The organism is Corynebacterium afermentans subsp. afermentans (assembly GCF_030408355.1).
Lineage (GTDB): Bacteria > Actinomycetota > Actinomycetes > Mycobacteriales > Mycobacteriaceae > Corynebacterium > Corynebacterium afermentans.
The window spans coordinates 1,188,571-1,415,626 of sequence record NZ_CP046606.1; the positions used below are offsets into that span (position 1 = coordinate 1,188,571).

Genomic DNA, 227,056 nt, shown 5'->3' on the forward strand with positions numbered 1-227,056 from the left:
TTGCGTGCTTCGCCACCGGAATCGCCGCCTTTATCGATCGAACGAGTGAAAATCGTCTTCGAGTCTAGCCGTCATAGGCGGCGTCGATGACCGCGACAAGCCGCTGGCGCAGCGGTTGTGTGCGGCGGCTGAGTTCGCGCTGGCGGGCGACGTACTCGGCCTTGCCCTCAGGCGTTTCCACGGCCACAACACCGAAGCCCAAACCCCGGCAGTCGTACGGGGAGGCCTCCATGTCCAGCCTGCGGGCGTCGGCAGCGAGCTCGAAACAATCCATGAGCAGCTCGCCTGGAACTAAAGGTCCGAGCTTCATCGCCCACTTGTACAGGTCCATGCTCACGTGCACGCATCCTGCCTGGTCGTTGTCCGCCTGCCCTTCGCGGGTGAGCACGGTGAGGTTCAGCGGCCGCGCTGCGGGGGTGAAAAAGCGGAAAGCGTCGAAATGGGTGCACTTCACGTTGTGCGACTCGACTACCTTGTTCGTGCCCTCAGCCCCGAGCCGCAACGGCAGGCTGTGGCGTGGGTTGTCGGTGCGGTACACCATTGCCCATTCATGCATGCCGAAGCAGTCGAAATGGGCTTCTCGCTTATCGACGGACCGAAGGATCGCCGCCGCCTCCTCCACGTCGTGGCGGCGGTGGGAGAGAAACCTTTGGACGTCGACAAGCACTGTGTCTTCGTCGCAGACGTAATCGCGCCAACCGGCGTGGGGGAGCGAGGAGGCGTCTTCGAGCGCGACACCGACACCCGGGTGCCACCGCTTCAGGTGGGCGGGGCGCTGCGGGTAATAGTCGAAGAGGAAGTCCCACACGGGGTGGTACTGGCCGCGCGCCCGGCGCGCCACCCTCGGTGCGGTCCACCGCTCGGCGCGGGCGGCGTGTGCCTTCATGCGAGGCAGGTATTCCTCGGGCGCGAGCACCTGCATTATTCGCCCTCGTGCGTCCAGTCGGAGACCGTGCCCACGTACTCCTCGATGAGGTCCTCCAGGGCGACCACGCCGACAAGCTTGCCGTTGTCGTGCACCTCTGCCATGTGCGCGGAGCGGCGGTGCAGCTGGGCGAGGGCGTCGTCCATGGACTGGGTGGCCTCGACAGTGCTCAGCGGACGGATGCGCTTAAGTGAGACCCGCGGGTCGCCCTGCGGGAACTCCATGAGGTCGAGGATGTCTTTGACGTGGACGTAGCCCGCCAGCGAGCTGGCGTCGATGCGGACGGGGAAGCGGGAATAGCCGGTGTCTTGCACCGCTTGTTCGATGACGGAGAGGCGGATGCCGCGTGGGTCGTACGGGATGGCGGTGACCTGTGCGAGGGGAATCATGGCTTCCTTCAGCTGGCGGGAATCCTGGCGCAGCGCCTTGGCCAGGCGCACCGTCTCTTCGGCATCCAGGAGGCCCTCCTCGCGCGATTCCTGAATCATGGTGGCCAGCTGCTCCTGATCCACGGTGGACTCCAGCTCATCGCGCTGCTCGATGCCGAACAGCTGCAGGGTTTTGCGCGCAACCCAGTTGAGGAACTCCAGCAGGGGTCGCGTGAGCTTCATCCACAGCGTCATCGCCGGCGTCAGCCACATGGCCATGCTCTCCGGGCCCGCAATAGCCAAGTTTTTCGGCACCATCTCACCGAAGAGGATGTGCAGAAACGAAATGATAAGCAGGGCGATGACGAAGGCGACCGGGTGCAGCAGGTCAGCGGGCATGCCCAGGGCCGTAAAGGGAGCCTCGATGTAGGAAGCGATGGCGGGCTCGGCCACCTTGCCCAGAATCAGCGACGCCACGGTGATGCCGAACTGCGCGCCGGCGAGGTAGATCGAAAGGTGCTCGGTAGCGTAGAGCACGCCCTCAGCCTTGGTTTTGCCCTGCGCAACCAGGGACTCCAGGCGGTCCTTTCGCGAGGAGACTAGCGCGAACTCGACGGCCACGAAAAACGCGTTGGCGGCGAGCAGCGCGACGATCAGTAGGACAGCTAACCAGATACTCACTTGGTATCCACCGCCTCTCCTGCATCTTGCTCTGGAGGAATAGGTCGCAGCAGTGCGCGGTCGATGCGGCGGCCGTCCATCTCGGAGACCTGCGCGAGCCAGTTGCCGGCGCCGCCGGACTGCAGCTCCTCCTTGAAGTTCGCCGCGGAAGCAGTGCGCAGCACAACCTCGTCACCAAGCTCGGGGATGCGCCCCAGCGTGGCCATGATCAGCCCGCCGAGGGTTTCGTAGGGGCCGTCCACGGCTGCGAAACCGGTGCGTTCCTCCAACTCGTCCAAGCGCACCAATCCTGCGACCTCCCAGGACGTGCCGAAGCGGGTGAAGTCCTTTTCGCTTTCCCGGTCGTCGTACTCGTCGTAGACCTCACCAAGGATTTCCTCGACGAGGTCCTCGATGGTCACCAACCCCTGGGTACCGCCGTACTCGTCCGCCACCAGCACTACCTGGGATCCGGCGGAGCGGACGCGGTTGAGCACGGAGTCGCCGTCGAGTGTGCCCGGCACGAACGGCACACGACGGGCAAGGGAGGCCAGCCTCGTTGTGGAACGCAACTCGTGCGGAACCGAAAAGGCGTCTTTGATGTGGACCACGCCGAGGGTGTCGTCCAAGTCGCCGCGGCGTACCGGGAAGCGGGAGTGGCCGGTTTCGCGCGCGAGGGTGATCAGGTCCGCGACCGTCTCGTCCGCATCCAAGGAGTCGATGGTGGAGCGCGGCGTCATCACCTCTTCGGCGGTGGTCTCGCCGAAGCGAAGCGAGCGGTCGATCACCGCCGCTGTCGCCGCGTCCAGGCCACCCGCCTCAGCGGAGTTGCGCACCATCGCCCCCAACTCCTGGGAGGAACGGGCGGAGGCGAGCTCGTCGGCAGGCTCGATGCCCATCTTGCGCACGACCCAGTTCGCGGCGGTGTTGAGAAACAGGATGAACGGCTTGGTTGCCGTGTTGAAGTAGTGCACCGGGCGCACCACACCGCGGGCCGTGTTCAGCGGGTCCGTGATAGCGACGTTTTTCGGCACCAACTCGCCGAAGACCATGGACAAAAACGTCGCCACAACCAGAGCGAGGACGAGCGCGACGGTGGTGGATGCGTTCGCGGAAAGACCGACAAGTTCCAGCGCCGGAGTAAAGAACTTGCCCAGCACCGGCTCCGCCAGGAAACCGGCGGCGAGGGTGGTCACCGTAATACCCAGCTGCGCGCCGGAAAGGACGAACGAGAGATTTGCATGGTCGCGCGCAATCGCACGCGCCGTGCCGTCGCCGCGCTCTTTGACGTGAGTTTCAATCGTGGACCGCTCTAGGCCGGTCATGGCAAATTCGATTGCGACGAAAAGCCCGGTCGACGCCGTGAGCACCACGAACGCCAGCAGGGCGAGAATGGATAAGAATATGTCCATGGATGGTGGTCTGTGCCTTAGCGGCCGTTGCTCCTTCGACTTCGGTCTGAGCGGCGAGTGCGGCTGCGGTTGTTTCCGCCGCCGCGGTTAGCATTGCGGCTCCGGTTGCCGGAGGCAGCGGGCTTGTTGGTCCGCCGGGGCTGGCCCGGCGGAGGAAGTGGCGCGCCTTCCGGTTTGCGTGCACCGGTGATTGTAACCAAGGAATCCGACAGCGGAGCCACCCGAACCTCGGGTGCGTTAACGCCAGCCTTGCGCAAAAGCTGCGCAACTTCCTTGGTTTGGTCGTCCATCACGAGTGTGACCACGGTGCCGGACGTGCCCGCGCGCGCCGTGCGGCCGGCTCGGTGCAGGTACGCCTTGTGCTCCGCGGGCGGGTCAACGTGCACGACCAGGGAGACGTCGTCGACGTCGATGCCGCGCGCGGCGATATCTGTCGCAACCAACACCGCGGTGGAGCCGTCGGCGAAGCCCTCCAGTGCGCGGGTACGCGCACCCTGGCCCTTGTCGCCGTGCAGGCCCTGGGCCTGGATGCCAGCGCGGCGCAGTTTCTTCACCTGGCGGTCCACACCGTGCTTCGTGCGCATAAACATGATCGTCTTGCCCTCACGCGCGGCGATCTGCAGGGCGATCTCGTTGCGCTCCTCGCGGCCGCCCACCAGGAGGCGGTAGTGGTCCATCGTGTCCACCGCGGCCTGCACTGGGGCGGTGGAGTGGGTCACGGGATCGTGCATGTAGCGGGTGATGAGCTTTTCCACGTCCCCGTCGAGGGTGGCGGAAAACAGCAGTCGCTGGCCGTCTTTCGGTGTGCGGTCCAAAAGCTTGCGCACCTGCGGCAAAAAGCCCATGTCCGCCATCTGATCTGCCTCGTCGAGCGCGGTGATCTCCACGGCGTCGAAGAAGAGTTTTTTCTGGTTGATCAGGTCCTCGGCCCGGCCGGGGGTGGCCACCAGCAGGTCCACCGGAGAGGCAAGGGCGCGGATGTGGTGGTTGATGTTCACTCCGCCCACGACGTCGAGCACGCGCAGACCCAGCGCGGCCGCCGGGTCGTCGAGGCGCTCGCGGATCTGGGCGGCAAGCTCACGCGTCGGCGCCAGCACCAGCCCGCGCGGGTGGCCCGGGGAGCTCGGCGCGCTGGCGAGGCGCGCCAGCATGGGCAGGCCGAACGTGAAGGTCTTGCCGGAGCCTGTCGGTCCGCGGCCGAGCACGTCCTGGCCGGCGAGCGCGTCGGGGATCGCCGCCTTTTGGATGGGGAAGGGCTCGGTGATGCCCTGCTTGCTCAAGACGTTGACAATGGCCCGGGGCAAACCGAGGTCGGCGAAAGTAGTCATTCGGTGCAGTCTACGCGGTCAGGGGTACCCGGGAAAAGCCGAGCTAATAGCTGAGTTCCTCGCGCTCGCCGGACCAGGTGGTGTGGAACGTGCCCTCCATGTCCACGCGCTTGTACGTGTGGGCGCCGAAGAAGTCGCGCTGGCCCTGAATCAGGGCGGCCGGCAGGCGCTTGGTGCGCAGCGAGTCGTAGTAGGACAGCGAGGAAGCGAACACCGGCACAGGCAGGCCCAGCTGGGTCGCGGCGACGACGACGCGGCGCCAGGAATCCACCAGCCCCTTTTCCAGCTCGCCCTTGAAATACGGGTCCAGCAGCAGCGACGGCAGCTCCGGGTCCTTTTCGTAGGCATCGGTGATGCGGTCCAGGAACTTCGCGCGGATGATGCAGCCGCCGCGCCAAATACGCGCCAGATCACCCGGCTTGATGTCCCAGTTGTGTTCCTGGGAGCCGGCGTTGATCTCGTCGAAGCCCTGTGCGTACGCCACCAGCTTGGAGGCGTAGAGCGCGCGTCGTACGTCTTCAATGAACGATTGCTTATCGACGCCTACGGTGTCCAACGTCGCCGTCTCACCCGCCGGCAAACCGATTTCCTGGGCCGCTTCGCGCTGCGCAAGGGCAGAAGACAACGCGCGGGCGAAGACGGCCTCGCCGATGGCCGTGGTGGGCACGCCGAGGTCCAGGGCCTCCTTGACCGTCCAGCGGCCGGTGCCCTTCTGGCCGGCGGCGTCCACGATGATGTCGATGAACGGCTTGCCGGTGCGCGCGTCCACCTGGCGCAGCACCTCAGCGGTGATTTCGATGAGGTAGGAATCCAGGTCGCCCTTGTTCCACTCCGTGAAGATGTCGGCGATCTCTGCGGGCTCAAGGCCCGCCGCATAACGCAGTAGGTGGTAGGCCTCTCCGATGACCTGCATGTCGGCGTACTCGATGCCGTTGTGCACCATTTTGACAAAGTGCCCGGCGCCGTCAGGGCCGATGTGGGTCACGCACGGGGTGCCGTCCACCTTCGCGGAGATGTCCTCCAGCAGCGGCCCGAGGGTCTCCCAGGACTCCGCCGGACCACCGGGCATGATGGACGGCCCGCGCAGCGCGCCCTCCTCGCCGCCGGAGATGCCAGCGCCGACGAAGTGGCGGCCGGCAGCGGCGACCTCGCGTTCGCGGCGGATGGTGTCGGTGAACAGGGCATTGCCGCCGTCGATAATGATGTCGCCCTCATCCATCGCCTTCACGAGCTGGGCGATCACCGCATCCGTGGCGGCGCCGGCCTGAACCATGATCACGGCCTTGCGCGGGCGCTCCAGCGACGCGACAAACTCCTCGATCGTCTCGGCGGGAATAAAGTCGCCCTCGTGGCCGAACTCGTCGATCACGGCACGGGTCTTTTCCGGGGAGCGGTTGAAAATCGCCACCGTGTGGCCCTTGGAGGCGAAGTTACGGGCGAGGTTGGAGCCCATCACCGCCATACCGACAACACCGATTTGAGCAAGCTGGTCACCGTTGCGTGTAGCAGTCATACGCCGGATTCTACGCGGGGTGCATCCGCTCGCGCCCGTATGATTGGCCGGCATGGAGATGGAGAAGAATCTGCGCCTGTACCAAGAGGTCATCGAGGTTCCGCTGAGCAGCGAAGAGCTCGAGTACATCAACTCCGTAGAGTTCGACTTCGCCCAAACCCTCGGGCTGAAGCTGACCTACTGCTCCAAGGACCGCCTGGAAGGCGAACTTGAGGTGGAACAGCGCCACCTGCAGCCCACCGGCATCGTCAACGGCGGGCTCTACTGCGTGATCGGGGAGACGCTGGCATCTATCGCAGGGGTGGCTGCGAGCGGAAAGCCCGCGGTGGGGATGAGCAACTACACTGACCTGCTCGGCAGCGTGCGGGGAGGCCAGACGATTCGTGCGGTGGCCGAGCCCGTGCACGTCGGTAAGCGAACGCATCTTTGGCGAGTGGAGATGACCGCCGACGGCAAGCTGGCCGCCGTGACCAACCTGAAGCTGATGGTGCTAGAGGTCTAACTACAGCCAGTTGTTCTTGCGGAACCACCACCAGATCGCCGTGATCGCCGCGAACATAACCAGCAGCGCGGCCGGGTAGCCGTAGCGCCAACCCAGCTCCGGCATGACTTCGAAGTTCATGCCGTAGATACCGGCGATCAGCGTCGGCACGGCAGCCATCCCGACCACCGCAGAGATCGTGCGCATGTCCGAGTTCTGCTGCATGGTGATCTTTGCTACCGACGCATCAAGAAGCGACGTGAGACGCTCATCGAAGCCGGACAGGCGGTCGCTGACGATAGTGGAGTTGTCCTGCACGTCGCGGAAGTAGGTGCGCAACACCTTTCGCATGAAGTCCTTGTTGTTGGTCAAGCCATTGCGCAAGGCGGGAGCGAGTGGGTCGATGGCGTGGCGCATCTCCAAAATCTCACGCTTGTAGGTGTAGATCTTGTCGATGTTGATGTCCCGGCGCGGGGTGAACACCTCGTTTTCCAGCTCGTCCACGTCGTTTTCCAACAGGTCGGTGACCTTGAGGTAGTTGTCCACCAAGTAGTCCGACACCGCCCAAGCAACAGCCGTGGGGCCGAGCACGGCCAGATCCTCCTCATCCTCGATCTTTGGGGTCAGATCTGGCAGGTGTGCGCCGTGGCGAATGGTGATGGCGAACTTCTCGCTGACAATCATCTGCACCTCGCCGGTGGAAATGATCTCGCGGGCGTCCGCGACCTCTTCATCGTCGCGGTAGGACACCGAACGCACGACCATGAATAGCTGCTCGTCGTGGCGCTCGATTTTCGGGCGCTGGTGAGCGTCCACAACGTCGTCGACCACGAGGTCTTCGATGTCGAAGATCTCCGCGATCTTTTCCATCTGCTCCGTAGACGGCTCTTTCAGGCTGAGCCACACGAAGGCATTTTCGTAGCGCTCTACAACCTCCAGCGCATGCGCCATGCGCACATTGCCAGGCTGGCGCTTGCCGTCCACGAACACGCGGCAGAAGTCGATTTGGCGTTCGAGGGGGACCGGAATGCTGCGCGTGGGGGGCTGTACCTTCTTTGGACGTTGCCCCGGCATTGGGATACGAGGCGGCATAGCTTCAAGCCCCCTTTCACTGGTACGAGGGGCTCGAGGCTTGAAGCGTTCGCCCCTGTGCGGCGGGAGAGCGCGCTGCGGGGCGCGCCGGTCAACTTAGGTGATATTACGCGCTAACGGGCGGTTGTCTAACGGGGGTGCAAAACTGCACAACCCCGTTTCCGACAACCGCCCTTAATGCGAGTTAGCGCCAGGTAAGAACCTCGCTAGAACACGTTCAGACCGCGACTGCGGAAGATCTCGCGGACGTGTTCCACGGACTCCGGCGACGGAGGAGAGACCCCCTTGAGCTCGTAGTCCATGCCAATGCGGTTCCATTTGTCCTCGCCCATGTTGTGGAAGGGGAGGACCTCAACGCGCTCCACGGTGCCCTTCCAGCGTGCGACAATGTCGGCCACGGCCTGCACATTGTCCTCGCTGTCCGTCAGGCCGGGCACAAGCACGAAGCGGATCCACACCGATTTGCCCTTTTCGTGCAGCCGGTCGCCGAAGTCGATCGTCGGCTGCAGCTGGCGCGCGGTGACATTCTCGTACGTATCGGGCAGACCCGACTTCACGTCCAGCAGGAACAGATCGATGTTGTCCAGGTCCTCGTCCGTCAGGCGGGAGCCGAGGAATCCGGAGGTGTCGATCGTGGTGTGCACACCAGCGTCGTGGACTGCCTTGAGCAGGCGACGAGTGAACGCGATCTGGAATAGCGGCTCACCGCCGGAGAGGGTCAGTCCGCCACCAGAGGCGTTGAACACCGGCTTGTAGCGAAGCACGCGGCGCACGACATCGTCGATTTGCTCGAGCGTGCCGTCCTTCATTTCCATCGTGTCCGGGTTGTGGCAGTACTTGCACCGCAGCGGGCAACCGGACAAGAAGATGGTCATCCGGGTGCCGGGGCCGTCGACAGCTGTGACCAGCTCCCACGAGTGGATAAGACCAATCTCGCCTGTGCGGCGGGCCTCAAACAGCTCGGGGCGGGTGATCTCAAGGTCGTCGGTGGACAGTCCGCCTAAACCGGCAGCGACGCCGCGCACGCGCTCGCCCTGTTCGGGCGCAAGCGTGACGACGCCGCTAGTTCCGTCCTGCGCCATATGTTAAGCGCCCTGGTGGAAGGTACGGGAGATGACGTCGCGCTGCTGCTCCTTCGTCAGCTTGACGAAGTTGACGGCGTAGCCGGAGACACGAACGGTGAGGTTCGGGTAGTTCTCCGGGTGCTCCATAGCGTCCTCCAGCGTGGACTCGTCCAGCACGTTGATGTTGGCGTGGTACAGGCCGGAGTCCATGTTGTTAGCGGAGCGGGAAGCCTTCATGGAAGCGAGGCGCTCGTCGAAAGTAGGGGTGGTCATGATGTTTTCTCCTTCAGAGTGAAAAGGTGGATGGGGAAGTCTGAGTTAGGCGGGGTTGATGACCGTGTCGGCGTTGTCCATGATGAAGCCGGCGTCCAAGACACCGACCAGGTTGGTCACCTGCTCGTCCTTGTTTCGGCCCAGGCCCGACGGGGTGATGGTGTTGGTCAGCGAGATACCGTCCAGCGCATCGTTGTAGTCGAGCTTGCCCACGGAGAGCATGGACGCGACCATGCCGTGGTTGTCCGCGCCGTTCTCCGGGTTAGCGCCCGGTGCGAACGGGGTACCAGCCTTGTGGCCGGAGGGGAACGAACCGGTTGCCTTGCCGTAGACCACGTTGGAGGTAATCGTCAGCACCGACTGGGTCGGGATGGCGTCGCGGTACAGCGGGATCGCCTTGATCTTCTGCATCACCGTGTGCACCACCGTGGCCGCGATGTCGTCCGCGCGGTCGTCGTCGTTGCCGTAGAACGGGAACTCGCCCTCGGTGACGTAGTCGACGATCAGGCCGGTCTCGTCGCGGACCGGGGTGACCTTCGCGTACTTAATAGCCGACAGGGAGTCCGCCACGATGGACAGGCCGGCAATACCGCAGCCCATGGTGCGAACGATATCGGAGTCGTGCAGCGCCAACTCGATGGACTCGTAGGCGTAGCGGTCGTGGCAGTAGTGGATGATGTTCAGGGCCTCGACGTAGGTGCCGACAACCCAGTCAAGCATCTCCTCGTACTTCTGCCAGACCTCGTCGAAGTCCAGCGGACCGTCGCCCTGAATCGGGGTGTGGTCGCCGTCGGTGACCTGCTTGCCGGTGACTTCGTCGCGGCCGCCGTTCATGGCGTACAGCAGAGCCTTCGCGGCATTGACACGGGCGCCGAAGAACTGCATCTGCTTGCCCACCTGCATCGGGGACACGCAGCAGGCGATGGCGGCATCGTCGCCCCACTTGTCGCGGATCTGCTTGTCGGACTCGTACTGCAGCGACGAGGTCTCGATGGAGATCGCGGCGCAGAATTCCTTGTAGCCCTCCGGAAGCGCCGGGTCCCAGAAGATGGTGATGTTCGGCTCCGGAGCCGGACCTAGGTTGCGCAGCGTCTGCAGTAGACGGAACGCGGTCTTGGTCACCTGGTGGCGGCCGTCCTCGGAGAAGCCGGCATCAGTCCAGGTTGCCCAGTACGGGTCGCCGGAGAAGATCTGGTCGTAGGCCTCGGTGCGCAGGAAGCGGACGATGCGCAGCTTGATCACCAGTGCGTCGATGATCTCCTGAGCCTCGACCTCGGTCAGGGTGCCGTTGGCCAAGTCGCGCTCGAAGTACGCATCCAGGAAGGGGGAGAGGCGACCAATGGACATGGCGGCGCCGTCCTGGCTCTTCACGGAGGCGAGGTAGCCGAAGTAGGTCCACTGCACGGCTTCCTTGGCGTTGGTTGCCGGGCCGGAGATGTCGAAGCCGTAGTCCTCAGCCATCTTCTTCAGCTTCTTCAGCGCCTTGATCTGCTCGGCGTGCTCCTCACGGTAGCGAGCCCAGTGCTCGGAGAAGCCCTTCTCCAAGGAAGCGTCCTTCGCCTGCTGCTTCTCCTCGATGAGGAAATCCACACCGTAGAGAGCCACACGGCGGTAGTCACCGATGATGCGGCCACGGCCGTAAGCATCCGGCAGGCCCGTCACGATGTGGGAGGAGCGCGCCGCGCGGATGCGCGGGGTGTAGATGTCAAAGACGGCGTCGTTGTGGGTCTTGCGGTACTGCGTGAAGATCTTCTTCACGTCCGGGTTGACCTCTTTGCCGGCCTCCTTGATGGCCTGCTCAACCATGCGCCAGCCACCGTTCGGCATCATTGCGCGCTTGGTCGGAGTGTCCGTCTGCAGACCAACAACGACGTCGTCGTCCTCCGAGATGTATCCCGGCTTGAAGGCGTCGATGTCGGCGGGTGTTTCCGTGTCCACGTCGTAGACACGGCGCTCACGCTCGACGGCGAGGTAGTTCTTGTCCAGGTAGTCCCAGAGGCGCAAGGTCTTTTCCGTGGCACCTTCAAGGAACGATGCATCCCCGTCGTACGGGGTGTAGTTGCGCTGGACGAAATCGCGGACGTCGATGCGTTCCATCCACGGGCCTGGCTTGAAGCCGTCCCACGCGCGGTTTTCAATTTGCGGCTCTGTCGAAACAGTCACAGTTGCACAGTCCTTCTTTAGAGCATTTGAGGATCTCGCGGCTGCGCTTGCCCATTTACTTACCCATGTACTTTCAAAGCGCGGGCCGCTCAAGAACCATTGTAAGCGATGATTCAGGGCTAATGGTAATACGATTGTTGTGACATTGTGCACAACTGTCGTGGGTGAAAATGGCATGAAAGAACCGGCCCAAGGCCTGTGGAGATAGGCTCTGGGCCGGTTTGGATCGTCGTCGGCGAAACGCCAGGGGAGGACGAAGGGTTACTTCTCGTTGTCCAGCTCAGGTCCCTCGAGCTGCCCCTCGGTCACCGCCAGGTTGTGGCGGGTGCGCGAGAACGCGTTGATGGTCCACTCGGTGGCGGCCACAAGACGGTTGCGGGTGCCAGTGAGGAAGGACAGGTGCACGCCCAGCCACATCAGCCAGCCGATGAAGCCGGTGATTTCCACCTTGCCCATCTTCACAACCGCGTTGAAGCGGTTGATGATGGCCATAGAGCCCTTGTCGAAGTACTCGAACGGGTCGCGGTTTTCCGGAGCGACGTCGTGTTCGACCTGCTCCTTGATGATCTTGCCCACGTAAGCACCGGACTGGATAGCTACCTGCGCAACGCCCGGGAGGCGGTCGCGGTTCATCATGTCGCCGACGATGAACAGGTTCGGCTCGTCGCCCACGGACAGGTCGGCGTTGACCGCAACCTTGCCGGCGCGGTCGGCCTCGACACCGAGCTGATCGGCAATCTGCTTGCCCAGCGGGGAAGCGGCAACACCGGCGGACCAAATCTTGGTCGGGGTGCTGATGGTGGTCTCCTGCTCGGTCTTCATGTCCTTGTAGGTCACGGAATCCGCGTCCACGTTGGTCACCATCGCGTTGAGGATGACGGTCACGCCCGCCTTCTCCAGCTCGCGCTGCGCCTTCTTGCCCAGGCGCTTGCCAAACGGTGGCAGGACCTGTGGCGCGCCGTCCAGCAGGTAGATCTTGGACTGCTCGGTGCTAAAGGAGTAGCGGCCGGAGGTGAATGCGCGGTGCGCCATCTCGGCCACCTGGCCGGCCAGCTCCACACCGGTCGGGCCTGCGCCGACGATGACGAAGGTCAGCTCACGCTCGCGCTCTTCCGGCGTTTGCGCCAGCTCAGCGCGCTCGAAGGCTGCGATGAGGCGGGCGCGGATCTCAAACGCGTGGTCCAACGTCTTCAGACCCGGAGCGAACTGCGCAAAGTGGTCGTTGCCAAAGTACGACTGGCCAGCACCGGCGGCGACGATGAGCGAGTCGTAGGAGAAGGTGGTCTCCTTGTCGCCCTCGACGGAGGTGACGGTCTTCGCCGGAACATCGACGGTCTCCACGGTGCCGCGAACAACGCGGACGTTCTGTTGACTGCCGAACATCTGGCGCACATCGCCGGTGATTTCGCCGGAGGACATCAGGCCGGTTGCCACCTGGTAAAGCAGCGGCGGGAAGAGGTGGTGGTTGGTGTTGTTGATCAGCGTGATGTCGACATCTGCGTCTGCGAGTTCTTTCGCCGCATTCACGCCGCCAAAACCTGCGCCCACGATGACAACGTGGTGGCGACTACCTTCGGGGCGGTACACCTGAGAGGCCATGAGTGATATCTCCTCGGGATAATGACGTTATTGATGGAACGGCATACATAGTACGCGCCCGCCGATAAACTGCGCGGGCAGGCTCCGCCGTGGCACCTCATATCTCAGCGCTGCGCGCACTAGCATTCGAGGAATGGCCGAGAGCACTCCCGCGAACATCCCCGCGCACCTTCAACCAGTTGATGCAGACGCGTGGCCGGGGGTGGCCGATATCCCGAAGCCGGGCAGGTTGCGAACGAGGCTCGCGGAGGCCGGCTTCGCTCGTGCTTGTGCGAAAGCGGGCCTGTCGTTCGAAGGAGACGGCGCAGATATAGCGGTTGAGCGCGCTGAGGTGTTTCAACGCGTCGCGGCGAGCGGGTGGGTTGGGCTCGCGGAGGGCTACATGGCGGGAGAGTGGTCGACGGGGGGTTCGCAGCAGCTTGTCGACGTCCTGACGGCCCTCCTACGTACCGGCTACTGCCCGCGCACCCGCCGCGTGGACGCAGTGCGGCCAGCAACGCCAGGGGAGTTGCCGCCGGATCTAGTAGCGCACTTTTCGGGCGATGGACTCAGCGCGTTCCAGGGGCATTTCGCCACCGGAGTGGCCACCACGCAACGGGTGCGGATGAAGTCGCACACTAAAGGCGCAGGCAGAAGTCGTGAGCCCCGCGACCATTTCGTAGACGTGACGGAAATTGGGGCGCCCATGGAGTCCGACAGGGCGGATCTGCAGGACGCTCAAAACCGCAGCGTAGAAGCCATTTTAGAGAGCCTGAACGTGGCATCTGGCACGCACCTGTTGGAGTATCCGTCCGGAGGCGGCGCTTTAGCGTTCGAGGCCGCTGCGCGCGGGGTGACTGTCGATGCCGTGACCCGCGATTCGCGTCTGTACGCCGCGATGCGCGAGCGGCTGATTCTCGCGGGCACAGACGGATCCGTCACCGTGGACCGCATCGCGGAGGGCCCGGCAGCCGTAGCCAAGCAACGAAGCGGTGCTTACGACGCGGTCGCGAGCATGGAGGTGTTTGAAACCATGCCGCAACGCCAGCAGAGAAAGTACCTGCTTGCCGTGGACGCGCTGCTTGGTCAGGGAGGGCGAGCAGCCATGCAAACGATGGTGCGCACGCAGGCGTACAACCGCACGGCGGATCTCGCGCTGGAGTCGCTGCGGGCATATATCTGGCCGGGACTGTATTTTTCGACGGTTACGGAGATTGGCAAGACAGTCGATCGCGAGACCGACCTGCGCGTCGTGGCGCAGACGTCGGCGCCGGAGCACCTCGCAGCGTCGCTGCGTCTGCAGCGCGTCACGTTCGACGGCAAGCTGCGCGACGCGGCGGCCGACGGCTACGATGCCGTGTTCCGCCGCCTGTGGGTGTGGCAGTTCGCGTTGCGTGAGGCGATGGCGCGGCTGGGGATGATCGATCTGGCGCAGATCACGTTCGCGCGGAGAAACAGGAGAGGACGCCGCTAGTAGGTGGTCGCGGCCATCGGAACGTTACTTGACATAATGTACATTATCGGACAGTTATATACGAATAAACAGTAGAAGGGCGCCGCACGCTCCTTGCGTCCGGCGGCCTTCCATATATCCCTGTTAACGTAACGTTACGTAAAGGAGTCCATCTACTTGGTCATGTTGATCCGCACGTTCACTTCGCCCTCCTCGGCGATTTTCGCCGCGACGAGCTCCGGGGTCTCAACGCCATAGTCCAGGCGGTTGATCGGAATATCGCCGGCGACGATCAAACGGTCGCCCGAACGCGCAACGTCGAACTCGTGCGTCACCTCGTTCGTCGTGCCGTGGATGGTTAGCTCGCCGGTGAGTTCTACGGTGCCCACGCTGCCGTCCTCCGGCACGGCGGACACATCAGCCGGTTGCGTCACCTTGAACGTAGCCTCCGGATACTCGTCCGTGTGGAAGATGCGGCGCCGCACCGACGAGTCGCGCTTGTCGCTGTCGGACGACAAGTGCTGCATGTCAACGGTAATCTCGCCGGCGGACAGCGTGCCTTCGGTAATCGTGGCAAAGCCTGTGACCGCGCGCGTGGAAGCCGATGTGCTGCGGCGCTCGCCCGGCAGCACCTCTTCAAATGTGAAGCCGGCGGATGTGACGTTGTCGCCCGGGCGGTTAGTTACCGTCCATTCGCCGTCAAGCTCTGTGGAGGCTGCGGACACGTTGTCGGCGTCAATCCCCTCTGTCTTCACGCCGCCGCCCTTAAACAGGGTCATAAACAGCGGAATCATGGCCACGAGCACCGCCACGACGATGAAAATGGAAACGACAACGATTAAGGTTGTGCGCGTCTTTGCGCTGGTTGCCGCGCGTTTTTCCACTTGGAAATCACCTCAGCCTTTCAAGTTGCTGAGCCAATTCTACTAATTCGTCACAAAGCGGTGCCAAATCGTCAGGGCCTGCCCCTTCCGCTGCTGCCGTGCGGATATCCTCCGCGGCGCACCGCAGTGCGTACAGGCGATCGCGGTATTCTGTGACCTTGTTGCGGTTGAGGATGACCGCGTCCTCCTCAACGGACGTACCGGCAAGCATGGTGCGCTGCTCGTAGGCGCGCTGCTTGCAGGAGGGTCCGCAGTACTTGCGCTTTCGGCCACGGCCTCGGTTTACCGGGATCTCCTTGCCGCACCAGGCGCATGTGGCTGTCTTCTTGGTCAGGGCACGTAGCTTATCCGTCACAGCTACCTAGTCTATTACATGTGTCGATTACGCGAAAGTGGCCGGGAACAATTCCCAGAACTGCACCGTTATACTGGAGCGACTGAAAGACAAACGGGTTGAAAAGGATGGTGAATGCCATGGCTGATCGAGTTCTTCGCGGAAGCCGCATGGGCGCAGTCAGCTACGAAACGGACCGCGACCACGATCTCGCGCCACGCCGGATGGCAAAGTACCGCACCCCCAACGGTGAAGTGTTCGAGGTGCCGTTTGCGGACGACGCCGAAATTCCCGAGGAATGGATGTGCAAGAACGGCCAGGTAGGCACCCTCATGGAGGGCGAAGGCGTGGAATCCAAGCCCGCCAAACCACCGCGCACCCACTGGGACATGCTGCGAGAGCGTCGCAGCATCGAAGAGCTCGACGTCCTGCTTGAGGAGCGCCTTGAGCAGCTGCGTAAGCGCCGCCGCACCGCCGCCCGCATTGCGAAGGAACAGCAGCAGGCCAACGAGAGCTAACGCCGCGTCAGGACGGCGTAACGCACGTGCCCGCCCCCGCGAAACGAATTCGCGGCGGCGGGCACTTGCCTATGTGCTGTCGTTAATGCTTCCGCTTGCCGTCGAAGCCGAGCGCGTAAAGCGCCTGGCGGACGGTTTCCTCGCCCAAGTGGATCGCGGTGTTGACGCGGCGGGCGGCGTTTGACTGGAGCTTGCCCAGGTTGGCGTTGTCAATCTCGTGCTTAGCCACGGCTCCGAACTCGCCGAGCGCGTTGACAATCTGCTCGGGAGCGTCGGCGGCCGTGCGGCGGACGTCGGAAAGCTTCGAGTGCTCCACGGCGTAGACGAGCTGGCGCACAGTCTCGGAGGTCAGATCCTTGACAAAGGTTGCCTTCTCCGAAACACCCCACTTGGTGACCTCGGCCAGCGATGCGGTGGCGAAGCTGGCGTCCAATTTGGACTCGCCGAGCTTACGGTCCTCAAACGTGATCGGCACCTCGCGTATGTCGAAGCCGAGCTTGTCCACCTTGTGGGCGATCTCTACCTGGAAGATGTATCCCTTGGTAGACAGGGAATCCAAGTCTAACTCCTCCAGCACCTCGCGCTTGAAGGCGCGGTAACCGGCGGTCATATCGGCCACGTCCGTGCCGAGGGCGAGAGAGACGTACTGGTTGCCCAGCTTGGACAGCAGGAAACGGTTCTTCGGCCAGTTCACCACTTCCCCGCCCTCGATGTAGCGGGAGCCGATGGCCAGGTCCGCGCCGTTATCCAACGCGTCGAGCAGCCTGTGCAGCTCCTCCGGTGCGTGCGAGCCGTCGGCGTCCATCTGCACCAGCACCTGGTAGTCGCGCTCCAGGCCCCAGTTGAAACCGGCGCGGTAGGCGGCCAGCAGGCCGTCCTTGCCGGTGCGGTGCAGCACGTTGACCTCGTCATGGGCCGCGGCGAGCTCGTCGGCCTTCGCACCGGTGCCGTCCGGCGAGGTGTCGTCAACGACGAGGATGTCCACGGCATCCTTCGTAGCCAGTACGCGCTCGACGATAAGCGGGAGGTTCTCCACCTCGTTGTAGGTCGGAATGATCACCAGGGTCTGGTTGGCCACGGCGCTAGTTCTCCTCGGTTTTACGCTGTTGTTCTCCGGTAGGAGCATACCCGCGCCCACGTTGGCGCGCGGACACGGCTGCGGCAATCATCAGCGCCACACCGGTGGCGACCATCAGCCACTCCAAAACCTGCCCGAACCGCACCGCGGGAGTAGTACCGGTACGCAGCGGAAGCGTCTCGATCAGATGCGCGGGTTCGAAGATCTCCGTCTGCTGGGACACTCGTCCATCCGGGTGCACGATCGCCGAGACACCCGAGGTGGCAACGACCACCACTGCCCTGTCGGTTTCGATCGCGCGCATCCGGCTCATCGCCAGCTGCTGATACGTCATGTCCGTGAACCCGAAGGTGGCGTTGTTCGTCGGCGTGGACAGGATCTGCGCGCCGCCGCGCACCGCCATGCGGTACGCCTCGTCTTCCGCCACCTCGTAACAGGTGGCAACGCCAACTGGAATGCCGCCCATGTGGACTACACCGTTGTCGTCGCCAGGCTTGAAGTCGCCCGCCAAGTCCACCAGATCCGAGAAGTTGCGGAAGAAATCGCGCATGGGCATGTATTCGCCGAACGGCTGCAGGAAGCGCTTGTCGTGGCGCTCGCCTGGCCCTGTCTCCGGGTCGAAGACCACCATGGTGTTGCGGGCGCCGACATCGTCGCGGGTGAGCGTGCCCACCAGCAACGGCGCATCCACGCCGCGCACTGCCGCACCCACCAGGGCCTCGGCCTGCGTGTCGACGAACGGGTTGACGTCGGAGGCATTTTCCGGCCAGAACACCATGTCCAACTTGTCGCCGGAGTCCTTGGCGTCATCCGCGAGCCGCAGGGTCTCGTTGACGTGGTTGCTTAGTACCGCCCGGCGCTGCTCATTGAAATCCAGACCCAAACGCGGCACGTTGCCTTGCACGGCCCCCACCCGTGCCTGGTCGACGGTGGAGCTGTCCTTTCCCACGCCGATATTGGCGATCAAGCCGGCAGCCAGCGGCAGGATGATGGCAGCAACGGCTGCGCGGCGCGAAGCGGCGTCGAGAAGCGAGACGCACCCGACCGCCACGAGCACGGTGGCGACGGTGACCAGCGCGGGCCCACCCCACGCCGATAGTGCCGCGAGCGGGCCGTTGATCTGCCCCCACGCCAGGCGCACCCACGCAAAGCCACCGAAGGGCCACGAGGAACGCACGAACTCGACCGCCAGGTAGACCAGCGGGAACGTGAACGCACCGTAGCGCCAGCGGGCCACCAACACGCCGAACGCGCCGGTGGCCAGCGCGTAGAGCGCCATCGTGATGGCCAGTGCGATGTATGGCATGACGCCGACAAACTCGCCGACCCACGGCAGCAGGAACAGGTAGCAAAACAAGCCGTGCGTGAACCCGATCAGCGCACCGAAGCGGGCGGAAGGACGCGCCTGCGCCTCCCCCGCCATGCCCAGAGCAGCGGTGGCGCGCCTGGGCCACGGCATGAGTGTGAGCCACAGCAGCGCGATGCCGAGCACGGCAGCCCACCAGCGGCCGATAGGTTCGTACGAGAGATAGACCAGCCAGCCGGAAACGGCGGCGAGTCCGAAACGGAGAAACGCCGGCATTTAGCGCGCCCCGCCGGCGCTGCCGCCGCCACCGTCCGGGTCCTGCGGGCGCTCAGGGCTGTCCATGCGGTACCACTGCTCTAGCTCGTCGGCGTCGATGACCGACTCCTGCGGCTGCGTGTCGCCTTGCTGCTTGAAGGATCCGTAGCTGGTTTGGAACTGCCCCATCGGCGTGGCGTCGTAGACACGCACACCGAGGTTTTCCACGGCGGCGCGCGCCCGCTTGGTCATGGTCTTGCGGATCAGCGCGCGCGTCGGGCCAAACACCAGCGGCAGGCCGATCAGCGAAGTGACGAAGCCGGGGATGACGGAGAGCGTCCAGCCCCCGATGAGCAGCGCGGAATCACCCGCGAGCTTGCCCACGCTGGAGCGGCCGTGTGCGGCCTGCAGCAGCGAGTTGCGCAGTGCCATGCTGGCTGCGGCGCCGCCGGCAATCATGAGCACGAAAATCGCCAAAAGCGCCCAGCCAACACCGATGGCTTTGGCAACCAGGAAAAACGCGAGCGCTTCGACGACAAAGTATGCGAGAAGAGGAATCGGCATGGCCACGAGGGTACCTGGCTCGGCGGCTACCTCGGCATGTGCCTCCACACCGGCCGCGGCACCACGCGCATGACGGCTGCGAGGACGGCCAGGCGTCGCGGGATCCACACCGTGGCACTCTTGCCCCGCGCCGCGGCGTCCACCACCGCGTCTGCGACAACATCCGGGGTCACCGACATCACCGCAGGCTTCATCCCTTCAGTCATGGATCCGATGACGAAGCCCGGTCGCGCCAGGATGAGGCTGAGGTCTGTGCCGTGCAGCCGGTCCATCAGGCCTTGGCAAAACGCGTCCAGGCCCGCCTTGGTGGAGCCGTAGACGTAGTTGGCGCGGCGTGCCCGCCACCCGGCGATGGAGGAGAAGGCAAAGATCTCCCCGCGTGCCATCTCGTCAGCAAGCACCGTAAGCATGCTCACCTGCGCAAGGTAGTCCACAGTGGCGATGCGCGCGGCCTCGCGCTCGTCGCGCTCTGCGAGCTCCTGGTCGCCGAGGATGCCGAATGCCACGATCGCGGTGGTGACATCGCCCGCCTCGCGCACGATGCGGCGGTGCGCGTCTAAGTCGGTGGCGTCGAAATCGAACGTTCGCACCGCTGTGGCACCCGCGGCGAACAATCGCTTCTCGACGTCCGCCAGGCCCCCACTCCCCCTGGCCGCCAACACGACCTCACGGCCCTGGCAGACGCGTGCCGCGATCTCGCCGCCGATGTCGCTGCGCGCCCCGAGCAGGAGCACTGCGCCCTGACCAGCAGCGCTAGGCATCGTTTACTCCTAGCGTGCGGCGGGTGTGGTTGAGCGTTTCAATGCCGTTCGCGGTCATGCGCACGATGTCCTCGATGCGCATGCCCCACTTGCCTGGCACGTAGATGCCCGGCTCGATGGAAAATGCCATGCCCTCGCGCAGCACCACGTCGGAGCCGGCGATAATGAACGGCTGCTCGTGGCCGGAAAGGCCGATGCCGTGGCCCAGGCGGTGCGTGAAGTATTCGCCGTAACCGGCGTCTGCGATGACCTCGCGCGCGGCGGCGTCGAGCTCGCCGGCAGTGATGCCGGGCTTGGCGGCAGCGCACGCGGCGTCGAACGCGCGCTCAAGCACTGCGTAGGCCTCCAGGAAGTCCTTCGGTGCCTTGGCAGTCTCGCCTACCACGTGGGTGCGGGTGCAATCGGACTGGTAGCCGGACGGCAGCGCGCCACCCAGGTCCACCACCACGGGGTCCCCCTCTTCGAGGACACGGTCGGAAAAGTCGTGGTGCGGGTCGGAACCATTAGGCCCGGAGCCGACGATGACGAAGGAGACGGATTCGTGCTCCTCCAGGATCAGCGCGTGCAGCTCGTCCGCGATCTCGCGCTCCGTGCGACCGGGCTGGAGCAGATCAGCGGCGCGCTCGTGCACGCGGTCGATGGCTGCGCCGGCCTTTGCCAGCTCGACGGCCTCCTCGTCGTCTTTGACCATGAACAGCTCCGCCACCGCGTCGGAGGCAAGCTCGGTTGCAGGCAGCAGCGCCTGGAGGGCGAAGACGTGGTCCGCGGTCAGCGACGACCCGAGGCCCACGGTGCCGTCTTCAAGCGTGTCCGCTACCAGCTTGTACGGGTTTTCCCCGTCGCGCCAGCCAATCACTTCGACGTCTGTGGCGCCCTCCAGTCCCAGCGACTGAATGTCGGTCACCGGTGCCACCACGGTGGTGCCGCCAGGCGCGATCACCAGCGCGGTGAGCCGCTCGTGCGAGGAAGTCCAGGAACCGGTGAGGTAGGCGAACTCGGCGCCGGTGCCGATGACCAGCCCACCCAGACCGCGCTGTTTGACCAACTCGACGGCTTCCTGGCGGCGTGCGGTGTACGTATCAGAGTCGAATGCAGTCATGTGCGCCATGGTAGAGCGCTAGCATCGTGACCGTGTTGCCTGCCCTGAACCGCTCCGTCGCCCGCCTCAGCGCTCCGGGTGGCGGCTACTGCTCGGGTGCGCTCATCGCCCCCGACATCGTGCTCACATGCGCGCATTTCTTCCGTGAACGCCTGCATACAGGGGCGCGGGTGCGTATCGACGGCTCCGTGTTCCCCGTCGACAGTCTCAATATTCTGGCCGGCACGGATGTCGCACTCGTCCGGCTGCCGGATCGAGTTGAGGCTACTCCGTTCGAGCTCGGGCCGTCGCCGCGCTTGTTCGCCCGTACGCTCACTCTCGGATACGGCGGTCAGGCTCGCAGCGTCCAGGCGCGGCCGGGTGTCTACCTGGGCACGCTTCCGGTGTCCTGGTCCAGGAAGCGTGTGACAAGGGTGCGTCCGGCCGGAGTGGTCTACGCCAACCCACCTGCAGTGAAGGGCGACTCCGGCGGTCCTGTGCTGGTCGGGGGAAAGGTCGTTGGCGTGCAATCCCTCATCCTGGATCCGGGCGGCACGAACCTGCGCATCGCCACCGTGTCGCTGTGGCCGCGGGGGCTGGCGCGGTCGCTGCGGGGGCTCTAGTTGCCGATCGCCACCACGCCGCGACGGATCGCGTCAACAGCCCGGTTGGCGTTGTCCCGGATCTGGTCCGAATAGCCGGTCTTTTTGATCTGTTCCAACAGGTCGATCGCCTGGCGGCACCAGCGCACGAAGTCCCCGGGAGTAAGTTCGGCGCCCGATTCCGCCGCCGCGGCCAGTGCGTAGCCCAGCGGCGCACCGGCGGTCCACTGATGGATGGACAGACAGAACCCGGGGTCCGGCAGACGGGTCGCGGGCAGGCTGTGGCGCTGCTCGTCGGCAACCAGCTCGCCGTAGATGCGCATCGTCTCGTTCATCGCGTCAGCCATGGCGTCGGTCGCGGCTTCGGGGCTGCCGCCGGTGGCACGCCGGTTTTCAAAAACCACCATGGAGGCCACACCGGCGAGTTCGGCCGGGTCCAGGTTGTCCCAAATGCCGCGCTTGAGGCACTGCGCGACCAAAAGATCTGAGACGTTGTGGATGCGGGAGAGGCGCTCGCCTTCGTCGGTGACCTGCGGTTCACCGTCGAGAAGCTCAACGTAATCCATCTCCGTGAGCAACCCGATGATGCGCTCGAACGTGCGGCCCAGCGAATCGGTGGAGGTATCCACGCGCCGCTCCAGCTTTGCAAGCGTGCGCTCCTCGCGCACGATTTCCTCGGCGGTGCGCGCCAGAATCTCCCTATCCGCCGCCGGCCAGTCGTGCACCGGGTGGTTGCGGATGGCCTCACGCAGCGCGTTGACCTTCTTGTTCGGCCGCACCCGGGACTGCTCACGCAGGCGTTTCGGTGCGTTGAAGTGGCCCCGGTGCAGAAGTGACGCGACCTTGCGGGCGTGGCGGCGCGGCTGGTCCTGCATGTGTCGCGGCACCTTGATGCGGCCCACAACAAGTGGCGGGTTCTTGAACGCAGCGGCGTCGATGCGCCCGGACCAGCCGCGCTCCGTGGTCACCCACGGGCGCGGGTCGTGCGGCTTGCCCGCGGGTTGCACCACGGCGGCAAGCTCCGGCTTGCGCTTGCTGGGCAGCGCGATGACCTGACCCACCTGCAGCGAGCCGAGGATCTTGATGGTTTCGGTGTGGCGGCTGTCCAGGTGGTCGCGGCGGGCTTGCTTTTCCTCCTCCGACAGATCTCGACGCAGCTGGGAGTACTCGACCAGCTCGGCGGCCGCGTCGTCGCTCGGCGGAGCGAAGGCGGAGATGTCACGCTCGAGCTTGGAGCGCAGCGAGCGCACTTTCTGCTGGAGACGCTCGATGTCGCGCACCTCGCCGACGACGGAGCGGTCCGTTTGGAACTGGGCGAAGGACTGCTCGATCAGGCGGATGGAATCGTCGAAGCCATTCATGGCCAACATGTTGATGGCCATGTTGTAGCCGGGCTGGAACTGGGAAATCAGCGGATACGTGCGTGTGGACGCCAACCCCGCCACCTGGTGCGGGTCCATCGCGGGCGCCCACTGCACCACGGCGTTGCCGATGTGGTCGATGCCGCGCCGGCCAGCGCGCCCCGTGAGCTGGGTGTACTGGCCCGGGGTGAGGTCCACGTGCGCTTCGCCGTTGAACTTGACCATCTTCTCCAACACAACGGTGCGCGCCGGCATATTGATGCCCAGCGCCAGGGTCTCGGTGGCGAAAACGACCCTGACTAAGCCGCGAACGAACAGTTGCTCCACGATGTGCTTGAACGCGGGCAACAGGCCAGCGTGGTGCGCGGCGAACCCACGCATCCAGGCGGTGCGCACCTGGCGGAAGTTCAGCACCTCCAAGTCCTCTTCGGGGATGCCTTCCACGCCGTCGTCGATGATCTGCTCGATCTCCGCGCGCTCCTCAGGCGTGGTCAGCTCCTTGCGGGAGCGCAAACACTGAAACAATGCTCCGTCGCAGCCCGCGCGGGAGAAGATGAACACGATCGCCGGCAGCATGTCCTGGCCTTGCAGCGCGGAGACGACCTCGGGCCGGCCGACGGGGCGCACTTTGTCCTGGCCGCGCGAGCGTCCGCTGCGCGAGCGCGAGCGAAAGCCCCTCCCCTCCTCGAAGTCGCGGCGGCCCTCGTCGGAGGAGCCCGCCTCTATGCGCTCGATGGCGTGCTCGAGGCGGCGGTTGACCCGCCCGCCGGTGCCAGGCTCGAACAGCGGGAACATCTTGCGGCCGACCATCATGTACTGGCTCAGCGGCACCGGACGGTGCTCGGAAACGATGACCTCAGTGTCACCGCGCACCGCGTCGAGCCACTCGCCGAATTCCTCGGAGTTGGACACGGTGGCGGACAGGCCGATCAGGCTCACGGAATCGTCGAGGTTGAGGATGATTTCCTCCCACACAGCACCCCGGTCCCGGTCCGCAAGGTAGTGGATCTCGTCCATCACCACGTGCGTGAGCCGATCCAGCTGCGGAGACTCCGCGTACAGCATGTTGCGCAGCACCTCGGTGGTCATCACCACGATCTCGGCGGAGCCGTTGATGCTGGTATCGCCAGTCAGCAGGCCCACCGCGTCCTCGCCGTGCTCTGCGACGAGGTCGTGGTACTTCTGATTGCTCAGCGCCTTAATCGGCGTGGTGTAGAAGCACTTCGTGCCGCGGTGCAGGGCGAGTGCGACGGCAAACTCGCCAACGACGGTTTTGCCCGAACCGGTGGGCGCGCACAGCAGCACGCCGCGGTCCTGCTCCACCGCCTGGCAGGCCTGAAGCTGAAAGTCGTCGAGTGCAAACGGCTTCGCGTCGGCGAATTCCCGCAAAAACGATGTACCAGGATCGGGGGAAAGCATGCCCCCTACAGTACGTCCCTAAAATCTGCTCCGCCCGCGTAGCCCCGCGGCGAGGAGTTGCGCTGGCGCTCCGGTGCGCGCTGCACCTGTGCCGGGCGCTCAACCGCCTCCGCCCCGATGCTGCTTGCGGGGCCGACGGATGTCGGCGCCTCAATCGGGCCGGAGGCTTCCTCGTCGTCCAGATCCATCCAGTCGGGGCGCTCGCGCTTTTGCTTGCGGTCGTTCCAGCGGCAGAACTGGAAGGCCATCTCCACCAGCAGACAGATGGAGATCGCCAGCGCCACCATGGAAAACGGATCCTGGCCCGGCGTCATCACCGCGGCGAAGGCGAAGATGCCCACGATGATCAGGCGGCGCTTGTCCTTGACGTGCTCGTAGCGCAGGATGCCCAACATGTTGAGCATGATGATGATCAGCGGCACCTCGAAGCTGACGCCGAAGATGACGACGAGCGCGAGGAGGAAGTTGTAGTACTCCCCACCTGTCAGTGCGGCGACCTGGACCTCGCTGCCCATGGTAATCAGCACGTACAGGCCCTTATCCAGCACGAAGTACGCGAGCAACGCACCGGAGACGAACAGCAGCACCGCAATGGTGATGAAGCTGAACGTGTAGCGGCGCTCGTTTTTGTGCAGGCCCGGGGTGATGAAGTTCCAGATCTGCAAGAGCCACACCGGCGATGAAAGGACCAGCCCAGCGAGAGCGCCCACTTTAAGGCGCAGCATAAACATCTCAAACGGGTTGGTAGCGAGCAGGCGGCATTCGCCGTCGCCAGTGAAATCCGCCCGGACATTCGACGGCAGGTTGCAGTAGGGTCCGCGGATGATCTCGCCCAGCGGCATCATACGCGGCGGGGCGGCCTGGTACCAGATGAAGCCGATGATGGTGCCGACGACGATCGCGGCCAGCGAAATTATCACTCGCCGCCGGAGCTCCTGGAGGTGCTCCACCAGCGACATCTCACCGGCCGGGTTCTTCGCTCGCTTCGGCTTCTTGGGAGTTTTCGTGCGTGCCATCAGGCGGAACTAGCGCGGATTGTTCTCCGGACGCTCCCAGAAATCCGCCTCCTGGGCAGCGCTGCGGGTCTCCTGTGCCGGCGCAGCGTCGATCTGACGCTGCTGTGCCGGGGTGTCCGCCTCGTCTTCGTTGCGCATCTCGTTGACCTCAGACTTGAAGATGCGTGCGGAGCGACCCATGGAACGCGCCAGGTCCGGCAGCTTTTTTGCGCCGAACAACAGCAGCACGAGGAAGATGACGATGATGAGCTCGGTCCATCCAATACTTGGCATGGGTTGTCCTTTCCAAAGACGGTGTAACGCGCAGATTAGTCTAACGCGTCAAGTGCACGTTGCGCGCGCGACATAGCTTCTGCGGCAAGACCTGCAGGTTCGACGATGCGAACCCGGTCAGCTTGGCTGAGGCTGAAGCGAACCAGCCAGCTGTCGCTGCCGTAGCGCATGGTCGCCGGGAGCCATGCGCCCTGCGCTTGCGGATCTTCCAGATTGATGTCCCAGTAGTCCGCAAGCCACGTGGCCTCTTTATGGATCAGCAGTTTGGCTTGCGGCTGCTCGGCCATGCCGAACGGGTCCGCCGGGTCGAAGTCTGTGCCGGGGGTCTCCGAAGGAACGTCGAGAAGCTCAGCATGCTGGATCCTGTCCAGGCGGAACGTCTTCGTCTCCCCGCTGTCCGTGGCGCGAAGGTAGGTAGCGCCGGACTGGTGGAACAGGCTCGCGGGGTCCACCTCGCGCTCGGAGACGGTGTCCGAGGATGCCGAGTAGTAGGTGATGCGCAGCTTGCGCTTGGCGGCGAGCGCCTCCGCCACGGTGCCAGCGACGCCGGCTTCAGCGGTGTGCTCCGCGTCGCCGACCGCCTGCGACGTCGTCACCGCGCGGATCTTCTCCGCGGCGGAGCGCACCGCGCGGCCGTCCACAAGTCCCGGCATGGTTTCCAGGGAATCCAGCAGGATGAGCAGGGCGCTCGCCTCCGCCGGGGAAAGACGCAGCGGGGTGGTCATCCCCTGGTCGTCTATGATGTCGACGCCCTTCCAGGAGTACTCCAGGTCGATCATCTCGCCGGGGCCGGTACCCACGCCGGAAAGAAACAGCAGCTCGAAATCGTCGCGCACCTGCATCGGGTCCGCGCCCAGGTCGCGGGCGATCTCCATCGGCGTCAGCCCCGGGTGGTTCGACGAGTACGCCAGCAGGTTCAGCAGGCGCACCACGCGCTCCTGGCGCTTGAAGTCCACGGCCATTAGTCGCTCCCCTCTACAGCGGTGCGCAGCAGCTTAACGACGTCCTGTCGGACCTGCACCGGCTCCACCGCGACCACGCTCCCGGCGAGGCTGGCGATGGTCCGCACAGCCCAGTCGCGGTCCACGTCGCGCAGCGTGATGGTGTCATGGTCTTGCCCACCCGTCTCGACTTTGGAGGCGCGGGTGCCGCGCTGGGCGAGTTCCTCGCCGCTGCCGCGGGTGACGGTGACGGTGGCGCTGATGAGGTCGCCGCGCAGCGTCTCCTCTACCAGCGCCTGCAGGTCGCCTGCGCGCTCGTGGAACGCGTCGCTGTGGCGCACCTTCTTCAGCCCCGAGATCTTTTTCAGGCGGAACACGCGCACGTCTTCACGCTCGATGTCGTAGCCGACGAAGTAGGCGCGGTTGTTCAGAGACACCACGCCCCACGGATCCACCACGCGGCGCTCCGGGTCCTTGCCTGGGGCGCGGACGAAGTCGAAGGAGATGCGCTGCTTCGCCTGCACACACTTCACAATCGCGCGCAGGGTGTCGGGACGCAGCTGGAAGATGTCGTTGGACACGCTCATCAGCGCCGGCGCGTCCATGGAGCGCGTCGCGCCCGAGGCTGCGAGCTTGGTCCAGCCGGAACGGGCAAACTCGCCGAGCGAGCCCGGCTTGCTCAAATCCGCGGCAAGGCCAACCACGGACGCTTCCTCGGCGGTCAGGTCCACGGCGGGCAGCTCGTAGAGGTCCTTGACCACCCAGACTTCGCCGTCCTGGTAGCGCGCGGGCACGCCGAGGTCGCGCAGCTCGCGCACGTCGCGCTCAATGAGGTGGGTGGCGGCGTCGCGGGTGCGTCCCCCGTAGCCGTCCACATTCGTCTGCACCCAGGCCACGTCGCGTTTTGCGGGCGAGGCCAGCAACGCAAACGTGAGCCCGACTTGGCGCACGACCATGTCTTTGTCGTTGGCCACCGCGACCTACCCTTCTGCTGCTTCTTGCGCCCGCACCCAGCTAATCAGGTCGGCTGCGGCATCGTCCGCGTTGGCGAACGGGTCCTGCAGCTCCACGGTGCGGGGTTCCGGGCGGTTGACCTTCAAGTGCACCCAGTCGACATTATGCGCAAGGCCCCGCTCGCGCACGGCGGTGAGAAACTCACCGCGGACAGCTGCTCGCGTTGTCGCCGGCGGGTTGTCCACCGCCTGCTCGATGGCGGCATCCTCGATCCACCGCGACGCGAGCCCCTTACGCTCCAGCAGGTAGAACAGCCCGCGCTCGGGGTTGATGTCGTGGTACGTCAAATCAATCTGGGCGAGCTTTGGGTGGTCCCAGCCGCAGCCGAGCCGGTTCTTGAACTGGGTGAGCAGTTTGCGCTTGATCACCCAATCGATCTCCGTGTCCACGCCGGAGAAGTCCTGCGTGGCAATGGCATCGAGCACGCGGGCCCACAGGTCCACCACCCGCGCCATCTCCTCATTCGGCGTGCCCTCATCCGGGCGCTGCTCAAGCCAGCGCTTCGCCGCCTCGAGGGTGCGCTGCTGCACCTCGAGCGCGGTGACGGTGCCGCCCGCTGCAAGGGTGAGTTCGATAGCACCTGTGGGGTCGGCGGCGATGTCGCGGATGTGCGCAATCGGATCCGCCAGTTCCATGTCCGGCAGGTCGAAGCCGGCCTCCAGCATCTCGATAACCAGCAGCATCGAGCCGACCTTCAGGGCGAAGGTGGGCTCGGACATGTTGGAATCGCCCACGATCACGTGCATGCGGCGGTACCGGTGGGAATCACCGTGAGGTTCATCGCGAGTGTTGATGATCGGCCTGGTCCGCGTGGTGGCGGACGAAACGCCCTCCCACACCTGGTCTGCGCGCTGGGAGATGACGAACTTGTCCCCCGCGATCTTGCCCGCGCCGCAGATCAGCTGGCGAGTGATCAGAAACGGCAACAACTGTTGGCCGAAGGACTTCAGCGCGAGCTCGCGGCTGATCAGGTAGTTCTCGTGCGCACCGTAGGAGTTCCCACGCGAATCCACGTTGTTTTTGAACAGGTAGGTCGAACCTGCGAAGCCGTCGTTACGCAGCGCCTCATCGCACTGCTGCGACAACTGGTGGAAGATCCGCTCCCCCGCCTTGTCGTAGGCGAGCAGTTGGCTCAGCGAATCGCACTCCGCGGTCGCGTACTCAGGGTGCGAGCCCACATCCAGGTACAGGCGCGAAGCGTTTGAGGTGAACACGTTGGAGCTGCGGTGCTGCGCGACCACCGGGCGAAACAGGTAGCGCGCGACCTCTTCGGGCGTGAGCACCTGACGTGAGCCGTCGTAGGCGGCCACGCCGAACTCCGTTTCCACGCCCATGACTCGGCGCGGGTAGCTGGTGGTCAGCTTACTGCCCGCCCTTCTGCACAAACGACTTCACAAACTCCTCCGCGTTTGTGTCCAACAGCGCGTCAATTTCGTCGAGCAGGTCGTCGGTGCCGGAGGTGTTGATCTGGGCCTGGCCGGCCGATTCCGCGGCGACGTCCTCGCCGTGGTTGTCCCCGCCGCCGGAAGCGTGTGTCTGTTGCGTAGCCATAGATGCAACCTTAGCGTTCTGGGGGCAGCCCCAGGCCGGACAACAGCTCGCGTGTTGTCGCGGAGTTTTCGATTAACTCCCCCACGTCCGCTTTCGTGTGGCTGCCCAGCAGGTCCAGCGGTACCCGGTAGAGCTGCCCGTCCACCGTAAACAGCATGGACTGCCAGTTCGACGCCGTTAGGTCCTCGGCGAACTTCTCGCCGGCGCGTCCCCGAAAGTAGGCGCGGGTGTCCTCCGGCGGGTGCACCGCGGCACGCGCGATCTCCTCAGCGCTAACCATCGTGCGCATCGCTCCCTTGCGCACCAGCGCGTGGTACAGGGACGTCTTTGGATCGATGTCCGCGTACTGCAAATCAATCGCCTGCAGCTTCGCCTGGGTTGCGCCGCGCTGCTCAAACCTGCGCACCAGCGCCCACTTCGCCGTCCAATCCAGCCGGTCGGCGGTGGACAGCGGGTCGCGCTCGAGATCGTCGAGGACCTCGCCCCACATCTTGAGCACTTGCTTATCGACGTCACTGCGCCCCTCGCAGCCAGCCCTGTATTCACGGAGGATGGAGATCGCTGACAACCTCTGGCCGTCGACAAGCTCAAGCTCGTATTGCAGCGTGGGGTCGTGGCTGACTGCCTTGATGTCCCCCACCGGGTCTTTCAGGCGCAGGTGCGAAAAATCCACGCCAGACTCAATCGCGTCGAGCACAAGCGAGGTCATGCCGAGTTTGAGGAAGTTTGAGAACTGGCTCATGTTCGCATCGCCCACGATGACGTGCAGGCGGCGGAATTCCTCCTCGGGTGCGTGTGGCTCGTCGCGCGTGTTGACGATGCCGCGGTTGAGCGTGGTCTCCAGCGAAACTTCCTGCTCGAAGTAGTCCGCGCGCTGGGAGATTTGGAAGCCCGGCTTCTCCGACGCTTGACCGATGCCGACGCGGCCCGCACCGATGATGACCTGGCGGGCGACGAAGAACGGGATCAGCGCCTGGGTGAGGTTTTCAAAGTTGGTGTGGCGCGAATACAGGTAGTTTTCGTGGCTGCCGTAGGAGCGGCCCTTGCCGTCGACGTTATTTTTGTAGAACTTCAGCGGCGGGCACGGCTCGTGCTTGGCCAGCACGGAGACCTGCTGCTCCCACAGCTCGCGTATGCAGGCGGCGGCGTCGTTGAGGACGATGTCGCCGGCGGCATCAAAGACCATGGCGTCGAAGGCGTTCGAGCATTCCGGGCTGGAGTATTCCGGGTGCCCGTGGTCGACGTAGTAGCGCGCGCCGTTGGTGGTGACCACGTTGGCCACCCCGATCGCGTTCGCGTCCACAACCGGCACGCTTCGGTAGCGCTGCAGGTCGAAGCCGCGGGCGTCTTTCAGCGGGGCTTCTTCCGCATAGTCCCAGCGGGTGCGGGCCTGAGTGCGCAGCGCCGCGTAGGCAACCACCGCGTGCGTGGAGGTAACCAGCGGGCTGATCTGCGGATTGTCCGGGCAGGTGATGCCGTACTCCGTCTCGGTTCCCAAGTAACGCGTCATAGGTAACGAGCCTACAGGCGTGTCCGTGTTTGGAAAATAATACGATGCGACGTATTTTATTTGAGTATGACTTCCGTAACACAGCCCGGTGCGGCCGTGCCGCAGACCGAGCGCAAATTCTTTGGCCAGCCCTGGGGGCTGGCCAACCTCTTCGGCATTGAGCTGTGGGAGCGCTTCAGTTTCTACGGCATGCAGGCGCTGCTGGCCTACTACATGTACTACTCGGCAACCGAGGGTGGTCTCGGCATCGACGAGCCCACCGCGCTGAGCCTGGTTGGCGCATACGGCGGCTTCGTCTACATGATGGCGCTGCTCGCCTCCTTCGTGGGCGACCGCATCCTCGGCGCCGAGCGCACCCTGTTCTACTCGGCGATCCTGGTCATGATCGGCCACGTCGTGCTCGCCCTCGTTCCGGGCGCCACGGGACTCGCCATCGGCCTGGTGTGCATCGGCATCGGTTCCGGCGGCGTGAAGACGGCGACCCAGGTGGTGCTCGGCGACCTGTACACCCGCGAGGACCCGCGCCGCGACGCAGGCTTTTCCATCTTCTACATGTCCGTCAACATCGGCGGCCTGCTCGGCCCTTGGCTTACGGGCTTAGTGTGGGGGAAGGCTGGCTTCCAGTGGGGCTTCGGCCTGGCCGCCATCGGTATGGCTATCGGCCTGGTGCAGTACATGCTCATGCGCAAATCCACCATCGGCGCCGCCGGCTCCGAGGTGCCCAACCCGCTGCCGCGCTCGAAATGGGCACCCGTAGGTTTCGGCGCGCTTGCCGTTGCCGCGATCGTGGTCGGTCTGCTCACCACGGGCATCCTGCCGCTGGACTTGCTGAGCTGGGTTGTCTTCGCCATCGCCCTTGCTGCGACGGTCATTCTGCTGTGGGAGATGTTCGCCTCCGACAAGGTCACCGCCCACGAGAAGTCGCGCCTGACCGGCTACATCCCGCTGCTCGCCGGCTCTGTCGCGTTTTTCGCCATCTTCCAGTCGCAGTTCACTGTAGTGGCGCTGTACACGGATCAGCGAGCCAATTTGGACTTCTTCTGGACTGAACTCGAGCCCTCACAGGTGCAGTCCTTCAACCCGCTGTTCATCATCATCTTCGCCCCGATATTCGCCGCCATGTGGACGAAACTGGGCGAGCGCCAGTGGGCTTCTGCCACGAAGTTCGGCGTGGCCAACATCATCATCGGCCTGTCGCTGTTCATCTTCCTGCCGTATGTGGGCAAGGGCGGAAACTCCACCCCGCTTGCTGTACTGGTGCTGATCCTGTTCCTGTTCACCATGGGCGAGTTGCTGCTCTCCCCTGTCGGTAACTCGCTGGCCACCAAGGTCGCCCCGGTGGCGTTCAAGTCGCGCCTGTTCGCGGTGTGGCTGATGTCCGTATCCATGGGTACCGCGCTATCCGGCGTGCTTGGCTCGCTGTATAACCCAGACGACGCCACCGCGGAGCGCACCTTCTTCCTCACTCTGTCCGCGATCACCATCGCACTCGGCGTGGCGCTTATCGCCATCAGCCGTTGGGTCGTGCGCAAGTTTGGGGACGTGCGCTAGGCGGAGCTTGCGTCGCTAAGCAAAAGCTCGTTACTCGCACATCGTTTATCGCCTCTCAGAGGGCAATAACGAGGTGCAGGTAACGAGCTTTACGCGTTTCGAGGCCTACCATCCGCGCTCAGCCAGGCGGTGCGGCGCCGGGAGGTCGGCGACGTTAATGCCCACCATCGCCTCGCCCAGTCCGCGGGACGCCTCGGTCACGGCGGCGATGTCGTTCCAGTTCTGGGTCGCCTTGACCACGGCCTTGGCGCGGGCCTCCGGGTTGCCGGACTTGAAGATGCCGGAGCCGACGAACACGCCGTCAGCGCCGAGGTGCATCATCAGCGCCGCGTCGGCCGGGGTGGAAACGCCGCCGGCAACCAGCAGCGGCACCGGGAGCTTGCCGTGCACAGCCACGTAGGCCACCAGCTGGTACGGCGCCTGCAGCTCCTTCGCCGCGACGAAGAGCTCGTCGTGGTTGCTGTTCCAGATCGCCTGCAGTGACGCAATTTCACCCTTGATGGTGCGGATGTGCTTGGTGGCTTCCGAAACGTCTCCGGTGCCGGCCTCACCCTTGGAGCGGATCATCTGCGCACCCTCGTTGATGCGGCGCAGCGCCTCGCCCAGGTTGGTGGCGCCGCACACGAACGGCACCGAGAAATCCGTTTTGTCGATGTGGTTGACGTAGTCGGCCGGGCTGAGCACCTCGGATTCGTCGATGTAGTCCACGCCGAGGTGCTCGAGGATCTTCGCCTCCACCACGTGGCCGATGCGGGCCTTGGCCATCACCGGGATGTCGACGGTGTCGATGATGCCCTCGATGAGATCCGGGTCAGACATGCGGGCCACACCACCCTGGGCGCGGATATCGGCAGGCACGCGCTCCAGCGCCATGACGGCGGACGCGCCTGCATCCTCGGCGATCTTGGCCTGCTCGGGCGTGACCACGTCCATGATCACGCCGCCGATGAATTTCTGGTTCAGCTGTTCTACATCAGACATACCGCTTAGTCTGCCCCGCCAACTGGTAGATTCCAAGTGCCAGTTCTATTTAATTTCTTTGGACCAGTTGATGCTGCTGCATGTCTCCCTCGACCACCCAACGCCCATCCCCGCGCAGATCGCCGCGGGCATTCGCGACGCCGTTGCCACAGGCGCACTTTCGCCTAACGACGCCATCCCGTCCACCCGCGCGCTCGCCGAACAACTCGGCGTCTCCCGCGGCAGTGTGGTGACCGCCTACGACCAGCTCGAGGGCGAGGGCTACCTTCTGACCAGCCAGGGCGCACCGACGCGGATCCACCCAGACCTCACCGTCGTCACGCCTCTGCCCGAGCCCATCGCCGACACGCCTGCCCGCACAACCCCGAAGGCCCGAATCTCCCTAAAGCCCTCGCCCGGCAGCGCGGGCACGATCCGCCCTGCAACGTGGCGAAAGGCGTGGCGCGAGGCAGCCGCGGAACCCGGCAACACCGTGGACAAGTCCGGCGAGCCCGAGCTGCGCCACGCCGTGGCCGAGCACCTCCGCCTCGCCCGAAGCATGCGCGTGTCCCCGGACCAGATCGTGGCCACCGGCGGCTCACGCGAGGGGCTCATGTGCATCCTGACTGCTCTCGGCCCTAACCTGCGGGTCGGCGTGGAAGACCCCGGGCATCCTGGCCTGCGTCGCGTGATCCCGCTTGCCGGCCACGAGGTCGTGGAATGCGTAACTGACTCCGACGGCATGGTGGTCAACGAACTCCCCGACTCCCTCGACGCCTTGCTGGTCACCCCGTCGCACCTTTACCCTTTCGGCGGCGCTATGCCCGCCGCCCGCCGTGTGGAGTTGCTCGAGTGGGCCGCGCGCACCAGCACCGTGGTAATCGAGGACGACTTCAACACTGAACTGCGTTACCGTATCTCCCCGCAGCCTGCGCTGTCCTCGCTGGCCACCCGCGCGGACGTGCTCACCCTCGGCACGTTTTCAACGCTGCTGTCGCGAGAGCTCGCCGCGGGCTACGTCGTCGCCTCGCCAGCGACCGCCGAGGCTTTGCGCGAGGTCCGCAGCGTACTGGGCATGCCGGTCTCCTCCGTCACCCAGCGGGCCATCGCGCACTTGCTTAACGACGGCGTCGCCCGCCGCGCATCCCGCGCCGTCCACCGTGGATTAGCGCAGCGACGCGAGGTCTTGAACGAGCGACTAGTCCCACTGTTCAAGGGCGCCCGACTCGCACCCGGCGACGGCGCGGACCTCACGGTTCGTTTCGGCACCCGAGAAGAGCGGGACGAGTTTGAAACGCGTCTGCTTGAGGCCGGCATCGCGTCCGGGCACGAATCCACCTTGTGGACCAACAGCGGCGACGGTTTGGTGCTGAGCTTTGCACACCTCAGCGCCGGCGATTTCGATGTCGCTGTCGACACAGTTGCTCAGACGCTCGCTACCCTGGGCAGAGCCCAGACGTGAAGCGAAAGAGGAAACGGGTATGGACGAGACCAGCTACCTACTGAACTCACCTGCAAATGCACGGGCGCTGCGCGAGCGTCTCGTTCGTCTTGAAGGCAACGTCGCCGAGAGCAAGGAACTCGCATCCGACGCAACAAGCTTTGCGAGTCAACACTTTGACGTCGTTGTCGTCGGTGGCGGATTCGCCGGGACCGCGGCAGCGATCAATCTCGCGCGAGCGAACAGGAAGGTATGCCTCGTGGACGCGGGTACGCCTAGGAACCGCAATAGTGAGCACATGCACGGCGTGATCGGTCTCGACGCAGCGAATCCCTCCGCACTGCTTGCCCGCGGCCACGCCGAGTTCGTGTCGTACGAGGGCCTTCTCATCGATGGACGCGTAGAAGCCCTGGAGCACCTGGACACGGGTGATTGGTTGGTGAAGCTTGCGTCAGGCGAGGCATCCACGGCTTCGCAAGTGCTGGTTGCAACCGGAATCACGGATGTGCTTCCCGAAGTGCCTGGGTTGAGCGAGATGTGGGGAACCCGTGTCTTTCACTGCCCCTACTGCCACGGCTACGAAGTCAACGGCAAGAACCTCGGTGTCGTAGGAGGCAAGAACCCGGGGTTCACCACCAGGATCGCAACGCTGCTGACCAAGTGGGCCTCCAGCGTCACGCTTTACGCCAACGGGATGGACCTGAGCCCAGAACAGCGCGAACGCCTTGAACAATGCGGGGTAGCTCTCGTCGTCGATGACGTATTGCGAGTTTCACCAGCCACTGACGACGACCACGCCGTCGAGATCACCACTGGCTCAGAGTCGGTTCATTATGAAGCCTGCTTCACTGGTCCGGAGTTCAAGCCGAACGACGAACTCCTCCGGGGAGCTGGCTGCAGTGTTGCAGATGGCTGGGTCCAGGTGGAAGGAGGAAAGACCTCACAGCCTGGACTGTGGGCGGTCGGCAACGTAGTTAGCTCGCCGGATCAGGTCTCTCAAGCGCTTGGATCGGGTGCCGCCGTGGCTATCGCCATCGACCAGCATCTCTTCGACCAGAACTAGACGACGGAAAGCGATCCGCTACCCGATGACCTCCGCGGCGACGACGCGCTTGCCGTGGCGACCAGTGATCCGCGCCCACTCGTCCGGGTTGGCGGTGTTCGGCATGTCCTCGCTCTCGTCCTGCTCGGCGCGGACAGCCTGGCGCAGGTGCTCCTCGGTCAGGCCCGCGGTAGATACGCCGGAGAGGTGGTCCTTGATGGCCAGCTTCTTGGAGCGGTCCACCACGTTGGCGATCATCGCGCCGGAGACGAAGTGGTGGTAGTGCAGGGTTTCGGCGGAGCCGTCGACAAGCTCTAAGCGCACATAGGGGCGCGGGGCGAACATGGCGTCGGCGGTGGCGTCGATAAGCACCTCGCGCGGGGACGCAAGTGGAACCTCGTCGGTGATGTAGCGGGCGAGGATGTCCTTGGCTTCGTCTTTGTTGGGGCGCGAGACGCGGATTTTGATGTCCAGGCGGCCTGGGCGCAGGATGGCCGGGTCGATGAGTTCCTCGCGGTTGGTCGCGCCGATGACGATGACGTTGGCGATGTCCTCCACGCCGTCGATCTCGGTGAGCAGCTGCGGCACCACCGTGGTCTCCATGTCGGAGGACACGCCGGAGCCGCGGGTGCGGAAGATGGACTCCATCTCGTCGAAAAAGACGATCACCGGGTTGCCTCCGGCGGCCAGTTCTCGGGCGCGCTCGAAGATCAGGCGGATGCGGCGCTCGGTTTCGCCGACAAATTTGTTCAGCAGCTCAGGGCCCTTGACGTTGATAAAGTGCGCCTGTCCCCCGTCGCCGATGCGCTGCGACAGCGAATTCGCCACCGCCTTGGCGATGAGCGTCTTGCCGCAGCCGGGCGGGCCGTACAGCAAAAGCCCCTTCGGCGGGCGCAGGTCGTAGGCATGGTAAAGCTCCGGGTGGGAAAACGGCAGCTCCACGGAATCCTGGATGGTCTCGATCTGCGAGGCCAAACCGCCGATATCGGCGTAGGTGACATCCGGGACCTCGTCCAACGACAGCTGGTTGACCTCCGTTTTCGCGATGCGCTCAAACGCGTAGCCGGCGGAGGCGTTGACCAGCACCGTGTCGCCGGCGCGGGCGGATTCGCGCAGCGGCCCGGCGAGCATGACGATCGATTCGGCGCCCTGCTGGTCCGTCACAATCGCTCGGTCCGCGCCGACGCGCTCGACCATGGTGGCCAACTGACCGGTGGGGTCGAACCCGCAGGTTTCCACCACAATCGTGCCCTCGCCCAGCCGCACCAGCGTGCCGGGAACCAGCTTGGAGGGATCCACCAGCGGCGAGACCTTCAGCCGCATGCGCCGGCCGGTGGTGTGCACCTCCGCCTCCGCGTCGCGCGGGGCGGGTGCGAGGTAAATCCCGTACGTCGATGCCGGCTCGTTGAGCTCCTCGACCTTCGCGTACAGGTCATTGAGCTTGTCGCGGCTGACTTTCAGCAGCTCAGCGAGCTTCTCGTTGCGCGACCCGAGATCGCGGTTCTTGCGCTTAAGTTCGCGCAGCTCCGGTCCGAAGGCATCGTCGTGGATTTCAGGCATGCGTTCGAGCCTACATAGGAGCGGGCTGCTTATCGACGAGCTTTGCGCTGCGGCCGTGGCGGCGTCACCCCGTCGGCAAGCCTGCGGGTCCACACGAGGAATGCCGTGTGCGCGTTCATGCGGTGCTCCGGGCGCGTGGCAAGGCCATCCACCTTCCACTCACGCAGCAGAGTCTCCCACGCGCGCGGCTCGGTGAAGCACTTCGCCTCGCGGATAGCCTCCATGATGTTCATCAACTGCGGCACGGTGGCCACGTACGTCATGAACACACCACCGGGGATGAGGACGTTTTTCACCGTGTCGATGAAGTGCCACGGCTCCACCATGTCCAAGATGACGCGGTCGACCTGGCCGTCCAAGTCTTCCGGGGTGACCTCGCCGAAGTCGCCGAGGCGCGGGGTCCACCACTCGGGCTCGCCACCGAAGTAGTCGGCGACGTTGTCTTTAGCGAACGCCAGGTGGTCGTCGCGGATCTCGTAGGAGTACACGTGGCCTTCCGGGCCCACAGCGCGCAGCAGCGACATGGTTAGCGCGCCGGAGCCGGCGCCCGCCTCGAGCACGCGCGCGCCCATGAAGATGTCGCCCTCGACCAGGATCTGGGCGGCGTCCTTCGGGTAGATCACCGCGGCGCCGCGGGGCATGGACAGCACGTGGTCCACCAGCAGGTGGCGGAAGCACAGGTAGTCGGAGCCGAGCGTGGACTTCACCACGGTGCCCTCGTCGGCGCCGATGATGTCGTCGTGGCTGACTATGCCTTTGTGCGAGTGGAACTGCCCGCCCTCTTTCAGTTCGATGGTGAAGTGGCGGCGCTTCGCGTCGGTGAGCTGCACCTTGTCGCCTGGCTGGAACGGTCCCGAATACATGGCGGTAAGTATGCCTTACTGCGCCGCCGCATAAAAAGCCGTCAGCGCGCGCACGAAGTAGTCCATATCGTCCACACCGCACAGCTCTCGAGCGGAGTGCATGGACAAAAGCGGCACGCCGACGTCCACCGTGGGAAGGCCCAAGCGCGTCGCCGAAATCGGGCCGATGGTGGATCCGCACGGCACGGCGTTGTTACCCACGAACGTTTGGTGCGGCACGCCCGCCGCGCGGCAGGCCAGGATCCACTCCGTCTCCGTGGCGGCGTTGGAGGCGTAGCGCTGGTTCGCGTTGATCTTGAGCACCGGGCCCTTGTTCACCAGCGGGTGGTGGGTGGGGTCGTGCTTGCCCGGGTAGTTCGGGTGCACGGCGTGGGCCGCGTCGGCGGAGATCTGGATGGAATCCGCGATGATCTCGGCCGGGTCGCCGAAGCCTGCCGCAACCTTGGCCAGCACCCGCTCCAGCAGCGGCCCGCCGGCGCCCGCGGTGGATGCGGAACCGACCTCCTCGTGGTTGAAGGCGGCCAGCACCAGGATGTCCTCGGCGTCGTCTTTGGCTGCGAGCATTGCCTCAAGGGACGCCCACACGCTGGTCAGGTTGTCCAGGCGGCCGGCGGCCAGCAGGTCGCCTAAAACCTCGCCGCGCTGCGCGTCCGCGGTGATCAGCTCGTGTGCCACAATGTCCTCGGCGTTAAGCCCCGCAGACTTTGCCGCTAGCTCCAGCAGCGGTCGGTCCACGCCCAGGATTGGCTGGGTGTGCACCTGGCGGTCGATCTCCGGCATGTCGCCGCGGTAGAGGTGGATGGCCAGGTTGGGCACTCGCGCGACCGGGCCGGTGTTGACCAGGTGCTCGGTGCGGTCCGCGGTGACCACACGGCCCGCAAACATCAGGTCGCGGTCGAACCAGCTGGCCAGAATCGGCCCGCCGTAGACCTCCACCGCAGCCTGGTGGAAGCCCTCGCGCACCACGTCAGGGTCCGGCTTGGCCATCAGTCCCGGCGAATCTGTGTGGGAGCCGACCACCCTGAACCGTGGGCGGGCTTTTTCGGGCACCCACCAGGCGACCACAGCGCCGTCGCGCTCAATGAGGTGGCCGCCGGGGGCGTGTGCGCCGTCGTCAAGCGAAATGCTCCGTGTAAACCCCGCGGCCTGAAGCCTTTCGGCGACGGCCGCGCTCGCATGGAACGCGGAGGGGCTTTGGGCGATGAAATCGATGAACGGCTGTGTCATGGCTCCACTCTATGATGTTGGGCACCATGTCTGATGCCAGCACTCCCCCACGCCCAATTGCCATCTCACCGTCGCGCGCCTCCGACTACAAACGCTGCCCGCTGCAGTACAGGCTGCGCGCCATTGACAAGATCCCGGAACCGTCCACGGAGGCGCAGGTCAAAGGCACACTGGTGCACGCCGTGCTGGAAGAAATGTTCGCCTGGCCCCGCGAGGAACGCACGTACCCGGCGGCGGTCAAACGGCTCAAGCCGAACTGGGAGAAGATGCGCGAAGCCGACCCCGCTTGCGCCGAGCCGGTCGCGGACGAGTACCAGTTGCTTGTCGACGCCCGCACGTTGCTGCGCGGCTACTTCACCATGGAAAACCCCTTGGGTTTCGACGCGCAAGCCCAAGAGTTGCCGGTGGACTTCACGCTGCCCAACGGGGTACCGGTGCGCGGGTTCATCGACCGTGTGGACATTGCTCCCACCGGCGAGGTGCGCGTGGTCGACTACAAAACCGGCAAAAAACCGCTGCCCCGCTACTCCCAGGACGCGCAGTTCCAGATGCGCTTCTACGCGCTGGTGTACTGGCGCATGTTCGGGGTGGTGCCCACGCAGCTGAAGCTGATGTATCTGAAGGTGATGGACTCGATGATCCTCGCCCCGTCACGCGAGGAACTGGAGTACTTCGAACGAGACCTAGCGGAGCTGTGGTTCAAGATCGAGGCCGACGGCAAGGCCGGCACGTTCCGCCCGCAGCAGTCTAAGCTGTGCGGATGGTGCGCCTTCCAGCACCTGTGCCCGGTCTTCGGCGGCACTCCCCCTGAATACCCCGGGTGGCCGGGGTCGCGGGCGGAGGCGCTTAGCGACGGCGCCGCGCCCGGGGATGGGACTGAGGCCTAGAACAGGCCGGAAACCACGCCGTCGGCGTCGACATCGATGTTGTTGGCGGCCGGCTGCTTGGGCAGGCCCGGCATGGTCATCACGTCGCCGGTGAGCACGAGCACGAAACCGGCGCCGGTGCGCGGAACGATGTTGCGCACGTGCAGCGTGTGGCCCTCCGGTGCGCCGAGCTGTGTCGGGTCGTCCGAGAAGGAGTACTGCGTCTTGGAGATGCACACCGGCAGGTTGTCAAAGCCGTTGTCCTTGAGGGTCTGCAGGTCCTTCCGCGCTGCGGCGGAGTACTGCACATCGGCGGCGCGGTAGATCTCCTTCGCGATGGTCTCGATGGACGCCTCCACACCTTCGGCGGGGTCGTAGAGCGGGTGCGAAGTGCCCTCGGTGAGGTTGTCCAGCAGGGTCTGCGCAAGCTCGAGCGCGCCGTCGCCGCCCTTCGCCCACACATCCGCCTCAGCCAGCGCGATGTCCTTGGCCTGCGCCCAGTTCTTCAGGAATTCGAGCTCGGCCTCGGAATCCGTGGCGAAGCGGTTGAGCGCAACCACAGGGGTCACACCGAACTTGCGAACGTTTTCCACGTGGCGCTCAAGGTTGACAATTCCTTCCTCCAGAGCGCCGACGTTCTCCGCCGACAGGTCCGCCTTGGCCACGCCCGCGTTGTATTTGATGGAGCGGATCGTGGCCACAATGACGGCACCGGCGACATCGAGGTCCCCGTAGCGCGCCTTAATGTCGAAGAACTTCTCCGCGCCCAGGTCGGAGCCGAAGCCGGCCTCCGTGAGCACGATGTCCGCGTACTGCTGGGCGGTGCGGGTGGCGATCAGGGTGTTGCAGCCGTGGGCGATGTTGGCAAACGGGCCGCCGTGGATGAACGCCGGCGTCCCGCCGAGAGTCTGCACCAGGTTCGGGTTGACCGCATCCTTGAGCAGCGCGGCCATCGCGCCCTGGGCACCGAGGTCGCCGGCTGTGATCGGCTTCTTATCGTAGGTCAGCCCGATGGTGATGTTGGCCAGGCGCTGCTTCAGATCCTCCAGGTCCGTGGCCAGACCCAGAATCGCCATGATCTCGGAGGCGGCGGTGATGGTGAAGCCGGTCTCCGCCGGCACGCCGTGGGCCGGCCCGCCCAGGCCGGTGACGACGTTGCGCAGCGCGCGGTCGTTGACATCCACACAGCGCTGCCAGGTCACACGGCGCGGATCGATGCCCAGCGCATTGCCCTGGTGGATGTGGTTGTCAATGAGCGCGGCCAGCGTGTTGTTGGCACTGGTGATCGCGTGGAAATCGCCGGTGAAGTGCAGGTTGATCTGTTCCATCGGGACCACCTGGGAGTAACCGCCGCCGGCGGCGCCGCCCTTGATGCCCATCACGGGGCCGAGCGACGGCTCACGCAGGGCCACCATGGCGTTCTTGCCCAGCTTCGCCAGCGCGTCCGTCAGACCGATCAGCGTAGTGGACTTGCCCTCGCCCGCAGGGGTTGGCGAAACACCGGTGACCACGACGAGCTTGCCGGGGGCGTTCCCCGGGCTCTGGGTGATGTCCACCTTGGCCATGTGCTTGCCGTACGGGATCAGCGCATCGTCGGACACCCCAGCCTTCTCAGCGATCTCCGCAATCGGAGCGAGTGTGTGGGCCTGAGCAATTTCGACGTCAGTCAACGGTTGTGCAGTCATGCACCTCACACTACAACGGCACCAATGGCATAACCCAGAATTACGCTGACAAAGATGCACACCACACCCGGAACAAGGAACGGGTGGTTAAACACGTATTTACCGATGCGGGTGGAGCCGGTGTCGTCCATCTCCACCGCGGCGAGCAACGTCGGGTACGTCGGCAGCACGAACAGCGCCGAGACTGCGGGGAAGGCGGCCAGCGCAGTCAGCGGGCTCACCCCAATCGCAAGCGCCGCCGGAATGAGCGCCTTCGCCGTCGCCGCCTGGGAGTACAGCAGCGATGCGGCGACAAAGAGCACGACCGCGAGCAGCCACGGCTGTGCGGTGAGCACGTCGCCGGCGATGTTTTGGATGTCCTCGATGTAGTAGTTGATAAACGTCGTGCCCAGCCAGGCCACACCGAGCACGCACACGCAGGCGGACATGCCGGAACGGAATACCTGCGTGTTCAGGATCTCCGCTGCCGTCGTGCGGGTGACCAGGACGATGGTTGCCGCGGCTCCGAGCATGATGGCCATGATCGCCTCGTTGCGCGGGATGGTCGGGTTGGCAATGAGCCCCACCTGATCAGAGATCAGCGTGGCGTAGACCATCACAACCACAATTGCGGCGAGGAAGATGCCCACCGAAGCCTTTGCTCCCTGGGGCGGGACGTAGTGCTCGCGCGATGCCGGCTGCGCAACGAGGCCTTCGGACACCCGCTTGCGGTAGACCGGATCATCCTCGAGATCCGCGCCCGATGTGTTGGCGATCCAGGCCATGGGGAAAATTGCCAAGAACGTCGCGGGGATCATCACCGCCAGCAGCTGGAGGTAGCCCACGCCGAGCGGCTCGAGCGCCGAGGCCATGAACACCACCGCGGCGGAAATCGGCGAGGCGACGATAGCCATCTGCGAGGCGATCACGGCCGCCGACAGCGGACGCGAGGGCCGCACCTTGCCTTCCTTGGCCACCTCCACGATGACGGGCATGGTGGAAAAGGCGGTGTGGCCGGTGCCGGCGAGCACCGTCATCAGCCACGTGACAATTGGGGCGTAGACCGTGATGCGCTTCGGGTTGCGGCGCAGGAAACGCTCTGCCAAATCCACCAGGTAGTCCATGCCGCCGGCGAGCTGCATCGCGGAGATAGCGGCGATAACGCACATGATGATGCCGATGACATCGAACGGGATAGCCTCCGCGCTGACTGGCATCCCGGTGGCGCCCAGCAGCAGCACGCCGAGCCCGCCGGCGAAGCCGATGGCGATAGATCCCATCCGCGCTCCCACCACAATCGCTCCGAGGAGGATGATGATGTGGACGGCAAGTAACACGACGGGCTCCTTCAGACAGTTATTAGGTCATCCCATTATCTGTCCGGAGGAGCCCGAAACGGAAATGCAGCCGATGTGATGTTGGCTACGCGGCTCGGCTACCCTTCCAAGCTCGGCTCGTCGTCGACGTAGAGCTTGCCCCGGTACTCGGGGTGCATGAGGTTTTCCTTGCTCAGCAGCTTCTTCAGGTCCTCTTCCTCGATGAGGCCCTTCTCCAGTACGAGGTCGTAGACACTCTTGCCGGTTTCCGCTGCCTCGCGGCCGATGAGGTCGCCGTTGTGGTGGCCGATCACCGGGTTGAGGTAGGTGATAATCCCGATGGAGTTGGTCACGTACGCCTCGCACACATCCTGGTTGGCAGTGATGCCGGTGACGCACTTCTCGCGCAGGGTCTTCGCTGCATTGGCGAGCAGGCGGATGGACTCGAACAGGGATTGACCGATGACTGGCTCCATCACGTTGAGCTGGAGCTGCCCCGCCTCGGAGGCCATGGAGATGGTCACGTCGTTGCCGAAGACCTTGAAGCAGACCTGGTTGACCACTTCGGGGATCACCGGGTTGACCTTCGCCGGCATGATCGACGAACCCGCCTGCCTCTCCGGCAGGTTGATTTCGTTCAGACCGGCGCGCGGGCCGGACGACAGCAGGCGCAGGTCGTTGCAGATCTTCGACAGCTTCATCGCTGCGCGCTTGATAGCGCTGTGCATCATCACGTAACCGCCGGTGTCGGAGGTCGCCTCGATCAGGTCCGGCGACGCCTGGATGTCCAGACCGGTGACCTCGCGCAGCGCGGAGACCACCTGGTCACGGTAGCCGCTCGGGGTGTTGATGCCGGTGCCGATGGCGGTCGCGCCCAGGTTGACCTCCAGCAGCGAGTCGGCTGCGCCGCTGATGGTGCGCTGCTCCTCGGCGAGGTTGGCGCCGAAAGCGGTGAATTCCTGACCCAGTGTCATCGGGACGGCGTCTTGCAGCTGGGTGCGGCCCATCTTGATGATGTCGGCGAACTCGTCGCCCTTCGCACGCAGAGCCTTCTGCAGCTCCTCGAGCTCCTCCAACAGCCCCTGCACCGCGTAGTACACGCCGAGGCGGAAACCGGTCGGGTACGCGTCGTTAGTGGACTGCGACATGTTGACGTCGTCGTTCGGGTTGATCACCGAATAGTCGCCCTTATCGCGGCCGATCAACTCGAGCGCGAGGTTGGCCACCACTTCGTTGGTGTTCATATTCAGTGACGTGCCCGCGCCGCCCTGGAAAACGTCGATCGGGAACTGGTCCATGCACACGCCCTCGTCCAGGATCTTGTCGCAGGCCGCCATGATTGCCTCGGATTTGTCCTTCGGCAGGGCGTGCAGGCGGCGGTTAGCCATCGCGGTGGCTTTCTTCACCTGCACCATGCCGCGAATGAACTCCGGCACGTCGTTGACGGTGCTCCCGGAGATCTGGAAATTGTCCCTGGCGCGCTGGGCGTGGATGCCGTAGTAAACGTCTGCGGGGACCTCGGCGGTGCCGAGGAGGTCTTCTTCAGTACGAGTGCTCATGAGCGCCACTATACGTAGCAAGAAGCTTCTCGACGGGCGCTGCGTACCCCCGTTTTATGCCTGTCGAGCTGCAGAAAACCAATCGTCCACGTCACTCGCGCCCGAGCCGACGAAGTTGTCCGGGGCGAACTTCAGCACACCGGCAGGAACATCATCGGCTAGGCCCAGCACCGCACATTTGGCGGCGGCTGCGGCGGACATGCCGTGCCAGGAGTCCTCCACCACGAGACACTCCCCCGGCGCCGCGCCCACGCGCCGGGCGGCCTCGAGGTACATGTCCGGCGCCGGTTTCGCGTGTGCCACTTCGTCGCCGGTGATGGTGCCTGCAAACAAGTCGCGACCGATCGCGTCGATGCACGGATCAGCCAGCACCCGCTCCGTGTTTGTGCACACGAACATCGGCGTGCCCCGCCGCGCGAGCGACTCGAGCACTCCTCCGATGCCGGGGTTGAGCTCGATGCCGGTGGCGAACAGCTCGCGCATACGGTCGAACATCCAGGTGCGGTAGCGCTCCAGGTCGCCGTCTCGAAGCTCGTAGCCCGCCCACTCGGCCACCACGTTCAAGGTGTTGGGGAAGCTGCCGCCGATGGTCTTTGCGCGCACCTCGGGGGTGAGCGGGCGTCCCAGTAGTTCGCCGAGCTCGTAGGTGGCCGTGCCCCACAGCGGTTCCGTGTCGATGAGTGTGCCGTCCATGTCCCACAGGACGGCGGCCGGGCTACTCAAGTTCCGGCAGCTCGTTGAGAGCCTCGTCCGTGGCACCGGTGGCGGCTGCTGCACGGAACACCAGGGTCTCGATGTCGGCCTTCTCCTCCGGCTCGAGCACCGCGTTGGCGTGCTTCTCGTTGAACTCCCCGAGGTTGTCGTAGAACGGCGCAACGACCTTGACCAGCGCGTCGCCCTCAGGGTCGTCGCCGAGCAAGTCGAGTGCGTCCAGGAACGCCTCCAGGAGCTTTTTCAGATCCGGCAGCACTGCCGGGTCGAAGGGTTCTTCCCACAGGTCTTTGTCCTCATCCTGGAGGTAGGAGCCGGTGGCGAAGGTGGTTAGGTCGTCGATGAATTCGTCTACCTCGGGCTGAAACTGGGCCCGAATCGAGTTGTCCGCAGCTGCGCTCATGCGCCCATTGTGCGCGAGGCGAGCTAAATGCGCACGCCGAGCAGCCCGTCGAGGGCGGTGGCGATGATCTGGTTGCAGTCGCCGGCCGCGCCGTCGAGAAGCGAAAGTGCCTCCGGGGTGTTGAGATCGTCGGCGAGAATCGCGCGAAGCTTATCGACGACTTCCGTTGCCTCCGCCGCACTGACCTCCTCCGAGAGCTGCTCGCGCCAACGCGCAAGTCGCTCCTCTGCCTCGGCGAGGATCGCGTCGGAGAAGTCCCGGTCCTCGCGGTAGTGCCCCGAAAAGACGGCCAGGCGGATCGCCGACGGGTCGTGGCCCGCCTCCGAGAGCTTGTGCACGAACACGAGGTTGCCCAGGGACTTGGACATCTTCACCCCGTCGAGCGCGATCATGCCGGCGTGGACGTAGTGGCCCGCCATGCGGTCCACCTCCAGCGCCGCCTCGGCGTGCGCCGCGGAGAATTCGTGGTGCGGAAACGCCAGGTCGGATCCGCCGCCCTGGATGGAGAAGTGCCCGCCCAGACGGTTGGTCGCAATCGCGGAGCACTCCACGTGCCAGCCCGGCCGGCCCGGCCCGAACGGCGAATCCCAGGCGGGCTCGCCCTCGCGGTGGCCGCGCCATACCAGCGCGTCCAACGGGTCGCGCTTGCCTTCGCGGTCGGGGTCGCCGCCACGTTCAGCGAAGTACTCCTCCATAGTCGCGCGGTCCAGGTTGGACTCGTAGCCGAACTGCTTGGTGGCCTCGATGGAGGCGTAGATGTCGCCGTGGTCGAGCTCGTAGGCGGCGCCGGCGTCGAGAAGCTGCTGGACCATCGCGATCACCTCGTCGACTGACTCCATCGCGCCGATGTAGTCGCGCGGCGGGATCACGGACAGGATCTCCATGTCGCTGCGGAACAGGTCGATCTGGCTGGTGCCGAGTTCGCGCCAGTCCACACCGTCGCGTTCAGCGCGCTCGAACAGCGGATCGTCCACGTCGGTGATGTTTTGCACGTAGTGGACCTTGTGGCCGTTGGCCATGAGTTGACGCTGCGCCAGATCGAAAGTGAGGTAGGTTGCGGCGTGGCCGAGGTGGGTGGAGTCGTACGGCGTGATGCCGCAGACGTACATCCCCACCTCCCCGTTCGCGTCCGGGGTGGTGTCTACTTCCTTGACGCGCTGATCGGCTGTGTCGTAGAGCTTCAGGGCCACCGGGGTGCCGGCGACTGCGGGTACGGACGGGTCGGGCCAAGCATGCATGCGCACAACCCTACAACTACGCGCCCATCACGCCAGTGCCGAGCAGAGCCATGACAAGAAGGCCCAGCGGAATGCGGTAGGCGGCGAACCACGCGAACGAGTGGTTGGACACGAACTTCAGCAGCCACGCGATCGAGATGTAGCCGACCACGAAGCCGATGCCGGAGCCGACGAGCAGCTGCAGGCCGCTCGCCGCCTGACCCGCCTGAGGGTCGAAGGCGTCCGGCAGGGAAAACAGTCCGGAAGCCAGCACGGCGGGGATGGCCAGCAGGAAGGAAAAGCGGGTGGCAACCTCGCGGTCGAGGTTGAGGAAGAGGCCACCGGAGATGGTGCCGCCGGAACGCGACACACCCGGGATGAGCGCCAGGCACTGCCACAGACCCATCACAACCGCGTCCTTCATGGTCAGGTCCTCGAACCCGCGGGTTTTCTTGCCGCGGCGCTCGGCCAGGATGAATACCAACGAGAACAGGATCAGCACGGTGGCGGTGATCCACAGGTTGCGGAAGTTCTCGCGGATTACGTCTTTGAGCAGCACGCCAGCGATGCCGACCGGGATGGTGCCGGCGATGACCATCCATCCCATGCGGTAGTCGAAATTCCTCTTGGACTTGTCCGCCAGGCCAGCGAACCAGGCGGTGAGGATGCGCCAGATGTCTTTGGCAAAAAACACCAGCACAGCCAGCTCAGTGCCCAGCTGGATCACGGCGGTGAAGCTGGCGCCGGCGTCTTCGCCCCAAAACAGCTGGGAGACGATGCGCAGGTGGCCCGAGGAAGATACTGGCAGAAACTCGGTGAGGCCCTGGACGATGGACAGGACGATCACCTGGACCCAGGACATTGTGGTGGCGGGATCAGTCATGGCGAAAGACACTACCCCGCCCGCTTAGCCATCGCGGTACGCGACGGGCGCGTTGCTAGGCTTTGACCTTGTGAATGCTCGTTTGTTTGCCCCCAGTTCCCGCCTCCGCTTTGCCGCAGTTTCCGGTGCCGTCGCGGCAGCCTTGGCCTTGAGCGCCTGCGGCGCGTCCCCTTCGGCCAAGATCGAGGAAGCTGGCGGTGAAGCCGCTGCGAACATGGGCAGCGCCGAGCCTGTGCAATCCCCGCAATCTTCGGGCCCGGCGGGCACCGTGGTCGGCTTCGAGCCTGTAAGCGATGTGGACGAGACGAACGGCCGCATCGGCGTTCGCACGGACAACGCGCTGACCATCGGCACGCTGGAAGAGATCCAGCAGGGCAAGGCCGCCCGCCACGAGCTGGATGCCTCCTGCGGAGAGGCTTCTGCCAACGCCGGCACCTTCGCGCTTGCCTGCGCAGGCGAGATCAAGCTTTTCGGCGACCGGGAGGAGACTATTGCCACGGAGAAGCCGGTCACGGTGGCCACGGTGGCGTCGACAGGCGAGGTGCTCGCAGGCAGCGACACTGAGCGCAAGGTGTGGGTCTTCGACGGCGACGAGCTGAAGGACACCATCGATGTCGCGCGCGAGACCGACCAGCTTGAGGCGGTGCAAGTGGACGGCCAGCGCGACTCCGTGGTGCGCACCAACCGCTTCGACACCACCATTCAGGACATCGACTGGAACGGCTCGCGCCAAGGCGGCACCCTGCGCGTGGGCCTAGGCGTGAGCAAGGTGCGCGGCGGCGAGCACGGCCTGGTGCTGGCCGCGGACTCCAACGGCAACCAGATCCACGTCTACACCACCGACGACATCATCCGCCTCCAGCAATCCGCACCGGTGCCGGAGGCTCCCTGGGACGCCGCGTGGGACCCAGCGCAGCGCCTCGCGTGGGTCAGCTCGCTTGCCAGCAACACGGCCACCGGTTACGACATCTCCCAAGGCGTTCCGGTGAAACGCAAGCACTTCGCCACCGTCGCCGATGCCCAGAGCATCATTACGCTTGACGACGGCACCGTGGTCGCCGCCTCCGCATCCGGCGACGGCATCCAGATCGTCTCCCCCGCCGACCAGACAGAGAGCAAATAGGAGATACCACCCATGACGCTCTACGACCGCGCACTCAAGCTCATGTTCCTGTTGCCGCCGGAGCGCATCCACGGCATCATCAGCGGCGCACTACAGACGCTGCACCTGGCCACCCCGGTCAACCGAGTGATGGAAAAGGCCGTGCGCGTGCACGACCCGGTGCTGCGCCAGACCGTTTTCGGCGTGGACTTCCCCGCCCCGTTGGGCCTGGCGGCCGGCTTCGATAAGAACGCCGAGGCGATCGACGCTTGGGGCGCGGTCGGCTTCGGCTACGCCGAGATGGGCACCGTGACCCCGAAGTCCCAGCCGGGCAACCCCACACCGCGCTTGTTCCGCTTGCCAGAAGACAAAGCGATTTTGAACCGCATGGGCTTCAACAACAAGGGCGCGCTCATGGTCGCCGACAACCTCCGCGCGCGGCGCTCCCGCGACGTGGTGGGCATCAACATCGGCAAGAACAAGACGTCCGAAGACGCCGTGGCGGATTACCGCGCCACCGCGACGCTGCTCGGCGGGCTGGCGGATTACCTGGTGGTCAACGTCTCCTCCCCCAACACGCCCGGTCTGCGCGACCTGCAGGCGGTTAAGGAGCTGCGCCCGATCTTGGAGGTGGTAAAGAAGTCCACCACCACCCCGGTGCTGGTGAAGATCGCCCCGGATCTTTCCGACGAAGACATCGACGCCGTGGCTGACCTCGCCGTGGAGCTGGACCTTGCCGGCATCGTGGCCACCAACACCACCATCTCCCGCGACGGGCTGAACACCCCCGCCTCCAGGGTGGAGAAGATGGGCGCGGGCGGGATCAGCGGTGCCCCGTTGGAGAAGCGTTCGCTCGAGGTGCTCAAGCGCCTCAACGAGCGCGTGGGCGACAAGCTGGTGCTGGTCAGCGTTGGCGGCATCTCCACACCGGAGCAGGCGTGGGAGCGCATCGCCGCGGGCGCGAGCCTGCTACAGGGCTACACCCCGTTCATCTACGGCGGGCTCGGCTGGATCCGCGGCATCCACCGCGGGATCGCCGCGCAGATTAAAGCCCACGGCCTGGACTCGATCGAGCAGGCCGTGGGCAGCGGGCTAGAGTGGAAAGCGCTTTAAGCGTGACCGGCTGCGCTGCGGCGCAGCACCACCGCGCAGAGTCCGGCGGCGAGCGCCCAGCCGATCAGCCAGAACGGCGTGGTGGCCATGAGTTCGGTGTCGGGCGCGATGAAACCGAGCCCGATGAGCACCACGGCCGCGAGTAGCGCGCCCACCTGGGTGCGTGAGCCTTCCTGCTTGGTGTTGTAGGTGGCGAAGGCGCCGACGATGGCCACTGCAGCGATGACGGAGAGCACCTGCGGGGTAATCGGGAACGTGGCGTCGCCTCGGAGCAGCGCCAGCACGGCGTAGAGCACTAACACGAGTGCGATGCCCAAAAACGCGCCGCCGACGCGAAGTTGCACTGGAACCATTCGGCGAATCTTACTGGTTTTCGTACCAGCCCCAGATGATGGCGCGGCCGAGCGAATGGAAGTTCAGGTTGAAGCCGAGCTGGGTGGGGTTGGCAATCTCGTCCGCGGGCAACTCCGTGTCCACCGCGTGCACGGCGAAGAGATACCGGTGCGGGCCGTGGCCTGCCGGCGGATTGGCGCCGTAGTAGCCCTTAACGCCGCTGTCGCCGGTGAGCACCACTGCACCGACGCCGAGCCCCTCCTTCGCACCTGCTCCGGCGGGCAGCTCGGTGACGTCCGCGGGGATGTTGAAAGCGGACCAGTGCCAGAAACCTGACGCAGTCGGTGCGTCCGGGTCGAAACAGGTCACCGCGAAGGTCTTGGTGCCCTCCGGGGCGCCGGACCAGGACAGCTGCGGGCTGGTCGCGTTGTCGCCGGCTAGTGCGTCGGCAAGACGCTCGCCGTCGACGATGTCCTCGGAGACGATGTCGAAGGACGGCACGTCCGTCAGCGGCGCGTACGGGTCGGGGCCGGGGAAACGGTCGGATACATAGTTGGCAGTCATGTCCCCATTCCTACCGGAGAGCTAGTGACACCCGCCACTCCACGCGGCGAAAAGTTGCGCGTATCTCCCGCCGGCTGCCATGAGCTGGGCGTGGGTGCCGTCCTCGATGATGCGTCCGGCGTCCATGACCAATATTCGGTCCGCGGCCGCTGCTTGGTCCAGGCGGTGCGCCACCACCAACGCCGTGGTGCCCTTCGCGATGTGTGCGGCCGCCTCTTCCAGTGTGTTCGTGGCGTCGCTGCCAGCTTCTGCCGTGGCCTCGTCCAGGATGAGCACCTTCGGGCTTGACAGTGCGACACGCGCGAGCGCGAGCTGCTGCTCCACCTCCGGCGGGATCTCCTCTGCTCCCGCGCCGACGGCGGTGTCCAGCCCTTTCGGGAACAGGCGCGCGAACTGGGTGCCATCGGGGTCGAGCCCGACGGTTGCCAACGCCCGCAATAGGTCCGTGTCGGTCGCACCCTGTGCTGCCATCGAGAGGTCCTCGCGCAGGGAGCCGGCGAACAGGTGGACGTCCTGGGTGAGCAGAGTGACGTTCTTCGCGGTCCACGTGTCGCTGACCTGCGAGGTGTCCACCCCTCCCACCCTGATGCTGCCAGCCGTGGGCTCCACAAGTCCCGCGATAAGCGCGGTGAGGGTGGACTTGCCAGCGCCCGAGGTCCCCACCAGCGCGGTAGTAGTTCCCGCCGCGAGTGTGACGGAGAGATCCTCAAGCACATTGGCGCCACCCGGGTACGCGAAGGAGACGTGGTCGACTGCCACATCCACGGGCTTGGTCAGGTCCTCCGGTACGACTGTGGCGACGCGGCCGTCCGCGAGCTTGGCCAGGCTCACCGCGCGGCCCACGGCGGTGGCCGCACTCTGCAGCTCCCCGACGAAGAACAGAGCGTTGAACACCATGACTTCGGCGCGGATCACCATGAACACCGCTGCACTCGCCTGGCCCGGGGTGACAGCGCCGGTGGAGGCGAGCCAGGCACCCACACCGAGGGTGAGCAGCACCCACGCGGCGAAAGCGACCTGTCCGATGCCCATGAGCCGGATGAACCAGGGCGCACGGTCCATCTCCGCTTCCACCGCGCCCCACGAGGTCCGCCGCATCCGGGCCAGTGCCCAGCGCTCCAAATCGAAGGCGCGCAGCGTGGGCAGGCCCCGGACGGTGTCCAGCAACACCGCGTTGCGACGCGCCTCCGCCACGCTCACGGCGTTGGAGGCAGCCGGGATCGCGCGGACCACCGCGCGGGCGACCGGGTAGGTGCAGACGCAGATCAATAGCAGGATCCCGGCGAAGCGGACGTCGATAAGCAAAAGCCCGATAAACGTGATCGGAAAGACGAACACGATGGTGAGCACGCGCGAGCCGATGGCGGTGATGGTTTGGACGACGTCGTCGATGTCCTTGGTCATGCGCGTGATCACGTTGCCGGTGCCGAGCTCCATCACCCGCGGCACAGGTGCGCGCAGGATCGCGTCGAGGCAGCGACGGCGCAGATCGATGGACGCGCGGGCAACTTTGAGGCCCACCACGTAGTTGCCCAGGGCGCGCAAGAACATCTCGACGAGCATGCAGGCCAACGCGAGACCTACGGTCCACACGAACGCGCGGGTGCCGGTGCCCAGCAGCGGAACCTCACCGCCGGTAAGCGGGTCGACGCTGCGGCCGAAAAGGTTCGACTGTGTGGTGTAGAAGACGACGGTGAGCGCCTGGATGATCAAAAGCCCCGTCCACCAACGCCTGTCCAGCGCGTTCGGCAGTGCCGAGAGGTACGCGAAGGTTTCCTTCACGCTCGCGGGGGCGACCGCGTCAGTGCGTTCGTACTCGCGCTGCATCTACGCCACCTCCAATGCGGTTCCGGCGTGCTGCCACGCCGAGTTTCCGGTGATCACCACGGTCGTTTTGTCCGTCCTGAGCACCGCTACGGCTTCCACGACATCCGCCTGGGTCACGGAATCGAGCCCCGTGGTCGGATCGTCCAAGATCAACACCTCAGGGTCGGCGGCGAGCGCCCGAGCTAGCGCGACGCGCTGCCGCTGTCCGCCGGAGAGGTTCAGGCCGGCCTCGCCCAGCGGCGCGTTCGGCAACTCGCCTACTTCGTTGACGCCGCCGAGCCTGCGGAGGATGTCCTGGCAGTGGGCGGCCGCGAGCGCTTGCTTCACCACGTCCTCCGACACGTCCCCGCGCGGATTCTCATTGTCCGCAATGGTGCCCTCGAACACGTTGACGGTGTGCGGCGGGAACAGCGCATCGGCGCGCTGCGCCCACGCAACGGCTGTGACGAAGGAGCGCTCCGCCGGCTCGAGGATCCACAGTCCCGCACCTGGGACCGGGGTGTCTGTCGGCTCAGGCCCCGCGGTGTCGTCGCCCGCGTGGTGCAACTGCTCGATGCGTCGGCCGCTGGCCACCGCCCTGCCCCACCCGCTGGCTAAGTCGCCGAACGCGAAGCCCGCCATTTTCAACGCAGGCGGCACCAGAAGCGCCACGGACGTCAACTGGCCCGGGGTGATCTCGCCGCGCAGCGTCATCCATGCGGCCAGCCCCACGATGCCCAGGTTGCACAACCACGCCACGCATAACCGGGCAAAACCCAGTCACACCTCTACGCGCAGATGGGTGAGCATGAGGCGCTTCGCCTTGGCCGTCTCCGTATGAAAGCGGTGAGCGACGGTCCCGCCCGCCCCCAGGCCCTTGACAGTGCGCAGGCCCTGCGAAGCATCCGTGGCCAAGCTCGCCACGTCAGCCTCCGCCGCACGCCGCTTGAGCGACACCCGTGTCACCGGACCGGCAGTCCACGCCGCAAACAACGCGATGACAAGCGCGCTTACGGGAATGGCGAGCGAGACCCACGGACTAACCGTCCACATCGCCACAATTGCGCCCGCGGCGTAGCCGATGGCCATCAGCGGAAACGACAGCAGCTCGCGGTAGCGGCCAATAGTGTTCGCGTCGGCGTCGATGGTGTTGAGCACCGTGCCAGGGCTCATCGCCCCCGCCCCCGCGGCGCAGCACGCCCGAGGACAGGTGTTGCTGCGCGTTGTGGGTGACGCGGCGCACCGAGGCTGCGGCCAAGCCGTCGCCAGTGGCCTCGCCGATGAACTGGAGGATGAAAATGCCGACCAGCACCGCGATAAGCCGCCACGCGTTGAACGTGCTCTCGCCCACCAGGCCGTCCACGATCATGCCCACCACCACCGGGACAAACGCGGCGATTCCGGTGCCGAGAAGGTAGCTGACAATGTGCAGTGCCAACACACCCGGATATGCGCCGACCATGTCCCTGACCACGCGGTTTCCACTACTCCAGCGCGCCGGGTGGAGACGGTTCGGATCGTCCGCAGGTGGCGCGGGCGGGACGAACCAGCTGTACGTCTTCATTCTGCGCGGTGGGGGGCATCATTCTGGAAAACCTAGCAAATTTTCAGGGTTGTACTGGCGATTTGGCGGTTCAATCGCCCCGCCCTATAGTTATGCGAGTGCCCAGCCGAGAGGCTGAAAAACACCCTAAGCCCGGGTGGCGGAATGGCAGACGCGCTAGCTTGAGGTGCTAGTGTCCTATTAACGGACGTGGGGGTTCAAGTCCCCCTCCGGGCACAGACCCATCACCCCGCTCGCATACGTTGCGACGGGGTGTTTTGTTCATGGGGCGCCCTTCCTCGAGTTGGTGCCAGGCTACCGGCCGGTGGATGATGGCGTAGTGAATCGTTTGCGGAAGGCACCCCGGAACCGGATCGCACTCGTCGTTGCGGCCGGCGCGTTGTTCATCGCAGCATGGATGCTTCTCGACGTCCCTCCGCTGTCGACGCTCCGCACCTGGTCCGATGAGACCGGTGTCTGGTTCCCTGTCCTGTTCTGGCTGCTGTACGTACTGATCACCCAGTTCCCCATCCCCAGGACGCTGATGACTGTCTCCGCCGGCATCCTTTTCGGCACCGCCCGCGGAATACTCATCGCGCTGACGGCCACGACGGTCAGCGCAGTCATTTCGCTCCTCATCGTCCGGACGCTACTGAGGGACTGGGTGGAGCCGCGCCTGACGCACCCGGCTGTGGAGAACATCAACCGGCGGCTTGAACAACGTGGTTGGTTGGCCATCTTGAGCCTGCGCATGATCGCGGCGGTGCCGTTTTCCATCATGAACTACGCCGCGGCGCTGACCCGGGTGCCCATCGCCCCGTTCGCACTCGCAACCCTGGTGGGGTCTGCGCCCGGCACGATCCTGGTCACCCTGTTCGGCGACACGCTCACGGGCGATGCGGACCCGGTGTTCGTGGCCATCATGGCGGTGCTCGCCGTCCTCGGCGTCGCGGGGCTGGTGCTGGACGCTCGCATGCCAACCCGCTCGGGACGTGTCGGAGTCAAGCCCCAAGGGTAGACCGGAGTACGCTACGGCCCATGATTGCCGTGCATGCGAGGTACCGGGGCCGCGAGAAGGCCCGCGCCACCGTGGTGGAGCGCTCCGCCGAGGCGCTGAGCTCCCTGCCCGGTGTCGCAGGCTTCGAGGTGCTCGGGGTGGAGGACATCCGCTCGCAGGTCGCGGACGCGGAGGCTGCGCTCAACCTGATCATGGCTCTGCTTTCAGACGGCAACTGGGCCATCGGGCTCGGCATCGCCGACGGCGCAGGCTCCACCCGCGACGCTTCTGCCACGGCGACTACTGCAGTCGGGACGAGAGCGGGGCAGGTGCGGGTGATCGTCGATAGGCAAAATGCGACGACTGAAGCCGCGGACATCGCGGCGACCTTCGCCCTGATGTCGCACGTGCTGCACAAGCGCACCTACGAGGGTCGCGAGGCGACGTCGCTGGTGCGACGCGGCATGAACCAAAATGAGGCCGCCGCAACCCTGGGCATCTCCAAACAGGCGATGAGCCAGCGGTTGCAGGCGGCCGGGTGGCCCGCGGAGCAGGCCGGGTGGCAGCTAGCGCTGAATTTGATTACTCGGGCTGCTGGTCAGGGCGAGTAACAGGGCGCGAGACCGGGTCGGACTGCGCCTCCGGCTGGAAGGTCTGCTCAAAACCGGTCTGCTGCGGCTCGCCCGTGGTGATCTCGCGGCGGGTGGCGCCGCTGGATTCCGGTTTGATCGAATCCTGCGCTGAATCCTGGGTCGGATCCGGGTCGTCCACGTGCTTGTTGGCCACAGCACGTGCCTCGGCGAGCGCCTTTGCCAGCTCCGGGTCGGTGGAGGTGTCGAACCAGCGGTCGGTGTTGCCGGACTCCGCGAGTTCGCGGTCCTGATCGGTGGGCGTCTCCGCCTCGTAGCGGAACACGCCGTCGTCGTCCTTGTCGGCGAACGCGCGGGCGAACTGCTGCAGCGAGTCGCCGAACTGGGACGGGATCATCCACATCGTCGCCGCGTCGTTGTTGGCGATCTTCGGCAGCTGCTCCAGGTACTGGTACGCCAAAAGCTCCGGAGTGACGCCGGAAGACTTGATCGCAGCGTTGACCTTCTGGATCGCGCGGGCCTCACCCTGCGCAGCCAGGTACTTGGCGGCGCGCTCACCCTCGGCGCGCAGCATCATCGCCTGGCGCTCCGCCTCCGCGTTGAGAATCGCGGCGTGCTTCTCGCCCTCCGCGGAGAGGATGCGGGCCTGCTTCTCACCTTCTGCGGTCTTGATGTCGGACTCGCGCTTACCTTCCGCGGTGAGAATCATGGCGCGCTTCTCACGGTCCGCCTTCATCTGCATCTCCATGGACTGCTGGATGGACGGCGGCGGATCAATCGCCTTGAGCTCCACACGGCTAATGCGCAGGCCCCACTTCGCAGTGGCCGCGTCCAGCTCGCCACGCAACCGGCGGTTGATGGTCTCGCGCGAGGTCAGCGTCTCTTCAAGTGTCATGCCGCCGACAACATCGCGGAGCGTGGCCACAGAAATCTGCTCCACACCGACCAGGTAGTTGTCCACGCCATAGATTGCCTTGGCCGGGTCGTTGATCTGGAACGTGACCACCGTGTCGATCGCCACGGTCAGGTTGTCCTGCGTGATCACGGCCTGCGGCGGAAAGGACACCACGCGCTCACGAGTGTCCACGCGCTCGCGCACCCGGTCGATGTAGGGCACGAGGAACGTCAGCCCGCCGGATGCGGTGCGGGTGTAGCGGCCGAGGCGCTCAATAACCGCCGCTTCGCCTTGCGGGATCAGCTTGATTGACGCGGTGAGAATTGCCACCACCAGCGCGATGATGACGAAGAATGTGATAAACCCTCCCATTTAGGGCTCCTTCCACACGACAGCGACGGGGCCGTCAATATCGTAAACGGTCACGCGGGATCCTGCCGGGATGGTTTCCGCCGGATCGAGGCCGCGGGCGGACCACAGGGAGCCGTCGAAACGCACCTGGCCCTCGCCGCCCACGATGTCCTCGACGACCTCCGCCGTGCTGCCGACCAGCGCCCGCGGCGAATCGTCCAACACCAGCGGCTTTTCCATGCGCCGGCGCAGCGGCGGACGCAGGAAGAACCAGAACAGCGCGGACGAGACGGCGAACACAGCGACTTCCGCCCACATGGGCACGCCGCCGAGCGCCACAAGCGCGGTGGTCAGCGCGCCCGCGCCGAGCATGAGCAGCGTCAGCTCGCCCACAGTCAATTCCAGCAGCGCCAGCAGCGCCGCAGCTAAAAACCAAAGCAAAGGTCCCACGTGACGTACCTTACATGTGTTCTAGAGATCGTTTTTGGATAATTCCGGGTTGGTGACGAAGTCCACCAACCGCTCTACCGCTCCGATGAGCGTGGAATCCAGGTCCCGGAAGGTGCTCACTGACGACGACACACGCCGCCACCCTTCCTTCGGGTCCGACCACCCCAGGCGGCGGCACACGCCCGTCTTCCAGTCTTCGCCGTAGGGCACCTCCGGCCATGCGGGGATGCCCACGCTCGCGGGTTTCACCGCAGCCCAGATGTCAACGTATGGGTGGCCCGTGACCAGCACGTGCGGGCCGACGTGCTCCACCAGCCGGGATTCCTTCGTGCCTTCGATCAGGTGGTCCGCCAGCACGCCGATGCGCCGGCCAGGGCCAGGCTGGAACTCGTCAAGGCGCTCCTGCAGGTTGTCCAGGCCTTCCAGGTACTCCACCACCACGCCTTCGACGCGGAGGTCGTGGCCCCACACCTGCTCCACAATCGCGGCGTCGTGGATGCCTTCCACCCAGATGCGCGACGGCATGGCCACTTTGGCCTCGACGTTGCCTACTTTCCGGGAGCCGGAGTTGGACCGCTTCGGCCCGTCGTCGCGCGGCGCCACGTAGCGGGTCAGCGTCACGCGCTGGCCCTCCACCATGAACGCGCCGGGCAACATCTTGAACAGGCGCTGGGTGCCGTAGCGGTCCTCCAAGCGCACGAAGTCGCCGTCGTAGGTCCGCTCGAAGCCCACCACCGCGCCGACGAAGTCGTTGCCCACGATCTCCACGATGATGCCGGGTTCCGCCGGCATCTCCGGGTAGCTCGGGCGCTTGCTCCGCGCGTGTCCGCTGAAAATGTCTCCGCTGTACCGGCTATCTCCCATAATGCGTCCGCATTGTATCGGCCCCGTTACACTGGCCCGGATGCACACGCGCGCCGAAGTCTATTCACCCCTGCAAAACACCGCCGTCTGGCTGGCGGCGTGGCTCTACAACGTCGAATCCTCCGACGACACCGTCGACGCGCTCACGGATCTCGGAGGTGCGCATTCGTACGGCAGCCTGCCTATGGCGCAATTGCTTCACGACGTCCGCTCCGCCGCCGACCTCTCCACCCCCGGCCCCGCAATCAGACTCGTCCTCTGGGGTCCGGGCCAGGCGCCGCGGCTGCAGGCCGGCTCCCCTGCGATGGAAGCGCTGACCCAGGCCGGAGCGCTGGTGGTGCGCGGGGCGGGGATGCACCACATTCTTGTGCCCAGATACTCGGGCGGCGGGGTGAATTGGCGCTGGTTCGAAGACCCGGAACCGCTGCCGGAGCCAGAGTGGTTCTCTCCCGGCGAGGCGGACCAGCTGCTCTCCCGCGCCACAGAGCAGGCCGCCGTGCTGATCGAGGCAGCCGGCGGCACCCGAAAGGATCTGCCCAACCCGCGGCTGGCGGTGGGCACGCTCGCGGACTTCTACGACACCCCGGGGCTTCCCGCCGGTGTCACCCCGCGCGCGGCGAAACTCTTCGCCCGGGCGGACAGGGTGGCTGCCACGATTGAAACGGTCACCGACCGCCTGGACGACCACTCCTTCGACCCGCAGCTGTTCGCGCTCTGGCGCCACGTGCGCTCCGCCCGCATGGCTGGTGTGGCCGATGCGGTGGTGGACTACCAGCGCGAGTGGGCGCGCTAGCGGCCCGGCCGCTTCACCGGCGCGCAGCACCCTTCCTTGCACGGCGCGCCATTAACGGTGCAGCCCTGCACCGTGACTGAAGACAAGGTTTTAGGCTTGACTTCCGCGCCGACGGCCTCGGCGATATCGACCACCATGCCGGCGAAGGCGGGCTCGAGGCCGACGGTCGGGGTGCGTGTCAGGGACACCCCCATCTCCTCGCACGCTTGCTTCAGCTCGGTGTCGAGGTCCCAGACCACCTCCATGTGGTCGGTGATAAAACCGATAGGCACGCAGATGAGGTGCTCCATCCCCTCGCGCTGAAGCTCCTGGGCGCGGTCCACCACGTCCGGCTCCAGCCACGGCGTCGCCGGGTTGCCGGAGCGCGACTGCCACACCACCTCGTAGCTATCTACGCCGGCGTGCTTTGCGACGAGCCTCGCCGCCTCTGCAACCTGCCTCGAGTACAGGTGCTGGTCTGCCGGCCCGCCGGAGTTCTGGTCCGCGGCGGTGGGCACGCTGTGCGCGGTGAACAGCACGCGGGTGTCGCCGGTTGCCTTCTCCACGGCAGCGCGCAATCCCTCTGCCACGAGCTCGACGAATGTCGGGTGCCCGTAGAACTGCCAGAGCTTGGTGTAGGTGATCTCCGGCGTGACCTCCCGGATTTGCTGGATGTCCTCGTCGTACTGCCGGCAGGCTGAATACCCGCCCCAGGCACTGGTGGCGAATACGAGGACGTTCCTGTGGCCGTCGTCAAGCAACTGCTTCGCAGTGTCCGCGGCGAACGGGTGCCAGTTGCGGTTGCCGAAGTAGACGGGCAGGTCGATGCCGCGCGCCGACAGCTCAGCCTCGATGTTGGCGATGAGTTCGCGGTTTTGCCCGTTGATGGGGCTCACGCCGCCGAAGTGGAAGTAGTGCTCGCCGACCTGTGCCAGCCGCTCGCGCGGGATGCCGCGTCCGCGAGTGACGTTCTCAAGAAAAGGAATAACCTCGTCCTCCCCTTCGGGGCCGCCGAAGGAAAGGACGAGGAGTGCGTCGTAGTCGTTGAGAGCCATGCTCTCGAGTTTATCCCGCTAGAGCAGGCGCACCGCGTTCGGAGCCATGCCGGACCAACGCACTGGAGCAATGGTGACGTTCTGGCCGGCCTGCGGTGCCTCGATCATGGTGCCGTCGCCGAGGTAGATGGCCACGTGCTGGTTGCCGCCCGGCCCCCAGAACAGCAGGTCGCCGCGTTGGGCCTCGTTCACCGGGACCTGGGTGCCGCGCTGGTACTGGTACCCGGTGTAGTGCGGCAGCGCCACGCCGGCGGCCGCAAACGCGTAGAGCACCAAGCCGGAGCAGTCGAAGCCGGACACCGAGCCGCCGTTCACGCCGGTGGTCGGGCCGTTGGCGTCGCCGCCGCCCCACACGTACGGGGTGCCAATCTGGGACTGCGCACGCGCGATCACAGCCTCCACCTGGGAGGAATCCGATACCGCGGCGACAGACTTCTGCGACTTGGCGGAGACGTCAGCGGCAGTCTCGACCTCCGGCAGCACCGCGGAGAGGGAATCCGTAGAGTCTGCAGTTTCCGTGGTGTCGGAAGTTTGCTCGACCGTGCCGAGTGCACCGTTGAGACCGTCCGCGAAAGCGGTGACCAGCTCGGCGGCATCCGCATTGGAATTGTCGAAGGAGCCGTGGTTGGCCGCCACGCCGCCGACCATTGCGATACCGGCCGCGACAGCGCCAACCTTCGCGATCGTGTCGCTGTCCAGCGCCGGTAGGCCGGCGGTGGACGACAGCGCCGCAGTATCGCTATCCGACGACGTCTGCGCCACGGTGCGCACCGCATCGACCACGGTTTCACGGCTGGGCTCGGGCGCCTCCGGGGCGTCGTTGGACACGCGCTGACGAACCAGATCCACGACCTCTTCCGGCACCTCGTAGGTGGTGTCGCCCTTGGACACGGTCAGCGTTGCCGCATACGGGTCGGCAGCGATGGCGTTGTCGGACTCGGCTGCGGCGGTGTCTGGAGTTTCAGGCTGCGCCTGGGGCGCGTCAGCCTCCACTTCGGTCTGGGCCTGGTCCACTTGCGCCTTATCGGTCTGGGCGGGGCGCTGTTGATCCAGTTCCTTCTGAGCAGAATCCAGCTGGGACTGGGCGGCGTCGCGTTCGGCGACGGATGCCTCGAGGGCGGCGCGGTTGGCGTCGAGAAGCTCACGCGCGCTCGCCTCGGCCTGCTTCGCCTCGGCCTCCGAAGCGTCGGCAAGCTCGCTGGCCTGGCGAAGCGTGGCCTCCTCATTAGCCGCCTCGGCGCGGGCCTGCTCGGCTTCAGCAAGCTTCGCCCGCTTCTCCTCCGAGCGCTGGCGAAGGAAAAGCGAGCGATCCAGCACGTCGCGCTGGGTGTCCTTGCCACTGACGGCGACGAGCGCGTCGCTCGGGCTGGAGCCACGGTACTGCGATCGGCTCAGATCATCGAGCTCGGCGCGCAGGGCGTCGACACGCTCCTGCGCCTCGTTGAGACGGCGCTTCGCCTCATCCTTGCCGCGGCGAGCCTGCTCGGCCTTGACCTGCGCATCGTGCAGGTCCACCAGCGACTGGTTGACGGACTCCTGCAGACCGCCGAGGTCCAAGTTGAGCGCGTCGACGTCGGTCTGCGCGCGGGACACAACGGTCACAAGCTCGCTCATTCCGGAGGTGGAACTCTGACCATTGGCGGCCGGGCTGACTAGGCCCGCCACCAAAGAAATGGTTGCGGCACACGCGGTGGCGCCGAGCACATTTCGCGCACGGCCAAACCGGGTGCCCCTTTGTGGATTAGCCACGAAGGTGCTCCTCACACCGCCCGTCGCGCACACTTCAACAGCGCTCGGGCGATCAAGAAAACCCGAGGCTTCAAAGCGCATGCGAAAACCGTGACTAGCGGTTCCACGAGCGGTCTAGATGTTGACTACTGACGCGGCAGCGCGAATCGCGACTGGCACAGCGGTGCCCTGGAACCTGGTACTCGGCGTGCTTCCCCACATGCCCGAACCTTCGCGGACGCTTGACTAGAGCGCCCTATCGGTGCCATTGCGTTGCGTGTGACAACCATCGACCCGCGAGCCGATACGGGAACCATACGTCAAGGCAACAAACTTGTATCTCTTTTGTTACAAACAATCTCCCGAGTCAAGCCTGTTCACATGATTCACACCCGTCTCACCAGCGCGAACTTCGACCTCGGTGCGTTACGTGACTTTTGTCACACCATCGGCTGCGTGCTCGTAAAAGTTGACCAAACTGTTGAAATCGCGGAATTTGACCTGCGGGTTTTCGGGCGGCTTGTCAACTTTTACGAGCGAGGAGGTCAAGCGCCCAGGCTTGTCGACGCCTAGTCGCCGTGGCGGGCGGAAAGCGCCGCTGCCGTGGCAACCGCGGCGAGCACCAACACAGCGACCGCCACGGTCAGCGGCCAGTTCACCGAGAACGTGTTGGCGGCGTCGGCGAAGGCGTGGACGCCGACAACATAGTCCGGCTCAGCGACCATCGTCCGTTCCCCGCGCTCCACCTGTGCGCGGGTCAAAGAGTCGCTGACCCCGACAGCCACTTGCGGGGTACGCACCAGAACCGTGTCCAAACCAGTCTCGGCGGCGGCGTCCTGCGCCAGGTCGCGCAGGTCCGCGATAACTGGCGGTGTCTGCTCGAGCACAATCATTCCCACCGGAGCGAAAGCGTCGGTGTTGGCGTCGGCGAGAGCGGCCTCGAGGGCCGGACCCAGCTCCGCGTTCAGGGGATTGTCGGTACCGAACGCTACAGGGGACGATGCGAGCTGGGAGGCGAGCTCTTCAAGCGTGGCTTCGGTCTGCATTGGCGTCTCTCCTCGGGCTGCCCGACGATCCAGATGGTCGATTTTGGAGTCTAACGGTGGGAACCGTTGGTGCGTCGATAGGCGCAATGCAAAAACATAACGCGCGTACTGTTAATATGGGCGCGGAACTATGGAAGGTCGCATAGACTGGTGGCTTGACCATAGGGTCGCTAATCCCTGATTTCATACGACGAGAATTGGAGCTCACCGTGGCAGAAAGCAAGAACTCGTTCGGTGCCAAAAAGACACTCGAGGTCGGCGGAAAGTCCTACGACTACTTCGCACTCGACGCCGTCGAAGGCATGGAGAAACTCCCCTACTCCCTCAAGGTGCTGGGCGAGAACCTCCTGCGCACCGAGGACGGCAAGAACGTCACCGAGGACCACATCAAGGCCATCGCAAACTGGGACCCGTCGGCAGAGCCGAGCGTGGAGATTCAGTTCACCCCGGCCCGCGTCCTCATGCAGGACTTCACCGGCGTGCCCTGCGTGGTCGACCTTGCAACCATGCGTGAGGCCGTGAGCACCCTCGGCGGCAACCCGGACCAGGTCAACCCGCTGAACCCGGCTGAGATGGTCATCGACCACTCCGTGATTATCGAGGCGTTCGGCACCACCGACGCCATCGACAAGAACGTCGAGATCGAGTACCAGCGCAACGAGGAGCGCTACCAGTTCCTGCGCTGGGGTGCAGAGAACTTCTCCAACTTCCGCGTCGTCCCGCCGGGAACCGGCATTGTCCACCAGGTCAACATCGAGTACCTCTCCCGCGTCGTCTTCGACAACGAGGGCCTGGCCTACCCGGATACCTGCATCGGCACCGACTCCCACACCACCATGGAAAACGGCCTGGGCATCCTGGGCTGGGGCGTCGGCGGCATCGAGGCTGAGGCCGCGATGCTGGGCCAGCCGGTGTCCATGCTCATCCCGCGCGTCGTGGGCTTTAAGCTCACCGGCGAGATCCCGACCGGTGTGACCGCAACCGACGTCGTGCTCACCATCACCGAGATGCTGCGCGAGCACGGCGTGGTGCAGAAGTTCGTCGAGTTCTACGGCAACGGCGTCAAGGAAATCCCGCTGGCGAACCGCGCCACCATCGGCAACATGTCCCCGGAGTTCGGCTCCACCTGCGCGATCTTCCCGATCGACGAGGAGACCATCAACTACCTGCACCTGACCGGCCGCTCCCAGGAGGACATCGACCGCGTCGAGGCGTACGCCAAGGCACAGGGCATGTGGCTGGAGCAGGACGCCACCGAGGCCGAGTACTCCGAGTACCTCGAGCTGGACCTGTCCACCGTCGTCCCGTCCATTGCGGGCCCGAAGCGCCCGCAGGACCGCATCCTGCTGTCCGAGTCCAAGGACACCTTCCGCAAGCAGCTGCCGGACTACAACACTGCCGGCGAGGGCACCTCCGAGCCGGTTCGCGCCGAGAACGTTGACGCTGTCTCCTACAACGAGTCCTGGGCAGCCAACGGCGAGTCCGCCGCTGAGGGTGCAGAGGGCCGCGCTTCCAAGCCGGTCATCGTCGAGTCCCCGAAGGGCGGCGAGTACACCCTGGACCACGGTTTCGTGGCCATCGCCGCTGTGACCTCCTGCACCAACACCTCCAACCCGTCCGTCATGGTCGGCGCCGCACTGCTGGCACGCAAGGCCGCCGAGAAGGGCCTGAAGGCCAAGCCGTGGGTCAAGACGATTATGGCTCCGGGCTCCCAGGTCGTTGACGGCTACTACGAGCGCGCTGACCTGTGGAAGGACCTGGAGGCCGTCGGCTTCTACCTCTCCGGCTTCGGCTGCGCATCCTGCATCGGCAACTCCGGCCCGCTGCCGGCCGAGGTGTCCGACGCAGTCAACGAGTTCGACCTCACCGCAACCGCAGTCCTTTCCGGCAACCGCAACTTCGAAGGCCGCATCTCCCCGGACGTGAAGATGAACTACCTCGCGTCCCCGCTGCTGGTCATCGCCTACGCTATCGCCGGCACGATGGACTTCGACTTCGAGACCCAGCCGCTGGGCCAGGACGCCGACGGCAACGACGTCTTCCTCAAGGACGTTTGGCCGTCCACCGAGGAGATCGAAGAGACCATCGCTGGCACCATTTCCCGCGAGATGTACGAGGCCGACTACGCCGACGTGTTCAAGGGCGACGAGCAGTGGCAGGGTCTGGACATCCCGACCGGCAAGACCTTCGACTGGAACGAGGACTCCACCTACATCCGCAAGGCACCGTACTTCGACGGTATGCCGGATGAGCCGGAGGCAGTCGAGGACATCGAGGGCGCACGCGTGCTGGCGAAGCTGGGCGACTCGGTGACCACCGACCACATCTCGCCGGCTTCCTCCATCAAGCCGGGCACCCCGGCCGCGAACTACCTGGACGCCAACGGTGTTGAGCGCAAGGACTACAACTCCTTCGGCTCCCGCCGCGGCAACCACGAGGTCATGGTCCGCGGTACCTTCGCGAACATCCGCCTGCGCAACCAGCTGGTGGACGAGCAGGGCGGCTACACCCGCGACTTCACGCAGGAGGGCGCACCGCAGGCGTACATTTACGACGCCGCGATGAACTACGCCGAGAAGGACATCCCGCTGGTGGTCATCGCCGGCAAGGAGTACGGCACCGGTTCCTCCCGCGACTGGGCGGCGAAGGGCACCAACCTGCTGGGTGTGAAGGCCGTCATCGCCGAGTCCTTCGAGCGCATCCACCGCTCGAACCTCATCGGCATGGGCGTGCTGCCGCTGCAGTTCCCGGAGGGCGAGTCCCACGAGTCTCTCGGCCTGGACGGCACCGAGACGTTCACCCTGACGGGCGTCACCGAGTTCAACAACGGTGAGATCCCGGCCACGGTTCACGTTAAGGCGGAGAAGGACGGCTCCGACGCTGTCGAATTCGACGCAGTGGTGCGCGTGGATACGCCGGGTGAGGCGGAGTACTTCCGCCACGGCGGCATCCTGCAGTACGTGCTGCGTCAGATGGTCAAGAGCTAACAAGCTTTCGGCCGTCGCTTAAGGGGCCCCGCACGCCGCGGGGCCCCTTCCCCATTTTTCTCGCCCCTTTCTGGAGCCCGAAGGAGCCCCCTCATGCCGATTGTCAGCGATGAAGAGCTGAAGCGCCGCCGCGGCGAGATCATCGACACCGCCCGCGTCTGCTTCGCGCACTACGGCTACGAGGGGGCGACCGTGGCCCGTCTGGAAGAGGCCACCGGCAAGACGCGTGGCGCTATCTTCCACCACTTCGGCGACAAGGAAACACTGTTCCTGGCCATCGCCGAAGCAGACGCGGAGCGGCAGGCCCAGGTGGTCAGCGAACGCGGTTTGGTGGAGGTCATGCGCGGGATGCTCGTGGACCGCACCTCCAACGACTGGTTCACCACCCGCGCCGAGATCCTTCGCAAGCTGCGCACTGATCCGGAGTTCGAGGCGCGTTGGCGCGAGCACCAGGAGGTGCTGGACTGTGCGGTCCGCGAGCGCTTGGAGTCCAATAAGCAGATGCGTGACGACGTCCCCGTCGCCGTCGTGCAGACCTACCTGGAGACAGTGCTCGAGGGCTTCATCACCAAACTCGCCTCCGGTGAGCCTGTGGACCGGCTCGAGGCGATGCTCGACGTGGTAGAGCAGTCAGTCCGCGGGTAATTCCTAAAAATAGACTAAGCGGTATAGAATTGCCGCTATGTCAAAGCTGCTTTTCCTCTCCCTTCGCAACGGCGAGATTGGGCCGGACGTCGCCCACGCCGAATACCACGACGCCCTGCGCGCCACGGGCGTAAGCGAAGTGGACATGGAACTGCGTGTCATCGACTCCCCCGACTCCGAGCTCGGCCCCCTCGACCCCGTCAGCGGCATCATCGTCGGCGGCTGCTCACTGAATGTGACCAACCCCGAGCGCGATCCGTGGCACAAGCGTATCGACGACATCCTGTCCGCCACCGTCAACTCCGGCAAACCCGTCTTCTTTGTCTGCTTCGGCATCTCTTGGCTGGTGGACCACCTCGGCGGCGAGGTCGGGCGCACCCACCCCGAGCCGTCCGGCCCGACCACCGTGAACGTGGTGGCGGAAGACGAGCTCGCCGGTCCTAGCGGCACGTTCACCGCCCTGACCGGCCACACCGAGAACCCGGTGCGCGTGCCCGATTCCCTCACCGTTGTGGCCACCGGTCCCGACGGCCTGGTGCAGATGGTCCGCTACGGCGACCGGGTGTGGGCCACGCAGTTCCACGCCGAGATGGATGCCGACGCGATGCGCACCCGCATGGACTTCTTCCACGACTACGGCTACTTCCCCGCCGAGGAGTACGCTCGCATCGTCGCCGACCTGCCCAACCACGACGTGAGCCGGGCGAATGGGCTGTTGCGCACATTCGCCCGGCTCTGCACCGAGGGCCGGTTCGACTAGATCTCGGAGACTTTCGCGTCGCCGCCTTCAAAATCGAGCGGGTTGCGGTCGAACTGCGTGCCGCGGCCGACCGATTCGACGATCACATCTGCCACAAGCTCGCGCGGGGTTTCTGACGAGGGGTCCCTTTGGTCGTCGAGAAGCGCGATGCCCTTACACGGATCATCGGTGAGGCGGGTGGGGCCGAGGATCTGGTACGGCAGGTCAGAGGCGAGCAGCCGCTTATCGACGGCCTTCTTCGCCTCGACATAGGCGTACCACGGGCCGCCGTCGTCCTCCGTGGTGGCCTCGGCGGCGCCGGCATAGGAGACCATGACGGTAAACGGGGCGAACTCGCCGAGCTCCTCGAGCGCGTCGATCATCGCCATCGCCGCGTCGCGGTCCACGGCAAAGGTGCGCTCTGCGGAACCGCCGCCGGCGCCCGCGGACCACACGACCACATCGAACGGGGTGAGCAGGCGAGCCCAGTCTTCCTCGTCGAGGGTGGTCAGGTCGCGGACGATCGCAGTCGCGCCGTCGTCGACAAGCTGCTGCGCATGGTCGGGGTTGCGCACGAGCGCGCTGACGCTGTGACCAGCCGCGACGAGCTTGGGGACGGAGTGGCGCGAGACGTTGCCTCCCGCGCCGAGAACGAGAACGTGTTGGCTTTGCTTAGGTGTTTCCATAACGCCCACCGTAACGCTATTTCAGCGCCTATACTTTGCGCATGCACGCAATTATTACGACCACTGGCAAAGACCGTCCCGGCGTCATCGCCGCGGTTGCTAAAACCGCAGCCGACGAGGGACTGAACATCCTCGACGTCTCCCAGACCATCATGGACGACTTCTTCACCATGATCATGCGCGTCGCTCTGCCTGAGGGCGATGTGGACATGGGGGCGCTGCAGGAGGCGTTCGACGCCGCCGGCAAGCCGCTCGGCATGGTCGTGCGCATCCAGTCCGAGGCCCTGTTCAGCGCCATCAACGACATTTAAGGGGGCCGGCTGTGAATTTCGAGTTTTCAGACGCGCGGTTCCTCGACGTCATCCGCATGATCGAGGATTACCGCCTGGACATCCGCACCGTCACCATGGGCATTTCGCTCATCGGCTGCACCCGCCCCACGATGGAGGCCACCGCGCAGGCGGTGTACGACCGGGTTGTGGAGCGCGCGCGTGATCTCGTACCGGTGTGCGAGGACATCGAGCGCGAGCTTGGCATCCCGATCGTGAACAAGCGCATCTCCGTCACCCCCGTCGCGCTGGTGGCGGCGGGCGCCGAGGGCAACCCGGTGGAGATTGCCCGCGCGCTGGATCGCGCGGCCGGCGAGCTCGGCGTGAACTTCGTCGGCGGCTACTCCGCGCTGGTGGAAAAGGGCGGCACCACCGCTGACAAGAAGCTGATTTACTCCATCCCGGAGGCGCTGAGCGTTACCGATAACGTGTGCGGATCGGTCAACGTGGCGTCGTCACGCGCCGGCATCAACATGAACGCCGTGGCCAAGATGGGCGAGATTGTGAAGGAGGCCGCGGAGGCGACCGGGGACCGCTCCTCCATCGCCTGCGCCAAGCTGGTTGTCTTCGCCAACGCCGTCGGCGACAATCCGTTCATGGCCGGTGCGTTCCACGGCATTGAGGAGCCGGACACGGTGATCTCGGTCGGTGTGTCGGGCCCCGGCGTCGTCGATAATGCGATCGCTCCGCTCAAGGGGGCAACCTTGAACGAGGTCGCCGAGGAGATTAAGAAGGCCGCGTTCAAGATCACCCGCGCGGGTCAGCTCGTGGGGACGATGGCTGCGGAGCGCCTCGGCATGCCGTTTGGCATCGTGGACCTCTCGCTCGCGCCGACGGCGGAGATGGGCGATTCAGTGGCGCACGTGCTCGAGCGCATGGGCCTGGACCAGGTGGGCACGCACGGGACTACCGCTGCGTTGGCGCTGCTCAACGACGCCGTGAAAAAGGGCGGCATGATGGCCTGCTCCCGCGTCGGCGGACTGTCCGGCTCGTTCATCCCCGTCTCCGAGGACAAGGGCATGATCGACGCGGTTCATAGCGGCGCCATCTCCATGGACAAGCTCGAGGCGATGACCTCGATCTGTTCCGTCGGTTTCGATATGATCGCCATCCCCGGCGACACCTCCGCCGAGCTCATCGCGGGCATGATCGCCGACGAAGCCGCGATCGGCATGATGAACCACAAGACCACCGCCTCTCGCCTCATCCCGGTGCCCGGCACCAAGCCCGGCGACGAAGTGAATTTCGGCGGGTTGCTCGGCTACGCACCGGTGATTCCGATAAACACGGTGGGTAACGACGAGTTCATCCACCGTGGCGGGTTCATCCCCGCGCCGGTGCACGGGTTCCGGAACTAGCGGCCGAGACAATCACCGATCATCCATGATTCAGCATTTGACCGATCACGCCCGTGCTCGCACCGCCGCGATGACAATTGCCGTAATAAACAGTGGGATTCCGCATGCTATCCAAACAAACAACATCCCGATACCCCATAGGGCGGTGTGATCGCCTGCCCCCTGAACCGCCGTCATGATCGGGTAATAGAGCGCAGCCCCCGCAGTAGCACCCAGCGCGCCCATGAGCGGTCCACGGACGGGGTGCGCTGGAACCTTTGCGCTTCCCAGCAAACAGACCACAAGCAAAAAGGGAATTGTTACAACAGCCATGTCTTCATCTGCTTGAAACGCAGCCCACCTGTCAATGCCTGCGGATACAAGAGCCACAATGGCGCAGCTAATGACAGCTAAAGCGACCGCGTAGCTGGCGCTGGTTAGACCTGACTGAACGCGACCATCCCTCTTGATGCCACTACTGCAAACGTAAATCAGTACGGCGACGGCCGCGGTAGGTACCAGGACCAATAACAATCCAAGTGCGAGTGCGGACACGATACCGTCCATCAGTTCTCCCCTCCGGAAGACGAAACTATCGCCACTTTCTCAAAAATAGAGGTCAGCACACCGGCCGGCAGGCCATGGCAGCACGGATTACCTGAATCGCTGCCTCAATGTAAGTTCGATCTGCTCCACCGTACTCCCCCTTGATGTTGTTCATGGTGGCCACAAACGCAACATCGCAGGCAATCATCGCGGAGCGGTCTCCATTTGCGTCTCCTATGCAGGTGTCGTGTCGCTGGCAAACGGAGTCCACGCTGTTTTGTGGGGCTCCGGGGCCGGAATTGCCGGTTCCGCAGTAGTTCCAACGATCCACCAGAGGAGCCCGAGCAACGGTTGAAGGCCCCTCCTCGTTAACCCACTTCTCTTGCGATATGTCGTTGAATGTTTCACCGATTTCCAAGATGTCGTCTTCCACACCGGCTTCACGGGCTTCTACGGTGTTGAACATCATCAGGCCGTTATCTTCGTACTCTACGAACTCGTCGAAGATTGCATTGATTTCGGGTGTCGATGGGTGGGCCTGCGCATTAACTGTCGTGGCAACGAGAAGCACCATTACACTGGTCACAGCTGTAATATCCAGCACTCGACGAAACACGATATTACCTCCTCATGGACATCGCACTACTGGCACCATCACGATCATTAACAGATGTTAACGAATTTGCCCTGATAGCAAGGTGAAAGATATACCACCAAGGGCTCTCAGGAATCGGTATTGAAGGAGTTCTACCGTGGTACCCAAGGTGTTTACGTCGGTAACGGTGAGCGGATGCCCAAACACGAGCTGGGACTACAACGCGACCAAGGAAGGTGGCTCCTCGACCGTTTATGAGTGACCCAGAGGTATTCTTACCCACGGAACGTTTACGGATCCTTGCATTAATGAGCCTGTTTTCGGCCGTCTAGTCAGTTTTTGTGCACCTGCTTTCCTGCAGGATTGTCGTGGCGGGTCGCACGCTACTTTCGCTTTGGGCGGCTGCATGGGTGTAGTCAAACACCGCCTGAGAGTGCTTCCGGCCCAGCTACGAGGGCCCTGACTTTTTGGCGCTGCGTCGCCCTGACAGAAGAAGAAACCTGCGCCGGTCAGATGTGTTCGCTTCTATGCGGAGGGCAACACTGTGAATGATTAGCGTTTCTTGCCCACCGCAAACCAGGCGACCCAGCCCAGGGTGTTGACTGCGCCAATCACGGGCGTCCACAGCCACTTCGGCCCCCGGACACGCTTGGAGTTGGTGCGCGCCAGGTTGCGTAGCGCAAACGCCTTGCCGGCGGTGTCGATGGCGCACGTGCTCGAGCGCATGGGCCTGGACCAGGTGGGCACGCACGGGACGACCGCTGCGTTGGCGCTGCTCAACGACGCCGTGAAAAAGGGCGGCATGATGGCCTGCTCCCGCGTCGGCGGACTGTCCGGCTCGTTCATCCCCGTCTCCGAGGACAAGGGCATGATCGACGCGGTTCATAGCGGCGCGATCTCCATGGACAAGCTCGAGGCGATGACCTCGATCTGTTCCGTCGGTTTCGATATGATCGCCATCCCCGGCGACACCTCCGCCGAGCTCATCGCGGGCATGATCGCCGACGAAGCCGCGATCGGCATGATGAACCACAAGACCACCGCCTCTCGCCTCATTCCGGTGCCCGGCACCAAGCCCGGCGACGAAGTGAACTTCGGCGGCCTGCTCGGCTACGCACCGGTGATTCCGGTGAACACGGTGGGCAACGACGAGTTCATCCACCGCGGCGGGTTCATCCCCGCGCCGGTGCACGGGTTCAGGAACTAGTGCTTGACCCTCACACGATGTGAGGGTTTAAGTTTTGGTGCGTGAAGATTTCAGACGTGGCTGCGGCAGCCGGCTGCTCCGTCCGTTCGGTGCGCCACCTGCACGAACGCGGAGTTGTGCCAGAACCTGCGCGGACAAGCGGCAACTACCGCGACTACTCCGTCAGCGATCTAGTGGCGGTGATTCGGGCGCGTGCGCTTATCGACGCCGGTGTTCCAGTCGCCGACATCGAACGTGAAGACGCAGTACAACGTTCAATTGCCATGTTGGACGGCCACATCGCCCATCTGGAGAGACAGCGGTCGCGGCTGCTGGCTATCGCGGAGGCGCCCGCCGGGTGCCCGCGCGATATTAGCGACAAACTTGCGGATGTGATCGACGATGCTGCGCTGCTGCAGATAGAGCTCGATTCCTGGGACCTCATGGCGCTCACTGGCGTCGCGACCGAGGCGACGTGGGCGCAGCTCAGGGCAAACCTCAAGGATGCTTCCTGTGTGGAGGCGGCGCGTAAGTCCGTCAATGTGTGGGGTGAGCTTCGGGCAATGCATTCACGGGATGTCGATGTTCCGCAGATTTCGGCTACGCTCTCGGCACTCTTTGCACGCGGAATTATGCGAGACGTCCTCCCTACCCTGCGGCAGGGTTCCGTCCCGCTCCAGGTGAAGGATCTTCCCACCCGGGGCGCCCAGCGGGTGGTGTTGGAGGAGCTCACCCGTGGCATCTAGAGCGATAACGTTGCTGAAGAAGCACCCTGCATACCGGGTAGCGAAGTTCGAACTGGGGCTGTACCGCGACTTGGGACGGTGGATCCGTGGACGCTGTCTCGTGCCCGATAGCGCGTCGCCGCTCCCCCATCCACCTGGGCGGTTGCAGATGCTTGGCTTTGTCACCGCAGTTTTGGCCATTGAGATGGTTGTTGCGCACCTGCTTTTGCCCGCAGGATTGGTGCGGCTGGTAGCGCTACTGCTTTCGCTCTGGGCTGTTGTGTGGGTGTGGTCGCTCATCGCCGGAGAACGTATCCGGCCAAGCTACGAGGGGCCTGACGCCCTGGTTCTGCGCCGCGGGAGAACGGTGTTCGCCGAGGTGCCTGCGTTGCTTGTGGCGCAGCGACGTACGGAGAGGACCTTTGCCTCTGACATCGAAATTGAGGGCAATACCCTGACCGTCGGTGGCTCCGGCGGGACCGACACACTCCTCGAGCTCAGCGAGCCTATAGAGGCCGCGGGTGACCGCTATCCCTGGCAGAAAGCGAAAACCGCGCCGGTAACACGCGTTCGCTTCTACGCGGGGCAGCGTGGTCTGTAGCTAGCGCTTCTTGCCCACCGCGAACCAGGCGACCCAGCCCAGGGTGTTGACTGCGCCGATTACCGGGGTCCACAGCCACTTCGGGCCCCGGACGCGCTTAGAGTTGGTGCGTGCGAGGTCGCGCAACGCGAAGGCCTTGCCGGCGGTGTCGATGGTGGCGAGCACGCCGGCGAGGGTCTTCTGGTCGGAGGACAGTCCGTTCCAGGCGTCCCGGATGGTGTCGATGATCTCGTTGTTTCTTGCCATATTGCGAGTGTAGCGGGCTGGTTTCGGGGTCCACGTTTCGTCCGTCGATAAGCAAGATGCTCACTATGATCGACAAACTCTTGTGCGGTTTGCGTTTCGGTTTGTACGTTCAATGCAACGAAATTTCCGAGCCGGAGGGGTTAGAAAATGGGTCGCCACAAGCTTCTGCACGTCATCACCGAACGCGTCAATTGCGCACCACGGGGAATCACATTCGCATCAAACATCATGCAGTTCGAGTGGATCCTCGGTGAAATTTTTGCGCACAAGATCGATACAAACGATCCGTACCGAGCCTTGGGGCAGGCGCTGACTTGGGTGTTCCGGTGGAACTCGACACCACCCAATACGGACGTCAGCGGCGAACTCCTCGAGGTTGAAAGCGAGGAATACCTGACACTCGATTACGCCCGGGGTGAGGTGACGTTGCAATTGGATGGGACGCCGAAGATGCGCTGCGCGCTGACACCAGAAAACGTACGCCCCCTTTTCCAGATGGTGTGGGACCACAACGAACCTGACCCGTACAGCGAGACTCCGCAGTTCCCGAAGCGGTCGCTGGTGCGGCTGGTTTGCGAACGAAGCGGAGCGGTCGGCTCCGGCATCGACGTCTTCTACCCCATCTGCGGCGAGGAACGGATTAGGGGGTTTCTGCCCGGGATTCTTTTGGGCCAGACAGTCGATTCCCTCCTCTCCAATCTCTGGCTTGTTGGGGAGCTAGACGCCCTGGTGCAGCCGTTTCAGGACCAGGTAATTGGCGACGAGTATGACGCGACGACCCCACCGCTACGCGAGGTGGATTGCCCGATGTTGACCGTTGATGTCCCCAACGAGTCGCTGCGGTTGAGCTCCTCTAACGGTGAGCTGGTCATGGTTACGGACTTCACGGAGGAGGCTGTAGAGCGCGTGCAGGCAGAGTTCGAACGGTTGGTGGATCCCTGGGCGCGGCCTCGTGCGCTTGCAAGTTCACATCCCGACTATGAGCTTTGGGCCGGCGATTCACCGTTCTAGAAATGTGATACTGATTACACTTTCTTTCCCTATGTTTGCCCCACTGGACATAGAGAGAGTTTATGTCGACGCGATTTGTATGTTGATCGTAAACGTATTCGATTAAAGGGTTGTAAAGGAGGGTGAAATGGCGACTGACCTGCGGAAGCACGTCGACACGATCACCCATGCCCTCCTGGCCATAAAAGACCTTTGTGCGGAACCTGAAGCGGTTTCGTTCGAGGAGGTCCGCGCGGACTTCGAGCGTCTCGAAGCTGCGTTTAATGTCAAGGCGACACTGGATGCACTGTTCGCCTACGTGTGCGAGCGTGACGACGCTGGCCGCGTCGTCGGCTCGAAGCACGCCAATCAGTACTTGCAGAAGAAGCTGGGGCTTGAACCTAAAGACGCATACGACCGTCTCGCCCGGGGCCGGGATTACTACGGCGAGCCCGAGGTCGAGGATGATCCTGCAACCGATCTGTTCGATTATGGGGCTGATGACACGCCCGAGGATTCTGCGGCTGAGGCCGCGCGGGAGGAGGCGGCACGGGCGGCTGCCCGCGAGGCTGCCCGTGCGGAGGCGCGGCGCAAGCAAGAGGAGGCCCGCCGTGCCGCCGAGCGCGTGAACGCCGAAAAGCAGCGCGTGATCCGTCAAGAGCTGGACAAGCTTGTCGGGGATGCGAAGGGAGCGCGTGCCCGTCTCCAGGCGGACGCGCTCGCGGAGGCGCCTAAACGGACAGTGAAGGATCTGCGCGCCACCGTGCGACGCTGGGTGGAGCAGGAGAACCGCAAGCACGTCGAGCCCACGAACCCGAACGCCGGGATGGAAAACCGTGGCCTGCACATCGGTGGTCAGCGCGCGGACGGGACGTGCCGGATAACCATCGATGCTGTGGCCTCCGATTCGGCCCTGTTTAAGGCGCTGACCGACAAGGGGTTGTCGCCCAACTCGAACCTGCCCGAGGGCGTGGAGGATTACCGCACGCCCTCGCAACGCTTGTACGACCAGTTCTCGGAGATACTCAAGCATTACGACGCCTGCGAGAAACCGACCGGCGGCGGTTGCGCGTCCGTGGTTGTGTCGGTGACATTAGACGAACTGGCGGAGGCCGATCCGACCACGAAGTTCGCCACCAACACCGGCATCGAGCTCGACGCGTTCGACCTCGTGCGATTGGGCATGGACGGAACATCAGACTTCGTGCTTACTGTCGACGACGTAACGTCGATGCCGTTAAACCTGTACCGGACGCGACGATTGGCGTCACTGGCGCAGCGGATTACGTTGCTTGCGGTCCAGGGCGTGTGTGCCTGGACCGGCTGCACCGCCCCACTCACAGAGACGGAGATCCACCACATCACGTCGTGGCTGCAGGGCGGCGACACCAACATCGACAACCTCACAGCGCTGTGCCGGACTCACCACCGCTGCAACAACGACTTCAAAGACCACAGAAACAACACCAGTCACATGGATGTGGACCCGACAACGGGTCGAGCCGGAGTAAAGGAACCCGGGTGTGCAACGTTGCAGTTCAACCATGCGGATGCGGCCGAACATTCGGCGGTGAATCGCCTGCGAAAGCGGCACCGGCAGCGAGATCGAGCGACCGTGCCCGATCCGGGTGGCGGTGTCTCCCCACCGGAAACCCGAATACCACCGGAATCACCTGTACCACCAAACCCACCGGATCCTCCGCCCCCGCGCGGGCCGGTGGAGCCCCCGCCATGGGCGAAGGGGCAAGACCCGTACCCGCCGTTCTAGATGCGCCCACCTGGTCGGTGGCTGGTTAGGCGAGCTCGACGATCTCCATGTACTCGTCGCTCCACATGTCCTCGTCGCCCTCGGGCATGATGATGACCCGCTCCGGCTCGAGCGCGCGCACCGCGCCCGGGTCGTGGGTGACCAGGACGACGGCACCCGTGTAGGTCTTCAGCGCGTCGAGAACCTGCTCGCGGGATTGGGGGTCGAGGTTGTTGGTGGGTTCGTCGAGCAGCAGCACGTTCGCTCGCGAGGAGACGAGGGTGGCCAGCGCGAGGCGGGTCTTCTCGCCGCCCGAGAGGGTGCCGGCGGGCTGTTCGAGCTTGTCGCCCGAGAACATGAAGGCGCCAAGCAGGCCGCGCAGGTCCTGCTGGCCGGCGTCGGGGCAGGCCTCGATGATGTTCTCCCAGACGCTCTTGTCGCCGTCGATGGTGTCGTGCTCCTGGGCGAAGTAGCCGATCTTCAGCCCGTGGCCCGAGACCACGCCGCCCTCGCCGTCGGTGCGCTCTACCCCGGCGAGCAGCTTGAGCAGGGTGGTCTTGCCGGCGCCGTTGGTGCCCAGCACGACCACGCGCGAGCCCTTGTCCACCGCCAAGTCCACTCCCGCGAAGACCTCGAGGGATCCGTACATCTTGGTCAAGCCCTTGCCGAACAGCGGGGTTTTGCCGCACGGCGCCGGCTCCGGGAAGGAGATGGAGGCGACCTTGTCGGCCACCCGGACCTCGTCGAGCTCCCCTATCATGCGCTCGGCGCGCGCCATCATCTGCTTCGCGGCCGATGCCTTCGTGGCCTTCGCGCCCAACTTTGCGGCCTGCTTCTGCAAGGCTGAGGCCTTCTTCTCGGCGTTGGCGCGCTCGCGGCGGCGCCGGGCCTCGTCGAGGGCGCGGGCATCCTTGTACTTGGAAAAGCCCATGTTGTACACGTCAGCTTCGGCGCGCACCGCGTCCAGGAACCAGACCTTGTTGCACACCGCGTCAAGCAACTCGACGTCGTGGGAGATCATGATCAGCCCGCCCTCGTGCTTGGACAGGAAGTTGCGCAGCCAGGAGATGGAGTCGGCGTCGAGGTGGTTGGTCGGCTCGTCGAGAAGCAGGGTGGTCTGCGACTTGCCCGAACCCTGGCGCGAGGCGAACAGGATCTGGGCGAGCTCCACGCGGCGGCGCTGGCCGCCCGACAGGGTCTTCAGCTGCTGGTCCAGGATGCGCTCCGGCAGCCCAAGGTTGTCGCAGATCTGGGCCGCCTCCGCGTTGGCCTCGTAGCCGCCGAGCGCCTGGTAGCGCTCCTCAAGGCGGGAAAATTTCGCGATGGCCTTGTCGCGCTCTTCGCCGTCCGTTTCCTCCATCAGCTTCTGCTGCTTGGCCATCGAGCGCTGGATCTGGTCCAGGCCGCGGGCCGAGAGCACACGGTCGCGGGCGGTCTGCTCGATGTCGCCCTCTTTGGAGTCCTGTGGGAGGTAGCCGATCTCGCCCGAGCGGGTCACCGAGCCGCCGTAGGGTTCGGTCTCCCCCGCCAGGATGCGCATCGTGGTGGTCTTGCCCGCGCCGTTGCGGCCGACAAGGCCGATGCGGTCGCCGGGTTGGACGCGGAGGTGCTGGCCGGGGGCGTCGAGAAGCGTGCGCGCGCCGACGCGGACCTCGAGATCATTGGTGACAATCACGGGGAAACTGTATCAACAGCCCCCAAATCGGGATCTACTTCTTCGAGACTGCGCGCACGATCCAAATGATCAGCGCGACGATCATCGCAACCAGGCTGGCGGTACCGAGCAGGACCAAAATTTCAGCAAGCCCAAGGTTCACAACAATCCTCCCTCACAACGCGAAAATCCCCCACAGGTTAACAACCTGGGGGGATTACAAGAGGTGTTTTAGACCGCGAAACCGAGGGCGCGGAGCTGCTCGCGGCCCTCCTCGGTGATGAACTGCGGGCCCCACGGCGGCATCCAGACCCAATTCAGGTCCAGCTCGTCGACCGCGGTGTTGTTCACGACCGACAGGGTCGCCTGCTCCTCGATCACGTCAGTGAGCGGGCACGCCGGCGAGGTCAGCGTCATGTTGAGCACCGCGACGGTTTTGCCCTCGCGCTCCTCAATCCACAAGTCATAGACCAGCCCCAGGTCAACCACGTTGATGCCCAGCTCCGGGTCGATCACGTCGTGGAGGTACTCCTCCACCTCGCCGATGAGCTTGAGCTGCTCTTCGGTCTGCTGCGGGCGCTCCGCCTGCTTGTCCGGTTCAGTCATAGCTACTCCTTCTCTCCCAGGGCGTCCGACGTCGCCGCCTGGAACGCCTTCCACCCCATCAGCGCGCACTTCACGCGTGCCGGGAACTTGGCTACACCGGCGAACGCCACGCCGTCGCCGATCATCTCGGCATCGCCCTCGACGGTGCCGCGCGAGGTGATCATCTCGTCGAACGACGCGAGCTTCTTCATTGCCTCGTCGACCGGCAGGCCGATGATTTCTTCAGCCATCACCGACGTGGAGGCCTGCGAGATCGAGCAGCCTTCAGCGTCGTAGGAGACGTCCTCGACCGTGGAGCCGTCCTCCGACAGGTGCACGCGCAGCGTCAGTTCGTCGCCACACGACGGGTTGACGTGGTGCACCTCCGCCTCGAACGGCTCGCGCAGCCCCGCGTGCTGCGGGTTCTTGTAGTGGTCCAGGATGACTTCCTGGTACATGGATTCGAGGTTCATCGCGCGAAAAACTCCTTCGCTTTGCTAATCGACGACACCAAGGTATCAACCTCATCCAGCGTGTTGTACAGGTAGAAGCTCGCCCTGGACGTGGACTGCATGTCCAGGCCACGGTGCAGCGGCCACGCGCAGTGGTGGCCGGTGCGGATGGCAACGCCCTCGGAGTCGAGCACCTGGCCCAGGTCGTGCGGGTGCACGCCCTCGACCGTAAAGGCGATCGCGCCGCCGCGGTTGTCGGCGGTAAGCGGCCCGGCGATCCGGAGGCCGTCGATACGCTGCATCTGCTCCAGGGCGTACGCGGTGAGCTCGCGCTCGTGCGCCTGGATGTCCTCCATGCCGACCTCGGTGAGGAAGCGCACCGCCTCGCCCAGTCCCACGACCTGGGAGGTCATCTGGGTGCCCGCTTCGAAGCGCTGCGGCGCCGGGGAGTAAGTGGAGCCCTCCATGCGCACGACCTCGATCATCGAGCCGCCCGTGAGGAACGGCGGCAGCTCGTTGAGGTGCTTCGAGTACAGCGCGCCCACGCCGGACGGGCCGCACATCTTGTGCCCGGAAAACGCCGCGAAGTCGACGTCGAGGGCGTGGAAGTCCACCGGCATGTGGGGCACCGACTGGCAGGCGTCGAGCACAGTGAGCGCGCCGACGGCCTTTGCGCGGCGCACCATCTCGGCCACGTCCGCGTGCGCGCCGGTGACGTTGGACTGGTGGGTAAACGCCACAACCTTGACCGTGTCGTCGAGCTCGAGCGAGTCGAGGTCGATGCGGCCGTCCTCCGTCATCGCATACCACTTCAACGTCGCTCCGGTGCGGCGCGCCAGCTCCTGCCACGGCACGAGGTTGGCGTGGTGCTCGAGCTCCGTGATCACGATGGTGTCGCCCTCGCCCACCGCGAACTCGCCTGCGCGGGAATCGCCCAGCACGTACGCGACCAGGTTCAACGCCTCGGTGGCGTTTTTGGTGAACGCGATCTCGTCGTTGTCCGCGCCGACGAAGGCCGCGATAGCCTCGCGGGCGGACTCGTACGCGTCGGTGGCCTCCTCCGCCAGCTCGTAGGAGCCGCGGTGCACGGGCGCGTTGCAGCCGAGCACGAAGTCACGCTCAGCGTCCCACACCCGCTGCGGGCGCTGCGACGTCGCCCCCGAATCCAGGTACACCAGCGGCTTGCCGCCGCGCACGGTGCGAGACAGGATCGGGAACTCCTTGCGGATGGCTGTTACGTCGAGCGCCATCAGATGAACTTCTCGTAGCCCTCGGCCTCGAGCTGGTCGGCGATGGATGCGTCGCCGGTCTGCACGATCTTGCCGTCGGCGAAGACGTGGATGTAGTCGGGCTTGACGTAGTTCAAGATGCGCTTGTAGTGCGTGATCATGAGGACGCCGCCGCCGGTCTCGTCCTGGTAGCGGTTGATGCCCTCGGAGACGATGCGCAGCGCGTCGACGTCCAGGCCGGAGTCGGTCTCGTCCATGACCGCGAACTTCGGCTTCATCAGGGCCAGCTGCATGACCTCGTGGCGCTTCTTCTCGCCCCCGGAGAAGCCCTCGTTGACGGAGCGCTCGGAGAAGGAGGCATCCATCTGCAGCGCCTCGCGGGCGGCGTTGAGCTCGCCGACCCACTCACGCAGCTTCGGGGCCTCGCCGCGCACGGCGGTGACCGCGGAGCGCATGAAGTTCGACGAGGACACGCCCGGCACCTCCACCGGGTACTGCATGGCCAGGAAGAGGCCGGCGCGGGCGCGCTCGTCGATCTCCATGTCGAGCACGTTCTCGCCGTCGAGAAGCACCTCGCCCTCGGTCACCTCGTACTTCGGGTGGCCCGCCAGGGTGTAGGCGAGGGTGGACTTGCCGGAGCCGTTCGGGCCCATGATCGCGTGGGTCTCACCGCCCTTGATGGTCAGGTTGACGCCCTTGAGGATCGGCTTCGGCTCCTGGCCTTCCTCGGTGGGCAGGACGTTGGCGTGCAGGTTCTTAATTTCCAGGGTGGACATGTATTGCTCCTTTTAGTTTTCGTTGCGCTCGAGCTCGCCGGCGACGCGGGCGATAAGTTCTTCGCGGATCGACTCGACGGGGATCTGGTTGAGGACCTCGTTGAAGAAGCCGCGGATGATCAGGCGGGTGGCGTCTTCCTCGCGGATGCCGCGGGAGCGCAGGTAGAACAGCTGGTCGTCGTCGAAGCGGCCGACGGTTGCAGCGTGGCCCGCGCCGGCGATCTCGCCGGTTTCGATCTCCAGGTTCGGGATGGCGTCGGCGCGTGCGCCGTCGGTGAGCACCAGGTTGCGGTTGGTCTCGTAGGTGTCGGTGCCCTTCGCCTCGGCACGGATGAGCACGTCGCCCACCCAGCAGGTGCGCGCCTCCGGCAGCTTGGATGCCTTGTCGCCCTGCAGCGCGCCCTTGTACAGCACGTTGGAGCGGCAGTTCGGCACCGCGTGGTCCACCAGGAGGCGGTTCTCGATGTACTGGCCCGCGTCGGCGAAGTACACGCCGGTCAGCTCAGCGTCGCCGCCGGGCGCCTCGAAGGCGAGGCGCGGGGTGATGCGGACGATCTCGCCGCCGAAGGTGGCCACGTGGTGGCGCAGGGTCGCATCGCGCTTCACGACGATCGACTGCTGGCCAACGTGCACCGCATCCAGGTCCCAGTCGGCGTCCACCACGGCGTTGACGCGGGAGCCTTCGCCGATGACCCAGTTGATGTTGTCGGCGTGGGTGCCGGAGCCGGCATAGCGCACCACAACGGTGGCCTCGGAGTTCGCGCCGGATTCGAACACGACGGTGCCGAAGGTGGTCTTGTCCGCGCCCGCGCCGGTGATGGTCACGGTGATCGGCTCAGTCAGCTCCGCGTTCGCCGGCACCGAAATCAGGGTGGCGTTTTCGGAGGAGGTCCACGCCTGAGCGGCGATGCGGTCGACGGGGGCGCCGGCGGCGGTCACGCGCTCGTCGTCAAGCGAAACTTGCTCGACTGCGACCTCGCTGGGGCCCTCGACCGCAATCTGGGCCTCGGCCTGCGGGGCGAACTTGCCGTTGTGCAGGCCGCGAAGGCGGCGCAGGGAGATGAAGCGCCAGACCTCGTCGCGGCCGCCCGGGACCTCGAAGTCCTCCACGTTGAAGGAGGAAAACAGGTCGCCCTTGTTGTTGTGCGTGGTGGCGTTTTTGACGGTTTCAGCCATTTAGCCCACCGATCCTTCCATTTGCAGCTCGATGAGGCGGTTCAGCTCGAGGGCGTACTCCATGGGCAGCTCCTTGGCGATCGGCTCGACGAAGCCGCGCACGATCATGGCCATAGCCTCTTCCTCGGCGATGCCACGGGACATCAGGTAGAACAGCTGGTCCTCGGAGACCTTGGACACCTTCGCCTCGTGGCCCAGGGTCACGCGGTCGTTGCGGATGTCGTTGTACGGGTATGTATCCGAGCGCGAGATGTCGTCCACCAACAACGCGTCGCACTCCACGTTCGAGGCGGAATCGTGGGCGTTGGCGTTGATCTGCACCAAGCCGCGGTAGGCGGCGCGGCCGCCGCCGCGGGCCACGGACTTGGACACGATGGACGAGGAGGTGTGCGGCGCCATGTGCGTCATCTTTGCGCCGGTATCCTGGAACTGGCCCTCGCCTGCGAACGCGACGGAGAGCACCTCGCCGCGAGCGTGCTCGCCGGTCATCCACACGGCCGGGTACTTCATGGTGACCTTGGAGCCGATGTTGCCGTCGACCCACTCCATGGTCGCGCCCTCTTCAGCCTTCGCGCGCTTGGTCACCAGGTTGTAGACGTTGTTGGACCAGTTCTGGATGGTGGTGTAGCGGCAGCGGCCGCCCTTCTTCACGATGATCTCCACCACGGCGGAGTGCAGGGAGTCCGACTTGTAGATAGGCGCGGTGCAGCCCTCGACGTAGTGCACGTACGCGTCCTCGTCGACGATGATGAGGGTGCGCTCGAACTGGCCCATGTTCTCCGTGTTGATACGGAAGTATGCCTGCAGCGGGATGTCCACGTGGACCCCCGGCGGGACGTAAATGAAGGAGCCGCCGGACCACACGGCGGTGTTCAGTGCGGAGAACTTGTTGTCGCCGGCCGGAATGACGGAGCCGAAGTACTCCTTGAACAGATCCTCGTGCTCGCGCAGGGCGGTGTCGGTGTCGACGAAGATAACGCCCTTTTCCTCCAGGTCCTCGCGGATCTGGTGGTAGACCACCTCGGACTCGTACTGCGCAGCAACACCTGCGACGAGGCGCTGCTTCTCCGCCTCGGGGATGCCCAGCTTGTCGTAGGTGTTCTTGATGTCCTCCGGCAGGTCGTCCCAGCTGGCGGCCTGCTCCTCGGTGGAGCGGACGTAGTATTTGATGTTGTCGAAGTCGATGTCGGACAGGTCCGCGCCCCAGGTGGGCATCGGTTTTTTGTCAAAGACCTCCAGCGCCTTCACACGCTGGTTGAGCATCCATTCCGGCTCACCCTTGGTGCCGGAGATGTCGCGCACGACCTCTTCATTCAGGCCACGGCGCGCGGAGGCGCCAGCGGCGTCAGAGTCGTGCCAGCCGTAGTTGTAGGCGCCGATCGACTCGATGATCTCGTCGTCGTTCATCGGCTTCTCAAGGCCTGGTGTGGGCTTCACTTCAGTCATGGTCAGCCGCTCCTTTCGTTGCTGTTCCCGCCGGGCGCGTTCGGGTCCGCGCCGCGGCAAGGGGGATGTTAGTTGTGCAGATGCCGTCGCCGTCGGAGATGAGGGCGAGCGGCTGCACATGCGTATCGACGATCCGGGCCACCGCTTCCCTTTCCGCCCCGCAGAACTCCGGGTGTGCCGCGGCGACCGCGGCCACCGGGCAGTGGTGCTGGCAGATCTGGATGCCGGCATCGGTGCGGTGGACGCTCGGGGCGTAGCCGTGCTTTTCCAGCGCGGCGGCGACGCGCCGCGCCGTGACCTCCGGATCATCCGAGGGCTCTACGTTGCCGAGGATCTTTTCCACGCGGGCGCGGGCGAAGTCGCGCACCGCGTCCTCGCCCCCGATCTGCTGGATCAGTTCCACGGCGTCGAGCGCGAGTCCGTCGTAATGCGAACCGAAGCGCTCGCGACCCGCGGCGGTGAGCTGGAAGTGCTTGGCCGGACGGCCGCGCCCCTGCTCCTCGCCCGCGACGGCGCGTGGCGCGCAGGGTTCCGCAAGCTTTTCCTCGACAAGCTTGTCAACGTGCCTGCGCACGCCGGCCGCCGATAAGTCGAGCTCTTCCGCAATGTCGCTGGCCGCTACCGGGCCCCGCTTGAGCAGGACCGACATCACCTGCGAGCGCGTGTCGCCGCCAACGCGGGACGCGTCCGCAGGAGCGGGGGTGCGGGTATTCGGCGTAGCCGCAGTATCCGCTGTATCCGCTGTTTCCACGATGGCACCACCTTTCGCTCAATGTGGTCTGGGTCGCTGCCTTTTCACAACACTAGTGTGTTGTAAATATTCCCGCTGCACCGGGTGGGCGCGTGTCGGGGCGCGCCTTAGACTGTTCAACCGTGACTGCACCAGACCGCCCGCACGGCTCCCGACGCCCACGCCGCACCCCGCGCCTGAGCGTAGCCAGCGAGCTGCCCCGCTTCGGCAGGCCCGGGTCCCGCTCGACCCTGCTGCACGACCCGGCAGCGCCTGCGCAGACCGCGCCGTCGAGCGTCGCGGTGCGTGCCCGCGAGCGCGGCCGGTTCTCGGTGCTGCGCTGGGTGGGCGCCGCCGGGTCGTGCCTGACCGCCTTCGCGGGCATCGGCGGCGGCGCCCTGCCGGTAGTGGAAAACCCGTGGCAGAACTTCCCCTTCGGCGCGGAGATGGGCCGCATGATGCTCACCGCCAACGCGCTCGTACTCATCGGCGTCGGCGTATTGGTTGCCGCATGGCTGGCTTTGGCCCCGTTCGTCGGGGCGTCGCCGGGCGCTGCACGCGGAGCGCGGGTGAGCAACCCAGAGATGCTGCGCACCTTCATCGCCTGGGTGATCCCGCTGCTCGCCACCGCTCCACTATTCACCCAGGACATCTACTCCTACTTGGCTAACGGCAGCATCGTGCGCCAGGGGCTCGACCCGTACTCCTCCGGCCCCGTGGAGCTTTTGGGCGTGGAGCACCACCTCGCCCGCTCCGTGCCGTTTATTTGGGCGCACTCCCCCAGCCCATATGGTCCGGTGGCACTCGGCACCGCGGCGGTGATCTCGAATATCACCGGCGACTCGATCTTCTGGGGTGTTCTCGCCCACCGCGCCGTGTCGGTGGCGGGCATCCTCGCCGCGGCCTGGGCGGTGCTCGCGCTGGCGAAGCGCTGCGGCGTGACCGGCCCGGCCGCGCTGTGGCTGGGCATACTTAACCCGCTGACGGTGCTGCACATGGTGGGCGGCATCCACAACGAGGCCATCATGATGGGCCTGCTGCTCGTCGGCCTCGAGGTGGGGCTGCGCGGAATCGACCGGCTCGAGCTTGACCGCCGCTCCGGCTGGGCGCTGCTCGCTGCCTCGGCCGCACTGATCAGCTGCGCAGGCATGGTGAAGGTGATCGGCTTTTTGGCCCTCGGTTTCACCGGCATGGCCCTCGCCCGCCACCTGCGCACCCGCCCGCAGCGCCAGCGCAGCGGGCCCCGCGCAATCGCCACCTCCGCCACCCTGCATGCAGCCATGCTGGTGGCCACCGCCATCGCGGTCTCGCTGGTCTCCGGCATCGGGCTGGGCTGGGTCACCGGCCAGGGCGGCGCCGCCCAAATCCGTAGCTGGCTGTCGCTGACCACCGACATCGGCGTCGCCGGCGGGTTCCTCGGCATGAACTTAGGCCTGGGCGACCACACGGACGCCATGCTCAGCGTGACCCGCTGGGCGGGCCTCAGCGTCGCCGCGGCTTTCGCGGTGCGCATGCTGTGGGCCACCTACCGCGGCACCATCCACCCGGTTGGCGGGCTCGGCGTGTCCACGTTCGTTTTGGTGGTGCTGTTTCCCGTCGTGCACCCCTGGTACCCGCTGTGGGCCGTGCTTCCCCTGGCGGCGTGGGCGAACCGATTCGCCTTCCGCGCCTCGGTGGCCGGGTACTCGGCGCTGGTCAGCTTCCTCGTCCTCCCGCGTGGTCTGAAGCTCCAAGCGGGGGCCGTGGCCACGATTTACGTCTCCGCCATCGTCGGGTTCGTCCTCCTCGCGGTGTGCGTGGCCCTGACGCTTCGGGTGTGGCGGCGTAGGCGGTCTACACTCATCAGCCATGAGTGATCACGCGCTGGTCGTCGATAGCGTTGTCAAGCGCTTCGGCGAGAAAGCGGCGGTTGACGGGCTCTCTTTCACAGCGCGGCGCGGCGAGCTGCTGGCGCTTTTGGGCCCCAACGGCGCCGGCAAAACCACCACCATCGAGATGTGCGAGGGCTTTACCAAGCCCACCTCCGGGTCGATCCGGGTGCTCGGCATCGACCCGGTCGCGCAACCGCAGAAGGTGCGCGACCGCATCGGCATCATGCTCCAGGGCGGCGGCTCCTACGCCGGCGTGTCCGTGGAGGAGGTGCTCAACCTAGCCGCCAGCTACAACAAGCACCCCCACGACCCGAAGTGGCTAATGGAGCTGGTGGGCCTGGAAGGCGCGGCCAAGACCACCTACCGGCGCCTCTCGGGCGGCCAGCAGCAGCGCCTGTCGCTGGCGCTGGCGCTGATCGGCCGGCCGGAGCTGATCTTTTTGGACGAACCCACCGCGGGCCTGGACGCCCAGTCGCGCATGGCGGTGTGGGACATCATCTCGGCGCTCAAACGCGACGGGGTAAGCGTCCTGCTCACCACCCACCTCATGGACGAAGCGGAAAGGCTCGCCGACGACGTGGTCATCATCGACCACGGCAAGGTCGTCGCCCAGGGCTCCCCCGAGGCGCTGACCAGCCACGAGGAGTTTCCGCTGCTCGCTGTCGAGACCGCAGAGGCGCTCGACGTGCACAGGCTTAACGACGAGCTCACGCCCGCCGGCCTCACCGTCGAAGAAATCCGCCCCCGCAGTTACCGGATCAAGGGCACGGGGTCGCCGGAGGTCGTCGAGAAGCTGGCGCGCGAGGCCGCACGACAAGGGGTGCTGATCCGCGAGCTGAGCGTGTCCCACCGCAACTTGGAGGACGTGTTTTTGGACATCACAGGAAGGGAGCTGAGGAGCTGATGAAAAAGCTCACCCCCGGCATTTTCGCCCCGGCGCCGCAGCGGGCGTCCTTCGGCCGGATGGCTGCGGCCCAGGGCCGCATCGAGGCGAAATTGATGCTGCGCCACGGCGAGCAGCTGCTGCTCAACGTGCTGATCCCCGCGGCGATCCTCCTGGCCGCCCACTTCGCGCCGATCCTCGGCGACAACACCGAGTTCGACGTGCTGGTGCCAATGGTCTTCGCCGTGGCCGCAACTGGCGCCGGCTTCACCGGTCAAGCGATCGCCGTCGCCTTCGACCGCCGCTACGGGGCGCTGAAGCGCACCGGCGCGTCCGGGGTGCCGCCCTGGACCATCATCGTGGGCAAGATCCTCGGCGTGCTGGCCACGGTGGTGGTGCAGCTGGTGGTGCTCGGCGCGATCGCGCTGGCGCTGGGGTGGCGTGTCTCCCCTGCCGGCGCCGTGTTCGGGCTGGCCACGCTCCTCGTCGGCGTCGCCGCGTTCACCGCGATGGGGCTACTCATGGGCGGCACCCTGCGAGCCGAGCTGGTGCTGGCCCTTGCGAACCTGATCTGGCTGGTGCTGATGGGCATCCTCGGCTGGGTGGGCTACTCCGGCGATATCGCGCACGCCGGGTGGTGGAACGCAGTGCCCACCGTGGCGTTGGCGGGCGCGCTCGTGCAAGCACTGTCGTTGCAGGTCAACTGGGTGGCGTGGGCCTCACTCGCCGCTTGGGGGGTAGCCGCGATGACCGCGGCCGTGCGCCTGTTCCGCTTTGACGGCTAGGCGCGATACACTCACCACGATCATTATCGTCCGAAAGTTGGAGAAACAGTGACCGCAACCACAGCTGAGACACACCCGCGTTCCTGGAGGGAGGCCTGGCGCGACCCCTCGCTGAAGCTGCAGCGCACCCTCGCGATGGTGCTGCTGCTGTGCCAGGGCGGCATCACCGTCACCGGCTCGCTGGTTCGCGTGACCGGCTCCGGCCTCGGCTGCGACACCTGGCCGCTCTGCCACGAGGGGTCACTCGTGCCGGTCGCTGGCGCGGCACCCTGGATCCACCAGGCCATCGAATTCGGCAACCGCCTCCTCGCCTTCGTGGTGGCCGCGGCCGCCGGCCTCGTGCTCTTCGCCGTGATCCGCGCCGGGCGCCGCAAAGACATCAAGACGCTGGCCTGGATCTCCCTGATCGGCGTGGTCGTGCAGGCCGTCATCGGCGGCATCTCGGTGCGGCTGGACCTGCGCTGGTGGTCCGTGGCGGTGCACTTCCTGCCGTCGATGGTGCTCGTGTTCGTCGCCGCGATGCTCTACATGCGCATCGCCGAAACCGACTCCGCGGTACCCACCCGCCGCTACCCCGGTTCGGCGCAGACGTGGACGCTCATCGCCGCCGCGGCGCTGTGCCTCGTGCTCGTCACCGGCACCATGGTCACCGGCTCCGGCCCGCATTCCGGCGACGCGGGCGCGGGCATGGAGGGCCGCCTCCAGATGGACACGCGCGTGCTCGCCTACGTGCACTCTGTATGCATGTACCTCTACCTCATCGCCACGATCATCACCACGGTGCTGCTGCGCAACTCCGGCGCCCCGGACGACGCCAAGCGAACCGCTTACGTGCTCATCGCGATGATCCTGGTGCAGTGGGCCATCGGCGTGATCCAGTTCCGCATGGGGGTTCCGCGCTGGACAATCCCTGCGCATATCGCCATGTCGTCGGTCGTGGTTGCGTTTAGCGGCTTCCTTTTTGCACATGGGAAGCGCAGGTTGCCTACGCTCGTGTGACATGAAAGCAATCGTTGTCACATCCCATGGCGGTCCGGAAGTCCTCGAGTACAAGGACGTCGAGCCGCCACAGCCGTCTGAGGGGCAGTTGCTTGTCGACGTCACCTACGCCGGCATCAACTACATCGACACCTATTTCCGCTCCGGAACGTACCCCTCGAATCCGCCCTACATCCCGGGCACGGAGGGCTGCGGCCGCGTGGTGGAAGATCCCTTGGGCAAGATCGCGCCCGGCACCCTAGTGGCCTGGCACGCCGCACCCGGCTCCTACGCCGAGCAGGTGGCGGTGGACCGCAACCGTCTGGTGGCCGTGCCGGAAGGTGTGGCACCGGAGGTGGCGGCCTCGATGCTGCTGCAGGGCATGACCTCGCACTACCTGCTCCACGGCGTGCGGGAGACGCAGCCGGGCGACACCATGGTGGTCACCGCTGGCGCCGGCGGCGTCGGGCTGATACTGACCCAGATGGCGGCCGCCGAGGAGGCGACCGTGTACTCGGTGGTCTCCACCGACGAGAAGGAGAAGCTCGCCTACGAGGCCGGCGCGACCAAGGTGTTCCGCTACGGCGAGGACCTGGCGGAGCAGATCAAGGCCGAAAACGGCGGCGGCGTGGACGTGGTCTACGACGGCGTCGGGCAGGACACCTTCGCGATGTGCCTTAACGTCACCCGCCCGCGAGGGTTGGTGTGTTCCTTCGGCTCTGCCTCGGGCGACGTCGAGCCGTTCAAAATCCAGGAACTGAACGCCCACGGCGCGCTGTTTCTCACCCGCCCGTCACTGAAGCATTACGTGGCCACCGACGACGAGTTCCTCATGCGCGCCCAAGCCGTGGCCCGGGCGGTGGAGGAAGGCACGGTGAAGATCCGTGTGCACCCGCCCTACTCACTAGAAAACGCCCGCCAGGCCCACGAGGACCTGCAGGCGCGCAAAACCACCGGCTCGGTTGTGCTGAAGGTCTAGAACAGCAGCTGGCCCACGGTTTCCCAGCCGAGCACCGCGTCGAAGGACAGACCCAAAAACAGCGCGGCGAGGTAGTTGTTGGAGAGGATGAACAGCTTCAGCGGCTTGACGTTCTCGCCGCGCACAATCCCCTGGTGCAGCTTGGTCGCCATGATCAAAAACGCCACGCCGGAGATGATCGCGGCAGCCAGGTAGATCCAGGACGCGGCCGGCACCAGCAGCAGGGACACCGCCACGGTGAGCCAGGAGTAGATCACGATCTGGCGTGAGGTCTCCTCGGCGGAGGCCACCACCGGCAGCATGGGGACGTTGGCCCGGGCGTAGTCGTCCTTGTACTTCATGGCCAGCGCCCAGGTGTGCGGCGGGGTCCAGAAGAAGATGATCAAAAACAGCACGATGGCCTGCCACCAGTTGTCGGCGGAGCCGTCGTGGACGTTGTCGCGGATGACGGCCCAGCCCACCATCACGGGCATACAGCCGGCCGCACCACCCCAGATGACGTTTTGCCAGGTGCGGCGCTTCAGCCACTTCGTGTAGACGAAGATGTAGAAGAAGTTGGTCAGCAGGATGAAAAACGCCGCCAGCCAGGAGTTGCACAGCACCCCGAGCCACAGCACGGACAGCGCCAGCATGACCCAGGCGAATACGGCCGCCTTCTGCTTGGTCACCGAGTGTCGCACCAGCGGGCGGGCGCGGGTGCGGCCCATCTTCTGGTCGATGTCGTAGTCCGCGACCATGTTGAACGTGTTCGCGGCCGCGGCACCCATCCAGCCGCCGAGCAGGGTGCCCAGCACGAGCCAGAGGTGCATCTCGCCGCGGTGCGCCTGCAGCATCGCGGGGATCGCGGCGACCAAGAGAAGTTCAATGACCCTCGGCTTCGTCAACGCGAAATATGCCTTGATGGTCTCCAACAACTCTCTCCTTTTTGTACCGCCTTGGGGCGCGGACAATCATACCTTTGGACGATGGTAGCTCCAACCTGCGTGAGTCAACGAATCGAGCAACGGGTGGGACCGGAGGCGTCGATAAGCGATATGCTTTTGTGCGACCTTAAAGAAAGCGAGGAACCCATGACGCTGCCCCCGAAACTGCAGGCAATGACCGAGCGCAACTACCCGCAGGACTGGACCGAGACCGACACCCGCGCCGTTGACACGGCCAGGGTGCTCGCGGCGGACGCGGTGGAAAACTGCGGCTCCGGCCACCCCGGCACCGCCATGAGCCTCGCGCCGCTGGCCTACACCTTGTTCCAGCGCGTGATGGACGTGGACCCGGCCGACAAGGACTGGGTGGGCCGCGACCGTTTCGTGCTGTCCAACGGCCACTCCTCGCTCACGCAGTACGTGCAGCTTTACCTCGGCGGCTTCGGGCTGGAGCTGCAGGACCTGAAGGACTTGCGCACCTGGGGCTCGAAGACGCCGGGCCACCCGGAGTACAACCACACCGACCACATCGAAATCACCACCGGCCCGCTCGGCCAGGGCCTCGCCTCCGCCGTGGGCATGGCGATGGCTTCTCGACGTGAACGCGGCCTGTTCGACCCCGACGCCCCCGCCGGCGAGTCCCCCTTCGACCACTACATCTACGTCGTGGCCGGCGACGGCTGCCTGCAGGAAGGCGTGACCGCGGAGGCGTCGTCGCTGGCCGGCACGCAGCAGCTGGGCAACCTCATCCTGTTCTGGGACGACAACCGCATCTCCATCGAGGATGACACCCAGATCGCGTTCACCGAGGATGTGCTCAAGCGTTACGACGCCTACGGCTGGCAGACCCTCACCGTCGAATCCGGCGAGGACGTCGCCGCCATCGAGGCCGCCGTGGCCGAGGCGAAGGCGGAGCCAACAAAGCCGACGATTGTCCGCGTCAAGACCGTGATCGGCTACCCGGCCCCGAACCTGATGAACACCGGCGCCATCCACGGCGCAGCTCTCGGCGCCGACGAGGTCGCCGCGGTGAAGGAGGCGCTCGGCTTCGACCCGGCCGTGACCTTCCCTGAAGAAGACGAGGTGATCACCCACACCCGCAAGCTGCGCGAGCGCGCGGCTTCCAAGCGAGCTGCCTGGGACGAGAAATTCAACGCCTGGGCAGAGGCGAACCCGGAGCGCAAGGCTTTGCTGGACCGCCTCACGGCCCGCGAGCTGCCGGCCGATTGGAAGAAGGACTTCCCCACCTGGGAGCCGGATGCGAAGGGGGTGGCCACCCGCAAGGCTTCCGCCGCCGCGATCCAGGCCGCCGCGGCCGTGCTGCCTGAGCTGTGGGGCGGCTCCGCCGACCTGGCCGGGTCCAACAACACCCTGATCAAGGACGAGAAGTCCTTCGGCCCGCGCTCCATTTCCACCGAGATGTTCTCCGCCGACCCGTACGGCCGCAACCTGCATTTCGGCATCCGCGAGCACGCCATGGGCGCGGTGATGAACGGCATCGCCCTGCACGGCGGCACCCGCGTCTACGGCGGCACCTTCCTCATCTTCTCCGAGTACCTCTACCCCGCCATCCGCGTCGCCGCCCTGTCCGGCATCGACGGCTACTACGTGTTCACGCACGATTCCATCGGCCTTGGCGAGGACGGCCCGACCCACCAGCCGGTGGAGACCCTCGCCGCCCTGCGTGCCATCCCGGACGTCGCCGTGATCCGGCCGGCGGACGCGAACGAGACCTCCGCCGCCTGGATCGCCGCGCTGGAGGCGAAGGAGCAGCCAAAGGCGCTGGCGCTGTCCCGCCAGAACCTGCCGGTGCTCGAGGGCACCAAGGAGAAGGCCTTCGAGGGTGTGGCCCGCGGCGCCTATGTGCTGGTTAAGGAGTCTGCCGACACCCCGGATGTGATCCTGTTGGCCTCCGGCTCCGAGGTGCAGTACGCCGTCGGTGCCGCCAAGGCGCTCGAGGCCGAGGGCACCGCCACCCGCGTGGTGTCCGTTCCGTCCATGGACTGGTTCATGGAACAGGACGACGCCTACATCGACTCCGTGCTGCCGCGCGACGTCAAGGCCCGCGTCTCCGTGGAAGCCGCGACCTCGATGCCGTGGTTCCGCTTCCTGGGAGAGTACGGCCGTGCCGTGTCCCTGGAGCACTTCGGCGCCTCCGCCCCGGGTGCGGAGCTGTTCGAGCGCTTCGGCTTCACCACCGACAACGTCGTACGCACCGCCCGCGAGACCCTCGAGTGCGTGCGCGAGGAGCGCAGCGTGGCAACGAGCGTGCGCGTGGGCGACACCGAGGCTGAGCCGACCCGCGGCGACGGAAAGTAGGGTGGCGGCATGACTGCTATCGACGATCTGTACCAGGCCGGCACCTCCACCTGGCTCGACGACCTCTCCCGCGAGCGCATCGCCACCGGCAACCTTGCCGAGGTGAAGGACGCGAAATCCATCGTGGGTGTAACCACGAACCCGGCGATCTTCGCCGCCGCCATGGGCTCCGGCAACCACTACGACGAGCAGCTCGCCGAGCTGAAGCAGGCTGGCACCACCGCCGACGCCGCCGTCTACGCCATGAGCGTCAAGGACGTCCAGGACGCCTGCGACCTGTTCCGCGACACCTACGAGGCCACCGGCGGCAAGGACGGCCGCGTCTCCATCGAAGTGGACCCGCGCTTCGCCGCCGACGAGCAGAAGACTATCGCGCAGGCCCGCGAGTTGTGGCAGCTGGTGGACCGCGACAACCTCATGATCAAGATCCCGGCGACCGACGAGTCGCTGCCCGCCGTCACCGCCGCGTTGGCCGAGGGCATCTCCGTCAACGTCACCCTAATCTTCTCCGTGGAGCGCTACCAGCAGGTCATCGACGCCTACAAGGACGGCATTCGCAAGGCCGCCGCGAACGGCCACGATGTCAGCCGCATCCACTCGGTGGCGTCGTTCTTCGTCTCCCGCATGGACACCGAGGTGGACAAGCGCCTCGAGGCCATCGGCACCGACGAAGCGCTGGCGCTGCGCGGCAAGGCGGGCATCGCCAACGCGCGTCTGGCGTATGCGCTGTTTGAGCGTGAGTTCGGCGACGTTGACGTCGCTAAGCTTCCTGCGAATGCGAACGCCCAGCGCCCCCTGTGGGCATCGACCGGTGTGAAGAACCCGGACTACCCGGCGACGATGTACGTCACCGAGCTCGCCGGCCCGCAGACCGTGAACACGATGCCGGAGAAGACGCTCGATGCCGTGCTTCGCGACGGCGGCGTGCACGGCGACACCCTCACCGGCACCGAAGCCGTCTCCCGCGAGACCTTCGCCGCGCTGCGCGGTGTGGGCATCGACCTCGACGACGTGGTTGCCGTGCTGGAGCGCGAAGGCGTGGAGAAGTTCGTGGATGCGTGGCAGGAGCTGCTCGATTCCATGACTGCTAGGCTCGCCTAACGTGACTTCTCCGCACCAGCAGTGGAACAACCCGCTGCGCTCCCCCGCCGACAAACGCCTCCCCCAAATCGCCGGGCCGTCCGGCATGGTGATCTTCGGGGTGACCGGCGACCTTGCACGCAAGAAGCTGCTGCCGGCCGTCTACGACCTGGCCAACCGCGGCCTTTTGCCCGGCGGGTTCACGCTGGTCGGCTACGGGCGGCGCGACTGGTCCAAGGCCGACTTTGAGGCGTACGTGCGCAAAGCTATCGACGAAGGCGCACGCACCGAGTTCCACGAGAACGTCTGGCAGCGCCTCGCCGAAGGCCTCGAGTTTGTCCAGGGCAACTTCGACGACGACGCCGCCTTCGACCGGCTCGCCGCCACCTGCAAACGCAGCGACGACGAGCGCGGCACCGCCGGCAACTGGGCCTACTACCTGTCCGTGCCGCCGGAGTTCTTCGCCGAGGTTGTCCACCAGTTGGATCGCTCCGGCATGGCGCACGAGGGCGAAAACCAGTGGCGCCGCGTGATCATTGAAAAGCCGTTCGGCCACGACCTAGAGTCTGCCAAGGAGCTCAACGAGGTCGTCGGCGCGGTGTTCGATGAGCGGTCCGTGTTCCGCATCGACCACTACCTGGGCAAGGAAACGGTCCAGAACATCCTTGCGCTGCGCTTTTCCAACCAGATGTTTGAGCCGGTGTGGAACTCCCACTACATCGACCACGTGCAGATCACCATGGCCGAGGACATCGGCCTGGGCGGGCGCGCCAGCTACTACGACGGCATCGGCGCCGCCCGCGACGTGATCCAAAACCACCTGATCCAGCTGCTCGCCCTGGTGGCTATGGAGGAGCCGACCTCGTTTTCCCCCGGCCAGCTGCGCGCCGAGAAGCTCAAGGTGCTGCGCGCCACCTCGGCGGTGGGCCCGTTCGGCAAAACCACCGCGCGCGGGCAGTACACCGCCGGGTGGCAGGGCTCGAAGAAAGTGGTCGGCCTGCGCGAGGAGGAAGGGTTTGACCCGAACTCCACCACCGAGACGTTCGCGGCCTGCACCTTGCAGATCGATTCCCGCCGCTGGGCCGGCGTGCCGTTCTACCTGCGAACCGGCAAACGGCTGGGCCGCCGCGTCACCGAGATCGCGCTGGTGTTTAAGCGCCCGCCGTACCAGCCGTTCTCCCAGGGACAGACGGACCTTCTGACCAACAACGCCGTCGTCATCCGCGTCCAGCCCGACGAGGGTGTACTGATGCGCTTCGGCTCCAAGGTCCCCGGCCCCGGCATGGAGCTGCGCGACGTGAACATGGACTTCTCCTACTCCGAGGCGTTCACCGAGCAGTCGCCAGAGGCCTACGAGCGCCTCATCCTCGATGCCCTTTTGGATGAATCGAGCCTGTTTCCCACCAACTCCGAGGTGGAGCGCAGCTGGGAGATCCTAGACCCGGTGCTGAACTACTGGGCCGATCAAGGCAGACCCGACGACTACGCCGCCGGCACCTGGGGGCCGGCCTCCGCCGAGCGCATGCTGTCGAAGGACGGCCGTGCCTGGCGGCGTCCATAAGCACGAAAGGCTCGAGCATGATCACCGAATTGCCGGACACCACCACTAAGGCCATCGCCGCCGAACTCGCCCACGCGCGCGAGCGTCACTCGCTTGCCACCGGGCGCGTGCTCACCCTGCTGGTGGCTATTGACGACTCGCGCGAGGACAGCATCGACGAGACCCTCGCGACCCTGCGCGACGCCTCCTTCGAACACCCCGCCCGCGTGCTGGTGCTCATCTCCGGCGATTCGGAGGCCGACACCCGCCTCGACGCGCAGGTGCTCGTGGCCACCGACGCCGGCGCCTCCGAGGTCGTGGTCATGCGCCTGTACGGCGAACTGACGGGGCACATGGGAGCCGTAGTCACCCCGCTGCTGCTACCCGATACGCCCGTGGTGGCGTGCTGGCCGCAGAAGGCCCCGAAGCACCCGGCCGGCACGCAGCTGGGCAGGATCGCGCAGCGCCGCATCACGAACCTGCGCCGCGGCACGAACGGCGTGACCCTACAGCAGCTCACGGACGGCTACGAGCACGGCGACTCCGACATGATGTGGTCGCGGATCACCCCGTGGCGCGGCATCGTCGCCTCCGCCCTGGACCGTCACCCGGGCACGCGTGTCCACAGCGCCGAGATCGCGGGCGCTGCCGGAGACCCGAGCGTGGATCTCGCCGCGGGCTGGCTCGCCTCCAGCCTGGGTGTGAAGGTGACCCGCTGCGAGGGCGAGGCGGCCGGCGACTTCCCCATCGCCCGCCTCGTGCTGCACTGCGACGGCGGCGACGTGGAGGTCGCGGTCCAGGACAGCCACACCGTGCGCATTTCCGCGCCCGGCCACGCCGATTCCTTCGTGGCCATGGGCGAGCGCAGCGAGGCCGAAAGCCTCGCCGAGGACCTGCGCCACCTCGGCCCGGACACCACCTACGAGCGCGCGTTGCGCGGACTTCAAGGAGTGCACAATGAGCTTTAACGACCTTGCATCGCTTCTCGACGAAGCAACTTCCCGGTTTAGCGCCCTCATGTCCGACATCCACGCCGAGGGTCGCACCGCACGTGTGGTGCTCACCGGCGGCACCGCCGGCATCGCACTGCTGGAGCGCCTCGCCGGCGAGGACATCGACTGGTCGCGCGTGGAAGTCTTCTTCGGCGACGAGCGCAACGTGCCCGCCAGCCACCCCGACTCCAACGAAGGCCAAGCACGAGCGGCGCTGCTGTCCAAGGTGGATATCCCGGAGGAGAACATCCACGGCTACGGCCTCGACGGCGGCCCGATGGACGCCGCGGTGGAGCGCTACCGCACACTCGTCGGCGACGGCGGCTTCGACCTGCACCTTTTGGGCATGGGCGGCGAGGGCCACATCAACTCCCTGTTCCCCCACAGCGACGCGGTGCGCGAGCGCGACGCGATGGTCGTGGCGGTGACGGACTCGCCGAAGCCGCCCGCCGAGCGCGCCACCCTGGCCCTGCCGGCGGTGCAGTCCGCCGACCGGGTGTGGCTGCTGGTCTCCGGCGCAGAGAAGGCGGAGGCCGCGAGCCATGCCGGCGACGGCGCCGAGGCCGCCGACGACTGGCCGGTGGCTGGTGCTATCGGGCGTAAAGAAACGGTCCTGTTCGCCACGAAGGACGCAACAGGACCGTTCTAGTTTCGCGCGTGGAGCCGCGCGCTTAGACCGCGAAGGTCTGAATCAGGTTCAGGCCGATGATGCAGAGGATCCAGATCAGGGCCAGCAGCACGGTGACGCGGTCGAGGTTCTTCTCCACCGTGGTCGAACCGGACAGGTTTGCCTGGACGCCGCCGCCGAACAGGCTGGACAGGCCGCCGCCCTTCCCCTTGTGGAGCAGGACGAAGACGGTCATGAGGATCGCGGCGATCACCAGCACAATCTCAAGGGCTAAAGCCATGTGTGCGACACCTTTCAAAATGGGCGATGGTGCAAACTCCCGATGAGCTTACACGACCGCTAAGACGAACCCAGCAGCGACTTACATCACCGCGTTGGCGGCCGCCGCGGCAAGCTTGGCAAAGTCCTGCCCGTCAAGGGAGGCGCCGCCGACCAGGCCGCCGTCCACGTCCGGCTGGGAGATGATCTCGGCGACCGTGTCGGCCTTGACTGAGCCGCCGTAGAGGATGCGGATCGCGTCGGCGACGGAGTCGTCGCTAAGCTCCCGCACGAGCTCGCGGATGCCGTGGCAGACCTCCTGGGCGTCTTCCGCTGAGGCGACCTTGCCGGTGCCGATCGCCCAGACCGGCTCGTAGGCGATGACCGCCTTGGACAGGTCCACGCCCGCGAGCGACTCGCGCGCCTGCTGCACCACGAAGGAGACGTGCTCGCCGGCCTCGCGCACCTCGAGCGGCTCGCCCACGCAGACGATCGGGGCGATGCCGTGCTCGATGGCCTTGGCGGCCTTCGCCGCGACCTGCTCGTTGGTCTCGCTGTGGTACTCGCGGCGCTCCGAGTGGCCGACGACCACCCAGGAGCACCCCAGCTTTTCCAGCATCGCCGCGGAGATGTCGCCGGTGTAGGCGCCGTTGTCGTGCTCGGAGACGTCCTGGGCGCCGTAGGTGATCTTCAGCTTGTCGCCCTCCACCAGAGTCTGGATGGAACGCAGGTCCGTGAACGGGACCGTCAGCGCGATGTCGACGTACTCGTAGCCGTCCTTCGGAAACGCGAAGGCGAGCTTCTGGGCGCTCTGGATGGCCTCGAGGTGGTCGTGGTTCATCTTCCAGTTGCCCGCGATTAGTGGCGTGCGTGCCATAGGTTGCAAACCTCCTAGTTCAGTACGGAAACGCCCGGCAGTTCCTTGCCCTCGATCAGCTCGAGGGAGGCGCCGCCGCCGGTGGAGATGTGGCTGAAGCCGTCCTCGTCCAGGCCGAGGGTGCGCACCGACGCCGCGGAATCGCCACCGCCGACGACGGTGAAGGAGTCGTTGTCCTTCGTCGCCACGATCATGGCCTCGGCCACAGCCTTGGTGCCGTCCGCGAAGTTCGGGAACTCGAACACGCCCATCGGGCCGTTCCAGAACACCGTCTTGGAGTCCTTGATGGCCTCGGCGTAGTTCTTGGCGGTCTCCGGGCCGATGTCCAGGCCCATCCAGCCCTCCGGGATCTCGTCCAGGCCGACGATCTTCTTCTCGGTGTCCTTGTCAAACTCTGCGCCGGCTGCGACGTCCACCGGCAGCAGCAGCTTGTCGCCGAAGCGCTCGATGAGCTCCTTGCAGGTATCCACCATGTCGTCTTGCAGCAGCGACTTCTGCACGTTGTGGCCCTGGGCGGCGAGGAAGGTGTAGCACATGCCGCCGCCGATGATGATCTTGTCGGCCTTTTCCGCCAGCGCCTCGATCACGCCAAGCTTGTCGGAAACCTTGGAGCCGCCCAGCACCACCACGTACGGGTGCTGCGGGTCGTCCTTCACGGAAGACAGCGTCGCCACCTCCTTGTCCACGAGGTAGCCGGCGTAGGCCGGAAGCTTCTTTGCCACATCGAAGACGGAGGCCTGCGCGCGGTGCACGACGCCGAAGCCGTCGGAGACGAACGCGCCGTTGTCGGCGGCGAGTTCGGCGAGTTCCTCGGCGAACGCGGTGCGCTCCGCCTCATCCTTGGAGGTCTCGCGCGCGTCGAAGCGGACGTTTTCGAGCAGGAGGATTTCGCCCTCGGTCAGGCCGTTGGCGCGCTCGTGGGCGTCCTCGCCGGAGACGTCGCCCGCCAGCGGGACGAACTGGCCCAGGCGCTCGGACAGCGCTTCCGCCACCGGGGCGAGGGAGAACTTCGGGTTGACCTCGCCCTTCGGGCGGCCCAGGTGCGCCATGACGATCACCTTGGCGCCGCCGTCCAGCAGCGCCTTCAGGGTGGGCAGGGAGGCGTCGATGCGGCCGGCGTCGGTGATGTTGCCCTCATCGTCCAGGGGGACGTTGAAGTCGGACCGCACGAGGACGTGGCGGCCGTCCACGCCTTCGACGAGAAGCTGCTGCAAGTTCTTGGTCATAGGTATCTCCTTTGGTCTGTAGACACTCACCATCGTATGAAAAACGGGCCCGCCGTGCCGGAAGACACCACGGGCCCAGAGACCGAAGCCTTTAAAGCTTGTCCGCCACGAACTTGGTCAGGCGGATGTACTGGGCGGTGTAGGACCACTCGTTGTCGTACCAGGAGATGATCTTGGCCAGGTTGCCGTCCTTCACTCGGGTCATACCCGCGTCGAAGATGGCGCCGTGCGGGTTGCCGATGATGTCGGAGGAGACGATCGGGTCCTCCGTGTACTTCAGCGCCAGACCGAACTCGGCGTCCTCGGCGGCCTTCTTCACCGCCGCGTTGAGCTCCTCAACGGTGGTCTCCTTGTTCAGGGTGACGGTGAGGTCGGTGGCGGAGCCGGTGATGGTGGGCACGCGCATGGCGAAGCCGTCGAGTTTGCCGTCCAGGTTCGGCAGCACCAGGCCGACGGCCTTGGCGGCGCCGGTGGTGGTGGGCACGATGTTCTGGGCGGCGGCGCGGGCGCGGCGCAGATCCTTGTGGGGCGCGTCCTGCAGGCGCTGGTCGCCGGTGTAGGCGTGGATGGTGGTCATCAGACCGCGCTCGATGCCGAAGGCCTCGTCGAGCACCTTGGCCACCGGTGCCAGGGAGTTGGTGGTGCAGGACGCAGCGGAGATGACTTCCTCGGAGCCGGTGTAGTCGGTGTGGTTGACACCCCATACGTAGGTGCCGTCGACTTCCTTGCCCGGTGCGGAGATGATGACCTTCTTCGCGCCGGCATCGATGTGCGCCTTCGCCTGCGGACCCTTACGGAACACGCCGGTGCACTCGAGCACGATGTCCACGTCGACGTCGCCCCATGCGAGGTTGGCCGGGTCCTTCTCCGCGGAGACCTCGATGCGGCGGCCGTCGATGGTGATGGAGTCGTCGTCGTGCTCGATCTCGTGGTTGAACTGGCCGTACGCGGTGTCGTACTTCATCAGGTGCGCCAGGGTCTCGTTGTCGGTGAGATCGTTGATCTTCACAACCTCGAGCTCGCCCTTGTATTCGTCCTCGATGATGCGCAGCGCTGCGCGGCCGATGCGGCCAAAACCGTTGATGCCAATGCGGGTTGTCACAGTCAACACTCCTCGTGCTCGTGGTCTGTCGGTCCACCCCCGAGTGTAATGAGCAGGGCTCTTACCTGCAGAGAGCTTTTTGCCTATCGACGAAACCAGGGGTGCTAACCGCAATCAGCCCCCGCCTTAGATGTTGGTTTATGCCCGGTTTCGAGCACCAGGGGGAGGCTTTCCCGACGCTTCTACCCCCGACACGGGTCGCTAGGGCCCATTGTGAAGTGCGTCACCCACGCGGGTTTTAGGTGGTCGGGCTCCCGTGCGTGTCCTCCACTCCCAGTTCAGCGGCGCGTTTGTCTGCCAGGGAAAGCAGGCGCCGGATGCGTCCGGCCACGGCGTCCTTGGTCATCTGCGGTTCCGCCAACCGTCCCAGCTCCTCCAGGGAGGCGTGGCGGTGCTCCGCGCGCAGGAAGCCGGCTTCGGCGAGGTGCTCCGGGACATCGTCGCCGAGGATCTCCATGGCGCGCTCCACACGTGCGGCGGCCGCCGCCGCGGCCTGGGCCGAGCGGCGGGTGTTCGCGTCGTCGAAGGTGGCGAGCCTGCTGTTGGCTTTCGCCTTCACGGCGCGGGATTCCCGCTTGGTGTCCCACTCGATGCGGGTGGCCGGCGCGCCCATGCGGCTCAGCAGGATGCCGATGGCCTCCCCGTCGCGAAGCGTCACCCGCTCGATGCCGCGGGTCTCACGCGTCTTGGCGGTCAGCCCCATGCGGCGGGCAAGACCCACAAGCGCAAGCGCCGCCTCCTGGCCCGGGCAGGCGACCTCGAGGGTGGCAGTCCGGCCCGGTTCGGCCAGACGCCCACGGGCGAGGAACGCGCCGCGCCACGCGGCCTCCACCCCGGACATGTCGCCGGAGATGATCTGGCGCGGCATCCCCACCACTGGGTGCCCGGACGCGGTAACCAGCTTCAGGCGGCGGATGACGTCGGCGGCGCCGTCGCAGACACGCACCTCGTAGCGGGACTCACGGCTTCCGGATGTCGGCGGGAGCAGTTCCACACTCGCCTCGACTGCGCACAGGTCTGTCAGCGTGACAGCGAGGCGCCGGGCAACCGCCTCCTCCTCGAAGTCGGCAACGATAGCGACTCCGTTCTCGGACGGCTGGAGCTCCCCGCCGAACCGGATCAACGCGGTCGCCTCCGCCGCGCGCGCCTCGAGCCCGCCGCCGGTGGCGCGCAGGAGTTCGTCCTTGGCCTTCGCCGTAAGCGCCACCGGCGCCTCCCCTCGTTTACGTGTGTTGAAGCTTTGAACCGCCCAGCATTCTAGCGTGCCGGCCGGAGGGCCTTGAGTGCAGCTGCCAATTGCATCGGGTCGTGGCGGTTCAGCGGGGCGCCTTCGGCGTCGATTTCGCGCATGGGAGCGAAGACTACCTTTGCGTCGAGACGGGATGCGGCGCGCGCAATGTTGTCGCGCTCACCCTCGGAGGTGGCGGTGTTCTCGTCGGCGAGGAAGTAGTCCACGTCCAACTGCGGGGCGTGCTGGGAGAAAACGTGGATGTGCCGCTCGGTGGTGAACCCGTGGGTCTCCCCCGCCTCCGGCGAAAGGTTCAGGATTACCACCACCGTCGCCGAGGTTTCGTTGAGCGCCTGCGCGATGTCGGGCACGAGGATGTGCGGAATCACCGAGGAGAACCAGGAGCCCGGGCCGATGGTCACCACGTCCGCATCCATGATCGCTTGCACCGCCGCCTTGCTCGCCGCCGGCTGGGCCGGGGTAAGGCGAACGCGCCGCACCGCCCCTGGCGTGGTGGCAACCGCCACTTGGCCGCGCACGGAGCGCAGCACGCGCGGGTCGTCGTCAAGGCCCGCCACGTCCGCCTCGATGTCCAGTGGCTGCGGGCACACCGGGATCACGCGGCCGGCGGATCCGGTCCACGCCGCAACCTGATCCAGCGCGGCCTGGGTGTCCCCGAGTCGCTCCGCCAGCCCCGTGATCAGGAGATTTCCTAGTGCGTGGCCAGCCATGGCGCCGTGCCCGCCGAAGCGGTGCTGCAGGGTGTCGCGCCACTGGGCGCCGCCCTCACCGTCGGCGGTTAAGGCCGCGAGCGCCATGCGCAGATCCCCCGGCGGAACGATCTCCATCTCGCGGCGCAGGCGTCCCGAGGAGCCGCCGTCGTCCGCCACGGTGACCACGGCGTTGATCGTGGACGCGCCGGCTTGACGCGCAGCGGTGAGCGTCTGGTACAGGCCGTGCCCTCCCCCAAGGCAGGTGAACGACGTATGGCTCAATTGACCCTTCTTTCTTACGGCCTAACCGACTTGCTTAGTGGCGCTCAAGATCGCGGTGGATCACGTTGACATCCACATTGCCCTGCTGCCGCAAACGCTTTCCGACGGCCTCCGCCACCGCCACCGAGCGGTGGTGCCCGCCCGTGCAGCCGATGCCGACGGTGATGAAATCCTTGCCCTCGTGGCGGTAGCCGCCCAGAGTGCTGGAAAGCAGGTCGACGAAGTTGTCCACGTAGTCGCGGGCACCGTCCTGGTTGAGCACATAGTCGGATACCGCCTGGTCGACGCCACGGAACTCCCGGAGCTCTTCCACCCAGTACGGGTTAGGCAGGAAACGAACGTCAAGCACAATATCAGCGTCGCGCGGCGAGCCGTGCTTGAACCCGAAGGATTCGATGGTGACGTGCTGGCGCCCCACCGGCAGCTCGCCGACGGATGCCTCCACCGCGCGCCGCAGATCGTGCACCGACAAGTTGGATGTGTCGATGATGACGTCCGCGGAGGCGCGCAGGTCCTCCATCTCCTCCCGCTCGTGCTCGATACCGGACTGCAGGGTGCCGTCGCCCTGCAAAGGGTGGGTGCGGCGCACCGAGTCGAAGCGGCGGATGAGCACGTCATCTCGAGCCTCCAAGAACAGCACGAACGGCTCATGGCCGCGCTCCCGGATCGTCGCGATGGTGCCAAGCAGAGCGCCGTTGAATTTCGCCGCGCGGATATCGCTAACCACCGCGAGCCGCTCCACCGGGGAATCGTCCGCGGCGGCCAAGTCCACCAGCTCCAAAATCAACTGCGGCGGTAGGTTCTGGGAGACGAAAAAGCCCTTGTCCTCGAATACCTTCGCTGCCGTGGACAAGCCACCGCCGGATAGGCCCGTGATGATCACGGGCCGCATCGGTGACGCGGTATTTTCCTGGGGCAATGCTTGTGCGGAGGATGTCGTGGGCATAGGCATCATCCTAGACAAGGACGGGGCGAAGCGCCGTCGATTAGCAGTCTGCTTTTACTGGTGCAGGTGCTGGTAGATAGTCTCCGCGAGTTTCGGGCCGACGCCCTTGACCTGCTGGATCTCCTCCACCGAGGCCTCCTTGATCTTCTTCACGGACCCGAAGTGCTTGACCAGGTCCGTGCGACGGGCGGGGCCAAGCCCCGGCACGGCATCCAGCGCGGATGCGCGCATCCGCTTGGAGCGCTGCTGGCGGTGGTAGGTGATGGCGAAGCGGTGCGCCTCGTCGCGGATCTGCTGCAGCAGGTACATGCCCTCGGAGTTGCGCGGCAGGATGACCGGCTCGTCGTCGTCCGGCACCCACACCTCCTCCAGGCGCTTGGCTAACCCGATGAGCTGCACGTCCACGATGCCCAGCTCGTCGAACACCGCTTGCGCGGCGTTGACCTGGGGCTTGCCGCCGTCGACGATGAACAGCTGCGGCGGGTAGGCGAAGCGCTTCGCGCCGGTGGACTCGTCCGCCTCGTCCGCGAAGGTCTGCGCATCTGCGACCTCATCCGGATTCGCCAGCTTGTCCTCGTTGTAGCGCTTGAAGCGGCGCTGAGTCACCTCGGCGATCGAGCCGACGTCGTCGGAGCGGCCGTCGCCGGCGGCCTCCTTGATGCGGTAGCGGCGGTAGTCGTTCTTTTTGGGCAGGCCGTCCTCGAACACGACGAGCGACGCCACCACGTCCGTGCCCTGGATGTGCGAGATGTCGGTGCACTCGATGCGCAGCGGCGCCTCGTCCATGCCGAGGGCGTCCTGGATGTCCTGCAGCGCCTGAGAGCGGGCAGTAAGGTCGCCGACGCGCTTGAGTTTGTGCTGGTGCAGTGCCTCAGAGGCGTTCTTGTGCACCGTCTCCATCAGCGCCCGCTTGTCGCCGCGCTGCGGCACACGGATTTCCACCGGGCCGCCGCGCAACTCCGCGAGCAGCTCGGCGACCTCTGGCAGCTCCGCAGGCAACGTTTCCACGAGGATCTCGCGCGGCACCGGCATCGGCGTCTTTGCCTTCGCGCGCGACTCCTGGTCCACGCCGCGGCGGCGCACCTTCTGCGCCTCAATCGTGCGGTCTTCCTCCTGCTCCTGGCGCACACGATCCACCGCGTCGGAGTAGTACTGCACAAGGAAGTTCTGCATGAGTGTGGGCAAAGTGGGGTCTTGTTGCCCCTCGTCGAGCCGCTCGGCGGCGCCGGGCTCGTCGCCGGTTTTCTCCACTACCCAGCCGCGCTGGGCGCGGATGCGCCCGTCGCGGACGTTGAAGATCTGCACCGCCGCTTCCAGCTCGTCGGTGTCGAAGGCAATGACGTCGGCGTCGGTGTCCTGCCCCAAAACCACAGTCTGGCGTTCCATGACCTTGTTTACGGCGCCGAGGTCGTCGCGAAGCCTGGCGGCCTTCTCAAACTCCAGGTTCTCGGAAGCTTCCTGCATCTGCGCGGTGATCCCGCGCACGAGCTGGTCGGTGCGGCCCGACATGAAGCCCAAAAAGCCCTGCACGATCTCGTCGTAGTCGGCCTCGTCCACGCGCCCGACGCACGGGGCGGCGCACTTGTCGATGTAGCCGAGCAGGCACGGCCGCCCCAGCGACTCGTGCCGGTTGAACACGCCGTTGGAACAGGTGCGGATGGGAAACACTCGCGTGAGCAGGTCGAGGGTCTCGCGCACCGCCCACGCGTGCGAGTACGGACCGAAGTAGCGCACGCCCTTTCGCTTCGGCCCGCGGTAGAAAAACGCGCGCGGGTAGCGCTCCCTCACACTCACCGCGAGCATGGGGTACGTCTTGTCGTCGCGGTACATGACGTTGAACCACGGGTCGAAGCGCTTGATCCAGGTGTACTCCAGCTGCAGCGCCTCCACCTCGGAGGCCACCACGGTCCACTCCACCGAGGCGCCGGTATAGACCATTTGGCGGGTGCGCGGGTGCAGCGTGTGCGGCGGCTGGAAGTAGTTGTTCAGGCGCGCGCGCAGGTTTTTGGCCTTGCCCACGTAGATGACGCGGCCGTCGCGGTCGCGGAACTTGTATACCCCGGGGTCGGTCGGGATGGTGCCCGGCGCCGGGCGGTAGCTTTGCGGGTCCGCCAACGCTTAGTCCTGCGGCATGTACTTGGCTTCGAGCGCGCGGAACTCTTCCACGGCCTTCAAGGCGTGCTCCTTGTCGCCGGACTGGATGGCCCACAGGGGCACGTACTCGAACTCCGGCAGCTCAAGGCGGGCCATGCGCGAGCCCTTCGGAAAGCTCAGCCCGTAGATCACGGTCCACGGGTAGAAGCGGGTGCCGATGATGTTGCGCACCTGCACACCGTCCTCATTCGCGCGCACCCGCGGGCGCGTCAGCGCGATCCAGGACAGCAAGGAGATGATCAGGCCGACACCGATGAAGGCGAACTTGTCCATGCTGGTGATGGCCACGCCGGTGAACTCGGCGTCCACGGCCCAGGACATGAACACGTGCACAGCCATGACCACAACAATCCAACCCACGGCCACCTTGCGCAGAAACTTCGAGGTCAGCTCGAGTTCCCAGGGTTTCGTGGTGGTGGTGGCGTGCGGGTCGAGCGCGTTGAGGTAGGCAATCTCGTCCCGGCCCGAAAGTCCCGCGGTTTGGTGCTGTTCAGCCACTGCCTTACTCCTTACAAGCGCTCGAGCATTGTTGCGTGTCGACGTCCCAAAGGCCGCTCCACGCCCTCCGAGTTACCTTAACCCTTCAACGGCAGAGCGCGAACTTTGCGCAGCTCCGCGGCAGTGCCGGCGGCGGCGCGCATGGCCTCGGCACCCTTGTCTTCCTTGGCGTCCTCGCCGCCGGCGCGCTCGTAGGCCTGGTCCTCGTCGTCCACGGTGAGCACGCCGTTTCCGACCGGGGTCTGCTCGTCCAGCGCCACGCGGGTCAGTCCGGCGGTCACGGAGTCGCACACGTACTGGAAGTGGGCCGTCTCGCCGCGGATGACGCAGCCGAGGGCGACCACGGCGTCGTAACGCTTGGCACATGCCTGCGCCACCACCGGCAGCTCGAGGGCGCCTGCGACGGCGTACTCCTCCACCTTCACGCCGAGCCCCCGGGCCTCATCCCGCGCGCCGGCGCGCAGCAGGTCGACGATCTTGTCGTTCCAGCGGGTGTAGACCACGGCGATGGTCATGCCCTCCGCCTGTATGGAATAGTCCTCGGGTGCTCCGCTCGATGCCACTTACAGCTCCTTTTGGGTCCGTTTTAGGTTCCGTACCCCGGATGGGCGTGGAGCCACTCGGCCACGCCAGGCAGGTCGTGGCCCATCCGGTCGCGCTTGGTGCGCAGGTACTCGATGTTGTCGTGTGTGGGAACGATCTCGATCCTACTGCGGCGCGCCACCTGGGGGCCGTAGCCCGCCAGCGCGTCGGACTTGTCCGGGTTGTTGGTGAGCAGCTCGAAGGTGTCCACCCCCAGATCCGCCAGGATCTGCCCGGCCGCGGAGTACTCCCGTGCGTCCGCCGGCAGGCCCTGCTCCAGGTTCGCGTCCACGGTGTCCAGGCCCGCGTCCTGCAGCCGGTATGCCTGCAGTTTCGCCATCAGTCCGACACCTCGGCCCTCGTGCCCACGCAGGTAGACCACCACACCACGGCCGGCGGTCTGGATGCGCCGCATGGATTCGCGCAGCTGCGGGCCGCAGTCGCAGCGCGTGGAGGCGAAGACGTCGCCGGTGAGGCACTCGGAGTGCACCCGCACCAGCACGTCTTGTGCTTCCCGCAGCTTCTCGACGCCTCCGGCGACCAACGCCACATGCTCCACCCCGAAGACAGTGTCGCGGTAGCCCACCGCGGTGAACTCGCCGAACTCGGTGGGAAGCTTCGCCTGCGTGACACGCTCGACGGTTCGCTCGTGGTGGCGACGGTACTCAGCCAGCTGCTCGATGGAGATCATTGGCAGCCCGTGGCTGTCGGCGAACCGGCGCAGCTCGTCGAAACGCGCCATGTCCGTCGGGTCATCCTCGGAGACAATCTCGCACAGCGCACCAACCGGGGTCTTGCCCGCGAGCCGCGCCAGGTCCACGGCCGCCTCCGTGTGGCCCGGACGTTCCAGCACGCCGCCGGCTTTGGCCCGCAGGGGCACCACGTGGCCGGGGCGGGTGAAGGACGCGGCGGTGGCGGAGTCGTCGGCAAGCAAAGCGATCGTCGTTGCGCGCGAGCGCGCGGAAATGCCGGTGGTGCCGGTGTCTGCGTCCACGGTGACGGCGTACGCGGTGCCGTGCAGGTCCTGGTTGTTCGCCATCATTGGCGGCAGCTCGAGCGCGGTGGCGCGCTCGTCCGACATGGACACACAGATGTAGCCGGAGGTGTGGCGCACCATAAAGGCAACCAGTTCCGGGGTGGCGTCCTCGGCGGCGAAGATGAGGTCGCCCTCGTTCTCGCGGTCCTCGCTGTCCACCACGACAACGCCCTTGCCAGCGCGGATGGCGGCGAGAGCCTCCTCGACCGTATTCAAAGTCATACCGTCCAAGCCTATCCCTGCACCATTTTCTCAACGTATTTGGCCACGATGTCCACCTCCAGGTTCACCGGGTCGCCGGGTGCGAGCTCGCCGGCGGTGGTGTCGCGCAGCGTGGTTGGGATAAGCGAAACCTCGAAGTAGCCCTCGCCCACCGCCGAGACGGTCAGCGAGGTGCCGTTGACCGCGATGGAGCCTTTCTCGACGACGTAGCGTTCAAGGCACTCCGGCAGCGTGAAGCGCACGACCTCCCAGTGCTCCGACGGGGTGCGCGAGACCACATCGGCCACGCCGTCGACGTGGCCCTGGACGATGTGGCCGCCCATGCGCTGGCCCGCGGCGAGCGCCCGCTCGAGGTTCACCCTGGAACCAGCCTTGTAGGTGCCGAGCCGGGAGCGGTCCAAGGTTTCGCGCATCACGTCCGCGGTAAAGGTGCCGTCGACGCTGTCCACCACCGTCAGGCACACCCCGTCCACGGCGATCGAGTCGCCGGGTGCGGCATCTTCGGTGACTTTGGGGGCGCGGACGGCGATCCGGACGGCGTCGTCAAGCTGCTCAAGCTCCTCTACCACCCCGATTTCCTCAACGAGTCCCGTAAACATCTCTCTCCATTTCTATGAACACGTCGTTTCCCACCGGCCGCACGAGCGTGGTGCGGAAGCGGCGGGCGTCGGCGATAGTGCCTGCAATGGCGTGGTCCAGCACCGAGCGGCCGGCGCCGAGGAGCGCGGGCGCGATGTAGGCATGCACCGCGTCAACCAGATTCAGCTCGAGAAAGCTCGCGGCGAGTGCCGCGCCGCCTTCCACCAGCACGTCGCGCGCACCGGTCTCCCAAAGGGCTTTTAGCGCCTCCGCTGGTGTGGCGTACTGCTCGAAGCCCAAACGAGTAAGGTTGCCCTCGGGTACTTCCCGGGAGCCGACCACCACGCGGCGCGGCTGGTGCTCGCGCAAGGTGCCGCCCGGGAACCGCGCGGTCAGCGACGGGTTGTCGGCGATCGCGGTGCCGGTGCCGACGATGATCGCGTCGAGCTTCGCGCGGTCCGCGTGCACCAGCTCCCGGGCATCCTCGCCGGTGATCCACTTGCTCGTGCCGTCCGCCGCGGCGGTGAAACCATCGAGCGTGGAGGCGAACTTCAGTGTCACGCTCGGCCGGCCCAGGCGCACCGAGCGCAGCCAGGGCTGCAGCGCCGCGACCCGCACCGGCTGAAAGTTCGCCTCGACGCCGTGGGCGCGCAGGTAATCGGCCCCGCCGGCGGCCGCTTCGTTGGGGTCGGCGGTGAAATACACCACCCGCCGGATCCCCGCCTCCACGAGTGCCTCAGAGCAGGGACCGGTGCGGCCGGTGTGGTTGCACGGCTCCAGGGTCACCACGGCAGTAGCACCTTGGGCGCGCTCGCCCGCTTCGCGCAGGGCGTTGACCTCCGCGTGCGGCCCGCCTGCCGGCGAGGTCGCGCCGGTGGCGATGAGCTCGCCGGAGGCGGAAATGAGCGCGCAGCCCACCGGAGGATTTGGCGAGGTGGCGCCCCGGACGGACTCGCCGGCCTCGATCGCGGCGGAGAAGGCGCCGAGTTCCTCGGTCACCCTTGCGCCGCCTCCCGGGCGAGCTCGCGCAGGCGCTCCACCGCCTCTGCCGGGTTGTCGGCGCCGAAGACTGCGGAACCGGCCACGAACGCATCCACGCCAGCCTCCGCAGCCTGCGCGATGGTCGCGCCCGCGATGCCGCCGTCAATGCCGATGATGGTGTCCAAGCTCGCCTCCTTGATGCGGTCGCGCAGCACCATCACCTTGCTCAACACCTCCGGCATGAACTTCTGGCCGCCGAAACCGGGCTCCACGCTCATGACCATGACCTGGTCGAAGTGCTCCAGATCGTCCAGGTATGGCTCAATCGCGGTACCGGGCTTGATTGCAAATCCGGACTGCACGCCCAGCTCGCGGCACTGCTTCGCGGCCGCGACGTGGTCGCCCACGGCTTCGACGTGGAAGACGAGACGGTCGCCGCCGGCGTTGACGTAGGTTTCAAGCCAACGCTCCGGCTCCTCGATCATCAGGTGCATGTCCAGGAACTGGTCGGTGACGCCGTTGACCGCCTTGGTCACGTCCGGGCCGAAGGAGAGGTTGGGCACGAAGTGTCCGTCCATGATGTCCACGTGGATCAGGTCCGCGTTAGCCACCTTGCGCACGTCGTCGCCGAGCGCGGCGTAGTTCGCGGCCAGAATTGATGGGGCGATCTGAATCATGGGTTCTACCTTAGCTTTTGCGCAGCACAGCGAAGAACATTGCGTCGGTGCCGTGGCGGTGCGGCCACATCTGCACGCTCGGGCCCTCGCCCACATCCTCCATGCCGGCGGCCCACTGCCGCGCGTCGAGCTCCTCAACGCCGCCTTTCGCCAGGAGCTTCTCCACGACTCCCCGGGTCTCTCGCACATCCGGCGAGCACGTGGAGTAGACCACCACCCCACCCGGCTTGGCTAGGTTCACGGCGGATACGAGCAGCTCTTCCTGCAGCTGGGTCAGCTCCGCGATGTCGTCTTCGGACTTCGTCCAGCGCGCCTCTGGGCGCCGACGCAGCGCGCCCAGCCCGGAGCAGGGGGCGTCTACCAGGACGCGGTCGTAGCCAGGCTCGAGCTTCGGGTCGCGCCCGTCGGCAGTGTGGACGGTCACCGGCAGGCCGCGCACCGTCTTGGAGATCAGCTCCGCGCGGTGCGGGCTGACTTCAACGGCGTCGACCGCCGCGGCGTCGATAGCCGCGATCGCCCCGATGAGCGCAGCCTTGCCACCGGGGCCCGCACACAGGTCAAGCCAACGGCCTTGATCCTGCTCGACAGGGACCTCGGTGACAGCACGCGCGATGATCTGCGAGCCCTCGTCCTGCACCGCGGCGAGGCCCTCGCGCACCGGCTCGAGTTGGCCTGGGTCCCCCTCCGGCAGGTACACCGCGTACGGCGAGTACTTGCCCTGCTCGCTGCCGGTGCTAAGCGCCAGCTCTTCCGCGGAGACCTCCCCCGGGCGCGCCACTAGGTGCACGACCGGGCGGGCCGAGTCCGCCTCGAGCGCGGCTTCCAGCTCGTTGCGCTTGTCGCCGAGAGCCTCCGCGAAAGACCGCGCGATCCACTCCGGGTGGGCGTGGGTGAACGCCAGCGCGCCCAGCTCGCTGTCCGGGGCGAGGGTGCGCAGCCACTCGTCGGCGGGCGCGCGGGCAATGGAACGCAGCACACCGTTGGCGAAGCCCTTCGCCTTCTCGTGGCCGGCGGCCTCGACGAGCCGCACCGAGGTGTCCACCGCGGCGTGATCGCCTACGCGGGTGTAGAGCAGCTGGTAAGCGCCCAGGCGAAGCGCGGCGAGCACCTCGGGCGCGATCCGTTCAAGCTCCCGCGAAGAGTTCTTCGCGATCACCGCGTCGAGCACCCCGAGGCTGCGCAACGTGCCGTAGGCCAGCTCGGTGGCGAACGCGGCGTCTCGGCCGGTGATCTTCCGCTCGCGCAGGATGCCGGGCAGGGTGAGGTTGGCAAAGGCGTCGTCACGGGCGACGCGCAGCACCACCTCGAAGGCCGCCTCGCGCGCCGGGTCGCCGATGCTGGCCGGACGTCCTTTCACCGTGTAGCGCTGGCGCCCACCGCTCTGCTTGCGCGGCTGCTGCGCTGCACCGCGGCCCTGCTTCCGGTTGCGCTGGTGCGCCGGCTTGTCTTCGCGCCGCCCCGCGGAGCGCGACCTGAATCCTCCGCTCACTCGAACACCACTCCTTCTTTCGCGTCAGCGGCCAACCCGCGGGCCCAGTCCGCCGCGTTCATCATCTTTTTGCCCGGCGGCTGGATCGTGCCCAGCCGCACGTCGCCGTCGGCGGTGCCCACGAGCACCTCATTCTTGCCAAGCGCGGCCTCGCCCGGGGCCAACGAGCCCTCCCCGGTCGGGGTGACCGGGCCGAGCTTGAATCGGTTCTCCCCGCGCATCGTCCACGCACCCGGCGCCGGGGTGTGGGCGCGAATGCCGCGGTCGATCACCGCGGCCGGCTGGTTCCAGTCCACCCGGGCGTCCGCCGGTGCGATCTTGTGGGCATAGGTGCCCTCTTCCGGTTGCGGCGTCGGTTCCGCGGTGCCTGCGTCCAGCGCGTTCATGGTCTTAACCAGCAGGTCAGCTCCGGCGTAGGCGAGGCGCTCCAGCAGCTCGCCGCTGGTTTCCGCCTCCCCGACTTCTGTTTCCAGCGTGTCCAGGATGTCGCCGGTGTCCAGGCCCTCGTTAATACGGAAGGTGGTCGCGCCGGTGACCGCGTCCCCGGCGGCGATCGCAGCCTGCACCGGTGCCGCCCCACGCCACTTGGGCAGCAGCGAGAAGTGCAGGTTCACCCAGCCGTGTGCGGGGATGTCCAGCATGTCCGCGGGAATGAGGTTGCCGTAGGCCACCACCGGGATCGCGTCGGGCGCCAGCTCCTCCAGTTGGTGCCGGATGGCGTCGTCGCGCGTGAGGCTTTCCGGGGTGAGCACTGCAATGCCGTGCTCGACGGCGAGCGCCTTTACCGGCGACGGGTGCAGCGTGCGCCCACGGCCGCGGCGCGCGTCCGGGCGGGTGAGCACCGCGACGACCTCGTGGTCGGAGGCGATGAGCCGCTCGAGTGCCGCGGCGGCGGGTTCGGGGGTGCCGGCGAATACGAGTCGCATAAAAACGTTCTCCTTAGCTCCAGTCGGCGGCCTGGATCGCCGCCATCGCTTCCTTGCGTTGCTCCGGTGCCATCCTGCGCATGAACATCACGCCATCCAAGTGGTCCGCTTCGTGCTGGATGCAGCGCGCCAACAACCCGGTGCCGCGCAGGGTAAGCGGACGCCCGTAGCAGTCCTGGCCGCGGGCCACCACCGTCCTGTGGCGGGTGACCTCCCCGCGCACGTCCGGCACCGACAGGCAGCCCTCGACGCAGGTCTGCATCTTGTCGCCCAACGGTTCCCACACGGGGTTGACGATGTGTCCGCGCATGCCCTGGCAGTCGAACACGAAGATCCGGCGCGCAAGCCCGATCTGGTTCGCGGCCAGACCCACCCCGCCAGCGTGGTCCATGGTTTCCAGCATGTCGGCGACCAGTCGCTCGAGGGCGGCGTCGAAAACGGTGACCTCTGCTGCAGCGGTGTTGAGCACTGGGTCGCCGAACAGGCGGATGTCGCGGATAGCCATGGGGTGCAAGTGTAGTGCCACGCCCAATCACGCGACCCAGCTAGCCGATGTCCACCGGATTGACCTGGACGCGCAGCGGCAAGTCCTGCTTTGCTGTCGTCCACGCCACCGCGCCCGCTCGAAGCGCCTTGCCCAGCGCGGTGCGCCCGGCAAGCGGGGTGCGCACCAGCATCCGCTGCGCAGGCCCGAGCGCCTCCCGGTTCCACTCGCCCGGCAGCCGCACCCCCGGCGGCAGATCCACCGGGCCGAGCAGCTCGGCGTGCTCGGGTAGCTCGGTGCGCGCGAAGAACTCGTCTAACCCATCTCGCGGGGCGTCCACCACCGCCACGTGCACCGCCGGCGGAAAGCGGGCCTCGCGCCGCAGTGACAGCTCGAGGGCTGCGAACCCGCGCGCGTCCCAGCGGATCAAGTGCTGCACCACAGGCAGCGAGGGTTCTGCCACCACGACCACCTCCCCGCCAGCGCTATGCGGCTGCACCAGCGTGGCCGCCCCCACCCACTTGGCAAAGGTGTCCTCCACCGCGCGCAGGTCCGGCCGTTGCATCAGCGCCCAGGCGTCCAGAAGCACCGCCGCACCGTAGCCTCCTTCAACATGCGGCTCCGCACCCGGCGTGGCCACCACCAGCGCCGGGCCCGGCTGCACCTGCGCACGCACGTTCTCGCCGCCTGAGGTGATCACCTTGTACTTGGCAAAGGCACGCCCCAGCTCCTCGGCCGTGCGCTCCGTGCCCAGCACCACCGCGCGCAGCCTGCGCGAGCCGCAGGCCGGGCACACGTGCGCCGGGTCCATCCGCCCACACCACCGGCACGTCGGCGCCGCGGCCTCGCCGCCCGAAGGCAGGCTCAGAGGCCCGTTGCACCACCGGCAGCGCGCCGGAGTCCGGCACTGCCCGCACGCAAGCGACTGGATGTAGCCGGTGCGCGGCACCTGGAACAGCACAGGGGCACCGCGCTCGAGCGCTCGTGTCGCCGCCTGGAACGCCGACGACGGCAGGCGGGCCTGCTTCGCGCGCGGGTCGCGCTCCATCTCAAAGTCCGAATCCCCCGCCGCGTGGATGTACGGCGAACGGGTGCGCAAGCTCTGGCGCGGGGCGACCAGCTCATGCATCCACCCGGATTCCACCAGCAGCTGCGCCTCGGCCGTGCGCGCATGCCCGCCGAGAATCAACGAGCACCCCTCCTGCGCCGATCGCGTGGTCAGCACCTCGCGCGCGTGCACGTACGGCGCGCGCGGATCCACCAGGTTGTCGTCGCCGTCGAACATGAGCGCCGCAAACCGCAGGTTTTCCACCGGAGCGAACGCGGCCGAGCGCGTGCCCACCACAATCCGACCCTGCCCGTGCAGCACCGATAAGTAGCGCGAGTACCGCGCCTGCGGGCCCTGCGATGCCGTCAGCGTTGTCACCTGCCGCGCCCCGACGATCTCTTTCAGCGCCGCCTCGCACGCGTCCACGTCTTTCTGGTCCGGCACCACGATCAGCGCGCCCGCCCCGTCCAACGCCACCTTCGCCGCCAGCGACGCCAACGCTGCCGCCCAGTCGTCCCCAGGTGCAACCTGCCACGCCGCCCGCGCAATCTTGCCAGCCACAACCGCGTCCACGAAAGACTCGCCAAAGGTGTACGCGGTCCACGCCGACAAATCCGGCTCCCCGGCCTCCCCCAAATCCTCCCAGGGAGTGGAGGTGTCCGTTTCCTCCGCCTTCGCGTGGCGCGCCGGGATAGCCGAGCGGTAGATATCGGATCGCACGCCCGCGTAACGGTCCGCGAGCGCGTCGATAAGCTCGCGCGTTTTCGCCGGAGCCACAACCTCCGACGAGATGACCCGCTCGATGAAGCGCAACGACCCCTCGTGCCGCGATTGCGAGGCGCGCTCGAGCACCACCGCGTCCACGAGCCGCCCCGCAAAGCGCACGCGCACCCGCACCCCGGGCTGCACTGCGTCCGCATCCTGAGAGGGCACCAGGTAGTCGAAGGGCCTGTCCAGATGCGCGAGACCGAGCATGGGCAACACGCGCGCGATTGGGGCTTCGGCGGCGGGCGTGTCAGACATGACCCCGGATTCTAAACCACCGCCCGACACCGCCTCCGGGCGCGAGCACCCCAATCGCCCATTCCGGGCTTGTTTGGAGTACTAATAAGACTGAAAGAATTATCCTCACGCGCGTTTGAAAGACTTGGCCCCCTGATGAAACGCCTGCTTACCGTAGTCGCCTCTGCCGCCCTCCTCGCCACTGTAGCGATCTCGCCTACCCCCGCCTCCGCTGATGCGGCCAAAGTGACGCAGCTGGCCCTGCGGCAAGGCACGCAGATCATCCCCGGCGATTCCTTCGGCCCCATCCTCGCACAGGGAGCAGGTTCGCCTATCGACGGCAGCTCCGCCTTCATCACCGGCTCCTCCGACCACGCACGCAGCGCCGCGGAGGACGGCTGGCGCCGCGCCTTCGACGGCCTGCCTGACCAGGTGAAGCAGGCCGTGCCCCCGCACCTGCGCCCGCCGGAGCCGGCGAAACCGGCCGACGTCACCGTGGTACCCGCGCAGGAGCCCTCGCCTTCGCCGGTGCCGCCGAAGTGCTACAACTGCGTCGCCATCACCTACGACGACGGCCCGGTCCCCAGCTCCACCGAGCGCCTGCTGGATATCCTCAAGCGCAAGGACGCGCACGCCACCTTCTTCGTGGTGGGCCGCAACGCCAACGCCTACCCGCAGATTCTGCGCCGGATCCGCGACGAGGGCCACACCATCGGCAACCACTCCGTTGACCACCCCGACCTGGCCAGGCAGTCCGATGCCGCAATCGTCGCCCAACTGGACGGCACGAACGCTGCGCTGAAGAAGCAGGCCGGTGTGGAGCCGCACTGGATGCGCCCGCCGTACGGTTCCTACGATTCGCGCGTGGCCTCCGCCGCCGGCGAGCGCGGCATGTCGCTGGCCATCTGGGACGTGGACACCGCCGACTGGCAGCACCGCAATCCAACCACCACCTGCAAGCGTGCGGTGGAAGGTGCCCGCGAGGGCTCCATCATCCTCATGCACGACATCCACCAGCCCACCGTCGACGCGGCGGAGTGCGTCATCGACGGCCTGCGTGCCAAGGGGCTCAAGCCGGTCGGGCTCGACGAAATGATCAAGCGCCCCGAAGCCGGTCACGTGTACACGCGCGCGGATTAGTTCCTATACTCCTGCCCATGACTGAACAGCAGGACAACGACGCCCGCAAAGGATGGGTCAAAGCCATCCCCTATGCCATGTTCGCTGCCTACGCCCTCGGGCCGTTGCTGCTCATCCCGTTGGTGCGCAACCCGTGGGTGATGGTCGGGGTCATCTTCGGGGTGGCCATCATCGCCGGGCTTATCGACGGCATCGCTTTCCGCCGCAATTGGTCCCTGCCACTGCTGACAGGGGTGGGTTTCTGGATTGCCAAGACCTTGTACTTCAACGACGGCACGTTCATATATGCCATCGGTGTGACGCTTGCCTGCGCGGCGGCGATGTGGGTGGGGTCGTTGGCGGGCGGCAGCTCGTCTAGAAGCAATGCGGAGGTGTAACCGATGGAAACCTGGAGCCTCAACCACCCCGACTACGGCCTGATCGAGGTCCGCGTCGGTTTTGACCGCGACTTCGCCGCAGAGGACGCGAGCTGGCCCGGCGAGGAGGCGGACAAGCCGGGCATCCTGGCGACGGCGGAGAGTTCGTTCAAAGAGCGGATCCAGCTGTGGTCGAAAAACCCCACCGAGCGCATGGAGGTGCGCGTCGACGGCGCGGTGCAGCACCGCTACAACGACGTCAACAGCACCCGTCTACCGCTGTTCGGCGACGGCCCGAAAGACGAGCTGGAAACACCGATGCTGGTGGGACTCGACCGTTCGAAGCCACACCTGAAGCTGCGGGTCAGTGGCTTGGATGAGCTGCTCAGCGTGGAGTTTCGCGAAGGCGACACGGTGGTGGAGTTCGACCCGCCCGCCGGCTCACGCGGCGCGCACCGTCGCGAAACCATGGAGTCCAGCGAGCTCAAACGCACCCTGATCCCCATGGCCGAAGGCTTGGGCAAGGGCGGATGGGCGCTCGCCGTGCTGCTGCTCGGCCCAATCCTCTCCCGGTTTCTCAAGTGGTTGCTGGGTTTTCTGCCTGACTGGGACCTGCCGGACCTCCCCGATTGGCAACTGCCCCACATGAACCTGCCGGTACCTGAGCTGCCGGAGCTTAATTTGCCCCTGCCCGACATCAACTGGCCAGATCTCGACCTGCCCGAGGTGCCCGAGTGGGTGCTGTGGCTGCTGGAGTACACCAGGATTTGGTTGCCGGTGGTCATCGGCATCGTCGCCGGCGTGGTCGTGCTGCGCAACCATAAACGCTCCGAGCGAGAAAAAGCCGCTTGGCGCAACCACCAGGCGGAGGGAAAGACGGAGACGGATTAGACGCCGGCGGCGGCCTTGAGGTCGTCGACCTTGTCGGTGCGTTCCCACGGCACGTCGATGTCCGTGCGGCCGAAGTGGCCGTACGCGGCAGTTCGCGCGTAGATCGGGCGCTTGAGGTCCAGTTCGCGGATGATCACCTCCGGGCGAAGGTCGAAGACCTTCTCCACCGCCTGCTGGATGCTCTCGTCCGTCTGCCCCTCGGTGGCGGTGCCGAACGTCTCAACGTACAGGCCTACCGGGTTCGCGCGGCCGATGGCGTACGCCACCTGCACCTCAACGCGCTCCGCCAGGCCCGCTGCGACGATATTCTTAGCCACCCAGCGCATCGCGTACGCGCCGGAACGGTCCACCTTTGAGGGGTCCTTGCCGGAAAACGCGCCGCCGCCGTGGCGGGCCATGCCGCCGTAGGTGTCCACGATGATCTTGCGGCCGGTCAGGCCTGCATCACTCATGGGTCCGCCCTGGATGAAGGAACCGGACGGGTTGACCAGCACCTTGGTGTCCTCGCGGTAGTAACGCTCCAGGTCGGCGTCCTTGAGCACCCAGTTGATCACGTGCTCGCGCAGCGCCGCCTCCAGCGGCTCGCCGGTGAAGTCCGGGTCGTGCTGCGTGGAGATGACGATCGTGTCAATGAATGCCGGGGTCTGGCCGTCGTAAGCGAAGGTCACCTGGGTCTTGCCGTCCGGGCGCAGCCCATCCACGATGCCCTCGTGGCGCACCTGGGACAGCCGGCGCGCCAGGTGGTGCGCCGTGGAGATCGGCAGCGGCATGAACTCCGGGGTCTCGTTGGTGGCGTAGCCGAACATCAGGCCCTGGTCGCCCGCGCCGGTCTGGTCCTCCGCGCCGGTGGAGGTGTTCTCGCGGACCTCCTGGGAGGTCACCACGGAATCGTGGATCTCCGCCGATTGGTCCCCGATCGCGATGTTCACGCCGCAGCTGCGGCCGTCGAAGCCGACCTCGGAAGAGTCGAAGCCGATCTCCACCAGTTTCTCGCGCACGATCCGGGCGATGTTTGAGTAGGCGGAGGTACGCACCTCTCCCACCACGTGTACCTGGCCGGTCGTGGCGAGGGTCTCCACGGCCACCTTCGCGTCCGGGTCCTGGGCGAGCATGTCGTCCAGGATCGCGTCCGAGATCGCGTCGCAGATTTTGTCGGGGTGGCCCTCAGTGACCGATTCGCTTGTGAACAAGCGGAAGTACGTATCAGTGGACAAAGCAGTCTTTCCTTTGCATCTGGGCGGACGGGTTGCGTTCCGGCGCACCTGCTGGGCGGCTCAGCTTTGCACGGGCTGAAACGGGAACGGCACGTCGATAAGTCATCCCCACGATAGACCAAGCTGTCTAAATGTGCAATCTCACAGCGCGAGACGCTCTATCGCGTCCCAGATGTGTACCGCCACCTCGTGCTTAGTGCCATCCGGAATCTCCTCCTCGCCGCCGTCGGCGCTGAGCAGCCAACCCCGGTTGCGGGCCTGCCCGAACACGCCGCCGCCGGCCACGGAATTGAGCATGAGCATGTCCGCGCCCTTTCGCTTGAGCTTCGCGCGGCCGTTTTCCAGCTCGTTGTCCGTCTCCGCGGCGAAACCGATGATGGTCGAGGCGACCTGCCCCGCCTCGCGCATGTCCACGAGGTCCTTGAGAATGTCCGGGTTCTCCGTGAGCCGGATCGTGGACAACGCGTCGTCCGCCTGCCCCTTCTTCAGCTTCGTGTTCGCTTCCGCTTCTGGACGAAAATCTGCCACCGCGGCCGCCATGATCACCACGTCAGCGTCCGGTGCGCGATCCACCATCGCCTGCCGCATCTCCCGGGTGGAGCCGACCTTGACCACCTCCGCGCCCGACGGCGGTTCCAGCTCGTCGGTCGCGCCCGCCACGATGGTCACCTTCGCGCCGCGCTGCGCGGCGATGTCCCCCAGGGCGTAGCCCTGCTTGCCGGAGGACCGGTTGCCGATGTAGCGCACCGGATCGATGTTCTCCTGGGTGCCACCCGCGCTGATCAGCACGCGCTTGCCCGCAAGCGTCCGAGCGAACGCATTCGCGCCGTTCGTACGCAGCACAGTACGCGCTAGCTGGGCGATCACATCCGGCTCCGGCAAGCGCCCAGGGCCGGTGTCTCTACCGGTGAGCCGCCCGTGCGCGGGTTCGAGCACGGTAATCCCGCGCTCGCGCAGCGTTGCGACGTTTACCTGCGTCGCTGGGTTGAGCCACATCTCCGTGTGCATGGCAGGCGCCAGCACCACCGGGCACGTAGCCACGAGGATTGTGGAGGTGAGCAGGTCGTCTGCTCTCCCGGCGGCCACCCGAGCAATCAGGTCCGCCGTCGCGGGCGCGACGACGATCAGATCCGCCTCCTGTCCTACCCTCACATGCTGCACCTCGTCTACGCGGGTGAAGACGCCGGTGTCCACCGGGTTGCCGCTCAGCGCTTCAAACGTGGCAGCGCCAACGAAGTTCAGCGCGTTTGTGGTCGGAATGACGCGGACCTCGTCCCCCGCCTCCTTGAAGTTCCGAACTAGGTGGCACGCCTTGTACGCGGCGATCCCGCCGGAGACTCCAATGACTACGCGCAGCGGCTGCGTCGGGTTCTGGGCCGGGTTCTGGGCTTCGCTCATGAGCCCCAAGCATACAAAACCGCCGCCGCCCAGCGGTGTTGCTGGGCGGCGGCGGTGACCTACCGTGCGCTACTGCTGCGCGACAGGCTTACTGGCCTTCCTCGTGCTCGAGCAGGCCTGCCTCGATCTCGCGCAGAGCGATCGACAGCGGCTTCTCGCCCGGCTCCGGGGAAACCAGCGGTCCCACGAACTCGAAGACACCGTCCTCGGAATTCTGGTAGAAGCTGTTGATCTGGCGGGCACGCTTCGCTGCGAAGATGACGAGCGCGTACTTCGACGACACTTTCGTCAAAAGCTCGTCGATCGGGGGCGCCGTAATGCCCTCCGGAGTGTCGTAGACGTTGTCCTGCTGAGGGGTTTCCTCGGCAGCGGACGTCTCGGACAGATCCTTAGTTGTGTTGCTCACGTGTAACCCACTCGCTAACTGTTGTTGGAAGATGTGCCTTGAAGAATGCCGGCGATGGCCGCCACCGCCGCATCCACGTCGTCGTTGACCACCACGGTGTCGAATTCGCCCTGAGCGTCGAGCTCCTTCCGGGCGGTGGTGAGCCTGCGCTCAATCACCTCGGGAGTCTCAGTGCCGCGCCCGGTGAGGCGCTGAACGAGCACGTCCCACGACGGCGGCGCCAAAAACACGGTCCGTGCTTCCGGCAATAGTCGCTTGATGTTGCGTGCGCCTGCTAGGTCAACTTCGACGAGAACGGGCCGCCCGGCTTCCATAGCCTCCTGCACCGGACCGGCAGGGGTGCCGGAGCGCTGCAGGCCTCCGTGAATGTCGGCCCACTCCAGCATCTCTCCGCGGTCAATTCGGCCCTGGAAGTGTTCGGGGGTGACAAAGAAGTAGTCCTTACCGTCCACCTCACCCGGACGCGGTGCGCGGGTAGTCATGGAGACGGAGAAGTACAAATCCGGTACGGCACTGCGAAGGCCGCCCACCACCGTCGACTTTCCCACCGCAGACGGGCCAGCCAGGACGACCAGCTGTCCGCGGGGAGCCACCTCGGACACGTTTAGTTCTCTTCGTAGCCGAAGCGCTCGAGCAGCGCGCGACGCTGACGGTCGCCGAGGCCGCGCAGACGACGGGTCTGAGCGATCTCCAGCTCCTCCATGATCTCGCGAGCCTTGACCTTGCCCACCTTCGGCATAGCCTCGAGGAGTGCGGAGACCTTGGTCTTGCCGATGATCTCGTCGGTGTCAGCCTTGTCCAGGACGTCCTTCAGCGTGGTCTCGCCGCGCTTGAGGGATGCCTTCAGCTCGGCACGAGCCTTGCGGGCCTCAGCAGCCTTCTCAAGTGCTGCCTTGCGCTGCTCATCGGTCAACTGTGGAAGTGCCACGGGTTCCTCCATGTGATAGTTACGAACATTTATCCAGTCCGACATGTGCCGGATCCGGGGCGCACTCCGCCGAATATCATCGGTGCAATTCGCCACGTTCGGCACAGTCTAACACTGCTTTTCTCTGCAACGGTGCTGCGGAGCGCGTTATGCACCGCATTTCTCCACGTCACCGTGCGACGGAATTAAACTACCAGGGATTTTGCTAGGCGGTAAATACACCCTAGCCTTTCGCCTGTTTCCCCAGGTCAGACACACGTTTACGCAGCTCAGCGACTTCCGGCCCTGCAGCGAGGACCGAGCGGGAAACGCTGGGGAAAACGAGGTGCCCCACCTCACCCGCAATCGCTTGGGCATCGTCCATCGTCGCTCCTTGGGCACCCACGCCCGGCATCAGCACCGGCGCGTTCAGCTGGTCCAGCACCGGCGGGTTTTGCACAGTCGCGCCGACGACCACACCGACGTGCCCAATGTATTCAGCATCGTCGCCACGGTTGTACTCCGCGCACTCATCCACCATCCGCTGCGCGAGCATCTTCCCGTCGATAGTGCCGGTCTGCAGCGCCACCGCCTCCGGGTTGGAATTGGCGGCCATGACAAACACGCCTTTGCCGTGCTGGGCCGCCAGCTCGATCGCCGGGTCGAGCGAGCCAACACCAAGGTACGGCGTCAAGGTCAGCGCGTCGGCCTCCAACGGAGAACCCGGCGCTAGCCAGGCCGCCGCGTAGCCCGCCATCGTGGACCCGATGTCGCCGCGTTTCGCATCGGCGATTACCAAGGTGCCGCTCTCACGCAGTTGCGCGAGCGTGTCCTCGAGCACCGCGTATCCGGCTGAGCCGAAGCGCTCGAAAAACGCCACCTGCGGCTTGACCACCGCGGCGTGGCCGGCGAATGCCTCCACACAGGTCTCGGAGAACGCCCGCAGACCCTCGACTGTGTCTTCAAGCCCCCACTGTGCAAGCAGCGCGGCGTGAGGGTCGATGCCCACGCACAGACGGCCATACTCCCGCCCGGCCTCAACGAGGCGCTCGCCGAAGCCCTGTGCCGTCATTACTTCGCCTCCGTCTTGCCGTGCTCGAGCTCCTGCAGGCTGGTCACGGAGAACTCCTTGGCGCGGGTCGCCTCGATGCCCTGCACTGCTGCGGTGACGCCCTGCACGGTGGTCATGATGGCCACGTCGGCGATAACGGCCGCCGCGCGGATGTCGTAACCGTCGTGGCGCGCGCCTGCGGAGCCAGCTGGGGTGTTCAACACCAGGTCGATCTCGCCATCCAGGATGCGGTCCACAATGGACTTCCCCTCAGCGCCCTCACGCACCTGTGATCCCTTGAGCACGACCTCGCATTCGATGCCGTTGCGGCGCAGCATCTGCGCCGTGCCCTCCGTTGCCAGGACCTTGAATCCCATGGTGGACAGGCGCTGGATCGGGAAAATCAGGGTGCGCTTGTCGCGGTTGGCAAGCGAGACAAACACAGTGCCTTCGGTAGGCAATTCGCCGAATGCCGCGGCCTCCGCCTTGGCGTACGCCATTCCGAAGGACGGTGCCAGGCCCATGACTTCGCCGGTAGATTTCATCTCCGGGCCGAGGATGGTGTCCAGCAGCGCGCCGTCCGGGCGGCGGAACCGGGTAAACGGCAGCACCGCTTCCTTCACCGCGATCGGGTGCTCCAGCGGCAAGGATCCGCCGTCGTAGTCGGACGGGATCAACCCTTCGGTACGCAGCTGCGCAATCGTGGCACCCATCATGATGCGCGCGGCTGCCTTGGCCAGATGCACGCCGGTGGCCTTGGACACGAACGGCACGGTGCGCGACGCGCGCGGGTTGGCTTCGATGACGTAGAGGATGTCATCCTTGAGCGCGAACTGCACGTTCATCAGGCCCTCGACGCCAATGCCGTGCGCGAGAGCTTCTGCGGAACGGCGGACCTTGGCAATGTCGTCCGGCCCCAGCGTCATCGGCGGCAGCGCGCAGGCGGAGTCGCCGGAGTGGATGCCGGCTTCCTCGATGTGCTCCATCACGCCGCCGAGGTAGACGTCCGTGCCGTCGCAGAGCACGTCGACGTCGATCTCGATAGCGTTGTCCAAAAAGCGGTCCACCAGCACCGGGTGGTCCGGGGACAACTCGGTGGCGCGGTTGATGTAGTCGCGCAGGTTGTCCTCGTCATAGACAATCTCCATGCCGCGGCCACCTAGCACGTAGGAGGGGCGCACCAGCACCGGGTAGCCGATGCGGTCCGCCACCTCGCGGGCGCCTTCGAAGGTGGTGGCAGTGCCGAAGGCTGGTGCCGGCAGGTTCGCTGCGTCGAGCACCTTGCCAAACTCGCCGCGATCCTCCGCCATGTCAATGGCCTTGGGGGAAGTGCCGACCACCGGCACGCCGGCGTCTTCAAGCTGCTGCGCCAGACCCAGCGGCGTCTGGCCGCCGAGCTGCACGATCACGCCTGCGACGGTGCCGGTGGCGGCCTCAGCGCGGTAGATCTCCATGACATCTTCGAACGTCAGCGGCTCGAAGTAGAGGCGGTCAGCGGTGTCGTAGTCGGTGGAAACGGTCTCCGGGTTGCAGTTGACCATCACCGTCTCGTAGCCCACACGCGACAGCTCCAGCGCAGCGTGCACGCAGGAGTAGTCGAACTCGATGCCCTGGCCGATGCGGTTCGGGCCGGAGCCGAGGATGATCACCTTCTGCTTTTCGCTGTAGCTCGAAGCAGCACCAGAATCAGAAGCAACAACCTCGGATTCGGCGTCCGGGTCGAGCTCGTAGGCGGAGTACAGGTAAGGCACCTTCGCGTCGAACTGGCCGGAGCAGGTGTCCACCGTCTTAAACGTCGGGGTAATGCCCAGCGACCAGCGCAGCTGGCGCACACCGGACTCCCCCGCCAGCTCCGGGCGCAGCGCGGCGATCTGGGCGTCGGACAGGCCAAACGCCTTCGCTTCGCGCAACAGCTCGGCGTCGAGCACCGGGGCGTCGAGAAGCTGCTGCCTAAATTCGATGAGTGCGACGAGCTCCTCCAGGAACCACGGGTCGATGCCGGAGGCCTCGTACACCTCGTCCACGCTGGCGCCGAGGCGCAGCGCGAGCTCCACGTCGTAGAGGCGCTTGTCGGTGGGCACCTTCAGGTCCTCGAGCACCGCCGCGACGTCGGTGGCGCGCTCGCCGGCGAAGTACTCGTCCGGGCGGGTCCAGAAGCCGTTCGGCTTGTCCTCCATCGAGCGCATGACCTTGTTCAGGCCCTGGATGTAGTTACGGCCGATGCCCATGGCCTCGCCCACCGCCTTCATCGACGTGCCCAGGGTCTCGTCGGAGCCCGGGAACTTCTCAAAGGCAAAGCGCGGCATTTTCACAATGACGTAGTCCAGCGACGGCTCCGCGAGCGCCGTGGTCTCCCCGCCGGTCATGTCGTTGGGGATCTCGTCAAGGGTGTAACCGATGGCGAGCAAGGTGGCCATCTTCGCAATCGGGTAGCCCGTGGCCTTGGACGCCAAAGCAGACGAACGCGACACGCGCGGGTTCATCTCGATTGTGATCATGCGGCCGTCTTCGGGGTTGATGGCGAACTGGATGTTGCAGCCGCCCGTTTTCACACCGACTTCGCGGATGATGGCCTTGCCCTGCTCGATCATGGTGGTCACCTCAGGCTCAGTCATGGTCAGCACCGGAGCCACGGTGACGGAGTCGCCGGTGTGCACGCCCATCGCGTCCACGTTCTCGATGGTGGCGACGGCGATGCAGTTATCCGCGGAGTCGCGGATAAGTTCCAGCTCGATTTCCTTCCAGCCCAGGATGGATTCCTCGATCAGCACGTTCGCCTCCGGCGAGGCCACCAGGCCGTCGCCGGCGATGCGGTGCAGATCGACCATGTCGTAGGCCAGGCCGGAGCCGAGGCCGCCCATGGTAAACGAGGGGCGCACCACGCATGGGAAGCCCAGTTCCGCGACGGTTTCCTCGACCTCTTCCATGGTGTAGCACACGCGGGAGCGGGCGGATTCGCCGCCGATTTTCTCCACGATGTCCTTGAACTTCTGGCGGTCCTCGCCGCGCTCGATGGCCTCGATGTCGGCGCCGATGAGCTCCACCCCGTGCTTTTCCAAAATGCCAAGGCGATCCAGCTTGATCGCGGCGTTCAGGGCGGTCTGGCCACCGAGCGTGGGCAGGATCGCGTCCACCGGGTGGCCCTGCTCTGCCTCGCGGGCGAGGACCCGGTCGATGTAGCCGGGCTCAATCGGTTCCACGTAGGTGTGGTCGGCGAACTCCGGGTCGGTCATGATCGTCGCCGGGTTGGAGTTCACCAGCGTTACCCGCAGGCCCTCGTTTTTGAGCACGCGGCACGCCTGGGTGCCGGAGTAGTCGAACTCGCAAGCCTGGCCGATCACGATCGGGCCGGAGCCGATGACCAGGACGTGGTTTAAGTCGTTGCGCTTCATGTGTGTATCTCCTGGTCTTTCTCTTAGGCTTCGTGCTTATCGACGGTGACCTGGCCCCGCACCGACTTTCCCTCGCGGGCGGCGTTTGCCAGGTGGCGGACAAGCTTGCGGGTGTCCACGCCCCACAAGCCGGTGACACCCTGCGCCGCAAGTTCTTCGGCCAGGGTGCGCTGGGCGTTGTGGTTGGAGGCAATGCGCGCGACGTCGCGCACGATGACGGCTGCGGCGGTGATCTCGGTGCTGCCGGACGCGCCCTCGCCGGTCCAGCCGACGTTGCCCACCTGCGGGGAGGCGAAAACAAGGATCTGGCCTTGTCGATTGGCCTCGCACAGTTCGCGCTCGTAGCCGAACATGTCGGCGGTGAAGGCGACCTCGCCGGCGATCTCATCCGAGATGTTTGCTGCGGGCGTCGCCCCGAAAATGAAGCCGGGGAAGGCGGAGCCGTCGTCAAGCACGAGCGTCGCGCGCGTGCGCTGGGGTTGCTTGGTGGTGTTGTCAGACATGGTTTACGCCTTCTTCGCGTCGTAGGTTTGGGTGCCGCGCAGCCAGGTGCCAACCACGCGGGCGGAAAATTCGATGTCTTCGTACGGGGTGTTGGATGCCTTGGACGCCATCTCATCGCCGTGGGCGGTCCACGGCGACTGCGGGTCCACCAGCACCAGGTTGGCCGGCTCACCGACGTTGATCGGTCGGCCCTGGTCTTCAAGTCGCAGGATCTCAGCCGGACGCTCGCTCATGACCTTGGCCACGAAGCGCCAATCGGCCTCGCCCGACTCCACGAAGATGCGGTGGACCACGGCCAAAGAGGTCTCCAGGCCGAGCATGCCGGGCTTGGCGTGCTCGAACTCCACGCACTTGTCCTCGGAGCCGTGCGGGGCGTGGTCGGTGGCGACCACGTCAACGGTGCCGTCGAGAAGCGCTTGCTTGAGCGCTTCGGCGTCGCGGGCCTCGCGCAACGGCGGGTTCACGCGGAACAGGCCGTCGTAGGTGGCGAGCTTCTCGTCGGTGAGCATGAGGTGGTGCGGGGTGACCTCGGCGGTGACGTCGATGCCCTGGTTCTTAGCAAAGCGCAGAAGCTCCACGGTGCCCTCGGTGGAGGCGTGGCACAGATGGTAGCGGCCGCCGTAGTCGCGGGTCATGATCGCGTCACGCGCCACAATGGACTCCTCCGCCACGCGCGGCCAACCGCGCAGGCCCAGACGTGCGGCCTGCTCGCCCTCGTGGGCGACGGAGCCCTCGGTCATGCGGTGGTCCTCGGCGTGCTGCGCGAGCACCACGTCGTGCGCCTTGGCGTACTCGATGGCGCGGCGCATCAGCTGCGGGTCGTTGACGCACTTGCCGTCGTCGGAGAACATGCGCACGCCGCTGCGGGACATCAGCCCGATCTCGGTGAGCTGCTCACCCTTCAAACCCTGGGAAATGGAGCCCACCGGGTAGACGTCGCACTTGCCGTACTCCTGGCCCTTCGTCCATACCGCCTCAGCGAGGAACGGCTGGTCGATCACTGGGGAGGTGTTGGCCATGGTGAACACGGCGGTGAACCCGCCCTTGGCCGCGGCGTCAGAGCCGGTGGCGATCGTCTCAGTGTCCTCGCGGCCCGGCTCGCGCAAGTGCACGTGCATGTCCACCAGGCCCGGCAGCAGCACGTTGCCCCCGCAGTCCACGACCTCGTCCGCGTCGTCGAAGGGGTTCTCCCCGACCGCGTCGATCACGCCGTCGGCGACGTCGATGAGAATGTTGGTCACGTCCTCGCCGTACGGGCGGACGTTGTTCAAAGCGAACGTGGTCACTTGATGGCTCCTTCCTCAGCGCTGCCCCGCTCGTCAGAGCTAGCCAGCAGGGTAAACAGCACGGCCATGCGGGTGTAGACACCGTTGGAGACCTGGCCCAGCACCACGGCGTTGTCGCGGTCCGCGACGTCGAAGTTGATTTCCATGCCGCGCAACATCGGGCCCGGGTGCATGATCAGCGCCGAGTCCTTCATGCGGTTCGCGCGGTCCTTGCTCAGCCCGTACAGGGTGGCGTACTCGCGGTGCGACGGGAAGAAGCCGCCGTGCATGCGCTCAGCCTGCACGCGCAGCATCATCACCACGTCCGCCTGCTCGACCTCGGCGTCGAAGTCGTGTGAGACTCGCGCCGGCCAGTACTGCACGCCGGTGGGCAGCAGCGTCGGCGGGGCCACCAGCACAACCTCGGCACCGAGCGTGTGCAGCAGGTCCACGTTGGAGCGCGCCACGCGCGAGTGCAGGACGTCGCCAACGATGAGCACGGTCTTGCCCGCCACGTCGCCGATGTGCTGGCGCATGGTCACCGCGTCCAAAAGCGCCTGGGTGGGGTGCTGGTGCTGGCCGTCGCCAGCGTTAATGATGCTGGTTTCCGGCAGCCACTTACGCAGCAGCTGCGATGCGCCCGAAGCCGGGTGGCGCATGATGATCGCGTCTGCGCCGACCGCCTCGAGGGTCGCGGCGGTGTCTTTGAGCGACTCGCCCTTCTTCACCGACGACGAGGACGCGGACAGGTTGATCACATCGGCGCTCATCCACTTCCCTGCCGTCTCAAAGGAGGATCTGGTGCGGGTGGAGTTTTCATAGAACAGCGTCATCACCGTGCGGCCACGCAGGGTGGGCAGCTTCTTAATCTCGCGGCCGTCCAAGGCTTCGCGGAAACGGTCCGCCTCGTCCATCAGGCCGACAATTTCCTCGCGGGACAGATCCGCGATGTCGATCAGGTGCTTCATTTCGTGCCTCCCTCTGCAGGCCTGGACAGGGTGACCCGGTCCTCGGCATCGAGCGGCGTCAGCGACACGGTGACGTCCTCGTCCTTCGAGGTGGGGATGTTCTTGCCCACGTAGTCCGCGCGGATGGGCAGTTCTCTGTGGCCGCGGTCCACCAGCACCGCCAGTTGGATGGCTGCGGGGCGGCCGATGTCGCGCAAGGAATCCAGCGCCGCGCGGATGGTGCGGCCGGAGTACAGCACGTCGTCGACCAGGATCACCACCGCCCCGTCAATGTCCACCGGGATGTTGGTGGGCCGCAGGGCGCGGTGGGGGCGGTTGCGCAAATCATCGCGGTACAGCGTCGTGTCCAGGCTGCCCACGGGGATCGCCACCCCGGAAAATTCTTCAACGGCTACTGCAATTCGCTGTGCCAGCGGCACTCCCCCGGACGGAATTCCCAACAGCAGAACCTGTGGGCTGGTCTCATCGTCCAACGCCGTTTTCTCAATAATCTGATGCGCGATGCGTGCAACAGTGCGGCCGACGTCTTGAGCGTTCAGCAACTCGACGGTCGACCGTTCGTTCTCACTCATCGAACCTCCTTCCCCGCCTCACAGTGCGGAATTTAAAGGATTTCGAACCGGCCCCACTTGCCGGGGCCGTGTGTAGTCTTGGGACCGCGTTTCACCTTAGCACCTGCATGTATAAACCGGGAAGGATTCCATGGGCATCCGCGCTGAGTACACCCTGCCTTTCGACCGCGACACCGTATGGCGCTGGCACACCCGCCCGGGCGCCGTCACCCGCCTCACCCCCGGGTTCCTGCCAATGCGGGTGCAAAGCGAAGCGGCGTCGATACGCAATGGCACCACTGTGTTCCGCCTCCCCGCGGGCCAGCAGTGGGTCGCGCGCCACTGCGCCGACGACTACATCGCGGGCGGCCAGTTCACCGACGTCGCAGCGAACCAGCCGCTGCGCGCGGCTACCGGTTGGCGCCACGTGCACCGTTTCGAGGACGTAGGTGAGGGCACTTTGCTTATCGACGACGTCACGGCCCGCATCCCAGAAGCCCTGCTGCGTCCAGCTTGGGCCTACCGCCAGCGCCAGTTGGTGGAAGACCTGCGCTTCATCGCCTCCCTGCCGGATACTGCCCCGAAGACGGTGGCCATGACAGGTTCCAGCGGCCTCGTCGGCACTCACCTGCGCGCGCAACTGACCACCGCCGGGCACACCGTGATCCCGCTGGTGCGCGGCTCAGCGGGCCCGGGCGAGCGGCACTGGGACATGGACGATCCAGCACCTGACCTGCTGCGCGGCGTCGACGGGGTGATCCACCTCGCGGGCGAGACCATCATGGGCCGGTTCACCGAGGAAAAGAAGCGTAAGATCCGCGACTCGCGGGTAGAACCCACCCGCAAGCTCGCCCGCTTGGCCGCGGACTCCGGCGTGGACGTCTTCGTCGGCGCCTCCGCGGTCGGCTACTACGGCACCGACGCCGGAAGCGTACCCCGCACCGAAACTGACGGCCCCGGCGAAGGTTTTCTGGCCGAGGTCTGCAACGCCTGGGAAGAGGCAGCACGCGTCGAGGGGTTACGCAGCGTGCACATCCGCACCGGGCTGGCGCTTTCCAGCGCGGGTGGACTACTGCCGGTGCTCAAGGCCAGCGTCAACGCAGGGCTCTCCGCGCGGTTCGGGCGCGGGGATTTTTGGATGAGCTGGGTGGCGCTGGACGACCTCACCGACTTCTACGTGCGCGCGCTAATAGACGACACGGTCTCCGGGCCTGTCAACGCCACCGCCCCGGAACCTGTGACCAACGCCGAGATCTCTTCGACCCTCGCGCATTTGCTGCGCCGGCCGGACGTGTTTTCCATCCCGACGTTCGGCCCGAAACTGCTGCTGGGCGAAGAAGGCGCGCACGAGCTCGCGCTGGCGGACCAACGTGCCCTTCCCACCGTGGCGGCCGAGCGCGGCTGGCGGCTGCGCTACCCCACCCTCGAGGCCGCCCTGCGCCACGAGTTGGGCCACGAGCAGCTGCTAGTCTCGCAGGCGTGACTACTGATCAAACCGAAGAGCCCGTCCAGCCGAGCGAGCACCCCGAACGCAACGTGACCGAAAAGGTCACGCCTGAGGCCGTCGCCGCGATCTTCGAGGAAGAAAACCTCGAGTACCGCATCGAAGACCAGGTGGTGCGCTCCGGCTTCATCAACGCCGCCATCGTGGTCGCCATCGACGGAGACCACCTCGTGTTCGAAGCACTGTGGCGCGGCGAGTTCCCCCGCGAGATGGCGCCGAAAGTGCTTTACGCCTGCAACGAGCACAACCAGACGCATTTCGCGCCTACCCTGCGCTTCTTCGAGCGCGGCGAGGATCAGCTGGCCATCAGCGCCATCCGTTCGATGCGCATCGCCGAAAGCGCGTCGTTCAACCAGCTTGGCGCCTTCATCGTCAGCTCCATCGACGCCACTTTGCAGGCCTTCGACTTTTTGAAGAACACTTTCCCCACCGTTGTCACCTGGGAGGAGCCGCAGTAATGAGCAACGCAACGCTCGTGACCATCGACCGCGTGATCAAGGCCATGGCAGGCCACGACGTTGAGGTCGCCGACGACCCCTCGGGCCGCGCGGCCCACGCCAACGTCAACGGCTACAACCTTCTTTTCGTGCTGCTGGATTCCGTGCTCATCGTGCGCGCCGACTCCGTCACCGACACCCCGGCCGACACCCCGGACGCCACCTTGTACCTGGCGGCGAACCAGGTCAACAGCTCCTACCTGGATGCCCGCGCACTCGTGGTCAACCGCACCGAGAACCTCGTCGTGCGCACCGAGTCCGAGATCCAGGTCGGCGCGGGGCTTGCCGACGACCAGCTCTCCAACGCGCTCAAGGCCGCCGTCGACGGCGTGCTGGCCACCCAGGACGCGATGCGCGCCCTGGTCAGCGAAATCCAGAAGCAGGCCGAAGCCGCAGACACCGCCCCGGCAGACGGCGAAACCGACTCCGCCGGCTAGGAGTTCTCCAGGCGCTCCAGCTCAACCTCGGGGTCAAAGTCGGCGGCAGGCCACTCGAGGTTGAGCGACTTTAGTGCGTCGAAAAGCAATGCCTTGACCACCGTGCGGCAGTACTTCTTGTTGTCGGACGGGATGCAGTACCACGGCGCGACCTCGGTGGACGTGCGCGTCATGGCGATCTGGTAGGCGGCCATGAACTGGCTCCACAGCTTGCGGTCCTCGATGTCACTCGGGTTGTACTTCCAGTGCTTGTCCGCCCGCTCGATGCGCTCTTTGAGGTTCTCCGCCTGGAACTCGCGCGAGATGTGCGGCATCACCTTGATGATCTTCGTGCCGTTGGCCGCCAGCTCGTTTTCAAACTCCACGATCGCGCCGTAGCGGCGCTCAATCTCCTCCGGCGGCGCCATTTGCTTCACGCGCTGCACCAGCACGTCCTCGTAGTGCGAGCGGTCGAATACCGCGATCTGTCCCGGCTTGGGCAGGTGCGAAGTGAAGCGCCATAAGAAGTCGTGCGCTGCCTCCTCCTCCGTCGGGCGCCCGAAGCCCTGGACGTGCACGCCCTGCAAGTCCATGGTCGCGCCGATAACGTGGCGAACAATACCGCCTTTGCCGGCCGTGTCCATGCCTTGCAGCACCAGCAGAATCGAACCGGCATTATCGTTGCCGGCGCGGCCGTTGGCGAAGAGCATCTCCTGCAGCTCGTCCAGGTCGTCGTCGTATTCGTTGAAGGCGTCGTCCACGTCCGAGACGCCTGGGGTGGCGGCCGGGTCCACGTCCGCGAGCTGAAAATCGGGGCCAACGAAGAACTGTTTGGCTTCCTCAACGGTGAGTTTGGACATGTCGGTTCCTTTCGGTGGTGTTCGTTCTAGAAGTCGAGTAAAGGAGGTCGAGTACGCCGCTCAATGGGCGTGAACTCGACCTCCTCTACTCGACTTTCTGCCGGGGCCCGGTACTAGCCGCGGGTCCCGTCCGTCGCCGGTTCCCCGGCCTCCAAGTCCTCGGTGGACTCGGCGATCTCGCGGTCCGTGGCTGCGTCGGTGTCCTCCGCCTGCTCCAGCCCGAGGTCCTCCGAGTGCTCATCGGTGGGGGCACTCTCATCCTCAACCGGGTAGGCGTCTTCCGCTCCCTCGCCGGCAAACGGCGAGTTGGATGCCGCACGTTGCGCGATGCCGTCGAGCACGACGTTGATGTACGGCGCTGCCTGGGCCCCGGAGTACTCGGCGGCCATCTCCACGCCCTCAGCGATGGACACGGGTGCGTCGACCTCGTCGTTGAAGAGAATCTCCCATGCGGCAACGCGAAGAACCTGTCGGTCAACGGCGGGCAGGCGGAACAGCTCCCAGTCCTCGGAGAGGTGGCGCTCGATCGCGTCGTCGAGGTCGTCCAGCTTCTCCGCGGCACCCGCGACAATGGTTCGGGTGTAGTCCGCTACCGGCGCGACGGCGTTGAGCGGGTTCTGCGACAGCTGCGAACGGTCCTCAACGATGGCGACCGGGTCGATGTCGCGGGTTTCCGCCTCAAAAAGAATGTCTACTGCCCGGCGGCGTGCACGGTAACGCGCGCCGTGTCGTTTGTAATCGGGCATTAGTTGTTCACGCGAGACAGGTACTCGCCGGTGCGGGTGTCCACCTTGACCACGTTGCCGGTCTCCAAAAACAGCGGCACCTGGATCTCGGCACCAGTCTCGAGGGTGGCCGGCTTGGTGCCGCCGGAGGAGCGGTCGCCCTGCAGGCCCGGCTCGGTGTGGTCGATCTTCAGGTCCACAGAAATCGGCAGCTCCGCAAAGAGCGCGTCGCCCTCGTGGAAGGACACCTGCACGCGCATGTTCTCCAGCAAGAAACGGGCGGCATCGCCGAACTTCTCCGCCGGCAGCTCGAACTGCTCGAAGGTCTTGTCGTCCATGACAACGTAGTTGGTGCCGTCGTTGTACAGGTAGGTCATGTCGCGGCGGTCCACGGTCGCGGTCTCCACCTTCACGCCCGCGTTCCAGGTCTTCTCCACGGTCTTGCCCGAAACGACATCCTTGAGCTTGGTGCGCACGAACGCCGGACCCTTACCCGGCTTCACGTGCTGGAATTCGACAATCTGCTGCAGCTTGCCGTCGTTCTTCAGCACCAGGCCGTTCTTAAAATCGGCGGTAGTTGCCATCTTGAGTACCTTCCTCCTGGGAGTATCGGGGCGTGTACAAACACAGCAATGTTACAGCACCGTCAGTTCCTTGCTGCACTCCGTGATCACCTTCGGTGCCGCCGAGGTGATGATGAGGGTGTCCTCGATGCGCACCCCCGCCTTGCCGGGGATGTAAATTCCGGGCTCGATAGTTAGCGTCATGCCCTCTTCGAGCACGCCTGTCCCGGTCTTCGCGGCGCTGGGAGCCTCGTGCACATCTAGGCCCACACCGTGGCCGGTGGAGTGCACGAAGTACTCGCCGTAGCCAGCTTCAGCGATTACGTCGCGGCAGGCCTTGTCCACGTCCACAAGCTTTGCCCCCGGCACCGCGGCCTTCACTCCCGCAAGCTGGGCGGCGAGGGTCACCTCGTAGATCTCGCGCTCAAGCTCGCCGATTTGACCGATCGCGAACGTGCGCGTCATGTCCGAGTTGAAGCCGAGGCGGTGCATACCGAAATCGATGGTGACTAGGTCACCGACCGCAATGACACGGTCGCCCGCGCCGTGGTGCGGCTTCGCCGAGTTCGGCCCGGAGGCGACGATGGTGTCGAAGCTGACGCGCTCCGCGCCGAGGACCCGCATGCGGTATTCCAGGTCCGCAGCCACCTCGCGCTCGGTGCGGCCGGCGCGGAGCTGACCGGCCTGCAGCAGTCCATCGAGCGCCTCGACGGTCAGCTCCGCCGCCTCCGTCAAGCGGGTGAGCTCAAGGTTGTCTTTGGTTAAGCGGATCTCCTCGATCACCCCGCTGACCGGTACGAGGGTGACGCCCTCGGGGCAGGCCTCGCGCAGCTTCTCTAGCTGAGCTACCGAAACATAGTCGGCTTCGAAACCCACGCGGTGGCCCTCGGCGGCCTTGGACAGCATGGCAACGCCGACGTTGCGCTCGATCGTGGCCTCGATGTCCGGCACTTCCTCGCCGATTTGGGTGGTGTAGCGCCCGTCGGTGGCGATTGCGGCAGTGCGGTCCTTCGACACCAGCATGGCGCCGTTCGACCCCGAAAAGCCTGACAGGTAACGCACGTGTGTCAGGTGCGTCACCAGCATGTCGTCGATGCGGCGCTCCGCCAGCTTCGTGGACAGTTTGCGGCGGCGGTCCTCAAATCGGGTGTCTGCCAGTGCCATCAGAGCCTCCTTGCGTAGTAGTCGAGCGCGAGCCGGTAGCCGTCCACCCCCAACCCGGCGATGACGCCTTCGGCGATCGGCGAAAGGTAGGAGTGCGCCCTAAACGGCTCGCGTGCGTGCACGTTGGAAATGTGCACCTCGATAAAGCCGTGGTGATCTTTCAGTTCTACCAGCGCGTCGCGCAGCGCGACGGAGGTATGGGTAAATCCGCCGGGGTTGATTACCACGGCCCACCCGTTGTCCGCCGCCTCGTGCACCCAGTCGATCAATTCGCCCTCGTGGTTGGACTGGCGGCATTCCACCTCCAGGCCGAGCTCGCTGCCGCGATCAAGCAATCGCTTTTCGACGTCCGCCAGCGTCACCGATCCGTAGATCTCCGGCTGCCGCTTGCCCAGCCTGTTCAAATTCGGCCCGTTAAGCACCAAAATCTTCATCGTTACTCCGAAATCGCCTCGTAGGCGGCACGCATCTCGTCTGCCGTCGTGTCCTCGAGCCGGGTGCAAGAGCCCAACCCGTCGAGAACGACAAAGCGGATGCGGCCGTCACGGTTTTTCTTGTCCAACAGCATCGCGTCGTGCAGCTCGTCGAAAGCGCCCGCCTCGTAGCGGGTGGGAAGGCCGGCTGTGGTCAGGATTTCTTCGTGGAGGGCGACCAACGGTGCGTCGACAAGCTTCCTGCCCAATGCCAGGTGAGCCACAAACATCATGCCCACCGCGACCGCGTTGCCGTGCCGCCAAGAGTAGTTTTCGCGGCGCTCGATGGCGTGGCCGAGAGTGTGGCCGTAGTTGAGAATTTCGCGCAGGCCGGACTCCTTCAAGTCCTGGCCGACAACGCTCGCCTTCACCGCCACGGAACGCTCTACCAGCTCCGGCCAATGCTTTTCGGCACCGTCCTGGTAGAGCTCGAGGATGCGCGGATCCGCGATTAAGCCGGTTTTGATCAGCTCCGCGGAGCCGGAGACGACCTCCGCTTCCGGCAGGGTGTCGATGCGGGCGAGGTCGATGAAGACGCTGTCCGGCTCGTGGAACGCGCCAACAAGGTTTTTGCCGCCGGAAGTGTTGATTCCGGTCTTGCCGCCGACAGCTGCATCCACCATCGCCAGCAGCGTGGTGGGCACCTGCACGACCTTGATGCCGCGCATCCACGTCGCCGCGGCGAAGCCGGCGAGATCCGTCACCGCGCCGCCGCCGAGGCCGACCACCGCGTCCTGGCGGGAAAAACCGCGCTCACCGAGCGTGTCCCAGAGATTGGAAAGGACCTTCAGGTTTTTGCCGGCTTCCGCGTCCGGCACGCACACCGTCACCGGCTCTACTCCGACGGCATCAAGCGTGCGGCCAAGTTGATCTGCCACATTTGCAAGTGGCGCCTGGTGCACAACGAGCGCCCGGCGGGCGCCGATGCGTGCGACACGCTGGGCAGCCTGGTCCAAATTGTCACGCTCGATATGGATGGAGTACGGGTTTTGGCCCGTGACCTCAACTACGGCCATGCGTCTCGCCTTTCTGATGAGTTAGCCCACGTTAATCCTCGTCGATGAACCCGAGGATCTCCGCCACCACACGCTGAGGCGGGCGTTCGTCCGTGCGCACACGGAAGCTGGATACCTCGCGGTACAACGGCTCGCGCTGCTCCATCAGGTCGCGGTAGCGCTGCTGCCGGTCGTCGCCGTCAAGCACGGGACGCGACGCGTCCTCAGCAGTGCGACGGATGCCCTCCTCCGCGGTGACGTCTATCCACACAACGGTGTGTCGCTGTAGCAGCGTACGCACCTGTTTGGAGACAACCGCACCGCCGCCGAGGCTGACTACCCCGCCGGTGGCGAGCGCGCGGGCGACGTAGCCGACCTCGAGCTCGCGGAATGCCTCCTCGCCCAGCTGCGCGTACACCTCGCCGCAGGCTTTGCCCTCGCCTTGCTCGATCAGCACGTCGGAGTCCACGATGGGCAGGTTCAACGCGCTGGCGATGCGGCGGCCAATGGTGGACTTTCCGGCCCCCGGCATGCCAACCAGCACGACCCGCGGTGCGGCGTACACCATCGCCGGCGAGGCAGCGACAAGCTCGGTCGCGCTAGGCGCGTCGTTCTCTTCAAACGACGTCGACTCCTTCTCGGCTTCCGCAGGTTTCGGGGCAAGTTCATCCACCAAGTCGTTCACGATATCTACCGGGGCTCCCCCGGTCTGGGTGGTCATGCCATGTCCTCCTCTTGGGCAAACGTGAGCCGGTCCGCAGCGTACGCGCGGTAGGTCTCCACGTTGCGCCGCACCTCGTCCACAGTATCGCCACCGAACTTCTCGGACACGGCTTGCGCCAAAACCAACGCGACCATCGCCTCGGCGACCACACCGCCGGCGGGCACCGCGCACACATCCGAGCGCTGGTGGATGCCGGTCGCGGCTTCGCCGGTGGACATATCCACGGTCTTCAGCGCGCGCGGAACCGTCGAGATCGGTTTCAACGCCGCACGCAGACGCAACTGTTCGCCGTTGGTCATGCCTCCTTCGAGGCCGCCCGCGCGGTTAGTGGAGCGCTCGATGCCGTCGGCGCCCCGCACCATCTCGTCGTGCGCCTGGGAGCCACGGCGGCGCGCTTCCTCAAATCCGTCGCCGACCTCGACGCCCTTCACCGACTGGATGCCCATCAGCGCGCCAGCCAGGCGCGCGTCCAAGCGACGCTCGCCGGAGACATGCGAGCCCAGTCCGACGGGCAGCCCGTCCACGATCACCTCGACAATGCCGCCGAGGGTGTCGCCGTCCTTCTTCGCCGCCTCGATGCGGGCGACCATGTCCGCTTCCGCGTTCTTGTCGTAGGCGCGCACCGGGGAGGCGTCGATAGCCTCAATGTCCTTGAAGCTCGGGTGCGGGCCCGCGTACGGTGCGGACTCGCCGATGGAGATCACATGCGAGAACACCTCGACACCAAGCGTTTCGCGCAGGAAGCTGCGGGCCACCGTCGCCGCCGCCACGCGCGCGGCAGTCTCGCGCGCAGACGAGCGCTCGAGCACCGGACGCGCGGAGTCAAAGCCGTACTTGATCATGCCGGCAAAGTCCGCGTGGCCCGGGCGCGGGCGGGTCAGCGACGCTCCGCGCCCCGACGCCATCGCCTTCGCAACATCGGGGTCCTGCATGTCCACGGGCTCCGCTGACATGATCGTGGTCCACTTCGGCCACTCCGTATTACCGATCTGGATGGCAATGGGGCTGCCGATAGAAGTGCCGTGCACCACTCCGGTGAGGAGGGTGAGCTCATCGGCTTCAAACTTCATGCGGGCGCCACGCCCGTAGCCGAGGCGGCGTCGCGCCAATTGATGGGCAATCTCATCTTTGCGCACCGGCAGACCTGCCGGCGCATTTTCCACCAGCGCAATGAGGGCTTGGCCGTGCGATTCACCGGCCGTTGTCCAACGAAGCATGGCGACATTCTTACACAACCAATGCGCGCTTCTGCCTTCAAACCCCCGAATACATACACAAAAAAGGAAACAGCACCCACAGAGCGCAGAGCATCGACGGGCCATGCGGCACAGAACGCTTCCGAAACACCACCGCCACGCCTACGGTGAACAGGCCGGATAGCCCAAACGCGGCAACAACTCCAAGGGGCCCGCCGGCTGCCGCGCAAGCCACGCCGAGCGGGACTGCGAGCTTGATGTCTCCCCCACCGATGCCCCGGCCCACCAGCAGATACCACGTCGGCCACAGCAGCCCCCACGCCAGGGACGGCTGCCACAAGCAGGCGGTCAAAGCTGCGACCGCGGGCGGCCCCGTTAGCGCATCCGGCAGCCTGCGCTCGCGGATGTCGAAGACACACAGTAGCGCTGACCATGCAAGAAAAACAGCCCCTGCCGCATAGGCGGCGAATCCCCCAGTCCCCACGCCTGTGAGGTTAGTGGGTGTGCTCCCAGTGGCGCAACAGCGCCTCACGCATCTCCGCCCGTGGAGCAGCAACGCCAGTAAACTGCTCGAACTGGGCGTACGACTGCCCCGCCAGCATGGACAAGCCCCCCACAACCGGGTAGCCGTTCGAGGCGGCGCTCACGGCCAACGACGTGGGCCATGGGTTGTAAATCACGTCGAACACCGGAGCATGCCCAAGTGTCTTGGCATGCTGTTCCAGCGCATCCGCGGGCACGGTGGAGGCGACAACGTCCGCTTCCAAAGCAACCGGCTCTAGGTCGGCGTCGAAGGCGCAGAAGGACACGTCCATGCCCTGTGCCAGTTCCACGTACTCCGCTGCGCGGTCCGAGCGGTTGACCACGGTCACCTGCTCGCATCCGATCTCGCGCAACGCCCACATCACGGCGCGAGCTGTGCCGCCCGCGCCGACCAGAACTGCGCGCTTTGCCGGGGTCGTCTCTCCCAGCAGCTCCTGCAGCGCCACCATGGCGCCTTCGCAATCAGTGTTGTCGGCGCGCCAGCCGCCGTCGATACGCGTGAGCGTGTTCGCGGAACCAATTTGCTGCGCACGCTCGGTGACCTCCTCCGCGAAGTCCAACGCCGCGAACTTACACGGCATGGTCACCGAGAAGCCGCGGAACGTCTCGTCCGCCTCCCCCACAATGCCTGGCAGGTCGTCCGCTTCGCAGAGGATGCGGGTGTACTCCCAGCCGTCCAAGCCCAGCGCCTGATACCCGGCGCTGTGCAGCACCGGGGAGAGCGAGTGCCCGATCGGCGCGCCGAGGACCGCGGCGCGGTGCGTGAGCCCCATGGGTTAGCGCTGCGAATCCAGCACGCCAGAATCCACCGCACGCTGGGTGTCGTTGAGGTGCTGCTCGAACGTGTCGTTGAAGATGGTCGTGCCGTCCTTGTCCACGGTGACGAAGAACAGCCAGTTGCCTTCGGCCGGGTTCTCCATTGCCTCGATGGCCTCGATGGACGGAGAAGCGATCGGGGTCTGCGGCAGGCCGTCCATGGCGTAGGTGTTCCACGGGGTGACGCGGCCGCGGTCTTCGTCGGTGGTGGCAACCTCAACGGAAGGCAGGCCGTAGTTCACCGTGGAGTCGAATTCCAGGCGCATCGGCTCGTCCAGACGGTTCAGGATCACTCGCGCGACCTTGTCGAACTCGCCTGCCGGAGCCTCGCGCTCGACCAGGGACGCTGCCGTGAGCAGCTCGTACGGGGTCAGGCCAACCGCCTTGGCACGGCCGACAATGTCGGTGGACTCGTACTGCTTGGCGGAGCGCGTGATCAGATCGGTGAGGATCTCCTCGGCGCTAGCGTGCGGGTCGATGATGTACTCGCCCGGGGCGATGAGGCCTTCGAGCCTCTTCGCGTCGCCAGCCCGGCCGGCAACGGTCTCGCGGGCCCACTCAGGAACACCAAGAGCCTCTGGATCCGCTTCCGCAGCAACCTTGTTCAGCTCTTCCAGCTTCAGGCAGTCCGGCGCCGGTTCCTCGCCGCAGGCGGACTGCTGAATCATGGTCAAAATTCCCAAGCGCTTCTGTCCGCCGAGGATATTGATGTCCATCAAGGTGGCCCCGCCGTAGACCTGCAACGGAGTAATGCGCTGCTGCGGATCCAAAAGCGCGTCCACCGCGGAGTCGGCGCTCATCTCTCCCTGCAGGCGGTAGAAGCCCGGCTGGATATTGTCGGCGTTCGCATTGTTTGCCGCGGCAGTTTGGAACGCGTTGTCGGAGGCGACGATGCCACGCTCCTCCAGCTCAGGACCAAGCGCGGAAAGGCTTGCGCCTTCCTTGATGTGCACTACCTGTTCTTCGCCGTTACCAGTGCCCTCGAAGTCGGACACGTTGTTGCCGCGGGCGATGGCAATCCAAGCGATCAGGCCGATGATCAGCAGGAGCGAAGTAACCAGCACCGCGGTGTTTCGTGTGCGCCGCATGGCGGCTTGTCGTGGGGTCACGGTTAATTCTCCTTGAGGTAGTTTTTGCGGCCGTCCAGCCATGATTGCAGAATCTCTACCGCCGCCGCTTGGTCGATCACGGCGCGCGCGTCCTTTTCCCGCACGCCGGAGGCACGCAGTGCCTGGGTGGCCGCGACCGTGGTCAGCCGCTCGTCCGCCACTTTCACAGGCACGTCGCTGCGGCGCTTGATGCGGAAGGCTATTTCCTTTGCATGCTTGACGCTCTTGGAGCCGTCGCCGTTGAGGTTCGACGGCAGGCCGACGACAACTTCCACGGCTTCAAACTCGTCGATAAGCTCAAGCAAACGCTCGATGTCCTCGCCGTCGCGGTCTTTGAATCCGGTGACCCGGCGGACCGTTTCCACCGGGGTGGCAAGCGTCGCGTCCTGGTCGGAGGAGGCCACGCCGATGCGGACAGTGCCCACATCAATGCCGATGCGGCGCCCCTTCCCCGGGTCGTTGAGCCCCGGGGTGTCTGGCTGCACCTTCATCCGTGTGTCCTTTCCACCTTCGGCGCCTACGGGAACAGGCCGGTTAACGGCTGGGCGGCCAACTGGCCTTGGTTAAACCTAACCGTTTCCTGTGGAACCGGCGGGGTGCTGTCTCGGCGTGTCACGCATTACATCGCTGATTACTCCGCGAGCGATTCACGCACCGCGCGCAGCGCATCCTCGATTCCGGCCGGGTTCGCACCGGTGCCCTGTGCCAGGTCCGGCTTACCGCCTCCCTTACCGTCGACGTACTGCCCGATCAGCTTCACCAGGTCGCCGGCCTTCACACCGGACTGCACAGCCTGCTGCGTTGCGGCAGCGGCCAGGGAGACCTTGCCGTCCACCTGGGACAGCAGCACGATCACAGCGTCTTCTGCCTGGAGCTTGCCGCGCAAGTCGTTGGCGATCGTGCGCAGGTCGCCAGTGGTAATGCCTTCGGGCAGATGCTTTGCGACGACACGGTGCTCGCCCACCGTCTGCGCCTCATCCGCCAAGTTGGCGGTGGATGCCAGAAGCTGCTGGCGGTGCAGGTTCGCAATTTCTTTTTCTGCCGCGCGCAGACGCTCGCTGAGCTGGGCGATGCGGTCCGGCAGCTCCTCGGTCGGCGCCTTCAACTCCGCCGCCAGGCCAGACGCGAGTGCAGCCTCCTTGGACAGGAACTTGAAAGAATCCATGCCGGAGTACGCCTCAATGCGGCGCGCGCCGGAGCCGACGGAGGACTCGCCGAGGACGGCCACCGGGCCGATCTGGGAGGCGTGCTCGACGTGGGTGCCGCCGCACAGCTCGACGGAGAACGGGCCGCCGATCTCCACCACACGCACGGTGTCGCCGTAGCTCTCGCCGAACAGCGCCATCGCGCCCATCTCTTTCGCCTTGTCCAGCGAGGTTTCAATCGTGTTGACTGCGAAGTCCGCGTCCACCGCCTGGTTGGTGATGGTGGCGATTTCCTGCAGCTGCGCGTCCGTGAGCTGGTCGGTGTAGTTGAAGTCGAAGCGCAGGTAACCCGGCTTGTTCAAGGAACCAGCCTGGACTGCGGCGGGGCCGAGCACCTGGCGGATCGCCGCGTGGATCAGGTGGGTCGCGGAGTGCGCCTGTCGCGCGCCGTGGCGCCACGCGCCGTCCACCTCGGCGGTGACGGTGGAGCCCAGATCCAGCCCGCCGTTTTGCACCGTGGCCTTGTGCAGCCACAGCTTCTTGCCCACGCGCTGGACGTCGTTGACGTTGAGGATGGTCTCGCCCATGAGCAGGCGGCCGCGGTCTGCCATCTGGCCGCCGGACTCGGCGTACATCGGGGTGACATCGAGGATGACCTCGACCTCGTCGCCCTGGGAGACCTCGCCGACCTTTTCGCCGCCTCGCACGAGACCGATCACCTTCGCGTCGTGGGTGAGCTGGTCGTAGCCGACGAACTCGGTCGGGTTCGCATCCACCCACTCGCGGTAGAGCGATTCGTCCACGTTGCGGTGCTTCTTCGCCTTGTTGTCGGCCTTGGCGCGCTCGCGCTGCTCCTGCATCGCGGCGTTGAAGGCGTCCATGTCCACGTCCAAGCCGGCCTCGCGCGCCATCTCCACGGTCAGGTCGATTGGGAAACCGTAGGTGTCGTGCAGCTCGAAGGCCTGCGCGCCCGGCAGGACCTTGGCGCCGGATGCGGACACGGCGGACGCGGCCTCGTCGAAACGCGAGGTGCCCGCCTCCAGGGTCTTGGAAAACGCCTTCTCCTCGGCGACCGCCACGCGCAGGATGCGCTCGCGGTTGTCCGCGATCTCCGGGAACGACGGGGTCATGGTGTCCATGATGGTGTTCATCAGCGTCTCCATCACCGGGCCGGTGGCGCCCAGCAGGCGCGCGGAGCGGATGATGCGGCGCAACAGGCGGCGCAGGATGTAGCCGCGGCCCTCGTTGGAGGGGGTCACGCCGTCGAGGATGATCATCATGCCGGTGCGCGCGTGGTCGGCGACGACGCGGAAGCGGACATCGTTGTCCTTGTTGCCGGCGTCGTACTTCGCTCCTGTGAGCTCGACAGCGGCGTCAATCACGGGGCGCAGGAGGTCGGTCTCGTAGACGTTGTCCACGCCTTGGAGCAGGCAAGCCACGCGCTCGATGCCCATGCCGGTATCGATGTTTTTCTGCGGCAGCTCGCCGACGATCTCGAAGTTGCCCTTCTTGTCGCCCTCGCCGCGGATGGACTCCATGAACACGAGGTTCCAGATCTCCATGTAGCGGTTGTCGTCGGCGATCGGGCCGCCCTCGACGCCGTATTCCGGGCCGCGGTCGTAGTAGATCTCAGAGCAGGGGCCGCACGGTCCCGGGATGCCCATGGACCAGAAGTTGTCCTCCATGCCCATACGCTGGATGCGCTCTTCTGGGATGCCGATCTTGTCGCGCCAGATCGAGGCCGCCTCGTCATCGTCCAGGTAGACGGTCACCCACAGGCGTTCCGGATCCAGGTCCAGACCGCCGTCTTCGACAGCGCCAGTGAGCAGTGTCCAGGCGTGCGTGATTGCGCCTTCCTTGAAGTACTGGCCGAAGGAGAAGTTGCCGGCCATCTGGAAGAACGTGTTGTGGCGGGTGGTAATGCCCACTTCCTCGATGTCCAGGGTGCGCACGCACTTCTGGATGGAGGTGGCGGTGCCGTTTTTGAAATCCGGAGTCTGGTCGCCCAGGAAGTACGGCTTGAACGGCACCATGCCGGCGTTGACGAACAGCAGCGTCGGGTCGTCCAGAATCAGCGGGGCGCTCGGCACCGGGGTGTGGCCAGCCTCGACGAAGTGGTTGGTGAACCGCTCTCGGATCTCATGGGTTTGCACGCGTGATTGTCCTTTCAGCAGCGCCGGTTTTTATCCGCGCTTACTCTACCCCGCGCCCGCACGCAGCCCGGTGTCACCGTCCGCGGACGAGGGCACGCAACCTACCGATGAAGTCTTTGATGCGCCGCTCCGCACCATGGTCGGTGGGTTCGTAGTAGACAGCATCTTCGAGACCGTCGGGCATGTACTGCTGCTTAACGACGCCCAAAGGATCATCGTGCGGATAGACATATCCCACCGCATTGCCCATGGCCTTCGCGCCTTCATAGTGCCCGTCGCGCAGGTGCGCCGGCACCGGCGGGGCGTAGCCTGCGCGCACGTCCGCCAACGCCCGGTCGATGGACTGGATCACCGACGGCGACTTCGGCGCCGTGGCCAAGTGGATCGTCGCCTGCGCAAGGGCGAGCCTTCCCTCGGGCATGCCGATGAACTGCACCGCGTTCGCCGCCGCGTTGGCGGTCTGGAGCGCAGTTGGATCCGCCATGCCAATGTCTTCGGACGCGTGGATGACCAGGCGGCGGGCAATGAACCGCGGGTCCTCTCCCGCCTCAATCATCCGCGCCAGGTAATGAAGCGCGGCATCCACGTCGGAACCGCGGATAGATTTGATGAACGCACTAACGATGTCGTAATGCTGGTCGCCGTCGCGGTCGTAGCGCACCACCGCGCGGTTCACGTTTTCTTTGACGGTGTCGACGGTGATGGTCTCCCCCGGCTGCACCGCCTCCGCCGCAGCTTCCAGATAGGTCAGCGCCCGGCGGGCGTCGCCGCCGGCGAGGAGGACCAGCTGGTCCTGTGCAGCGCTGTCAAGCTCGAATTCGCCGCCAAATCCGCGTTCGTCTGCCATCGCCCGGTCCAGCACCCCGCGCAGGTCGTCCTCGTTCAAGGACTCCAGCTTCAGCAGCAGCGAACGCGACAGCAGCGGCGCTACCACGCTGAAACTCGGATTCTCCGTCGTCGCTGCGACCAGCAGCACGGTGCGGTTTTCCACGGCGGCCAGCAACGCGTCCTGCTGGGTCTTAGAAAACCGGTGCACCTCGTCGATGAACAGCACGGTTTTCTCGCCGCGAATTAGGTCTCGCCGTGCTTCGTCAATTACGGCACGCACTTCCTTCACGCCCGAGGACAGCGCCGACAGGGCGACGAAGTTCTGCCCCATCGCAGACGCGATCAGCGATGCGATGGTGGTCTTGCCGGTGCCCGGCGGGCCGTAGAGGATCACCGAGGCGGCTCCAGAGCCGTCGATAAGCCTGCGCAGCGGCTTGCCCTCGCTGAGTAGGTGACGCTGGCCCGCGATCTCGTCGAGGGTCCGCGGACGCATGCGCGCGGCCAAAGGGGCAGATGCCCCCGCCTCGAAGAAGGCGGTGCCGCGGTTTCCCAACTCACCGCGGCCGTCTTGCCCTGCGGCTGCGGAGAAAAGTCCCTCTTGCTCCACCCAAACCTCTCCTTATCGCAAGCGCTCAGCCAACGTCTGGGCGAAGTGGCTTATCGTTTGGTACGCGGGATCCTTGCCCGCGCCCGCGAATGCTGCGAGGGACTCGAACGTCTCACGCAAATCCCTGCGCACCAGCGCTTCGTCTGCGGTGAACGGCCCCTTCGAGTACGGACGCAAAACGTCACCGGCATGGTCTGCGGGATGCTCTTCAGTCTCTCCGCCCGCTTCAAGCGGCCCGAGGTCAGACACGTCGAGACCGGCGGCCTCGAAGTCCTCTTTGAGCTTGGCGTCGTGCTCCAACAAATCGGCCGGGCTGACCGGATCCAGCATCGCCACACTGCTCATGGCCCACCCGATAATGCCTGCAGTGATCCGCGCTTGGAGCGTATCCGGGTGCTCCACGCTGGGCCAGATGCCTCGCACTTCGCTCACCCAAGCGTCAATGAACGCCTCGGTCGCTTCCGCGTTAAACGGCTGCGCCGCAAGAAAGACCGGGAAGCGTGCGACCACAAACGCCACATCGAAGGTCACGTTCCTGAAGCCTGCCCACTCGTAATCCAAAAAGTGGAAGGAGTTGCCGGCCTGAATGACGTTGTCCGGGGTCAAGTCGAACGGCGTGAACGCGCGCATGCCTCCCCGCAGCAGACGGGTGCGCACGTTTGTGGCGGCAAACCGGACCTCCCCCGGGATCTCGATGCCGGCGTTTTCCAAAAACTCCACGCCGATGCGGATGCGGTGCGACAGCAGACGATCACGCAGCAGCTGCAAGTTCGCCGCGTTCTTCCGCGAACGCGTCATGCGCTGGAACAGCACGTTGAACGCGTCCTCGTCGTCCGCGGTGCCGACATGCATCTTGCCCAACGCCCGGCCGAGCCGGCGCAGCAGGTCCACGTGGGTTTCCGGGTCCGCGTCCTGCAGCAAGTCGGCCAGTGTGCGGCCGTCGCCCAGGTCCGAGATGATCAGGATGCGCTGGGCGGTGTCGTAGCCCAGCAGCACCGGTCCCGGGCGCACTTCCTCGCTTAACGACGTCGCGAACTGATACGCCACCGTCTCGCGCAAAAATGCCGCGTCCGCCAGCTCGTCACCGGTTGCCGGCGAATGCTTCACCACCACCGAGCGGTGCTGGAAAAACGGGTTGTTAACCACGCGCGCCCGGAACACGTCAGCCAGCCCTGAGCCGTCGAGTCTTTCGACGTCCACAAGCTGCTGCTCGCCGCCATAGCGCTTGGTCAGTATGTCGGCGGCTGCGCGGATGATCTCCTGCGTATCGCCCATCGCTGGCCTACTTGTCGGCTCCTGCCGCCTCGGCCTCGCCGCCTTTGCTCTCGGCATCCTTCTTCGGCTTAAAGTCCACGCCGGTCTCCTTGCGCTGCTCCGCCGGAATCGGCGCCGGGGCATCGGTCAACGGATCCACGCCGCCGCCCGACTTCGGGAAGGCGATGACATCGCGGATGGATTCGAAGCCACCGAGCAGGGACACGATGCGGTCCCAACCGAAGGCGATGCCGCCGTGCGGCGGGGCGCCGTACTGGAATGCATCCAGCAGGAAGCCGAACTTCTCGTCCGCTTCCTCGTCGGTGATACCCATGACTTCGAACACGCGCTTTTGCACATCGTGCTCGTGGATACGGATGGAGCCGCCGCCGATCTCGTTGCCGTTGCACACGATGTCGTAGGCGTAGGCGAGTGCCTCGCCCGGGTTCTTTTCGAAGTTGTCCAGGAACTCCGGCTTCGGGGAGGTAAAGGCGTGATGCACGGCGGTCCACTTGGAATGGCCGAGCGCGACGTCTCCGGAAGCGGTGGCATCGGCGGCCGGCTCAAACAGCGGCGCGTCGACGACCCAGGTAAACGCCCAGTCGCCGTCCTTGATCAGGTCCAGCTTGCGGGCAATCTCGCCGCGGGCTGCACCCAGCAGCGCACGGGACGCCTTCGTTTCGCCGGCGGCGAAGAAGATGCAGTCGCCCGGCTTCGCGCCGACGTGCTCGGCGATGCCGGCCTTCTCCTCGTCGGTGATGTTCTTGGCCACCGGGCCAGTCAACTCGCCGTCCTCCTGGACCAGGATGTAGGCAAGACCCTTGGCGCCGCGCTGCTTCGCCCACTCCTGCCACGCATCGAGCTGGCGACGCGGCTGGGAGGCGCCGCCTTCCATGACAACGGCGCCGACGTACTCGGCCTTGAACACGCGGAAGGTGGTGTCCTTGAAGAACTCGGTGCACTCCACCAGCGGGATGTCGAAGCGCAGGTCCGGCTTGTCAGAGCCGTACTTCTCCATCGCCTCCTTGTAGGTCATGCGCGGGATCGGAGTCTGGATGTCGTAGCCGATCAGCTTCCACAGCTCCACCAGGATCTCTTCGGCGAGCTCGATGATGTCGTCCTGGTCCACGAAGCTGGCCTCAACGTCTAGCTGGGTGAACTCCGGCTGACGGTCCGCACGGAAATCCTCGTCGCGGTAGCAGCGTGCCAGCTGGTAGTAACGCTCCATGCCGGCCACCATGAGTAGCTGCTTGAACAGCTGCGGCGACTGCGGCAGCGCGTACCAGGAGCCCGGCTTCAAACGAGCCGGCACGAGGAAGTCACGCGCGCCCTCCGGGGTGGAGCGCGTCAGCGTCGGGGTTTCAATCTCGGTGAAGTCGTGGTTGTCCAGCACGCGGCGCGCTGCCTGGTTCGCCTTCGCGCGCAGACGCATCGCTTTCGCCTGGCGCTCGCGGCGCAGATCCAGGTAGCGGTAGCGCAGGCGAGCTTCCTCGCCGACCTCGCTGGAGGATGCGTCCTCGATCTGGAACGGCAGCGCCGCCGCCTTGTTCAGCACCTTCAGGTCAGTGACGTTGACCTCGATCTCACCGGAGGCGAGGTTCGGGTTCGCCGAGCCCTCCGGGCGTGGCTCAACCGTGCCAGTGACCTGGACGACAAACTCGCTGCGCAGGTCATGCGCGGCCTCCGCGACCGCGGGCTCACGGAAGACCACCTGAGCCAGCCCAGAGCGGTCGCGCAGGTCGATAAAGATCACGCCGCCATGGTCGCGACGGCGGGCCACCCAGCCGGTGAGAGTGACAGTTTGGCCTTCGAGTTCTTTATTCAGGTTCCCCGCAAGGTGAGTGCGCAGCACGGTTTCCACGTCCTTCCACGTGATGGCGAATCTAACCTGGCAAAGTTTACCCGGCGCTGAGGCGACGCGCGTCCGGCCCCCTGAAGCACGCTAGAGAACTGGGTACCTCGTACGGGACTGGACCCCGACTAAACCGACCCAGATCCAACACGTGCCCTAGATATTTGGCACAATTCTGACCATGACTTTCAGAGGCGATTACGCGCAGGGCCAAGGTGGCAACGTCAATACCAGTTCCGGCGGCGGCCGCGGAGGCGGCGGCCTGGGCGGCGGCGCGATGATGCTGCTGCCGCTCCTTTTGCGCGGAGGCGGCGGCGGAACCATCATTTTGGTCCTGCTGGCGCTGCTGTACTTCAGCGGTGCGTTCAACGGCATTCTCGGTGGTGGAGGCAACGACTCCCAGTCGCAGTCCCAGGACGAGTACTCGCTGGAGCACTGCCAGGAAGCCGGTTCTTCCAACGAGTACGACGATTGCCGCGCAGCAGCGACGATGGGGTCGTTGAACGCCGTTTGGGCAGACGTGCTGCCTGCCCAGTCCGAAACCCAGTTCACCAAACCGGAGATGACCATCTTCAAAGGCAGCGTGAACTCCGGCTGTGGCTTTGCAAGCTCTGACACCGGCCCGTTCTACTGCCCGCAGGACACCACCGCGTACCTGGACGTTAGCTTCTTCGACCAGCTGTCCCAGCTCGGCGGCTCCAACGGCCCGCTGGCGCAGGAGTACGCCACCGCCCACGAGTACGGCCACCACATCCAAAACCTTGAGGGCACCCTCGGTTTAAGCGACTACAAGAACCCGGGCCAGGATTCCGCCGCGGTGGCTATCGAGCTGCAGGCCGACTGCTACGCGGGCCTGTGGGCGCACCACGCCTCCAAGGGTGAGAACGCAGCACTTGAGCCGATCACCGACGAGCAGCTGCAACAGGCGCTGCAGGCGGCGCAATCCATCGGCGACGACAACATCCAGAAGCGCTCCGGCGGCGAGGTCGACCCGGACGCGTGGACCCACGGTTCTTCGGAACAGCGCATGCAGGCGTTCAAGTCCGGCTACGAAACTGGCCAAATGTCAGCTTGCGACACGCTCAACCGCGGCGTGTACAAGAGCTAAACCGCCGACTCACCGCGCACGAGATCTATCGCATCCCCCTCTCCCCTTTACCCCGCCGGGGCTGGATCCAGCTAGTGGCACCTCGTTTATCGCCCCCTTGGGCCGATTAGCTGGACCGTGATAGCTGGATTCGCGGATGGAGCCCACGCCAAAAACCCACCGAAACGCTTGCTATCCACTTCGAAACGGCACGACGCTACAGTGGCCGCCATGAGCAATGCTGAGCCCAACCGCGCCGTGCCGTTTCTTGCTGCGTTCAACTCCATCGAGAAATTCTTGCGCACCGAACTCGATGCCAAACGGTCCGATTCTTTTTCGTGGATGGCCCGTCTCGCGGCGAAGAAGGGCATTGTCGCACTGGAGCAATCCGAGACGCTGCAGGAGTTCGCCGATCTGCGCAACGCGATTAGCCACGGCGAGTACGACAACTTGCGCCCGATCGCCGAGCCGCTGCCGGAAACCGTCGCTGAGATTGAGCGGATCCGGGATTCGCTGCTCGCACCGACGCTGGCTCTGGACGTGGTTGAGCACCAGCGGGTGGTCACCTTCTCCCCTGACGCCGACATCCACGAGCCGTTGGGGATTATCGCCTCTGAGGGCCTCGCCCAATTCCCGGTCTACGAAGGCGGCGAGTGCGTCGGCCTCCTCACCACCAATGCGATTGCGCGGTGGCTAGCGGCGGAGCTGCGTGAGGACGACACGATCGCGGCAGGCACCGTGGCAGACGTGATTGAACACAGCGGCAAGTTGGACCAGCCGATTTTCCTGCCGCGCAACGTCACCGCGGCGGCTGCCGTAGAGGCGCTGAGCACCCCGCTCGAGTCTGGCGCGGTTCCCCGCCTCGCCATCATCACCGAACACGGAAAGCCGACGCAGAAGCCGATATCGGTGCTAGGTGCGACCGACATTCCGGCCCTTGCGCAGGAAACCTAATAAACCCGGTTTCGCTGTGGCGCTGCACACCTTTTCGTGCTGTAGTATCCGCGACATGTCTGCAAACTTTGTAAGCGTTGTTGACCTGTTCAGCATTGGCATCGGCCCGTCTTCCTCCCACACCGTCGGTCCGATGCGCGCCGCCCAAACGTTCATACGCAATCTCGACAGCTTCCCGGCCAAGGTGCTGGTGGAGCTGCGCGGATCTCTCGCGGCCACCGGCGTCGGCCACGGCACCGACCGCGCAGCGCTGCTGGGCCTTGTCGGCTACACCCCCACGACCACGTCGGCTGATGTCGAGCCGAAACCGGGAGAGCCGATTCCCGCCACCGGCAGCATTTCCGGGCCCGCCGGCACCGTCGAATACGTGCTGCGGTTCGACCCCGCTCCTGTGGCGGCGCACCCGAACTGCCTCATCTTCGACGGGTGGGATGCTAACGGCAATGTGCTTGCCGAGCGCGAGGATTACTACTCCGTCGGCGGCGGCTTCATCCAGGACCGCTGGGAGATGGAGGCGCACCGCGACGAAACCGGCGTGGCCTCCGCCCGTGAGATTCCGTCGGTGCCCTATCCCTTCAACACCGCAGCGGAGCTCATGCAGCTTTGCGACGAGACCGGCTTGACCATCGCCGAAATCATGCGCGCCAACGAAGAGTCCATCCACGGCCGTGAAAAACTCGACGCCCACTTGGACGCGGTGTGGAACGTGATGCAGGAATGCGTCGCACACGGTTTGAAGACTGAGGGCACCCTGCCCGGCGGGCTGAACGTCAGGCGGCGCGCGAACCGTCTCCACCGCCTGCTCACCGCCGAGTACGAAGCGTCCACCGCCCGCGGGCTGGACGCGATGGAGTGGGTCAACCTCTACGCGCTGGCCGTCAACGAGGAAAACGCAGCGCACGGCCAGGTGGTCACCGCGCCGACGAACGGCGCCGCCGGCATCATCCCCGCGGTGATGCACTACTGCCGCGACTTCACCGACGACTTCACCGTCGAGCGCGCCCGCAACTTCCTGCTCACTGCGGGCGCAGTCGGCTCCATTATCAAGACCAACGCATCCATCTCAGGTGCTGAGGTGGGCTGCCAGGGCGAGGTCGGCTCTGCCTCATCCATGGCGGCCGCCGGCATGTGCGCCGCGCTGGGTGGCACGCCTGCCCAGGTGGAAAACGCCGCGGAGATCGCCCTCGAGCACAACCTCGGCCTGACCTGCGACCCCGTCGGCGGGCTTGTGCAAGTGCCCTGCATCGAGCGCAACGCCATCGGCGGTGTGAAGGCCATCAACGCAGCCCGTCTGGCCAAGCTCGGCGACGGCACCAACATCGTCACCCTCGACGATGTGGTGGAGACCATGGCCGCCACCGGCCGCGACATGATGACGCAGTACAAGGAGACGTCCATGGGCGGCCTTGCAGTGCAACTGGGCCTGCCGGTGAACATCACCGAGTGCTAAATGTCGGCTCCCCCGCTGGCGATCGCCTGGGTCACGGCCTGGACTGACAGCGCCACGGACTCCTGCGAGTGCTGCGCGAGGTCCTTCACAGCCACCTCGCCGGCCTCCAACTCGCGCTCGCCGAGCACGAGCGCGTACTTCGCACCGGCGCGATCGGCGCCCTTCATCGAGCCCTTGAGTCCGCGCTGCCCGTAGGACATGTCGGCGGAAACGCCGGCGGCGCGGAGCTCGTCGATAAGCTTGCTCATCTTCACACGCGCCTCGTCGCCGATGGCGATGCCAAACACGTCCACACGGTGCGAAGCCTCTTCCAGCTCGACGCCCTCAGCCTCAAGGGCGAGGACGGCGCGGTCGACGCCGAGGCCGTAGCCGATGCCGGACAGATCCGGGCCGCCGATCTGGGCCATCAAGCCGTCGTAGCGGCCGCCGCCGCCGATGCCGGACTGCGCGCCCAAGCCGTCGTGGACGAACTCGAAAGTGGTCTTGGTGTAGTAGTCCAGCCCGCGCACCATGCGGGGGTTGATCACGTACGGCACACCGAAGCTGTCCAGAGCCGCGGTGACAGCGTCGAAGTGGGCGCGGCAATCGTCGCAGAGGTGGTCCAGCATCAGCGGCGCATCCGCGGTCATCTCGCGGACTTCCTCGCGCTTGTCGTCCAGCACGCGCAGCGGGTTGATCTCCGCGCGCTTGCGGGTTTCCTCGTCCAACGGCAGGTCGAAGAGGAACTGCTGCAGCTTCTCGCGGTACGCCGGCCGGCAGTTCCTATCGCCCAGGCTGGTCAGCTCGAGGCGGAACCCGCTCAGGCCGATAGCACGGTAGCTACGGTCGGCCAACGCGATGACCTCAGCGTCTAACAGCGGATCGTCCATGCCGATGGCCTCCACGCCCACCTGCTGCAGCTGGCGGTAACGGCCGGCCTGGGGGCGCTCGTAGCGGAAGAACGGGCCGTAGTAGTTCAGCTTCACCGGCAGGTAGCCGCGGTCCATGTTGTGCTCGATAAACGCGCGCATCACGCCGGCAGTGCCCTCCGGGCGCAGCGTGACGGAGCGGCCGCCGCGGTCCTCGAAGGTGTACATCTCCTTGCTCACCACGTCGGTGGACTCGCCCACACCGCGGGCGAAGAGCGTCGTGTCCTCGAACACCGGCAGCTCGATGTGCTGGTAGCCGGCGATGCGCGCCTGGCGGGCAAACTCGTCGCGCACATGGATAAACGCCGCCGATTGCGGCGGCGCGTAATCCGGCACACCCTTCGGGGCGGAAAGCTTCTGAAACTGGTCGTTCTTGTTCTCGCTCACACCGGGCAAGTCTAGTCCAGCCCTCCCCCGCCCGGAGCGAGTACCCGTTTAGCGGTCCGAGTTGGCCTGGCGCAGGTACGGGTTGGTTGCGCGCTCCTGCGCTACCGTCGTAGCCGGGCCGTGGCCAGGCAGCACCTGCAGTTCGTCGCTCAGATCCCACACCGGATCGCGGAGGGACTGACGCATCTGCTCCGGGTCCGAATCCGGCAGGTCCGTACGGCCGATAGACCCGCGGAACAGCACGTCTCCGGAGAAGACCACATCGTTGGCAACAAGCATCACACAGCCCGGCGAGTGCCCCGGTGCGTGCACCACGCGCAACTCCACGCCCGCGACTTGCAGCGCTTGCCCACCCTCGAGCGGCGTGGGGTTGTCGATTGGGGGCATGGCGGAGGCGTCGTAAAGCTGGCGTGCTTGCTCGCTGACCCCCTCGCCGCGCAGCAGCATGAACGCGTCGGCGGGGTGGATGAACGTCTCAACTCCGAACGCAGCGGCATCGCGGATGTGGTCGATGTGTCCGTGCGTGAGCACCACCGCCTCGACGGTCAGCCCCTGCTCCTGCGCCATCTGGCTCACCGCCTCGTGCGCGCCCAGCCCCGGGTCGATCACAAACGCGCGATCCCCATGAGCAACGACATAGCAGTTGGTTTGAAAAGGTCCTGCGGCGAAACCGGCGATTCTCATGCTGGCCACTATATCGGTGCTGATAGGCTTTCTAGCCGTTCAAGGGGCGGATGCTTAACGACGTCCAGCTCCGCCCATCCCAACAAATTGGCGAGGTGTAAACCCCAGTGGCATCGAACGAACAGCGCGGCAAAGAAGCCCTGTCCCACCTGAAAAGCGAGCTGGACTCGCGCGACCGCAAAGAAAAGTCCCGCCCGTGGTCGGTGGCGGCAATCTCCGCGGCAGTGATCGCGCTGATCGGCGGCGGCATTTACTTTGCGGCCAACAACGACAGCGGCGAGGACCTGGCTGCCAGCGAAACTACCGCTGCTTCCGAGTCCACTACCGAGGAGCAGGAGCCTTTCGACGCGTCGGAGTTCGAACCGATCGCCACTAAGCGCGAGCAGGCGCTGCCGCCGACTGTGAACTGCGCCTACAACGAGGCTGCGGAGCAGGGCGGCGACGGCGTTGGCACCCCGAAGACTGAGGGAGTGTCCACCGAGGGCACCCTCACCGTTGAGCTGGACACCAACCAGGGCCCGATCGGCATGGAGCTGGACCGTGCGGCCTCCCCCTGCACCGTCAACGCCATCGAGTACCTCGCTGAGGAAGGCTTCTACGACGACACCGTCTGCCACCGCCTGACTACAGGCGACGGCCTGAAGGTGCTGCAGTGCGGCGACCGTGCCGGCACCGGCGCCGGCGGACCGGGCTTCCAGTTCGCTAACGAGCTGCCCACCGACAAAGCGCTTGAGGGCATCGACCTGTCTGAGGCGGGCATCCCGGAGGGTGCCTCGGAGGAAGAGATGATGCAGGCCAAGACGATGCTGCTGCAGCAAAGCAGCGAGCCGCAGCGCTACGACCGCGGCACCATCGCCATGGCGAACGCCGGCGTGGACACCAACGGCTCCCAGTTCTTCCTCAACTACGGCGACTCCGTGCTGCCGCCGCTGTACACCTACTTCGGCCAGATCGACGACGAGGGTCTTGCCACCCTGGACAAGATCGTCGAGGCTGGCGTTGAAGGTGGTCAGCAGGGCGGCGCCCCGGCCGACGAGGTCCGCGTCAAAAAGGCGTCCGTGAAGTAGCACGGTGGAGTAACGCTTCCGCGCGCTGAAGCGACGTAGCTCTGGGAATCACCTCAAAATCTGCTGTCCGGTGTAGCGCACCACCAGCGCACCCATTAGCATTCCGAGAAGAACACACATTTTTACGAGTGAGGAAAATTCGATGAAGCTTCGCACCAGCCTTGCAGCGGCAGCAACCGCCACCGCGGTCATGATTTCCGGCGCCGCAGTCGCCGACGCTGCACCCACTGTCAACGACACCGCGCAGAGCAAGTCCAAGGACTCCAACAACAAGGACTCTGACAAGAAGACCATCAAGGACAGCTTGTCCTCGTCTGATGAAGAAGGATCCTCCATCGAGGACATGAGCCCGGAGGAGCTGAAGAGCTGGATCGCCGTGGTCACCGCGATCATCGGCATGCTCACCCAGGTGCTCTCCATCGCGGCCAAGTTCGCACGCTAGTCCTCGCGCCGCTGCGTGTAGACACAACCGGCTCCCTACAACCGGCTACCAACGGATTTTTCCAGAGGTAACCGGTTCTAGGCAGCCGGTTCTTTTCATCCCCCAATACCGCAGCGCCGCCGACTCCCAATTGTGAGGAACCGGCGGCGCTGTCGCGTGCAACCTGTATCAGATCATGCTCATGCTCGTCTTACTTGTTGTTGTTCAGCAGCGCGATCGGGCCGAGCACGGAGTCGATCGGGAATGCCAGTGCCAGCGGGAGCACCAGTACCAGGACAGCGGCGATCACACCGAGGATGACACCGATCGGCGCATCGGAGGAGCCGTTCTCTTTTGCCGGCTTGTCCTTGCCGTCGTCTTCTGCCGGCTTGTCAGCCTGAGCGACGGTCACCGGCAGGGACACCATGGTGCCTGCGTCGGTGGTGATCTCCAGGGTCTGCTCACCTGCGGCCTCGGCCGGGATCTCGAGCTCGACCTTTGCGCGGCCCTGCTCGCCGAAGCCCGTGTCGGCGTCGGTGACCTCGTTGTCCACCTCGGCCTCGGCGGTTGCCTCGCCCAGCTTGACGGAAGCGGTCTTCGCCATCGGCTCACCCTCGGAGGAGTAGCTCAGGGAGGTCAGCTCGATGATGTTCTTCTGGCCAGCCTTCAGGCCGCCCTCCGGGAGCACAACGCCGACGTCCTTCTGACCCGTGCGGATCTTGGCAGCGCCGGAATCGAGATAGTCAACGAACGCCTGCAGGTCGTTGTAGCCCACGGTGTTGCGCTCCGTCGCCTTGGCCGGGTCGATGAATTCGTCACCGCCGTCGAAGAGGAAGGAAGATGCTGCCACGCGGTACTTCTTATCCATCTCCACCGGCTTGCCGTCGATGGAGATAGAGGTGATCTTCTCACCGCGCGGAGCGTCCGGGTTGTAGGTGTAGGAGACGTTGTCGGACAGGCCCATGTCCAGGCGCGGGCGGCCCGACTTTTCTGCGGCCTCCGGGGTCTGCCACTGGTTCTCCAGGGCCTCCTTAATTGCCGCGCCGGTGAGGGTTGCGACATCGATGCTGTTGCTGAACGGCTGGACGCTGAAGGCCTGCTGGTAAGTCACATCGCCTTCCTTGAGGTCGTCGCGGACGCCGCCCGCGTTCATCACACCTAGGTCGATGTCTTCCCCGAGGAACTTCTCAAGGGCGACCAGAGCGGACTCGGCGATCATGTTGTTGGCGGTGGACTCAGTGCCGCGGTTGGTGCCGGTCTTGTCGCCCGGGTTGGAGCCACGCTGGAAGGTATCGCCTACCTTGGCCACAACCTTCTGGCCCAGCTCGTCCGCCTCAGCCTTGGCTTTTTCGACCAGAGCCTCGACCTCCTCGTCCGGAGTGATACCGAGCTTTTCCAAGTCGGTGATGTCGTACTGCTCCGCGGAGTGGGAGACGATGTCCTTCGTCTCTTTGTCGAAGGTGAACGCCAGATCAGTGACGATCTTGCCGTACTCGTAGGACTGGAAGTACGGAACATCCGCGTCCACGTTCATGTCCTGGATGTGGGAGTCGCCGCCGAAGACGAAGTCCACGTAGTCCTTGTCGAGCTTCTCGGAGGCTTCCTTGGCCGGATCGTGGATCAAAGCGATGACGACGTCTGCCTCGCCATTGTCCTTGATCTTCTTGGCTTCCTCGTTGACCTGCAGCGCGGAGTCCCTGATGTCCAGCCCCTTGACATTTTCCGGGTTGGACTTGGCTACGGTCAGGTTGGAGGTGGTGCCCACCAGCGCGATCTTGACGCCATCGCGCTCGACGATGATGTACGGCTTGACCTCGCGGGTGCCGTCCTCCTTGAAGATGTTCGCACCGATCTGCTTGTCGTTGGTGCCCGGGATGATGCGCTCGATCAGGTCCTGGTAGCCCTTGTCGAACTCGTGGTTGCCCACGGCGGTGCCGTCGGTGCCGATGGCGTTGACGAAGTCCATCGTGTACTTATCGTCGGAGATCGCGGAGATAAACGCGGAGCCGCCCTGGTTGTCGCCGGAGTTGGTGACAATGGTGTTCGGGTTCTTGGAGCGGATGTAGTTCATGATGCCGGCGACGTTGGCGGCACCCATCTCCTTGTTGTACTCGTTGTACTCCAGGCGACCGTGGAAGTCGGTGATGTTGGCGACGTTGATCGTGACCTGGTCAGCCTCGGCGGCTGCAACGAACGGTGCTGCGGTGAGCACGACGGCGGTCGTGGTGGTTGCGGCGATCAGCGCGCCAGCGCGGCGGAAATCAAACACGGGGAACTCCTCGGATTCGGGGGACGGTGTCCTTTCCTTGTATCTCTTTTCCGGCGTTCCCGCAGGGCAATCACGCAGACCGCGCTCACTTTTACTGGGGAAATAACCTCGCGTGCACTAACAATTCACCTGCCGGAAACCTGGGCGCCGGCTCAGAGGAGGGTGAGGGGGACCTTTGGTCGTCACTAAGCAGTGACGCGATAGACGTCAAAGACTCCCTCGATGTTGCGGATCTGATTCATGATGGACCCCAGCTGCTTAATATCGGAGACCTCGATGGTCAAACGAATCATGGCGATGCGGTCGTCTCCCGCCTGAGACGACATGGCCAGGATGGGCAGCTTTGCCTCCGAAAGCACCCCGGTGGTCTCCGTGAGCAGGCCGTTTCGGTCCAATGCCTCCAGCTGGATGGTGGCCCGCGACGAGCTCTTGTGCGAGCGCTGGTTCGCCCACTCGACATCAACCAGGCGCTCCGGCTCGCCCTTGAGCTTGTTGGCGTTGGTGCAATCGGTGCGGTGCACCGACACTCCCCCGCCGCGGGTGACAAAACCGAAAATGGCGTCGCCGGGCACCGGCTGGCAGCACTTAGCCAACTTCGCCATCACATCCGGGCTGCCTTCCACCAGGATCGCGGGGCCGTCGCCGCTGGCCTGCGGGCGCACCAACGCCGACATCGGGGTGCGTGCCGTGAGCGCATCAACGGCGTCGTCGTCGCCGCCGAACATGTCCATCAGCAGGTGCGCGACGTGCTGACTGGAGACGTTGCCCGCGCCGATCGCCGTGTACAGCGCGTCCACGTCCTGGTAGTGCAGGCGAGTCGCCACCTGTCGCATGGACTCGTTGGTGAAAAGACGGTGCATTGGCAACCCGCCGCGCTGCACCTCCGCGGCGAGCGCGTCGCGGCCTGCCTCGAGCTGCTCCTCGCGGCGCTCCTTGGCAAACCACTGGCGGATCTTCGCCTTCGCGCGCGGGGAGACCACAAAATCCCGCCAGTCGCGCGACGGTCCCGCGTTCTGGTCCTTGGAGGTGAAAATCTCCACCCTGTCGCCGGATTTGAGCTCGGTTTCCAACGTCACCAGCTTGCCGTTGACCTTGGCGCCGATGCAGCGGTGACCGACCTCGGTGTGCACCGCATAGGCGAAGTCCACCGGGGTGGAACCAGCAGGCAGGTCCACCACATCGCCCTTCGGGGTGAAGGCGAAGATTTGCTGGCTCGCTAGGTCGTAGCGCAGGGAATCCAGAAACTCGTTCGGGTCGGCTGCTTCCTTCTGCCAATCCAGCAGCTGGCGCATCCACGCCATCTGATCCACTTCGGACTGGTCGCCCTTGTGCGAGCCCTTCGTTTCTTTGTAGCGCCAGTGCGCCGCCACGCCGAACTCGGCGTTGTAGTGCATCTCATGGGTGCGCACCTGCACCTCGAGCGGGCGGCCTGTCTGCGTCATCACCGTGGTGTGCAACGACTGGTACACACCGAAACGCGGATTGGAGATGTAGTCCTTGAACCGGCCCGGCATCACGGAGTACAGGGAGTGCACCACGCCGATCGCCGCGTAGCAATCGTTGACGGTCTCTACCAACACGCGGATGCCCACCAGGTCGAAGATCTCGTTGAAGTCGTGACCACGCACGGCCATCTTCTGGTAGATCGACCAGTAGTGCTTCGGCCGTCCCATCACCTCGGCGGTGATGCCGTTGGAGGCAAGCTCTCGTTGCAGCACGTCGGTGATCTCCCGCAGCGCCCTGTCGCGGGACGGCGCGTGGTCCGCGACCATGCGCACAATCTCCTCGTACTTCTTCGGCTGCAGGATGGCGAAAGCCAGGTCTTCCAGCTCCCACTTCACACTCGCCATGCCCAGGCGATGAGCCAGCGGGGCGATGACGTCGAGCGTTTCCTGCGCCTTCTTCGCCTGCTTCTCCGGCGGCAGAAAGCGCATGGTCCGCATGTTGTGCAAGCGATCAGCCACCTTGATCACCAGCACGCGCGGATCCTCCGCCATCGCCACGATCATCTTGCGGATGGTCTCCGCCTCGGCCGCCGCGCCGAGCGCGACCTTGTCCAGCTTGGTCACGCCGTTGACCAGTTTGGCCACCTCGGGCCCGAAATCGCGGGTGAGGTCGTCGAGGGAGTAGTCGGTGTCCTCCACCGTGTCGTGCAGCAGCGCAGCCACCAGCGTGGTGGTGTCCATGCCAATTTCGGCGCAGATGGCCGCCACCGCGAGCGGGTGGGTGATGTACGGATCCCCCGATTTACGGAAAACCCCCTCGTGCAGGCGCTCCGCAGTGGAATACGCGCGGTCGAGCAGTTCCGCGTCAGCCTTGGGGTGGAATTTGCGGTGCAACGACAGCAACGGGTCCAGCACCGGGTTTGTCTTCGACCGGCTGTTGCCCGTCAGTGACCGCGCCAGACGGGCAGACATGCTGCGCACGGAGGGGCCTGTCCTCTTCACCGGCTTGTCAGACACTCTTAGCCTCCGATTCCAGAACTTCTCCCGCGACTAAAAACGTAAGCCTACGCGTTCCCGGGGTGCTCTTCGCCGAGAACCACCAGCGGGGCGTCGCCAAGCTTGCTGCGCCCGCCGAGGCCCGGCACCTCGAGGACGACCACATAGCCTGCGACGGTGCCGCCGGCGCGCTCGATCAAGTCTCGAGCGGCGACGAGGGTGCCGCCGGTGGCCAGCACGTCGTCTACAAGCACGATGCTCTTGCCGGTGATATCCACACCGTCAGCCGGAATCTCGAGCGCGGCCGAGCTGTACTCCGTGGTGTACTCCTGAGTCATCACCGGCGGCGGCAGCTTGCCCTTCTTCCGGATCGCCAGGATGCCGGTGCCGAGCTCATACGCCACAGCCGAGCCGAGCAGGAATCCACGCGCGTCCAGGCCGCCGATGAGGTCGGCGCCGAGCTTGCGGCTGGCGGTGGCCATTTCCGCAATGACGATGTTCAACGCTGCCGGATCTGCGAGCACCGGGGTGAGGTCCTCGAACAGGACGCCTTCTTCCGGGAAGTCCTGCACGTGACGGATCTTGTCCTTCAGGGCGTCGCGGGCGGTGGCGTAGCGGTTGCCGTCGATAGGTGTGGGGGCCATTGGTGTGGATTCTCCTGTTACTTTTCGGCCGGGGTTGTTTCTGTGTTCAGCTGCCACCGGTCCATGTTCCAGCCGATGCCGGCAAGACCTGTGTACGGCACCACGTTACGCACTGCGCCATCTACGGCGAAGGTGCGGGGCTGCGCGGCGAGCGGAATTGACGGCAACTGCTTCCACAGGTGCCCTTCCTGGGCGCGCAAGGCACCGAGTTCCTGAGCGCGGTTATTGGCGGACGGGAACTCCCGCATGGGGTCCGTGGCGTGCAAAATTACGTCGGCCGCGCCGTCGGTCCAAGTCTCGTTGCCCCACTCGTCGTACTCCGCCCGTGGCAGATCCGCGAGCGTTTTTCCGCCCTCGGTCACGTCCTTAACCGTAATTCCCGCGGGCTCGCACGTGCGGCGGATAGATTCCACCATGGCGGCGAAACGCGCGTCCGGGTACGGGTAGCCGATGCGGATCTCTGTGCCGGAAAGCACGGATGCGCCCTCAATGTCCACGTCGAGGTTCGACGCCGCTACGTCCTTGACGCGCGCGGACAGCGGGTCGGCGTGGGGCAGCACGTGCAACGGCGTGACCGGCACGTCAATGCCAGCAACATCGCTCGATGCCTTTGCGACGGCGCGCGGGTCCACGCACTTGGCAAACGCCTGGCGGTTCTCGTGGAAAGCCCACATACCGACGAGTGGGAAGGTCAGCGACTCTGTAAGTTCACCGATCTGGCTGTCAACACTGAGGCGGTTGCCCTCGGCATCCACATCGTGCCAGGCAGGCGAGGTCTGCCGCAAGTCACCGATGCGCAGCGCTTCGTCCTCTGCCAACTCGCCGGAATCAGCGGATCCGGGCCAGATCACCATTTCCGGGGTCTGCGGCGCATCACCGTAGTAGTGCTCGTTGGCTACTAGCGTCACTTCACCCCGCTCCCCGACCTCCGCGATCTTAAACGGGCCGAAGGACACCTGCAGTGCAGGATCGAACTCGGCAAGACTGAAGCCGTGGCGCCACACGTCGCCGATTGGCTTCAGGCGGGAAAAGTCGTTGGACTGCAAGTCGCTGTCGAGTTCTTCGACGCTTTTGCCCAACTTGGCCGCCACTGCGTGAGCGGGCAGCACGGTGCCGGCGTCGAAAAGCCCGCGCCAGCGAGCGCCACGCTTCTCCTTGAAGGTGAGCGTGAATTCCTTGGACCCTGGGGTGCAGGACAGCTCCTCAGTGTCGTCGAACAGAGGCATGTGGGAGCCGAACATGCTGGGATAGTGCCCCGCGGTAAACGTGAGCAGGAAGTCGGAACAGGTCACCGGTGTGCCGTCGGAAAACACTGCTGCGTCGGACAGCGTGTAGATCACCTTGCGCTGATCGCTCGGCAGGACCTGGGTGGTAACCAAGTCCGTGTTCGGAATCATCTGCCCGCTCGGCCCCGGCACGTACACCCCCGGATACAGGCGCACGGAAAGCTGCTCCGCTAGGTCGGTGGCACCTTCCAACGTGCCAGAGTTGGTGGTGCGTAACTCGCCGAGCGCTTGGTAGCCGAACAGCTTCTTCGACTCTTCATTCTCACTGTCGCTTGTGTCGCACGCGGTTAGAGCGAAGATGCTCACAGCCGCTGCAGCCACCGCTGCGACCGCACGGGTGAAACGTCCTGACATGGTTTACCGCCGTCTACCTGCCCGGACGCCAGGTTGAGGAACCGATAGCCCCATCAGCGCTGTCGAGAGAGCTCCCGGCACGGCGCACCGGAGCGGCAACTTGGCGCTTTTCGCGGACAACCTCTTCGGCAGCCTCGTCTTCAAGCTCGCCGGCACCGCGGGCGCGGTAGCGCTCCACGGCTGCGTTGTGCTCCTTGTACTTCTTCTTGTGGTTGACCAGGCTCACCAGCAGCGGGGTGGCCAGGAACAGGGAGGAGAAGATGCCCTCGATCACGCCGATGAGCTGGATCAGGGCGAGATCCTTCAGGGTGCCCACGCCGAGCATCCACACGGCCACGATCATCAGCGCCACAATCGGCAGCGCAGAAATGACGGAGGTGGAGATAGAACGCATCACCGTCTGGTTCACCGCCAGGTTCGCCTCTTCGGCGTAGGTGGAGCGGCGCGAATCCAACACACCAGAAGTGTTTTCGCGCACCTTGTCAAAGACAATGACCGTGTCGTAGAGGGAGAAGGTCAAAACGGTGAGCAGACCGATGATCATCGCCGGGGTGATTTCAAGCCCGAACAGTGCGTAGATGCCAGCGATCAGCACACCGTCCACGATGAGTGCGGCCATCGCGGCGGCCGCCATCTCGCGCTGCAGGCGCACCGCCACGTACACGGCGGCAGCGACGAGGAAGACCGCCATTGCCAGCAGCATGCGGTTGGTGATGGTGGAGCCCCAGGATTCGGAGACCGTGGAGTCGCCGATCGCGTCGGCGCTGGGTTCGCCGTTGTGGTCTTCAATCTGGTACTCGTCGAAAATCGCCTGGCGCGCTGCGTCGATCTGCTCCTGCGTCAGGTGCCCGGAGTTGACCTCAAGCGTGCGGGTGTCGCCGGAACCGACGATCTGGGTTAGCTCCGGAGTCACGCCGGTGGCGTCGACGAAGGTTTCCTCCACTTCTTCGGCCACGAGCTCGCCGGCCGGCATCGTCATCTTGGTGCCGCCCTCGAAGTCGATGCCCATGTTGAAGCCGCGAAAGAGCATGGCCAGCAGGGAGATCACCACAAGCGCGAGCGTGATGCCGTACCACAGCTTGCGGCGGCCAACGAAGTCGATGGCGCCGGTGCCGTCGTACAGCGTCTCCGCCGAGCGCTTCGCTTTCACGGGGGCGGCGACGGTGTTACTTGCGTCCGCTGCCTCGGTGGAGGTGTGTGTCGAAGTTGCCTTGGTGCTCGACATGTCTAGTTCTCCTCAATCGTTGCGGCCGGTTGGAGCGTGTGCTTATCGACGTCATCCTGCGCCCGACGTGCCTCAGCCGTCTCGAACGCCTTTCCCATGCCGTTGACGGAAGGCTTGGACCAGAATCCGCTGCGAGACGCGATGATCAGTAGCGGCGCGGTAACCAGGAAGGTGACAAGCAGGTCGAACACGGTGGTCAGGCCCATAGTGAAGGCGAAGCCCTTCACGTCGCCAACAGCAAGGAAGTAGATGATCACCGCACCGATCAAGGTGACCATGTTGCCGGTGATGACCGTGTCCTTCGCCCGCTGCCAGCCGGATGCGGTGGCGGAGCGGAACGTCTTGCCCTTGCGCACTTCGTCCTTAATGCGCTCGTAAATGACGATGAAGGAGTCGGCGGTTGCGCCGATACCGATGACCAGACCAGCGATGCCGGAAAGGTCCAGGGAGTAGCCGATCCAGCGGCCCAGCAGCACCAGGGTGCCGTAGACAAGTGCGCCAGCGGCGACGAGCGACGCCAGCGAGATCAGACCGTAGAGACGGTAGTAGGCGAAGACGAACAGCGCCACCAGGATCAGGCCCACCAGGCCGGAGTACAGGCCCGCCTTCAGCGATGCCTGGCCCAGTGACGGCGGAACGGACAGAGCGGTGCCGCCCGGCTCGCCGTTCTCGCCAGCAAAGGACAGTGGCAGTGCGCCGTAGCGCAGGTTGTTGGCAAGGCCCTCGGCCTCTTCCTGGGTGAAGTTGCCGGTGATAGACGTTGCGGAACCAACCGGGGTCGGGCTCTGGATCACCGGTGCGGAAATCACCTGGGAGTCCAATGTGATCGCGATCTGCTTCTGCAGCATCTCGCTAGTCAGGTGCGCCCAGGTCTCGGAGCCGTTGGGCTCGCCCGCCTGGCTGAAGGCGAAGCTGATCTCCATCTGGCTGGACTGCGGGTTGAAGCCGCCGGTGATCGCACGGTTGGTATCGATCTGCTCGCCGGTCAGGCGCGGGCCGTCAGCGTCGGTGACGCCGGTAAGCAGAGGAACCTCGTCGAGAAGCAACGGCTGGCCCGACGTCGGGTCGCAAGAAACCAGCGGCAGATCCGCCTTGTCGGAGCCGGCTAACGGGTCGGTGATCTGGCCCATGCAACGCGCCGACATCAGGGTCAGTGCCGCGAACTGCTCGGTCGGGTCGGTGGACTGACGGGTGCGCCGCAGCATGTCCGTCGTTTCCTGGCGGCGCTCAGCCGCCTCTACCGGGCCGTTTGGCTCCGGCAGCGGCTTGGCGCTCACCTGCGGAACGTCCTTGGGCGCCTCCGGGGCTTCCTCTTCCTTCGGCGCGACGTCTTTGCCTTCACCGCTTTCTTCCTGCGGGTTCTCGGCGGCCTTTTCAGCCTCCTTCTCCGCAGCCTGCTTACGCGCGGCGATCTGAGTGAGCACCGCCTGGCCCTCCTGCGGGGTGAAGATGCCGTACTTGACCCACTCGTTGGTCATGTCCAAGGTGACCTGGTCAATCTTGGTGCTATCCGCGGCCGGCGGGTCAAGCACCGGACGGAAGAAGAGCTGCGAGGTCTGACCGATGTTGCGAATCTCGGCCGTGTCGTCGCCGGCGGCCTCAATGACGATGGTGTTTCCGTCCACAACAACGGACGCACCGGAGACACCCATGCCGTTCACACGGTTTTCGAGAATGTTGCGCGCATCCTCCAGCTGCTCGCTTGTCGGTTCATCGCCCTGGGGAACGAGAGTGACACGCGTGCCACCCTGCAGGTCAATGCCGAGCTTCGGCTCAGCCGTTTTAGTTCCGGTGAAAAATACTAGGGCGTAGATGCCGATGACAATGAGGGTGAATAACGCGAGCAGCCGAGCGGGCCAGCGCTTCTTTCCCTTCACCTCGCGGGACCGCCGAGTGTTGTTGGACACTGAGCTGACTCCTCTGCTTTCCGAGCTCCAATTTTCCCCTCCACCGAGCCCTACAACACCCGGGAAGAGGCATAAGCGAAGGGCGTGCCGGTGGAGACACAACGGAACATGCTACGGCATAGCCCCGCAAAACCAGCAGTCCGGTCCGCGCCAGCCTTAATAAAGCGACATTTGCCCCGGTGCATCTGGCGGCGCCTGCAACCCCAGGTGCTCCCACGCCGCGGCAGTCGCCACTCGCCCGCGCCCAGTACGAGACATCAACCCCGCGCGCACAAGGTAGGGCTCGCACACCTCCTCGATGGTGCCGGGTTCCTCGCCAACGGCGATGGCAAGCGTGCCCACGCCCACCGGCCCCCCGCCGTGGCCGCGGATCAACGCATCTAGAACCGCACGGTCCAGTCGGTCCAGGCCCAACTCGTCCACGTCGAACACGCTCAACGCCGAGCGCGCCGCCTCGAGGTTGACGTGGCCGTCGCCATGCACGTCCGCCCAGTCGCGCACTCGGCGCAGTAGGCGATTTGCAATGCGTGGCGTGCCGCGCGAACGCGAAGCGATTTCCACCGCCGCGTCCGTGTCTATGTGCATAGCGAGGATGTCCGCGGCGCGGCTGACCACTTGGGTCAAGTCCTCCACGTCATAAAACTCCATCTGGGCGGTGAACCCGAAACGGTCGCGCAGTGGGCCTGTGAGCATGCCCGCGCGGGTTGTCGCCCCGACGAGGGTAAACGGCGGGATCTCCAACGGGATCGAAGTCGCACCGGGACCTTTGCCCACGATCACGTCGATGCGGAAGTCCTCCATTGCCATGTAGAGCATTTCCTCTGCAGGGCGGGCGATGCGGTGGATTTCGTCGATGAACAGCACGTCGCCTTCCATCAGGTTGGAAAGCATCGCAGCTAGATCGCCTGCGCGCTCAAGTGCCGGACCCGACGTCATCCGCAGCGAGGTTCCCAATTCCTGCGCCACGATCATCGCCATGGTGGTCTTGCCCAACCCCGGCGGGCCGGACAGAAGGATGTGGTCCGGGGTCACCCCGCGGCTGCACGCACCCGCAAGCACCAGGTTGAGCTGCTCACGCACCTTGGGCTGGCCGATAAACTCATTGATCGATTTCGGGCGTAGCGAACGCTCGATGTCATGCTCGTCTGCCTGCGCGTGCGCGTCTACTGGCGACGGAGCCTTCGCCGCGAACCCTTCCGGCAGCTCAAACTCTGTCTTTTCCACATCCGACACGGCGATACCTCCTTACTTTTTGCCCAGCTGGCTCAGCGCTTGACGCAGCAGTGCGGAAGCGTCTTCCTCCGGCTGCTCCTCCACCAACGCGTCGACCACCGGCCGCGCCGAACGCTCCTGGAACCCCAGCCCCACCAACGCCTCGACCACCTGCTCAGAAATGAGCGACGAGCCCTTGTTCGCCCCGGTTGCCTCTGCAGCGGCCGGCGCATCGCCCGCCGGGACAAACGCCTCCACCTTGTCTTTGAGCTCGAGAGCGATCCGTTCCGCCATCTTCTTGCCCACACCCGGAATGGACTGGATCGTCTTCGCATCTCCGGCTGCGATGTGGGAGGACAGCTCGCCTGGGTCAAACACGGACAACGAGGCGAGCGCTAATTTTGGCCCCAGTCCGGAGACGTTCTGCAGCTTGTGGAACATCTCGCGGGCATCCGCGTCCCCGAAGCCGTACAGGGTCACACCATCGTCTTTGACCACCATCGACGTCATCACCCGGGCGCTCTCGCCGCGGGTCAAGCGGCCTAGCGTTTGTGGGGTGGCAAGGAAGCGGTAGCCCACGCCCGAGCATTCGATAACCGCATGGTCGAGCCCGATGGTGAGCACTTCGCCGTTGAGAGAATCAATCATTGGTTCGCCGCTTTCATGGTCAACTGGTTGGTCCGTGCGATCAGGGGGGCGCGCCAGCAGTGGCACACCGCGATAGCCAGCGCGTCCGCCGCGTCCGCGGGCTTCGGCGCTTCAGACAGGCCGAGAATCCGCGTGATCATCACTGTCATCTGCTTCTTGTCCGCCCGCCCGTTGCCGGAGACGGCCTTTTTCACCTCTGACGGGGTGTACATGTACACCGGGATGCCCCGCTCCGCCGCGGCCAGCACCATCACACCGACGGCGTGCGCGGTGTGCATGACGGTTGATACATTGCCGCGCTCAAAGATGCGCTCCATGGCGATGACGTCCGGCTCGTAGTCGTCGATCCACTCACCCACCGCCCGCGACAGGCGCAGAAGACGCTCCGCTAGTTCCGCAGTGGACGGGGTGCGCACCACGCCAACCGCCACGGGGATGATCTGGCGGCCCCGGCCAGCTTGCACCACGGAAAGACCGCAACGCGTCAAGCCCGGGTCAATGCCCATCACCCGCAGACCTTCCAGCGACATCGCATCCTCCCTTCCGTACATGTGACACATATGTTCTACCACAGGAGACACAACAAACGCCCGTGCCACCGTCGGCGGCACGGGCGTTGGCCACGGTGAAAGACTTAGTCCTCCAGCTGCGCCTCGACCTCGTCGGAGAGGTTCATGTTGGTGTAGACGTTCTGCACGTCGTCCGAGTCTTCCAGCGCGTCGATGATGCGCATCATCTTCTTCGCGCCTTCGACGTCGAGGTCTACCTCCACGTCCGCACGGAACTCCTGGCCTGCTTCCTCAATCTCGATACCTTCGCCTGCCAGCGCCTCGCGAACTGCCGGCAGGTCGGTCGGCTTGCAGGTGATCTCAAACTCCTCGCCGAGGTCGTTGACCTCCTCGGCTCCGGCATCGAGCACAGCCATGAGCACGTCGTCCTCGCTGAGCTCGCCCTTCTGAATGGTCACCACACCGGTGCGCTCGAACATGTAGCCGACGGAGCCGGACTCGCCGAGGTTGCCACCATTTTTGGTCATGGCGGTACGCACCTCGGTAGCTGCACGGTTGCGGTTGTCCGTAAGGCACTCGATGAGCACTGCCACGCCGTTCACGCCGTAACCCTCGTACATCACGGTCTCCCAGTTCGCGCCGCCGGCTTCCTCACCGGAGCCGCGCTTGCGGGCGCGCTCGATGTTGTCGCCAGGCACCGAAGCCTTCTTGGCCTTGCGGATCATGTCGTCCAGGGTGGGGTTCGCGGCCGGATCGCCGCCGCCGGTTCGTGCCGCGACCTCGATGTCCTTGATCATCTTCGCCCACAACTTCGACCGCTTCGCGTCGTTTGCGGCCTTCTTGTGCTTCGTGGTTGCCCACTTTGAGTGGCCCGCCATAACGCACCCCTTTTCCTCGGTTGACGTGTAACAGACGGCATTATACGCACCGGCTTGCTGAAGCTATTACTGGTCGTCCCGCACGAACTGCGGCAGTGCCGCTGTACCGCCGAGGCGCAAAAAGCTTACCGACGGCCGAAGGCGCAACGCCCGCGTGTCCGCCACCGCATCGTTGTAGAAACGTGTGGCCAGCTCGACTCGGATGTCCGCGTCGCTGAGCGGACCCGGCATTTCCTCGCCCGCGATCCGTTCTGCCACCAGCGCCGAGAGTTGTTCCTCCTGCGCAAGACGCGTGTGTATGTCCTGCGGTGCCATCCTGACGTGCTCCGCGTCCTCCGCCACCGAACGAAGTTCGGGATAGACCGCAGCGATGACAGCGCAGCGCCGGTCCAGCGCCGCCTGCAGGGCGTCGCGCGAACGGTCGAGCCGGATATGCAGGCGGTTGAGCCGCTGCGCCGTGTTGTAGGCCCACGCCGCCAGCACAGTCACCACCACCGCCACAGCGATCCACACCATCGTCATAGCCACCCCTCCACCCCGACCGTCTCCCCGATAGACACTGCCTCGTACACCGCCAGGACCCGACGCGCCACAACAGACCAGTCGAAGTCTTTTGCCCGCTGCACGCCTTTAGCGCAGAGGTTGGTGCGAAGCGGGAGCTCGTCGATAAGCAACTGCAACTGCTGCGCGAGCGCCGACGCGTCGCCGGGCGGAAACAGCAACCCCGCATCCTTGCCGCAGACCGCGGCGAACGCGGGGATGTTGCTGGCGAGTACAGCGCAGCCGGCAGCCATCGCCTCCACGAGGATGATCCCGAACGATTCGCCGCCGAGGTTCGGCGCGACAAAGATATCCGCGCGGCCGAGAATCTGCGCCTTCTCATCCTCAGAAACCAGCCCCGTAAACTCGACGCCCGCAAACTCGCGGGGCGCCCCAGCTCCGATGACGGTGACGCGCGGCTTGCGCGGGAGCTGATCCACGGCCCGCAGGAACACGTCGAGGCCCTTGCGGGGTTCGTCCAAGCGGCCCATGAACACCACTTCTGGCATTGATTGTCTTCCCGGGGTGTGCCGCGCCGCTTGAAATCTGACGGTGTCCACACCGTTCGGGATGATCACGGGATCAGTGCCCACCTGCTGCGACTGCCAGCGCCACGCCTCCTTACTCACCGCGATACCGGCGCGGATCTTCTCTAGGCTGCCGCGGAGTGCCGGCAGCACGAGCTTGAGCGCGTAAGAGGATTCCGCTGAGGCGTGGTAGGTGGCCACGATCGGGCCGGTAGCCATGCGCAACGCCGCCATGGAGTAGCTCGGCGAGTTCGGCTCGTGTACGTGCAAAATGTCAAAGTTGCCGCGCTCGATGAAATGCCGGGTGGTACGGCGCACTTGCGGGCCGAAGGACAGCCGCGCGACTGAGCCGTTGTAGCGCACCGGCACCGCGGCGCCGCCGCGGGTGACCCACTCCGGAAGCTCGACAGCCTTCGAGGCCGGGCCGAGCACCTCAGTGTGGTGGCCCATTTCGCGCAATTGAGCAGCAAGGTCAAGCACGTGGGCTTGAACTCCGCCCGGAACGTTGAAGGAGTACGGGCACACCAGACCGATCCGCACGCCGACTACCTCCCGTGTTCGCGCCGTTGCCGCAGCCGCCGTTCCATCTCCCGGCGGCGGCTCGGCTTCGGCACGTCTTTAGGCCACAGCGGCTGCAGCATGTGCCAGTCCGCCGGGTGGGCGGCAATGTTTTGGGCGAACTGATCGGCCACGCGCTGCGCAGTGCCCTCGAGCGTGGTCACCTCCACCGGGGCAGAGATGCTAAAGCCCCAGCCAGGGTTGCGCCGCGCGCCCGTGAACCAGGAGTGCGCAACCAAAAGCGTCGCGCCGGTGTCCCGCGCCAGCTTGACCGGGCCGACGGGAAAGGTCGTTTCCTCGCCGAAGAACTCAACCGGCACCCCGCGTCGAGAGAAGTCCCGCTCCCCCAACAGGCACACGATCCCGCCGTCAGCGAGCACCTCTTTCAACCGCTCGAACGGCGGCTGCTCACCGCCGGTCAGCGGCACGACCTCGAAGCCGAGGGTCTCGCGGAACTGCACGAACGCGTCGAACAGCGCCTCAGGTTCAAGCCGCTCCGCAACGGTGGTGAACCCGCCGAAGCTTTTCGCCAGCCATGTTCCCGCCATGTCCCAGTTACCGGTGTGAGGCAGCGTGAGTACAACCCCGTGGCCCTGCGCCACGGCAGAATTCAAGTGTTCCCGCCCGACCACACCAGCCGAAAGCTTCGCGTTCAACTCCGGATCGCCCGCCATCCGCGGCAGACGGAATGCTTCCAACCAATAGCGAGCGTAGGAGCGCATGGCGTCGCGCACCAGCTGCCGGGTGACGTTTTCCGGCCCCACCACGCGTGCGAGGTTGCGCCGCAGCATCTCCATGCCAGCGCCCTCGCCGGAAGCACGGTCCGCGGCCCACTCGGCTGCCCGCGCGGTCAACGGTGTAGGCAGCGCTCCGACGATCTTCCAGCCGGCGATGTAACCCGCGGCTACGAGCCGCTCGCGCGCGAAGCCCATTTACGTTCCCGCTGGCGGCGCGACCTTCGCGTCCGCCCCCTCGTCGCGTCCGGCGAACATCAGGCGCTGCACAACGGTGATCACGGAGCCGACTAGCAGGATCCATAGCGAGACCACCACCGCGTTGGGCACGCCAAAGCCCTCCAGGGCTAGGCCACCGAGGCTCAAAATCAACCGTTCGGGACGCTCGACCAGCCCGCCGACGATCTTCAGCCCACCGGCCTCGCCGCGAGCCTTGATGTAGCTAATGGTCGGCGAAAGCACGGTGACCGCCAGGCACACCGCCACGTTCACCGGCGCGGCGTCCACGACGTAGATCAGCCACATGGCGATCGAGCCGAACAGCGCGCCGTCGGTAAGCCGGTCGCAGCTCGCATCCAGCGTCGCGCCAAACGCGGTGCCTCCGCCGCGCAGCCTGGCCATCGTGCCGTCGACCATGTCGAAGGCGGCGAAGAACAGGCTGAGCACCGCCGCCCACACCAAGTGTCCGGTGGGGATGAGCACCATAGCCGTGAGCATGGTCAGCGCGGTTCCCGCAATCGTTGTCGCGTTCGGAGTCAGACCGATGCGCAACAGGCCTTTGGCCACCGGCTCGACCGCTACTGCGGCGGGTTTGCGTCCGTGCACGCTAAGCATCGCGCTCACCTGATTCCGCCTCGTGGACCTCGCGCCAGCCGTCTGCGAGCAGCGTCCGCGTCTCCTGCAGCAGTTGCGGCAGCACCTTGGTGCCGCCGATGACGGCCATGAAATTCGCGTCGCCCGCCCAGCGCGGCACAACGTGCAGGTGCAGGTGGTCGCTCACCGACCCGCCCGAGGCCTTGCCCAGGTTCAGCCCGACGTTGATCGCCTCCGGTTTGGACACGCGCTTGAGCGTTTTCACCGCATGCTTGGCAAACGCCATCAGCTCGGCCGTCTCCGCGTCGGTGAGTTCTTCCAAGTCAGCGACTTTGCGGTACGGCACCACCATCAGGTGGCCGGCGTTGTACGGGTACAGGTTGCACACCGCGTACAGCGTCTCCCCGCGCGCGACGATCAGGCCGTCTTCGTCGCTCATCTGCGGGATTTCGAGGAAGGGATCGCCGTTGCTTCTCGACGATCCTTCGGCCTCCCCCGCCTCCCCTTCCGCCGGCATCTTGGTGATGTAGCTGGAACGGTACGGCGCCCACAGGCGGGTGAGGCGGTCCGGGTCGCCTACGCCGGTGTCGACGTAAGTCTCGCCGTTAGTTGCCCGCTGCAACGGTTTCCTCGCTCGGCTGCTCATTGCGCTTGGCGGAGATCCAGTCGGCGATCAGCTCCACTGCGCGCTCGACCGGTACCCCGTTGATCTGGCTGCCGTCGAGGAAGCGGAAGCTGACCGCATTCGCCTCCACGTCGCGCTCGCCGGCGAGCAGCATGAACGGCACCTTGCCGGTGGTGTGGGTGCGGATCTTTTTCTGCATGCGGTCGTCAGAGTGGTCAACCTCCGCGCGGATGCCGCGCTCACGCAGGGCACCGACGACGTCTTCGAGGTGGTCGGCGAATGCGTCGGCCACCGGGATGCCCACCACCTGGTGCGGGGCCAGCCAGGCCGGGAACGCGCCGGCGTAGTGCTCGAGCAGCACGCCGAAGAAGCGCTCGATGGAGCCGAAGAGCGCGCGGTGGATCATCACCGGACGCTTCTTCGAGCCGTCCGAGGAGGTGTAGGTCAGATCGAAGCGCTCCGGCAGGTTGAAGTCCAGCTGCACGGTGGACATCTGCCAGGTGCGGCCGATGGCGTCGCGGGCCTGCACCGATATCTTCGGGCCGTAGAACGCGGCGCCCGCCGGGTCCGGCACGAGCTCCAAGCCGGACTTTTTGGCCACAGACTCCAGGATGTTGGTCGAGCGCTCCCAGATCTCGTCGTCGCCGATGTACTTGTTCGGGTCCTTGGTGGAAAGTTCCAGGTAGAAGTCGTCCAGGCCGTAGTCCTGCAGCAGGGAGATGATGAACTCCAGCACGCTGGTCAGCTCGTCTTCCAGCTGCTCCTCGGTGCAGTAGATGTGTGCGTCGTCCTGCGTGAATCCGCGGGCGCGGGTCAAGCCGTGGACCACGCCGGACTTCTCGTAGCGGTACACGGTGCCGAACTCGAACAGGCGCAGCGGCAGCTCGCGGTAGGAACGCCCGCGCGAGTCGAAGATGAGGTTGTGCATCGGGCAGTTCATCGGCTTGGCGTAGTAGTCCACCGGCTGCTTGGTCACGTTGCCGTCTTCATCGACCTCGCCGTCGAGCTTCATCGGCGGGAACATGCCGTCGGCGTACCAGTCCAGGTGGCCAGACTGCTGGAACAAGTCGCCCTTGGTCACGTGCGGGGTGTTGACAAAGGAGTAGCCGGCGGCGACATGGCGCTCGCGCGAGTGCTGCTCCATGGTCATGCGCACGATACCGCCGTCCGGGTGGAACACCGGCAGGCCGGAGCCGACCTCGTCCGGGAAAGAAAACAGGTCCAGCTCGTTGCCCAGGCGACGGTGGTCGCGCTTTTCCGCCTCCTCAAGCATGGTCATATACTCTTCGAGTTTTTCCTTGGACTCCCAAGCGGTGCCGTAGACACGCTGCAGGCCGGCGTTGTTCTGGTCGCCGCGCCAGTAGGCGGCGGACGAGCGGGTCAGCGCGAACGCCGGGATGTACTTCGTGGTGGGCACGTGCGGGCCGCGGCACAGGTCGTGCCACTCAACCTCGTTCGTGCGCGGGTTGACGTTGTCATAGTGCGTCAGCTCGCCGGCACCGATTTCGGTGGCCTCATCGGAGTCCGGATCGACGTTGCCTTTGTCGTTGATCAGTTCGAGCTTGTACGGCTCGTCCTTGAGGTCTTCTGCAGCCTCTTCTGCGGAGGCGTAGACGCCGCGGACGAACTTCTGTCCCTGCTTGATGATCTTCTTCATGCGCTTTTCCAGCGTCTTCAGATCCTCGGGCGTAAACGGCTCCGCAACGTCGAAGTCGTAGTAGAAACCGTCGTTGATCGCCGGGCCAATGCCCAGCTTGGTGCCGGGGAACTCGGCCTGCACGGCCTGGGCGAGCACGTGGGCGCAGGAATGGCGGATCACGGAGCGGCCGAGCTCAGTGTTTGCGGCTACCGGCATAAACGTCGCGGTGGTATCGGGGACGTGCGAGAGATCCTTCAGCTCTCCCGCCTCGTCTTGGACGCACACCACGGCGTCCTCCCCCTTGTTCGGCAGGTTCAGCTCCCGCATGGCGGCGCCGACGGCGGTGCCGGCGGGAACCTCGAACGGTGCGAATTCGACTGCTGCTTCGGTAGACATATCTGTCGTGCGCTCCTTTGCGCGTCACTGGGTTGTGTCATACCTGGACGCAACCCATCTTCTACGTTCTCTCCCGACGGCGCTGCTGGCGCGCCGGATGCCTGGGATACTACCCTTGGGCACCCGAAAGTACCGTCTCGCCCCAGTACGTATCGCGGCCCGCGTCCCCACCGGGCTCACGTGTGCCCGGCGGGATCCAGTAGACCGCGGAGCCGATGTGCGTGGTCCATTCGTTGAGGCGGTCCACCTCCAAAAGCCGTTGCAGCACAGGGGTGAACTGGACATCCGGGTCCTTTTGGAAGGCCAAAAAGACCAAACCCGCGTTGGACAGCTCACCGGGTGCCGGGGGCAGCGAGTAATTGTACGGCCTGCGCAAAAACTTCTGCTCCGGGTGGTCCGCGGGCGGCATGGCGCGGGCCATGTGGGAGTTCTTGTCGATCACGGGCAGCCCGTACTCGTCCAGCGCCTCCATGTCCGGCGCATCAAACTCGTCCTCGCCGGTCAGCGGGGCGCCGTCGGAAAGCTTTCGCCCCACCGCCGCCTCGCGTGACGTGCGGTCCAGCCGCTCCCAATCGTCGAGGTCCATCGCGATGCGGCGCACCACCAGCGACGACGAGCCGTCGTCCGCGAACACCTGCTCGGCGTACTCATCGTCCGAGTGCGGGTTGACCGTGCCGTCCACCTGCCCGAAGAGGTTGCGCGGCGTTTGGCCTTTGGGGATGGAGCCAAACGCGTTCATGAACCCCTGCTGCAACCAGGTGGTTTCAACGTAGTCCATGCCGGCGCGCGTCATGTGGCGCATCGCCCAGGCGCTCATCACCGGGTCGTCGGAGCAGATCTGCAGCACCAGATCCGTCTGCCCCCACTCCGGCCGCAGCTCTTCGCGCGGCATCGCGGGGATGTCGTGCAGCCACGCCGGCTTTTGATCCGGCGCCGCGATATCGAAGACGCGCTCACCGAACCCGCAGGTGATGGTCAAGTTGGCGGGCCACTGCGTCATCTCCGGCTCCAGGCTGGACAGCGGGTTGCGGCCGGCGGTCAGCTCGCGGGCGTCTTCCGTCCACAGACGCATCAGCCTGACCACGCCAGCAGCGTCCACTCCGTCCTTGAGGTTGAACCCGGCCAGGTTGAGCGACGCCTGCGTCGGCGTCTGGATGCCAGCCTGGTGGGCACCGTCGAAGGCGACGGACGCCTCCGTCAAAGGTTTGGTGTTCGGCGCGGAGTTGCTCGGCTCGCTATCGCACGCCGCCAGCAGCATGCCTGACGACGCCACCCCGGCCACACCAGCCGTCCCCGCCAAAAACCCCCGCCGGCTCACACCCGGCATGACGCATCCTCCTCTAGTGCTTGTGTTCAGCGTGGTCGGCGTGGTCGGCATGTTCAGCGTGGTCGGCGTGCTCGCCGAGGTCGCCGTAGCTTTCGTCGCCAGGCAGCATGGTGCGCACGGCAACATCGGACACGGTCGCGGTCGCGCCGCCTTCCAGCAGCAGGGTCACACCGATGGTGTCGCCTGCCTCGATGGCCGGCTCGTAGTCCATCACCATGAAGTGGTCGCCGCCCGGGGCGAGCTCGTGGGTGCCGCCCGCGGGGATGTCGAAGCCGCCGTCCTTTTGGCGCATCACCCCGTCCACGACTTCGTGGATCTGGTAGCTCGCCTCGCCGAGCGAGGTAGCGAAGCCAACCACGGTGATGTCCTTGTCGGAGTTGTTGTGCAGCGTGCCGAAGATGGCAGTCATATCGCTGCCGTCGGCCGCATCCTTCGCCGCCTTCGCGCGGACGGCGCCCTGCTCCAGCGTCACCGCGCCGTTGCCCAGGTCGTCGGCTGCGGCACCCACCTCCGAGGTGGTCTCGTTGTAGGCCGACTGCTGCTGTACTGCGTCGTTCGGTTCGTCGGAGCAACCGGCCAGTATCAAAGCTGCAGCTGCAAGGCCGGTAACAATTCGCTTGTTCATTGGTGTTGTCCTACTTGTCCCTATCAGTGTTGGTTTCAGACATCCGGCGGCTCTTCGCTAGGGCACCAACGCCTGCACCTGCGACGACAAGCACGCCGGCGAGGGCGAGCAGCACCTTCATGGTGGTGCTCATGCCGTCGGCAGCGTCGACGACCGGGTCTTTGCTCGCGTCCGCGGTCGCCGCGCCGGACGGGTTGAAGCTGAACGAGGTCATCCCCTTCGTTGAGTGACCGTCGGAGGACACGATCTGGAAACCGACCTTGTAGTCGCCCGGCTGCGCATCCAGGTCTGCCGGTAGGTCGAGGGTGACAAACCGGCCGTCGATCTCGGGCTCGCCGGAGTAGACCACCTCGGACTGCCCGTTGGCATCGCGGGAAAGCGCCACGGTGTTGAAGCCGTCCTGGATCTCCCCGGAAAACTCCAGGGTGACCGCTTCAGGCAACTCACTGACCACGCCCTTGTCCTCCGGGTCCGAGCCAATCACGGAATCGTGAGCGATTGCCGGCGCCGCCGCAACCAACGCCGCAGTGGCCGCTGCGGCTGCGACCGCGCAACCTCGTGTGAATGTTGCCGGGCTGAGCATGGTGCCTCCTCAAATAAAACCAACGCGCAGACTGGTGCTAAGAGCACTAGTCGTATCCAAACCAACGTTAGTTCCCGTCACACCCGCCCCAAAACTATGAACCGGGCAACGCAGCCTAAACGCCGATATCGGCGTTTACCCCCGGGCCCGAGACGCGACCTGGGCTTTCCCAAGGGCCGAACCCACAAATGCCGATATCGGCGTTTAGGGTTAAACGACAAAAAGTGTGTCTGGAATCGACGATTTTCAGGGTTTGACCTGTAGGTTTCAGGGAAATATATGCTTCGGGGGCATATATTTAGGTCTCGAGCGTTCAATCCTCGGTGTGGCTGCCGTGATGTGCTATGTGCGGCGTGGTGTGGTGTCGCAATGTCAAAGAACCAACCACGCTGCCACTGCGGCGGAGAAATGAAACGAAACGGCACCACTAGCAAAGGCACCACCAGGTGGCGCTGCAAACGATGCGGCGCCTCCAGCGTGAAACGCAGAAGCGACATCACCAACGCGGCGGCGTTCACCGTCTTCATCGACCACCTCACCACCGGCGCCAGCCTCGATACCGTTGCCCGCCGTGTGGGGTGCTCACCGCGCACGATGCAACGTCGATTCGAACCGTTCTGGTTCGTTGATGTGCCTGACCCCACCGCCGGCCACGACAAGCGGGTCTACGACCAGATCTTCCTTGACGGCACCTACACCGCTGGCGGCTGCTTGATCGTCGCGGCGACGATCGACCACGTGATTGCCTGGCACTGGTGCAAACACGAAACCACCCGCGACTACCAACTGCTGCTTGAGCGCATCGAAGCCCCACTCATCGCCGTCATCGACGGCGGCCAAGGCGCATACAGCGCGATCAAAAAGTGCTGGCCGACTACGAAAATTCAACGCTGCCTCGTCCACGCCCAACGCGTGGTACGCCGCTACACCACCAGTAACCCACGCACCGATGCCGGGCGCACCATCTACCGACTTGCGCTGAAGCTGACCCGGATCACCACGCTGGATGAAGCCGCTGCATGGGGTGCGCAGCTGCACGAGTTCTCCACGCTCTACCGGTCATGGATGGACGAGAAAACCCTGGTCAAAGATCCCAAAACCGGTGCATGGACCCGCGTGTGGACGCATCACAACGTGCGCAAGGCATACAACAGCCTCAACCATCTTTGGCGGTCCGAGATGCTGTTTGTCTACCTCAACCCGCCAAAAGCAGTACTTCAACCAGAGTGGATCAAATCCACCACCAACAGCCTGGAAGGCGGCATCAACGCCCAGCTCAAACTGCTCGCCAGAACACACCGCGGCAGATCAGGTGAACGACAACGCCGCATGCTGGATTGGTGGCTCTATTTGAAAACGGAACTGCCTGACGATCCAGTACGAATCGCCAGTCAGTCCGACTGGGGCCAGGGCCAACTCGCCAAAGTATCCACCCTGACCCGAAACGAGAACGAAGCCGACCACGAAACCGGACGACCAGCCCTCTACGACAACGCTATCGACACCAACTACACACACTCAATCGGCATCCAAAAAGGCCAAATCTAACCCCCACGACACGCTGAATCAGACACACTTTTTGTCGTTTAACCCGGCGTTTAGCGGGCAAACGCAAAACGCCCCAGGCTGCTTCCAACCTGGGGCGTGTTTTGTGGTCCTAGCTGGGATCGAACCAGCGACCTTTCCGGTGTGAACGGAACGCTCTTCCACTGAGCCATAGGACCGAACGAGAAGAGAGATTACACACCAAAGCCGAAAGTTCCGAATCGGCTGGTCATCACGGATAACGGTGGGTGCCGAAACGTGGGCCGTCGAGAAGCGAATGCACCACGGGATCAAATTGCACCCGCGTAATTCACACATGACCCCCTGAAAGTGTCCGTGACATGGCGATTTGTAACGGCGGGCAGTATGCGGATAAGGTTTGTTCTCGCATTCAACGCGGACAGCGTGGAACGCATGCGGATGTAGCGCAGTTGGTAGCGCATCACCTTGCCAAGGTGAGGGTCGCGAGTTCGAGTCTCGTCATCCGCTCCAGTTCCCCAGAGGAACTTGGGCGCGATTAGCTCAGCGGTAGAGCACTACCTCGACACGGTAGGGGTCACTGGTTCGATCCCAGTATCGCGCACAGAGGGTTTATCCCCTCGGTAACTGAATAGCAATGCGGATGTAGCGCAGTTGGTAGCGCATCACCTTGCCAAGGTGAGGGTCGCGAGTTCGAGTCTCGTCATCCGCTCCAAGTACTTCGGGGTTGAAGCCGAATACTTTGGAGGTAACTCCACGGTGGATTGGTCGAGTGGTTAGGCAACGGTCTGCAAAACCGTGTACACGGGTTCGATTCCCGTATCCACCTCCAAGCTGCAATAGCCTTGCGCGATTAGCTCAGCGGTAGAGCACTACCTCGACACGGTAGGGGTCACTGGTTCGATCCCAGTATCGCGCACAGAGGGTTTATCCCCTCGGTAACTGAATAGCAATGCGGATGTAGCGCAGTTGGTAGCGCATCACCTTGCCAAGGTGAGGGTCGCGAGTTCGAGTCTCGTCATCCGCTCCACTTGAAAAAAAGGGGGCCACCTTCCTGGTGGGCCCCTTTTTGCTATTTGCGCTCCTCCCCGGCCAGGCGTTGGAGGTACAGCCGGGCAACGGTGAGCTCCAGCTGCTCTTGCAGCGGCGAGGAGTACGTGCGCTCTCCAAAGTCACGCTCAAGCTGGCGGCGGGCCGCGTCCACAATGGCGCCGACGAGCCCGGATGAGACCTGCATCGGGTTCTTCGGTGCGAACGCCACCTCAGCTGGGACGCCCCGGTCCACCGCGAGCTTGCGGAAGATGTACTTGTCGTGGCTGCTGTCGTCGGGCTGCACCAGCGACGGGTGGATGCGCTGGGCCAGCTCAACCGCAGCGTGGGTCTGCCAGATCTGCACGTGGCGCTCAGGATCGTCCAGGAGCCGCTCGTAGAAGTCTGGCACAAAGCGCTCGCGCTTGAAGTTTTTAGACACGTTTGCTCGCAGCGTCGCGTCCCACGCGTCAACGAGGCTCTCCCCCGCCGCGGGAAACACCGTGTGGCCACCCATGAACAGCGCGTCGGCCCCGGCTCCGGAGAGAAGTACGCCTTCGGCGCCGTGCTCGTGCGAAGCACCGTTGATAGCTTCCAGCACACAGCCCGCCGAGATCTCCCACGGTTCCGGGAACTCGAGGGCCCGCACGACCCGCGCGAGAAGCCACTCGAAGTCTTCGTCGGTGGGGCGAACAATCACGTGCTCGAGGCCGCATTGCTTTGCGACGGCTGCCGCCCTGCCCACCTCCGGGTCCTCCACATGCTGACTGTAGGTCACGGCCAACGCGCCCGGCGCGACCTCAGCAACGTAGGTGGCCAGCAAGATGGAATCGATGCCGCCGGAGAGTTGGAGCACGGTTCGCCCGGCGCTGCGGGCGACGGCGGCGGTGACGCGTACGCGAAGGTAGTGGTCGATCGCGGCGGCCGCTTCGCCGGCGTCGGCAATGTCGTAGGGACCTTTCGTCAGTTCCCGTTCGTCTGCAACGTATTCGAGCGCTGCCCCAGTGATGTCGTGCATAGCTACGGTGTCCTTTCGCGGTAGCCGTCGTGAAGCTGCGCACCGGTGCGTCGTTGCTCGCCGGAGGCGCTGTCCAAAAATGGTGCCAGCTGATAGTTGGTGTTTCTCATCCGCTCGATGTCGCGCTCAAGCTCGCTGATCCGCTCTTGGAGCACGGCTGTCTTTCGTGGGCGTCGCAGCGAGAACTTCTGGGGTTTCGTGCGGACCTCCTTGGGTCCCTCCCGGCCTTCGCGCATCCGGAATACGGTGTTGCGCACCAAGAGGAAGAAGCCGACCATGATGAGCGCCATCAAGCCGATGAGCCCGACGCGCTCGAGGGTGGAGATGCCATCGATGCCCAGCACGCTGATGTTGGTGATCAACAACCCCATCAGGGCAGCAAACAGCGACAGCACCTCCACGGATTTCCACACGAGCTGATTCGACTCTGACTCGAGCTGGCGGGACAACGCCTGCACCTTCTCGTCCACGGAAGCTACCTGCCTCTCGACGGCACTGCGGATGGCTGTTTGCACCTGCCACTCGGTGGAGACCAGCAGCCGGTAGTTCTTGTACTCCTCGTGGCGGGCAAGCTGCTGCGGGTCCAGCACACGGATTGCCATGTCCAGAGATTCCACGGCGCGCCGGTAGCAGAAGTTCTGGTCTTCCAACAGCGTCGGGTCAGCGCTGAGTGTCTGCTCCACTTCGAACGCGTGGGTGGCGGACGGCCCAGTTTCGAAATCCCACTGCGTTGCCGCGGCGATTCTGCGGTATGCCTCCCCCATCCGGTAGTACGCGTTGCCGTCCTTGGGGTCCGACTTGACCAGAGACTCCGCCAGAATCAGCATCTCTACCCCGTAGAAGCGGAACGGAAACAGCCACAAGCCGTGCAGCAAGAGGTGGCGCAGCTTCACGGGTACACGGTCCAGGTGCCGCGAGAGGTTCGTCGGACTTTCTGGGTCTAGGCCGATGGAGGAAAACAGCTCTGACGGCACGATCCGCTTGCCGGCACTAAGTTGCGCGAACGTGAGGTAGATGCCGTTGAGGTCGTAGGGGCCGACTTGCAGTGGGGCGTCGTCGGCGCGGCTGAGCACTGCAAAAATGCCGTCGTAGTTGAAGTCGAACCGGTACAGCTGCAGCTCAATCAACGCGGTTGCGAGATACAGCAGGCGCGGTTGCTCCACGCTGCCGTGGCGGCGTACGCGCTTCGGCTCATGCGCGCCGAGCCCTCGCTCCCGGGCCTGCCAACAGACGTCGGTGACCATGTTCAGGAAGGGCTCGAACCAGACCATCTCAGTTGCCGTTTCCGCGGTCGGCGCAAACGCCGCCCGCGCGGCTTCAGCGAGGTTGTCTTTCCACTCGTGCTTGTCCGAGCGGTCGAACAGGAGGGTGTAAAACTCGGTAGTTTCCGAGTCCGCAATCCAGCCCTTCCTGGCAGCGGCGGCTGCCGCATCGAGGTCAAAACGGTTTCCGGTAGGTTGCACAACATCCCCTTCAACAGACTGGAAACAAGTGTAATGAACGAGCGGCCTCACACCCTTAATCCGGACCTTCTCATCGGACCGGTGAAGCCTCCCGGACAGCGGGAGACTCGCCTCATGGGCATTGCGGCGCTGACAGGAGCTGCCGCGAGTGACGGCACCTCTTCCGGTTTAGGCAACGACACCGATTTCGCGCTGCTCAACGCTCTGCGCATCTGGTCGGATGCGGTGCTCGTCGGCGCCGAGACCGCACGCAAGGAGAACTACTTCGGGGTGCGCACTACCCAACAGCAGCGCGAGACGCGGCACGCACGCGGGCAAGCTGAAGTGCCGCCGATTGTCGTCATGACAAAGAGCCTGAATTTCGACACTGCAACGCAGCTGTTCACGGACACGCGCACGCCGCCGTTGTTCGCGGTACCCGAGGACGTCTTGAGAGACAAGGACGTCTTTGCACGCGCGCGGAAGATCGAGCAGGCGGGCGGCGTGATCGTGCCGGTGGAAGGCCAAGACGTGTCGGCGGTCGTGGCTGCGCTCCACGCGCGTGGGTTGGCCCGCATCGTGTGCGAAGGCGGGCCCAGCTTGAATGCCCAGCTCATTGGCGCCGGCGAAGTGGATGTGTTCCACTACACCGTCAGCCCGCGTGCGGTGCAGCCGTCCGAACTACGCCTGTTCGCTGAAGCGGACACCCCCTCAGACCGCGCCTTCGTGCTTGAGGCCGCGCACGTCACGTGCGACTCAATGCTCTTCCTGCGCTACCGGAGCGTGCGCGAAGGCTAGCCACACCCCGGCAGGTACGGTTAGGCGCGTGATTGCTACACCACCGCCACGAAGTGAGCCAGCAACGGGTTCGACCGCAGTGCAGGCCCAGCCTGCCGACGAGCGCGCGGGCCTCGCACCGGCAATTGCCGCTGCCGCTTGGCCTGTCGCGGTGCTTCTGGTCGTGCACCGGCTGTTCATCCTCGCGCGCGCAGGTTCAGTGACGGACGATTTCACCACGGTGTGGTCCGCGGCGCGCCGTTTCGTCGAACGCGTCCCCGTGTACAACGAGGTGTACAGCCATGTTAACCCGCACTACCTGTACAACCCGGGCGCGACCCTGCTGCTGTCGCCGATGGGACTCATTGCCGACATCGACGTGGCGCGCCCGGTGTTCATCGCCGTCAACGCCGCGTGCATCATCGCCGCGTTGGCCTGGCTGACTAAGCTTGCGGGCCGCAAGCTTTCCGGGCCGACGTTTCCTGTGGCCGTAGCGCTGGCTTTTAGCACCGAGGCAGTGACCAACACGCTGGTGTTTTCCAACATCAACGGCATACTCCTGCTGGCGCTAGTGGCATTTATTGCGCTGCTGCTTTCCCGCCGCGATATTGCTGCGGGCATCGTGCTGGGGTTCGCCATCTTGGTCAAGCCGATGTTCGCCCCGCTGCTGGTGCTGCCGCTGTTACAGCTGCGTTGGCGCCCTGCGCTCGGCGCTATCGGCATTCCGGTGGTGATGAACCTCATCGCGTGGCCGCTGACTCCCGGTGCCCGCGACTACCTCGACGTGGTGGTGCCGTATTTGAAGGTCACGCGCGATTACGCCAACTCTTCCCTGTCCGGGTTCGCCGTGTATTTCGGCATGCCTAGCTGGGCGCATGGCGCGCTGTTCGTGCTTCTGGCTGCCGCCGTCGCGGGGGCGGTGCTCGGTCTTGCGCGCGTGCGCCACAGCCAGGAGCTGCTGTATCTCGCCGTGGGCTCCGGAGTACTGTTCGCCGGGGTGTGCCTGTTGTCCTCCCTGGGCCAGGCGTATTACTCCATGATGCTGTTTCCCGCCTTGTTTACGGTGTTCCACCCGGATAGTCCCCTGCGCAGCTGGCCCGCCTGGCTCGGCGCCGCACTGTGCCTGTCCCCCTTGAACTGGTCCAGCTCGTTGCACCCGCTGACCGGCAGTTGGCTCAACACGTTTTTGCCAACCGCCGGGTGGGCCGTGTTTATTGTCGCGTGCGCAGCGTGGGTATTGTTTAGGCACACCTTGCTCGCTCCGACAGAAAGGATTGGGCGATGACGGATTTCAAGGACTTCACCGACGCGCAGTGGCGCGAGAAACTCAGCCCGGAGGAGTTCCACGTCCTGCGGGGAGCAGGCACGGAACCCCCAGGCGTCGGCGAGTACACCAACACCACCACCGAGGGTGTGTACCGCTGCCGCGCGTGCGGCGCCGAGCTGTTCCGCTCCACCGAGAAGTTCGACGCCCACTGCGGCTGGCCCTCGTTCTTCTCCCCGCTGGCGGGTGACGCCATCATTGAGCGCGAGGACACCTCCCTCGGCATGGTGCGCACCGAGGTACTGTGCGCAAACTGCCACTCGCACCTGGGCCATGTCTTCGCCGGCGAGGGTTTCAACACCCCCACCGATCTGCGCTACTGCATTAATTCCATTTCGTTGACGCTCGACGAAGCGTAGAAAAGGCGCCGGTAAGCAATTGCTTTCCGACGCCACCTCCGGTGCCCAGCCTCCTAGGGCAGCACCGAGATGATTTCGCCGATGTCGCCGACCCGGCGGCCCGTCTGGAACGGGATCTCCTCGCGCACGTGCAGGCGCGCCTCGGTGTAGCGCATGGTCTTCATCAACGCCTCGATACGCTCCAGCGTCGGTGCCTCAAAGGCGAGCATCCACTCGTAGTCGCCGAGCGTGAATGCCTCGACGGTGTTGGCTCGCACATCCGCAAAATCGCGGGCCGCCATGCCGTGCTCCGCAAGGATGCGGCGGCGCTCCTGCGGGTCCATCACGTACCAGTCGTAGGAGCGCACGAACGGGTAGACCGTAATCCAGTCCCCCGGCTCCTCGCCCATGATGAAGCTGGGCAGGTGCGACTTGTTGAACTCGGCGGGGCGGTGCAGCCCGTTGCCGATCCAGCTCAGTTCCACCTTCTGCCCGAACTCCGTCTCGCGGCGGAAATCCGCGAGGGCCTTTTGCAGATGCTCGAACTCTTCGGCGTGCCACCAGATCATGAAGTCAGCGTCGGCGCGGATACCGGTGTTGTCGTAGATGCCGCGGACCGTGACTACGCCTTCCTGCTCGAGGTTGGAGAAGAAGGCGCGAGCTTCGTCGATAAGCTGGCTGCGCTCGGTGCCAAGCACCCCGGGGAGCGCGCGAAACACAGCGAACTGCAGAAAGCGCTGCGTGGCGTTGAGTTTGTCAAAGTCGAGCTTGGCCATAGATTTTGCCCCTTCCCTGCCGCACGGCAGATCAAACGAAAGTCGTAGGACATTCTACGCCCTAGGTTGTGGCACTCACGGCGCGCCTCCCCCAACGACGCCGGTTGCTGGATACGTTTGAGCCTGTGATGAAACCGGACACCACCTCGCCCATGTCCGCCGGAGGCGCGGGCGGCAACAGGGACGACCACGGCAACAGCGATTCCTGGCCCGCAGAATTCAGTGCGGCCGTTGAATCCATGCACGCGGCGCGCCTGCGCCCCGAAATCACCCTGGGCACCATCCGCCCGCCGCAGCGCCCCGCACCGTTTAGCCACGCCGTCGGCTTGGAGGTCGCGCACGCGGACGAAGAAAACGTCCCGGTCGACTCTGAAGGCGATGCCTTCGGCCGCCTGATCTTGTTGCACTCGCCCGCCGCAGAAGAAGCGTGGGAAGGCACCATGCGCCTGGTCGCCTACATCCAGGCCGACATGGACGACGCCGTAGCCTCGGACCCGCTGCTTCCGGACGTAGCCTGGCAGTGGCTCAACGAATCGCTGGCTGAGACCGGCGCGCGCCACACCAACCTCGGCGGCACCGTCACCTCGACTGCCTCTGTGCGCTTCGGCGAGATCGGCGGGCCGCCACGCGCCTACCAGCTGGAGATGCGCGCGTCCTGGACCGCGGAGGGCACCGACCTTCAACACCACGTCGAAGCGTTTTCCAAGGTTCTGGCGCACGTGGCCGGTTTGCCTCCGGAGGGTGTGGCACAGCTCGGCGCGCGCTAATATCGTTTTTTGATGAGTGCCCGGCTGGACTACCGCCTTGTAGATACGCCCGCCGCCTTTCGTGAGGCTGCGGGCGCACTCGCGCACGGTCGCGGACCGTTCGCCGTGGACACTGAACGCGCTTCTTCCTTCCGCTACGGCAACCGCGCATTTCTTGTGCAAGTAGCGCGACGTGGCGCAGGAACGTTTCTGATAGCGCCCGAAGGCCACCGCGACGAGGTGCGCGAGATCTTCGCACCCGTGCTGGGCGGACAGGAATGGATCATCCACGCCGCGGGAGAAGACCTGCGCAGCCTTGCACTGCTCGGATTGCATCCCGGCATCCTTTTCGACACCGAACTGGCATCACGGATCGTCGGCCACGACCGCCCCAACCTCGCCGCCATGGTCGAACGTTTCGTCGGTGTGGAGCTGGAGAAAGGCCACGGCCACGAGGATTGGTCGCGCACGCCGCTGCCAAAGTCGTGGCAAGACTACGCCGCACTCGACGTGGAATATCTCCACGAGCTGGCAGAGGCGCTCACGGAAGTCCTCGACGCTCAGGGCAAACTGCATTGGGCATTCGAGGAGTTCGCGCACCTGATCGCCGTGTATTCAAAGACTCCCTACCCGGAGAAGACTTGGCGGGATATGAAAGGGCTCGCGTCGGTACGTGACCAATCCGGGCTCCAAGTCGCCCGCGAACTCTGGCACGCGCGTGAAGAGATCAGCGAACAGCGCGACATCGCTCCGGGGCGGCTACTTCCCAACCGGGCCTTATTGGCTATCGCGCTCGCCGAGCCAGACTCCCCTCACGGACTGACTCGTGCGATTGGGAGTAAAGGCATGCCCTCGCGGGACGTGCGGCGCTGGCTCGGCGTGGTCGAACGCGCACTTTCGGCGGACCCAGCCACGTGGCCGCGACGCCGAGATCCGCGTGAAAACGGCACACCGTCGAAATCCGGCTGGGAGCGCCACTACCCCGAATCGTGGCAGATGCTGCAGCTGTGCCGCGAAGACATCGCCGCCAGCGCAGAAGACTTAGATATTCGTCCCGACATTTTGCTCACGCCCGCGATTTTGCGCGAGACGGTGTGGAACGCGCCCGACAAGGCGCCGGCGTGGGATACCCACCAGGCAGCGATCGCCCTGGAGAAAGCGGGCGCGCGACCGTGGCAGATCCAAATCACTGCGCCGATCCTGGCCGCAGCGCACGCGGAGATGCTCGATTTGGTCTAGCGCTTCGCTTCAGCTTCCGGGTCCGCCAGGCTTTCTGCCCACTGACGAACCTGATCCGCAGCAGAGACTGGATCAAGGCCGTACTCCTGCAGGATCTCGCCGCGAGATGCGTGCAGCGGGAAAATATCCGGGAAAGCGAGCTGCCGCACCGGGGTATCCACCTCCGCAGCCGCAAGCGCCTCGGCAACAGCGGATCCCACGCCACCGCGGACCACGCCGTCTTCATACACCACCACCAGGTCGGCTTCCGCGGCCAACTCCAGCACGTCAGAGGAGACGGGGATGACCCAGCGCGGGTCTACCACGGTTGCCCGGATGCCGTCGTCACGCACCGCCTTTGCTACCTCGAGGCCGTACCTCGCAAACGCGCCGACGGCGACGATCAGCACGTCGATGTCGTCCTCGGTGCCCTCGCCCTCCGGGCGTGCCAGCACGTCGGTACCGCCGGCAAGACGCTCAACGACATCAATATCAGCGCCAACCGCGCCCTTGGGGAAGCGGACAACCGTCGGCCCGTCGTCGACAGCAATAGCCTCGGCGAACTCCTCACGCAGACGCGCCGCATCCCGGGGCGCTGCAATGCGGATGCCCGGCACGATCGAGGCGATCGCCATATCCCACACGCCGTTGTGGCTGGCGCCGTCCGAACCGGTCACGCCGGCGCGGTCGAGCACCAACGTGACAGGCTGATCAATCAGTCCCACATCCATGAGCAGTTGGTCGAACGCCCGGTTCAAAAACGTCGAGTACACCGCAACGACCGGGTGCAGGCCGCCGAGCGCCATCCCGGAGGCGGAAGCGACAGCGTGCTGCTCCGCAATACCGACATCGAAGAAACGGTCCGGGAACTGCTCCGCAAAAGGTTGCAAGCCGGTCGGCCCCGCCATCGCCGCGGTGATGGCCACGATATCGTCGCGCTCGTGGCCGGCGCGCAGCAGCTCCTCGGTGAACACAGACGTCCAGCCCGGCTCAGACGCGGCGAGCGACTGCCCTGTCACCGGGTCGATCACACCCGTGGAGTGCATCTGATCCGCCACATTGTTCACGGCCGGGGCGAACCCGTGGCCCTTTTCCGTGACCACGTGCACGATCAGCGGCTCCTCAAAGCGCTTGGCGTATTTGAAAGCGTTGAGCAAGCTTTTAATGTCGTGGCCTTCAACCGGGCCGACGTACTTCATCCCCAGCTCCGGGAACATCTCGGTGGGCAGCACCTGGTACTTCACGCCTTCTTTGAGCGCGTGCAGTGCGTCGAACGTGCGCTCGCCCACCCAGCCCATGGACTTCAGCGTCTTCTTGCCGGACTCCATCACTTCGTCGTACGCCGGCTGCATTCGAAGCGCCGCAAGCTGATCGCGAAGCTTTGTCAGGTTGTTGGCGAACCCGCCGATGGTCGGCGAGTAGGACCGTCCGTTGTCGTTGACCACGATGACAACGTTGCGGTTGGCCGCCGCAATGTTGTTTAGCGCCTCCCAGCACATGCCACCGGTCAACGCACCGTCTCCTACGACGGCGACAACGTTGGCGTCATCGCTGCCCTTCAGCGCCTTTGCCTTGGCAAGACCGTCCGCATACGACAACGACGCGCTCGCGTGCGAGGACTCGGTCCAATCGTGCTCCGACTCCGCGCGCGCCGTGTATCCGGAAAGCCCGCCCTTTTTACGCAGCGTGTCAAACTGCCCGCCGCGGCCGGTGAGGATCTTATGCACGTACGACTGGTGGGAGGTGTCCCAAATAATCGGGTCGTTCGGTGAATCGAAGATGTAGTGCAGTGCGATGGTCATCTCCACCACACCCAGGTTGGGGCCGAGGTGCCCGCCGGTGGCGGAGACCTTCTGGATCAGCATCTCGCGGATCTCATCCGCCAGAGCTTCAAGCTGCGCAGGAGAAAGCTTGCGGACATCCGCTGGCGTCGCAATGTGCTCGAGCAGTGCCACAGTCCTGTCGTACTCCTTCGCCATATCGGGCGCGCCCGGGAGTGGGCGCAGCTGCCGTTTCGTTCACGCTAGTTTACACGCTGGCTTTCTCACGAGGATTCGTCCCGCGGCACCGGCTCAAGCATCGCCATCACCTCGAAGTGGTGGGTGTTCGGGAACGCGTCGATAAGCTTCATTTGCTTCACCGCGTAGCCGTGTTCGCCAAAGCCCGCTAAATCGCGAGCGAACGTCGCCGGGTCGCATCCGACGTGGATGATGCGCTCTGGTGCCGCTTGAACAATCGCGCGGACCACGTCCGCGCCCGCACCTGCCCGCGGCGGGTCCAGCACAACTAAGCCGGGACGCTCCAGCTCTCCCACGACTGCCGCCGTATCGCCGTGGTGCACGCGCACATCGCACGCGTCGGCGACCTGTTGGCGGCGGGAGGTGGCGGCGCTGGAGTAGTCCACGGTCTCAATCCGGCCGCCGCCGAGCGCCGCGCTCATCGCCGGCACAAACGCGCCGACGCCGCCGTAGAGGTCCCAACCCACGCAGTTGGCGTACGCGCCTGCACCCCACTGGTAGATCACATCGGAATACGCCTCCGGGGCACGCTGGTGCGCCTGCCAGAACGCGGTCGGCGGAAAAACGAAGGCGAACCCGCGCACGTGTTCTACCAGCTCACCCGGCCCTTCAAGAACACGCTCGACGCGCTCCACGCGGCGCCCACGGTGCGCAGCCCGGGTCTCCACCACGTGGCGGATGCCCTTCGCGTCAACCGCGACAACGAGCTCGGCTCCCGGGGTGAACGTTGCAGCTCCCTCGCCCACAATGCCGTCGAGCAAGCCCGCCTTCGGCTGCGTGCACTGCACCCCAGCGACAACTTCAGCGGAACGCGCCCTCCGCATGCCGGCATTGCCCTTACGGTCTACGCCCAGCCTGACGCGGGTCCGCCACCCGGTCACTGGCTCAAGCTGAATCGCCTCCACCTCGTGGAGGTCGTACCCGTCCAACACCCCCGAGCGGGAGGACAGCGCCCCCAGTTGCCCCAGGAGCACCTCGCGTTTGAACTCCAGCTGCGCGTGGGCGGCGATATGGGAAAAGTCGCAGCACCCCGCACCTGCGGCAGCCGCAGGGCAAGTGGGGTCGACGCGGTGCGGCGACGGATCAAGCACGGCGGTAGCCTCCGCGCGGGCCCACCGCTTCTTCACCTTCGTTAGCGTCGCCTCCACCGTGTCGCCGGGGATTGCGCCACGGACGAACACCACACGCCCGTCGGGCGCGTCGGCGATGCCTTCGCCGCCGTGCGCCATGGCACGGACGTGCAAACGCACCGGCGCCCCCGCCGCTACAGCGGGCGCACCGGTGCTATCAGCCAGATCCGCCATTTACTCGGCAGCAGACGGGGTGTCGCCGCCTGCCTTCGAGCTGCCGCCGGCGGCGCGACGCTCGCGCAGTTCCTGCAGCTGCTTCTGGTTCTCCACGTTCTGGGCGATGATTTGCTTCAGTGCGTCACCCAGGGCGTTCGGGTTGCCCTCCGCCGGTGCCTGCGCGGAAGCCTGGCCCTGACGCGCCTTGGCCTCGGCTGCGGCCTGCACCTGCTGAGCAAGCTGCGCTGGCAGGACCACCTGCAGGGAGTTGCCGGCCAGGATCGGGTCCTCGCCACGGTAGACAAAAGAGCGCGCGACGGTCTCGCGGCCGATCTCCGCGAGCTGGTCTTCGGAGCCGGTCGGCGCCGCCAAGGTGACGCGGTAGAGCCAGCGCGGACCCTCCACACCGATAATGCGGATCACGCCGTTGGTGCCGGTGCCAACGATCTCTTGGCCCCACGGGCCCTGCTGGATTTCCACCGGCATGCCTTCGGCGCGCATGCCCGCAATGATCTCCTCCGAGGATTCCTCCCAGAGGCCGCCGGTGCGCGGTGCCGCGAATGCGACCGGGGTGATACGGCCGTAGCGGGTGACCACGTGGACCATCTTCGGGCCTTGCTCACCCATCTCCACCTGCACCTGGGATTCCTTCGGCAGCGGCACACGGATGGATCCGAGGTTCAGGGTGACGTCGGAAAAGTCCGAGAAGTCGAAGTCCTCAATGTCGACGCTGTCGCCGTCGAACGGACCAGTGGAGCCGCCGACCGGGTCGTAGTCCGTCAGTGCCTCCACACCCGCTGCGGCGGAGGCGCCAGGTGCGGCAGCCGGAGCAGTTTCCTGCTTCTCAACGGGCGACGCCTCCTCAGCGGCCTCAGTCTGCGGCGCCACCTCGGCATCAGCCGCAGGGGCCTGAGCGCCGGGCTGTTCCTGCTTCGGCTCCAGCGGCGAGGACTCTACGGATTTTTCCTGCTGCTTCTTCTTTTTCTTGCCAAACGGCCAAAATGCCATCGGTGGTCACTCCCTAAAATTGGTGGTCGCAGATGAGTGTAATTCTTGCGTTTGCGGTTATTGACTGTAGTCCGTGCTAGCGGCGCTAGTGGGTTCCGGTCGAGCCGTACCCGCCGTCGCCGCGCTGCGTCTCGTCCAGAGCGTCAACTTCGGTGAAATCCACCAACTCCACACGCTGAATCACCAGCTGCGCAATCCGCATGCCACGGGTGATTTCGATCGGCTCGGAGCGGTCGGTGTTGAGCAGGCAGACCTTCAACTCCCCACGGTAACCCGCGTCAATGGTGCCGGGCGTGTTGACAATGCTCAGTCCGTGCTTGGCAGCCATGCCAGATCGCGGGTGGATCAAACCGACCGTCCCCACGGGCAGCGCGATCGCCATGCCTGTAGCCACGAGTGCCCGCTCCCCCGGCTGCAGCACCAAATCTTCCGCGGAATACAGGTCCGCGCCGGCGTCTTCTGGGTGCGCCCGCATCGGCATTGGCAGCTCCGGGTCAAGGCGCTTGACTGGGATCGGCGGGAGCGGATCGCCCGTGTGCGCGCCGTTGGGGTTGTGTGTGCTGTGCTCGCTGTTTTGCTTCTCCACCCGCCCCACACTACGTCAGGGTCAGTGCGTCAGCGCCACTCCGCCAATGCGCGGCACCGGTCTCCCCCGCGACTGCCCTGCAAGTATGCCCCTGCACTGGGCACGCCTATTGTGGAGTGCGTGAGTGAGACCGCTTCGACCCCTTCAAACCCCGGCCCCGAGAAGGCAGCGACGGCTGCGACGGCACCTCAGACGAAGGTGCTGTACACGGAGCGTCAGTGGGTGCCTTGGTATTGGTGGGCTGCCCTCGCCGGGCTCGCGTTGCTGCTCGCCGGACAGTTTGGCCTCAACCGCAACGTCTGGTGGTTCGCGGTCCCGCTGGTGCTGTTCTCGGCGCTGTTCGCGTGGTTTTTGTTCTGGCTATCGCGCACCACGGTCTCCGTGGAACAGGACCCGGACGGCACGCGCTGGTTGCTCGTCGACGACGCGAACCTGCCCAACACCGTGGTCTCGCGCTCCATGGTGGTCCCGGGTTCCGCCCGCCAGAACGCGCTCGGGCGCCAACTGGACCCGGCGGCGTACTTGGTCTCTCGCCCGTGGGTGAGCGAACACGTCCTCATCGTCTTGGAGGACCCGGAGGATCCCACCCCGTACTGGTTGATCTCCGCGAAACACCCCGAAGATGTCCTGGCGGCGTTCGCCCCCGGCACTACCGCCGGATAACCGGGCAGCGGGACAAAAGACTCAAGGGCGGCGCCACCTGACTAGGTGGGGCCGCCCTTTAGCCGTCGATAGGCAACTGCTTACTCGCAGTCGAGGCAGATCTTCGAACCGTCGTCCTCGGTGTAGGCGAGGCGCTTGTTCTTCTGCACAAGGAAGCAGGACGCGCAGGTGAACTCGTCGTCCTGGCGCGGCTTGACCTCTACGTTGAGCTCCTCGCCGGAGAGGTCCTGGGTCGGAGGCTCCACGGGCTCAACGATCTCGCCGTCGTCGTCCATGCTGCTGCCAGCTACTTCAGCAGCCTTGAGACCTTCCAAGGAGTCGGTCTCAATTTCGTCATCCATGCGGCGGCGCGGCGCATCGTAATCGGTGGCCATGGTGGTGTGTCCTCCAGCTCAGCGTGGTCGCCCCGGGAGGGGCCTGAATGTCGTTATTTGAGCGGAATACTAGGTCAAACACATAGCCCTGTCATCTTCCCTGCTCAGACACCAGAAACTTCGCTCACAAGGCAGGTGTCGCATCGCGTTTGTACACTTCCATTGCATGACGCAAAAGGCTCTGGGTTTCGGTGTGGATATCGGCGGTTCCGGCGTGAAGGGCGCCGTGGTGGATCTTCGCACCGGCGTTTTTGTGGGCGAGCGGGTAAAAATTGCCACGCCGCAACCTGCAACACCGGAGGCGGTCGCCGAGGTCGTCGGGCAGATCGTAGATGAATGCGCGTGGGAGGGCCCAGTCGGCATCACTCTCCCACCGGTGGTGACCCAGCAGGTCGCGCGCTCCGCTGCCAACATCGATGAGTCGTGGGTGGGCACCAACGTGCATGACCTATTCACCCAGGCGCTGGGCCGCGAAACTATCTCTGTGCTCAACGACGCGGATGCGGCGGGCATCGCCGAGGTGGCCTTCGGCAGCGACACCGCCCGCAGCGGCGCAGTCATCTTCCTCACTTTCGGCACCGGCATCGGCTCTGCGTTCCTGGTCGACGGCACATTGTTCCCCAACACCGAACTCGGGCACATGCTTGTCGACGGCACCGAGGCAGAGCACTTCGCCTCCTCCGCTGCAAAGGACCGGGAAGAGCTGAGCTACAAAAAGTGGGCCAAGCGCGTGGATAAAGTCCTCCACGAATACGACCGGCTGTTTAACCCGGCGGCGTTTATTGTCGGCGGCGGCATTTCCCGGCACGCGGACAAATGGGTTCCGCTTCTGACAGTAGATACCCCGGTGGCGCCGGCGGCGTTGCGCAACAGGGCCGGGATCGTGGGAGCGGCGATGGCTGCCCAGGACCATGTCGCGCCGTAGGTCCTCGGGGGGCGGTAATGTACGGTGGTTGCCGTTCAACGGTCGGCCCGCGCGGGGCACGGAATACTCCGCCTGGACGGCTGTTAATATTGGCGTTCTGAAAATTTTTGGACGCATACGTACCCTGGATTGCCAGTGGTAAGGTCCGATTGACTCGAAAGGGCGTACGTGGTAGCCAGCGAAGCTTCAAGCAAAAATGCCGACGACGTGACTGCAGTTTCGTCCGACGGTGGCGCAGGCAGCGTTGCCAAATCCAGCGCGAAAAAAGCGGCTAAGAAGGCTGCGAAAAAGACCGCGAAAAAGACCGCCAAGAAGACGGTGAAGAAGGCCGCCAAGAAAACGGCGAGAAAGACCGCGAAGAAGGCTGCGAAGAAGACCGCAAGAAAGACGACTGCGAAAAAGGCGACGGCAAAGAAGGCAACTAAGGCAGCGAAGGATACTGCCGCAGATGCCGACGAGTTGGAGGACGAGCTCCAGGCCGGCGGTAGCGACGCTGACGAGCTGAACGAGCAGGGTGTCGACCGCGACGATACGGATTTCGATGCGGAGATCGACGACGAGGACGACACCTTCGACGAAGACATCGACGACACGCTCGGCGATGATGATGAGGACGGCGCGCGCGATGGCGACGCCGAGGATAACGAGGACGAGGAAAGCGAAGACAGTTCCTCCGTCTGGGACATCGAAGAGTCCGCCGCACTGCGCCAGGCACGCAAGGACGCGCAGCTCACGGCATCTGCGGACTCGGTGCGCGCGTACCTCAAGCAGATCGGCAAGGTCGCTCTGCTCGATGCCGAGCAGGAGGTCTCGCTTGCCAAGCGTATCGAGGCCGGGTTGTACGCGCAGTACCGTCTCGACGAAATGGCGCGCGCAGCCGCCGAAGGCGACAAAGACGCCAAGCTCACCCCCGCCGTGAAGCGCGACCTGCGGTCGGTTGCGCGCGACGGCCGCAAGGCGAAGAACCACCTGCTGGAAGCAAACCTGCGCCTGGTGGTCTCCCTGGCGAAGCGCTACACCGGCCGCGGCATGGCTTTCTTGGACCTGATCCAGGAGGGCAACCTCGGCCTGATTCGCGCCGTGGAGAAGTTCGACTACTCCAAGGGCTACAAGTTCTCCACCTACGCAACGTGGTGGATCCGCCAAGCCATCACCCGCGCCATGGCGGACCAGGCCCGCACCATCCGTATTCCGGTGCACATGGTCGAAGTCATCAACAAACTCGGCCGTATCCAGCGCGAGTTGCTGCAGGACCTCGGCCGCGAGCCCACGCCGCTCGAGCTGGCGAAGGAAATGGATATCACCGAGGAGAAGGTCCTCGAGATCCAGCAGTACGCCCGCGAGCCGATCTCGCTTGACCAGACCATCGGCGACGAGGGCGACAGCCAGCTCGGCGACTTCATCGAGGACTCCGAGGCTGTCGTGGCTGTGGACGCGGTGTCGTTCACGCTGCTGCAGGACCAGCTGCAAGACGTGCTGCATACCCTGTCCGAGCGTGAGGCCGGTGTTGTGCGTCTGCGTTTCGGCCTCACAGACGGGATGCCGCGCACCCTCGACGAGATCGGCCAGGTCTACGGTGTGACGCGCGAGCGCATCCGCCAGATCGAATCCAAGACTATGTCGAAGCTGCGCCACCCGTCGCGTTCACAGGTGCTGCGCGACTACCTGGATTAATTCCGCAGTCTGGGTATTCTCCCCGCAACGTTTAAGCGCCCCGACCGTTCGTGGTCGGGGCGCTTAAACGTGGTCAAGCAAGTGCTTAGTTGTTCAAGCTCTTGTCAATTTCGTCCTCGATGCAGGACTGGTACTGCTCATTATCGCCCTGGAACTGCTCGCACGCTTCAAACACACCGTCATCGAGAAGCTGCTTCGCCACAGAAATGCCGAAGATGAGCATGAGCGCGGACAGGATCGTGGCAATGGCACCCATGACGATGCCGGAGATTGCCATGCCCTTGCGGGAGCCCGGGCCGACGATGGAGTTCGCCTTCTTCACACCGACGATGCCCAGGATCAGCGCGATCACGCCGAGCACGAGGCCCGGGAGGAGAAACAGCAGGCCCAGCAGGGACAAGATGCCCACGACCATCGCGGCGAGGGCTACACCGTTATTCTGTTGCGCTGGGGCTGCCTCGTAGCCGTACGACGTCGGCGCCTGATTGTAGTTTCCGCCCGCCATGCCGTATCCGGGCTGGCCCGGTTCGCCGCGGGTGTGATCCGGCTGCAGCTGCTCGTGGCCAGCGTAATCGCCGTAGTTGGAAACACCCTCCGGGTGGCTGCCGGCGGGGTTGGTGCCGTACTCGTCGCCACCGTAGGGGTTTTCACCGTAGGGGTTCTGGCCGTTCGGATTCTGGCCGTTGTAAGGGGTGCTCATCACAGTTCCTTTCGTTTCATTGCGGTGCACGCCACTTTACAGTCGGGGCTACCAGTCTCGCAGGAAGGCGATTCGCTCGCGTAACTGTTCGGCGTTGCACAGTGCGGTTGGCGGTCCGCCGCAGGCTTTGCGCACCTCGGTGTGGATCGCGCCGTGGGGCCGGCCGCTCTTACCCGCCGCGATGGCCACGCGGGCGTTGAGTTCCTTGCGCAGTGCGGGGATTTGGTCTGCGGCGGTTGTAGCTTCGCCGGCTGCCGCTTCCGGGGCCGGGGGAGGCTTTGCCGCCGGCTCGCCGAGTACCTCCGCCCGTTCGCGCGCCTTCCGTTCTTCGGCCCTGCGCGCCCGCTCTTCAGCGTCGCGCGCGTCCAGTTGATCGCTTTGGCGCTTGGCCAAAAGGGTGCGCACCTGATCGGCGTCGAGCAGGCCGGGCAGGCCGAGAAAGTCCTGTTCCTCCGCAGAGCCGGCTTGGGTAGGCGTGCCGTAGGTGGAGCCGTCGAAAATCAGCGAATCCAGCTCAGCGGAAGCGCCGATGGATTCGTAGGACGGCATGTCATCCGGCTCGGTTTGGGTGCGGTTGGCTTGCTCCAGCAGCTCGTCGGACCAGCCTGACTCCCGGTGGGGTTTGCCCAGGACGTGATCGCGCGAGACCTCCATCTCCTCCGCCAGTCGCAGCAGCACCGGCACCGACGGCAGGAACACGGAAGCAGACTCGCCCGGCATACGGGAGCGCACGAAGCGGCCGATCGCCTGGGCGAAGAACAACGGAGTGGACGCGGAGGTGGCGTACACGCCCACGGACAGTCGCGGCACGTCCACGCCCTCAGAGACCATGCGCACCGCCACCATCCACTCGTCGCGCGAGGCGGAGAACTCGTCGATGCGGTCGGACGCGCCCGGTTCGTCGGAAAGCACCACAGTGACCGGAGTGTTGGACAGCTTCGTCAGAATCTTCGCGTAGGCGCGGGCGGTGGTCTTGTTCGTGGCGATGACTAGGCCGCCGGCATCCGGCATGTTGGCGCGGATTTTCATCAACCTGGTGTGCGCGGCGGAAAGCACAGCGGCAATCCAGTCGCCCTTCGGGTCCAACGCGGTGCGCCAGGCGCGGGTGGTTTGCTCTGCGTTCAGCGGTTCCCCCAAGCGCGCGGAATACTCCTCACCCGCTGAGTCTTTCCACTGTGCCTCGCCCGAGTACGCGAGGAAGACGACGGGGCGCACCACACCGTCGGCAAGCGCATGCGAATAGCCATAGGTGTAGTCGGCCTCTGAAACCAAATGGCCTTCACCGTCCTCGACGTAACGCACAAACGGGATCTGCGAATCGTCAGAACGAAACGGCGTACCGGTCAGCGCCAGGCGGTGTTCGACATCGTTGTACGCCTCATAGACGCCGTCGCCCCAGCTCTTGGAGTCGCCGGCGTGGTGGATCTCGTCCAAGATCACCAGCGTGCGACGCGCAGACGCCACAGCGTGGTGTTTGAAGGGATGCATGCCCACCTGCGCGTAGGTGACCACAATGCCGTCGTAAGAGGCGTTGACGGCAGAAGAATTAGTGAAGTTCGGGTCCAAGGACAGCCCGAAACGCTTCGCCGCGTCGGCCCACTGGTGCTTCAGGTGCTCCGTGGGCACGACGACAATGATGCGTTGGACAGTCTTGTCCTCTTTTAAACGCGAGGCCAGAGTCAGCGCGAAGGTGGTTTTGCCCGCGCCTGGGGTTGCCACGGCCATGAAGTCGCGCGGCTTGTCGCGGAGAAACGAATCAAGGGCCTCCTGCTGCCATTTGCGCAGCTGGGGCCCAGAAGTCGCGGCGGTCACTTGCGGCGCAGCCCCTTGTAAATCCGTTCGCAGTCGGGGCACACCGGGGATCCCGGCTTGGCCTGCTTTTTCACCGGGAAGGTCTCGCCGCATAACGCCACCACCATTTTGCCGGAGATGGCGGAATCGACGATCTGGTCCTTCTTCACGTAGTGGAAAAACTTGGGGGTGCCGTCGTCTGTTGTCGACGAGGTGTCTTCCCTGAGGTCCGGGCGCTCGAGCGTCTTCGTCGTCGTATTCACGGCAACCATCATGCCCCAATTCGGGCGAGAGGTTAAGCCGGAGGGCTAACCTCAAGGTTCATGAGCGCCAACGAACAGCCATCCTCCGAGCGCGCCTCCCGCCGCTTCCGTCGGGGCAGGAAATCCCGCGCGCTGATCACGGATGCTTCCTATACTCCCGAGCAGAATAGGCAGTCACGCGAGAAGCAGTACGCCGTCCTGCAGGGGTTGCGCTTACCGTTCATCGTCGCGGCCGTGGCTGCGGCGTGGGCGAATTGGTGGGTGCTCGCCGGCATTTTGTTCGTGGTATCTGTCCCGTTGCCGTGGATTGCTGTAGTGCGAGGGAACGCACAGGGCGAGGTACGGGATACCCGCCGGAAGAACGTGTACAAGCCTGCCGTGGCACGCCAGGAGCAGCAGATGTTGGCGCAGCAGCAGCGCACGGCGCTGGAATCGGCCGAGACGGATCGCGGCAGCTCCCCCGCTATCATCGACCACGACGAATAAGCCCCCTCGCACTGCAGGAGTCGCGCGTGATTGCACCAGAACCTCTCTCCCCTAACTTTCCCGCAGTTGCCCAGGCGCTTGCCAAAGAACTCGACGCGGCGGGTTTCAGCGCCGACGGCATCGCGGCCCACCTCGGGCCGGAGGCCACCGAGGCGCTCTACCGCCGCGAGCCGGGGGTTGTTCTGGCGGTGTGTTCCGACGACGCGCGCCTGTCGCGCCTGATCCGGTTCTTCGTGCTGCGTCGCCCCGCAACAGCGGAGGCATTGGGCGAGATGCTCACCCCGAAGCTTGCGCTTTCGCTTATCGACGACCACTTGGTACTGCCCGTGCCAGACTCATCCACCTACCGTATTGCCGTCGAGGTACGTCCCCACGTCGTGGCCGGCACACCGAGGTTGGTGCTTTCGGATTTGGATGCCTCGATGACCGCCCGCGTCCCGGGCCGCGACCACGTCCTCGGCGTCGGCTCGGCATCTCTGTCGTTGCTGTCCGCAACTCCGTGCACGCCCGTGGATTCTGTGCTGGATTTGGGGACTGGCTCCGGAGTCCAAGCACTTGCACAAGCGGACAACGCCACCCACGTGGTGGCCACCGATGTGCACGCCCGCGCACTGGAGTTCGCCGAGGCGACACTGCGGGCGAACGGGGTGGACAACGTGGAGTTGCGCCAAGGCGAATGGTTTGAGCCGGTTCAGGGCGAGTTGTTTGACCGGATCGTGGCTAATCCCCCCTTTGTGGTGGGCCTGCCGGAAGTTGGCCATGTCTACCGTGATTCTGGCTTGGACCTCGACGGCGCCACCGAACTGGTGCTCAGCCAAGCACCGGAGCACCTTGCCGAAGGTGGCCGCGCCTTTATCCTCGGTTCCTGGGTGCATGTGCTTGACCAGCCCTGGCAGTCCCGGGTCGCGTCCTGGTTGCCTTCCCACGGCGTGAGCGCCTGGGTGCTGCAGCGAGACGTGGTCGATCCCGGCATGTACGTCTCCACTTGGTTGCGAGACGAGTCCATCGATCCGCGCTCGGACGAAGGCGTCGCGCGCACCGTGCAGTGGCTCGACCACTTCGCCGACAACGACGTCCACGCCGTGGGCTTTGGCTGGATACTTTTGGAAGACATCGGCGACGCGCCGAGCGAGGTCACCTGCGAGGAGCTGTCCCAGCCGTTTACAGACCCGCTCGGCCCGGAAGCCGAAGAGTACTTCACCCGGACCGCGTGGCTGCGCGGCAAGGACCGCGACGACATCCTCGACGCGAATTACGTGGTCCGGCCCACTGTGGCGTTGGAGGACATCAAGCTCGCCGACACCGATCTCGGAATGGGGTTCGCGGACGAGACGCTGCGTATCACCCGGACCGACGGGCCACGGTTTTCCCACACCATCGACGCCGGCATCCTCTCGCTGATCTCGGGGCTGCACCCGAACGGCTTGCCGCTGCGCGACGTGGTTGGCCTGTACGCGGCTTCGCGCGGGACGGGGCAACCGGAGGACGTCGAAAAGCTTGAGGCTGAGGCGGCGAAAGCTGTAGTCGACCTCGTGCGCCACGGGCTGGTTCTACCCGCAGAGATCGCGCAACTTACCTACCTCTAGACGGAACGGAGCATCAATGAAAGCTGTACTCACGCGCGTGACGAGCGCGTCGGTGACCGTGGACGGAGAAACCGTCGGAGCGATCGACTGCCCCGACACCGGCGGGATCCTCGCCCTCGTAGGTGCGGGCCGCGAGGACGCGGACGATGCGTGGGAGACAGTGGCGCGCAAGATCGCAGAGTTGCGCATCCTCGACGGCGAGCGGTCGGTGGAAGACGCTGGCGCACCGGTATTGCTCGTCAGCCAGTTCACGTTGATGGGCCGCACCGCGAAAGGCCGGCGTCCGTCCTGGAGCGACGCGGCACCCGGCGATGCGGCGGAGCCGGTGATCGGCGCTATCGCCGAAGCACTTCGCTCGCGCGACATCCACGTCGAGGAAGGGCGTTTTGGAGCACACATGCAGGTCGCGAGCGTCAACGATGGGCCCTTTACCGTCATTGTGGAAGCATGACCTGAATATATTTCCCGCGGGCGGGAACACTACAGGACAGCCAAGCGTTTCCCATCTAGACTGCCAAGCTGTCCCCCAGCTCTTCCACCTAGTCCGAGGAGGCGTTGCCACATGACCCAACCGGATCACGCTGCACAGGGAACTCAACAATCCGGGGAGACCGTCGACCGCGGTAGCCGACGGAACCAGACCGACGACAACCCTTCTGCGGACCTCGTCCGCGTCTACCTCAACGGCATCGGCAAGACTGCCCTGCTCAACGCTGAGGAAGAGGTTGAACTCGCTCAACAAATCGAGGTCGGCCTGTACGCGCAGCGCCTTTTGGACGATCCAGAGGTGAAGCTGACTCGCGCGAAGAAGCGTGACTTGAAGATTCTGGCCAAGGAAGGCCGCAAGGCCCGCGCCCACCTGCTTGAGGCAAACCTGCGCCTCGTGGTCTCCCTGGCCAAGCGCTACACCGGCCGCGGCATGCCGCTTTTGGACCTGATCCAGGAGGGCAACCTGGGCCTGATCCGCGCGATGGAGAAGTTCGACTACTCCAAGGGCTTCAAGTTCTCCACCTACGCCACATGGTGGATCCGCCAAGCAATTACGCGCGGCATGGCGGACCAGTCCCGCACGATCCGCCTCCCAGTCCACCTGGTGGAGCAGGTGAACAAACTGTCCCGCATCCGCCGCGAGATGTACCAGTCCCTGGGCCGCGAGCCCACGAACGAAGAGCTTGCGGAAGAATCCGGCATCGAGGAGTCCAAGATTGAGATGCTGCTGCGCCAGTCCCGGGACCCGGTGAGCTTGGACATGCCGGTCGGCGCGGATGAGGAAGCGCCGTTGGGAGACTTCATCGAGGACGCCGAGGCCACCGACGCCGAGGACGCGGTGGTGACCACACTGCGCCACGACGATATCGAGGACATCATCAACGGCCTCGAGCAGCGTGAGCAGGACGTCATTCGCATGCGCTATGGCCTGACCGACGGTGTGCCGCGCACTTTGGACCAGATCGGCCGCCAGTTCGGGCTGTCGCGCGAGCGCGTCCGCCAGATCGAGCGTGAAGTGATGGCGAAGCTGCGCGCTGGCGAGCGCGCCGACCGCCTGCGCGATTACGCGCTCTAATCGGCACTGCGCTCCGCAGCTTTCAGCCCAGCACCCTGTTTCAGGTTTACCGGTACAGCCACAGGTGCTGGGCTAAAGTATTGCCACATGGTTTTCGGACCTCTAACCAGTACCGCGATTGGAAGGGAGCATCACAGTGCGTGATCTCGTTGACACCACAGAGATGTATCTGCGCACCGTCTACGAACTGGAAGAGGAAGGCATTACGCCGCTGCGCGCGCGAATCGCGGAGCGCCTCGAGCAGTCTGGGCCGACCGTCTCGCAGACGGTGGCGCGCATGGAGCGCGACGGTCTGATGGTGGTTGAACACGACCGCTCCCTGTCGTTGACTGAGGAGGGGCGGCGGCGCGCGACCGCCGTGATGCGCAAGCACCGTCTCGCGGAGCGTTTGCTTACCGACGTACTGAAGATGGACCTCGCTCAGGTCCATGAGGAGGCGTGCCGGTGGGAGCACGTGATGAGTGAAGAGGTGGAGCGCCGGGTCGTCGCGGTGCTTGACAACGTGGACCGCTCCCCCTTCGGCAACCCGATCCCCGCCCTCGCCGAGCTCGGCGCAAGCGCTGGCACCGCTGAGCAAGTGGGCACCCGGGCCAGTGATCTGCGTCTGAAAGAACCGGCGCGCGCGAAGGTGGTGCAGATCAGCGAGATCCTGCAGGACGGCGCATTGCCGAAATCCGCAGGCCAGCTTGTGGGACAAACGGTGGATCTGCACCCACTGGAGGACGGCGCGCTGGAGGTCTCCACCGATGAGGGTGAGACTTTCGTGCTCACCGCAGATGTCTCGCACGCCCTGCGCGTGGAGCTTCAGGGCTTACAAGACTGAGAGACTCACCAGCACGGAAAGGACTTCCATGAAGCTTGTTGTCACCGGCGGCGCCGGCTATGTGGGCAGCGTATGCGCTGCCATCCTGCTTGAAGCGGGACACGAGGTGATCGTCGTGGACGATCTGTCTACCGGCAACCGTTACGCCGTTCCGAAAGCTGCCACGTTTGTCGAAGGCAAGATTCAAGACGTCATCGACGACGTGCTCGCCACAGACGGCGGCGCCCCGGTGGACGGTGTGTTGCACTTTGCGGCGAAGTCTCTTGTCGGCGAGTCCATGGAAGACCCCGCCAAGTATTGGCACGGCAACCTCGACGTGTCGTTGGCGCTGCTCGATTCCATGCGCCGCCACGACGTGAAGTCGTTGGTTTTCTCTTCCACCGCGGCAACGTACGGTGAGCCGGATATCGTGCCGATTGCCGAAGACGCACCGACCCGGCCGACAAACCCGTACGGTGCCACGAAGTTGGCCATCGACTACGCCATTACGTCCTATTGCAACGCCTACGGCCTGGGCGCTACCAGCCTGCGCTACTTCAACGTCGCCGGCGCTTACGAAGGTATCGGTGAAAACCACATCACCGAGACGCACCTGATCCCCATCGTGCTGCAGGTGGCGCTGGGCTACCGCGACAAGATCATGATGTACGGCGACGACTGGCCAACAAAGGACGGCACGTGCGTGCGCGATTACATCCACATCCGGGATCTCGCGGACGCGCACGTGCTCGCACTCGAAGCCAATTCCCCCGGCACGCACCAGATCTATAACTTGGGCTCCGGCGACGGGTACTCCGTGCGCGAGGTGGTCGAGGTCTGCCGCGAGGTCACCGGCCACCCGATCCCGGCGGAGGTTGCTCCGCGCCGAGCCGGCGACCCAGCAACGCTGATCGCATCCTCGGAAAAGATACGCAAGTCGCTTGGTTGGGAGCCGTCGCGGACGGATCTGCGCACCATTGTCGAGGACGCCTGGGAGTTCACCCGCCAGCTCGGCGACCGGTCGCACTCCGCGCGCTAGACGCGTATTACCGTTCGAGCTCGCTCCAGGTGTCCACACACCCCTGGCGGCACAGTTCGAGCACAGCGTGGCCCTGCCCGACGTCCATCACGCTTCCCAGCAATCCGGACAGGTTATGCCCTGGCAGTTCTCCCTCGGCGCAGGATAGTGCTGCGCTGGCCCAACCGACGAGTCCCTGAGACAGGGCGACCATGGCCCACAGACACAGGGCGTTCGCCCTGATCTCCCCTCGGAAGTTGCGGGCGATGGTCAATAGCACCGCCCCAGCCGCGCGCGGGCGTTCTAGCGCGTCGACGATGAGAAAGTCGCGCAGTCTGCTTCCGGAGAGCATGGCGGCAAACAGCTCGACATCGTCTGGGGTGTTGAATACGTCGTCGATGATGATGTCGCCTTCGATGTCGATGAGCCCCATGTTCGGTGCTGCAGCAAACACACCGCATGCTTTATCGATGTGGGCATGCGCGACTGCCGGGGCATGCTTCAGATGGCAGAAGAGTTCGGTGCCGCGTTTATGCGCGCCGGGTGTGAGAGCTTCCCCCGTTTCCGCATCAGGCTCAAACACCGGAGCAAAGTGGGAGAATACTTCGCTTTTGTGCAGCTCCGGCAGGACTCCGTGGTCGATGAGCGGGCCCATCGGCTCTGCGGCCGCCACCGACGTCACGGTGCCCTGCTCGTATCCTTCGCTCCACTCCCACACTGCGTTGGCGGTATCCGGGTCGGGCCCAAATAGCAGCTGGTAAGGCGTACCGTCGGCGATTTCAGAAACAGTCCAGCAGGCTTCAACGATCTCCCCGAAGGCGTCCGCCGCCATTCGCAATCCTTCCGCAGCTACCGAAACCATCTGCGATTCCGGCACCCGCGTCACAATCACTGCGAAGGTGGCCACATGACGTGGTAGCGGAATTCGTTGCAGCGCGCGCTGGATACTTTCGGTGTTGCCCACATCGGCGTCGAGGTAGGCCCCAATCTCCAACGTTGGAGAGGCCCCTGGCGGACTGTACGCGTTAATGAGCACTACCGACTCGTTGGGAAAGTAGCCCAGTGCGGCGGGAATGGACGCGATGAGTTGTGCCGGCGAACGGAGAAGTTCCGCGCTCGGATACGGCGTGATTGGAGTGGTCGGACGGTTTGTTTCGTGCGGTTGTGGCTGAATATCCATAACTGTTAGACGCTCGCCGGGCGGTTTCGGTTCCATGGGGCGTGAAATTTTCTCAACGCCACTTCCTACGCATCCTTTTCGGCCGCGGTGCCACCTTGCGGTTGCTGGTCGGGCACAATGGAATATTCTGCGACACCAACCGTTGTGTGGGTGGAGCACTAAAGCCGGTAAGGCGAGCGATTTCAGGAGGCCGAAAACCATGACGCAGGAACGTCCTATGTACGAACTTGAGTACCCAGCTCCGCAGGTGAGCGGGGAGCCTCAAAACGGTCCTGCCCTGATCGTCGCAATGCACGGTTACGCCGATGCAGGCCACGCCATTGAGTCCGCCGCTGACCACCTCAAGGCGGCGCTGGAGTCGAGGACAGTGGCAACGTTTAGCAACGACGAGCTGATTGATTATCGCTCCCGCCGCCCGACGGTGACGTTGTCGCACGCCGAGATCACCGATGTGGCTGATCTGCAGTTGGACATGCGTGTTGTGCGCGATGAGAAGGGCCAGTCCTTCCTGTTGCTTTCCGGCCCGGAGCCGGACCTGCGCTGGGAGGCCTTTAGTAGTGCGGTGGCGGATCTCGCGGACCGGTTCGGCGTGAGCAAGACCATTTGTCTTTACGCGGCTCCGATGGGCGCTCCGCACACCCGTCCCCTGGTGGTCTCCGCGCACGGCAACGACCGCGAGTTGGTCGGCTCCATGTTCACCTTCGACGGCATGGTCAGCGTGCCGGGCTCCGCATCGGTCTTTATTGAGCGGGAGCTGCACAAGCGCGGCCGCCCGGTTGCCGGGTACACGGCGCACGTGCCGCACTACGTGGCCGCCTCGCCGTACCCTCACGCGACGTTCCAGCTGCTGCAGTCCGTTGAGGATTCCACGAGCCTGCAGTTCCCGCTGCGTTCCTTGGAGGCGGATATGCGCCGGGTGTCGCAGCAGCTGGCGGAGCAGACGCACAACTCGGACGAGATCACGCACGTGGTGCAGGCTCTTGAGGAGCACTACGACCGGGAGATGCAGGAGTACCGCGACCGGCACCCGCAGGCGATGATGCCGGGCGAGGCGCAGATGCCCAGCGGCGAGGAGATCAGCGAGGCGTTTGAGAACTACCTCACCGCCATCGAGGACCGGGACCGCAACGAGCAGCGCAGCCTCCCCCACAGCGAAGAGACGGATCAGCGCCTACGCGACCATTTCTTCATCGATCCTTCAGCTCCCGAGCGTTCGCTTGACGACGACCAAGGGGATTCCACCGGAGGCGACACCACCGACGGTGGCGGCGACGGAGACGGCCCCCGTTAGCGTGTCGGCCGGTCGGCTACGGTGAATGCTGTGATGCTGACCGATTTGCTTGAAGACATTGCGCAGGCCCCCGAATCACTGTTCGAGGACGCCGTGTGGGACTCGTTCAATTCATGGACGTCTTCCCGTGGCATCTCGCTGTATCCGGCGCAGGAGGAGGCCTCGCTCGCGCTGCTTGCGGGCGACAACGTCATCTTGGCCACCCCGACCGGCTCGGGAAAGTCGATGGTGGCCAACGCCGCGCACTTCATCGCGATGGCGCGCGGCCAGCGCACGTTTTACACCGCACCGATTAAGGCGCTGGTGAGCGAGAAGTTCTTTGCGCTGTGCGAGATTTTCGGCGCGGAGAATGTCGGCATGATGACGGGCGACGCGTCCGTGAACTCGAACGCCCCGATCATCGCCGCCACCGCCGAGATCGTGGCCAACATCGCGCTGCGCGAAGGCAAGGACGCCCGGATCGACCAGGTGGTGATGGACGAGTTCCACTACTACTCGGAGCCGGAACGCGGCTGGGCGTGGCAGGTGCCGCTGCTGGAGCTGCCGAAGGCGCAGTTTTTGCTCATGTCCGCCACCTTGGGCGACACCGCCTGGCTGGAGAAGGACCTCACCGAGCGCACGGGCCGCAAGACCACCTACGTCGGCGGCGCGGAGCGCCCGGTTCCCTTGGACTTCCACTACGTGTTCTCCCCCGTGCACGAAACCATCGAGGAGCTGCTCGAAGACAACAAGGCGCCAATTTACGTGGTGCACTTTTCCCAGCGCGAGGCCACGGAGCGGGCGCAGGCGCTGACGAGCATGAACATCATCACCCCCGAGGAAAAGCAGCGCATCGCAGACGAGATCGGGGACTTCCGCTTTACCACGACCTTCGGCAAAACCCTGTCCAAGCTGGTTCGTCGTGGCATCGGTGTGCACCACGCGGGCATGCTGCCGAAGTACCGCCGCCTGGTGGAGCGGCTTTCCCAGACAGGGCTGTTGAAGGTCATCTGCGGCACCGACACATTGGGCGTGGGCATTAACGTGCCTATCCGCACGGTGCTGATCACCGGCTTGGCCAAGTTCGACGGCACCCGCCAACGCATCTTGAAGTCCCGCGAGTTCCACCAGATCGCCGGGCGTGCCGGGCGTGCGGGTTATGACACCGAGGGCACTGTCGTGGTCGAGGCCCCGGAGCACGAGATCGAGAACGTGAAGCTGCGCCGCAAGGCGGGCGACGACCCGAAGAAGCTGAAGAAGATCCGCAAGAAGTCAGCCCGCGACGGCGAGGTCAGCTGGTCCGAGAACACCTTCGAGCGCCTCAAGGTGGCCGAGCCGGAGGAGCTGACCAGCCAGTTCAAGGTGTCCAACTCTATGCTGCTCAACGTGGTGGCACGGCCCGGCGACGGCTACGAGCACATGCGCCACTTGCTGCGCACGAACCACAACCCGCGCGCGAAGCAGAACCGCGACATCATCCAGGCCGTGAACCTGTTCCGCGGCTTGATCAACGCCGGGGTAGTCGAGCGCACGCCAGACTCGCCCGCGTTCCGCCCGTACACGCTCACCCAGGAGCTGGACCGCGACTTCGCGCTGAACCAGCCGCTGTCCCCCTTCGCATTGGCGTTCCTCACGTTGCTCGACCCTGAGTCGGACGCGTACACCCTCGACGTCATCTCAACGTTCGAGGCGATTCTGGACGACCCGAGACAGCTGCTCCAAGCCCAGCAAACAGCGGCTCGCGGCGAAGAGATCGCCGCTCTGAAAGCAGAGGGGGTGGACTATACGGAGCGGATGGCCATCATTGAGGACGTCACCTACCCCAAGCCGCTTGCTGACGAACTAGAGGAGGCGTTCGCCACCTTCACGGAAGGCAATCCGTGGGCGAAAGAATTCGAGCTGTCGCCGAAATCGGTTGTGCGCGACATGATCGAGCACGCGATGACGTTTTCGGACCTCATCGCCACCTATGGTCTGGCCCGCTCGGAGGGCGTGGTGCTGCGCTACCTCACCGATGCGTGGCGCACCCTTTCCTATTCCATCCCGGACACCTACATGAACGATGATCTTGAGGACATCGTCGTGTGGCTCGGCGAGTTGATCCGACAGGTCGACTCGTCGCTCATCGACGAATGGGCGCACATGACCGGCGACGACCAGCCCGTGAGTCAAGACACCATCGACCGCGAGCTCGCGTTCGGTGTGGAAGACCCCACGGCGCTCACCGCCAACCGCCGCGCCTTCACCATCATGGTGCGCAACTATTTTTTCCGCCTAGTGGAACTTTTCGCGTACGAGAAGGAGGACCAGCTGGAGGACATGCTGGGCTACCTGGAGCCGGACGCGCGGGTGGACTGGCCAGCTGCAATGGACGACTACTTCGACGAATACACGGATGTGGACCTGGGCCCCGACGCGCGCGGCCCGGAGTTCTTCCGGCTGGAGGACTCTGCCGGCCGAGCGTGGAGGGTCACCCAAATTATCAAGGACCCCGAGGGGGACAACGCGTTCCAGCTGCACGGTGTTGTGGATCTGGACGCCTCCGACGAGGCAGGTGAAGTGCGGCTCTCCTCGCTAGGCATCCGCGAGGGGTAGAGCGCGCCGGCAATTAAAACGCTTTGTATCGCGTGGAGCAATCGCCATGCGACCATCGCGGCGCACCCGGGTAAAGGTCGTGCCGAACGCCTCGCTCAGTTCCTTCCTACGAAGGTGTACCCGACGTGCTGCACTGTTGTCACCGAACCACCAGCGCCACCATGCTCAGGACACAGCTGCCCACACCACGCCCCCGACGACAACGGCTCCTACTGAAGCAATAGCCGCCTCGACCACCATCTCCTGGATGTGGTCGAGAGCGGCCTGCGTTTCAGTCACCGGGATCGTGACACTCACTGCCCCCGCGATCGATCAGCAGCAAAAACGATGGAGTCGAGTCCCTCCTGCAGATCTTCGTCCATGCCGGCGGCATCCATGGACCGCTTCGCGAATGAGGCCAGGACCGACAGGCTGCCGGACGAGTCGATGCGCTCGAGCTCATTGATCGTCGCGACCCGGTTCTCCGGGAGTAGCATGCTTTCCGGGTCATAGAAATCAAGCTGTGTCCGCCAGAACTCCAGCGGGTCAGTCAATCCTTCGCGCAGGTCGGCACTGCTGTCGGGGATGTCTTGCATGTAGAGTAGCTGGCTCATTTTGCGGTGCTCCCTACCCTCGTTCGAGGTATCCAAGGCGCACACGTATGTGCCACCGAGACCGTAGTCGTTCGAACGAACCGTTAGTGTTCCATGAGCCGACAGGCGTTGTCCGATCTGTACATCTTGGTCTTTAAACGTGCTTGTTGTGTGCACGACACAACCCTCGAAAACCTGATTGGCAATGATCGGGAACGCGCCAACAACTCGATACAGCGGGCAGCCGTTGGCGTCTGTCTTTTGTTCATCAGTGCGCTTGCCATCCTTGTATTCATAGGCAGGGGTTTGGCTCAGCGAGTCGCGCAAGCACACCAGGTCGTACTTACCAGGAAAACTCAATGAGTAGACGCTCATTGCGCTACCTCCTTTCGCTAGGGGTCGTCTTATCCCCTCGAATCGAGAGCTCGACTCAGAATCGAGGGATTCAGGCGACCCAATTTGTCTTGTAGCTCCCGCGTTCAGCGATCAAACATCATCATGGGAGGCTGCTCTTCAGCAACAAATTCGACGCTATCCGGCCAAAATAGATTTGAACAGGAACCACAATCCTCGGGCACACAGGTACGCGCATGCCTTAAGGCACCCCCTATACTTCCAATGTAGAGTGATTTACGACACAGGAGATTGTTATGCCTAAAAAACACCGTGATGGAATCCGCCTACTCACCCAACAAGGTCTCACCGAAGCCCAAGCCAAACGCGAGATCAAAGAGAGCAATGAGGACTGGGCCTGGATACAGACCTGGTTCCATAAAAAAATCGAAAACATGACACGACCAGGCGCTATAGATAACTACGTTAGTTCGCTCCGCAACAGCCGCAGCATCACTAAAACGACACTCAAAGTCGACATCAGCACAGAGCTTTACAATCTGATCAACCTTTTATCTTGCAACTGGCCCACAACACATAAATCAGCGGTACTGACGAAGCAAAAAATCGTTGAGCTACTCCTTACTCACTACCTCACCGACCACACAGACGAGGCCATTGACGTTCTCACACGACACCTAGAGCAGATCGACAACTGGCACAAGGCAACCCGAGCGCATCAATCCGGGTATAGAACACCCGAGGACGATCGAGAAAAACCACTCGGTTCAGAATACGACCGTCCAGAATAAAATGTCCGATAATGGATACTATGTTCGGCTCCCCTATTCCCCCAGCATACAGCCACACACCACGGACTACACCCCGAAACACCCCACTGCACCACCTAATGCACCACCTCACTACACCACATGCGGCAGCATGGTGCGACTAGTACACAGCACTACACCACTACCATTGCACACATGGACGACCGCCTCAACCAACTACTCACCATCGCTGAAGCAGCCAGGCTCACCGGCGTCGCCAAACCACCATCACCCCGCGCGAAAGGACGCGGAGAATTCCCCCGAGCCCAGCAAAAACAAGGAACCTGGTACATCCCCATCGGCGACCTCATTACCAGCGGACGACTCGACACCATCACCCACAACCCCCGAAACCCGCACCAGTGCAACCAGCGCACAAGACCACCAAAATCTAGTGCACGCACTAGAACTAGAAAAACAACGCGCACACTACGCCGAACAACAACTGCACCAGGCTCAGCAACTCATCCAAGCCAAACAAGACACCATCGAAGCACTCAAAACAACTATCCACGCACTAGAAATCACCCCACAAAAACAACTCACCGTCCAAGAAGTAACCCCCCGACCCCGAAACCGAGCCCAAGAACCCACCAACAACAGGCACAGCCCCCTACAACGCCTCAGCCAATGGCTCGAAAAATGAAGATTCTCAGCTCAATACCCTCTACGTAAAGCAGTGCCCCCCAACAACAGTCGGGGGCACTGCTTTACGTAGGAAATACGCGCAAGACTTTAGTTACGCTTGGTTTCCCTAGCCTCGTCAATTAACGTGCTCTTGTTTTCAACAGGTTTACTACGGAAGATAGCCCGAACTACATATGCAACCAGGATTATGGGAATCAAGGATGCTATTAAGCTCGCGATAACAACCATTATCTTTCACCTGATCCTTCCAATGATTTAGATTGATCAGTCTACTTCTTAATCGTGATACACGCCTTATTGGACCATTCTCCGTCAACCTTAGAGCGGCCGCATACTTGCGACTGATCTTTAAGATCGCGCTTTATATTGAACCAAGCCCAAGAAGCAGGTTGAAAAAGTTAAGACTGAGTCTACTACGGCGTCTACATGACGCAACAAGTGCTGACTCCGCGTGTATCTGTGAGGAGGAACACACGTGACCCGCACTATCGTCGTCGGGGCCGGCATGACGGGCCTCGCCACCGCGTGGCACCTACAGGAGTACGGACATGAGGTGGAGGTGCTGGAACGCATCGATGTCGCCGCCGGCTCTTCTTGGGGCAACGCTGGATGGCTCGCACCAGGAAAAACGATCCCCCTGGCCAACTCGAGCTTGTGGGCGTACGGGCCCACAGCGCTCTTTGACAAGCACGCCGCTCTTGATGTGCCTGTGCGCATCGACCCGAAGCTGTGGCGCTTCTGTGCGAACTTCATGGCGCACGCCACCGGCCGCGCCTGGGACAAGACGATGGCGGGTCTGACCCAGGCAGATCTTGCTGCCTTGGCGGCATACGACGAGCTTGAGGCAGGCGGAGTGAATGCGTCCACTACCGAGGGGCCGTTCATCATCGGTTTCGAGAACGAAGGCAAAGCCGCCGGCTTCCTGAAGGAGGTCGAAGGGGCGCAACGTCACGGCCAGGACATCCCCTTCGAGCAGATCACGCTTGACGACGCCCGAGCAGACGCGCCGATGCTTACCGACAAAGTCGGGGCAACATACCGCATGGGCGGACAGCGCTTCATCGAACCAGGGCCATACTGCCAGGCTGTCGCTGATTCGATCGTCCAGCGCGGCGGTACCATCACCACGGGTGCGGAGGTCGTGGAGGTCACCTCCACCCGCACACCCGCGGTCAAACTCGCTACCGGTGAGCGGCTGCACGCCGACAACGTGGTACTTGCCACCGGCGCGTGGCTTCCTAAGTTGGCGAAGGTCCTGGGAGTGACCACCCTCGTCCAGGCCGGCCGAGGGTACTCCTTCTCCGTAGAGACCGAAGAACCCGCCACGTGCCCGGTGTATCTGCCGGACCCGAAGATCGCCTGCACCCCGTACCAGGGCCGGTTCCGCATCGCCGGCACAATGGAGTTCCGCGGACCCGACGAGCCATTCCAGCCTGGCCGCGTGGCGTCGATGATCCACACGACGAAACCGTTCTTCCGTGGCATCCACTGGGACGACCGGCAGGACGAGTGGGTGGGATCACGCCCGGTCACCCCGGACGGCCTGCCGCTCGTTGGTGCTACCAAGGCACCGAACGTCTACACCAACGGCGGCCACGGCATGTGGGGCATCATTCTCGGTCCGCTGTCCGGGAAGATGCTGGCGAAGCAGATCGAGACCGGCGAGGTGGACGAGACAATCGCGCCGTTCGATCCGCTGCGCGGCCCCTTCGGCGGCCTGTAGCCCACCGCTCCCGCGACGCCCATAGCAGCAAAAACCTCCGGCCAGGAGGGTTCCTGGCCGGAGGTTTTCAACGTCGATAGGCTACTGCCTAGCGGGCGTCCTCGATGGTGATAGCCTGAGCCACCGCTTGGACGACGCCAGCGACCTTGACGGTCTCCCAGACCTGCTCCTTGGTCACGCCTTCCTCGCGGACGGTGTTCGCGTGCGCCACGGCACAGTGCTCGCAACCGTTGATGGCGGAAACAGCGAGCGACCACAGTTCGAAGTCGGCCTTTTCCACGCCCGGCTTCGAGATGATGTTCATGCGAAGGCCAAACTTCACGTTGGCGTAATCGTCGCCGAGCCAGCCCTTGGTGCGGTAGGCGACGTTGTTCATTGCCATGACGGTGGCGGCACCGTACGCGGCCTCCACGGCCTCCTCGGAGAGGTGCTCCTTGGCTTCCTCAGCGATTTCGGCGATGACCTTCGCGTTGCGGGTCGCGGCCGCGGATGCGAGAAGAGCGCCCCAGAGCTGCTGCTCGCTGAGCTCGGTGGAGCGGGTCAGCGAACCGAGGTTGAGCTTCTGATCCTTCGCGTATTCGGGCAGTGCGCCGCGCAGACTCTCAATGGACATCGTGTTCTCCTTTGGCGGACGGGGTTAACTAACAGGCTCTACTTCAGGGACTCCTGGACCACGGCCATCTTGTCGATGTTCTTGGTCGGGTCATTCTTCTGCCAATCGCAGGCGCAGACTTCCTCGGACTGCAGTGCGTCGAGCACTCGCAGAACCTCGTCAACGTTGCGGCCGACAGCGTCCGGGGTGACGGAGACGAACTGGATGATGCCGTCCGGGTCGATGATGAAGGTTGCGCGGTCGCACACACCGTCAGCGTTCTCGACACCAAGAGCGCGGATCAGGTCGTGGCGGACGTCAGCGAACATCGGGAACGGGACGTCCAGCAGTTCCTCGTGGGTCGCGCGCCAGTTGAAGTGGGAGTACTCGTTGTCGGTGGAGCCGCCGAGCACCTGGGTGTCGCGGTCCTCGAACTCCTCGTTGAGCTTGCCGAATGCGGCGATCTCGGTCGGGCAGACGAAGGTGAAGTCCTTCGGGTAGAAGAAGACGATCTTCCACTTGCCCTCGTACTTATCCAGCGACACGTTCTCGAAGTAATCGTCCGGGGAAGCAGCGTTCGCCTCCTTCAGGTTGCCGCCCTTCAGCGCGACGAGGTCGAATTCCGGGAAACGCTCTCCAACAGTCATGATCGGCATAGAAATTCCTCCAAAGAAACTGGTCAAAAGGATTTTTCAACGGACAGCAACCAGTATGACACAGATCGCTCCGGCTTTCAACGTAAAAACTTATGAACTTCGTGTAGTTTCATAGGCATGGCTAATCGAGAGTATAAACCGACGCTTGCTCAGCTCCGCACCTTTGTCACCGTCGCCGAGCAGAAGCATTTCGTCTCCGCGGCGAACAAGCTCGGCATCTCGCAGCCCTCCCTTTCACAGGCGCTGGCTGCGTTGGAATCCGGCCTAGGCATCCAGCTCATCGAACGCTCCACCCGGCGCGTCATCGTCACCCCCACCGGCGAGGAGCTCCTCCCCTACGCCAAGGCCACGCTGGAGGCGGCGGACGCGTTCGTTGCGCAATCCCGCGGTGCCCTCGGGGTGCTGGCTGGCCCGCTCAACATCGGCGTGATCCCCACCATCGCGCCGTACATCCTGCCGTCGCTGTTGAAGCTCATCGAGGATGAGTTCCCGGACCTGGAGCCGCGAATTGTGGAAAACCAGACCGAAGAGCTGTTGCTGCGGCTTCGCGACGGCCAGATCGACGTCGCGGTACTCGCCACTCCAACCGACGCCACCGGGGTGTGTGAGATCCCGCTGTACGAAGAAGCCTTCGCCATCGTCACATCCCCCGACCATCCGGCGGCCGGGCGCGGGGATCTCGACCTCAATGCGCTGAAAGACCTCGAACTACTGTTGCTTGACGACGGGCACTGCCTACGCGATCAGATTGTGGAACTGTGCAAGATTGCCGAGGTCAACCGCACCCCCGGCGCGCAGTCGGTGACGCGGGCCGCGTCGCTGACCACGGTGGTGCAGCTTGTGGTGGCCGGGCTCGGCTCCACGCTGGTGCCCGTCTCGGCCTTGTCCACGGAGTGCGCGCGCCCCGGCCTCGCCATTGCCGCGTTCGGCCCCGGCGTGGATGCGAAGCGCACCGTCGGGCTGGTCATGCGGGCGTCCTCGCGACGCCGCCCGGAGTTTGAGCAGCTCGGCGAGTTGGTCTCCCGCGCGTTCGAGCAAGCGACGGAATCGAGCCGTAAGCTGCTGCCGCGCTAGACTCACGCTCTGGTTATGAATGAGCACGAATCCCCTACCTCACCTCCCACGAAACCGCAGTTGTACGAGGCGCTCGACGGCGTCCCGATCGCAGACGTGCGCAGGTTCCGCAGGCGCCTAAAAAACGCCAAATCCTCTGAGGCTTTGTCGGCGATTGGCGCGGACGTGGTCAAGGCGGAAGCTGCCGTCGCTAAGCGTGATGCCCGGATCCCCGAGATTGCGTACCCGGAGAACCTACCGGTGTCCGCGCGGCGCGAGGACATCATGGAGCTGGTGCGCGACAACCAGGTCGTGGTGATCGCTGGCGAAACCGGCTCCGGTAAGACCACCCAGATTCCGAAGATGCTGCTGGAGCTGGGACGCGGCCGCCGCGGCCTGATCGGCCACACGCAGCCGCGCAGGCTGGCCGCGCGCACTGTGGCGGAGCGCATCGCCGACGAGCTGGGCCAAAACATCGGAGAATCCGTCGGCTACGCCATCCGCTTCGACGACCGCGTCTCCGAATCCACAGCGGTCAAGCTCATGACGGACGGCATCTTACTTGCGGAGATGCAGCGCGACAGGTTCTTAAACGCCTACGACACGATCATCATCGACGAGGCGCACGAGCGCTCGCTGAATATCGACTTTCTGCTCGGATACCTCAAGCGGCTGCTGCCGAAGCGCCCGGACCTGAAGGTGATTGTCACCTCCGCAACCATCGACCCGGAAGCGTTTGCGGAGCATTTCGCAGACGCCGAGGGCAACCCCGCGCCCATCATCGAGGTCTCCGGCCGCACTTACCCCGTGGAGATCCGCTACCGCCCGCTGGTGGAGCAGGTGCAGGGCAAAGACGGCTCCGTCAAGGAAGTCGACACCGACATGATCGACGGTGTGGTCGACGCTTGCAAGGAGCTCATGCGCGAGGGCGAAGGCGACATCTTGTGCTTCTTCGCCTCCGAGCGCGACATCCGCGACTGCATGGAGGCCATTGAAAAACAGCACTGGCGCGGCGTAGAGGTCGTGCCCCTGTTCGGCCGCCTGTCCAACGCGGAGCAGCACCGGGTCTTTGCCCCGCACTCCGGCCGGCGCATCGTGCTGTCCACCAACATCGCGGAAACCTCGCTGACCGTGCCGGGCATCCACTACGTGGTGGACACCGGCCTGGCGCGTATCTCGCGTTACTCCACGCGCACCAAGGTCCAGCGCCTGCCCATTGAGGAGATCTCCCAGGCCTCCGCAAACCAGCGCTCCGGCCGCTCCGGCCGTATCGCCGACGGCGTGGCCATCCGCCTGTACTCGGAGGACAACTTCGAAGCCCGCCCCGAGTTCACCGACCCGGAGATCCTGCGCACCAATCTGGCCTCCGTGGTGCTGCAGATGATCTCCCTGCGCTTGGGCGACATCAAAGATTTCCCCTTCATCCAGCCGCCGGACCAGAAGGCCGTTCGCGACGGGTTGCTGCTCCTGCACGAGCTCGGCGCAATCTCGGACAAGGAACGCGGCGGCGCACCGGTGCTCACCGACGTGGGGCGCGACATCGCGCGTATCCCGGTGGACCCGAAGATGGCGCGCATGCTGGTGGAAGCCAACCGCCTCGGCGTGCTAGACGACGTCACCGTGATCGTGGCCAGCATGACCATCCAGGACGTGCGCGAGCGCCCCCTGGAGTACCAGGCGCAGGCGGACCAGGCCCACGCCCGGTTCAAAGACGCAACATCGGACTTCCTGTCCTCGCTCAAGCTGTGGGACTACATCGGCGACTCGCGCGACGAGCTGTCCGGCAACGCCTTCCGCAAGCGTATGAAGCGCGAGTTCTTGCACTACATGCGCATCCGCGAATGGTTCGACCTCGTGCGCCAGCTGCGCGACGTGGAACGCCAGCTGGGCTGGTCGCGCGCCGAGAATGTCGCGGGCGAGCGCGACGCCGACGCGATCCACAAGTCGCTGCTGACGGGCTTGTTGTCCAACATCGGTGCCCGCGACGGCAATTCGAAGGAATTCCAGGGCGCACGCGGGACAAGGTTCTTGGTGTTCCCGGGGTCGTCGCTAAGCAAAAAGCCCCCGGAGTTCCTCATGGCGGCCGAACTCGTGGAAACCTCGCGCCTGTGGGCCCGCGACGTGGCCAAGATTCAGCCCGCCTGGGTGGAAGCTACTGCAGGCCAGCTGATGAAACACAGCTACTCCGAACCTGTGTGGTCTCGGAAGCGCTCGGCCGCAATGGTGCACCAGAAGTCGATGCTCTACGGCGTGACTATCGTGCGCGACCGGCTTGTGCCCTACCACCGCGTCGACGCCGAGGGCGCGCGCAACATGTTCATCCGCCACGCCCTTCTTGAAGGCGATTGGAACCGCCACCACCACTTCATCGACCACAACGAAGCCCTGCTCGCCGAGGCCGCTGAGGTGGAGGAAAAGGTGCGCCGCCGCGGCCTGGTGGTAGATGAGGACACCCTCTTCGAGTTCTACGACTCACGCCTGCCCAAGACCGTGACCACTGCCCGCCACTTCGATTCCTGGTGGAAGAAAAAGCGGGCTGAAGACAAGCACTACCTGGACTTCGACCCTGCCGCGCTTCTCGACGACGAAGGCGTGGATTCCTCCACCACCGCCTTCCCCGAGGTGTGGCGCCAGGGCTCTATCGATTACGCAGTGCGCTACAAGTTTGAGCCGGGCGATCCTTTCGACGGTGTGACCGTGGACGTGTCCGTGCCGCTTCTAGCCAACCTGCGGCCGGAGGGCTTTGACTGGCTGGTGCCGGGGCTGCGCTCGGAGCTGGCCGCGGAGTACATCCGCACACTGCCAAAGGCGTTACGCAAGACGGTTGTGCCGGCTCCCGACTTCGCTGAGCGTGCACTGGAGGCGATCCGGGAGAAGCAGGATGATGACGGCGCCAGTGAGGCTGATCTGCGCGAAACCCCGTTTGCCGAGGCACTCGCGGACGCGCTGCACAGCATCGGCGGGCGCGGCATCAACGGCACCGACTTCAACCCGTCTGCGCTGCCCGAGCATCTGAAGGTGACCTTCGCCGCGATTGACCGCCGCGGCAAAGTGGTCGATCACGACACCGACCTCGGCGCGTTGAAGCGCCGCCAGGCCGGCAAGATCAAATCCTCCGTGTCCAAGGCCGGGCGCACCTCCGAGTCGGATGCGGTGGCGAAGTGGACTACCGATTCCCTCGGCGCGGTGCCGGAGACGGTGACTACGACTATCGACGGCAACGAAGTCGACGCCTACCCGGCACTCGAGGCCACCAGGAACGGCGTGAAAGTCACGGTGCACCCGACGAAGGCCGCCGCGGATGCCTCAATGGTCACAGCGACGCTGACGTTGCTGTTGCGCGAGGTCACGGTCAACGCAGGGCAGATGACCAAGGGGTTGCCGTTGCGCCAGAAGGTGGCGGTGGACCGCTACCCGCACGGCGGCGCCGCCGGGCTGGTGGAGGACGCCCGCGTCGCCGTGATCCGCGACCTGATGTTCTCCTCCGGCGGGCCGGTGCGCTCGCCGGAGGAGTTCGATGCGCTCGTGGCAGAAATCCGCCCCCAGGTCGCTGGTGGGGTGCGCCGCGTGGTGGTCACCTTGGCGCCGGCTCTGGCGGAGTACGCGAATATCGCGGCAGAGCTTGAGCAGTGGGAGGGCCCGGCTATCGACGACATGACGTCGCAGCTGCGGTTTTTCCTGCCGAAGCACGCGGTGACTGTCCACGGCATCGGGCACTTGCAGCACCTGCCCCGCTACATTGACGCGATGCGCATCCGCCTGGAGGACATGCGGCTGGATCCGGACCGCGACGCCGACCGGCAGTCAGTGATTGATTCTGTGAAGGCATATTTGACGCAGCGCATGAAGGCCTTGCCCGCTGGTCGCACGAAGACCAAGGCGTACAAGGATGTTTTGTGGCTGATTGAAGAGCTGCGTGTGAGCTTGTTCGCGCAGCGTTTGGGTACGCCGAAGCCGGTGAGCCAGCGGCGCATTGAGAAGAAGATTGACGCTCTGCGTTAGCGTCAAGACCGCGGGTTAAAAGTCCTCGCGGTCGCGGCGGCGCATGAGCCGGATTTCGGATTCGAAGTCGTCTGCGCTCTCGAACGACTTGTACACCGATGCGAAGCGCAGGTACGCCACTTCGTCGAGGGCGCGCAGCGGTTCAAGCACCGCCAGGCCGATCTCGTGGGCGGGCACCTGCGAGCTGCCCTGGGCGCGCACAGTCTCTTCCACTTCCTGGGCAAGGCGTTTCAAAGCGTCGTCGGTGACATCGCGGCCTTGGCATGCTCGACGCACGCCGACGATAAGTTTGTCGCGGTCAAACGGTTCGCTCACGCCGTTGCGTTTCACAACGGTGAGGACTGCCTTTTCCACTGTGGTGAAACGTCCCCCGCACTCGGTGCACTCTCTGCGTCGACGAATCGCAGAGCCGGCTTCGACCAGCCGAGAGTCAGTCACACGGGATTGCTCGTTGTGGCAAAAAGGACAAAACACGGTTTTCCACCCCCAGAGTCTTCAAGGCTTGGTGTAGCCGTGAGTCTACGCCCTGCCTATCGCGCCGTTGCCACGGTGGCGGTGTGCGCGGCCTGGCTGCTGGTCATCGATGAGGGATCCTGGTCTTGCGCCGAGAAAACGCCGCCGAATGCGGAACCGATAAGCAGCGCCGCAGTCATGCATACGCCAAGCAGGAGCGTATCGCGCGTCTCGTGGCGCGTTTCGAACGTCTCGTGGCGCGTTTCGAACGTGTTCGCTTCTGTAGAACCGCCCGAAACCCGGTTTGAGACAGAACGAGCACTCGTTCGATGAGACGCAGAAATGGTTCGAACACCGGCCCCGCCGCTTCGACGCTTCGGCACAGAATCAAGGTCCCAAATCTCCGCCGGGGGAACCACGGATGCGGCGCCCGTGCGAGATGCGGATGCATTGTGTACTGGATTGATTGCAATGGACATGGTGAGTCTCCCTTCGTTTCGCGGCACACATTACGTTCGGCGCCGACACGCTCGAACGTTCTAACGTTCATTTGTTCGAATACGCTTACGTGTTCGATTTATAGCACCCCAGCCGACAGGTGTCCACCCTAACGCTGCAACCATCGAACATGAGTGCCCTATCTGGTAGGTTCGTAGGCGCACTACGCCACCGAGCCCAAGGAGAACGTCATGGCACGAAAGAAGGCCGAGCCCGGCAACCCGGATTTCAACGCACTGTCTGACCGTCAGCGCCGTATCCTCCAGGTCATTCAGGACGCTGTTGTCCTGCGCGGTTACCCGCCGAGCATCCGCGAGATCGGCGATGCCGCTGGTTTGCAGTCCACCTCCTCTGTCGCATACCAGCTCAAGGAGCTGGAGAAGAAGGGTTTCCTTCGTCGCGACCCGAACAAGCCGCGCGCCGTGGATCTGCGTCAGCTGCCAGAGACCGGACGCAAACAGCGCAAGCCGCAGGAAGCGAAGCCGGAGGATTCGGGCAATGCCCGCTACGTGCCGGTGGTTGGCCAGATCGCTGCAGGTGCTCCGATCCTCGCCGAAGAGAACGTGGACACCTATTACCCGCTGCCCGAGGAGCTGCTCGGCGACGGCGATGTTTTCATGCTCAAGGTTGTCGGCGAATCCATGCGCGAGGCCGGCATCCTCGACGGTGACTGGGTTGTTGTCCGCTCCCAGCCGAACGCGGAGGAGGGCGAGTTCGTGGCGGCGCTTCTGGACGGTGAGGCGACGGTCAAGGAGTTCCACCGCGACTCCACCGGTGTGTGGCTGTTGCCCCACAACGATGCATTCGAGCCGATCAAGGGCGACGAGGCTGAGATCATGGGGCGTGTCATCTCGGTGTTCCGTACTCTGTAACCGGTGCGTGTGCGCCGAGAAAACACGAAGACCCAAAGCGCAGGAGATCGATGTACGCCGAGGAGCGGAGACGCCAGATCGCGTCTTTGACCGCAGTTGAAGGCCGCGTCAATGTCACCGAGTTGGCGCAGCGCTTCGAGGTCACCGCGGAAACAATCCGCCGGGACCTTTCGGCGCTGCACGATGAGGGCGCGGTGCAGCGCGTCCACGGCGGCGCGGTGGCCAGCCAGTCGTACCGCTCTACGGAGATCCCTCTAGATACCCGCCAGCGCGCCTCGCTCGCGGCCAAGACCGCGATTGCGGAAACCGCGTTGCAGTTCGTACCGGATACGCAAAACTGCACGATCTTTTTGGACTCGGGCACAACTATCAGCAGCTTGGGCAAGCGACTTGCAGAGACTCGCGGGGATAGGGAGTACTCGGTGGTGACCAACTCCATCCCCACTGCCTTGGAGCTGAGTGATTCCGGTTTACCCGATGTGCAGCTACTCGGTGGCAGTGTCCGTCCGATCAGCCAGGCGGTCGTCGGCAGTACTGCACTTCGCACACTGGCCCTGTTGCGAGCTGACGTTGCGTTTGTGGGCACCAACGCGCTGTCCATAGGTCACGGCCTCTCTACCCCAGACGCCCAGGAAGCTGCGGTGAAAGCTGCGATGGTGACGAATGCCCGCAAGGTTGTTGTGTTGTGCGATTCCACGAAGCTGGGCAACGACTATGTGGTCAGCTTCGCGCCGCTGACGGATATTGATGTGGTGGTCACCGACGCTGAGGCTCCCTCCACCTTCGTCGACGAGCTGCGCTCGCACGGTATTGAGGTCGTGCTCGCACAGACCCAATAGCGCGAGCAACATGGTGGCATCAACGTCTGTTTGCGACCTACACTCGTTGCAGACCTGAATGAAAAATAACGGAAAGGACACCCGAATGGCTTCCAAGACTGTAAAGGTCGGTTCCACCGTCGGGCTGCACGCACGCCCGGCCACGGTGATCGCCGATGCTGCCGGCGAGTACGATGACGAGATTTTGCTGACCCTTGTCGGTGGCGACGATGACGACGAGACGGACGCTGCCTCCTCGCTGATGATTATGGCCATGGGCGCCGAGCACGGCGATGAGGTCACCGTGACCTCCGACAACGCAGATGCCGTGGAAAAGATCGGGACGCTGATCGAGCAGAACCTCGACGAAGAGTAAGCGCTCCTCGCTTTACCGCGAGCTCACGCCCGGGCCACGCGCCCGGGCGTTTTTACGTGCAATCAGTGCCGGACGCTACAACGTCGACGGCTGAGACACCTCGAAATCCTTTCGGTACTGCCCCTCCCCCAACGTGTCGTACGCCCAGCGCATGAGCGGGTAAACCACAATGATGCCGACCGAGCCCAGCGCGATGCCTTCCAGGGTCACAGCTCCGACATCCAGGGTGAGGTTGCCGATGCCCACAATCAGCGCGACCGCGGCCGCGGTCAGGTTCGCCGGGTCGGTGAAGTCCACCTTGTTGTCCTGCCAGATGCGCACGCCCAGCATGCCGATGAGCCCGTAGAGCACTAGGCACGCGCCGCCGAGCACTCCTGCGGGGATGGTGAAGATTACGGCGCCAAACTTCGGGATGAACGCCAGCACGATCGCGAACACGGCGGCGACCCAGTACGCGGCGGTGGAATACACCTTCGTCGCCGCCATCACACCGATGTTTTCTGCGTAGGTGGTTGTGCCGGATCCGCCGAAGCCGCCGGCGAGTGTGGTGGCAATACCGTCGCCGATCAGCGCTCTCCCCTGCATGTCGTCGAGATTGCGCCCGGTCATCTCCGAGACTGCCTTGACGTGGCCGACGTTCTCCGCGATGAGCACCACCAGCACCGGCAGGGTCACCAGCACCGCGGAAACATGGAACTCGGGCTGGTGAAACTGCGGCAGGCCGATCCACGGCGCGTCGGCAATGGTCTGCAGCGCGTCCTCGCCCAGGCCACCTGTCATGGCAGCAAACAGCCAACCGACGAGCACGCCAATGAGGATGGACAGGCGCGAAAGCAGCCCACGGGTGGCCACTGTCACCACCACGACCGTCAGCAGTGTCACCCCTGCCACCCAGGGCTGGGTTTCCACGTTCGACACTGCAGTCGGAGCGAGGTTGAAGCCGATCAGGGCGACGATGGCGCCGGTGACCGCGGGCGGCATCACCGCGTCGATGACCCGCTTGCCCGCCCATTCCACGATGATGCCGACGAGGATGAGCGTCACACCGGTGAGCAGCACCCCACCCAGCTGCGCACCGACACCGTACTGCTGCGAAGCCGTCAACGGCGCGATAAACGCAAAGGATGAGCCCAGGTAGCTAGGCACTTTGTTGCGGGTAATCAGCAAAAAGATGATGGTTCCCAGGCCGGAGAACAGCAACGTGGTGTTCACCGGGAATCCCGTCAGGGTGGGCACCAGCAGTGTCGCGCCGAACATGGCCACGACGTGCTGCATGCCAATGCCGATTGTGCGCGGCCAGCTCAGCCGCTCGTCCGGGGCGACAACTGCCCCGGGGCGCACAGTGCGCCCGTCTCCGTGAAGGGTCCAGCCGAAAGTGTTAGTCACGAAACGCCATTATCACCCCGCCTGCTGAAAATTCCTTTTCCGGGGGTGACAGACGGGCAAAGTACACAGCTCTCAGAGTGGCCTTGCTATTTTTGATCACCATGGAGATTATTGTGCGCCCAACCGCCGAAGACGCAGGCGTGTCCGCAGCCGACATCATCGAACCGTTCGTTCGCGATGGCGCGACGCTCGGCCTGGCCACGGGCTCGACCCCGAACCCCACGTACATGGAGCTGGCCCGCCGCCACCGCGAGGAGAACTTGAGCTTCGCGCAGTGCGACGCGTTCCTTTTAGACGAGTATGTCGGGCTGGAACGCTCCGACGAGCAGTCCTACTACGCCACCATCCGCCGCGAGTTCACCAACCACATCGACATCGACGATGCGAAGGTGCAGTCCCTCGACGGCCTGGCGGCAGACCCCGCGGCAGAAGCCCGCAGCTACGAGGAACGCATCACCGCCGCCGGCGGCGTGGACGTGCAGATCCTCGGCGTCGGCGCCAACGGCCACATCGCGTTCAACGAGCCGCCCAGCACCCTGGATTCGCGCACGCGCGAGATCGACCTTCACCCCACCACCGTGGCGGATAACGCCCGCTTCTTCGACAACGAGGACCAGGTGCCGCGCAAGGCCATGACCCAGGGCGTGGGCACCATCATGGAGGCGCACACCATTGTGCTCATCGCCACCGGCCCGAATAAAGCCGACGCAGTCAAGGCCCTCGTTGAGGGGCCGGTGACACCGGGCTGCCCGGCATCGGTGCTGCAAAACCACCCGCGAACTACGGTGATCCTCGACGAGGACGCGGCGGCGAAGCTCGAGCGCTAGCTCACCACGAACTCCGCGTACCGCTCTGCGAGTACGCGGGGCAGGCGGACGTCGATACGCGTGCCCGCCTCCTCGTATTCCTCCGAGCGCACCGTGCCCTCGTCGTGGACGCGGCTGACCACGTCGCCACGGGTGTACGGCACCACCATGGTCACGTGCGCCTCGATGGAGTTGAGGTGCTGCTCAATGCGGGCCTCCAGCTCCTCGATGCCCTCGCCGGTCAGCGCGGAAACGAACACTGCCGTGCGCCCGGTCTTCTCAAACGCGTGGCGCAGCTCGGCCAACACGAGCGGGTCGGCCTCGTCGATCTTGTTCACCACCACGATCTCCGGGGGTATCTCCTCACCGGAATCGCGGGTGACCTCCGCGAGCACCTCGTTGACGGCCTCGATCTGCTTCAGCGGGAACGCGTCGGAGCCGTCCACGACGTGCAGCACCAGATCGGCCCCCGCGACCTCCTCAAGCGTCGACTTGAAGGCCTCGACCAGCTGGGTGGGCAGGTGACGGACGAACCCGACGGTGTCGGTGAGCACCACGTTGCGCCCGTCCGCAAGCTTCGCCTTGCGGGTGGACGGGTCCAGGGTGGCAAACAGCGCGTCCTCCACCAGCACGCCGGCGCCCGTCATCGCGTTGATCAGCGAGGACTTGCCCGCGTTGGTGTAGCCGGCAATCGCGATCTTCGGGATGGTGGAGCGCTGGCGCTTCGCGCGCTTGACCTCTCGCGCGGTGGTCATATCTCGCAGCTGGTGGCGCAGCTTAGCCATCTCGGTGCGCAGGCGGCGACGGTCCGCCTCAATACGCGTCTCACCGGGACCGCGCAGGCCGACGCCGCCGTTGGAGCCGGCGCGGCCGCCGGCCTGGCGCGACAGGTTGCCGCCCCAGCCGCGGGTGCGGCTGTAGAGGTACTCCATCTGCGCCAGGCTGACCTGGGCTTTACCCTCTTTGCTCTTCGCGTGCTGGGCGAAGATGTCGAGGATGAGCATGGTGCGGTCGATCACCTTGATCTTCAGCGCTTCCTCGAGCGCGATCATCTGCGACGGCGAGAGCTCGCCGTCGAAAATCACCGTGTCCGCACCGGTGGCCTGCACGATTTCGCGCAGTTCCGCCACCTTGCCCGAGCCGATATAGGTGCCCGGGTCCGGCTTATCGCGCTTCTGGTAGAGCATGTCCAGTACCTCGGCACCGGCGGTTTTCGCCAGCGCCGCCAGCTCCCACATGCTCGCCTCAATCTCGGCCACGGTGCCTTCGGTCCAGGCGCCGACAAGGAGGACCTGCTCGATGCGGAGCTTTCGGTACTCCACCTCGTAGATGTCGACGTGGTCTTCGGAG

The 227,056-nt window shown here is 64.9% G+C and carries 214 protein-coding genes, 8 tRNA genes and 3 pseudogenes (2 of these 225 running past the window's edge); 77 read left to right on the forward strand and 148 right to left on the reverse strand.

Going from position 1 to position 227,056, the window contains the following annotated elements:
* The 6 genes in view from CAFEA_RS05660 to gnd are tightly spaced (at most 48 nt apart) and all read right to left on the reverse strand, a layout consistent with a single transcriptional unit that may run on beyond the window.
* Positions 1-16 carry the start of a vWA domain-containing protein gene (locus tag CAFEA_RS05660; protein WP_063936683.1) on the reverse strand. 1,436 nt of this gene lie to the left of the window's left edge, so 16 of the gene's 1,452 nt are visible here — the first part of the coding sequence; its start codon is at positions 14-16; the stop codon falls past the left edge of the window.
* A gap of 48 nt (positions 17-64) precedes the next feature.
* Positions 65-886, reverse strand: coding sequence for a 3-methyladenine DNA glycosylase (locus CAFEA_RS05665; protein WP_394326875.1), 822 nt, complete (start codon positions 884-886; stop codon positions 65-67).
* Positions 887-921: 35 nt separating this feature from the next.
* Positions 922-1,974 carry a hemolysin family protein gene (locus tag CAFEA_RS05670; protein ID WP_063936685.1) on the reverse strand — a complete coding sequence of 351 codons (1,053 nt, stop codon included), beginning with the start codon at positions 1,972-1,974 and terminating at the stop codon, positions 922-924.
* Positions 1,971-3,365: a hemolysin family protein gene (locus CAFEA_RS05675; RefSeq protein WP_063936686.1), complete on the reverse strand. Its 1,395-nt coding sequence runs from the start codon at positions 3,363-3,365 to the stop codon at positions 1,971-1,973. Before CAFEA_RS05675 ends, CAFEA_RS05670 begins: the two co-directional genes overlap by 4 nt.
* A gap of 17 nt (positions 3,366-3,382) precedes the next feature.
* Positions 3,383-4,693 carry a DEAD/DEAH box helicase gene (locus CAFEA_RS05680; RefSeq protein ID WP_076589864.1) on the reverse strand — a complete coding sequence of 437 codons (1,311 nt, stop codon included), beginning with the start codon at positions 4,691-4,693 and terminating at the stop codon, positions 3,383-3,385.
* 43 nt (positions 4,694-4,736) lie between these two features.
* Positions 4,737-6,206, reverse strand: coding sequence for an NADP-dependent phosphogluconate dehydrogenase (gene gnd / locus CAFEA_RS05685; RefSeq protein WP_063936688.1), 1,470 nt, complete (start codon positions 6,204-6,206; stop codon positions 4,737-4,739).
* 52 nt (positions 6,207-6,258) lie between these two features.
* Here gnd and CAFEA_RS05690 point away from each other — a divergent pair, with 52 nt between their 5' ends.
* Positions 6,259-6,708 (forward strand): PaaI family thioesterase, encoded by a 450-nt coding sequence (locus CAFEA_RS05690; RefSeq protein WP_063936689.1) that lies wholly within the window; start codon positions 6,259-6,261, stop codon positions 6,706-6,708.
* Here the strand turns inward: CAFEA_RS05690 and CAFEA_RS05695 are convergent, their stop codons facing one another.
* From CAFEA_RS05695 to CAFEA_RS05715, 5 genes and pseudogenes are all read right to left on the reverse strand, one after another.
* Positions 6,709-7,779, reverse strand: a complete 1,071-nt coding sequence (locus CAFEA_RS05695; protein ID WP_034999043.1) for a magnesium and cobalt transport protein CorA — start codon at positions 7,777-7,779, stop codon at positions 6,709-6,711.
* 206 nt (positions 7,780-7,985) lie between these two features.
* A complete protein-coding gene (gene pflA / locus CAFEA_RS05700; protein WP_063936690.1) occupies positions 7,986-8,861 on the reverse strand; it encodes a pyruvate formate-lyase-activating protein in 876 nt (291 codons plus the stop codon).
* A gap of 3 nt (positions 8,862-8,864) precedes the next feature.
* A pseudogene (gene grcA2, locus CAFEA_RS11380) lies at positions 8,865-9,473 on the reverse strand (autonomous glycyl radical cofactor GrcA2).
* Positions 9,453-11,456 (reverse strand): annotated as a pseudogene (locus CAFEA_RS05710) (pyruvate formate lyase family protein); the annotation flags it as partial. The pseudogenes CAFEA_RS05710 and grcA2, both read right to left, overlap by 21 nt.
* 84 nt (positions 11,457-11,540) lie before the next feature.
* On the reverse strand, positions 11,541-12,878 hold the full coding sequence (locus tag CAFEA_RS05715; RefSeq protein ID WP_063936692.1) for an NAD(P)/FAD-dependent oxidoreductase: 1,338 nt from the start codon (positions 12,876-12,878) through the stop codon (positions 11,541-11,543).
* A gap of 133 nt (positions 12,879-13,011) precedes the next feature.
* Here CAFEA_RS05715 and CAFEA_RS05720 point away from each other — a divergent pair, with 133 nt between their 5' ends.
* On the forward strand, positions 13,012-14,331 hold the full coding sequence (locus CAFEA_RS05720) for an SAM-dependent methyltransferase (RefSeq protein WP_063936693.1): 1,320 nt from the start codon (positions 13,012-13,014) through the stop codon (positions 14,329-14,331).
* Positions 14,332-14,483: 152 nt separating this feature from the next.
* On the opposite strand, the gene CAFEA_RS05725 is transcribed toward CAFEA_RS05720, so the two are convergent.
* Positions 14,484-15,194 carry a YceI family protein gene (locus tag CAFEA_RS05725; protein ID WP_063936694.1) on the reverse strand — a complete coding sequence of 237 codons (711 nt, stop codon included), beginning with the start codon at positions 15,192-15,194 and terminating at the stop codon, positions 14,484-14,486.
* 7 nt (positions 15,195-15,201) lie between these two features.
* A complete protein-coding gene (locus tag CAFEA_RS05730; RefSeq protein ID WP_253704871.1) occupies positions 15,202-15,549 on the reverse strand; it encodes a hypothetical protein in 348 nt (115 codons plus the stop codon).
* Positions 15,550-15,668: 119 nt separating this feature from the next.
* Here CAFEA_RS05730 and CAFEA_RS05735 point away from each other — a divergent pair, with 119 nt between their 5' ends.
* Positions 15,669-16,046, forward strand: coding sequence for an RNA polymerase-binding protein RbpA (locus tag CAFEA_RS05735; protein WP_034999032.1), 378 nt, complete (start codon positions 15,669-15,671; stop codon positions 16,044-16,046).
* 82 nt (positions 16,047-16,128) lie between these two features.
* Here CAFEA_RS05735 and CAFEA_RS05740 read toward each other — a convergent pair whose 3' ends face one another.
* From CAFEA_RS05740 to CAFEA_RS05760, 5 genes are read right to left on the reverse strand one after another with little or no spacing between them, the layout of a single operon-like run.
* Positions 16,129-17,172, reverse strand: coding sequence for a polyprenol monophosphomannose synthase (locus CAFEA_RS05740; protein ID WP_082855589.1), 1,044 nt, complete (start codon positions 17,170-17,172; stop codon positions 16,129-16,131).
* On the reverse strand, positions 17,129-18,706 hold the full coding sequence (gene lnt, locus CAFEA_RS05745) for an apolipoprotein N-acyltransferase (protein WP_063936696.1): 1,578 nt from the start codon (positions 18,704-18,706) through the stop codon (positions 17,129-17,131). Before lnt ends, CAFEA_RS05740 begins: the two co-directional genes overlap by 44 nt.
* Positions 18,707-19,249 carry an FxsA family protein gene (locus tag CAFEA_RS05750; RefSeq protein WP_063936697.1) on the reverse strand — a complete coding sequence of 181 codons (543 nt, stop codon included), beginning with the start codon at positions 19,247-19,249 and terminating at the stop codon, positions 18,707-18,709.
* Between the two features lie 26 nt (positions 19,250-19,275).
* Complete coding sequence (locus tag CAFEA_RS05755; protein ID WP_063936698.1) at positions 19,276-20,010, reverse strand: SDR family oxidoreductase; 735 nt, start codon at positions 20,008-20,010, stop codon at positions 19,276-19,278.
* On the reverse strand, positions 20,003-21,118 hold the full coding sequence (locus CAFEA_RS05760; RefSeq protein WP_063936699.1) for a M24 family metallopeptidase: 1,116 nt from the start codon (positions 21,116-21,118) through the stop codon (positions 20,003-20,005). Before CAFEA_RS05760 ends, CAFEA_RS05755 begins: the two co-directional genes overlap by 8 nt.
* Positions 21,119-21,141: 23 nt before the next feature.
* On the opposite strand from CAFEA_RS05760, the gene CAFEA_RS05765 reads away from it, so the two are divergent.
* Complete coding sequence (locus CAFEA_RS05765) at positions 21,142-21,711, forward strand: trypsin-like serine peptidase (RefSeq protein WP_063936898.1); 570 nt, start codon at positions 21,142-21,144, stop codon at positions 21,709-21,711.
* Here CAFEA_RS05765 and CAFEA_RS05770 read toward each other — a convergent pair.
* Genes CAFEA_RS05770 through dop form a run of 8 tightly spaced genes read right to left on the reverse strand, consistent with a single transcriptional unit; the run spans position 21,708 to position 30,775 of the window.
* Complete coding sequence (locus tag CAFEA_RS05770) at positions 21,708-24,470, reverse strand: DEAD/DEAH box helicase (protein ID WP_063936700.1); 2,763 nt, start codon at positions 24,468-24,470, stop codon at positions 21,708-21,710. The two genes, CAFEA_RS05765 and CAFEA_RS05770, sit on opposite strands and share 4 nt — an antisense overlap.
* A 5-nt stretch (positions 24,471-24,475) precedes the next feature.
* Positions 24,476-25,486 carry a twin-arginine translocase subunit TatC gene (tatC, locus tag CAFEA_RS05775; RefSeq protein WP_253704872.1) on the reverse strand — a complete coding sequence of 337 codons (1,011 nt, stop codon included), beginning with the start codon at positions 25,484-25,486 and terminating at the stop codon, positions 24,476-24,478.
* Between the two features lie 9 nt (positions 25,487-25,495).
* Entirely contained in the window at positions 25,496-25,759 is a 264-nt protein-coding gene (tatA, locus tag CAFEA_RS05780; protein ID WP_063936701.1) for a Sec-independent protein translocase subunit TatA, read from the reverse strand.
* Positions 25,760-25,794: 35 nt separating this feature from the next.
* Complete coding sequence (locus tag CAFEA_RS05785) at positions 25,795-26,721, reverse strand: helix-turn-helix transcriptional regulator (protein WP_063936702.1); 927 nt, start codon at positions 26,719-26,721, stop codon at positions 25,795-25,797.
* Positions 26,721-27,674 carry a helix-turn-helix transcriptional regulator gene (locus CAFEA_RS05790; protein WP_253704873.1) on the reverse strand — a complete coding sequence of 318 codons (954 nt, stop codon included), beginning with the start codon at positions 27,672-27,674 and terminating at the stop codon, positions 26,721-26,723. The genes CAFEA_RS05785 and CAFEA_RS05790 overlap by 1 nt, the downstream gene beginning before the upstream one ends.
* Positions 27,675-27,680: 6 nt before the next feature.
* Entirely contained in the window at positions 27,681-29,048 is a 1,368-nt protein-coding gene (pafA, locus tag CAFEA_RS05795; RefSeq protein WP_143313144.1) for a Pup--protein ligase, read from the reverse strand.
* A 28-nt stretch (positions 29,049-29,076) separates the two neighbouring features.
* The gene (locus CAFEA_RS05800; protein ID WP_034999014.1) at positions 29,077-29,265 is read right to left on the reverse strand and encodes a ubiquitin-like protein Pup; all 189 of its coding nucleotides are present in this window, start codon (positions 29,263-29,265) and stop codon (positions 29,077-29,079) included.
* A 10-nt stretch (positions 29,266-29,275) separates the two neighbouring features.
* Positions 29,276-30,775 (reverse strand): depupylase/deamidase Dop, encoded by a 1,500-nt coding sequence (dop, locus tag CAFEA_RS05805; RefSeq protein ID WP_063936703.1) that lies wholly within the window; start codon positions 30,773-30,775, stop codon positions 29,276-29,278.
* Between the two features lie 66 nt (positions 30,776-30,841).
* On the opposite strand from dop, the gene CAFEA_RS05810 reads away from it, so the two are divergent.
* The gene (locus tag CAFEA_RS05810) at positions 30,842-32,326 is read left to right on the forward strand and encodes a peptide MFS transporter (protein ID WP_063936704.1); all 1,485 of its coding nucleotides are present in this window, start codon (positions 30,842-30,844) and stop codon (positions 32,324-32,326) included.
* A 105-nt stretch (positions 32,327-32,431) separates the two neighbouring features.
* Here CAFEA_RS05810 and pdxS read toward each other — a convergent pair whose 3' ends face one another.
* Positions 32,432-33,307 (reverse strand): pyridoxal 5'-phosphate synthase lyase subunit PdxS, encoded by an 876-nt coding sequence (gene pdxS / locus CAFEA_RS05815; RefSeq protein WP_063936705.1) that lies wholly within the window; start codon positions 33,305-33,307, stop codon positions 32,432-32,434.
* A gap of 70 nt (positions 33,308-33,377) precedes the next feature.
* Here pdxS and pdxR point away from each other — a divergent pair, with 70 nt between their 5' ends.
* Positions 33,378-34,748 (forward strand): MocR-like pyridoxine biosynthesis transcription factor PdxR, encoded by a 1,371-nt coding sequence (gene pdxR / locus CAFEA_RS05820; RefSeq protein WP_063936706.1) that lies wholly within the window; start codon positions 33,378-33,380, stop codon positions 34,746-34,748.
* Positions 34,749-34,767: 19 nt separating this feature from the next.
* Positions 34,768-35,790 (forward strand): NAD(P)/FAD-dependent oxidoreductase, encoded by a 1,023-nt coding sequence (locus CAFEA_RS05825; RefSeq protein ID WP_081634426.1) that lies wholly within the window; start codon positions 34,768-34,770, stop codon positions 35,788-35,790.
* An 18-nt stretch (positions 35,791-35,808) separates the two neighbouring features.
* Here the strand turns inward: CAFEA_RS05825 and arc are convergent, their stop codons facing one another.
* From arc to CAFEA_RS05840, 3 genes are read right to left on the reverse strand one after another with little or no spacing between them, the layout of a single operon-like run.
* Positions 35,809-37,329, reverse strand: a complete 1,521-nt coding sequence (arc, locus tag CAFEA_RS05830; RefSeq protein WP_082855590.1) for a proteasome ATPase — start codon at positions 37,327-37,329, stop codon at positions 35,809-35,811.
* 29 nt (positions 37,330-37,358) lie between these two features.
* Complete coding sequence (locus CAFEA_RS05835) at positions 37,359-38,192, reverse strand: tRNA (adenine-N1)-methyltransferase (RefSeq protein WP_063936707.1); 834 nt, start codon at positions 38,190-38,192, stop codon at positions 37,359-37,361.
* 15 nt (positions 38,193-38,207) lie between these two features.
* On the reverse strand, positions 38,208-39,419 hold the full coding sequence (locus CAFEA_RS05840; protein ID WP_063936708.1) for a M18 family aminopeptidase: 1,212 nt from the start codon (positions 39,417-39,419) through the stop codon (positions 38,208-38,210).
* A 26-nt stretch (positions 39,420-39,445) separates the two neighbouring features.
* Here CAFEA_RS05840 and CAFEA_RS05845 point away from each other — a divergent pair, with 26 nt between their 5' ends.
* The gene (locus tag CAFEA_RS05845) at positions 39,446-40,306 is read left to right on the forward strand and encodes a RecB family exonuclease (RefSeq protein ID WP_063936902.1); all 861 of its coding nucleotides are present in this window, start codon (positions 39,446-39,448) and stop codon (positions 40,304-40,306) included.
* On the opposite strand, the gene CAFEA_RS05850 is transcribed toward CAFEA_RS05845, so the two are convergent.
* The 7 genes from CAFEA_RS05850 to CAFEA_RS05880 form a co-directional block, all read right to left on the reverse strand.
* On the reverse strand, positions 40,303-41,970 hold the full coding sequence (locus CAFEA_RS05850) for a formate--tetrahydrofolate ligase (protein ID WP_063936709.1): 1,668 nt from the start codon (positions 41,968-41,970) through the stop codon (positions 40,303-40,305). The genes CAFEA_RS05845 and CAFEA_RS05850 overlap by 4 nt on opposite strands.
* A 5-nt stretch (positions 41,971-41,975) precedes the next feature.
* Positions 41,976-43,286: an anaerobic C4-dicarboxylate transporter gene (locus CAFEA_RS05855; RefSeq protein WP_063936710.1), complete on the reverse strand. Its 1,311-nt coding sequence runs from the start codon at positions 43,284-43,286 to the stop codon at positions 41,976-41,978.
* A gap of 98 nt (positions 43,287-43,384) precedes the next feature.
* Positions 43,385-44,824 carry an aspartate ammonia-lyase gene (gene aspA / locus CAFEA_RS05860; protein ID WP_063936903.1) on the reverse strand — a complete coding sequence of 480 codons (1,440 nt, stop codon included), beginning with the start codon at positions 44,822-44,824 and terminating at the stop codon, positions 43,385-43,387.
* A gap of 54 nt (positions 44,825-44,878) precedes the next feature.
* Positions 44,879-45,547, reverse strand: coding sequence for an HAD family hydrolase (locus CAFEA_RS05865; RefSeq protein WP_286131491.1), 669 nt, complete (start codon positions 45,545-45,547; stop codon positions 44,879-44,881).
* The gene (locus CAFEA_RS05870; protein ID WP_063936712.1) at positions 45,540-45,938 is read right to left on the reverse strand and encodes a hypothetical protein; all 399 of its coding nucleotides are present in this window, start codon (positions 45,936-45,938) and stop codon (positions 45,540-45,542) included. The genes CAFEA_RS05865 and CAFEA_RS05870 overlap by 8 nt, the downstream gene beginning before the upstream one ends.
* Positions 45,939-45,961: 23 nt before the next feature.
* Positions 45,962-47,176 (reverse strand): cysteine--1-D-myo-inosityl 2-amino-2-deoxy-alpha-D-glucopyranoside ligase, encoded by a 1,215-nt coding sequence (gene mshC, locus CAFEA_RS05875; RefSeq protein WP_063936713.1) that lies wholly within the window; start codon positions 47,174-47,176, stop codon positions 45,962-45,964.
* A 16-nt stretch (positions 47,177-47,192) separates the two neighbouring features.
* Positions 47,193-48,038: an undecaprenyl-diphosphate phosphatase gene (locus CAFEA_RS05880; RefSeq protein ID WP_063936904.1), complete on the reverse strand. Its 846-nt coding sequence runs from the start codon at positions 48,036-48,038 to the stop codon at positions 47,193-47,195.
* Positions 48,039-48,108: 70 nt separating this feature from the next.
* On the opposite strand from CAFEA_RS05880, the gene CAFEA_RS05885 reads away from it, so the two are divergent.
* Both CAFEA_RS05885 and CAFEA_RS05890 read left to right on the forward strand, forming a co-directional pair.
* Positions 48,109-49,161, forward strand: coding sequence for a YncE family protein (locus CAFEA_RS05885; RefSeq protein ID WP_063936905.1), 1,053 nt, complete (start codon positions 48,109-48,111; stop codon positions 49,159-49,161).
* A 12-nt stretch (positions 49,162-49,173) separates the two neighbouring features.
* Entirely contained in the window at positions 49,174-50,253 is a 1,080-nt protein-coding gene (locus CAFEA_RS05890; RefSeq protein ID WP_034998985.1) for a quinone-dependent dihydroorotate dehydrogenase, read from the forward strand.
* On the opposite strand, the gene CAFEA_RS05895 is transcribed toward CAFEA_RS05890, so the two are convergent.
* From CAFEA_RS05895 to CAFEA_RS11310, 6 genes are read right to left on the reverse strand one after another with little or no spacing between them, the layout of a single operon-like run.
* Complete coding sequence (locus CAFEA_RS05895; RefSeq protein WP_063936714.1) at positions 50,250-50,606, reverse strand: hypothetical protein; 357 nt, start codon at positions 50,604-50,606, stop codon at positions 50,250-50,252. The genes CAFEA_RS05890 and CAFEA_RS05895 overlap by 4 nt on opposite strands.
* A 10-nt stretch (positions 50,607-50,616) precedes the next feature.
* Positions 50,617-51,150, reverse strand: coding sequence for a YbhB/YbcL family Raf kinase inhibitor-like protein (locus CAFEA_RS05900; RefSeq protein ID WP_063936715.1), 534 nt, complete (start codon positions 51,148-51,150; stop codon positions 50,617-50,619).
* 21 nt (positions 51,151-51,171) lie between these two features.
* Positions 51,172-52,977 carry an ABC transporter ATP-binding protein gene (locus tag CAFEA_RS05905; protein WP_063936716.1) on the reverse strand — a complete coding sequence of 602 codons (1,806 nt, stop codon included), beginning with the start codon at positions 52,975-52,977 and terminating at the stop codon, positions 51,172-51,174.
* Entirely contained in the window at positions 52,978-53,715 is a 738-nt protein-coding gene (locus tag CAFEA_RS11300; RefSeq protein WP_350308259.1) for an ATP-binding cassette domain-containing protein, read from the reverse strand. It abuts the gene before it with no gap.
* Between the two features lie 21 nt (positions 53,716-53,736).
* On the reverse strand, positions 53,737-54,114 hold the full coding sequence (locus CAFEA_RS11305) for an ABC transporter transmembrane domain-containing protein (protein ID WP_350308262.1): 378 nt from the start codon (positions 54,112-54,114) through the stop codon (positions 53,737-53,739).
* Entirely contained in the window at positions 53,996-54,520 is a 525-nt protein-coding gene (locus CAFEA_RS11310; RefSeq protein ID WP_350308263.1) for a 6TM ABC transporter family protein, read from the reverse strand. Before CAFEA_RS11310 ends, CAFEA_RS11305 begins: the two co-directional genes overlap by 119 nt.
* A 130-nt stretch (positions 54,521-54,650) precedes the next feature.
* On the opposite strand from CAFEA_RS11310, the gene CAFEA_RS05915 reads away from it, so the two are divergent.
* From CAFEA_RS05915 to CAFEA_RS05925, 3 genes are all read left to right on the forward strand, one after another.
* A tRNA-Leu gene (locus CAFEA_RS05915) sits at positions 54,651-54,736 on the forward strand.
* A gap of 181 nt (positions 54,737-54,917) precedes the next feature.
* Positions 54,918-55,517, forward strand: coding sequence for a TVP38/TMEM64 family protein (locus CAFEA_RS05920; RefSeq protein ID WP_082855609.1), 600 nt, complete (start codon positions 54,918-54,920; stop codon positions 55,515-55,517).
* Between the two features lie 20 nt (positions 55,518-55,537).
* Positions 55,538-56,107: a hypothetical protein gene (locus CAFEA_RS05925; RefSeq protein WP_034998972.1), complete on the forward strand. Its 570-nt coding sequence runs from the start codon at positions 55,538-55,540 to the stop codon at positions 56,105-56,107.
* On the opposite strand, the gene CAFEA_RS05930 is transcribed toward CAFEA_RS05925, so the two are convergent.
* From CAFEA_RS05930 to CAFEA_RS05940, 3 genes are read right to left on the reverse strand one after another with little or no spacing between them, the layout of a single operon-like run.
* The gene (locus CAFEA_RS05930; protein WP_082855591.1) at positions 56,079-57,353 is read right to left on the reverse strand and encodes an SPFH domain-containing protein; all 1,275 of its coding nucleotides are present in this window, start codon (positions 57,351-57,353) and stop codon (positions 56,079-56,081) included. The two genes, CAFEA_RS05925 and CAFEA_RS05930, sit on opposite strands and share 29 nt — an antisense overlap.
* A complete protein-coding gene (locus tag CAFEA_RS05935) occupies positions 57,354-57,782 on the reverse strand; it encodes an NfeD family protein (protein ID WP_034998970.1) in 429 nt (142 codons plus the stop codon). It abuts the gene before it with no gap.
* 21 nt (positions 57,783-57,803) lie between these two features.
* Positions 57,804-58,646 carry a DUF3097 domain-containing protein gene (locus CAFEA_RS05940; RefSeq protein WP_063936717.1) on the reverse strand — a complete coding sequence of 281 codons (843 nt, stop codon included), beginning with the start codon at positions 58,644-58,646 and terminating at the stop codon, positions 57,804-57,806.
* Positions 58,647-58,686: 40 nt separating this feature from the next.
* Between CAFEA_RS05940 and CAFEA_RS05945 the strand changes: the two genes are divergently transcribed.
* Entirely contained in the window at positions 58,687-59,439 is a 753-nt protein-coding gene (locus tag CAFEA_RS05945; RefSeq protein ID WP_063936718.1) for an Rv1486c family protein, read from the forward strand.
* Here the strand turns inward: CAFEA_RS05945 and CAFEA_RS05950 are convergent.
* Positions 59,436-60,473: a ferrochelatase gene (locus CAFEA_RS05950; RefSeq protein WP_063936719.1), complete on the reverse strand. Its 1,038-nt coding sequence runs from the start codon at positions 60,471-60,473 to the stop codon at positions 59,436-59,438. The genes CAFEA_RS05945 and CAFEA_RS05950 overlap by 4 nt on opposite strands.
* A gap of 18 nt (positions 60,474-60,491) precedes the next feature.
* Positions 60,492-62,222: a DIP1281 family NlpC/P60 protein gene (locus tag CAFEA_RS05955; RefSeq protein WP_063936720.1), complete on the reverse strand. Its 1,731-nt coding sequence runs from the start codon at positions 62,220-62,222 to the stop codon at positions 60,492-60,494.
* A gap of 258 nt (positions 62,223-62,480) precedes the next feature.
* Here CAFEA_RS05955 and CAFEA_RS05960 point away from each other — a divergent pair, with 258 nt between their 5' ends.
* The gene (locus CAFEA_RS05960) at positions 62,481-62,774 is read left to right on the forward strand and encodes a hypothetical protein (protein ID WP_143313146.1); all 294 of its coding nucleotides are present in this window, start codon (positions 62,481-62,483) and stop codon (positions 62,772-62,774) included.
* Here the strand turns inward: CAFEA_RS05960 and CAFEA_RS05965 are convergent.
* Complete coding sequence (locus tag CAFEA_RS05965) at positions 62,771-63,247, reverse strand: Rv1476 family membrane protein (RefSeq protein ID WP_063936722.1); 477 nt, start codon at positions 63,245-63,247, stop codon at positions 62,771-62,773. The genes CAFEA_RS05960 and CAFEA_RS05965 overlap by 4 nt on opposite strands.
* A gap of 209 nt (positions 63,248-63,456) precedes the next feature.
* On the opposite strand from CAFEA_RS05965, the gene acnA reads away from it, so the two are divergent.
* The 3 genes from acnA to CAFEA_RS05980 all read left to right on the forward strand — a co-directional run bounded on the left by acnA (position 63,457) and on the right by CAFEA_RS05980 (position 67,639).
* Positions 63,457-66,234, forward strand: a complete 2,778-nt coding sequence (gene acnA, locus CAFEA_RS05970; RefSeq protein WP_172796695.1) for an aconitate hydratase AcnA — start codon at positions 63,457-63,459, stop codon at positions 66,232-66,234.
* Positions 66,235-66,327: 93 nt separating this feature from the next.
* Positions 66,328-66,879, forward strand: a complete 552-nt coding sequence (locus tag CAFEA_RS05975; RefSeq protein WP_034998960.1) for a TetR/AcrR family transcriptional regulator — start codon at positions 66,328-66,330, stop codon at positions 66,877-66,879.
* Positions 66,880-66,916: 37 nt separating this feature from the next.
* Positions 66,917-67,639, forward strand: a complete 723-nt coding sequence (locus CAFEA_RS05980) for a glutamine amidotransferase-related protein (RefSeq protein ID WP_063936724.1) — start codon at positions 66,917-66,919, stop codon at positions 67,637-67,639.
* Here CAFEA_RS05980 and CAFEA_RS05985 read toward each other — a convergent pair.
* Positions 67,636-68,304, reverse strand: coding sequence for an NAD(P)H-binding protein (locus CAFEA_RS05985; protein WP_063936725.1), 669 nt, complete (start codon positions 68,302-68,304; stop codon positions 67,636-67,638). The two genes, CAFEA_RS05980 and CAFEA_RS05985, sit on opposite strands and share 4 nt — an antisense overlap.
* Positions 68,305-68,345: 41 nt before the next feature.
* On the opposite strand from CAFEA_RS05985, the gene CAFEA_RS05990 reads away from it, so the two are divergent.
* Positions 68,346-68,615 carry an ACT domain-containing protein gene (locus tag CAFEA_RS05990; protein ID WP_034998955.1) on the forward strand — a complete coding sequence of 90 codons (270 nt, stop codon included), beginning with the start codon at positions 68,346-68,348 and terminating at the stop codon, positions 68,613-68,615.
* Between the two features lie 11 nt (positions 68,616-68,626).
* Entirely contained in the window at positions 68,627-69,991 is a 1,365-nt protein-coding gene (locus CAFEA_RS05995) for a PFL family protein (protein ID WP_076589865.1), read from the forward strand.
* Between the two features lie 598 nt (positions 69,992-70,589).
* On the opposite strand, the gene CAFEA_RS06000 is transcribed toward CAFEA_RS05995, so the two are convergent.
* Together CAFEA_RS06000 and CAFEA_RS06005 are read right to left on the reverse strand one after the other, a co-directional pair.
* Positions 70,590-71,132 carry a phospholipase A2 family protein gene (locus tag CAFEA_RS06000; protein WP_143313148.1) on the reverse strand — a complete coding sequence of 181 codons (543 nt, stop codon included), beginning with the start codon at positions 71,130-71,132 and terminating at the stop codon, positions 70,590-70,592.
* A 531-nt stretch (positions 71,133-71,663) separates the two neighbouring features.
* Positions 71,664-71,837 carry a PLDc N-terminal domain-containing protein gene (locus tag CAFEA_RS06005; RefSeq protein ID WP_172796696.1) on the reverse strand — a complete coding sequence of 58 codons (174 nt, stop codon included), beginning with the start codon at positions 71,835-71,837 and terminating at the stop codon, positions 71,664-71,666.
* Between CAFEA_RS06005 and CAFEA_RS06010 the strand changes: the two are divergent.
* From CAFEA_RS06010 to CAFEA_RS06020, 3 genes and pseudogenes are all read left to right on the forward strand, one after another.
* A pseudogene (locus CAFEA_RS06010) lies at positions 71,812-72,318 on the forward strand (DUF711 family protein); the annotation flags it as partial. The gene CAFEA_RS06005 and the pseudogene CAFEA_RS06010 sit on opposite strands and share 26 nt — an antisense overlap.
* 41 nt (positions 72,319-72,359) lie before the next feature.
* A complete protein-coding gene (locus CAFEA_RS06015; RefSeq protein ID WP_063936728.1) occupies positions 72,360-73,043 on the forward strand; it encodes a MerR family transcriptional regulator in 684 nt (227 codons plus the stop codon).
* A 148-nt stretch (positions 73,044-73,191) separates the two neighbouring features.
* On the forward strand, positions 73,192-73,623 hold the full coding sequence (locus CAFEA_RS06020; RefSeq protein ID WP_253704874.1) for a hypothetical protein: 432 nt from the start codon (positions 73,192-73,194) through the stop codon (positions 73,621-73,623).
* Here the strand turns inward: CAFEA_RS06020 and CAFEA_RS06025 are convergent, their stop codons facing one another.
* On the reverse strand, positions 73,624-73,869 hold the full coding sequence (locus CAFEA_RS06025; protein ID WP_063936730.1) for a PLDc N-terminal domain-containing protein: 246 nt from the start codon (positions 73,867-73,869) through the stop codon (positions 73,624-73,626).
* A gap of 147 nt (positions 73,870-74,016) precedes the next feature.
* Here CAFEA_RS06025 and CAFEA_RS06030 point away from each other — a divergent pair, with 147 nt between their 5' ends.
* A complete protein-coding gene (locus tag CAFEA_RS06030; protein ID WP_063936731.1) occupies positions 74,017-74,880 on the forward strand; it encodes a hypothetical protein in 864 nt (287 codons plus the stop codon).
* A gap of 127 nt (positions 74,881-75,007) precedes the next feature.
* On the forward strand, positions 75,008-76,627 hold the full coding sequence (locus CAFEA_RS06035; RefSeq protein ID WP_063936732.1) for an HNH endonuclease signature motif containing protein: 1,620 nt from the start codon (positions 75,008-75,010) through the stop codon (positions 76,625-76,627).
* A gap of 25 nt (positions 76,628-76,652) precedes the next feature.
* Here the strand turns inward: CAFEA_RS06035 and CAFEA_RS06040 are convergent, their stop codons facing one another.
* The 8 genes from CAFEA_RS06040 to CAFEA_RS06075 form a co-directional block, all read right to left on the reverse strand.
* Positions 76,653-78,281 (reverse strand): ABC-F family ATP-binding cassette domain-containing protein, encoded by a 1,629-nt coding sequence (locus CAFEA_RS06040; RefSeq protein WP_063936733.1) that lies wholly within the window; start codon positions 78,279-78,281, stop codon positions 76,653-76,655.
* A gap of 210 nt (positions 78,282-78,491) precedes the next feature.
* Entirely contained in the window at positions 78,492-78,866 is a 375-nt protein-coding gene (locus CAFEA_RS06045; protein WP_063936734.1) for a metal-sulfur cluster assembly factor, read from the reverse strand.
* Positions 78,867-78,868: 2 nt separating this feature from the next.
* Positions 78,869-79,318: a Fe-S cluster assembly sulfur transfer protein SufU gene (gene sufU / locus CAFEA_RS06050; protein ID WP_034998943.1), complete on the reverse strand. Its 450-nt coding sequence runs from the start codon at positions 79,316-79,318 to the stop codon at positions 78,869-78,871.
* Positions 79,315-80,547, reverse strand: a complete 1,233-nt coding sequence (locus CAFEA_RS06055) for a cysteine desulfurase (RefSeq protein WP_063936735.1) — start codon at positions 80,545-80,547, stop codon at positions 79,315-79,317. The genes sufU and CAFEA_RS06055 overlap by 4 nt, the downstream gene beginning before the upstream one ends.
* Complete coding sequence (gene sufC / locus CAFEA_RS06060) at positions 80,547-81,302, reverse strand: Fe-S cluster assembly ATPase SufC (protein WP_063936736.1); 756 nt, start codon at positions 81,300-81,302, stop codon at positions 80,547-80,549. Before sufC ends, CAFEA_RS06055 begins: the two co-directional genes overlap by 1 nt.
* A gap of 12 nt (positions 81,303-81,314) precedes the next feature.
* Positions 81,315-82,478 carry a Fe-S cluster assembly protein SufD gene (gene sufD / locus CAFEA_RS06065; RefSeq protein WP_063936737.1) on the reverse strand — a complete coding sequence of 388 codons (1,164 nt, stop codon included), beginning with the start codon at positions 82,476-82,478 and terminating at the stop codon, positions 81,315-81,317.
* Positions 82,479-83,924, reverse strand: coding sequence for a Fe-S cluster assembly protein SufB (gene sufB, locus CAFEA_RS06070; protein WP_034998936.1), 1,446 nt, complete (start codon positions 83,922-83,924; stop codon positions 82,479-82,481). It lies immediately after the preceding gene.
* Positions 83,917-84,675, reverse strand: a complete 759-nt coding sequence (locus CAFEA_RS06075) for a helix-turn-helix transcriptional regulator (RefSeq protein ID WP_286131493.1) — start codon at positions 84,673-84,675, stop codon at positions 83,917-83,919. Before CAFEA_RS06075 ends, sufB begins: the two co-directional genes overlap by 8 nt.
* A gap of 122 nt (positions 84,676-84,797) precedes the next feature.
* On the opposite strand from CAFEA_RS06075, the gene mptB reads away from it, so the two are divergent.
* The 5 genes from mptB (at position 84,798) to CAFEA_RS06100 (ending at position 90,150) form a co-directional block, all read left to right on the forward strand.
* Positions 84,798-86,510 carry a polyprenol phosphomannose-dependent alpha 1,6 mannosyltransferase MptB gene (mptB, locus tag CAFEA_RS06080; protein ID WP_063936738.1) on the forward strand — a complete coding sequence of 571 codons (1,713 nt, stop codon included), beginning with the start codon at positions 84,798-84,800 and terminating at the stop codon, positions 86,508-86,510.
* Positions 86,503-87,429 (forward strand): ABC transporter ATP-binding protein, encoded by a 927-nt coding sequence (locus tag CAFEA_RS06085; protein ID WP_063936739.1) that lies wholly within the window; start codon positions 86,503-86,505, stop codon positions 87,427-87,429. Before mptB ends, CAFEA_RS06085 begins: the two co-directional genes overlap by 8 nt.
* Positions 87,429-88,193, forward strand: a complete 765-nt coding sequence (locus CAFEA_RS06090) for an ABC transporter permease (RefSeq protein WP_063936740.1) — start codon at positions 87,429-87,431, stop codon at positions 88,191-88,193. The genes CAFEA_RS06085 and CAFEA_RS06090 overlap by 1 nt, the downstream gene beginning before the upstream one ends.
* A gap of 135 nt (positions 88,194-88,328) precedes the next feature.
* The gene (locus tag CAFEA_RS06095; protein WP_082855611.1) at positions 88,329-89,192 is read left to right on the forward strand and encodes a COX15/CtaA family protein; all 864 of its coding nucleotides are present in this window, start codon (positions 88,329-88,331) and stop codon (positions 89,190-89,192) included.
* Position 89,193: 1 nt separating this feature from the next.
* A complete protein-coding gene (locus CAFEA_RS06100; RefSeq protein WP_063936742.1) occupies positions 89,194-90,150 on the forward strand; it encodes a quinone oxidoreductase family protein in 957 nt (318 codons plus the stop codon).
* Here CAFEA_RS06100 and CAFEA_RS06105 read toward each other — a convergent pair.
* On the reverse strand, positions 90,147-91,100 hold the full coding sequence (locus CAFEA_RS06105) for a heme o synthase (protein WP_286131494.1): 954 nt from the start codon (positions 91,098-91,100) through the stop codon (positions 90,147-90,149). The two genes, CAFEA_RS06100 and CAFEA_RS06105, sit on opposite strands and share 4 nt — an antisense overlap.
* Positions 91,101-91,220: 120 nt before the next feature.
* Between CAFEA_RS06105 and tkt the strand changes: the two genes are divergently transcribed.
* From tkt to pgl, 5 genes are read left to right on the forward strand one after another with little or no spacing between them, the layout of a single operon-like run.
* A complete protein-coding gene (tkt, locus tag CAFEA_RS06110) occupies positions 91,221-93,392 on the forward strand; it encodes a transketolase (RefSeq protein WP_082855593.1) in 2,172 nt (723 codons plus the stop codon).
* Between the two features lie 9 nt (positions 93,393-93,401).
* Complete coding sequence (tal, locus tag CAFEA_RS06115; RefSeq protein WP_063936744.1) at positions 93,402-94,493, forward strand: transaldolase; 1,092 nt, start codon at positions 93,402-93,404, stop codon at positions 94,491-94,493.
* 1 nt (position 94,494) lies between these two features.
* Positions 94,495-96,033: a glucose-6-phosphate dehydrogenase gene (zwf, locus tag CAFEA_RS06120; RefSeq protein ID WP_034998923.1), complete on the forward strand. Its 1,539-nt coding sequence runs from the start codon at positions 94,495-94,497 to the stop codon at positions 96,031-96,033.
* A gap of 17 nt (positions 96,034-96,050) precedes the next feature.
* Positions 96,051-96,980, forward strand: a complete 930-nt coding sequence (locus CAFEA_RS06125; RefSeq protein ID WP_063936745.1) for a glucose-6-phosphate dehydrogenase assembly protein OpcA — start codon at positions 96,051-96,053, stop codon at positions 96,978-96,980.
* A complete protein-coding gene (pgl, locus tag CAFEA_RS06130; protein WP_063936746.1) occupies positions 96,970-97,653 on the forward strand; it encodes a 6-phosphogluconolactonase in 684 nt (227 codons plus the stop codon). The genes CAFEA_RS06125 and pgl overlap by 11 nt, the downstream gene beginning before the upstream one ends.
* Before the next feature lie 22 nt (positions 97,654-97,675).
* On the opposite strand, the gene secG is transcribed toward pgl, so the two are convergent.
* The 18 genes from secG to CAFEA_RS06220 form a co-directional block, all read right to left on the reverse strand.
* The gene (gene secG / locus CAFEA_RS06135) at positions 97,676-97,912 is read right to left on the reverse strand and encodes a preprotein translocase subunit SecG (protein ID WP_063936747.1); all 237 of its coding nucleotides are present in this window, start codon (positions 97,910-97,912) and stop codon (positions 97,676-97,678) included.
* Positions 97,913-97,993: 81 nt separating this feature from the next.
* Entirely contained in the window at positions 97,994-98,767 is a 774-nt protein-coding gene (tpiA, locus tag CAFEA_RS06140) for a triose-phosphate isomerase (RefSeq protein ID WP_063936748.1), read from the reverse strand.
* 14 nt (positions 98,768-98,781) lie between these two features.
* Positions 98,782-99,993, reverse strand: coding sequence for a phosphoglycerate kinase (locus tag CAFEA_RS06145; protein WP_063936749.1), 1,212 nt, complete (start codon positions 99,991-99,993; stop codon positions 98,782-98,784).
* Positions 99,994-100,084: 91 nt separating this feature from the next.
* Entirely contained in the window at positions 100,085-101,095 is a 1,011-nt protein-coding gene (gene gap, locus CAFEA_RS06150; RefSeq protein WP_063936750.1) for a type I glyceraldehyde-3-phosphate dehydrogenase, read from the reverse strand.
* Between the two features lie 238 nt (positions 101,096-101,333).
* Entirely contained in the window at positions 101,334-102,302 is a 969-nt protein-coding gene (gene whiA / locus CAFEA_RS06155) for a DNA-binding protein WhiA (RefSeq protein ID WP_034998909.1), read from the reverse strand.
* Positions 102,303-102,352: 50 nt separating this feature from the next.
* Positions 102,353-103,318 carry a gluconeogenesis factor YvcK family protein gene (locus CAFEA_RS06160; protein WP_063936751.1) on the reverse strand — a complete coding sequence of 322 codons (966 nt, stop codon included), beginning with the start codon at positions 103,316-103,318 and terminating at the stop codon, positions 102,353-102,355.
* 34 nt (positions 103,319-103,352) lie between these two features.
* The gene (rapZ, locus tag CAFEA_RS06165) at positions 103,353-104,273 is read right to left on the reverse strand and encodes an RNase adapter RapZ (RefSeq protein WP_063936752.1); all 921 of its coding nucleotides are present in this window, start codon (positions 104,271-104,273) and stop codon (positions 103,353-103,355) included.
* Positions 104,274-104,318: 45 nt separating this feature from the next.
* Positions 104,319-106,379, reverse strand: a complete 2,061-nt coding sequence (gene uvrC, locus CAFEA_RS06170) for an excinuclease ABC subunit UvrC (protein ID WP_034998904.1) — start codon at positions 106,377-106,379, stop codon at positions 104,319-104,321.
* A gap of 3 nt (positions 106,380-106,382) precedes the next feature.
* Positions 106,383-106,916 carry a PH domain-containing protein gene (locus tag CAFEA_RS06175; RefSeq protein WP_063936753.1) on the reverse strand — a complete coding sequence of 178 codons (534 nt, stop codon included), beginning with the start codon at positions 106,914-106,916 and terminating at the stop codon, positions 106,383-106,385.
* A gap of 77 nt (positions 106,917-106,993) precedes the next feature.
* On the reverse strand, positions 106,994-107,479 hold the full coding sequence (gene ribH / locus CAFEA_RS06180) for a 6,7-dimethyl-8-ribityllumazine synthase (protein ID WP_074432002.1): 486 nt from the start codon (positions 107,477-107,479) through the stop codon (positions 106,994-106,996).
* Positions 107,480-107,502: 23 nt separating this feature from the next.
* Positions 107,503-108,756: a bifunctional 3,4-dihydroxy-2-butanone-4-phosphate synthase/GTP cyclohydrolase II gene (locus tag CAFEA_RS06185; protein ID WP_063936754.1), complete on the reverse strand. Its 1,254-nt coding sequence runs from the start codon at positions 108,754-108,756 to the stop codon at positions 107,503-107,505.
* Positions 108,757-108,767: 11 nt separating this feature from the next.
* On the reverse strand, positions 108,768-109,355 hold the full coding sequence (locus tag CAFEA_RS06190) for a riboflavin synthase (RefSeq protein ID WP_063936755.1): 588 nt from the start codon (positions 109,353-109,355) through the stop codon (positions 108,768-108,770).
* On the reverse strand, positions 109,336-110,334 hold the full coding sequence (gene ribD / locus CAFEA_RS06195; RefSeq protein WP_063936756.1) for a bifunctional diaminohydroxyphosphoribosylaminopyrimidine deaminase/5-amino-6-(5-phosphoribosylamino)uracil reductase RibD: 999 nt from the start codon (positions 110,332-110,334) through the stop codon (positions 109,336-109,338). The genes CAFEA_RS06190 and ribD overlap by 20 nt, the downstream gene beginning before the upstream one ends.
* Positions 110,331-110,993, reverse strand: a complete 663-nt coding sequence (rpe, locus tag CAFEA_RS06200; protein ID WP_063936757.1) for a ribulose-phosphate 3-epimerase — start codon at positions 110,991-110,993, stop codon at positions 110,331-110,333. The genes ribD and rpe overlap by 4 nt, the downstream gene beginning before the upstream one ends.
* A 10-nt stretch (positions 110,994-111,003) precedes the next feature.
* On the reverse strand, positions 111,004-112,482 hold the full coding sequence (locus tag CAFEA_RS06205) for an RsmB/NOP family class I SAM-dependent RNA methyltransferase (RefSeq protein WP_063936758.1): 1,479 nt from the start codon (positions 112,480-112,482) through the stop codon (positions 111,004-111,006).
* On the reverse strand, positions 112,479-113,408 hold the full coding sequence (fmt, locus tag CAFEA_RS06210; RefSeq protein WP_063936759.1) for a methionyl-tRNA formyltransferase: 930 nt from the start codon (positions 113,406-113,408) through the stop codon (positions 112,479-112,481). Before fmt ends, CAFEA_RS06205 begins: the two co-directional genes overlap by 4 nt.
* Positions 113,409-113,421: 13 nt before the next feature.
* Positions 113,422-113,913 (reverse strand): peptide deformylase, encoded by a 492-nt coding sequence (gene def, locus CAFEA_RS06215; RefSeq protein ID WP_063936760.1) that lies wholly within the window; start codon positions 113,911-113,913, stop codon positions 113,422-113,424.
* A gap of 40 nt (positions 113,914-113,953) precedes the next feature.
* Complete coding sequence (locus tag CAFEA_RS06220) at positions 113,954-115,963, reverse strand: primosomal protein N' (protein WP_063936761.1); 2,010 nt, start codon at positions 115,961-115,963, stop codon at positions 113,954-113,956.
* Positions 115,964-116,098: 135 nt separating this feature from the next.
* Here CAFEA_RS06220 and CAFEA_RS06225 point away from each other — a divergent pair, with 135 nt between their 5' ends.
* From CAFEA_RS06225 to CAFEA_RS06235, 3 genes are read left to right on the forward strand one after another with little or no spacing between them, the layout of a single operon-like run.
* A complete protein-coding gene (locus CAFEA_RS06225) occupies positions 116,099-117,082 on the forward strand; it encodes a polysaccharide deacetylase family protein (protein WP_063936762.1) in 984 nt (327 codons plus the stop codon).
* Between the two features lie 17 nt (positions 117,083-117,099).
* Positions 117,100-117,459: a hypothetical protein gene (locus tag CAFEA_RS06230; RefSeq protein ID WP_063936763.1), complete on the forward strand. Its 360-nt coding sequence runs from the start codon at positions 117,100-117,102 to the stop codon at positions 117,457-117,459.
* A gap of 3 nt (positions 117,460-117,462) precedes the next feature.
* Positions 117,463-118,329: a hypothetical protein gene (locus CAFEA_RS06235; RefSeq protein WP_063936764.1), complete on the forward strand. Its 867-nt coding sequence runs from the start codon at positions 117,463-117,465 to the stop codon at positions 118,327-118,329.
* On the opposite strand, the gene metK is transcribed toward CAFEA_RS06235, so the two are convergent.
* From metK to pyrR, 11 genes are all read right to left on the reverse strand, one after another.
* Positions 118,326-119,543, reverse strand: coding sequence for a methionine adenosyltransferase (gene metK / locus CAFEA_RS06240; protein WP_063936765.1), 1,218 nt, complete (start codon positions 119,541-119,543; stop codon positions 118,326-118,328). The genes CAFEA_RS06235 and metK overlap by 4 nt on opposite strands.
* A 141-nt stretch (positions 119,544-119,684) precedes the next feature.
* Positions 119,685-120,941, reverse strand: coding sequence for a bifunctional phosphopantothenoylcysteine decarboxylase/phosphopantothenate--cysteine ligase CoaBC (gene coaBC, locus CAFEA_RS06245; protein ID WP_034998875.1), 1,257 nt, complete (start codon positions 120,939-120,941; stop codon positions 119,685-119,687).
* An 88-nt stretch (positions 120,942-121,029) separates the two neighbouring features.
* Positions 121,030-121,326 (reverse strand): DNA-directed RNA polymerase subunit omega, encoded by a 297-nt coding sequence (gene rpoZ / locus CAFEA_RS06250; RefSeq protein ID WP_289624555.1) that lies wholly within the window; start codon positions 121,324-121,326, stop codon positions 121,030-121,032.
* A 35-nt stretch (positions 121,327-121,361) separates the two neighbouring features.
* Positions 121,362-121,949 (reverse strand): guanylate kinase, encoded by a 588-nt coding sequence (gene gmk / locus CAFEA_RS06255; RefSeq protein WP_034998871.1) that lies wholly within the window; start codon positions 121,947-121,949, stop codon positions 121,362-121,364.
* Positions 121,950-121,951: 2 nt separating this feature from the next.
* Positions 121,952-122,275, reverse strand: a complete 324-nt coding sequence (gene mihF, locus CAFEA_RS06260; RefSeq protein WP_034999332.1) for an integration host factor, actinobacterial type — start codon at positions 122,273-122,275, stop codon at positions 121,952-121,954.
* Positions 122,276-122,498: 223 nt separating this feature from the next.
* Positions 122,499-123,326: an orotidine-5'-phosphate decarboxylase gene (gene pyrF, locus CAFEA_RS06265; RefSeq protein ID WP_063936766.1), complete on the reverse strand. Its 828-nt coding sequence runs from the start codon at positions 123,324-123,326 to the stop codon at positions 122,499-122,501.
* Positions 123,326-126,697 carry a carbamoyl-phosphate synthase large subunit gene (gene carB, locus CAFEA_RS06270; protein WP_063936767.1) on the reverse strand — a complete coding sequence of 1,124 codons (3,372 nt, stop codon included), beginning with the start codon at positions 126,695-126,697 and terminating at the stop codon, positions 123,326-123,328. Before carB ends, pyrF begins: the two co-directional genes overlap by 1 nt.
* A 23-nt stretch (positions 126,698-126,720) precedes the next feature.
* Positions 126,721-127,200 (reverse strand): carbamoyl-phosphate synthase domain-containing protein, encoded by a 480-nt coding sequence (locus CAFEA_RS06275; RefSeq protein ID WP_063936768.1) that lies wholly within the window; start codon positions 127,198-127,200, stop codon positions 126,721-126,723.
* Positions 127,201-127,203: 3 nt separating this feature from the next.
* Positions 127,204-128,487, reverse strand: a complete 1,284-nt coding sequence (locus CAFEA_RS06280) for a dihydroorotase (RefSeq protein ID WP_063936769.1) — start codon at positions 128,485-128,487, stop codon at positions 127,204-127,206.
* Positions 128,484-129,434, reverse strand: coding sequence for an aspartate carbamoyltransferase catalytic subunit (locus CAFEA_RS06285; protein WP_063936770.1), 951 nt, complete (start codon positions 129,432-129,434; stop codon positions 128,484-128,486). Before CAFEA_RS06285 ends, CAFEA_RS06280 begins: the two co-directional genes overlap by 4 nt.
* A complete protein-coding gene (gene pyrR, locus CAFEA_RS06290) occupies positions 129,431-130,006 on the reverse strand; it encodes a bifunctional pyr operon transcriptional regulator/uracil phosphoribosyltransferase PyrR (RefSeq protein WP_034998864.1) in 576 nt (191 codons plus the stop codon). The genes CAFEA_RS06285 and pyrR overlap by 4 nt, the downstream gene beginning before the upstream one ends.
* Before the next feature lie 130 nt (positions 130,007-130,136).
* Between pyrR and CAFEA_RS06295 the strand changes: the two genes are divergently transcribed.
* From CAFEA_RS06295 to CAFEA_RS06305, 3 genes are read left to right on the forward strand one after another with little or no spacing between them, the layout of a single operon-like run.
* Positions 130,137-131,468 carry a TIGR01777 family oxidoreductase gene (locus tag CAFEA_RS06295; protein ID WP_063936771.1) on the forward strand — a complete coding sequence of 444 codons (1,332 nt, stop codon included), beginning with the start codon at positions 130,137-130,139 and terminating at the stop codon, positions 131,466-131,468.
* A complete protein-coding gene (locus tag CAFEA_RS06300; RefSeq protein WP_034998862.1) occupies positions 131,465-131,947 on the forward strand; it encodes a type III secretion system chaperone family protein in 483 nt (160 codons plus the stop codon). Before CAFEA_RS06295 ends, CAFEA_RS06300 begins: the two co-directional genes overlap by 4 nt.
* Complete coding sequence (locus tag CAFEA_RS06305) at positions 131,947-132,423, forward strand: YbjN domain-containing protein (RefSeq protein ID WP_063936772.1); 477 nt, start codon at positions 131,947-131,949, stop codon at positions 132,421-132,423. Before CAFEA_RS06300 ends, CAFEA_RS06305 begins: the two co-directional genes overlap by 1 nt.
* On the opposite strand, the gene CAFEA_RS06310 is transcribed toward CAFEA_RS06305, so the two are convergent.
* From CAFEA_RS06310 to aspS, 16 genes are all read right to left on the reverse strand, one after another.
* Positions 132,420-133,262, reverse strand: coding sequence for a PPK2 family polyphosphate kinase (locus CAFEA_RS06310; RefSeq protein WP_063936773.1), 843 nt, complete (start codon positions 133,260-133,262; stop codon positions 132,420-132,422). The two genes, CAFEA_RS06305 and CAFEA_RS06310, sit on opposite strands and share 4 nt — an antisense overlap.
* 113 nt (positions 133,263-133,375) lie before the next feature.
* Entirely contained in the window at positions 133,376-134,008 is a 633-nt protein-coding gene (gene nusB, locus CAFEA_RS06315) for a transcription antitermination factor NusB (RefSeq protein ID WP_063936774.1), read from the reverse strand.
* Positions 134,008-134,571: an elongation factor P gene (efp, locus tag CAFEA_RS06320; protein ID WP_034998857.1), complete on the reverse strand. Its 564-nt coding sequence runs from the start codon at positions 134,569-134,571 to the stop codon at positions 134,008-134,010. The genes nusB and efp overlap by 1 nt, the downstream gene beginning before the upstream one ends.
* A 51-nt stretch (positions 134,572-134,622) precedes the next feature.
* A complete protein-coding gene (locus CAFEA_RS06325) occupies positions 134,623-135,714 on the reverse strand; it encodes an aminopeptidase P family protein (RefSeq protein WP_063936775.1) in 1,092 nt (363 codons plus the stop codon).
* The gene (gene aroQ, locus CAFEA_RS06330) at positions 135,714-136,148 is read right to left on the reverse strand and encodes a type II 3-dehydroquinate dehydratase (protein WP_063936776.1); all 435 of its coding nucleotides are present in this window, start codon (positions 136,146-136,148) and stop codon (positions 135,714-135,716) included. Before aroQ ends, CAFEA_RS06325 begins: the two co-directional genes overlap by 1 nt.
* 2 nt (positions 136,149-136,150) lie before the next feature.
* Positions 136,151-137,203 (reverse strand): 3-dehydroquinate synthase, encoded by a 1,053-nt coding sequence (aroB, locus tag CAFEA_RS06335; RefSeq protein ID WP_063936777.1) that lies wholly within the window; start codon positions 137,201-137,203, stop codon positions 136,151-136,153.
* A gap of 31 nt (positions 137,204-137,234) precedes the next feature.
* Positions 137,235-137,750, reverse strand: a complete 516-nt coding sequence (locus CAFEA_RS06340) for a shikimate kinase (protein WP_063936909.1) — start codon at positions 137,748-137,750, stop codon at positions 137,235-137,237.
* A 149-nt stretch (positions 137,751-137,899) separates the two neighbouring features.
* Complete coding sequence (gene aroC / locus CAFEA_RS06345) at positions 137,900-139,123, reverse strand: chorismate synthase (RefSeq protein WP_063936778.1); 1,224 nt, start codon at positions 139,121-139,123, stop codon at positions 137,900-137,902.
* Between the two features lie 37 nt (positions 139,124-139,160).
* On the reverse strand, positions 139,161-139,634 hold the full coding sequence (locus tag CAFEA_RS06350; RefSeq protein WP_350308260.1) for a prepilin peptidase: 474 nt from the start codon (positions 139,632-139,634) through the stop codon (positions 139,161-139,163).
* Complete coding sequence (locus CAFEA_RS06355; RefSeq protein WP_063936779.1) at positions 139,597-140,418, reverse strand: shikimate dehydrogenase; 822 nt, start codon at positions 140,416-140,418, stop codon at positions 139,597-139,599. The genes CAFEA_RS06350 and CAFEA_RS06355 overlap by 38 nt, the downstream gene beginning before the upstream one ends.
* 3 nt (positions 140,419-140,421) lie before the next feature.
* Complete coding sequence (locus tag CAFEA_RS06360) at positions 140,422-141,570, reverse strand: endolytic transglycosylase MltG (RefSeq protein ID WP_253704875.1); 1,149 nt, start codon at positions 141,568-141,570, stop codon at positions 140,422-140,424.
* Positions 141,571-141,572: 2 nt separating this feature from the next.
* Positions 141,573-142,061, reverse strand: a complete 489-nt coding sequence (ruvX, locus tag CAFEA_RS06365) for a Holliday junction resolvase RuvX (protein ID WP_063936781.1) — start codon at positions 142,059-142,061, stop codon at positions 141,573-141,575.
* Positions 142,062-142,201: 140 nt separating this feature from the next.
* Positions 142,202-144,868, reverse strand: coding sequence for an alanine--tRNA ligase (alaS, locus tag CAFEA_RS06370; RefSeq protein WP_063936782.1), 2,667 nt, complete (start codon positions 144,866-144,868; stop codon positions 142,202-142,204).
* 73 nt (positions 144,869-144,941) lie between these two features.
* Positions 144,942-146,303, reverse strand: coding sequence for a replication-associated recombination protein A (locus CAFEA_RS06375; protein WP_394326876.1), 1,362 nt, complete (start codon positions 146,301-146,303; stop codon positions 144,942-144,944).
* A 12-nt stretch (positions 146,304-146,315) separates the two neighbouring features.
* Positions 146,316-147,578, reverse strand: coding sequence for a protein kinase family protein (locus CAFEA_RS06380; protein ID WP_063936783.1), 1,263 nt, complete (start codon positions 147,576-147,578; stop codon positions 146,316-146,318).
* Between the two features lie 7 nt (positions 147,579-147,585).
* Positions 147,586-149,409, reverse strand: coding sequence for an aspartate--tRNA ligase (gene aspS / locus CAFEA_RS06385; protein ID WP_063936911.1), 1,824 nt, complete (start codon positions 149,407-149,409; stop codon positions 147,586-147,588).
* Positions 149,410-149,590: 181 nt separating this feature from the next.
* Here aspS and ypfJ point away from each other — a divergent pair, with 181 nt between their 5' ends.
* The 3 genes from ypfJ to CAFEA_RS06400 all read left to right on the forward strand — a co-directional run bounded on the left by ypfJ (position 149,591) and on the right by CAFEA_RS06400 (position 152,900).
* Positions 149,591-150,517 carry a KPN_02809 family neutral zinc metallopeptidase gene (ypfJ, locus tag CAFEA_RS06390; RefSeq protein WP_034998836.1) on the forward strand — a complete coding sequence of 309 codons (927 nt, stop codon included), beginning with the start codon at positions 149,591-149,593 and terminating at the stop codon, positions 150,515-150,517.
* Between the two features lie 210 nt (positions 150,518-150,727).
* Positions 150,728-151,450 carry a CBS domain-containing protein gene (locus CAFEA_RS06395; RefSeq protein WP_063936784.1) on the forward strand — a complete coding sequence of 241 codons (723 nt, stop codon included), beginning with the start codon at positions 150,728-150,730 and terminating at the stop codon, positions 151,448-151,450.
* A gap of 55 nt (positions 151,451-151,505) precedes the next feature.
* Positions 151,506-152,900, forward strand: coding sequence for an L-serine ammonia-lyase (locus CAFEA_RS06400; RefSeq protein WP_063936912.1), 1,395 nt, complete (start codon positions 151,506-151,508; stop codon positions 152,898-152,900).
* On the opposite strand, the gene hisS is transcribed toward CAFEA_RS06400, so the two are convergent.
* Both hisS and CAFEA_RS06410 read right to left on the reverse strand, forming a co-directional pair.
* On the reverse strand, positions 152,897-154,195 hold the full coding sequence (gene hisS / locus CAFEA_RS06405) for a histidine--tRNA ligase (RefSeq protein ID WP_063936785.1): 1,299 nt from the start codon (positions 154,193-154,195) through the stop codon (positions 152,897-152,899). The genes CAFEA_RS06400 and hisS overlap by 4 nt on opposite strands.
* A gap of 48 nt (positions 154,196-154,243) precedes the next feature.
* A complete protein-coding gene (locus tag CAFEA_RS06410; RefSeq protein ID WP_172796697.1) occupies positions 154,244-154,879 on the reverse strand; it encodes an MBL fold metallo-hydrolase in 636 nt (211 codons plus the stop codon).
* Positions 154,880-154,986: 107 nt separating this feature from the next.
* Between CAFEA_RS06410 and CAFEA_RS06415 the strand changes: the two genes are divergently transcribed.
* Both CAFEA_RS06415 and CAFEA_RS06420 read left to right on the forward strand, forming a co-directional pair.
* Complete coding sequence (locus CAFEA_RS06415) at positions 154,987-155,946, forward strand: peptidylprolyl isomerase (RefSeq protein WP_063936787.1); 960 nt, start codon at positions 154,987-154,989, stop codon at positions 155,944-155,946.
* A 142-nt stretch (positions 155,947-156,088) separates the two neighbouring features.
* Positions 156,089-156,388 (forward strand): hypothetical protein, encoded by a 300-nt coding sequence (locus CAFEA_RS06420; protein WP_063936788.1) that lies wholly within the window; start codon positions 156,089-156,091, stop codon positions 156,386-156,388.
* 190 nt (positions 156,389-156,578) lie between these two features.
* On the opposite strand, the gene CAFEA_RS06425 is transcribed toward CAFEA_RS06420, so the two are convergent.
* From CAFEA_RS06425 to CAFEA_RS06515, 19 genes are all read right to left on the reverse strand, one after another.
* Entirely contained in the window at positions 156,579-158,636 is a 2,058-nt protein-coding gene (locus CAFEA_RS06425) for a bifunctional metallophosphatase/5'-nucleotidase (RefSeq protein ID WP_063936789.1), read from the reverse strand.
* 185 nt (positions 158,637-158,821) lie between these two features.
* Complete coding sequence (locus tag CAFEA_RS06430; RefSeq protein WP_051106379.1) at positions 158,822-161,053, reverse strand: RelA/SpoT family protein; 2,232 nt, start codon at positions 161,051-161,053, stop codon at positions 158,822-158,824.
* 92 nt (positions 161,054-161,145) lie between these two features.
* On the reverse strand, positions 161,146-161,721 hold the full coding sequence (locus tag CAFEA_RS06435; RefSeq protein WP_063936790.1) for an adenine phosphoribosyltransferase: 576 nt from the start codon (positions 161,719-161,721) through the stop codon (positions 161,146-161,148).
* Positions 161,722-161,738: 17 nt separating this feature from the next.
* Entirely contained in the window at positions 161,739-163,361 is a 1,623-nt protein-coding gene (locus CAFEA_RS06440; RefSeq protein WP_063936791.1) for an ABC transporter substrate-binding protein, read from the reverse strand.
* 13 nt (positions 163,362-163,374) lie between these two features.
* Positions 163,375-164,586 carry a protein translocase subunit SecF gene (gene secF / locus CAFEA_RS06445; RefSeq protein WP_076589869.1) on the reverse strand — a complete coding sequence of 404 codons (1,212 nt, stop codon included), beginning with the start codon at positions 164,584-164,586 and terminating at the stop codon, positions 163,375-163,377.
* A 2-nt stretch (positions 164,587-164,588) separates the two neighbouring features.
* On the reverse strand, positions 164,589-166,493 hold the full coding sequence (gene secD / locus CAFEA_RS06450; protein WP_063936792.1) for a protein translocase subunit SecD: 1,905 nt from the start codon (positions 166,491-166,493) through the stop codon (positions 164,589-164,591).
* Positions 166,494-166,649: 156 nt separating this feature from the next.
* Entirely contained in the window at positions 166,650-167,726 is a 1,077-nt protein-coding gene (ruvB, locus tag CAFEA_RS06455; protein ID WP_063936793.1) for a Holliday junction branch migration DNA helicase RuvB, read from the reverse strand.
* Between the two features lie 12 nt (positions 167,727-167,738).
* Positions 167,739-168,353 carry a Holliday junction branch migration protein RuvA gene (ruvA, locus tag CAFEA_RS06460; protein ID WP_034998821.1) on the reverse strand — a complete coding sequence of 205 codons (615 nt, stop codon included), beginning with the start codon at positions 168,351-168,353 and terminating at the stop codon, positions 167,739-167,741.
* The gene (gene ruvC / locus CAFEA_RS06465) at positions 168,350-168,883 is read right to left on the reverse strand and encodes a crossover junction endodeoxyribonuclease RuvC (protein ID WP_034998819.1); all 534 of its coding nucleotides are present in this window, start codon (positions 168,881-168,883) and stop codon (positions 168,350-168,352) included. The genes ruvA and ruvC overlap by 4 nt, the downstream gene beginning before the upstream one ends.
* 104 nt (positions 168,884-168,987) lie before the next feature.
* Positions 168,988-169,740: a YebC/PmpR family DNA-binding transcriptional regulator gene (locus CAFEA_RS06470; protein ID WP_063936794.1), complete on the reverse strand. Its 753-nt coding sequence runs from the start codon at positions 169,738-169,740 to the stop codon at positions 168,988-168,990.
* 66 nt (positions 169,741-169,806) lie between these two features.
* On the reverse strand, positions 169,807-170,262 hold the full coding sequence (locus CAFEA_RS06475; RefSeq protein WP_063936795.1) for a hypothetical protein: 456 nt from the start codon (positions 170,260-170,262) through the stop codon (positions 169,807-169,809).
* Positions 170,259-171,347: a glycosyltransferase family 4 protein gene (locus CAFEA_RS06480; RefSeq protein WP_063936796.1), complete on the reverse strand. Its 1,089-nt coding sequence runs from the start codon at positions 171,345-171,347 to the stop codon at positions 170,259-170,261. Before CAFEA_RS06480 ends, CAFEA_RS06475 begins: the two co-directional genes overlap by 4 nt.
* 5 nt (positions 171,348-171,352) lie before the next feature.
* Complete coding sequence (locus CAFEA_RS06485) at positions 171,353-172,297, reverse strand: phosphatidylinositol mannoside acyltransferase (protein ID WP_063936797.1); 945 nt, start codon at positions 172,295-172,297, stop codon at positions 171,353-171,355.
* Positions 172,298-172,933, reverse strand: coding sequence for a phosphatidylinositol phosphate synthase (gene pgsA, locus CAFEA_RS06490; RefSeq protein ID WP_063936798.1), 636 nt, complete (start codon positions 172,931-172,933; stop codon positions 172,298-172,300).
* Positions 172,926-173,534: an ATP adenylyltransferase gene (locus CAFEA_RS06495; protein ID WP_394326877.1), complete on the reverse strand. Its 609-nt coding sequence runs from the start codon at positions 173,532-173,534 to the stop codon at positions 172,926-172,928. Before CAFEA_RS06495 ends, pgsA begins: the two co-directional genes overlap by 8 nt.
* Positions 173,518-175,572 (reverse strand): threonine--tRNA ligase, encoded by a 2,055-nt coding sequence (thrS, locus tag CAFEA_RS06500; protein ID WP_063936800.1) that lies wholly within the window; start codon positions 175,570-175,572, stop codon positions 173,518-173,520. The genes CAFEA_RS06495 and thrS overlap by 17 nt, the downstream gene beginning before the upstream one ends.
* A 109-nt stretch (positions 175,573-175,681) precedes the next feature.
* Positions 175,682-176,899: a Dyp-type peroxidase gene (locus tag CAFEA_RS06505; protein WP_063936801.1), complete on the reverse strand. Its 1,218-nt coding sequence runs from the start codon at positions 176,897-176,899 to the stop codon at positions 175,682-175,684.
* Positions 176,900-176,912: 13 nt separating this feature from the next.
* On the reverse strand, positions 176,913-177,524 hold the full coding sequence (locus CAFEA_RS06510) for a copper chaperone PCu(A)C (protein WP_063936802.1): 612 nt from the start codon (positions 177,522-177,524) through the stop codon (positions 176,913-176,915).
* Between the two features lie 10 nt (positions 177,525-177,534).
* The gene (locus tag CAFEA_RS06515; RefSeq protein WP_063936803.1) at positions 177,535-178,107 is read right to left on the reverse strand and encodes a copper resistance CopC family protein; all 573 of its coding nucleotides are present in this window, start codon (positions 178,105-178,107) and stop codon (positions 177,535-177,537) included.
* Between the two features lie 369 nt (positions 178,108-178,476).
* Here CAFEA_RS06515 and CAFEA_RS06520 point away from each other — a divergent pair, with 369 nt between their 5' ends.
* Complete coding sequence (locus CAFEA_RS06520; RefSeq protein WP_063937531.1) at positions 178,477-179,655, forward strand: IS1249 family transposase; 1,179 nt, start codon at positions 178,477-178,479, stop codon at positions 179,653-179,655.
* A gap of 104 nt (positions 179,656-179,759) precedes the next feature.
* On the opposite strand, the gene CAFEA_RS06525 is transcribed toward CAFEA_RS06520, so the two are convergent.
* Positions 179,760-179,831: transfer RNA gene (locus CAFEA_RS06525), tRNA-Val, on the reverse strand.
* Positions 179,832-180,068: 237 nt separating this feature from the next.
* On the opposite strand from CAFEA_RS06525, the gene CAFEA_RS06530 reads away from it, so the two are divergent.
* From CAFEA_RS06530 to CAFEA_RS06555, 6 genes are all read left to right on the forward strand, one after another.
* Positions 180,069-180,144: transfer RNA gene (locus tag CAFEA_RS06530), tRNA-Gly, on the forward strand.
* A gap of 19 nt (positions 180,145-180,163) precedes the next feature.
* Positions 180,164-180,235 (forward strand) — tRNA-Val (locus CAFEA_RS06535).
* Positions 180,236-180,270: 35 nt separating this feature from the next.
* Positions 180,271-180,346: transfer RNA gene (locus CAFEA_RS06540), tRNA-Gly, on the forward strand.
* A 43-nt stretch (positions 180,347-180,389) separates the two neighbouring features.
* Positions 180,390-180,463: transfer RNA gene (locus CAFEA_RS06545), tRNA-Cys, on the forward strand.
* Between the two features lie 15 nt (positions 180,464-180,478).
* Positions 180,479-180,550 (forward strand) — tRNA-Val (locus CAFEA_RS06550).
* A 35-nt stretch (positions 180,551-180,585) separates the two neighbouring features.
* Positions 180,586-180,661: transfer RNA gene (locus tag CAFEA_RS06555), tRNA-Gly, on the forward strand.
* Between the two features lie 42 nt (positions 180,662-180,703).
* Here the strand turns inward: CAFEA_RS06555 and CAFEA_RS06560 are convergent.
* Positions 180,704-181,678, reverse strand: a complete 975-nt coding sequence (locus CAFEA_RS06560; RefSeq protein WP_063936804.1) for an asparagine synthase C-terminal domain-containing protein — start codon at positions 181,676-181,678, stop codon at positions 180,704-180,706.
* 2 nt (positions 181,679-181,680) lie between these two features.
* Positions 181,681-183,141, reverse strand: coding sequence for a hypothetical protein (locus CAFEA_RS06565; protein WP_063936805.1), 1,461 nt, complete (start codon positions 183,139-183,141; stop codon positions 181,681-181,683).
* Positions 183,142-183,222: 81 nt separating this feature from the next.
* On the opposite strand from CAFEA_RS06565, the gene CAFEA_RS06570 reads away from it, so the two are divergent.
* Genes CAFEA_RS06570 through msrB form a run of 3 tightly spaced genes read left to right on the forward strand, consistent with a single transcriptional unit; the run spans position 183,223 to position 185,580 of the window.
* A complete protein-coding gene (locus CAFEA_RS06570) occupies positions 183,223-183,918 on the forward strand; it encodes a pyrimidine reductase family protein (protein WP_158293373.1) in 696 nt (231 codons plus the stop codon).
* A 28-nt stretch (positions 183,919-183,946) separates the two neighbouring features.
* Positions 183,947-185,182: a glycosyltransferase family 87 protein gene (locus CAFEA_RS06575; RefSeq protein ID WP_253704876.1), complete on the forward strand. Its 1,236-nt coding sequence runs from the start codon at positions 183,947-183,949 to the stop codon at positions 185,180-185,182.
* On the forward strand, positions 185,179-185,580 hold the full coding sequence (gene msrB / locus CAFEA_RS06580) for a peptide-methionine (R)-S-oxide reductase MsrB (RefSeq protein WP_034998800.1): 402 nt from the start codon (positions 185,179-185,181) through the stop codon (positions 185,578-185,580). The genes CAFEA_RS06575 and msrB overlap by 4 nt, the downstream gene beginning before the upstream one ends.
* A gap of 53 nt (positions 185,581-185,633) precedes the next feature.
* Here the strand turns inward: msrB and hemQ are convergent, their stop codons facing one another.
* Positions 185,634-186,335, reverse strand: a complete 702-nt coding sequence (gene hemQ, locus CAFEA_RS06585; RefSeq protein ID WP_063936807.1) for a hydrogen peroxide-dependent heme synthase — start codon at positions 186,333-186,335, stop codon at positions 185,634-185,636.
* Positions 186,336-186,487: 152 nt separating this feature from the next.
* Here hemQ and CAFEA_RS06590 point away from each other — a divergent pair, with 152 nt between their 5' ends.
* Positions 186,488-187,102, forward strand: a complete 615-nt coding sequence (locus tag CAFEA_RS06590) for a DUF3000 domain-containing protein (protein ID WP_034999308.1) — start codon at positions 186,488-186,490, stop codon at positions 187,100-187,102.
* Positions 187,103-187,114: 12 nt separating this feature from the next.
* Positions 187,115-188,320, forward strand: coding sequence for an HRDC domain-containing protein (locus tag CAFEA_RS06595; protein ID WP_063936808.1), 1,206 nt, complete (start codon positions 187,115-187,117; stop codon positions 188,318-188,320).
* Here the strand turns inward: CAFEA_RS06595 and dxs are convergent.
* The 4 genes from dxs to dut form a co-directional block, all read right to left on the reverse strand.
* Positions 188,317-190,254, reverse strand: a complete 1,938-nt coding sequence (gene dxs / locus CAFEA_RS06600; protein WP_063936914.1) for a 1-deoxy-D-xylulose-5-phosphate synthase — start codon at positions 190,252-190,254, stop codon at positions 188,317-188,319. The two genes, CAFEA_RS06595 and dxs, sit on opposite strands and share 4 nt — an antisense overlap.
* Before the next feature lie 89 nt (positions 190,255-190,343).
* Positions 190,344-191,621: a class I SAM-dependent RNA methyltransferase gene (locus CAFEA_RS06605; RefSeq protein ID WP_172796698.1), complete on the reverse strand. Its 1,278-nt coding sequence runs from the start codon at positions 191,619-191,621 to the stop codon at positions 190,344-190,346.
* Complete coding sequence (locus CAFEA_RS06610; protein WP_063936809.1) at positions 191,622-192,611, reverse strand: DUF3710 domain-containing protein; 990 nt, start codon at positions 192,609-192,611, stop codon at positions 191,622-191,624.
* A gap of 85 nt (positions 192,612-192,696) precedes the next feature.
* Complete coding sequence (gene dut / locus CAFEA_RS06615) at positions 192,697-193,125, reverse strand: dUTP diphosphatase (RefSeq protein WP_034999296.1); 429 nt, start codon at positions 193,123-193,125, stop codon at positions 192,697-192,699.
* Between the two features lie 183 nt (positions 193,126-193,308).
* Here dut and CAFEA_RS06620 point away from each other — a divergent pair, with 183 nt between their 5' ends.
* Complete coding sequence (locus tag CAFEA_RS06620) at positions 193,309-193,860, forward strand: DUF3093 domain-containing protein (RefSeq protein ID WP_063936810.1); 552 nt, start codon at positions 193,309-193,311, stop codon at positions 193,858-193,860.
* Between the two features lie 80 nt (positions 193,861-193,940).
* Here the strand turns inward: CAFEA_RS06620 and CAFEA_RS06625 are convergent, their stop codons facing one another.
* Complete coding sequence (locus CAFEA_RS06625) at positions 193,941-194,234, reverse strand: DUF4193 domain-containing protein (RefSeq protein ID WP_063936811.1); 294 nt, start codon at positions 194,232-194,234, stop codon at positions 193,941-193,943.
* Between the two features lie 166 nt (positions 194,235-194,400).
* Here CAFEA_RS06625 and ppgK point away from each other — a divergent pair, with 166 nt between their 5' ends.
* Positions 194,401-195,159: a polyphosphate--glucose phosphotransferase gene (gene ppgK / locus CAFEA_RS06630; RefSeq protein WP_063936812.1), complete on the forward strand. Its 759-nt coding sequence runs from the start codon at positions 194,401-194,403 to the stop codon at positions 195,157-195,159.
* Between the two features lie 168 nt (positions 195,160-195,327).
* Positions 195,328-196,833 carry an RNA polymerase sigma factor gene (locus tag CAFEA_RS06635; RefSeq protein WP_063936813.1) on the forward strand — a complete coding sequence of 502 codons (1,506 nt, stop codon included), beginning with the start codon at positions 195,328-195,330 and terminating at the stop codon, positions 196,831-196,833.
* Positions 196,834-196,918: 85 nt separating this feature from the next.
* Here the strand turns inward: CAFEA_RS06635 and CAFEA_RS06640 are convergent, their stop codons facing one another.
* The 3 genes from CAFEA_RS06640 to CAFEA_RS06650 are packed head-to-tail and all read right to left on the reverse strand — an operon-like array spanning position 196,919 to position 199,596.
* Complete coding sequence (locus CAFEA_RS06640) at positions 196,919-197,533, reverse strand: DUF4190 domain-containing protein (protein WP_063936814.1); 615 nt, start codon at positions 197,531-197,533, stop codon at positions 196,919-196,921.
* Positions 197,534-197,581: 48 nt separating this feature from the next.
* Positions 197,582-199,345, reverse strand: coding sequence for a DEAD/DEAH box helicase (locus tag CAFEA_RS06645; protein WP_063936815.1), 1,764 nt, complete (start codon positions 199,343-199,345; stop codon positions 197,582-197,584).
* Positions 199,342-199,596 carry a DUF3039 domain-containing protein gene (locus tag CAFEA_RS06650; protein ID WP_063936916.1) on the reverse strand — a complete coding sequence of 85 codons (255 nt, stop codon included), beginning with the start codon at positions 199,594-199,596 and terminating at the stop codon, positions 199,342-199,344. The genes CAFEA_RS06645 and CAFEA_RS06650 overlap by 4 nt, the downstream gene beginning before the upstream one ends.
* A 51-nt stretch (positions 199,597-199,647) precedes the next feature.
* Between CAFEA_RS06650 and CAFEA_RS06655 the strand changes: the two genes are divergently transcribed.
* The 6 genes from CAFEA_RS06655 to galE all read left to right on the forward strand — a co-directional run bounded on the left by CAFEA_RS06655 (position 199,648) and on the right by galE (position 205,064).
* Positions 199,648-200,073, forward strand: a complete 426-nt coding sequence (locus CAFEA_RS06655; RefSeq protein ID WP_063936816.1) for a DUF3099 domain-containing protein — start codon at positions 199,648-199,650, stop codon at positions 200,071-200,073.
* Positions 200,074-200,099: 26 nt separating this feature from the next.
* Complete coding sequence (locus tag CAFEA_RS06660) at positions 200,100-201,659, forward strand: DUF7782 domain-containing protein (protein ID WP_253704879.1); 1,560 nt, start codon at positions 200,100-200,102, stop codon at positions 201,657-201,659.
* 16 nt (positions 201,660-201,675) lie between these two features.
* A complete protein-coding gene (gene dtd / locus CAFEA_RS06665) occupies positions 201,676-202,110 on the forward strand; it encodes a D-aminoacyl-tRNA deacylase (RefSeq protein ID WP_034998789.1) in 435 nt (144 codons plus the stop codon).
* A 111-nt stretch (positions 202,111-202,221) separates the two neighbouring features.
* The gene (locus CAFEA_RS06670; RefSeq protein ID WP_063936817.1) at positions 202,222-203,223 is read left to right on the forward strand and encodes a sigma-70 family RNA polymerase sigma factor; all 1,002 of its coding nucleotides are present in this window, start codon (positions 202,222-202,224) and stop codon (positions 203,221-203,223) included.
* Positions 203,224-203,359: 136 nt separating this feature from the next.
* On the forward strand, positions 203,360-204,046 hold the full coding sequence (locus CAFEA_RS06675; RefSeq protein ID WP_063936818.1) for a metal-dependent transcriptional regulator: 687 nt from the start codon (positions 203,360-203,362) through the stop codon (positions 204,044-204,046).
* 28 nt (positions 204,047-204,074) lie between these two features.
* Complete coding sequence (gene galE, locus CAFEA_RS06680) at positions 204,075-205,064, forward strand: UDP-glucose 4-epimerase GalE (protein WP_063936819.1); 990 nt, start codon at positions 204,075-204,077, stop codon at positions 205,062-205,064.
* Between the two features lie 7 nt (positions 205,065-205,071).
* On the opposite strand, the gene CAFEA_RS06685 is transcribed toward galE, so the two are convergent.
* Complete coding sequence (locus CAFEA_RS06685; protein WP_159437622.1) at positions 205,072-206,259, reverse strand: DUF4192 domain-containing protein; 1,188 nt, start codon at positions 206,257-206,259, stop codon at positions 205,072-205,074.
* Between the two features lie 181 nt (positions 206,260-206,440).
* On the opposite strand from CAFEA_RS06685, the gene CAFEA_RS06690 reads away from it, so the two are divergent.
* Together CAFEA_RS06690 and CAFEA_RS06695 are read left to right on the forward strand one after the other, a co-directional pair.
* Positions 206,441-207,514 carry a PAC2 family protein gene (locus tag CAFEA_RS06690; RefSeq protein WP_253704880.1) on the forward strand — a complete coding sequence of 358 codons (1,074 nt, stop codon included), beginning with the start codon at positions 206,441-206,443 and terminating at the stop codon, positions 207,512-207,514.
* Positions 207,515-207,547: 33 nt separating this feature from the next.
* Complete coding sequence (locus CAFEA_RS06695) at positions 207,548-210,088, forward strand: DEAD/DEAH box helicase (RefSeq protein ID WP_063936918.1); 2,541 nt, start codon at positions 207,548-207,550, stop codon at positions 210,086-210,088.
* A 293-nt stretch (positions 210,089-210,381) separates the two neighbouring features.
* Here CAFEA_RS06695 and CAFEA_RS06700 read toward each other — a convergent pair whose 3' ends face one another.
* Positions 210,382-211,035 (reverse strand): hypothetical protein, encoded by a 654-nt coding sequence (locus tag CAFEA_RS06700; RefSeq protein ID WP_063936822.1) that lies wholly within the window; start codon positions 211,033-211,035, stop codon positions 210,382-210,384.
* Positions 211,036-211,310: 275 nt separating this feature from the next.
* On the opposite strand from CAFEA_RS06700, the gene CAFEA_RS06705 reads away from it, so the two are divergent.
* Positions 211,311-211,805 carry a hypothetical protein gene (locus CAFEA_RS06705; RefSeq protein WP_063936823.1) on the forward strand — a complete coding sequence of 165 codons (495 nt, stop codon included), beginning with the start codon at positions 211,311-211,313 and terminating at the stop codon, positions 211,803-211,805.
* Between the two features lie 1,141 nt (positions 211,806-212,946).
* Positions 212,947-214,194 (forward strand): NAD(P)/FAD-dependent oxidoreductase, encoded by a 1,248-nt coding sequence (locus CAFEA_RS06710; RefSeq protein ID WP_076589896.1) that lies wholly within the window; start codon positions 212,947-212,949, stop codon positions 214,192-214,194.
* Between the two features lie 88 nt (positions 214,195-214,282).
* Here CAFEA_RS06710 and ahpD read toward each other — a convergent pair whose 3' ends face one another.
* Both ahpD and CAFEA_RS06720 read right to left on the reverse strand, forming a co-directional pair.
* Positions 214,283-214,807, reverse strand: coding sequence for an alkylhydroperoxidase, AhpD family (gene ahpD / locus CAFEA_RS06715; RefSeq protein ID WP_063936824.1), 525 nt, complete (start codon positions 214,805-214,807; stop codon positions 214,283-214,285).
* Between the two features lie 38 nt (positions 214,808-214,845).
* A complete protein-coding gene (locus CAFEA_RS06720; RefSeq protein WP_034998772.1) occupies positions 214,846-215,442 on the reverse strand; it encodes a peroxiredoxin in 597 nt (198 codons plus the stop codon).
* A 117-nt stretch (positions 215,443-215,559) separates the two neighbouring features.
* On the opposite strand from CAFEA_RS06720, the gene CAFEA_RS06725 reads away from it, so the two are divergent.
* Together CAFEA_RS06725 and hrpA are read left to right on the forward strand one after the other, a co-directional pair.
* Positions 215,560-216,516: a hydrogen peroxide-inducible genes activator gene (locus CAFEA_RS06725; protein ID WP_034998771.1), complete on the forward strand. Its 957-nt coding sequence runs from the start codon at positions 215,560-215,562 to the stop codon at positions 216,514-216,516.
* 15 nt (positions 216,517-216,531) lie between these two features.
* Positions 216,532-220,497 (forward strand): ATP-dependent RNA helicase HrpA, encoded by a 3,966-nt coding sequence (gene hrpA, locus CAFEA_RS06730; protein WP_063936825.1) that lies wholly within the window; start codon positions 216,532-216,534, stop codon positions 220,495-220,497.
* A 15-nt stretch (positions 220,498-220,512) separates the two neighbouring features.
* Here the strand turns inward: hrpA and nrdR are convergent, their stop codons facing one another.
* Together nrdR and CAFEA_RS06740 are read right to left on the reverse strand one after the other, a co-directional pair.
* Positions 220,513-220,971 carry a transcriptional regulator NrdR gene (gene nrdR, locus CAFEA_RS06735; RefSeq protein WP_034998765.1) on the reverse strand — a complete coding sequence of 153 codons (459 nt, stop codon included), beginning with the start codon at positions 220,969-220,971 and terminating at the stop codon, positions 220,513-220,515.
* A gap of 56 nt (positions 220,972-221,027) precedes the next feature.
* Complete coding sequence (locus CAFEA_RS06740; protein ID WP_143313196.1) at positions 221,028-221,429, reverse strand: hypothetical protein; 402 nt, start codon at positions 221,427-221,429, stop codon at positions 221,028-221,030.
* A gap of 210 nt (positions 221,430-221,639) precedes the next feature.
* Here CAFEA_RS06740 and lexA point away from each other — a divergent pair, with 210 nt between their 5' ends.
* The 3 genes from lexA to CAFEA_RS06755 all read left to right on the forward strand — a co-directional run bounded on the left by lexA (position 221,640) and on the right by CAFEA_RS06755 (position 223,514).
* Positions 221,640-222,320 (forward strand): transcriptional repressor LexA, encoded by a 681-nt coding sequence (lexA, locus tag CAFEA_RS06745; protein WP_063936826.1) that lies wholly within the window; start codon positions 221,640-221,642, stop codon positions 222,318-222,320.
* 50 nt (positions 222,321-222,370) lie between these two features.
* Positions 222,371-223,159, forward strand: a complete 789-nt coding sequence (locus CAFEA_RS06750) for a DeoR/GlpR family DNA-binding transcription regulator (RefSeq protein WP_063936827.1) — start codon at positions 222,371-222,373, stop codon at positions 223,157-223,159.
* Between the two features lie 85 nt (positions 223,160-223,244).
* Positions 223,245-223,514, forward strand: coding sequence for an HPr family phosphocarrier protein (locus CAFEA_RS06755; RefSeq protein WP_063936828.1), 270 nt, complete (start codon positions 223,245-223,247; stop codon positions 223,512-223,514).
* A gap of 75 nt (positions 223,515-223,589) precedes the next feature.
* On the opposite strand, the gene CAFEA_RS06760 is transcribed toward CAFEA_RS06755, so the two are convergent.
* On the reverse strand, positions 223,590-224,900 hold the full coding sequence (locus CAFEA_RS06760) for a uracil-xanthine permease family protein (RefSeq protein ID WP_063936829.1): 1,311 nt from the start codon (positions 224,898-224,900) through the stop codon (positions 223,590-223,592).
* A gap of 101 nt (positions 224,901-225,001) precedes the next feature.
* On the opposite strand from CAFEA_RS06760, the gene nagB reads away from it, so the two are divergent.
* A complete protein-coding gene (nagB, locus tag CAFEA_RS06765; RefSeq protein WP_063936920.1) occupies positions 225,002-225,727 on the forward strand; it encodes a glucosamine-6-phosphate deaminase in 726 nt (241 codons plus the stop codon).
* On the opposite strand, the gene hflX is transcribed toward nagB, so the two are convergent.
* Positions 225,724-227,056 carry the 3' portion of a GTPase HflX gene (gene hflX / locus CAFEA_RS06770; RefSeq protein WP_082855599.1) on the reverse strand. The gene runs 203 nt beyond the window's last position, so only the last 1,333 of its 1,536 coding nucleotides appear in the window; its start codon lies off the right edge, out of view; its stop codon occupies positions 225,724-225,726. The genes nagB and hflX overlap by 4 nt on opposite strands.

What these genes read in the sequence shown, in the direction of transcription:
- CAFEA_RS06340 (WP_063936909.1), bottom strand. Translation starts at nt 137,750, where the DNA reads ATGGTGTACGCCGCACCGCGGGTCGTGCTGGTTGGCATGCCGGGGGCC.
- CAFEA_RS05880 (WP_063936904.1), bottom strand. Translation starts at nt 48,038, where the DNA reads ATGACTGATCCCGCCACCACAATGTCCTGGGTCCAGGTGATCGTCCTG.
- CAFEA_RS06295 (WP_063936771.1), top strand. Translation starts at nt 130,137, where the DNA reads ATGGGCATCCGCGCTGAGTACACCCTGCCTTTCGACCGCGACACCGTA.
- CAFEA_RS06560 (WP_063936804.1), bottom strand. Translation starts at nt 181,678, where the DNA reads ATGCACGACATCACTGGGGCAGCGCTCGAATACGTTGCAGACGAACGG.
- CAFEA_RS05770 (WP_063936700.1), bottom strand. Translation starts at nt 24,470, where the DNA reads ATGCTTTCCCCCGATCCTGGTACATCGTTTTTGCGGGAATTCGCCGAC.
- CAFEA_RS06690 (WP_253704880.1), top strand. Translation starts at nt 206,441, where the DNA reads ATGTACGAACTTGAGTACCCAGCTCCGCAGGTGAGCGGGGAGCCTCAA.
- sufB (WP_034998936.1), bottom strand. Translation starts at nt 83,924, where the DNA reads ATGACTGAAGTGAAGCCCACACCAGGCCTTGAGAAGCCGATGAACGAC.
- CAFEA_RS06030 (WP_063936731.1), top strand. Translation starts at nt 74,017, where the DNA reads ATGGGTCGCCACAAGCTTCTGCACGTCATCACCGAACGCGTCAATTGC.
- CAFEA_RS05890 (WP_034998985.1), top strand. Translation starts at nt 49,174, where the DNA reads ATGACGCTCTACGACCGCGCACTCAAGCTCATGTTCCTGTTGCCGCCG.
- CAFEA_RS06640 (WP_063936814.1), bottom strand. Translation starts at nt 197,533, where the DNA reads ATGAGCACCCCTTACAACGGCCAGAATCCGAACGGCCAGAACCCCTAC.
- CAFEA_RS06005 (WP_172796696.1), bottom strand. Translation starts at nt 71,837, where the DNA reads ATGCGCTCGAGCACGTGCGCCATCGACACCGCCGGCAAGGCGTTTGCG.
- arc (WP_082855590.1), bottom strand. Translation starts at nt 37,329, where the DNA reads ATGCCTGAAATCCACGACGATGCCTTCGGACCGGAGCTGCGCGAACTT.
- pyrF (WP_063936766.1), bottom strand. Translation starts at nt 123,326, where the DNA reads ATGACGGCACAGGGCTTCGGCGAGCGCCTCGTTGAGGCCGGGCGGGAG.
- pdxR (WP_063936706.1), top strand. Translation starts at nt 33,378, where the DNA reads ATGCTGCTGCATGTCTCCCTCGACCACCCAACGCCCATCCCCGCGCAG.
- CAFEA_RS05785 (WP_063936702.1), bottom strand. Translation starts at nt 26,721, where the DNA reads ATGGCCGTGGACTTCAAGCGCCAGGAGCGCGTGGTGCGCCTGCTGAAC.
- CAFEA_RS06085 (WP_063936739.1), top strand. Translation starts at nt 86,503, where the DNA reads ATGAGTGATCACGCGCTGGTCGTCGATAGCGTTGTCAAGCGCTTCGGC.
- CAFEA_RS06470 (WP_063936794.1), bottom strand. Translation starts at nt 169,740, where the DNA reads ATGGCGGGCCACTCAAAGTGGGCAACCACGAAGCACAAGAAGGCCGCA.
- CAFEA_RS06430 (WP_051106379.1), bottom strand. Translation starts at nt 161,053, where the DNA reads ATGTCTGCCCGTCTGGCGCGGTCACTGACGGGCAACAGCCGGTCGAAG.
- dop (WP_063936703.1), bottom strand. Translation starts at nt 30,775, where the DNA reads ATGACGCGTTACTTGGGAACCGAGACGGAGTACGGCATCACCTGCCCG.
- CAFEA_RS06435 (WP_063936790.1), bottom strand. Translation starts at nt 161,721, where the DNA reads ATGGCCCCCACACCTATCGACGGCAACCGCTACGCCACCGCCCGCGAC.
- ruvA (WP_034998821.1), bottom strand. Translation starts at nt 168,353, where the DNA reads ATGATTGATTCTCTCAACGGCGAAGTGCTCACCATCGGGCTCGACCAT.
- CAFEA_RS05760 (WP_063936699.1), bottom strand. Translation starts at nt 21,118, where the DNA reads ATGGCGCACATGACTGCATTCGACTCTGATACGTACACCGCACGCCGC.
- CAFEA_RS06720 (WP_034998772.1), bottom strand. Translation starts at nt 215,442, where the DNA reads ATGCCGATCATGACTGTTGGAGAGCGTTTCCCGGAATTCGACCTCGTC.
- CAFEA_RS06650 (WP_063936916.1), bottom strand. Translation starts at nt 199,596, where the DNA reads ATGGTTGCCGTGAATACGACGACGAAGACGCTCGAGCGCCCGGACCTC.
- gnd (WP_063936688.1), bottom strand. Translation starts at nt 6,206, where the DNA reads ATGACTGCTACACGCAACGGTGACCAGCTTGCTCAAATCGGTGTTGTC.
- thrS (WP_063936800.1), bottom strand. Translation starts at nt 175,572, where the DNA reads ATGTCTACCGAAGCAGCAGTCGAATTCGCACCGTTCGAGGTTCCCGCC.
- dtd (WP_034998789.1), top strand. Translation starts at nt 201,676, where the DNA reads ATGAAAGCTGTACTCACGCGCGTGACGAGCGCGTCGGTGACCGTGGAC.
- CAFEA_RS06485 (WP_063936797.1), bottom strand. Translation starts at nt 172,297, where the DNA reads ATGGGCTTCGCGCGCGAGCGGCTCGTAGCCGCGGGTTACATCGCCGGC.
- CAFEA_RS05835 (WP_063936707.1), bottom strand. Translation starts at nt 38,192, where the DNA reads ATGTATTCGGGACCGTTCCAGCCAGGCGACAAGGTGCAGCTCACCGAC.
- CAFEA_RS06225 (WP_063936762.1), top strand. Translation starts at nt 116,099, where the DNA reads ATGAAACGCCTGCTTACCGTAGTCGCCTCTGCCGCCCTCCTCGCCACT.
- nusB (WP_063936774.1), bottom strand. Translation starts at nt 134,008, where the DNA reads ATGCCCGATTACAAACGACACGGCGCGCGTTACCGTGCACGCCGCCGG.
- tal (WP_063936744.1), top strand. Translation starts at nt 93,402, where the DNA reads ATGACTGCTATCGACGATCTGTACCAGGCCGGCACCTCCACCTGGCTC.
- ppgK (WP_063936812.1), top strand. Translation starts at nt 194,401, where the DNA reads ATGACGCAAAAGGCTCTGGGTTTCGGTGTGGATATCGGCGGTTCCGGC.
- rapZ (WP_063936752.1), bottom strand. Translation starts at nt 104,273, where the DNA reads ATGATGCCTATGCCCACGACATCCTCCGCACAAGCATTGCCCCAGGAA.
- CAFEA_RS06605 (WP_172796698.1), bottom strand. Translation starts at nt 191,621, where the DNA reads ATGGCGGATCTGGCTGATAGCACCGGTGCGCCCGCTGTAGCGGCGGGG.
- CAFEA_RS05965 (WP_063936722.1), bottom strand. Translation starts at nt 63,247, where the DNA reads ATGCAGACCGAAGCCACGCTTGAAGAGCTCGCCTCCCAGCTCGCATCG.
- sufU (WP_034998943.1), bottom strand. Translation starts at nt 79,318, where the DNA reads ATGAACCTCGAATCCATGTACCAGGAAGTCATCCTGGACCACTACAAG.
- CAFEA_RS06230 (WP_063936763.1), top strand. Translation starts at nt 117,100, where the DNA reads ATGACTGAACAGCAGGACAACGACGCCCGCAAAGGATGGGTCAAAGCC.
- CAFEA_RS06325 (WP_063936775.1), bottom strand. Translation starts at nt 135,714, where the DNA reads ATGGCACTGGCAGACACCCGATTTGAGGACCGCCGCCGCAAACTGTCC.
- CAFEA_RS06520 (WP_063937531.1), top strand. Translation starts at nt 178,477, where the DNA reads ATGTCAAAGAACCAACCACGCTGCCACTGCGGCGGAGAAATGAAACGA.
- CAFEA_RS11310 (WP_350308263.1), bottom strand. Translation starts at nt 54,520, where the DNA reads ATGAAGACGTACAGCTGGTTCGTCCCGCCCGCGCCACCTGCGGACGAT.
- CAFEA_RS06380 (WP_063936783.1), bottom strand. Translation starts at nt 147,578, where the DNA reads ATGGGCGATACGCAGGAGATCATCCGCGCAGCCGCCGACATACTGACC.
- CAFEA_RS05895 (WP_063936714.1), bottom strand. Translation starts at nt 50,606, where the DNA reads ATGGTTCCAGTGCAACTTCGCGTCGGCGGCGCGTTTTTGGGCATCGCA.
- CAFEA_RS06035 (WP_063936732.1), top strand. Translation starts at nt 75,008, where the DNA reads ATGGCGACTGACCTGCGGAAGCACGTCGACACGATCACCCATGCCCTC.
- CAFEA_RS05900 (WP_063936715.1), bottom strand. Translation starts at nt 51,150, where the DNA reads ATGACTGCCAACTATGTATCCGACCGTTTCCCCGGCCCCGACCCGTAC.
- CAFEA_RS05975 (WP_034998960.1), top strand. Translation starts at nt 66,328, where the DNA reads ATGCCGATTGTCAGCGATGAAGAGCTGAAGCGCCGCCGCGGCGAGATC.
- tpiA (WP_063936748.1), bottom strand. Translation starts at nt 98,767, where the DNA reads ATGGCACGCACGCCACTAATCGCGGGCAACTGGAAGATGAACCACGAC.
- pgsA (WP_063936798.1), bottom strand. Translation starts at nt 172,933, where the DNA reads ATGCTTAGCGTGCACGGACGCAAACCCGCCGCAGTAGCGGTCGAGCCG.
- lexA (WP_063936826.1), top strand. Translation starts at nt 221,640, where the DNA reads ATGGCACGAAAGAAGGCCGAGCCCGGCAACCCGGATTTCAACGCACTG.
- CAFEA_RS05755 (WP_063936698.1), bottom strand. Translation starts at nt 20,010, where the DNA reads ATGCCTAGCGCTGCTGGTCAGGGCGCAGTGCTCCTGCTCGGGGCGCGC.
- CAFEA_RS05680 (WP_076589864.1), bottom strand. Translation starts at nt 4,693, where the DNA reads ATGACTACTTTCGCCGACCTCGGTTTGCCCCGGGCCATTGTCAACGTC.
- CAFEA_RS05665 (WP_394326875.1), bottom strand. Translation starts at nt 886, where the DNA reads ATGAAGGCACACGCCGCCCGCGCCGAGCGGTGGACCGCACCGAGGGTG.
- CAFEA_RS06475 (WP_063936795.1), bottom strand. Translation starts at nt 170,262, where the DNA reads ATGACGATGGTGTGGATCGCTGTGGCGGTGGTGGTGACTGTGCTGGCG.
- CAFEA_RS06515 (WP_063936803.1), bottom strand. Translation starts at nt 178,107, where the DNA reads ATGCTCAGCCCGGCAACATTCACACGAGGTTGCGCGGTCGCAGCCGCA.
- CAFEA_RS06355 (WP_063936779.1), bottom strand. Translation starts at nt 140,418, where the DNA reads ATGGGGCTCACGCACCGCGCCGCGGTCCTCGGCGCGCCGATCGGGCAC.
- tatA (WP_063936701.1), bottom strand. Translation starts at nt 25,759, where the DNA reads ATGCCAAGTATTGGATGGACCGAGCTCATCATCGTCATCTTCCTCGTG.
- rpe (WP_063936757.1), bottom strand. Translation starts at nt 110,993, where the DNA reads ATGATTCAGATCGCCCCATCAATTCTGGCCGCGAACTACGCCGCGCTC.
- CAFEA_RS06055 (WP_063936735.1), bottom strand. Translation starts at nt 80,547, where the DNA reads ATGGCGCTCGACGTAACAGCCATCCGCAAGGAGTTCCCGATCCTGTCT.
- secF (WP_076589869.1), bottom strand. Translation starts at nt 164,586, where the DNA reads ATGTCGAGCACCAAGGCAACTTCGACACACACCTCCACCGAGGCAGCG.
- CAFEA_RS06725 (WP_034998771.1), top strand. Translation starts at nt 215,560, where the DNA reads ATGGCTAATCGAGAGTATAAACCGACGCTTGCTCAGCTCCGCACCTTT.
- pgl (WP_063936746.1), top strand. Translation starts at nt 96,970, where the DNA reads ATGAGCTTTAACGACCTTGCATCGCTTCTCGACGAAGCAACTTCCCGG.
- CAFEA_RS05980 (WP_063936724.1), top strand. Translation starts at nt 66,917, where the DNA reads ATGTCAAAGCTGCTTTTCCTCTCCCTTCGCAACGGCGAGATTGGGCCG.
- mshC (WP_063936713.1), bottom strand. Translation starts at nt 47,176, where the DNA reads ATGCATGCTTGGCCCGACCCGTCCGTACCCGCAGTCGCCGGCACCCCG.
- CAFEA_RS05940 (WP_063936717.1), bottom strand. Translation starts at nt 58,646, where the DNA reads ATGGGAGATAGCCGGTACAGCGGAGACATTTTCAGCGGACACGCGCGG.
- CAFEA_RS05945 (WP_063936718.1), top strand. Translation starts at nt 58,687, where the DNA reads ATGCACACGCGCGCCGAAGTCTATTCACCCCTGCAAAACACCGCCGTC.
- CAFEA_RS06655 (WP_063936816.1), top strand. Translation starts at nt 199,648, where the DNA reads ATGAGCGCCAACGAACAGCCATCCTCCGAGCGCGCCTCCCGCCGCTTC.
- CAFEA_RS05695 (WP_034999043.1), bottom strand. Translation starts at nt 7,779, where the DNA reads ATGCCGCCTCGTATCCCAATGCCGGGGCAACGTCCAAAGAAGGTACAG.
- secG (WP_063936747.1), bottom strand. Translation starts at nt 97,912, where the DNA reads ATGGCTTTAGCCCTTGAGATTGTGCTGGTGATCGCCGCGATCCTCATG.
- CAFEA_RS05925 (WP_034998972.1), top strand. Translation starts at nt 55,538, where the DNA reads ATGATTGCCGTGCATGCGAGGTACCGGGGCCGCGAGAAGGCCCGCGCC.
- CAFEA_RS06755 (WP_063936828.1), top strand. Translation starts at nt 223,245, where the DNA reads ATGGCTTCCAAGACTGTAAAGGTCGGTTCCACCGTCGGGCTGCACGCA.
- CAFEA_RS06185 (WP_063936754.1), bottom strand. Translation starts at nt 108,756, where the DNA reads ATGACTTTGAATACGGTCGAGGAGGCTCTCGCCGCCATCCGCGCTGGC.
- msrB (WP_034998800.1), top strand. Translation starts at nt 185,179, where the DNA reads ATGACGGATTTCAAGGACTTCACCGACGCGCAGTGGCGCGAGAAACTC.
- pdxS (WP_063936705.1), bottom strand. Translation starts at nt 33,307, where the DNA reads ATGTCTGATGTAGAACAGCTGAACCAGAAATTCATCGGCGGCGTGATC.
- CAFEA_RS05840 (WP_063936708.1), bottom strand. Translation starts at nt 39,419, where the DNA reads ATGACACAGCCGTTCATCGATTTCATCGCCCAAAGCCCCTCCGCGTTC.
- CAFEA_RS06420 (WP_063936788.1), top strand. Translation starts at nt 156,089, where the DNA reads ATGAAGCTTCGCACCAGCCTTGCAGCGGCAGCAACCGCCACCGCGGTC.
- CAFEA_RS05720 (WP_063936693.1), top strand. Translation starts at nt 13,012, where the DNA reads ATGGCCGAGAGCACTCCCGCGAACATCCCCGCGCACCTTCAACCAGTT.
- CAFEA_RS06685 (WP_159437622.1), bottom strand. Translation starts at nt 206,259, where the DNA reads ATGGAACCGAAACCGCCCGGCGAGCGTCTAACAGTTATGGATATTCAG.
- CAFEA_RS06705 (WP_063936823.1), top strand. Translation starts at nt 211,311, where the DNA reads ATGCCTAAAAAACACCGTGATGGAATCCGCCTACTCACCCAACAAGGT.
- CAFEA_RS05845 (WP_063936902.1), top strand. Translation starts at nt 39,446, where the DNA reads ATGTCTGATGCCAGCACTCCCCCACGCCCAATTGCCATCTCACCGTCG.
- efp (WP_034998857.1), bottom strand. Translation starts at nt 134,571, where the DNA reads ATGGCAACTACCGCCGATTTTAAGAACGGCCTGGTGCTGAAGAACGAC.
- CAFEA_RS05675 (WP_063936686.1), bottom strand. Translation starts at nt 3,365, where the DNA reads ATGGACATATTCTTATCCATTCTCGCCCTGCTGGCGTTCGTGGTGCTC.
- CAFEA_RS06625 (WP_063936811.1), bottom strand. Translation starts at nt 194,234, where the DNA reads ATGGCCACCGATTACGATGCGCCGCGCCGCCGCATGGATGACGAAATT.
- CAFEA_RS06145 (WP_063936749.1), bottom strand. Translation starts at nt 99,993, where the DNA reads ATGACCAAGAACTTGCAGCAGCTTCTCGTCGAAGGCGTGGACGGCCGC.
- CAFEA_RS05800 (WP_034999014.1), bottom strand. Translation starts at nt 29,265, where the DNA reads ATGGCTACGCAACAGACACACGCTTCCGGCGGCGGGGACAACCACGGC.
- CAFEA_RS05825 (WP_081634426.1), top strand. Translation starts at nt 34,768, where the DNA reads ATGGACGAGACCAGCTACCTACTGAACTCACCTGCAAATGCACGGGCG.
- ypfJ (WP_034998836.1), top strand. Translation starts at nt 149,591, where the DNA reads ATGACTTTCAGAGGCGATTACGCGCAGGGCCAAGGTGGCAACGTCAAT.
- CAFEA_RS06235 (WP_063936764.1), top strand. Translation starts at nt 117,463, where the DNA reads ATGGAAACCTGGAGCCTCAACCACCCCGACTACGGCCTGATCGAGGTC.
- CAFEA_RS06095 (WP_082855611.1), top strand. Translation starts at nt 88,329, where the DNA reads ATGGTGCTGCTGCTGTGCCAGGGCGGCATCACCGTCACCGGCTCGCTG.
- CAFEA_RS06740 (WP_143313196.1), bottom strand. Translation starts at nt 221,429, where the DNA reads ATGTCCATTGCAATCAATCCAGTACACAATGCATCCGCATCTCGCACG.
- tkt (WP_082855593.1), top strand. Translation starts at nt 91,221, where the DNA reads ATGACGCTGCCCCCGAAACTGCAGGCAATGACCGAGCGCAACTACCCG.
- CAFEA_RS05930 (WP_082855591.1), bottom strand. Translation starts at nt 57,353, where the DNA reads ATGGGAGGGTTTATCACATTCTTCGTCATCATCGCGCTGGTGGTGGCA.
- CAFEA_RS06310 (WP_063936773.1), bottom strand. Translation starts at nt 133,262, where the DNA reads ATGTCCAAACTCACCGTTGAGGAAGCCAAACAGTTCTTCGTTGGCCCC.
- CAFEA_RS06020 (WP_253704874.1), top strand. Translation starts at nt 73,192, where the DNA reads ATGCTTGGCTTTGTCACCGCAGTTTTGGCCATTGAGATGGTTGTTGCG.
- hemQ (WP_063936807.1), bottom strand. Translation starts at nt 186,335, where the DNA reads ATGGCCAAGCTCGACTTTGACAAACTCAACGCCACGCAGCGCTTTCTG.
- CAFEA_RS06670 (WP_063936817.1), top strand. Translation starts at nt 202,222, where the DNA reads ATGACCCAACCGGATCACGCTGCACAGGGAACTCAACAATCCGGGGAG.
- CAFEA_RS05810 (WP_063936704.1), top strand. Translation starts at nt 30,842, where the DNA reads ATGACTTCCGTAACACAGCCCGGTGCGGCCGTGCCGCAGACCGAGCGC.
- CAFEA_RS06695 (WP_063936918.1), top strand. Translation starts at nt 207,548, where the DNA reads ATGCTGACCGATTTGCTTGAAGACATTGCGCAGGCCCCCGAATCACTG.
- CAFEA_RS06220 (WP_063936761.1), bottom strand. Translation starts at nt 115,963, where the DNA reads ATGTCTGACACGCCCGCCGCCGAAGCCCCAATCGCGCGCGTGTTGCCC.
- def (WP_063936760.1), bottom strand. Translation starts at nt 113,913, where the DNA reads ATGGCTATCCGCGACATCCGCCTGTTCGGCGACCCAGTGCTCAACACC.
- CAFEA_RS06045 (WP_063936734.1), bottom strand. Translation starts at nt 78,866, where the DNA reads ATGACTGAACCGGACAAGCAGGCGGAGCGCCCGCAGCAGACCGAAGAG.
- nagB (WP_063936920.1), top strand. Translation starts at nt 225,002, where the DNA reads ATGGAGATTATTGTGCGCCCAACCGCCGAAGACGCAGGCGTGTCCGCA.
- CAFEA_RS05715 (WP_063936692.1), bottom strand. Translation starts at nt 12,878, where the DNA reads ATGGCCTCTCAGGTGTACCGCCCCGAAGGTAGTCGCCACCACGTTGTC.
- sufC (WP_063936736.1), bottom strand. Translation starts at nt 81,302, where the DNA reads ATGTCCACCCTGGAAATTAAGAACCTGCACGCCAACGTCCTGCCCACC.
- pflA (WP_063936690.1), bottom strand. Translation starts at nt 8,861, where the DNA reads ATGGCGCAGGACGGAACTAGCGGCGTCGTCACGCTTGCGCCCGAACAG.
- aroB (WP_063936777.1), bottom strand. Translation starts at nt 137,203, where the DNA reads ATGGCCGTAGTTGAGGTCACGGGCCAAAACCCGTACTCCATCCATATC.
- CAFEA_RS06400 (WP_063936912.1), top strand. Translation starts at nt 151,506, where the DNA reads ATGTCTGCAAACTTTGTAAGCGTTGTTGACCTGTTCAGCATTGGCATC.
- CAFEA_RS05950 (WP_063936719.1), bottom strand. Translation starts at nt 60,473, where the DNA reads ATGGCTCTCAACGACTACGACGCACTCCTCGTCCTTTCCTTCGGCGGC.
- CAFEA_RS06395 (WP_063936784.1), top strand. Translation starts at nt 150,728, where the DNA reads ATGAGCAATGCTGAGCCCAACCGCGCCGTGCCGTTTCTTGCTGCGTTC.
- ruvC (WP_034998819.1), bottom strand. Translation starts at nt 168,883, where the DNA reads ATGTCGCTGGAAGGTCTGCGGGTGATGGGCATTGACCCGGGCTTGACG.
- CAFEA_RS06305 (WP_063936772.1), top strand. Translation starts at nt 131,947, where the DNA reads ATGAGCAACGCAACGCTCGTGACCATCGACCGCGTGATCAAGGCCATG.
- CAFEA_RS05690 (WP_063936689.1), top strand. Translation starts at nt 6,259, where the DNA reads ATGGAGATGGAGAAGAATCTGCGCCTGTACCAAGAGGTCATCGAGGTT.
- tatC (WP_253704872.1), bottom strand. Translation starts at nt 25,486, where the DNA reads ATGGCACGCACGAAAACTCCCAAGAAGCCGAAGCGAGCGAAGAACCCG.
- aspA (WP_063936903.1), bottom strand. Translation starts at nt 44,824, where the DNA reads ATGAGCACTCGTACTGAAGAAGACCTCCTCGGCACCGCCGAGGTCCCC.
- CAFEA_RS06190 (WP_063936755.1), bottom strand. Translation starts at nt 109,355, where the DNA reads ATGTTTACGGGACTCGTTGAGGAAATCGGGGTGGTAGAGGAGCTTGAG.
- ruvX (WP_063936781.1), bottom strand. Translation starts at nt 142,061, where the DNA reads ATGAAGGTGCAGCCAGACACCCCGGGGCTCAACGACCCGGGGAAGGGG.
- CAFEA_RS05870 (WP_063936712.1), bottom strand. Translation starts at nt 45,938, where the DNA reads ATGAGCGCAGCTGCGGACAACTCGATTCGGGCCCAGTTTCAGCCCGAG.
- CAFEA_RS06750 (WP_063936827.1), top strand. Translation starts at nt 222,371, where the DNA reads ATGTACGCCGAGGAGCGGAGACGCCAGATCGCGTCTTTGACCGCAGTT.
- carB (WP_063936767.1), bottom strand. Translation starts at nt 126,697, where the DNA reads ATGAAGCGCAACGACTTAAACCACGTCCTGGTCATCGGCTCCGGCCCG.
- CAFEA_RS06510 (WP_063936802.1), bottom strand. Translation starts at nt 177,524, where the DNA reads ATGAACAAGCGAATTGTTACCGGCCTTGCAGCTGCAGCTTTGATACTG.
- CAFEA_RS06285 (WP_063936770.1), bottom strand. Translation starts at nt 129,434, where the DNA reads ATGAAGCACCTGATCGACATCGCGGATCTGTCCCGCGAGGAAATTGTC.
- CAFEA_RS05985 (WP_063936725.1), bottom strand. Translation starts at nt 68,304, where the DNA reads ATGGAAACACCTAAGCAAAGCCAACACGTTCTCGTTCTCGGCGCGGGA.
- ahpD (WP_063936824.1), bottom strand. Translation starts at nt 214,807, where the DNA reads ATGTCCATTGAGAGTCTGCGCGGCGCACTGCCCGAATACGCGAAGGAT.
- CAFEA_RS05905 (WP_063936716.1), bottom strand. Translation starts at nt 52,977, where the DNA reads ATGCAGCGCGAGTACGAACGCACTGACGCGGTCGCCCCCGCGAGCGTG.
- CAFEA_RS05850 (WP_063936709.1), bottom strand. Translation starts at nt 41,970, where the DNA reads ATGACTGCACAACCGTTGACTGACGTCGAAATTGCTCAGGCCCACACA.
- lnt (WP_063936696.1), bottom strand. Translation starts at nt 18,706, where the DNA reads ATGCCGGCGTTTCTCCGTTTCGGACTCGCCGCCGTTTCCGGCTGGCTG.
- hrpA (WP_063936825.1), top strand. Translation starts at nt 216,532, where the DNA reads ATGAATGAGCACGAATCCCCTACCTCACCTCCCACGAAACCGCAGTTG.
- CAFEA_RS06125 (WP_063936745.1), top strand. Translation starts at nt 96,051, where the DNA reads ATGATCACCGAATTGCCGGACACCACCACTAAGGCCATCGCCGCCGAA.
- CAFEA_RS05990 (WP_034998955.1), top strand. Translation starts at nt 68,346, where the DNA reads ATGCACGCAATTATTACGACCACTGGCAAAGACCGTCCCGGCGTCATC.
- CAFEA_RS05750 (WP_063936697.1), bottom strand. Translation starts at nt 19,249, where the DNA reads ATGCCGATTCCTCTTCTCGCATACTTTGTCGTCGAAGCGCTCGCGTTT.
- coaBC (WP_034998875.1), bottom strand. Translation starts at nt 120,941, where the DNA reads ATGAGCGAAGCCCAGAACCCGGCCCAGAACCCGACGCAGCCGCTGCGC.
- fmt (WP_063936759.1), bottom strand. Translation starts at nt 113,408, where the DNA reads ATGCGACTCGTATTCGCCGGCACCCCCGAACCCGCCGCCGCGGCACTC.
- CAFEA_RS06590 (WP_034999308.1), top strand. Translation starts at nt 186,488, where the DNA reads ATGTCCGCCGGAGGCGCGGGCGGCAACAGGGACGACCACGGCAACAGC.
- CAFEA_RS06595 (WP_063936808.1), top strand. Translation starts at nt 187,115, where the DNA reads ATGAGTGCCCGGCTGGACTACCGCCTTGTAGATACGCCCGCCGCCTTT.
- CAFEA_RS06090 (WP_063936740.1), top strand. Translation starts at nt 87,429, where the DNA reads ATGAAAAAGCTCACCCCCGGCATTTTCGCCCCGGCGCCGCAGCGGGCG.
- CAFEA_RS05920 (WP_082855609.1), top strand. Translation starts at nt 54,918, where the DNA reads ATGCTTCTCGACGTCCCTCCGCTGTCGACGCTCCGCACCTGGTCCGAT.
- CAFEA_RS06025 (WP_063936730.1), bottom strand. Translation starts at nt 73,869, where the DNA reads ATGGCAAGAAACAACGAGATCATCGACACCATCCGGGACGCCTGGAAC.
- sufD (WP_063936737.1), bottom strand. Translation starts at nt 82,478, where the DNA reads ATGGCTGAAACCGTCAAAAACGCCACCACGCACAACAACAAGGGCGAC.
- aroC (WP_063936778.1), bottom strand. Translation starts at nt 139,123, where the DNA reads ATGCTTCGTTGGACAACGGCCGGTGAATCGCACGGCCAAGCCCTCATT.
- CAFEA_RS06440 (WP_063936791.1), bottom strand. Translation starts at nt 163,361, where the DNA reads ATGTCAGGACGTTTCACCCGTGCGGTCGCAGCGGTGGCTGCAGCGGCT.
- CAFEA_RS05740 (WP_082855589.1), bottom strand. Translation starts at nt 17,172, where the DNA reads ATGCTCCTACCGGAGAACAACAGCGTAAAACCGAGGAGAACTAGCGCC.
- CAFEA_RS05735 (WP_034999032.1), top strand. Translation starts at nt 15,669, where the DNA reads ATGGCTGATCGAGTTCTTCGCGGAAGCCGCATGGGCGCAGTCAGCTAC.
- CAFEA_RS06100 (WP_063936742.1), top strand. Translation starts at nt 89,194, where the DNA reads ATGAAAGCAATCGTTGTCACATCCCATGGCGGTCCGGAAGTCCTCGAG.
- CAFEA_RS06275 (WP_063936768.1), bottom strand. Translation starts at nt 127,200, where the DNA reads ATGTCTGACAACACCACCAAGCAACCCCAGCGCACGCGCGCGACGCTC.
- CAFEA_RS06505 (WP_063936801.1), bottom strand. Translation starts at nt 176,899, where the DNA reads ATGCCGGGTGTGAGCCGGCGGGGGTTTTTGGCGGGGACGGCTGGTGTG.
- pyrR (WP_034998864.1), bottom strand. Translation starts at nt 130,006, where the DNA reads ATGAGTGAGAACGAACGGTCGACCGTCGAGTTGCTGAACGCTCAAGAC.
- CAFEA_RS06700 (WP_063936822.1), bottom strand. Translation starts at nt 211,035, where the DNA reads ATGAGCGTCTACTCATTGAGTTTTCCTGGTAAGTACGACCTGGTGTGC.
- aroQ (WP_063936776.1), bottom strand. Translation starts at nt 136,148, where the DNA reads ATGAAGATTTTGGTGCTTAACGGGCCGAATTTGAACAGGCTGGGCAAG.
- CAFEA_RS06410 (WP_172796697.1), bottom strand. Translation starts at nt 154,879, where the DNA reads ATGAGAATCGCCGGTTTCGCCGCAGGACCTTTTCAAACCAACTGCTAT.
- CAFEA_RS06610 (WP_063936809.1), bottom strand. Translation starts at nt 192,611, where the DNA reads ATGGCATTTTGGCCGTTTGGCAAGAAAAAGAAGAAGCAGCAGGAAAAA.
- galE (WP_063936819.1), top strand. Translation starts at nt 204,075, where the DNA reads ATGAAGCTTGTTGTCACCGGCGGCGCCGGCTATGTGGGCAGCGTATGC.
- pafA (WP_143313144.1), bottom strand. Translation starts at nt 29,048, where the DNA reads ATGGGCGTGGAAACGGAGTTCGGCGTGGCCGCCTACGACGGCTCACGT.